The sequence below is a fragment of the Sorangiineae bacterium MSr12523 genome, from assembly GCA_037157775.1.
GTDB classification, from domain to species: Bacteria; Myxococcota_A; Polyangia; order Polyangiales; family Polyangiaceae; genus Pendulispora; species Pendulispora brunnea.
Genome location: CP089982.1, coordinates 8,738,944 through 8,969,629 on the forward strand (window position 1 = coordinate 8,738,944; position 230,686 = coordinate 8,969,629).

At 64.0% G+C, this 230,686-nt stretch carries 124 protein-coding genes (2 of these 124 running past the window's edge); 60 read left to right on the forward strand and 64 right to left on the reverse strand.

The annotated features are described in order from the left end of the window. The 4 genes from LZC95_34300 to LZC95_34315 form a co-directional block, all read left to right on the forward strand. A protein-coding gene (locus tag LZC95_34300; GenBank protein ID WXA91517.1) for a type I polyketide synthase crosses the window boundary here: on the forward strand, positions 1–1,320 show its final stretch. Its footprint begins 1,788 nt before the window's first position; only the last 1,320 of its 3,108 coding nucleotides appear in the window; its start codon lies beyond the left edge, outside the window; its stop codon occupies positions 1,318–1,320. 50 nt (positions 1,321–1,370) lie between these two features. After that, entirely contained in the window at positions 1,371–4,643 is a 3,273-nt protein-coding gene (locus LZC95_34305) for an acyltransferase domain-containing protein (GenBank protein WXA91518.1), read from the forward strand. Between the two features lie 62 nt (positions 4,644–4,705). Next, complete coding sequence (locus tag LZC95_34310) at positions 4,706–6,169, forward strand: HAMP domain-containing histidine kinase (GenBank protein WXA91519.1); 1,464 nt, start codon at positions 4,706–4,708, stop codon at positions 6,167–6,169. Beyond that, complete coding sequence (locus tag LZC95_34315) at positions 6,169–7,644, forward strand: sigma-54 dependent transcriptional regulator (GenBank protein ID WXA91520.1); 1,476 nt, start codon at positions 6,169–6,171, stop codon at positions 7,642–7,644. The genes LZC95_34310 and LZC95_34315 overlap by 1 nt, the downstream gene beginning before the upstream one ends. On the opposite strand, the gene LZC95_34320 is transcribed toward LZC95_34315, so the two are convergent. Further along, positions 7,597–8,283 carry a DUF1275 domain-containing protein gene (locus LZC95_34320; GenBank protein WXA91521.1) on the reverse strand — a complete coding sequence of 229 codons (687 nt, stop codon included), beginning with the start codon at positions 8,281–8,283 and terminating at the stop codon, positions 7,597–7,599. The genes LZC95_34315 and LZC95_34320 overlap by 48 nt on opposite strands. A gap of 421 nt (positions 8,284–8,704) precedes the next feature. Between LZC95_34320 and LZC95_34325 the strand changes: the two genes are divergently transcribed. Beyond that, positions 8,705–10,687, forward strand: a complete 1,983-nt coding sequence (locus LZC95_34325) for an acetoacetate--CoA ligase (GenBank protein WXA91522.1) — start codon at positions 8,705–8,707, stop codon at positions 10,685–10,687. Between the two features lie 119 nt (positions 10,688–10,806). Continuing rightward, complete coding sequence (locus tag LZC95_34330) at positions 10,807–11,691, forward strand: lysophospholipase (GenBank protein WXA91523.1); 885 nt, start codon at positions 10,807–10,809, stop codon at positions 11,689–11,691. A gap of 659 nt (positions 11,692–12,350) precedes the next feature. Here LZC95_34330 and LZC95_34335 read toward each other — a convergent pair. Further along, positions 12,351–13,643, reverse strand: coding sequence for a serine/threonine protein kinase (locus LZC95_34335; protein WXA91524.1), 1,293 nt, complete (start codon positions 13,641–13,643; stop codon positions 12,351–12,353). A gap of 678 nt (positions 13,644–14,321) precedes the next feature. On the opposite strand from LZC95_34335, the gene LZC95_34340 reads away from it, so the two are divergent. Then, the gene (locus LZC95_34340; GenBank protein WXA91525.1) at positions 14,322–15,773 is read left to right on the forward strand and encodes a sigma 54-interacting transcriptional regulator; all 1,452 of its coding nucleotides are present in this window, start codon (positions 14,322–14,324) and stop codon (positions 15,771–15,773) included. A gap of 24 nt (positions 15,774–15,797) precedes the next feature. On the opposite strand, the gene LZC95_34345 is transcribed toward LZC95_34340, so the two are convergent. The 3 genes from LZC95_34345 to LZC95_34355 all read right to left on the reverse strand — a co-directional run bounded on the left by LZC95_34345 (position 15,798) and on the right by LZC95_34355 (position 18,359). After that, positions 15,798–16,118, reverse strand: coding sequence for a hypothetical protein (locus LZC95_34345; protein ID WXA91526.1), 321 nt, complete (start codon positions 16,116–16,118; stop codon positions 15,798–15,800). 305 nt (positions 16,119–16,423) lie between these two features. Then, positions 16,424–17,944 (reverse strand): FAD-binding protein, encoded by a 1,521-nt coding sequence (locus tag LZC95_34350; GenBank protein ID WXA91527.1) that lies wholly within the window; start codon positions 17,942–17,944, stop codon positions 16,424–16,426. 13 nt (positions 17,945–17,957) lie between these two features. Next, entirely contained in the window at positions 17,958–18,359 is a 402-nt protein-coding gene (locus LZC95_34355; GenBank protein WXA91528.1) for a hypothetical protein, read from the reverse strand. 200 nt (positions 18,360–18,559) lie between these two features. Between LZC95_34355 and LZC95_34360 the strand changes: the two genes are divergently transcribed. Together LZC95_34360 and LZC95_34365 are read left to right on the forward strand one after the other, a co-directional pair. Further along, positions 18,560–19,750, forward strand: a complete 1,191-nt coding sequence (locus tag LZC95_34360) for a DUF2029 domain-containing protein (GenBank protein WXA91529.1) — start codon at positions 18,560–18,562, stop codon at positions 19,748–19,750. 3 nt (positions 19,751–19,753) lie between these two features. Beyond that, positions 19,754–22,294, forward strand: coding sequence for an MMPL family transporter (locus LZC95_34365; GenBank protein WXA91530.1), 2,541 nt, complete (start codon positions 19,754–19,756; stop codon positions 22,292–22,294). Between the two features lie 37 nt (positions 22,295–22,331). On the opposite strand, the gene LZC95_34370 is transcribed toward LZC95_34365, so the two are convergent. The 8 genes from LZC95_34370 to LZC95_34405 form a co-directional block, all read right to left on the reverse strand. Beyond that, on the reverse strand, positions 22,332–23,423 hold the full coding sequence (locus LZC95_34370) for a M35 family metallo-endopeptidase (protein ID WXA91531.1): 1,092 nt from the start codon (positions 23,421–23,423) through the stop codon (positions 22,332–22,334). Between the two features lie 324 nt (positions 23,424–23,747). After that, positions 23,748–25,058, reverse strand: coding sequence for a serpin family protein (locus LZC95_34375; GenBank protein WXA91532.1), 1,311 nt, complete (start codon positions 25,056–25,058; stop codon positions 23,748–23,750). A 174-nt stretch (positions 25,059–25,232) separates the two neighbouring features. Next, positions 25,233–26,288 carry a M20/M25/M40 family metallo-hydrolase gene (locus LZC95_34380; GenBank protein ID WXA91533.1) on the reverse strand — a complete coding sequence of 352 codons (1,056 nt, stop codon included), beginning with the start codon at positions 26,286–26,288 and terminating at the stop codon, positions 25,233–25,235. Between the two features lie 104 nt (positions 26,289–26,392). Continuing rightward, positions 26,393–27,448 carry a peptidoglycan DD-metalloendopeptidase family protein gene (locus LZC95_34385; GenBank protein ID WXA91534.1) on the reverse strand — a complete coding sequence of 352 codons (1,056 nt, stop codon included), beginning with the start codon at positions 27,446–27,448 and terminating at the stop codon, positions 26,393–26,395. 22 nt (positions 27,449–27,470) lie between these two features. Then, entirely contained in the window at positions 27,471–28,709 is a 1,239-nt protein-coding gene (locus LZC95_34390) for a hypothetical protein (protein WXA91535.1), read from the reverse strand. A gap of 286 nt (positions 28,710–28,995) precedes the next feature. After that, positions 28,996–30,003, reverse strand: a complete 1,008-nt coding sequence (locus LZC95_34395; GenBank protein ID WXA91536.1) for a hypothetical protein — start codon at positions 30,001–30,003, stop codon at positions 28,996–28,998. Next, positions 30,000–31,232, reverse strand: coding sequence for a protein kinase (locus LZC95_34400; GenBank protein ID WXA91537.1), 1,233 nt, complete (start codon positions 31,230–31,232; stop codon positions 30,000–30,002). Before LZC95_34400 ends, LZC95_34395 begins: the two co-directional genes overlap by 4 nt. Beyond that, positions 31,229–32,572 carry a sigma 54-interacting transcriptional regulator gene (locus LZC95_34405; GenBank protein WXA91538.1) on the reverse strand — a complete coding sequence of 448 codons (1,344 nt, stop codon included), beginning with the start codon at positions 32,570–32,572 and terminating at the stop codon, positions 31,229–31,231. The genes LZC95_34400 and LZC95_34405 overlap by 4 nt, the downstream gene beginning before the upstream one ends. A 98-nt stretch (positions 32,573–32,670) precedes the next feature. Between LZC95_34405 and LZC95_34410 the strand changes: the two genes are divergently transcribed. From LZC95_34410 to LZC95_34420, 3 genes are all read left to right on the forward strand, one after another. Further along, positions 32,671–33,696, forward strand: coding sequence for a DUF1566 domain-containing protein (locus LZC95_34410; protein WXA91539.1), 1,026 nt, complete (start codon positions 32,671–32,673; stop codon positions 33,694–33,696). 186 nt (positions 33,697–33,882) lie between these two features. Next, positions 33,883–34,647 (forward strand): hypothetical protein, encoded by a 765-nt coding sequence (locus LZC95_34415; protein WXA91540.1) that lies wholly within the window; start codon positions 33,883–33,885, stop codon positions 34,645–34,647. A 68-nt stretch (positions 34,648–34,715) separates the two neighbouring features. Further along, complete coding sequence (locus LZC95_34420; GenBank protein ID WXA91541.1) at positions 34,716–35,165, forward strand: hypothetical protein; 450 nt, start codon at positions 34,716–34,718, stop codon at positions 35,163–35,165. A 343-nt stretch (positions 35,166–35,508) separates the two neighbouring features. On the opposite strand, the gene LZC95_34425 is transcribed toward LZC95_34420, so the two are convergent. After that, the gene (locus LZC95_34425) at positions 35,509–37,314 is read right to left on the reverse strand and encodes a peptidase M14 (protein WXA91542.1); all 1,806 of its coding nucleotides are present in this window, start codon (positions 37,312–37,314) and stop codon (positions 35,509–35,511) included. A gap of 157 nt (positions 37,315–37,471) precedes the next feature. Further along, on the reverse strand, positions 37,472–38,347 hold the full coding sequence (locus LZC95_34430; GenBank protein WXA91543.1) for an ATP-grasp domain-containing protein: 876 nt from the start codon (positions 38,345–38,347) through the stop codon (positions 37,472–37,474). A gap of 125 nt (positions 38,348–38,472) precedes the next feature. Here LZC95_34430 and LZC95_34435 point away from each other — a divergent pair, with 125 nt between their 5' ends. The 3 genes from LZC95_34435 (at position 38,473) to LZC95_34445 (ending at position 41,605) form a co-directional block, all read left to right on the forward strand. Next, positions 38,473–39,144 (forward strand): hypothetical protein, encoded by a 672-nt coding sequence (locus tag LZC95_34435; protein WXA91544.1) that lies wholly within the window; start codon positions 38,473–38,475, stop codon positions 39,142–39,144. A gap of 201 nt (positions 39,145–39,345) precedes the next feature. Then, positions 39,346–41,226, forward strand: a complete 1,881-nt coding sequence (locus LZC95_34440; GenBank protein WXA91545.1) for a glycosyltransferase family 39 protein — start codon at positions 39,346–39,348, stop codon at positions 41,224–41,226. 103 nt (positions 41,227–41,329) lie between these two features. After that, positions 41,330–41,605, forward strand: a complete 276-nt coding sequence (locus LZC95_34445) for a hypothetical protein (protein WXA91546.1) — start codon at positions 41,330–41,332, stop codon at positions 41,603–41,605. On the opposite strand, the gene LZC95_34450 is transcribed toward LZC95_34445, so the two are convergent. After that, positions 41,602–42,837, reverse strand: a complete 1,236-nt coding sequence (locus LZC95_34450) for a hypothetical protein (GenBank protein WXA91547.1) — start codon at positions 42,835–42,837, stop codon at positions 41,602–41,604. The two genes, LZC95_34445 and LZC95_34450, sit on opposite strands and share 4 nt — an antisense overlap. Before the next feature lie 20 nt (positions 42,838–42,857). Continuing rightward, the gene (mxcH, locus tag LZC95_34455; protein ID WXA91548.1) at positions 42,858–45,377 is read right to left on the reverse strand and encodes a TonB-dependent siderophore myxochelin receptor MxcH; all 2,520 of its coding nucleotides are present in this window, start codon (positions 45,375–45,377) and stop codon (positions 42,858–42,860) included. A 455-nt stretch (positions 45,378–45,832) separates the two neighbouring features. Between mxcH and LZC95_34460 the strand changes: the two genes are divergently transcribed. The 10 genes from LZC95_34460 to LZC95_34505 are packed head-to-tail and all read left to right on the forward strand — an operon-like array spanning position 45,833 to position 88,862. Continuing rightward, positions 45,833–55,399 carry an amino acid adenylation domain-containing protein gene (locus LZC95_34460; protein ID WXA91549.1) on the forward strand — a complete coding sequence of 3,189 codons (9,567 nt, stop codon included), beginning with the start codon at positions 45,833–45,835 and terminating at the stop codon, positions 55,397–55,399. Continuing rightward, the gene (locus LZC95_34465; protein ID WXA91550.1) at positions 55,396–57,078 is read left to right on the forward strand and encodes a cyclic peptide export ABC transporter; all 1,683 of its coding nucleotides are present in this window, start codon (positions 55,396–55,398) and stop codon (positions 57,076–57,078) included. Before LZC95_34460 ends, LZC95_34465 begins: the two co-directional genes overlap by 4 nt. 36 nt (positions 57,079–57,114) lie before the next feature. Further along, positions 57,115–58,497, forward strand: coding sequence for a diaminobutyrate--2-oxoglutarate transaminase (locus LZC95_34470; protein WXA91551.1), 1,383 nt, complete (start codon positions 57,115–57,117; stop codon positions 58,495–58,497). After that, positions 58,494–60,887 (forward strand): penicillin acylase family protein, encoded by a 2,394-nt coding sequence (locus tag LZC95_34475; protein WXA91552.1) that lies wholly within the window; start codon positions 58,494–58,496, stop codon positions 60,885–60,887. The genes LZC95_34470 and LZC95_34475 overlap by 4 nt, the downstream gene beginning before the upstream one ends. Then, positions 60,884–61,099, forward strand: coding sequence for an MbtH family protein (locus LZC95_34480; protein WXA91553.1), 216 nt, complete (start codon positions 60,884–60,886; stop codon positions 61,097–61,099). The genes LZC95_34475 and LZC95_34480 overlap by 4 nt, the downstream gene beginning before the upstream one ends. After that, on the forward strand, positions 61,096–62,046 hold the full coding sequence (locus LZC95_34485; GenBank protein WXA91554.1) for a TauD/TfdA family dioxygenase: 951 nt from the start codon (positions 61,096–61,098) through the stop codon (positions 62,044–62,046). The genes LZC95_34480 and LZC95_34485 overlap by 4 nt, the downstream gene beginning before the upstream one ends. Continuing rightward, on the forward strand, positions 62,043–69,800 hold the full coding sequence (locus LZC95_34490; protein ID WXA91555.1) for an amino acid adenylation domain-containing protein: 7,758 nt from the start codon (positions 62,043–62,045) through the stop codon (positions 69,798–69,800). The genes LZC95_34485 and LZC95_34490 overlap by 4 nt, the downstream gene beginning before the upstream one ends. 4 nt (positions 69,801–69,804) lie before the next feature. Continuing rightward, on the forward strand, positions 69,805–76,089 hold the full coding sequence (locus LZC95_34495; protein WXA91556.1) for an amino acid adenylation domain-containing protein: 6,285 nt from the start codon (positions 69,805–69,807) through the stop codon (positions 76,087–76,089). A 6-nt stretch (positions 76,090–76,095) separates the two neighbouring features. Beyond that, positions 76,096–84,966, forward strand: coding sequence for an amino acid adenylation domain-containing protein (locus LZC95_34500; protein WXA91557.1), 8,871 nt, complete (start codon positions 76,096–76,098; stop codon positions 84,964–84,966). Then, entirely contained in the window at positions 84,963–88,862 is a 3,900-nt protein-coding gene (locus LZC95_34505; protein WXA91558.1) for an amino acid adenylation domain-containing protein, read from the forward strand. The genes LZC95_34500 and LZC95_34505 overlap by 4 nt, the downstream gene beginning before the upstream one ends. Before the next feature lie 100 nt (positions 88,863–88,962). On the opposite strand, the gene LZC95_34510 is transcribed toward LZC95_34505, so the two are convergent. The 3 genes from LZC95_34510 to LZC95_34520 all read right to left on the reverse strand — a co-directional run bounded on the left by LZC95_34510 (position 88,963) and on the right by LZC95_34520 (position 93,818). Beyond that, on the reverse strand, positions 88,963–90,156 hold the full coding sequence (locus LZC95_34510) for a PepSY domain-containing protein (GenBank protein WXA91559.1): 1,194 nt from the start codon (positions 90,154–90,156) through the stop codon (positions 88,963–88,965). Positions 90,157–90,410: 254 nt separating this feature from the next. Further along, the gene (locus LZC95_34515) at positions 90,411–92,084 is read right to left on the reverse strand and encodes a hypothetical protein (protein ID WXA91560.1); all 1,674 of its coding nucleotides are present in this window, start codon (positions 92,082–92,084) and stop codon (positions 90,411–90,413) included. A 27-nt stretch (positions 92,085–92,111) separates the two neighbouring features. Continuing rightward, positions 92,112–93,818, reverse strand: a complete 1,707-nt coding sequence (locus tag LZC95_34520; GenBank protein ID WXA91561.1) for a bifunctional metallophosphatase/5'-nucleotidase — start codon at positions 93,816–93,818, stop codon at positions 92,112–92,114. Between the two features lie 344 nt (positions 93,819–94,162). Between LZC95_34520 and LZC95_34525 the strand changes: the two genes are divergently transcribed. Beyond that, complete coding sequence (locus LZC95_34525) at positions 94,163–95,050, forward strand: hypothetical protein (protein ID WXA91562.1); 888 nt, start codon at positions 94,163–94,165, stop codon at positions 95,048–95,050. Here the strand turns inward: LZC95_34525 and LZC95_34530 are convergent. After that, positions 95,019–99,329, reverse strand: a complete 4,311-nt coding sequence (locus LZC95_34530) for a hypothetical protein (protein WXA91563.1) — start codon at positions 99,327–99,329, stop codon at positions 95,019–95,021. The two genes, LZC95_34525 and LZC95_34530, sit on opposite strands and share 32 nt — an antisense overlap. 284 nt (positions 99,330–99,613) lie before the next feature. Between LZC95_34530 and LZC95_34535 the strand changes: the two genes are divergently transcribed. Next, a complete protein-coding gene (locus LZC95_34535) occupies positions 99,614–100,657 on the forward strand; it encodes a LuxR C-terminal-related transcriptional regulator (GenBank protein ID WXA91564.1) in 1,044 nt (347 codons plus the stop codon). 179 nt (positions 100,658–100,836) lie between these two features. Further along, positions 100,837–101,904, forward strand: a complete 1,068-nt coding sequence (locus tag LZC95_34540; protein WXA91565.1) for a hypothetical protein — start codon at positions 100,837–100,839, stop codon at positions 101,902–101,904. Here the strand turns inward: LZC95_34540 and LZC95_34545 are convergent. Beyond that, positions 101,901–103,661, reverse strand: coding sequence for a DUF885 domain-containing protein (locus LZC95_34545; GenBank protein WXA91566.1), 1,761 nt, complete (start codon positions 103,659–103,661; stop codon positions 101,901–101,903). The genes LZC95_34540 and LZC95_34545 overlap by 4 nt on opposite strands. Positions 103,662–103,807: 146 nt before the next feature. Here LZC95_34545 and LZC95_34550 point away from each other — a divergent pair, with 146 nt between their 5' ends. The 4 genes from LZC95_34550 to LZC95_34565 all read left to right on the forward strand — a co-directional run bounded on the left by LZC95_34550 (position 103,808) and on the right by LZC95_34565 (position 107,898). Then, the gene (locus LZC95_34550; GenBank protein ID WXA91567.1) at positions 103,808–104,683 is read left to right on the forward strand and encodes a hypothetical protein; all 876 of its coding nucleotides are present in this window, start codon (positions 103,808–103,810) and stop codon (positions 104,681–104,683) included. Positions 104,684–104,807: 124 nt separating this feature from the next. Further along, positions 104,808–105,560: a hypothetical protein gene (locus LZC95_34555; GenBank protein ID WXA91568.1), complete on the forward strand. Its 753-nt coding sequence runs from the start codon at positions 104,808–104,810 to the stop codon at positions 105,558–105,560. 23 nt (positions 105,561–105,583) lie between these two features. After that, on the forward strand, positions 105,584–106,981 hold the full coding sequence (locus tag LZC95_34560) for a serine/threonine protein kinase (GenBank protein ID WXA91569.1): 1,398 nt from the start codon (positions 105,584–105,586) through the stop codon (positions 106,979–106,981). Continuing rightward, entirely contained in the window at positions 106,978–107,898 is a 921-nt protein-coding gene (locus LZC95_34565; GenBank protein WXA91570.1) for a hypothetical protein, read from the forward strand. The genes LZC95_34560 and LZC95_34565 overlap by 4 nt, the downstream gene beginning before the upstream one ends. 211 nt (positions 107,899–108,109) lie before the next feature. Here LZC95_34565 and LZC95_34570 read toward each other — a convergent pair whose 3' ends face one another. The 7 genes from LZC95_34570 to LZC95_34600 all read right to left on the reverse strand — a co-directional run bounded on the left by LZC95_34570 (position 108,110) and on the right by LZC95_34600 (position 115,546). Beyond that, on the reverse strand, positions 108,110–109,480 hold the full coding sequence (locus LZC95_34570) for an MFS transporter (GenBank protein ID WXA91571.1): 1,371 nt from the start codon (positions 109,478–109,480) through the stop codon (positions 108,110–108,112). A gap of 201 nt (positions 109,481–109,681) precedes the next feature. Continuing rightward, entirely contained in the window at positions 109,682–110,497 is an 816-nt protein-coding gene (locus LZC95_34575) for a carbohydrate ABC transporter permease (GenBank protein WXA91572.1), read from the reverse strand. Next, a complete protein-coding gene (locus tag LZC95_34580) occupies positions 110,494–111,366 on the reverse strand; it encodes a sugar ABC transporter permease (GenBank protein ID WXA91573.1) in 873 nt (290 codons plus the stop codon). The genes LZC95_34575 and LZC95_34580 overlap by 4 nt, the downstream gene beginning before the upstream one ends. Continuing rightward, positions 111,363–112,640 carry an ABC transporter substrate-binding protein gene (locus LZC95_34585; protein WXA91574.1) on the reverse strand — a complete coding sequence of 426 codons (1,278 nt, stop codon included), beginning with the start codon at positions 112,638–112,640 and terminating at the stop codon, positions 111,363–111,365. Before LZC95_34585 ends, LZC95_34580 begins: the two co-directional genes overlap by 4 nt. Beyond that, complete coding sequence (locus LZC95_34590) at positions 112,637–113,701, reverse strand: ABC transporter ATP-binding protein (GenBank protein WXA91575.1); 1,065 nt, start codon at positions 113,699–113,701, stop codon at positions 112,637–112,639. Before LZC95_34590 ends, LZC95_34585 begins: the two co-directional genes overlap by 4 nt. Position 113,702: 1 nt before the next feature. Further along, positions 113,703–114,776, reverse strand: coding sequence for a cobalamin-independent methionine synthase II family protein (locus LZC95_34595; protein WXA91576.1), 1,074 nt, complete (start codon positions 114,774–114,776; stop codon positions 113,703–113,705). Next, positions 114,773–115,546: a phosphocholine cytidylyltransferase family protein gene (locus LZC95_34600; protein ID WXA91577.1), complete on the reverse strand. Its 774-nt coding sequence runs from the start codon at positions 115,544–115,546 to the stop codon at positions 114,773–114,775. Before LZC95_34600 ends, LZC95_34595 begins: the two co-directional genes overlap by 4 nt. A gap of 41 nt (positions 115,547–115,587) precedes the next feature. Between LZC95_34600 and LZC95_34605 the strand changes: the two genes are divergently transcribed. After that, positions 115,588–116,403: a metallophosphoesterase gene (locus tag LZC95_34605; protein WXA91578.1), complete on the forward strand. Its 816-nt coding sequence runs from the start codon at positions 115,588–115,590 to the stop codon at positions 116,401–116,403. 247 nt (positions 116,404–116,650) lie between these two features. Then, complete coding sequence (locus LZC95_34610) at positions 116,651–117,475, forward strand: DUF4279 domain-containing protein (GenBank protein WXA91579.1); 825 nt, start codon at positions 116,651–116,653, stop codon at positions 117,473–117,475. A 15-nt stretch (positions 117,476–117,490) separates the two neighbouring features. On the opposite strand, the gene LZC95_34615 is transcribed toward LZC95_34610, so the two are convergent. After that, a complete protein-coding gene (locus LZC95_34615; GenBank protein WXA91580.1) occupies positions 117,491–118,585 on the reverse strand; it encodes an agmatine deiminase family protein in 1,095 nt (364 codons plus the stop codon). 577 nt (positions 118,586–119,162) lie between these two features. On the opposite strand from LZC95_34615, the gene LZC95_34620 reads away from it, so the two are divergent. After that, a complete protein-coding gene (locus LZC95_34620) occupies positions 119,163–120,008 on the forward strand; it encodes a glycoside hydrolase family 16 protein (GenBank protein WXA91581.1) in 846 nt (281 codons plus the stop codon). Between the two features lie 73 nt (positions 120,009–120,081). On the opposite strand, the gene LZC95_34625 is transcribed toward LZC95_34620, so the two are convergent. After that, positions 120,082–121,104, reverse strand: a complete 1,023-nt coding sequence (locus LZC95_34625) for a C39 family peptidase (protein ID WXA91582.1) — start codon at positions 121,102–121,104, stop codon at positions 120,082–120,084. A 1,737-nt stretch (positions 121,105–122,841) separates the two neighbouring features. Between LZC95_34625 and LZC95_34630 the strand changes: the two genes are divergently transcribed. Further along, positions 122,842–123,831: a hypothetical protein gene (locus LZC95_34630; protein ID WXA91583.1), complete on the forward strand. Its 990-nt coding sequence runs from the start codon at positions 122,842–122,844 to the stop codon at positions 123,829–123,831. Beyond that, on the forward strand, positions 123,828–124,397 hold the full coding sequence (locus LZC95_34635; protein ID WXA91584.1) for a suppressor of fused domain protein: 570 nt from the start codon (positions 123,828–123,830) through the stop codon (positions 124,395–124,397). Before LZC95_34630 ends, LZC95_34635 begins: the two co-directional genes overlap by 4 nt. A gap of 26 nt (positions 124,398–124,423) precedes the next feature. Here the strand turns inward: LZC95_34635 and LZC95_34640 are convergent, their stop codons facing one another. Together LZC95_34640 and LZC95_34645 are read right to left on the reverse strand one after the other, a co-directional pair. Next, the gene (locus LZC95_34640; GenBank protein WXA91585.1) at positions 124,424–125,818 is read right to left on the reverse strand and encodes an NAD(P)-binding protein; all 1,395 of its coding nucleotides are present in this window, start codon (positions 125,816–125,818) and stop codon (positions 124,424–124,426) included. A gap of 42 nt (positions 125,819–125,860) precedes the next feature. Continuing rightward, a complete protein-coding gene (locus tag LZC95_34645) occupies positions 125,861–129,517 on the reverse strand; it encodes a protein kinase (GenBank protein WXA91586.1) in 3,657 nt (1,218 codons plus the stop codon). 505 nt (positions 129,518–130,022) lie between these two features. Between LZC95_34645 and LZC95_34650 the strand changes: the two genes are divergently transcribed. After that, complete coding sequence (locus tag LZC95_34650) at positions 130,023–132,821, forward strand: helix-turn-helix transcriptional regulator (protein WXA91587.1); 2,799 nt, start codon at positions 130,023–130,025, stop codon at positions 132,819–132,821. 8 nt (positions 132,822–132,829) lie between these two features. Here LZC95_34650 and LZC95_34655 read toward each other — a convergent pair whose 3' ends face one another. Genes LZC95_34655 through LZC95_34675 form a run of 5 tightly spaced genes read right to left on the reverse strand, consistent with a single transcriptional unit; the run spans position 132,830 to position 139,306 of the window. Beyond that, positions 132,830–133,753: a TylF/MycF family methyltransferase gene (locus LZC95_34655; protein WXA91588.1), complete on the reverse strand. Its 924-nt coding sequence runs from the start codon at positions 133,751–133,753 to the stop codon at positions 132,830–132,832. Further along, positions 133,750–135,879, reverse strand: coding sequence for an SAM-dependent methyltransferase (locus tag LZC95_34660; protein ID WXA91589.1), 2,130 nt, complete (start codon positions 135,877–135,879; stop codon positions 133,750–133,752). Before LZC95_34660 ends, LZC95_34655 begins: the two co-directional genes overlap by 4 nt. Beyond that, on the reverse strand, positions 135,876–136,850 hold the full coding sequence (locus tag LZC95_34665) for a polyprenyl synthetase family protein (GenBank protein ID WXA91590.1): 975 nt from the start codon (positions 136,848–136,850) through the stop codon (positions 135,876–135,878). The genes LZC95_34660 and LZC95_34665 overlap by 4 nt, the downstream gene beginning before the upstream one ends. Beyond that, entirely contained in the window at positions 136,847–137,923 is a 1,077-nt protein-coding gene (locus LZC95_34670; protein ID WXA91591.1) for a terpene synthase, read from the reverse strand. The genes LZC95_34665 and LZC95_34670 overlap by 4 nt, the downstream gene beginning before the upstream one ends. Positions 137,924–137,935: 12 nt before the next feature. Then, positions 137,936–139,306 (reverse strand): cytochrome P450, encoded by a 1,371-nt coding sequence (locus LZC95_34675; GenBank protein WXA91592.1) that lies wholly within the window; start codon positions 139,304–139,306, stop codon positions 137,936–137,938. Between the two features lie 769 nt (positions 139,307–140,075). On the opposite strand from LZC95_34675, the gene LZC95_34680 reads away from it, so the two are divergent. Then, positions 140,076–141,656, forward strand: a complete 1,581-nt coding sequence (locus tag LZC95_34680) for a M28 family peptidase (GenBank protein ID WXA91593.1) — start codon at positions 140,076–140,078, stop codon at positions 141,654–141,656. Between the two features lie 26 nt (positions 141,657–141,682). On the opposite strand, the gene LZC95_34685 is transcribed toward LZC95_34680, so the two are convergent. Beyond that, the gene (locus LZC95_34685) at positions 141,683–142,279 is read right to left on the reverse strand and encodes a LysE/ArgO family amino acid transporter (protein ID WXA91594.1); all 597 of its coding nucleotides are present in this window, start codon (positions 142,277–142,279) and stop codon (positions 141,683–141,685) included. Between the two features lie 73 nt (positions 142,280–142,352). Between LZC95_34685 and LZC95_34690 the strand changes: the two genes are divergently transcribed. Then, positions 142,353–143,210 (forward strand): LysR family transcriptional regulator ArgP, encoded by an 858-nt coding sequence (locus LZC95_34690; GenBank protein ID WXA91595.1) that lies wholly within the window; start codon positions 142,353–142,355, stop codon positions 143,208–143,210. Positions 143,211–143,451: 241 nt separating this feature from the next. Here the strand turns inward: LZC95_34690 and LZC95_34695 are convergent, their stop codons facing one another. The 4 genes from LZC95_34695 to LZC95_34710 form a co-directional block, all read right to left on the reverse strand. Continuing rightward, complete coding sequence (locus LZC95_34695; GenBank protein ID WXA91596.1) at positions 143,452–143,892, reverse strand: hypothetical protein; 441 nt, start codon at positions 143,890–143,892, stop codon at positions 143,452–143,454. A gap of 778 nt (positions 143,893–144,670) precedes the next feature. After that, the gene (locus LZC95_34700) at positions 144,671–144,952 is read right to left on the reverse strand and encodes a hypothetical protein (GenBank protein WXA91597.1); all 282 of its coding nucleotides are present in this window, start codon (positions 144,950–144,952) and stop codon (positions 144,671–144,673) included. Beyond that, entirely contained in the window at positions 144,949–145,587 is a 639-nt protein-coding gene (locus LZC95_34705; GenBank protein ID WXA91598.1) for a family 1 glycosylhydrolase, read from the reverse strand. The genes LZC95_34700 and LZC95_34705 overlap by 4 nt, the downstream gene beginning before the upstream one ends. Before the next feature lie 391 nt (positions 145,588–145,978). Beyond that, the gene (locus LZC95_34710) at positions 145,979–148,519 is read right to left on the reverse strand and encodes a serine/threonine-protein kinase (GenBank protein ID WXA91599.1); all 2,541 of its coding nucleotides are present in this window, start codon (positions 148,517–148,519) and stop codon (positions 145,979–145,981) included. A 233-nt stretch (positions 148,520–148,752) separates the two neighbouring features. On the opposite strand from LZC95_34710, the gene LZC95_34715 reads away from it, so the two are divergent. After that, positions 148,753–149,631: a hypothetical protein gene (locus LZC95_34715; protein WXA91600.1), complete on the forward strand. Its 879-nt coding sequence runs from the start codon at positions 148,753–148,755 to the stop codon at positions 149,629–149,631. Positions 149,632–149,756: 125 nt separating this feature from the next. After that, positions 149,757–151,289, forward strand: a complete 1,533-nt coding sequence (locus LZC95_34720) for a HEAT repeat domain-containing protein (GenBank protein WXA91601.1) — start codon at positions 149,757–149,759, stop codon at positions 151,287–151,289. A gap of 13 nt (positions 151,290–151,302) precedes the next feature. Here LZC95_34720 and LZC95_34725 read toward each other — a convergent pair whose 3' ends face one another. Continuing rightward, positions 151,303–152,004 carry a trypsin-like serine protease gene (locus LZC95_34725; protein WXA91602.1) on the reverse strand — a complete coding sequence of 234 codons (702 nt, stop codon included), beginning with the start codon at positions 152,002–152,004 and terminating at the stop codon, positions 151,303–151,305. Between the two features lie 773 nt (positions 152,005–152,777). Between LZC95_34725 and LZC95_34730 the strand changes: the two genes are divergently transcribed. From LZC95_34730 to LZC95_34740, 3 genes are all read left to right on the forward strand, one after another. Then, positions 152,778–153,758 (forward strand): matrixin family metalloprotease, encoded by a 981-nt coding sequence (locus tag LZC95_34730; protein ID WXA91603.1) that lies wholly within the window; start codon positions 152,778–152,780, stop codon positions 153,756–153,758. 161 nt (positions 153,759–153,919) lie between these two features. Next, positions 153,920–154,933, forward strand: coding sequence for a C39 family peptidase (locus LZC95_34735; GenBank protein WXA91604.1), 1,014 nt, complete (start codon positions 153,920–153,922; stop codon positions 154,931–154,933). A 115-nt stretch (positions 154,934–155,048) separates the two neighbouring features. Further along, positions 155,049–156,443 carry a hypothetical protein gene (locus LZC95_34740; protein ID WXA91605.1) on the forward strand — a complete coding sequence of 465 codons (1,395 nt, stop codon included), beginning with the start codon at positions 155,049–155,051 and terminating at the stop codon, positions 156,441–156,443. Here LZC95_34740 and LZC95_34745 read toward each other — a convergent pair. The 8 genes from LZC95_34745 to LZC95_34780 form a co-directional block, all read right to left on the reverse strand. Continuing rightward, a complete protein-coding gene (locus LZC95_34745) occupies positions 156,440–158,026 on the reverse strand; it encodes a hypothetical protein (protein WXA91606.1) in 1,587 nt (528 codons plus the stop codon). The two genes, LZC95_34740 and LZC95_34745, sit on opposite strands and share 4 nt — an antisense overlap. 143 nt (positions 158,027–158,169) lie before the next feature. Beyond that, the gene (locus tag LZC95_34750) at positions 158,170–158,514 is read right to left on the reverse strand and encodes a UvrD-helicase domain-containing protein (protein WXA91607.1); all 345 of its coding nucleotides are present in this window, start codon (positions 158,512–158,514) and stop codon (positions 158,170–158,172) included. Between the two features lie 36 nt (positions 158,515–158,550). Beyond that, a complete protein-coding gene (locus LZC95_34755; GenBank protein WXA91608.1) occupies positions 158,551–160,779 on the reverse strand; it encodes a DEAD/DEAH box helicase in 2,229 nt (742 codons plus the stop codon). 7 nt (positions 160,780–160,786) lie between these two features. Then, the gene (locus LZC95_34760) at positions 160,787–162,118 is read right to left on the reverse strand and encodes an ATP-binding protein (GenBank protein WXA91609.1); all 1,332 of its coding nucleotides are present in this window, start codon (positions 162,116–162,118) and stop codon (positions 160,787–160,789) included. Beyond that, entirely contained in the window at positions 162,115–165,246 is a 3,132-nt protein-coding gene (locus LZC95_34765) for a TerB N-terminal domain-containing protein (protein WXA91610.1), read from the reverse strand. Before LZC95_34765 ends, LZC95_34760 begins: the two co-directional genes overlap by 4 nt. Then, on the reverse strand, positions 165,243–166,772 hold the full coding sequence (locus LZC95_34770; GenBank protein ID WXA91611.1) for a DUF4041 domain-containing protein: 1,530 nt from the start codon (positions 166,770–166,772) through the stop codon (positions 165,243–165,245). The genes LZC95_34765 and LZC95_34770 overlap by 4 nt, the downstream gene beginning before the upstream one ends. Before the next feature lie 369 nt (positions 166,773–167,141). After that, the gene (locus LZC95_34775; GenBank protein ID WXA91612.1) at positions 167,142–167,576 is read right to left on the reverse strand and encodes a hypothetical protein; all 435 of its coding nucleotides are present in this window, start codon (positions 167,574–167,576) and stop codon (positions 167,142–167,144) included. A gap of 112 nt (positions 167,577–167,688) precedes the next feature. Then, on the reverse strand, positions 167,689–168,363 hold the full coding sequence (locus LZC95_34780; protein WXA91613.1) for a class I SAM-dependent methyltransferase: 675 nt from the start codon (positions 168,361–168,363) through the stop codon (positions 167,689–167,691). Positions 168,364–168,494: 131 nt separating this feature from the next. Between LZC95_34780 and LZC95_34785 the strand changes: the two genes are divergently transcribed. From LZC95_34785 to LZC95_34800, 4 genes are read left to right on the forward strand one after another with little or no spacing between them, the layout of a single operon-like run. Next, complete coding sequence (locus tag LZC95_34785) at positions 168,495–169,886, forward strand: hypothetical protein (protein ID WXA91614.1); 1,392 nt, start codon at positions 168,495–168,497, stop codon at positions 169,884–169,886. A gap of 18 nt (positions 169,887–169,904) precedes the next feature. After that, on the forward strand, positions 169,905–170,627 hold the full coding sequence (locus LZC95_34790; GenBank protein WXA91615.1) for a glycosyltransferase family 2 protein: 723 nt from the start codon (positions 169,905–169,907) through the stop codon (positions 170,625–170,627). 2 nt (positions 170,628–170,629) lie between these two features. Continuing rightward, positions 170,630–171,745 carry a UDP-N-acetylglucosamine 2-epimerase (non-hydrolyzing) gene (gene wecB, locus LZC95_34795; protein WXA91616.1) on the forward strand — a complete coding sequence of 372 codons (1,116 nt, stop codon included), beginning with the start codon at positions 170,630–170,632 and terminating at the stop codon, positions 171,743–171,745. A 42-nt stretch (positions 171,746–171,787) separates the two neighbouring features. After that, the gene (locus tag LZC95_34800; GenBank protein WXA91617.1) at positions 171,788–172,792 is read left to right on the forward strand and encodes a hypothetical protein; all 1,005 of its coding nucleotides are present in this window, start codon (positions 171,788–171,790) and stop codon (positions 172,790–172,792) included. Between the two features lie 27 nt (positions 172,793–172,819). Here LZC95_34800 and LZC95_34805 read toward each other — a convergent pair whose 3' ends face one another. Then, positions 172,820–173,209: a LysR substrate-binding domain-containing protein gene (locus tag LZC95_34805; GenBank protein WXA91618.1), complete on the reverse strand. Its 390-nt coding sequence runs from the start codon at positions 173,207–173,209 to the stop codon at positions 172,820–172,822. A 171-nt stretch (positions 173,210–173,380) separates the two neighbouring features. Here LZC95_34805 and LZC95_34810 point away from each other — a divergent pair, with 171 nt between their 5' ends. From LZC95_34810 to LZC95_34835, 6 genes are all read left to right on the forward strand, one after another. Continuing rightward, positions 173,381–174,364 carry an alpha/beta hydrolase gene (locus LZC95_34810; protein WXA91619.1) on the forward strand — a complete coding sequence of 328 codons (984 nt, stop codon included), beginning with the start codon at positions 173,381–173,383 and terminating at the stop codon, positions 174,362–174,364. Positions 174,365–174,606: 242 nt separating this feature from the next. Further along, complete coding sequence (locus LZC95_34815) at positions 174,607–175,500, forward strand: hypothetical protein (GenBank protein WXA91620.1); 894 nt, start codon at positions 174,607–174,609, stop codon at positions 175,498–175,500. A 1,281-nt stretch (positions 175,501–176,781) separates the two neighbouring features. Then, positions 176,782–179,004: a GNAT family N-acetyltransferase gene (locus LZC95_34820; protein WXA91621.1), complete on the forward strand. Its 2,223-nt coding sequence runs from the start codon at positions 176,782–176,784 to the stop codon at positions 179,002–179,004. Next, a complete protein-coding gene (locus tag LZC95_34825; GenBank protein WXA91622.1) occupies positions 179,001–180,308 on the forward strand; it encodes a SidA/IucD/PvdA family monooxygenase in 1,308 nt (435 codons plus the stop codon). The genes LZC95_34820 and LZC95_34825 overlap by 4 nt, the downstream gene beginning before the upstream one ends. A 137-nt stretch (positions 180,309–180,445) precedes the next feature. After that, the gene (locus LZC95_34830; GenBank protein WXA91623.1) at positions 180,446–181,924 is read left to right on the forward strand and encodes an acyltransferase domain-containing protein; all 1,479 of its coding nucleotides are present in this window, start codon (positions 180,446–180,448) and stop codon (positions 181,922–181,924) included. Then, complete coding sequence (locus tag LZC95_34835; GenBank protein ID WXA91624.1) at positions 181,921–187,134, forward strand: SDR family oxidoreductase; 5,214 nt, start codon at positions 181,921–181,923, stop codon at positions 187,132–187,134. Before LZC95_34830 ends, LZC95_34835 begins: the two co-directional genes overlap by 4 nt. A 174-nt stretch (positions 187,135–187,308) precedes the next feature. Here the strand turns inward: LZC95_34835 and LZC95_34840 are convergent, their stop codons facing one another. Further along, on the reverse strand, positions 187,309–188,337 hold the full coding sequence (locus LZC95_34840) for a hypothetical protein (GenBank protein WXA91625.1): 1,029 nt from the start codon (positions 188,335–188,337) through the stop codon (positions 187,309–187,311). A 653-nt stretch (positions 188,338–188,990) separates the two neighbouring features. Here LZC95_34840 and LZC95_34845 point away from each other — a divergent pair. Further along, positions 188,991–189,422 carry a peroxiredoxin family protein gene (locus LZC95_34845; protein WXA91626.1) on the forward strand — a complete coding sequence of 144 codons (432 nt, stop codon included), beginning with the start codon at positions 188,991–188,993 and terminating at the stop codon, positions 189,420–189,422. 94 nt (positions 189,423–189,516) lie between these two features. After that, positions 189,517–191,061, forward strand: a complete 1,545-nt coding sequence (locus tag LZC95_34850; GenBank protein ID WXA91627.1) for a multicopper oxidase domain-containing protein — start codon at positions 189,517–189,519, stop codon at positions 191,059–191,061. A 579-nt stretch (positions 191,062–191,640) separates the two neighbouring features. Here the strand turns inward: LZC95_34850 and katG are convergent. Continuing rightward, the gene (gene katG, locus LZC95_34855; protein ID WXA91628.1) at positions 191,641–193,824 is read right to left on the reverse strand and encodes a catalase/peroxidase HPI; all 2,184 of its coding nucleotides are present in this window, start codon (positions 193,822–193,824) and stop codon (positions 191,641–191,643) included. A 208-nt stretch (positions 193,825–194,032) separates the two neighbouring features. Continuing rightward, entirely contained in the window at positions 194,033–195,541 is a 1,509-nt protein-coding gene (locus LZC95_34860; GenBank protein WXA91629.1) for a hypothetical protein, read from the reverse strand. A gap of 559 nt (positions 195,542–196,100) precedes the next feature. Between LZC95_34860 and LZC95_34865 the strand changes: the two genes are divergently transcribed. From LZC95_34865 to LZC95_34875, 3 genes are all read left to right on the forward strand, one after another. Further along, positions 196,101–198,251, forward strand: coding sequence for a M1 family metallopeptidase (locus tag LZC95_34865; GenBank protein ID WXA91630.1), 2,151 nt, complete (start codon positions 196,101–196,103; stop codon positions 198,249–198,251). A 535-nt stretch (positions 198,252–198,786) separates the two neighbouring features. Then, positions 198,787–200,217: a cytochrome B6 gene (locus LZC95_34870; GenBank protein WXA91631.1), complete on the forward strand. Its 1,431-nt coding sequence runs from the start codon at positions 198,787–198,789 to the stop codon at positions 200,215–200,217. Positions 200,218–200,355: 138 nt separating this feature from the next. Further along, positions 200,356–201,867, forward strand: coding sequence for an amidase (locus LZC95_34875; protein ID WXA91632.1), 1,512 nt, complete (start codon positions 200,356–200,358; stop codon positions 201,865–201,867). 18 nt (positions 201,868–201,885) lie between these two features. Here LZC95_34875 and LZC95_34880 read toward each other — a convergent pair whose 3' ends face one another. The 8 genes from LZC95_34880 to LZC95_34915 form a co-directional block, all read right to left on the reverse strand. Beyond that, positions 201,886–202,248: a VOC family protein gene (locus LZC95_34880; protein WXA91633.1), complete on the reverse strand. Its 363-nt coding sequence runs from the start codon at positions 202,246–202,248 to the stop codon at positions 201,886–201,888. A 40-nt stretch (positions 202,249–202,288) separates the two neighbouring features. After that, on the reverse strand, positions 202,289–202,720 hold the full coding sequence (locus tag LZC95_34885; protein WXA91634.1) for a GFA family protein: 432 nt from the start codon (positions 202,718–202,720) through the stop codon (positions 202,289–202,291). Between the two features lie 661 nt (positions 202,721–203,381). After that, positions 203,382–204,965, reverse strand: a complete 1,584-nt coding sequence (locus tag LZC95_34890) for a long-chain-fatty-acid--CoA ligase (GenBank protein ID WXA91635.1) — start codon at positions 204,963–204,965, stop codon at positions 203,382–203,384. After that, positions 204,962–206,026 carry a TauD/TfdA family dioxygenase gene (locus LZC95_34895; GenBank protein WXA91636.1) on the reverse strand — a complete coding sequence of 355 codons (1,065 nt, stop codon included), beginning with the start codon at positions 206,024–206,026 and terminating at the stop codon, positions 204,962–204,964. The genes LZC95_34890 and LZC95_34895 overlap by 4 nt, the downstream gene beginning before the upstream one ends. An 11-nt stretch (positions 206,027–206,037) precedes the next feature. Further along, positions 206,038–207,318 (reverse strand): MATE family efflux transporter, encoded by a 1,281-nt coding sequence (locus LZC95_34900; protein WXA91637.1) that lies wholly within the window; start codon positions 207,316–207,318, stop codon positions 206,038–206,040. Between the two features lie 121 nt (positions 207,319–207,439). Then, the gene (locus LZC95_34905) at positions 207,440–207,658 is read right to left on the reverse strand and encodes an MbtH family NRPS accessory protein (GenBank protein ID WXB00244.1); all 219 of its coding nucleotides are present in this window, start codon (positions 207,656–207,658) and stop codon (positions 207,440–207,442) included. Positions 207,659–207,687: 29 nt separating this feature from the next. Further along, positions 207,688–209,286 carry an MBL fold metallo-hydrolase gene (locus tag LZC95_34910; protein ID WXA91638.1) on the reverse strand — a complete coding sequence of 533 codons (1,599 nt, stop codon included), beginning with the start codon at positions 209,284–209,286 and terminating at the stop codon, positions 207,688–207,690. 27 nt (positions 209,287–209,313) lie between these two features. Continuing rightward, positions 209,314–230,686: the 3' portion of an amino acid adenylation domain-containing protein gene (locus tag LZC95_34915; GenBank protein WXA91639.1), read on the reverse strand. 3,965 nt of this gene lie beyond the right edge of the window; only the last 21,373 of its 25,338 coding nucleotides appear in the window; its start codon lies beyond the right edge, outside the window — the gene reads right to left on this strand; its stop codon occupies positions 209,314–209,316.

The window sequence follows — 230,686 nt, forward strand, 5'->3', positions numbered from 1 at the left end:
GCCCTCTTTGCCATGGCCATCGGGCTGACCGCGGCGTGGCGAGCGTGGGGCATCGAGCCGGAAGCCGTGGTCGGTCATAGCCAGGGCGAAGTGGTGGCGGCTTACGTCGCAGGCATTCTGCCGTTGGAAGAAGCCGCCCGCGTCGTGGCCGCACGAAGCTCGCTCGCGCGGCGCGTGGCCGGCCAAGGTGCGATGGCCCTGATCGAGCTGCCCGTCGACGTGGTCGAAAAACGAATTGCCGACTATGCCGGGGCACTGTCGGTCGCGGTGGTGAATACCGCGAATTCCACCGTCGTCTCGGGCGAGGCGAAGGCGGTGGACGATCTCCTGATCAAGGCGCAAGAGGAATCGATTTTCGCCCGCAAGATCAAAGTCGATTATGCATCCCACAGCGCGTACGTCGATTCCATTCTGCCCGCATTGAGGGCGGAGCTGGGGCACGTGAGGCGAAGCGAAGGGGCCATTACCTTTTATTCGACGGTCACCGGGAAGAAGGAGCGCGGCGACGATCTGGACGCGGTCTACTGGTGCCGCAATCTGCGCGAGCCCGTGCGCCTGGATTGGGCACTCGCGCGATTGCAAGACGACGGCTACGGGGTATTCGTGGAGGTAAGTGCACATCCCATTTTGGGTGCGGCCCTGACCGAGGCGAGCCGCGCACGTGGGGGCATCGTATCGGGAAGCCTCCAGCGCGATGCGGGTGCGGAAGCGACGCTGTGGAAGATGCTCGGCGCGCTCCACGTGCAGGGCCATCCCGTCCATTGGGCGGGTGCCCTCGCACGGTGGAATGGACGACCCGTCGATCTGCCGACGTATGCCTTTCAGCGGCAGCGACATTGGCTCGATACCGACGATACGGCGGCCGAGCAGGTGCTCGAAGCCTCATGGCTCGAGAAGCTTGCCCTGCTGCCGCGGCCGAAACGCGAGCAGCCCCTGCTCGAATGGGTGCGTGCGGAAATCGCTGCCGTGCTCGGAATGCCGGCATCGCAGGTGGCCCCGGAGGCGCCGCTGCGCGATCTGGGGATGAAGTCGCCCGGCGCCGTGGAGCTGGCAAGCCGCCTCGAACGACGGACCGGCGTGCCGTTGAGCGCGACCTTCGTTTACAAATACCCCAATGCGGGCGCGGTCACCCGCCGCCTGCTGGAGGAGATGTTCGCCGCGAACGAACCATCCCTTCCTGCGAGCGGAGCGATACCGGCCAACGAGAACGGTGCGTCGAGGTCGGGCGTGCACGCGATGTTGGACGTCGCGCAGGACGCATCGACCATGTCCGACGAAGAGCTGTTCAATTCAATCGACGCCCTCGTTCGATTTCGGTGACGCCCTTGGCGCGAGGGAGCGCAGAAACACGAAAACACGGAGAGCCGACCATGGTCGTGGAGCGAAGCGAAAAATTGCGGGCGTACTTGGAGAAGACCACGGCGTCGTTGGCCGAAGCGGCCGCGCGCATCCGCGAACTCGAGGCGCGGACGCGCGAGCCCATCGCCATCGTATCGATGGCCTGCCGATTCCCAGGCGGGGCAGACACCCCCGAAAAGCTCTGGGAGCTGCTCGTCAGCGAGAAAGACGCCGTCACCGAGGTCCCCGTATCCCGCTGGGACGTCGCCCAATTCTTCGATGCGGATCCCGACGCAGCGGGCAAGACGTACAGCCGTTGGGGCGGGTTCGTTGAAGGAGGCGTGGAGAACTTCGACGCGGCCTTCTTCGGCATCAGCCCGCGTGAAGCGGCGGGCATCGATCCGCAGGAACGCTGGTTGCTCGAAGCCGCGTGGGAAGTGTTCGAGCGTGCGGGCATCCGCGCCGAAACCCTGGATGGTACGGCGGGTGGCGTGTACATCGGTCTTTCCGGATCCGAATACCAGACCAGGGCATTCGGCGACACCACCCGCATCGACGCGTACACACTCACCGGTGCTTCGCCGAGTACCATCGTGGGGCGCGTCGCCTACTGGTTCGGATTGCGCGGGCCCACGGTGGCCGTCGATACGGCGTGCAGCTCGTCGTTGGTGGCAATCCATATGGCGTGCCAGGCGCTGCGCAACGGCGAATGCCCCTGGGCGCTGGCCGGCGGCGTCCATGCGCTGGTCACACCGGAAGGATACATTGCGCTCTCTCGTTTGAAGGCACTGTCGCCCACCGGGCGATGCCGCACCTTTTCCGCCGAGGCCGACGGGTTCGTTCGCGCCGAAGGATGCGGCCTCTTGCTCCTCAAGCGACTGACGGACGCACAGCGCGACGGCGACCGAATCATCGCACTGCTCCGCGGCAGCGCGATCAATCAGGATGGACGCAGCCAGGGTCTCACGGCACCGAATGGACTTGCGCAAGAGGAGGTCATCCGAACCACCCTGTCACGCGCCGCCATCGAGCCGAGCTCCGTCGACGTCGTCGAGTGCCACGGCACCGGAACACGCTTGGGCGATCCCATCGAGATCGAAGCCCTCGCGACCGTCTATGCGCAGGCGCGCCCTGCGACGAATCCCCTCGTCCTCGGATCCATCAAGACCAACATCGGGCACACGGAGGCGGCGGCCGGCGTGGCGGGGGTGATCAAGGCGGTCCTCGCGCTCGCGCACGAGGAGATCCCCCGCTCGCTGCACACCGGCGCACCGAACCCCTACGTTCCCTGGAATCGACTCGGCGTCGAGGTGGCGCGAGAGCGGCGTCCGTGGCCACGCAAGGAGCATCCGCGGCGGGTGGCCGTGTCATCGTTCGGGATCAGCGGGACGAATGCGCATGCCATCGTGGAGGAAGCGCCTTCGTTCGAGGAGACGGCCACCGAGGTGACGCAACGGAATTGGTCGCCGCTGCTGCTGAGTGGACGCGACGAGCATGCCCTGCGCCAGCAGGCGACCCGGCTGGTGGAACATCTGCGATCGCATCCGCACCTGCGTGGCTTGGACGTGGCGGCGGGCCTCGCCACGGGACGCGTGCATCACCCCGCGCGCCTTGCATTGCCCGTCCGAAATGACGCAAAACTGGAGGACACGGTGGAGCGACTCGCGGCGTTCTCCGCGGGGCGGGCAGGCCCCGGCCTCGCGACGAGCGCCGACGCGCGGGCGCCCGGAAAGGTGGCCGTATTGTTTACGGGCCAAGGCAGCCAGCGCGCGGGCATGGGTCGCGAGCTGTACGCGCGCTATCGCGCTTTCCGCGAGGAGATGGACGCCGTGATCGGTGAGATGAACCGGCACTTGGAGCGGCGGTTGGAGGACATCCTGTTCGCGGAACCGGGCACGCCGAATGCGGAGCTTCTCAACGAGACACAATGGGCGCAGCCCGCATTGTTCGCACTGGAGGTGGCGCTCTATCGGCAATGGGAAGCGTGGGGTATTCGCGCAGACGTGCTCCTGGGCCATAGCGTGGGCGAGCTCGCCGCCGCCCATATCGCAGGGATCCTCGACCGGCGCGACGCGTGCGCCCTGGTGATCGCACGCGGGCGTCTGATGCAGGCCCTGCCGAAGGGCGGCGCGATGGCTTCCGTGGAAGCCAGCGAATCGGAGGTGTTGCCGCTGCTCGCCCCATACGGAATTCGGGTATCGCTGGCGGCGATCAACGGCCCGAAACAGGTGGTCGTGAGCGGCGATGCGGATGCGGTCGACGAGGTGTGCCGCGCGCTGCGCGAACGAGGCACGCGGGCGACGCGTCTCGTGGTGAGCCACGCGTTCCATTCGGCACATATGGACCCGATGCTGGCCGCTTATGAACGCCTGGCACGAAGGGTCACCTACCGCGCCGGACAGATAGCCATCGTGAGCACGGTGACGGGAGAATGCGCAAACTCGGGCGAGCTGGAATGCGCCGATTATTGGGTGGGCCAGGTCCGACGAGCCGTTCGCTTCGCGGACGGGGTACGAGCCTTGGACGCGATCGGCGTGACCGCGTATCTGGAGTGCGGCCCTCACGGCGTGCTGACCGCCATGGCCGCGGAATGCCTCCCACCATCTCGGCCCGTGGCATTCGTCCCGAGCCTGCGCAAGGCTCGCGCGGAGGAAGAAACGCTGACGGAAGCGGCATGTGCGCTGCACGTGCAAGGGCACTCGCTGGATTGGACGCGCGTCTTCGCGGGTACGGGTGCGAGGAAGGTCATTCTGCCGACGTATGCGTTCCAGCGGCAACGCTACTGGCTTGGTGAAACGCCCCCGCGCGAAACCGAAGAACGGGTGACCGCTTCCTCGTCGCCGCCTCCGCTGGACGATCTGGCGGAGCTCGTGCGCGCCGAGGCGGCGGATATCCTTCGATTGCCGGATCCCAGCGAGCTTTCGCCCGACAGGCCACTTCAGGATTGGGGGCTCGATTCCCTGATGGCCGTCGAACTGCGAAATCGGCTCGCCAAGAAATGCGGAATACCTCTCCCGATTACCTTCGTAATGGAGCATCCGACACCCATGGACATGGTCGAATATCTCAGCAAGCAAGTGAACATTCCCAATGAGCCCCGCGAGGAGGAACTCGACGACGATGAGATTCGCACGCTACTCATGAACATCCCCGCAGCGCGTTTGCGGGAGGCGGGGTTGCTTGCGGAACTGATCGACCTCGCGCCACCTCTCTTCTCGCGGGTCGAAGATCACGAGGCCAACGTTCGTCCCCACGACGAACCGCGTCGCCGTGGCTGGTACGATCTTTCGGCGCAAGACGTGTAGCCGCCGACACCGACCTCGAGCCTATGCATCCACGCGGCGCGGATGCTAGTAGCCCTTCGAGGATGTCGCGTCGCCTGCCCTTATCGACCCGTCTGGCGGTCAATCATGGAGTGCTCATCGCGCTGCTGGTGATCGCGTTGTTGGTCACACTTCAGGGCGTCATTCGCATGCTGGGCATCATCACCGATATTCGGGATCAGTATCTTTCCAGCATCGATGAACAAGAAGAAATCCACCGCTCGGCCTGGCAGGTCGAAGTGGCTTTGCGCCACGCGCACTTCGAGTGCCAAAGCGAGCGCCAGGAAATCGACGTGCACCGCGCCGTGCTTCTGGCACGAGATGGCTTGAACGCGGTCCTGGCCAAGTACCGAGTCCGTGCGCCGCGGCGCTTGCTGACGTCAGCCGAGCGCTACCTCGAATTGGCCGATCGGGCCACCTCGGGCGACACGTGCGCCTTCGCCCTGGATCCCAAGACCGACGAGCAGCGGACCGCGCTGGACGAAGAGCTCACCGATGCCTGGATGGACCTCGTCCACAAGCTGCACGCCGATCTCTCGAAACAGGAAGAGCGCTCCCGAGGCATCGGCGTTTGGACCGCTGCCGGAGCCTTCACCGTTGCGACGGTGGGCGCTTTGGCCGCGGTACTCATCGCCCGCTCCACGGCGCGGAGCATTTCCGAGCCGATGCGGAGGCTTGCCGCAGAGACCATGCGCATCGGCGAGGGCGATTTCGCACCGATCCCGAAGGTTGCGGGTCCGCGCGAGATCGAAGACCTCTGGCGCGACCTCGAACGAACGCGCGAACGACTGGCCGAGCTCGATCGCCTGAAGCAATCCTTTCTGGCCAATGTCTCGCACGAGCTGCGCTCGCCCTTGGCCCGCTTGCGCGAGGCACTCGGATTGCTATTCGATGGCACGTGCGGGCCACTCAACGAGCGTCAGCTCCGGGTGCTCACCTTGGCCAACCGCGCTTGCGAGCGCGAGGTGCAATTGGTCAATGCGCTGCTCGACATGTCGCGATTGAACTCGGGAATGGCCCTCAAGCGCGATGCGGCCTGCCGCCTCGATCGCATCATCCAGGCAGCCCTCGACGGCGAGCGCACCGAGGCAAACGAGCGCGGCGTGGTGCTGGAAGTCGCTTCGCGCGGCTCGATTCCTCCGATGGATCTGGATTCGGCGCTGATGGAGCGCGCGGTGGCCAATCTGGTGCGAAATGCCGTGTCCGTATCACGACGAGGACAGAGGGTTCGCATCGAGCGCTCGTTGTCGAAAGATGACGATCGCGCCTTCATCGATGTCATCGATGAAGGGCCCGGTTTCACCACCAAAGCAAAAGATTCCGCATTTCGGCCCTTCAGTGCGGCCGATATTCCCGATGTGGACCGTCCTGCTGGAATAGGACTGGGGCTCTCGTTTGCTAAGGAGGTAGCCCGTGCCCACGGGGGCCTGTTGACGATTCTGCGCTCCGATCGGACCGGCACCACCATCCGCATCGAGCTTTCCCTAGGACCTCTTCCGAGAGATTGATGACTGAACGCACACACGGCGGGGAGAACGACACATCGAGAGAGCCTCACATCCTACTCGTCGACGACGACATCGAGCTGTGCGAGCTCGTGTCGCTTCGGCTCGAAGCGAAGGGCCATCGCGTCTCCGTCGAACACACGGTGAAGGGCGCCCTTCGACGGATCGGCAGCGAGTACGTGGATACGGTTTTGCTCGATCTTCGATTGGGGCAGGAAGACGGCTTCGAGGTGCTCGACGGCATCGCCAAGCGCTCGCCGGACGTGCCGGTCATCGTGCTGACGGCCCATGGCACCATCGACACCGCCGTCGAATCCATCCGCAAGGGCGCGTTTGGCTTCGTCACCAAGCCGTTTCTCGATCACGATCTGCTCGAAAAAATTGGCCACGCCATCGAGAGCAGCCGCCTGCGAAGGGAGATTGCCGGGCTTCGCCGGGTCATGGGCGATGGCCACGAAGATGCCCGTCTGGTGGGCGTCAGCCCTGCCATCGAGCGCATTCGCGAGATCATCACGCGCGTGGCCCCCACGGATGCGAGCGTGCTCATCCTCGGCGAGTCCGGGACCGGCAAGGAGCTCGTGGCGCGCTCGTTCCATGCCCTCTCGCGGCGCGCCCACGAGCCGTTCATCGCCGTCAACTGCGCGGGGCTCGCGCCGGAGCTGCTCGAAAGCACGCTGTTTGGCCACACCAAGGGCGCCTTTACCGGCGCTACCGCCAACCGCGAGGGCCTCTTCGGCGCGGCCAACAAGGGCACCCTCTTTCTCGACGAGATCGCCGAGGCGCCTCCTGCCGTGCAGGCCAAGCTGCTGCGCGTGCTCCAGGAGAAGCGGTATACGCCCGTGGGCACCACGACCGAGCAGGAGGCCAACGTCCGCATCCTGGCGGCGACCAACCGCGATTTACGCCAGGAGGTGCTCGAGCGGCGCTTTCGAGAAGATCTCTTTTACCGCCTCCACGTCGTTCCGGTGACGATGCCACCGTTGCGTGAGCGCAAAGAAGATATCCTGCTTCTGGCAGAGATGTTTCTCGAACGCGCCGCGGCCCGTTATCGATTCAGCGTACCGCGCATCGGGGATGCCGCGCGGGCTGCGCTGTTCGAACATCCATGGCCGGGCAATGTGCGTGAGCTGGCCAATGTCATGGAGGCCGCCGTTTTGGCCGGCCACGGCGGTGAGCTCAAGGTGGAGCATTTGCCGGGCGTGACGATGGGGGAATCGCCAGCGCAATCCATGCTCGAGGATTTTTCGACCCGCGCGCGGCAGCTTCTCGATCCGTACGTCACGGCGAGCGCACAGACCTTCCCCGCCCTGCGCGATGCACGTGACGCCTTCGAACGCGCCTACCTCGACGTCGTGCTCTCACGAACATCGGGCAACGTTTCGTCGGCGGCACGGCTGGCAGGGCGAAACCGGACCGATTTCTACGATCTCCTACGACGTCACGGCTACTCGCCCGCGGTCTACAAGCGGAGCGATTAGGGCGACGCCAGCAAGGAGGAACATGGCCGACACGATGAACGTGCGATACTCCAATATCGACGCATAACGGGTGGTGACCAATGCCCCACCGACGAACATGGTCAATTTTGCCGACCGCAAAAGCGCCCAACGCCATTCACGCGCGCGTGTCCCTCGCGTACCGAGCGTCGCACGCACGACGTTGACCGCCAGATCGGTCACCGGCCCCGTCGCGTGCGTGGTGCGAATGGCATTCGATGTCGCCAGCCCGATGGCCGAATTCTGAATCCCCATGGCCGCTGCGAGCAGCGAAAGCAGCGCAAAGGAGGCCGTCGTCGGTTGCTCGAGCCCAAAGGGCCCGAACAGCCCAGCATGCCCCGCCGCGGCGACCGCGAGCAACACGACGAACGCCAGCAGCATGGGCACGACGATCTGCTGCTTGTCCCTCAGCCGCAGGGTCACGGTCACCAGCGCAGCCAGGGCCGCGCCGCCGAAAAAGGCGGCAAAGACGAGCATGTACTTGAGGACGAGCCATGAATCGCCAAACTCGACCCCCAACGACGTGATGGTACCCGTCACGTGGCTGACGAAATTGCGGCAAGCCATGAAGGCGCCCGCGTTCACGCTGCCTGCGGTCAGCGAGAACAGCAACCACGCCATGACGTTACGTGGAGCAAAGAGCTCCGTATCTTTCGAAAATGTCATTTTGCCTCGGCCGCTTCCGTCGATTGGCCATAATCCGGCTCGGGCTCCGACGAGAATTGGAGTGCCGGACTACTCCGTCTCGCCAGCATGAGAACCATGAGAAGCGTCGTGCATACGAACAATTTCCGCATATCGTCCATGACGACTGCATTGAGCAACCGTAATGCCAATTATGCATTGCAGCTATTTCGCATTCATTCGATCGTCGCGCTCGCCAAAGAAGCGTCGGCGCAAGGCGACGCTGTCGGCCGACGCCGACGGTTCGTACAATCTCACCATCGAATGACACCCCCATGAGCTCCGCGCGCCTGTCCCGTCGCGGCTCGCAGCAAGTGCTTCCATCGCGCCGTGCTCCCTGAGATGCTCGTGCGCTGACATGGATACGAACGCGAACACGGTCACGCTGCGTAAGTGGATGTCCCACCGGTATGGCGTCGAGCTTGCCGACTATCGCGCCCTGCGCGAATGGTCGGTGCGGGAGCTCGTGGCATTTTGGGGCGGTCTCTGGGAATACTTCGCGGTCGAATCGCCTACGCCCTACGAGGCCGTGTTGAAGGAAGCGCGCATGCCTGGCGCTCGGTGGTTCGAGGGGGCGCAGGTCAATTACGTGCGGCAGGTCCTTCGGCACGCCGAGGGGGCCGAACGAGGGCCATCGGCGGCGATTGTCTTTCGCAACGAGCGCATGCACCGCGAGGGCCGCACGTGCGAGTTGTCTTGGTCCGAGCTGGCGCAACGGAGCGCGGCTTTTGGCGCGGCGCTGCGTGCGATGGGCGTGCGCCGCGGCGATCGCGTGGCAGCGTATCTGCCGAACATCCCGGAGACCGTGATCGCGTTTCTCGGCTGTGCGTCCATCGGCGCAGTCTGGAGCCTGTGTGCCACCGACATGGGTGTGGCCACGGTGCGCGACCGCTTCGCCCAAATCGAGCCCAAGGTGCTCATCGCCTGCGACGGCGCGGTGTACGGCGGCAAGGTCCACGATCGCCGCGAGCTCGTGGCGAATCTCCTTTCCGCGCTCCCGAGCGTCGAATCGCTCGTCGTGGTGCCCAACCTCGAACGTGCCGGCGGGCCGAGCGCGCCATGGCCCGAACTCGAAACGTGGAAGGGCCGCGTCTCGCACTGGGATGACTGCGTGACATCCGAGGCGGGAACACCGCCCGAGTGGCTGCCGTTCGATCACCCGCTCTGGATCGTCTACAGCAGCGGAACGACGGGCTTGCCGAAACCCATCGTGCACGGCCACGGCGGGGTGATGCTGGAGATGCTGAAGTTCCAGGCCTTCCACTTGAACCTGGGACCGAGCGCAACGACCGGCGACCGGTTCCATTGGTACTCGAGCACCGGCTGGGTGATGTGGAATGTGCAGATTTCCGCATTGCTTCTCGGGACGACGATATGCCTTTACGACGGGCATCCGACATTCCCGCGTGCCGATACGCTTTGGTCGTATGCATCGCAGGTCGGCGCCACCTTCCTTGGCGCGGGTGCCGCCTATTTCGCCATGTGCATGAAGGAAGGATTCTCGCCGCGGGCCATCGATCTTTCGAAACTGAAGGCCCTGGGGTCGACGGGCTCGCCCCTCGCCGTCGAGGTCTACGAGTGGGGCTACCGCGAGGTTCGTGAAGACATCTGGTGGTCGGTCGTCGCGGGCGGGACGGACCTCGCCAGCGCATTCCTTGCCGGCACCCCCGAGCTTCCAACCGTGCCAGGGGAAATGCAGGGGTGCGCGCTCGGAGCGGACGTCGAGGCATGGAGCGAAGATGGCAAGCCGCTCATCGACGAGGTCGGCGAGCTGGTGTGCAAGCAGCCCATGCCGTCGATGCCGTTGAAGTTCTGGGGCGACTCGGAACACCGTCGCTACATCGAGAGCTATTTCGATGTATTCCCTGGGCGCTGGCGGCACGGCGATTGGTTGCGCATTACACCGAGTGGGGGCGGCATCATTTACGGGCGCAGCGACGCGACATTGAATCGCCACGGCCACCGATTGGGCACCAGCGAATTGTATCGCGTCGTCGAGGCGGTGCCGGAGGTGCTCGATAGCTTGGTCGTCGATCTGGAGTACCTCGGCCGACCCAGCTACATGCCTCTCTTCGTGGCACTCCGGCCAGGGATCGAGCTCGACGCGGCTCTCCAGGAGACCTTGCGACAACGCATTCGCGAGGGGGTCTCACCGCGTTTCGTTCCCGACGAAATACTCCAGGTACCCGAGATCCCGCGCACGCTCACCGGAAAAAAACAAGAGCTGCCCGTCAAGAAGCTGCTGCTCGGCCGCGCGCTCACGGACGTCGTCAATCGCGACGCTTGCGCGAACCCCGGGGCGTTCGATTGGTTCGTCGAATTCGCGCAGCGTCGCCGCTAAGTAAAAAGCGCGCAAACCGGTCGGGCGACACTTTTGGCATTCGCGTTGCTCGAGTCCGGCCGACCGGGGGGCGGGAGGGGCGCGTATGCCGACGAACCATGCATAGAGGTGCGACAGCCGTGCGGACAGCCTACGCGCCGGCGCGAGATCTCCCACTGCCGCGCGATGTATCGCGCAACGCGGTGCATAGCTCGGGCTTCTTCGTCGGCGCCGATGGAACGGTCCTCTTCGAACGGCATTGGCAGCCGCATGCGGAACCCATCGCGGACATCATTCTCGTGCACGGGCTGTACGACCATTGCAGCCGTTATTCGAGAATGGCATGCCGCCTCGTGGACCAGCGTTTCGCGGTGCACAGCTACGATCTTCGCGGGCACGCCCATTCGGAGGGTGTTCGCGGGGACTTCCGGCTCGCCGAACATTGCTCCGACCTGGAAACGTTCGTGCAGCGCGTTCGGCGGCGCCGGCGCAAGAAGGCGCATGTCTTCCTGCTCGGAAATGCCATCGGTGGACTGATTGCGCTCGCGTACGCCATGAGCGTGCCGACCCTATCCATCGATGCCGCCGCGATCATGGCGCCTGCCCCGCGCATCGAGCGCGCGTTGCCGCTGCGCGCGCGAATCACGTCCCTGCTTCGCTCCGATGCGTGTGTCGTCGAGCCCGACTTCGAGGCGTGCTCCAAAGATCCACTCATTCGTCCAGGCATCACGCGCGCTGCGGCCGCGGAGATCGCCATATCGTGGCAATTCGTTCTGGAGGGTGCGCCGACGCTGCGCGTCCCGCTCTTTCTGCTGCAGGGCGCCGTCGATCGCGTCACCGATCCGCGGGAGGCCGTCGCGTTTTATGCTCGCATTCGCTCCGAAAATAAAAGGATGCGTCTGTATCCAGGATTGTCCCACGACCTCCTGCGGCAGCCCGTGCGGGAACGGATCGTCTACGAGCTGACCGCGTGGTTCGAGGATCGCTGCAATATCATTGCAAATGCGCCCGAAACGTCATGGTGAGCCGTTGCGCGATGTGAGCATACCGTTGCGCAGATCACCCACCGCGTCATTGACCAATTTTTCGACAGGGCAGCTCAGCACTCGTTGGGCATGAGCCTCGCTAAGACGAAATAAAGATTCTCCATCCGATCCACAGGTTCGATATGAGCGTTCGTTTCCGAATTCTCGAAGCAATCCGCTTTTCGAAAGCTGGGCACCTAGCTCGGCATCGGAGCGGCCGACGCTGGCGCGCCATCGTGATGGATTGTCCGCCGGAACGACCGGATACTCCCTCGAGTAACGACCCCGCCTCGGCAGGTTTCTTCAGGCCTCGTACAGTGTGCCAGTATCGCTATTTTCTCGTAGGAGGAGGTCATGGGTCCATGAATACTCTCATGGCGGAGCGACGTATGTGCGTGGACTGTTGCAGGCAGTCTCCGCAGACGAATACGAGTTATACACTCATCAGTGCCAAATATGGCTGGCGTCTCACGAGGTCCCGAACGGAGTCAGGTGACCTCCAGGCCCAATGGCGATGCCCCGAATGTTGGCGCCGATACAAGACTTCGATTGCGGGCGCCTGATACGGCGACGCACGCTTTCTCTCTTCTTGATAGCTTCCAAAGGCACGTAGCCAAAACCACGTAGAAGGGGGCGGAGCCCGTGGGGCTCGCCCCGCCTCACGTTGGCAATTGCATCGCGCGGGTGCCTTTCGTCTTCCACCAGAGCAGGCATGCGACGCCCAGCGAAAGAGCGGCACCCCACGCCGCGAGCGATACCTTCTGCAGGCGCGTGGGCCGCGGCATGGGCGGCACCAAGTCCGAGTTGCTCCAGCTGGACGGTTCCTTCCGCAGGACGGGAAGCAGGAGAGGCCGGAAGGAGTCGCACTCGCCTCCAGAGACGCGTGCAGCCCTGCGCACCTGCAAATCGATGACGGTCTTCCGTTCGGCCCGAGCCGCGGCGAAGAGGTCGGCGACGAAACGACCGACGTCGCGCTGCTTCACGCCGCCTCCCATGGCGGCGATCTCTCGCTCGAGATCGATTTGGAGCTCGGCCGCGGTGGCGTAGCGATCCTCGCGGGATCGTGCCATCGCCTTGAGGCATATGCGCTCGAGGCCCTTCGATACCCACGGATTGACGTCGCGCAGCCTCGGGATATCCCCATTGAGGACGCGGTTCATGACGCCCACCTCGCTGAGCCCCTTCCAAAGAGGCCGGCCGGCCGCCGCTTCCCAGAGCATGATGCCCACCGCGAAGAGATCGGAACGCCGATCGAGCTCGGCCTCCATCATCTGCTCGGGCGACATGTAATCGATTTTGCCTTTGAGCACGCCGGTCTGCGTCTCGAGTCGACGGCCTTTGGTGAGCGTCGCGATGCCGAAGTCGAGCAGTTTGACCTGCCCGTCGAACGTCACGAAGACGTTCTGCGGTGACACATCGCGGTGCACGAGTCCCAAGGCCGTTCCGTCGTAATCCGACAGCTCGTGCGCATGGTGGAGTCCACCAAGGACATCGTTCAACATGCGCAGATGCATCTCGAGCGGAATACCGCCCGCACACCCTTGAGCGCGGCGGCGAATCTGCGCGAGCGTCTGGCCCTCGAGGTATTCCATCACGATGGCGTGCTGTCCGGCTTCGACGCCGACTTCGAACGTCTGTACGACGTTGGGATGGTTGAGCCGGGCCGCGAGGCGCGCCTCATGGAGGAACATTTCCACCATCGCGGGATCGTCCACCAAATCGGAGCGAAGCGATTTGAGGACGACGAGCTTGCTGAACCCAACCGGGCCACGAGCGATTGCCAAATGGACGTTGGCCATTCCGCCCTGACCGAGCTGCGCGAGCACGCGAAATCGCGGTGGGGCGGCGAACCATGCTCCTTCGCCGGCAACCCCATCTCTCGCCTCCTCCACCCCATGAAGGCTGCCCATGTTCACGAAGGTCTGGCGGCCTTCGTAGGCCTCATCGGCCATCGAGTTTTCATTCCCCGCCCGGTTCATCGAGTGTCGTAGTAGCCAGCCTTGTGCCATACACGGGCTGCCAAGGTGCCGATTGGCGATGAGATGCCAAGGCTGACGCGTCACCCCAATGGCAGCCTCGACCCCCTACGAAAATGCGCTTGCGCAAACCTGGGCAAGAAAGAGCATTCGATTGCTCAATAGCAACGAAGACTTGCCGCCAGTGGGAGAACGGGAATTTCCCTGTTCACCCTCATCGTTTTCGCCCGAGTCGTCCGATGAATGAAGCCCAAGCCCGTGCTGGAAATCGGCCTGGTAACAACGGAGGTCACGTCACCGACAAACCGGGGATATCGTGGATATATCGATTGTATCGATTCACCTCTGTCGCGCGCAACTTGCGAATTGCGGGCCACAGGTCCGATGCCTGGGCCGCGCCCGTGCGCTCGGGTGGCTGCACCTTGCCCGCAACGTTTTTTTGCGGATGACAATGTTTGATCGCGTGGCTCTATTTGAGCAACGGGAGCGTGAGCTCGCTCGTCATAGCGATGGGGGAGAAGTTTGAAACTCGAGGTGCGTCCAACACGCGGAGCTTCAATTGGCGACCTCGACGTGTCGGGTTTAAGGGAACAAAGCCGCCCTGAGCATTAACCGCCAGTTGTGCGTCGCACATCCTGAGATAAGATGCGGTACATGGCTGTTCGGGGGAACGTCGCTGCGCACGGGTCGGCAGGAGAATCGGACGCGATGGTCGACGAACGCTCGCATGAACCGGCCGATGAAACCGAGACCGTACCGCTCTTCCGCGAGGATTTGATAGGGCTCGACGGAATTCAGGATCTCTCCGAGCCCTTCCTGATCCGGCGAAGCGGGAACGAGCTGTCCCTTTTCGAGCTCCGCGGGCGCCGCGAATGGCTCATCGGTCGTGCTCGAGACGCTCAGATCATTGCGAACGATGCGGAGGTCTCGCGTCATCACGCAAAGCTGATGTTTGCGAACGGAGCCCTGACTGTCGAAGATCTCGGCAGCCGCAACGGGACCCTCGTCAACGGTCACGCGCTGCGCTCCGCCACCGTCCGCATCGGCCCGGGCGACATCGTCGTGATCGGCGAATGCCAACTCATTGTCGCCACGCAGGCCGGACGCGTCTGGGGTTCGCGATCGTCGACGGTGAATCCGTCGAACGCGAATGCGACGGAGCACCAGGTCGACATCGTCCTCGCCGATCCCGAGATGGCCCGCGTCTACGCAAGCGTGCGCAAGGTCGCACGGATGATGACGACGGTGCTGATCCTGGGCGAAACGGGGAGCGGCAAGGACGTGCTCGCGCAGCAGCTCCACCAGTGGAGCCCTCGCGCGGACAAGCCGCTCGTCCGCGTCAACTGTGCCGGCATTCCCGAGACGCTGCTCGAGAGCGAGCTTTTCGGATACGAGCGCGGAGCCTTCACCGGCGCGGACCGAAGGAAGGCGGGCTACTTCGAGGCAGCTCAGGGCGGAACCATCTTCCTGGACGAGATTGGCGAGTTGTCCGCCACCGCGCAGGTGAAGCTGCTCAATGTTCTGGAGAACCGTGCGCTCACCCGTTTGGGTGGCACCTCGCCCATCCCCGTCGACGTTCGCGTGGTCTGTGCCACGCACCGCGATCTGCAAGCCTTCGTGGGCAGCGAGCGATTCCGCGCCGATCTCTATTATCGAATTAGCCCCTTCATGGTGCGCGTGCCGCCCCTGCGCGACCGCCTCGCCGAGATTTGTCTCCTCGCGGAAATATTCGTCAACAAGCTGGCCAGCCAGGTCGGCGGGCCGCCTCCCACGATCGCACCGGACGCGATCACGATGCTCATGGCTTATCCATGGCCCGGCAACGTGCGCGAACTGCGCAACGCCGTCGAACATGCATTCGTGATGGCAGATGGTGCGACGTTGCGCTGTGAGCACTTCCCCTCCGAGATCCAGAGCGGTGCGGCGCTGCCGCCTTCCCGGCCGCCCATGTCGCGAATTCGGCAACGGGTGAACGAGGTGGAGCGCAAGACCATCGAGGAGGCAATCGCCGCCGAGGGTGGCAACCAGACGCGTGCCGCCGCGCGTCTCGGTATTTCTCGACGGACGCTGGTCTACAAACTCGCCCAGTACCGGCGCGAGGACTGATTCGAATTTTTTTGCCCTTCGAGTTCAAGGACAAGACTGCGCCAATTGGTTGGTTGCCTCGATGCATCGAACCTGAAGGGCTGCGCGCGCCGCTTCTCCGGTGCTCGCGGCGACCATCATCGAGGTGCGCGCGGCGCCGAGGCGCGCGTACAGCGGGCGGCCGGAAATGCCCATTCTTCGAAGACAGTCCTGATAGACGCTGATGTAGCCGTCGCACGCGTCGATGCCGATGCTATCGGGATCCGGTCGCGAAGAGCAGCCTGTTGGAAAGCCAAGGGTCACGAGTAGGAAAAACGCGCCCAGCGCGCCGGCGTGCACCGACGTCCATCTCTCTCTTGAGTTCACTCGATTGCTCCTCTACCGAGCGGTGATTCGCCGGTCTAATTCAATGTATGGTCGACTGCTCTGGAGAAACGCCGAGTCTGGACTACGCAGAATTCAGGCACCTATAAACGATTTGCGAAGCAGCGTGCAACGAGCAAAAGTCGACGCGGATGGGCGAATCAGTGTGCGCACAAGGATCTCGCATCGAATGCGCATCGAATGCGCATCGAATGCGCTCGTGTCCCGTTCTTGAAGCAGCTCTACCGGATTGGCGACTATGCGTGATGCTGCACTGCGTCCCCGGCGCAATGCCTATTTACCTGCGCTCAACCGAGACCGCACGCCGTGAGCCAATCGCTGCCGAAGGCTCGCTGACCGGTCGCCCCCAGCAGCGATTGTCGCGCGGCAAGCCACTCTTCGACGCGAGCGCCATGGCCGTATTCGATCCATTCACGATTTTCGCGCATCATCTGTCCCCAGTGCATCGTGAACCGGATCCCCCGGGCGCGAAGCTCGTCCCACACGCGGTGAAATGCTTCCAGCGTGCGCGGCGAACCGGCGGAGGGGAGCTCGATGGTGCACGCCGTCGGCGAAAAATTCGTAAATGCCAAGGTGGCGTCGGAGCCCTTTACGTAGCGAATGGCTGGAAAACCGGACCAATGAAATCGGTTTGCCACGTCGATCACGGCGTCGATCGCGTTGGGTGCATCGGCCAGGGCTACGCCGATCTCTGAGCTCATGACGTAGCCACGAAGGTCGGCAGCCCCGAATTGAAACCCCGGGGTGCCGGCGACACCTTGCACGGGAGCGAGTTGCGCCGAGAGGATCGGCTCCAGCAGGACGGGGACGAGATGCGGCGTCCATCCCGTCACGGTGCCAAGCATGGTCATGACATCATCCCCCTGCACCCACGTCGACCCGCCGGCCGACGCTTGCGTCGGTCGATAAGGGCGCTTGTACATGTACCGAACGTAGGCACCGCGCTGCCCGCGCGATACGCGGTAGGGATTGACCACCACTTCGAAGTGGAACGGGAGTTCGCGCCCGCCGCTCAAGTCCAGTGCCTCGACATCGAGTGTGCCGAGGGCCGCCTGAACGCGCGCGTAGTCCATACGAACGAGGCTCTTTTCGAGCAAGAACAGCGGCTCCGCTTCGAACAACACCGCGTGCATCAAGCCAAAGCTCCCAAAGCTCACCACCGCCGCGTTGAAGAGCGCATCGTCGCGAAGGAGCTCTGCGCCGATGGCTTGGCAGAAGCTTGGCGAGACGACCGGCTTCGAGGCGCGTTCGATCCAACAGTGACGCCCGCCGTCGATCACCATATGAAGACCGAGGATGTAGTCTTGCATCGATCCAATCGAATGGGCGGATCCATGCGTTCCGGTGGACACCGCACCGGCGATGGTCTGCCCATTGCTGGCGCCCGAGGTCGGAAGGGTGTAGCCGCGGACCTCGAGGTATTGATACAGCTCCAAAACGCTCGCACCGCATTGCGCGAAACAGAGCGCGTCGGGATTGCCCGAAAAAGCGGTGTCCAAGCTGGCATCCCGGAACCCGAGTTCGATGTAATTCAATGGCTTGGTATTCACCATGATGCCGTGGGTCGCGGCCGCCGGCGAGAGCGACCACGCCCCACCCAATCCGCGAATGCGCTGGTTCTGCGCCTCGGCCTGGGCGACGAGCGCGCGCAGGCCCGCCAAGCCGGGGCGCCAAATGGGCCCGTTCGACACGCCCGGCCCCACCCACGTGTTCCACACGTCGCAAAGGGAGCGGGGCGTGATGCTCACGGTGCCGTGCTTGTTTTCCCAGATCGTGTTCTCGCGAAGGGTGATGAGCGGGCTTGCCATGGAATAGAGTCTTTCAAAACGATCCGTCGTCGCGGTGGTTCGGCACCGTAGCCGCCGGAACGATGTTCGGGCACTGGCCGGCGGCCGGCGGGGGCAGCGCCGTGCCCGGCGGAGGCTTGCCGCACACGTATTCCATACGAATGGGCACCGCAATGCCCAGTGAAGCAATGCTCAGCATGACGTAACCAAAGTTCGTCGAGGCCGTGACCTCTTTGATTCCATTGTTCAAACAGATGCACGACGTGTCCGTCGACTCATTCTGGATGGTGCCCCAAAGGAGCGACCACTTGGTGCTCGCGATCGGCTCATTGGCATTGGCCACCGCCGGCGCGGCCACGCGGTAGTGATAGCACCCCGCGGTTGCCGCGATGAAGAGCAGCGCCACCGCCCGTCTTGACCTATCCCGACGCGGCATGAGGATTCTCCTGCCCGTGGACACTGCAGATGCAGTGCCATGGAATTCGCACGACCGCGACCGCACGAGCCCGTGCAAACATCGCCCCGAGCCGCGTTGCACGTTGCAACGTGCAACGCGCCCTGCGACAGGCGCGCCGTCATCTTCTGTCAGGTGCCGTCATTTGTAGGACGTGACCGCACGGTGGAATCTGAGCGTCCATGGACGCTACGCCTCGTTGGCCGTCGCGGACGGTCCTTGGGTTCGCTTATGCATTTTCCGGAGTCGTGGCCGGCGCCGTTTCCCTTGGCTTCGGCCAATCGAAGAACTTCGCCGTCTTCTCGCAAGCCGCGCGCGATCTCGTCGCGGGGCGCGATTTGTACGAGCTCCATACGGTCGACTATTTCAAATATAGCCCTAGCTTCGCGCTTCTCTTTCTTCCTTTTGCGATTTCGCACACGTGGTTGGCGGCTCCCCTCTGGAGCTTTGCCAATTTTCTTTTGGCGTTCCTCGGCGTGGATCGCTTGGTCGAGGACGAGACGCAAAAACGCGTGGCGCTGTTGATTGCCATGCCGGGCGTCCTGCTCGCGACGGACGGAGATCAGAGCAATTTGCTCGTCACCGGCGCGTTCTTCATGGCGCTGCACGCGCTCGAACACCGCCGCGTGGCGTACGGTGCGGCATGGGTGGCGCTCGGTGCCTTCGTGAAGCTTTTTCCTCTGCTGGGGGTCGCATTTGCCTTATTTCGTCCTCTATCGGCGCGGGGACGCGCCTTCGGGGCCATTGCGCTGGCGAGCGCCCTTGGCCTTCTGCTGCCGCTGCTCGTGCTCACGCCGGGCGAGCTTCTCGCGCAGTATGCCTCGTGGGGACGTCTGCTCGCGCGCGATCACGACAACCGCGGTTGGTCGGTGATGCACATGTTGCAGATGGGCCACGCCGGGTCGGCATGGTCCAATTCGCCCATTCAGCTGGCCGCGCTCTTCGTGCAAGGCGTGAGCATCGTGGTCGGTTTGCGCCTGGGAACCACGGCCGCGTGGCGTCGAACGCTGGCATGCTCGCTTCTCGTCTTCACGGTGCTCTTCAACCACCGGACGGAGTATGCATCGTTCGTCATCTCGGCGCTCGCGGTCGGCGTCTGGTATGCCACGTCGACGACGTCGTGGGTCCCGCAGGGTGTTCGCGGCTTTCTCGTGGCCATGGCAACCGTTGCGCCAGGCCCTTTCTTCGTGCGCCCGGACCCTCGGGTGACGGGATTCTTCTCCTTCATCGCAGCACACCGCGAGTTTCACCCGTTGCGCGTGGTGCCCCTGTTTCTCCTGTGGATTCTCATGAACGTCGATCTTCTGCTTCCCATGTTCCAATCGGCCAGGCGTCGCACGTCCGCGCGCCATTACTCCGCCATCGCGAGCTGACCCATGCGCGAACGACTGCGTGTACTGGTTCTCGGCCTCGTCGACACGGCGGCCAAGCATCCCATCGCCGTGCTCCTTGGCGCGTGGCTCGCCATTGCGGGGCTCTTCACGTATGCGACCAAACTCGAATTGCACTCCGATCTGCTGGAGTTGCTGCCGCGCGACAGCCCCGGATTTCGCGCCTTCGAGCACCAACTCGGACGCGTGGGCGGTGGCTCGACCTTGATCGTGCTGGCCGAATCGCCCGATCGCAGCAAAAACGAAGCCTTCATCGACGATCTGGCGAAAGCGCTCGAGCAGCTTCGGACCTCGGACGAGCCTGCGGGAAAGCTCATTGCCTATGTCGAAGCTGGCACCAAAGACGTTCGCGCATTCTACGAGGCCAACAAATGGCTCTATGCAGACCTCGGCGAGCTCCAAAAGATCGAGGGCGATCTGGATCACCAAATTGCCCTGAGAAGCGGCGCGGTGGTCGATTTGGAAGCGCGCGACACAGGCTCGGGCCCCGCGAAAGAAAACGAGGCTCTGGGCCTCGCCGATGGACTCGAGCGCTGGGAAGCGCGCGCCGCCGAGCGTGATGCCTTTCCCACGGGGTACTTCGAAACGAAGGACGGCGGCATCGCAGGACTGCGAATCATCTCGAGCACCAACCTCGGGGAGGCCCGCGGCGATGCTCTCCTCGGCGCCGTCGAGCGCGTGGTGGCTGCGCAGAAGCCGCACGCGTACCACCCGGGCATGCGGATCGGCTTCACCGGCGACATTGCCAGCGCCTCCGACGAGAAAAAGGCCATCATGAGCGAGGCCGCGTGGGCGACGGGGCTGGCGTTCATCATCATTGCCTCGGCCATCGTTGCTTATTATGGATCTGCCTGGGCACTGCCGATCATCGCGCTGCCCGCGCTCTTCGGCATTGCCGTGGCCTACGCCTTCGCCGAGGCAACGTTTGGCTACATCAATACATCGGGCGCGTTTCTCGGGGCCATCATTCTGGGAAATGGAATCAATTATCCCATCGTCCTTCTCTCTCGTTATTACGACTTTCGCGCCCGCGGCATGGCGCCGGAGGTGGCGCGGCGCGAGGCGGTCTGGAATGCGTTTCGCGCGGAGCTCGTCGGGGCGTGTGTGGCCGCCATCGCCTATGGGTCGCTTTCCGTGACCAATTTCCGTGGGTTCCGCCAGTTCGGGGTGATGGGATTCGTCGGGATGCTCGCGGCGTGGGCATCCATCGTCGTGCTGGTTCCCGCGGCGACGGCCTTGGTGGAGCGCATTCAGTCCAAGCTGCCTCCATCGCTGCGCGATCGCGCACCCGCCGTGCGGCCCGATGGCTCGCGAAGCGCCGTCACGCGATGGCTCGCCGTCCAAACGACGCGAGCCCCGTGGCTGTTTCTCGCCGCCGGTGCCATCATGACCTTGGTCGCGGCCTGGCGCATTCCATCGTATGCGCGCGATCCGTGGGAATACGACTTTGGAAAGCTCGGCTCGCGTTCGTCGGAGGTGAGCGGTGCCGGCGATTGGTCCAACAAAGCCAATGAGGTCTTCGGCGGCAAGATGAACATTGCCGGCGCACTCATGCTTGCCGATTCGCCCGAGCAGGTGCCTCTGTTGGCCGAGCGCATCCTCCAGAACGACGCCAACGATCCGCAGGGGCGTCTCATCGCCGAAATCACGACCATCGATGACTATCTCCCCGGAAGCCGCCGCGAGCAGGACGAGAAGCTTCGCACCTTGGAGAGTATTCGCGAACACCTCACGCCCCGTGTGCTGGCCGAGCTCGAACCAAAGGAACGCGAGACCGCCCTGCGGGCGCGCCCGCCCGAATCGCTCCGCGTGCTCGAGAAGGAGGATTTGCCGCCGCTGCTCCGCCGCCGCTTCACCGAGAACGACGGGCGGCTCGGCACGGTGTTCTACGTCAAACCGAGAAACGACGTGGTCTTCGCCGACGGGCACAATCACCTGCGCCTGTCGAAAACGACGGACAACGTGCGACTCTCCGATGGAACCGTGGTGATGACCGCCAGCCGGTCCACGATTTTCGCCGAGATCCTCCGAAGCATGCGCGAAGACGGTCCGCGCGTTTCGCTGCTCGCCTTCGCGCTGGTGGTGCTGGTGCTCGTCGTCGCCGGGCGGCGCACGAAATGGATCGTCAGTGTTCTCGTGGCCCTCGTCCTCGGCGTCGTATGGCTGGTCGGATTCGCCGCCTACCGCGATATCCGGGTCAATTACGTCAACTTCATTGCCTTGCCCATCACGCTGGGCATCGGCTGCGAATACCCATTCAACATCGCCGACCGCACGCGACTCTTGGACGGCGACGTCGTGGGCGCCATGCTTCGCTCGTCCGGGGCCGTTCTGCTCTGCAGCTTCACCACCGTCGTGGGCTATGGCTCATTGATGTTTTCCGACGTCCAGGCGTTGAACTCTTTCGGTGTGCTCGCGGTCGCCGGCGAAATGGCGTGCGTCTTCTCGGCGGTCGTGTTCTTGCCGTCGCTTCTCTCGATCCTCGGAAAACGCCGGCCCGCCCTCTCGGTCTGCTCCGACGGATAGAGGTTCCGGTGTTCGCGATGGCTTCCGCGAATAAGCTCTAGTTCTGGGAGGGGGTATTCTCCGCGAAGTATTCGTGGCTGTCCGCATTGTCGAGGGCCTTGCCGGGATTGTCGTCTGCCAGCTTCTTGCAGTCCCCTTGGCCATAGGCGTGGTCTTCGGTGCTCGCAACCACATCGAAGTGGCTGGTTTCGTGGATCATGACGCCTGCCTTGGAGTCCGTGCCTTTGGCCGGTGCGCTCCAGAACGCATCGCAGAGATAGATCTTGTAGGGCTTGTTCTTGTAAACGTACGCATACACGTTGTCTTCGTTGCATCCGCAGTCCAAGGTGTAATCCTTGTTCGCGAGCGCATCTTTGATCTTTTTGAAGTGCGATTGCGCTGTATCCCACCGGCTCGCCTTGTAGCTACCGAACCAGGTCGTGTAGCGCGGTTTCGATCCCGCGCTCCCATTGAGATAGGACGCCGCTTTCGATGCGTGGGAGGCCGCGTCCTTCATCGCGGTCCGGAGCTTGTCCTTCTCACCACTTTTGCAGCCGCCGCTGAACTTGATATCCGCAGCAAGGGCCGTCGCTTCGTCGGACTCGCCCTCGTCCAGCGCCCAGGGGCGGCCTTCGACCCAGGTGCTCACTTCATTGGAAACGAGCTCCGCGCCCTCCGCGAAGTGCACCGCATACTGGCCCGATACCGACAGATCGTAGGCCTCGGCGAGATCCACCGTGTTGGTGAGGCTCTCGCCGGGTTCCAACACCACGTAATCTTGCGGGCGCGGGGCGCCGCGCTTGTAGTGACGCCCGATGTATTCGACCGCGGCACCGTCGCGGGTGACGACGAAAAGCGGCTCCCGAATTCCGTCGACCAGCGTATTCCATTTGAGAAGCCGCAGGCTGCGTTGGGTACCGTTCGTCCAGGTGACCGTGACCGAGAACCCTTCGCTCGGCCCGAGCGAGGCCTTTGCCGCCGAAAGCTTCACGGCCATTCCATTCGCGGTCGCGTCGAGGCCGTCAACTGCGACTCCTCGGCCTTCATCGGGGACTCGATCCTCCGATCCTACGGCGCACGCAGCCAAAATCGGTACAATCACGGCGCACGCCAGCCACGACTTCAACGAACGTCGAACGGTCTTCTTCATGGATTCTCTCCTTCCCCCGCAGGTCGGCGATAAGAAAGCCCAGATCATCGGATCGAACCGAGTGCGGGACTAAGGAGAGCCAATGACGGCTCATATCCAAGGCGAAGCACAGCCTTGCATACGACGCGGATCTCTTCAAACTTTAGAATCGATCCAAATACGAATTTGCAACCATTGCTCCCACATGAACGAAACCTCGTTCATACGCGCCATTTCCCTGAGAAACACGCGTTCCCACGAGTCCCAAGGCGATAGCGCTCGAACACGAAAGGCCCGACTCCCAAAGGAAGCGGGCCCGGCGTGTTTGCGGGTGCCGAATGCGCGTTAGCGCTGCGGGTCGGTCACGCGGCCGAAGAAGATGAGCGCACCCGTGGGGATGTCGCGAATGAAGAAAAAGAAGGGGCGGTTCGCGTTGAAGGCCTTCACGTCGTGGGGCAAGGAGCCTCTGCCCAAGACCACGGCGGTGGCTGCCGCGGCCTCGGTACCGGATTCGTCGACGTTGACGAACGCCTGGTGGAGCACGTCCTGCAACATGAGCGAATCGACATTGCGATTCAGGATGCCCGAGAAATCCGCATTGCCGGAGAAGGCGCTGGCCATGCCCAGACTGGAAAGCGACTCCCGCAAACTCATCGATGCACCGGCAATCTTGAACTTCGGCAGCGACACCCTGACGTTCGCCGGCGCGAGGCCCGAGGTGATCTTTCGATAAACCGAACCATCGAACTCGGACTCGAAGGTCGCCCAGCGGCCTTCCTTCGGCAGCACCACGACCATCGACGTCTCGCCACCCGCGTACGGCAAGTCCACGGCTTGGTAGCCATCGGTTTCAGCGTAGGAAATCTCGGTCAGCTGCGTCATCATGTCGGCGCTTTGGTTCGTGCCGTCGAGGCCCTTGAAGTCTTGTTTGGCCGTGACCTTGGCATCGAACTTCTCGCGCCACTCTGCATTGAAATAAACCGCATTGACGAGCACCATCCGCGTGTCCGCGCCGATCCCCCCCTGCGGGATGAGATCGTTGATGCGGTTTTCCGTCTGGCGGCTCGTCCATTGGTTGATCAGAATGCGCGAAGGCTCCGGCTCACGCGCGAAATCGGTCACGTACATACCGGCGCCGTAATTGCGGGCAAGCGTATCGAGAAATGACTTTTCGAAGGGCGTGCCCGTATTGGCCCAGTTCGAATTGATCACGCGCAGGCGAAAGGGCTGTCCATCTGCGCCCTTTTCACCTTTGCCGCGGCTCGAAAGTGCGAGGTCCACGGCATTCACGGCCGAGTGCAAGGTCTCGGGCGTCTGCGCGAAGTGAAGTGCCTTGGCCATCTCCTGCGCGGTCGTTCCGCGGGCGCCGGCGTAGGTCATGGCCAGCGCCACCGAGATGCTGTGCGGGGAGAAGAACAGATTCTTGCCGCCGAGTGTGGGTGCGGCCGTGCGATAGAAGTCGAATGCGAAGTCGGCATTGGCCGACGTGAGCGCGGCCACGTCGGCGGCGGTCGCCGCCGGCGCCGTATCGCGCGCCAGATCGGACTTCACCATATTCGGCTCGGTGGCGGAGCTATCGTCGCTCCCGCTGCAACCGAGGGACGAGGCGACGAGGGCGAGGAGCATCGACGAAGAAAGGGAAAGAAGAGAGCGCATGAACGAGACCTCCAAAACAAGGGGCATTTGCCCGTGTCCCGGGGCGTTCCGCAAGCCGCATGCCGGGCGGGACAGATCGCGCTTTTCGTGGGAAATGCGGCAAAGCATCGACCTCAGCAATGCCGCCATGGTCCCACTGGCACACCCGTGGCACAGCCCCGCCAGTGCCTCGGCTCAAATGTCGCGGGGTAAACCTAGCATCTCGGCGCTAGCAGCGACGACGCTCTTCACCACCTGCGTTGCGAACTCGAAATTGAGTCGACTCGTATCGTCCACCGTTCCGTTCAAGCAATGATACGCCGGGTTGCGGAAATTTGCCGTGTCGGTGACCATGACCGCCGGATAGCCCTCGGTCCAATAAGGACCATGATCCGAGCGGCGAAGATCGCCGAGCAGAGGATTCAACATGCCCAGCGGCGTGAGTCCCGTGGCAAGGTTGGGGACACCGACTTTCTGCGCGTAGACCGAGAAGACCTCGAGTGCGTGTTCCGTACCCGGATTGCCGAAGGTCGCGATGAAGTTGCCGCGGTTCTTGTTGGCCTTGAGCCATTGCGCCTGCAGCGGCGCTACGAGCTCGATGCCAACGGGGAACGTTTGCGAATTCTCCGCATCGCTCTTGAACGCGATCATCTCGAAGTCGAAAACCGCGTCGATGATATCGTGATTTTGCGTCGATTGTTTGGCGGTGGCGGTCGACCCCTTGTAGCCGGTCTCCTCTTCGTCCCAACACGTGAGTGTCAGTGTGCGGGGGAAGCTGGCGCTGCTCAGAACTCGGGCGGCTTCCAGGGTGCCGGCCACGCCGCTGGCATTGTCGTCCGCACCAGGGCAATTGGCGACGCTATCGTAATGAGCCCCGACGATGATTTGATGGGCCTTGTCCTGTTCCGACGTCCCCGTCTTCACCCCCACGACGTTGGTGCCGGTGGCGTAGTGGCGGCGCTCCACGGTAAAGCCATATTGCTCGAACCGCGTCGCGCAGAGATCCTGCACGGACTGCCACTGAGGGTTGTTCGGCGTTCGCTCCTTTGCAATGGTGGCGACGTCCGCCGTATAGCGTGCTTGATCCACGGTTCGAGCCAGCCCGAACGGAGACGCCACGGGCGGCGCCTCCGTTTCGCGGCGTCCGTGTTGGCTGCCCGTATCGTCCTTGGTGCTTTCGGGGGCCGCTCCGCCTTGATTGCTGCACGCGACGAGAAACGCGACGGCCCAAATGGGATAACGAAAGATCATGCGCCGTTAGATGAGCAATCTTCGTTCCCGCGTCGTGCATCAGGGAATCGTCCCCAGCGTGGAAGCACGCATTCCGGTTGCGGAAGTCATCGTTCCTTGGGACATCACGGACTCGACTTCAAAATGACCTTCGTTTGGTTGATCGCGCGAATCCATTGGATGGATCCATGCTCGAAGTCGCTTTGCCGATCGTTTCCGACGTCGTACTCGTCCGACGTGGGATATCCGAGATGGCCAGCCTCCCAGCCCTCGTCCTTCCACCTGTCGCGAATGGCTCCGCGAACTTCGTGCGCGCCCGTCCCGGAGGTCCAATAGATGGATCCTCGCTCGAACACGTTGTAGCGCCCGTAGCCGTCCGGCGTCGTAAATTCATCGGTGATGGGGTAACCCAGTTCCCCCGTTTCCCATTTCAAGTCTCGCCATTTGTCACGAATCGCGCCGTGCACTTCGTGTGCATCCGTCGATTCCGTCCAGTAGATGGAACCGCGCTCGAAAACGTTGTAGCGCCCCCGGGTGTCCGGGGTCGTGAGCTCGTCCGTCAGCGGAACTCCGAGCACGGATTCACAACCTCCGAGCGCGCGGTATTTGGCATTGATGGCGCCTTCGACCGCCCCACTTCCTCCGGGACACGTGGTGGAGCCGCCACCGCCCTGCCCCGCCTGACAGGGCAGCGGGACGCCGCGGGCGCCGAGATAATCCACGGGGTCGATCCCGTGAGCGTCGCCTGCACGGTTGTACGTGCGAATGTGCAAGTGCGGTCCCGTCGCCTGGCCCTCTGCGCCAATCAATGCAATGCGATCACCGCCGTTCACGCGGTCCCCGACTTCGACGAAGCGCGTGTGCATGTGTCCATATTCGGTCATGCTGCCATCATCGTGCCGGATCCGGATCCATTGCCCGTAACCCTGGGCAGGACCCGAGGCCGTCACCTCGCCCGCCGCCGTGGCGAAGATTGGCGCACTGAGGGCGCCCCCGATGTCAACGCCGTCATGACCATCGTGGTACCACTGCGTGATCGGGCCCTCTGCGGGACAGAATGCCGTGTCGCCGAATGTACTCGCCTGCTCGGTCGCGAGTTCCTCGTTGCGGCCCGAGGAGCATGCCCCCACGCCAAATAGCAGGGCCATCGCGAGCGGGGGAACATATCCGAATGACGTCATGCCACACCTCCGGGCTGGTCCATCATGGTTTCATCTCGACGGTGGTCTGGTTGCTCTTCTCGTTCCAGGTGATCGACCCTTTTTGGAAGTCGCTCCTGCGGCCCACCGAGACGGTGTATTCATCGGAAATCGGGTAGCCCAGGCTCCCGGCCTCCCAACCGAGGTCCTTCCATTTGTCCCGAATCGCCCCGCGGACGTCGTGCGCGCCGGTAGCCTCCGTCCAATAGATCGATCCATGCTCGAACACGTTGTAGCGCCCTATCGGATCCGGCGTTGGTGTCTCGTCCGAGATGGGATATCCCAGCGCACCCGCCTCCCAACCGACGTCTTTCCATTTGTCTCGAATGGCGCCGTGCACCTCGTGCGCGCCGAGGGCCTCCGTCCAGTAGATCGAGCCGCGGTCGAAGACGCTGTAACGGCCGATGCCGTCGGGCGTCGTGGTTTCATTGCTCCGCGGGACCCCCAGGATCGAGCCGCATCCGCCGAGGGAACGGTACTTCTCCGCGATCATGCCCACGACGGTGCCGCTGCCGCCTTCGCAGGTGATCCCTGTCTGCCCCCAGAAGCCTGCCGGCGTCTCGTCGAGCACTTGTGAAAGCGCATCGTTGTATTGCTGGTAGCGCGGTGCCCAGCAGCTCCAATCGGGGCTTCGGCATCCGTTGTACTCACTCAGTACGGTTTTGATCCACTGGTCGCGAAGCGTCCCATCGTTGATATCGAATCGGTTGATCCACGCTCGCGCTTTCTCGTCGGTCTCGGCGTCCGTCGTGTATGCGGACACTTTGACCATGTTGACCGCGTAATCGATCGCGTGCGCAACCTGGCCATCGATGGTGAGGACGTCTTCTCCGTATCGATGGATGGTGTCCCAATACGTCCCCGCATCGAATTGGAACATGCCCAAGCCGCCTTGCTGCGCGTCGCAGGATCCGTCCCCCGAGCCGGCCATGATCGGGCCGCCTCCACAATCCGGGGAGTTGGGTCCCTGGCATGCCCACGTCAGCTCGGACCAACACATCGCGAGCCCGGCCGACTCGTGCATGGCGATGCCTGCCAGCAAATACGCATTGCCGATTCCGCGCGCATGCGCCGAATCGCGAATTTTTTCGTAACGTGGAAAGCGATCGACACTCGAAAGAGCATCCACGCTGTTTGGCCCGGTCGAAGGCTCTTCACGCGAGCTGCATCCCGGTGCCGCCATCGCGGCGAGCGATACTACGGTGATCGTAACCAGCGACTTCGCGTTGAACGGAATGTGCATAGGCCATTATCCATGCTTGGTTCATGCCATTGTGTGATTGGCGACCGTCGCGCGAGACACCTGGAATCGGCACACGGAAAGATCCGTCGGGGCGAGTTTCTCCAAAATGACTCGCGCGTCGGCCTCGGTACATGGTACATACGATGTATACCATAGCGCGTTGAATGGAGGTCTTCCATGAAGGATACGTAACTTCGCCGTCGATATGCCCCATCATGTGAGACGAAGTCGGATTACCCGGAACCCATGCTTCCTTCTCGCGGAAGAACGCGTTCCGGCGAGTCTCTCAAAACCGCAGGGCCACTCCCCGCGGCATAGGGGATCGGTGCAACGAGGGTGACGTCCACCAAAGGATCGCGCCCGTGACGAGGAATGCAGCCCCCGTGATGATGCTCGCTGTGGCGATATCGGCGGAGCGACCGGCGGCGGCGTGGCCATCGCGCGCTTCGGAGGTGCACCCGGCCGGCTGGCAATGCGCATCGGCGTCGCGCTCCGTCGCGCTTGCGTCGAGTGCAAAACCGGCACCGATTCCGAGGGCCACGATTCCGACCCCCACCGATGCGAGCGAAAGCGTGTGCTGCACCGCCCAGCGTGATGGCGCCTGCGCCGCCGGCAATGGCTCGCGTCGCAGCACCGCAATCCGTTCGTGGGCGGGTGCTGCAACCGGACTTGCGGCCGGCGCAGGCTCCGGCTTGACGCCTCCCAGAGCCGCCGGAATGTCGACGACGACCTGCTTGCAGGCGCCCTCCGCTGGCCCCACGATTTCGACGTGGACGATATAGGGCGCAAATCCGCGACCGCTCGCCTCGAGAATGTGCGTACCGGGATCGATGGGAACGGCCTCACCGCGATCCTCGCGGCGCACGAGCGTTCCGTCGCGACGGAGTTCACCCGCGGTGTCGGGCGCGTGAACGATGAGGCGACAAAGCCGCGGTTCCAACGCTTTTGCGCGCTCGCGCGCGATGGCCTCCCGCTTCGTTTCGCCCTGCCGCAGGGCCATGGCGGCGGCCTCGCGGTAATGGAGCCAACCGCTCGCCGTGCGGCCGGTGCGAACGAAGCACTCCGAGAGATTCAGCAAGGTTCCGAGGGCGGGATCCAGCCGATAACTCGTCTCGAGCTTCGGACATGCTTCTTCGAAATGCCCCTCTTTCATGAGCCTGCGCGCATCGCTGAACGCCGCTTCGGCAGCCATGGCATCCCCCGGAGTGACATCGCCGGCGCGCGCCATCGCCGTGGCGCTCGTGCACGAAAGAATCAATGAAAGAACGACATACTGCCTGGGCAACAAATTCATCTTCGGTCCTCGAAATACGTCTCGTCGCCGCGGGGGCGCTCGGATGCTTGCGGCGGACGCGCAGACACCTGCGGCGGACGCACCGTGGACCGCGCCGGCGCGGACGACTTGCGAGGCGGCGAGGGTGCGGCCGATCCGGCCTGCCCGGACGCGACTCCCGGCTCGGACCTGGCGACGCCCGCATCGGGCGTGGCAGCTTCCGCCGGTGTGACGACGGGTGCGCCGGCATCCTCTCGCTTCAACGTCATGGCCGCCAACGCCGGCGCGGCGATCACCACCGCGGCCAGAGCCATCCACGGCTTGCCTCGCCGGGCGGGCTCGGCGTGGGTCATGACGGCCACGGTCGGCTGCATCGCCAACGATAGCCGCATATCCGCCGTAACCCGACTCGATGCATCGGATTCATCCACGTTGAACCAGGCGGCTTCGACATGTTCCGCGAATGTCGCCGCATCCGCGAAGCGAGCTTCGGGTCGCGTGGACAGGGCTTCGAGCATCGCGGCCGTCAATCCGGGCGAGACTCCGGATAGGCTCGGATTCGCGGGGTTGAGCCGCTGACGCACGTCGCTTCCCGAGCTCCACGGAAGGCGGCCCACCAGCACGATGTAAAGCAGCACACCGAGCTCGTAGACGTCGGACGCCACGCTCGCCGGCTCACCGAAGAATCGCTCCGGAGCCATGTACGCAGGCGTCCCCCGAATGCGGCCTTCCTCCGTGGTCGTCGAACGCTCCGAGTGCATGTCGCGCGCAATGCCGAAGTCCAACAACACCGGATTGCCATCGACGAGAAATACATTCTCCGGTTTGATATCGCGATGAATCATTCCCGCCATGTGCACGGCGTGCACGGCACCGGCGAGCTTCGTGAATACCCGGACGCCTTCGTCGGGCGGCATGCGGCCGCGTTCGAGTCGCGCGGCTAGGCTTTCGCCGCGCAGACGCGGCATGAGCAGGTACGGGCAGCCATTCGCCAGCGCACCCGCGCCGAGAACGCTCACCAAGCCCGCGTGCGCGACGCGACGCATGCGCTCGGCCTCACCGAGGAAACGCTCGCGCTCACGCTCGGTAATATCGATATCGGGGTGCAACACTTTGATGGCGAGAGGCTCGGCCAGGTCATCATCGACCCGGCGAATTTCGTGAACCACCCCCGTGCCACCGCGCCCGAGCTCCTTGGTCACCCGGTATTGGACCGATTCGAGCTCCAACACGTCGCCAGCCGTGATCATTCGTCTCCCTGCGAATCACGGTGACGAAGTCCCGCGCGCTCCAAAACACGGTACAAATATTTGCGCTCGATCTTGGCCATACGCGCGGCCTCGGACAAATTGGACCCCGAACGGTGCAAAAGATCGGTGCAATAGTCTCGATCGAACCGCGTGAGCAATGCCTCTTTGGCCTCGAGGTAGGGTACGTCCGCAAGCACGGCCGGCTCTCGCGGTGATCCTTCGGAACGAAGGAGAATGGGCATGTCGCGAAATTTCGCGCCGGGCACGGCGAGGGCTACGGCACGCGCCACGACATTGCGAAGCTCGCGCACGTTGCCGGGCCACGCATACCGGAGAAGCCGTTCGAGCTGCGGGCCCTCGATGTCGGCGTCACTCGATCCATTCGCACGCAAAAGCGCGCGCACCAGAACGGGAATATCGTCTTTGCGCTGACGCAAGGCAGGGAGGTGAACCTCCACGACGGCAAGTCGATAATACAAATCACCACGGAAGTTCCCGGCGCCGACGTCGCTCCACAGATCGCGGTGGGTGGCTGCCACGAAGCGCACGTCGTAGCGCTCGGCCGCACGGGCACCGAGCGGGGTGACCTCGCTGCGTTCGAGGAGGCGCAGGAGCTTCGGCTGCAGGGCAAGGGGAAGATCGCCAATCTCGTCGAGAAAGAGCGTGCCGCCGTGCGCCGCCGCAAATGCCCCGGCGTGATCGCGATGGGCACCGGTAAAGGCGCCCTTTTTATGGCCAAAGAGCTCACTTTCGATGAGCGTCGTGCTGGCGGCCCCGCAATCGAACACGACGAAGGGCCCACCGCGGCGCGGACTGCTCTCGTGAAGCGCGCGCGCCGCCAGCTCCTTGCCCGTGCCGCTTTCGCCCAGCAGAAGAATCGGCGCACTCGATTGGCTGGCGCGCTCCAAAATAGCAAAAACCCGGCGCATGGGTTCGCTGGAACCCGATAAGTCACCAAAGGACGTGGCATTACTTGGAGTAATATCGAGCGAGTCTTCTTCTGGAAGAAGCTGGACGAGGGAATTGCCAATTCCCAGTGTGGCGCCCGCAGGTGCAATGACGCGTGTGATGCGGGTGCCGTCCAGCCAGGTCCCGTTGCGGGAACCGAGATCGCACACCTCGAAGCCTTGGTCGACCGGAACGATGGTCGCATGCTTCCGCGATACGGCCGGGTCCTCGAGCCGCACATCGCACGAAGAATCGGCGCCCACGAGAACGCCGGCCGCGGGTAGGGTGACCAAACGCGCCCTGACGAGCGGTTCCGATGCGCCGACGATGCGCACGCGATTTCCGCGCTGCCCGGAAACGCGTTCGATGAAATTGGTGATTCGCTGAATCATGAGACGATGGCAGGATGCTAGGAAGCTATGGACTCGCGTACGCGTAGAGGTACGGCGTGATATACCGCATTCTTCCTTCGTCAAGCATCCGACGAACGGTGGAAATCGTTTTAGCCTCGATAGGGATCGTTGCGAGCACAGTCGATTGCCGCGCCATTCTGGGCATCGAAGATGACGCCCCACTTCTCCCTCCGAACTTCGATGGCGGTGTTCACCCCGTCGGCGAGCAACGCTTCGACGATGGGGGACGCTCGGACGAGGCCGATGGCGGCGCCGACGGAGGCACTGGCAGCAGTAGCTCCGAAAACGTCGATCGAACGGAGCCTCAGTGGCCTCTCCCCGTCCTGTCCCCGCCTCCGGCCAATTACGAAGTGACGGACGACACGGTTTTGGACAAGACGACCGGGTTGATGTGGCAGCGGAAAATCGGCAACCAACCGACGAAAAATTGGCCCGAGCCGCCCCGTGTGTGCGCCGCGCTCCAACTCGCCGGATACGACGACTGGCGGCTTCCGACCCGCATCGAGTTCGTGAGCATCATGGATTACGGAGGAAACTCCGATGCCATCAATCGGGACAGGTTCCCACTCGAACCGAATGTTTCGAATTACTCGGCGTACTGGACCATTTCCGCATACGTGGCGAAGCGACGGACGGGAGCCCGCTGGGAAATGGACCCCGTTTCCGGGACGGCCTGGCTCTACGACGAAAACGTCGGGCCGAAGCACTTCCGATGCGTGCGCGGCGGGCGCGTGTCGAGCACCCAGCCGCGTTTCACCGTAGAAGGCACCCTGGTGAGGGATACGCGCACCGGGCTCGTTTGGGAAAAGTCCGCGGGCCCAGCGCAGGACATCACGAGCGCCCGGCACCGTTGCGAGGACCTGAAGCCAGCGGGATATCGCCTTCCCAGCCTGCGCGAGATTCAGACGCTCATCGACGAGCGGCAAACCGAAGTACCGATTTGGTATGACGTATTCGATCCGCCACCGTCGGGCACGTCACCGGTCCTCTGGACCAGCGCGTACGACTCTCGGTCGGAAAAATATGCCTTCATCGACTTTTCGAGCGGCGGCGTCTCCATGAGCCAGAGCGACACGCTCGCGAGCGCGCGCTGCGTGCGCTGACGGGTACGCGAGAACCCAACGACGGGCGCCCAGGGCCCCCAACCCGGACACCGAAATACGAATAGCCGGCGAAAATCGTCGGCCATTTGCGACTTCATCGGATGGCACGGTTGCTGCGATGTACGGGGTCGACGCGCCAGACTTTCGGCGCCTCGAATCGAATACTTTTCAAAATTAGAGGATTGAATGCACCGTCGCACGTCATCCCGAACGCGGCCGATCTGGCTGCTCGTTGCGAGCTTCTCCGCCGGCTGCGGAATACTCGTGCCCTATCCTTCGAGCGAATCGAACGCAACGCAACCTCCGCCCCAAACCGCGCAAGCGACTCCACCTGCCCCGCCAGCGCCTCCTCCGGCGCCCCCGCAGAACACGCCCGCCGTCGAAACGTCGAAATCCGAATTCGAGCACTCGGCCGAAGAACGCGAAGCATTCATCGCCGAGAACACGCAAGGGTACGTCAAAGAGGGCCCGCCCATCTCGAGAAAGCTGGACGGGTTCACGCCCTCGCGCCACAAGGTGCGCCGGGGCAAATGCTACATGATGATCGTTCGCCTCGAATCGGGTGCGAGCTTTTCGCCGCACGCCAAGAAAGGACTTTCCTTCTTCTTCAAGGAAAACGGAGTCGGCGGATCCGGCGGGCCGGGCGTGCACGGTCCGGGCGGCGTGGGCTCGTTGGGTTGTCCTCAAAAGAGCGGCGAGAGCGAATTCGATCTGCACGCCATTTGGGGAAGCGCGGACGACGACACACACCTCCATGATCTCGGCACGGGACCTTTGACCCTGCAACTCATGTCCAAACCCGTGAGCGAAAAGGAGCTGCGTGGCCAGGCGGCGGACGTGGAGGAGCAACACGTGAAGAGTTGCAAGTTCCAATACAAGCGTTGCCTGGAGGGTGAACACGATCCAGGTGGCGTCACGTGCGCGGACGAGTACCAGCGCTGCATGAGGTAGTCGGTCTGAGGCGCGACAAACTGCCGCACCTGCATGGCCGTGCGACTCTGCTAGAGTTCGCCGCCCCAATGGCGACGTTCTCCCGACTTTCCGCCGTACTCCTGGTCGCAACCGCACTATCGGGCTTCGTCGCGTGCGGCAGTGATTCGCACGACGATGACGGCCACACGCACGGCCCGGGCGAGGGTCAAATCGGCCCTCCCTCGGGGGCGACGTGCCCTTCGGGCAGCACGCTCTCGTACGACAATTTCGGGCGCGCGTTCATGGAGTCGTATTGCACGCGGTGCCACAGCAGCACCCTATCGGGCGCCGCGCGCAACGGCGCCCCCGCGTACCATGACTTCGACACGTTGACGGGTGTGCTCAACGTCGCCAACCACGTCGACCAGTACGCCGCATTTGGCCCGAGCTCGAAGAACGAGAAGATGCCGCCGAGCAATCCTCGTCCCTCCACCGACGACCGCACCAAGCTTGGTGAATGGCTCGCCTGCGAGCTCGCGCGCCTGAACGGCCACTGAGTGAGGTAAAACTAAGGAAGATACTTGGTCGCAAGCCGGGGAGTCGAACCCCGCGGGCCTCATCGGCACCCTTCCGAGCCCCGGATCCCCCGGGCCACCTGCGATGCCCGACGACACTGCACGAAGCAGGCCGCGCGAGAAATACGGGCCCGATCGAGGGAGACTGGCATCGCCGCCGCAGGATGCTTGCCAGGGAGCGCAAGGAGATGCGCATGTAGGTGCACCGTTTGCGCAGCCTTGGAGTCACATTTCTGCGGCCGTAGAGCTCATGGTCGGGCAGGCTGCCAGGTGACCCCCGAATCGGTCAGCGGCGCGCAAGGTCGGAGGGTGTGAACCATCGACGCTACGGCTCCTTTTCCACTCGGTAAATCGGGTACAACCGATAGCGCTCGTCCCAATACGGTGTACGCCGATAGAAGAACTCGAGCCGAGCGGCAGAGTCTTTGGCGAACACCGCATCGCTGGCCAGCTTGCTCTCGAATTCCGCTTTGAGCTGCGGATCCTTGGCGAGCATCTGCCGCGCAATGTCTTCGATGACGTAATTTTCGATGTATTCCTTTTGCTCCAAGTGCCCATTGAAAAAGCCCCAGGCGAAAAGGCTGTCGGGCCCCTGCGGATCGAGCAGGTGCACGGCCACCATGGCCTTCGCTTGCTTGGTGGGCACGAACAGGGAAAGCGCGGGGATGTCCCGCGATTCGGGCACCCACTTGCCCTTCGCGGACGCGGTCTGGCGCGCTTCCGAGGACCGCGCGCTCGTCGTCGCCTCGTCGGCGCGAAACACCTCCATGGGCACTGCACGGCGCCCGCCGTCCAAGCGCGTATACGCGATACCATGCGCGTCCAGCTTCTCCGCTACACGCTGTGCGTACGCCGCAGGAACCACGTAGCCAGCCGCGGGAACCTTGGTCGTGACCGTGGGCCGAATCTCATCGTGGAGCGGCACATTCCAAATCTCGGGCCGGCTGGTATCGTATTTCGTCCAGAGCAGACCGGAGATTTCCGACTGCACCCGCTGGTACGCATAACCACGAAATGGATACGTAACGGTATGATCCGTGGTGGTGTAAGCGAGTGGCACCTCGGTCCCGGGGAGGCGGTCCGCGGTTCGCTGGTCGGCGGAGTGCGCGGCATCCATCCAGGTGCGACCTTTGGCCGCCGTTTCGCGGAGCAAACCCACCAGGACGTCTTTGGTGAGCTTGACCCGCGTCGGGTAATCCTTCCAGGAATGCGTTTCGACCAGAATCGCCAAACGGTTGTCCAGCGGACGATAGCCGTGGCTATATCGCGGTGGATAGAGCTGCACACCGAAGCCCGAGGCCGGATTGTCCGTCTCGAGAAGCGTCGGGTAAAAATCGACGGGGAGATGCCCGCCGCTCGATAGCCCCTGCAGCAGCGCATTGCTCAAATTCTTCCCGTGCTCTCGGAGCTCCTCGGTTCCGCCGAGGCGTGGCGCGACATCGATGGAGACATCGTGCTCGAACTTGGCACCATCCGTCACGTGCGTGTCGATATAGAGGATGGGATCCCAATTCTGCATCAAGCGAAGCATCGCCACCATTTCCGGCGCCTCCGCCTTCATGTAGTCGCGATTCAAATTGAGATTGTGCGCCGTCGCGCGAAAACCCGCTTCTTCTGGCCCAATTTGATTGGGACGATTGTTCGGCCCGAAGCGCTCGTGACCGTCGACGTTGAAAACGGGCACGAAGACCACGGTCACGGCGTCGAGAATTTTTCCCATGTCGCCGGCGCCGTCGAGCATGTCGCGCAGCACCAAGAAGCCTGCGTCCTTGCCGTCGATCTCGCCGGCGTGGATACCGCCCTGCACCAGCACCACGGGACGGTCTCTCGAGGTAGCCGGCTCCAAGGTGCTCTTCGCGCCGGCCACGAAGGCCAGCATGGGGCGACCTTCGGGCGTGTCGCCGAATTTGTAGCAGCGAACACGCTCGAGGTAGCGCCGAGGGTACTCGTTGCAAAGCCGCACGACCTCGTCGTATCGGCCCGTTCGCGTAAAGCCGCTCTCCTCCGCCACCGTGACCAGCGAAGGATCGGTCAGCGACGTACCCGACGACGCCGAGCAGGCCAGAGCAAGCAACGCGGTAATCGGAGTAATACCGTGAATGTTTCGACGGCTCGGAAAAGAAAGTGCCATGTCGTCACCATGGTGATGGCGCGAACGCGCGCGCAGGTGTGAATTCCCACTCCACGTTCCCATCGATTGGCGCATCATTCAATGAAAAGCTTGGTTGCGTTCGGTTGAATACCGCACCGACGATGCGCGTCATGGCACAAGCGCGGATGCCGAAATGTCAACGAAGCATGGCTCGGTAGATGTCGCGCGGATCCATTTGTTCGGGCCACGTCGAGCAGCCGCCGTCGTTGATCTCGAGAATCGTATGACCGCCATCCGCGAGACGCGCCACATCGGCCGTGAAAAACGGCGAAGTCAGAATTGTGCCGATATCCGCAAATCGTGACGGCATTTCGAGTTCCGTCTCCACATCGTAATACGGAGCATGCGCGACGAGGTGACCGCTCCAGAAGACCAGGCGATGCTCGTCGGTCACCCGACGCTGCTCCGGCGTCCAACCCGGGAGCGTCGCAAGCTCGAGGTATTTCTTCACGACGAATCCGCGTTCGAAGCGATCGCCGCGGAGCTCGACGAGCCTTTCGCAGATGGCGGCGAAGTCTTCGAAATCCGCACCTCCCGGAACGAAACACGCGCGATGCCATGCTTCCTTGGCGGACTTCACGTGATCTTTCACGATCCACGGCGGCGGGCCGAGCTCCTGCGCGACCTCCCACGCCTCGCGGATGCTTTCGCTCTCCGTCCAGCGAGCCGGCGCCGTGCGTGTTCCGAGCAAAGGAAGATAATTGGGCGCATACGTGGCTTCGGCGAAGCTCTCGGGGTCGACCACCAGCTCTTCGCCGCGCTCTCCAATGGCCTCGTAGAGGGCAGTGTATTCCTCCTCGTTCAACATCCATCCGCGGTAAAGCCAAGTACGCCCCGACGCGCGCGGCAGCCGCTTCAGCGCGCGCTCCGCGTCGCCATCGACCACGAGATCGAGCGGGATGGCAAAGGATTCGATGCCGAGTTCCTCGGCCGCGAGGACTTCGAGCTCGAAGCGATCGTCGGCGTCCGGCGCACGCTGCGGGCGGCCGAACAAAATGCTGAGGTCTTCCATGGGCGCCTCCTTGGTGAGCCGCGGAAGCTAGCCACGGTGCGCGAATTCACCAGTCTCGTAACGAGCGCGCCCATCGTGTATAGATTGAATCGGCAGGGGGCGATTTCTGCGATATCCTCATCTCGATGGACGAGAGCCTTCGCGAGAGCGCCGAAAGGATTCGTTCGCGAATCGAGCACGAGACGCACGACCCTGCGGAGTTCCGCGCCTCGCTCCTGAGCGTTCCGCCGACCGCCCGCGATGCCTGGGTCGATGAGGTATTCGGGCTTCACGAGCTACCTGAAGATGGCCCCGACCTGCCGCGGGGATGCGTTCCTTATATTCCCTGCTCGGTCGATGTCCTGCTGCGGATGGTGGAGCAGGCAGGCGTGTGCCACTCGGACGTGTTCGTGGATATTGGTTCGGGGCTGGGACGTGCGGCCGCATTCGTGCACCTGCTCACGGGGGCTGGCGCGATGGGCGTCGAGATTCAATCCAAGCTCGTCGGCGCCGCACGCGCCCTCGCGGCGCGCCTGCTCCTATCCCGCGTTGCGTGCGTCCAGGGCGATGCGGCGGAACTCACGGGTCTCATCACGCGCGGCTCGGTGTTCTTTCTTTATTGCCCGTTCAGTGGGGAACGTTTGGCCAAGGTGCTGGCTGCGCTCGAGTCCATCGCACGCACGAGAACGATACGCGTGTGCTGCGTCGATTTGACGTTACCACCTTGCCCATGGCTCGCCCTCGAGCCGCCTCGCTCCCCCGACGTGGCGATCTATCGCAGCACGCTGGTCGAAAAAGCGCCCCGCGCCCGCGACTGAAACGCCGGCCCGGCGTGGAAATCCGAATGACTTCCCGATAGAGCATCATTTTTCCAAATGGACTCGGGCCGAACCGCGCATCCATGCGAGACATGAATGAAGGCTTCCTTTTCTTTTGACCCGATGGTCACGCGAACACGCGACGATTCTCCCGCCTGCTCGAAGAAGCGGAGCGAACTCTTCATGGTGCCTCATCGCGCCATGAGCCACTATTGGACCGGCCTCGCGCGCATTTTCGCGAGCTACCGAAACGACAAGCGGTACGGGCTACTGGCGGTCTTCGTGGTGTTCATCGCCCATGCGTGGCGCTACTTCGCCAACGCGCAAACCTCGCAGGTGTACGGCGATGGCTTTTATTCCTGGATCTTCGTCCGCTCCCTGGCGTTCGACGGCGACCTCGATTTCACGAACGACTATGCCGCGTGCGGCGATCCATGGCACGTGGGGGTCGACGAAGGGGGCGGGCGCCCTGCCAATCCGTTTTACTTCGGGCCCGCCGCGCTGCTCGCGCCCGTTTTGTTCATCGCCCGCCACCTCGTGCGCCTTCCGGCGGACGCGCCCGCGTCGTGGCGATCGGCCTGCGGCGGCCCGCTGGTCTTCTACACGGGACTCCTCTCCATCGTCGCGGTGACGCTCGTCGTCTACTTCGGGTACCGGGCCGCCCGTCGCTTCTTCGACGAGGGTGCGTGCGCCATCGCGGTGCTGGCCGTCGGATTCGCGTCGCAGCTCAACGTCAACGGGGCTTTGGTCTGGTGCTACTCGCATTTGTGGGGAGCCTTCGGCGTCTCGCTCACGGTCTTCCTCGTCGTACGCTTTTGGGAAGCGCCCTCCGTCGGGCGGGCGATCGCCGCCGGTGCGGCTTGCGGCCTTGCCTTTCTCATCCGCCCCGCCGAGATCTTGTTCGCGTGCACGTTCGCCGGCGCCGTTGCCGACCACGCCATCCGCGGAGGCTTTCGCCGCACGCTACCCACGGCGGCCAAGCACACCCTGGCGTTCGGCGTTGCGCTCATCGGCGTAGCGTCCGTGCAGTTCTGGGTGCACGCCAAGTTGTATGGCTTTCCGTTCGTCATTCCCCAAGGAAAGCTCTATGTGCAGCTCACGCACGCACATCCGTTCCTCCTGCTGTTCGCGGCCCGTTCTGGTCTTTTGTATTGGACGCCGCTCATGTGGCTCGCGCTGATTGGCTTGCCGCTCCTCGTCCGCCCGAAAGGCTCGCGCTTTCTCTTCGTGGGTCTCGTCGTCGCGACATGCCTTCACCATTACGTGGCATCGGCGGCGCTCGCGTGGACGGGAGGGGCGACGGCGGGCGCGCGTATCCAAACGTCGCTCGTGGGGCCGTTCGTTCTTTCGACGGCGGCCTGCATGGCGCCGTGTTTGCGCTGGCTGGAGCGCCGAGACTGGACGCGGAGCGCCGGAGTGCTCGTCACGGTCGCCATGCTTCCGTGGGCGCTGGTCACGTGGAGCGTCCCTACATCGGGGGTCCCCAACGACCGCGCCGTGCCCGCGCCCGAGCTTTATGGAACCGCAGCCCGCGGAACGATGAATACGATTTATGAGTCGATAGGAAATCCGTGGACGTTGCCCGCCACGATTCCCTTTGCGCTGCGCTACCGGTTTGCGCCCAAAGTATTCGACATCGTCGCCACGGACGGGATCTTCCAGAAGCAGTACCGCACGATGGAGCCGATGGGGACGGACACCCTTTCATTCGCGTCCCCGCCCTCGGGCTATTTCGGTGTCGGGTACGAGAAGGCCGACCAGGGAGCCCTCATCAGGCCGGGCCGCCGGATGCGCAGCCTCTTCGCGCTCTATTGGCCTTGGGTCACCCATATTCATCTTTCTCTCGCCACCGACGGCCGCCGCCCCGCCAATGTCACCCTTCGTACGGGAAGCTTTTTCCGCCGGTACAACATCGGATCGGTCCGCGTCGACAACACCACCGAGGTGGACTTGCCCGTGCCCAAGAACGCTTTCGATTCGGGCATCAACGAACTGCTCGTCGAAACGGATGCGCCGGTCACATTGAAGGCCATTCGCTTCATCGATCAGGGAACGCACGACACGCGCATCCGTGCATTCTGACGTCCGGAAATCCTCGCGACGTCGCGAGAATCGCGCGCATGTCATTTGACGTCATTTGGAGAGGGCGCCCCCACGACGCAATCTCCAAGGCATGGCAACGAACATGCGAGCGAAGGCCCTGGCTGCCTTGATGACTGCGCTATTTTTGGGCCTTCTCGGGGGCTGCTTCTCCAGCACCGCCAAGGCGGGCGAGAACTGCAACAGCGACTTCTCCGGCCCCAAGGAATGCGAAGATGGCTACTTCTGCGACAGCCATTCCTGGACGTGCAAACCCGACTATTACAACTCCTGGTACCCGCCGCCGGTTCAGGATGCAGGTGCGACCGACGCCGATTCGGGCTCGTCATCGGTCGCAGACGGCGGAAACTGCCGTGACTAGCGCACGCGTGTCACGCCGTAGAGGAATCCGGGCGCCGTCAGGGCGCGCTTCGGGCCTCCTGCGGCGGTGAGCTCGATGAGCGTGGTGGAGGAGTTGTCCGACTTCGACTCGGTGCCGTACACGCGATTGTCGACTTTGAACCAGAGAACGTCGGCCGTGCCGGATGGAACGTCGGCGAGCCGCTCTGCCTTCGCCGTGGTCACGTCCCAACGCAACCACTGCCACACGGGTTGGCCCGTGAGCTTCCAGGTCTGATCGTCCGGCTTCACCGTGCCCGCACTCTCGTCGAACGCGCGCAGGAACATGCTATTGCCACCGGCGGGGATCGGCTCGCCGACGATTTGCGCGGACGTGATATCGGAGAGGTTGGCCACGTAGCCGGGATCGAACGCGTCCGCGCCAGCCTTGATGCGCAAGGAGCAGGGCGCCGTGGACAGCCGACCGAGTTTATGAGCCGCGGCAGCGAGCGCGGAGCTCGTGAAGTACGTGTCGCCCGAGTCCATGAGGACCGGCGTGGTGATTCCTCCGCAACGATGGTCCACGTCGACACGGGAAACCGTATCCGTCGCGGTGTCGAGCACCACCAAACCGGTTTCGCCCAGCACCTTGTCGCCTTGCTGCCAGTCGAACCAGCCGACGGTGAAGATGACCTTCCCGTCCCGCATGGTTGCCCCATAGCCATAGACCGAGAGGTATCCATTGCGCGCCGTTTCCGGCAGCTTGATCGTGCGTTCGACGGTCATCGCCGTGGGGTTGATGACGATGATCTGCTGGCCCTCGGGATCGGGGTAATAGACCTTCGTGGGGGAGACGACATAGAGCGTGTCCCAGAGCTTCAGCACACCCTGCGGCTGCAGACTGATCCTCTCTTGCTGCACGAGCTTGCGATCGTTGCTCAACGTGTAGCGGGTGAAAGTCGCTTTCTCGGCGTCTCCGACCGCGAACCATCCGAGCCCCGGAATGGAATAGAGCGTCGCCGAGCCGCCGATCTCCAGGGCCTTGCTCGGATCGATCGTCGTCGCTTGGTCGAGGGAGGGCACCACGTGGACGTACGACGTCGTCAGGGTATCGTTCCAAACGCGGGTGCCGACCAGATAGGCAGGGCTGGTATCACCCCCGTCGGGCCCACCACCGCCACCCGAGGAATCGTCCTTGCCGCATGCGGAGACACCCGACGCGGTAAGAAGCGCGGCGAGGATGGCAATCCGCTTTACGTTGGTCATCGATTTCATGGCTGTTCCCTTTGCGGAGTTCAGAATTCCGCGGTTGTCTTGAAATAGAAGGCTCTGCCCGGCCGCTGAACGCCAATGAAGTCGTAGGCCGGTTCGTTGGTCAGATTCTGCACTTCGCCGGTAAAGCTCAAGATGTACGGGTTACCGCGAACGAGGTAGGTGAGTGCAAGCGAGTGCAAGAGCTGCGAGGGGACGACTTCTTTGGACTCGCGCGAACCGAGGCTCTCCCAGCTGCGATAAAACTCGTGCACGTAACGGGTATTCCACACGAGCGCAATCTCGTCATTGGAAGCCGCCACGCGGCGAAATTGGACGCGCGCCGAGCCATTGCCCATCAGGTAAGGGCGATTTGGGATACGGTCGCCGTCGTTGCCGAATGTTCCCTCGCTCGAGGTGTTGCGAAAATCGAGGTACGTAAAGTTGCCATCGAGTGCGAGGTATTCACCCGGCGAGGTCCAGCCCGCCGTCGCTTCGGCCCCCAAAGAGCGTGCGCTCAAAACGTTCTCGTACCGGGAGTTGCGATCGCTGCCGCGCAAGACGATGAGTTGATCGGTCTCGCGCAGAAAACCGTTCACATCGAACCGCCAGGCTCCGACGCGGGTCTCGAGGCCGTCGACGGTAAAGCCGATATTGACGTTGTGACTCGTCTCGGGCTGCAGGCCGAGGTTTGCCACGATGAGCGAGCCGTTGCCGAACACTTCCTCGGGGTTTGGTAAGCGCGTGGCAAGCTCGTACGAAGCCTTGCCGTAGAGCCAAGGCACGAAACGATACCGGAGCGCATTGCCGACACCAAAGCGATGCGTGTCGCGGTCGTAGCGGCGTATGAACCCTCCCGGTACGGGCTCCTCCGTCCGCGCGATTTGAAGATAGTCTTTGACGAAAGCGATGTTTTCCAAACGGTCGCCAAAGCCGTCGATTTGGTATTCGATGCCGCTGACGAGTCCGAACAGATCGCGCTGGGATGCAAACCGATCGGGCCCGGTGGGGTCCAATCCACGCCGATCGTCCCCCTTGCGCGTGACATACGTGGGCGCGAGCGAGAGCCGAAGGACGTGCTGCGGGTGAAGCTGCCAACTGGCGTTCAGCCGGCCAAAACCCGTGTGCTGAATGTCGAGGATATCGTGCGGAATCCCTTCGACCTCACCGGCGAAAGTCCGTGTGGTCGTACACTGCCCAAACCAATTGTAATTACATTGGCTCACGTCCCGGAACGACCGCCGGTTTTGCGTATAGCCGCCGACGAAGCTGATCGAGACGTTCTTGGCAAATGTGTTCTCGTAGCGAAGCGTCGCACCCGCCGTGAGCTCGCCGTATTCGACCTCTCCGTACGGTCTACCCATGACGATGCTGTGCTGCACCTCCTTCGAGTAATCCGTTACGAAGGCGCGCAACAGGAGGCGTTTCGCCCAAGGGCGATTGACGAAGCCCGTCTCGACGCTGCCACCCGTAGCCCGGTAGGCGTCGTGGAACCGATCCACGCGTACGGGCGCGAGCCGGCCGTTCGCGGCGGCCTCCTCGACGTCGACGGGATAGTCATTTTTGGCATAATCGTGAAATGCGGTGACACGCGTAAAGCTGCCCGTGGGCTCATCGAGCGTGTGCCCACTGAAGGTAAGTCGGTGCGTGCCAAACGAACCCACCTGATAGGACGCGGCGGCGTGCGTTCCACGCACTTCGGTGTCGGTCCGCAAATTGACTACACCACCCAGGGCGTCCGCACCAAAGCGGATGGGAACGACGCCGCGGTAGATCTCGACGCGTTCGACGAGGTTCAACGGAACGTTCGCGACGCCAAATGGATAGCCCGCGAGCTCGAGCGGAATGCCATCCACCAAAAAGCGGATCTGGTCGTCGGTGAGGCCATTGAGCGATAGGCGCGTTCCCGATCCGAGCCCGCCGCCGCGCCGCACGCTGATGCCCCCGGAGCGCGCGAGCACCTCCCCGAGATCCGCAGACTCCCGCTGCGCCTGTTCCAGCTCGATGACCTTCACGGCCTGCGCGGACTGCCGCAGCCGCGCCACTTCGGAGAGGCCCTTGACCTTGACCTCGACGGGGGCCTCCGTCGCTGCCGGAGGCTTCGGCGCCGGCGCACCCGGCGCTTGTTCGGCGGGGGGCGCGGGCGGCTCGGGCTCGGGAGGCAGCCGGAACTCGTACGTGTACAAGATGCGGGCGGCGACCGGCTTGTCACCGCGTCGTGCCGGAGAGAAACGGAAACGGAGCGCGGCGCTTCGAGCTGCCTCGTCGAAGCCATGGCCCGCGGGCTCGGTCACGTCGGCGTCGATAACCAGGCCTTCCCTGTCGAGCGTCAACCGCAGCACCACACGTCCCTCCCGTCTGGCCGCAAGGGCAGCGGGTGGGTATTCGGCTTCGACGAACCCGACGAGCTCCGGCGGCTGCACGGTCGCCGCCCCTGCCCCATCGGAGGCACCCGCAGACCCGGCATTCTGCGCCAAAGCCACACCGGCCCCGCCGAGGCTGAACGCGCAGAAACTCGCCACAAGGGCCGCAGGAAAGCGGAAGTCGGTGATGCACTTGGTCATAGTCGGCCGGCCGTGCAGGGCCTCTCTAAGGTGCGAATGATTCTTATTTGCTGGGAATAACAAGAAAGAAGAGAAATCGGGCTCCGTATCGGTCGTCCGAAATAAACCGCGCATACCGCGGCGCCAAGGGTTGGGTCAATTGCGAAGGCTCATGGGGTGCGGGAGGGGATGGTGGGGCTCGTCATCGAAGAGCGATGTCGGAGTGACAGTCGGGCGAATCATCGAATCCTAGACCTTTCACCGTTGACAGTTGAGAGTGATTTTCATATTCAGCGACCCGACCGTAGAAGTTTTCTTTTGGGCGTGCGCCAACGGCGCTTCCCCCATGGCGTTCTGTGACGTTGCAACGCAAACGCCCCCGGCCGGCCAGCGATCCTGACTGTTGGAGCCCCAAATCGGATCCAGCTCGCCCATTCCGGATTCTTTGAATTTTCGGACTTGGCGCCGAGGACACTATGGAATCGAACGAATCGCGCGCACGCGCGCTGACGACCGCTCCGTCCACAGAGCCCGCGACCCTGATTGAATTGCTTCAATGTCGCGCGAGCGAGCGCTCCGCATCCCACGCGTACACCTTCCTCGCGGACGGTGAATCGATTGAGCATTCGACGACCTATGGCGAGCTCGATCGGCGAGCCCGTGCCATCGCGGGCGCAATGCAGTCGTGCGCGCGGCCCGGCGATCGCGTGCTCATCGTGTTGCCGCCCGGGCTCGATTTCATCGCGGCGTTCTTCGGCTGCCTCTACGCAGGCCTGGTCACGGTCCCCGTGCCGCTACCCCAGCGGCGGCGTGGCCTTCCGCGCCTGCTTTCGATCGTTCGCGACTGCCGTCCCACGGTCGCCTTGAGCAACGCCCCACGGCCGCCCGGGTTCGACGATCTGCACTGGGTAACCATCGATTCGATTGGCGACGGCGCGGAGGACGCATGGCGGCCGCTCCCCATCGAGCCGGGAACCTTGGCCTTCCTCCAGTACACATCGGGCTCGACGGGCACGCCCAAAGGTGTGGCGCTCACCCACGGCAACCTTCTCCAGAATGAGCGGATGATCCAACGCGCGTTCGGGCAGTCCGACGAAAGCGTGATCGTGGGGTGGCTGCCGCCGTACCACGACATGGGACTCATCGGGAACATCCTGCAGCCGCTCTACGTGGGCGCGCCCTGCATCCAGATGACGCCCGAGCACTTCTTGACGAACCCGCTGCGCTGGCTGGCGGCGATCTCGCGCTACCGCGGGACGACCAGCGGTGGTCCGAACTTCGCGTTCGATCTCTGCGTGGACAAGATCGCGCCGGAGCAGCGCGAGGGGCTCGATTTGAGCTCGTGGACGGTGGCCTTCAACGGGGCGGAGCCGGTGCGCAAGGCCACGCTCGATCGCTTCGCGAAGGCGTTCGCGGGCGCGGGGTTCCGGGCCTCGGCGTTCGTTCCTTGCTACGGACTCGCGGAGTCGACGCTCCTCGTGAGCGCACGCACGCGCCAAGCGCCCCCGATTGTGCGCACGGTCGAGCGCGCGGCGCTCGAGCAGGGGCGCGCGGTGCTCGCCTCGGACGACAACGGTGCGGTTGCACAGCTGGTCGGCTGCGGGCCGCATGACGATGCGATCGTGAAGATTGTCGATCCCGCGAGCGCGGAGCCTCGTGCGGCCGGCGAGGTCGGGGAGATTTGGGTGACGGGCGGGAGTGTGGCCCAAGGCTACTGGGGACGACCCGAGGAGACGGCGGCGTCGTTCGGAGCGCACCTTGCATCGGGTGAAGGCCCCTTCCTGCGGACCGGAGATCTCGGCTTCGTCGACGATGGAGAGCTCTATGTCACGGGGCGGCTCAAGGATCTGATCATCGTCCGCGGGCGAAACCTGTATCCGCAGGACATCGAGGCTTGTGCCGAGGCGAGCAGCGCGGAGTTTGGCGGCGGTGGTGCGGCGGCGTTCGCGGTGGAGGTGGGCGGTGAGGAGCGCCTCATCGTCGTCGAAGAGTGCCGCACGCGCCCGGCGGAGGACTTGGCCCGCGCAGGGGCTCGCGTCCGCGAAGCAATTGCCTCGGAGCACGAGGTGGCCGTCTTTGCCCTGGTGTTCATCCGGCGCGGCAGCCTTCCGCGCACGACGAGCGGCAAGGTGCAGCGACGGGCGTGCCGCGAGCGCTTCCTGAACGGGGAGCTTGCGACGCTTTGGCGTTGGGAGAGTTGGGAGGCTTCCAAGGATTCGTCCACCGCGCAGCCGTCGCCCGAGGAGCGGGCGCTGACTGAGACCGAGGCGGCGTTGGCACGGATCTGGACGGACGTGCTCCAGTGCGGGCGGGTGACGCCGGACGATGCGTTTCTCGAGCTGGGCGGCGATTCGCTGAAGGCCATGCAACTGAGCGCACGGGCGAGCGAGGCCTTCGGTGTGGAGGTCGGCCCCGCGCAGGTGTTCGACACGAACACCGTGGCGGCGCTCGCAACGTGGATCGAGGCGCAGCAGAAGAGCGACGGGCAGGTGGGCCCCGCCGCCATCGTGGCGCGCCCGGAGCGCCTTCCGCTTTCGTTCGTGCAGGAGCGCCTCTGGTTTCTCGAGCGGCTCGTCACGCCCGCGCCCGTCTACCAGATCGCGGGCGGTCTGCGCTTTGCCGGCGCGCTCGATCGCGAGGCCCTCGAGCGGGCCGTGAATGCCGTCGTGGCCCGGCACGCCGCCCTGCGCACCTGCTTCACGACGTGGGAAGGGCGCCCCTGCCAGACGATCCTGCCGCATTCTCCGATGGCGCTGCCCATCGAATCGGGATCATGGCAACCCGTCGCACTGGAGGGTGCGCCGGTCCGCTTTGCGCTGTTCGAAACAGGGGCAGACGAGCACGTCCTCACGCTCACGGCCCATCACCTGGTGGTGGACGGCTGGTCCTTGACGATCGTGCTCCGCGAGCTGCTCGAGCAGTACGCCGCGTTCACGACGGGCCATGATGCGGCATTGCCGGCAACCGAGAGCGCGTTCGCGGACGAAGCCCTCGCGCAGCGAACCCCGGAGCGCGCACGCGCGTGGGAGCCGCAGCTTCGCTACTGGAAAACGCAGCTCGCGCGGCCGGTGCCGCCCCTCGAGCTTCCCAGCGATCGACCTCGCCCGCCCATCCAGACGTACGCCGGCGCGCGCGAGACGTTCGTCCTTTCCAGCGAGCTGGTGGAAAAGCTCACATCCTTGGGGCGGCAGCACGGGGCCACGCTGTTCGCGACGGTCACGGCCGGCCTGTTCGCGCTCTTGCATCGCTACACGGGGCAGTCGGATCTCTGCCTCGGAACACCGGTCGCGGGCCGCGCACGCCCAGCGCTCGAGGAGGCCGTCGGCTGCTTCATCAACACGCTCGCCTTGCGCGTGGATCTCGGAGGCGATCCCGCGGCGGCGGAGTTGCTCGCGCGCGTGCGGCGGACCGTCGAGCAAGCGCAGGAGCACCAGGACGTGCCCTTCGAGCGCGTGCTTCAAGAGCTGCCGCTCGTTCGCGATTTGAGCCGTGCGCCGCTCTTTCAGGCCATGGTCTCGATGCAGCCTCCCCTGCCCGCTTGGCCGGCGCTGCCCAATGTGAGCTTCGCCGTGGAGCAGTTCGATACGCGCACCGCGCAGCTCGATCTGGCCTTGGATCTCGTGCCCGCCGGACGCGAGCTGCGCGCCGTGTGGGAGTACAATACGGATCTTTTCGAGGCTGCGACGATCCGCGAGCTCGGGGAGCGACTCCGCCGGGTTCTCGAGCAAATCGTCGCGCGCCCGGACGCGCCGCTTTCCGAGCTATCCATTCTGACGGAGCGCGAACGCGCGCAGACTTTCGGCGCGCAGCCGCGCATCGCGGTTCCGCCGCTCTGCGTGCACGAGCTGTTCGAGGCGCAGGCCGCGCGACAGCCCGACGCGGTGGCGCTCATCGCCGGCTCCGAGCGATGCACGTACGGGGAACTCGACCTGCGCGCCCGTCGCCTGGCCAGCTACCTCGCGAGGCTCGGCGTTTCGGCCGAGGTGCGGGTCGCCGTCTATTTGGATCGGTCGATCGATCTGGTGGCCAGCGTGTTGGCGATTCTCAAGGCGGGCGGCGCGTACGTTCCGCTCGATACGAGCCATCCGGCCGAGCGCGCCGGCGCCACGATGCAAGACGCGGCCGTTTCCACGGTGATCACGCGAGCGAGCCTTGTCGGCCGCCTCCCGGCGCTTTCGAACGGCGTCCACGTCGTGGACCTGGATCGGGTGGAGCTGCCCGAGCCCGCGGCGCCGAATCGCACCGCGCTCGATGGCCTGGCATATATGATACATACATCGGGCTCGACGGGCCGGCCCAAGGGCGTGATGGTGAGCCATCGCACCTTGGCCAACGCCTTCGCCGCCTGGCAAGAGGTGTATCGGGAGAGCGAGCTGCGCTTTCTGCAGGTCGCGAGCCCCGCCTTCGACGTCTGGACCGCCGATTGGGTCCGGGCGCTCTGCTCGGGTGGGTCGCTGGTTCTCGCGCCCTTCGAGGCATCGATCGACGCCGCGGCATTGGCAACGTTGGTGGAGCGCGAGGCGGTGACCGCGCTCGACGTCGTTCCGGCGTTGGCCAAGCCACTGATGGCGCACGCCGAGCGACTCGGCAGCCTTCGATTGCTCATCGTTGGCTCCGACGCGTGGTCGATGCGCGACTACATCGAGCTGCGCCAGCGCCTCCCTTCCACGACGCGCCTTCTCAGCGGCTACGGCGTGACCGAAACGACCATCGACAACGCGTTCTACGAGCCGAGCGATCTCGCCGAGGCGCACGCCGGCCGAGGCGTTCCGCTTGGTCTCGCCTTCCCGAACACGCGACTTTACGTCCTCGATCGCCATGGCTCGCCACTGCCCGACGGTGCTGCGGGCGAGCTGGCCATCGGCGGCGCGGGTGTGGCGCGCGGCTATTGGAACAACCCGCGACTCACGGCGGAACGTTGGAGGCCCGATCCATGGAGCGACGAGCCGGGCGCCCGCCTGTACGTGACGGGCGATCGCGTGCGGCGACGCGCGGACGGCGTGCTCGAGTTTCTCGGGCGACTCGATCACCAGGTGAAGGTGCGCGGGATGCGCATCGAGGTCGGCGAGATCGAGGCCTGCCTGCGCCGGCACCCGGAGGTGAACGAGGCCACGGTGATCCTCGCCGAGGGCGCCGCGGGGGAGAAGTCTCTCGTCGCGTACGTGACCGGCACGGGTGACATTGCGGCGCTGCGTGCTTATCTCCGCGCCCACCTGCCCGAGGCGATGGTGCCGTCGACCCTCGTTCGGCTCGAGGAAATGCCCCTCGGGCCCAACGGCAAGGTCGATCGCAGCCGTTTGCCTGCACCCGCCGACGAACGCGCCCCTGCGCGAACGACGACCTCGGCCCGCACGGAGCTCGAGCGAACCATTGCGGAGATCTGGGAACAGGTCCTCGCCGTGCGGCATCCCGGCGTGCATGAGAACTTCTTCGACATCGGCGGGCACTCCATGCTGCTCACCGAGGTGGCCACCCGTCTCCGGGAGCGGGTCGGCCGCGACATCCCGGTGTTGCTTCTCTTTCAGCACCCGACGATCGCCTCGCTGGCGGCGGCGCTTTCCAATGATGAGACAGCGCCATCCCATTCGGACGAGCGAACGCGCGCACATGCCGCAGGAAGCGACGTCGCGATCATCGGCATGGCGGGACGGTTTCCCGGTGCCCCCGACGTCCGCGCGTTCTGGCGCAACCTCTGCGCCGGCGTCGAATCGATCGCCACGCTCACGGACGAGGAGCTCCTCGCCGCCGGCGTGGATCCCACACTCGTATCCAATCCGCACTATGTCCGAGCCCGCGCGGTGCTCGATGGGATCGATCGCTTCGACGCAGGGTTCTTCGGCTTCTCGCCGCGGGAGGCCGCCCTGCTCGATCCGCAGCATCGACTCTTCCTCGAATGCGTGTGGGAGGCCTTCGAAGACGCGGGCTACGATCCCGAGCGCGCGGGCGGACGGGTCGGGGTCTATGCGGGCTCGAGCCTCAGTGGCTACCTCTTTCATCGGTTTCCCGAGGGCGTGCGGCTCGAATCCGCGGAGGATATGGCGGCGCTGTTGGCGCTCGACAAAGACTTTCTCACCACCCTCGTTTCGTACCGACTGAACCTCGAAGGGCCGAGCGTGGCCGTTCAAACCGCGTGCTCGACCTCGTTGGTGGCGGTGCACCTGGCATGCAGAGCGCTGCTCGGCGGTGAATGCGATCTCGCCGTGGCCGGTGGCGTGTCCATCACCGTGCCGCAGACCGCCGGGTTCCTCTATCAAGAGGGCGCGATCGGTTCGCCCGACGGCCACTGCCGCGCCTTCGACGAGCGCGCCCAAGGAACGGTGTCGGGCAGCGGCGCGGGCGTGGTGCTTCTCAAGCGACTCGACGATGCATTGGCCAATGGGGACTCCATCGTCGCCGTGATCAAAGGGTCCGCGATCAACAACGACGGACGCAAGAAGATCGGCTACACCGCACCCCGTGTCGACGGCCAGGCCCGCGTCATCCGAGACGCGCACGCGGCCGCCGGCATCACCGCGGACTCGGTGGGCTATGTCGAGGCCCACGGCACCGGCACGCCGCTGGGCGATCCCATCGAGATCGCGGCCCTCACGCAGGCCTTCCGCGCCAGCACGGAGCGCACGGGCTTTTGCGCCATCGGCTCGGTGAAGACCAACGTCGGGCACTTGGACGCGGCGGCGGGCATCACGGGCCTCATCAAGGCCGCCCTCGCGGTGCGAGAAGGCCGGATCCCACCGAACCTGCACTTCGCGGCGCCGAACCCGGCCATCGACTTCGAACGCAGCCCCTTTCGGGTTGCCACCCGCCTCCTCGATTGGGAACCTTCGGGTCCACGCCGTGCGGGGGTCAGCGCGTTCGGTCTCGGTGGGACGAATGCGCACGCCGTCCTGGAGGCGCCGCCCGCCGTGGTGCAGGCCGAGGAGGCCGAGGACCGGGCGGAGTTGCTCGTCGTGTCGGCTCGCTCAGGCAACGGGCTTGCCGCGGTGAGCGATGCGCTTGCCGCACGCCTCGAGGACGACGCGACCCTTCGCCTGGCGGATACCGCATTTACCCTGCAAATGGGCCGGCGCGCCGCCTCCCATCGCCGCGCGATCGTCGCGCGATCGAAGGCGGAGGCCATCGCCGCCCTGCGCGCGGATCGCGCAGCGTCGCAGGCCCAAAGTGCGGTCGGAGAAGCTCCGCCCGTGGTATTTCTGTTCTCCGGGCAGGGCAGCCAGAGCGCCGGCATGGGGCGGGAGCTTTACGAGAGCGTGCCCGCATTCGCGCGCGCCATCGATGACTGCGCGCGCCGTCTGGAGCCGATCCTCGGGCTCGATCTGAAACGGGTGATGTTCTACGAGACGGAGGAGCTCGACCGCACCTCGCTCACCCAACCTGCGCTCTTCGTGCTCGAGCATGCGCTGTCGCAGCTTTGGGCGTCGCTGGGCATCGAGCCCGAGGCGATGATCGGCCACAGCGTCGGCGAATACGTGGCGGCTTGCCTCGCGGGCTGCTTGAAGCTCGACGACGCGCTCGGACTGGTCGCCGCGCGCGGCCGTTTGATGGAAGCGACGCCCGCGGGCGCCATGCTGGCCATCCCCGCGTCCGAGGCCGATGTCCAGCGTTGGCTCGGCGCCGAGGTGTCCCTTGCGGCGGTCAATGCGGACGGCCAGTGCGTGCTCTCGGGCTCCGTTTCCGCGATCGAGCAGGTCGAGCGCGAGGCCGCGGCCGCGGGACTGCAGTCGCGGCGACTCCGCGGAGAGCGCGCCTTCCACTCGCACCTGATGGACGGCGTGCTCGATGCGTTCCGGGACGTGGTGGCGCGCGTGTCCTTCTCCGAGCCGCGCGTACCCTGGATCTCCAACGTGACGGGCACGTGGATCACGGCGGCGCAGGCGCAGGATCCCAACTACTGGGTCCAGCATTTGCGCCAACCCGTGCGCTTCGCGGAGGGCGTCCGGGCCCTGGCCACGCGGCCCGATCGCATCGCGCTCGAGATCGGCCCTGGACGAACGCTGACCGGTCTCTGGCAGCGGACCGCCGCGGGCCAGGCGCTGGCCTCGATGCCCTTTCTCGAAGCCGCCGGCAACCTCTGGGTCCTGGGCGCGCCAATCGATTTCACCGCGCTCGCGGGCACGCGGCGTGGTCGGCGGGTCTCCTTGCCCGCCACGCCCTTCGAGCGGCAGCGGCACTGGCTCGAACCGCGCCCGCGCAAGGCCTCGAACGCGCCGGCCCCCGCGCGATCGTTGAACGACTGGTTCTACGCGCCCTCGTGGAAACGCGCACCGGCCGCAGCGGTGCAAGGCGTGGACACGGGCATGCACTGGATCGTCTTGGGCGACGACGGTCCGCTCGTCACGCGGCTCGTTGCGACCCTCTCGACGGCGAGCGTCCGGGTCACCCGCGCGCGCAGCGGCCCCGCCTTCGCGAAGACGGGCGCGCACGATTTCGTGCTTCGGCCCTCCGCGGTGGACGACTACCGAGCCCTCGCCGCTGCATGTGCGACAAACGCGACCGCCGCGACGCACATCGTGCATGCCTTCGCGCTCGGCGATGCAAGCGAGGGCGCCCTCGACGCAGACGCATTTCTTCGCGCGCAAGAACGCGGCGCGGCCAGCGTCATGGCCGCGGCGACGGCCCTCGGCGCCGCGAGGCTTCTGGTCCTTGCGCAGGGTTTGCACGACGTCACCGGTCGCGAAATCCTGCACCCCGAGCACGCACCGCTGGTCGGCCTCTGCCGCACGCTTTCCCTCGAGTGGCCTCGCCTTCACTGCCGTCTCGTCGACCTCGAGAGCGCCGACGACGACGCCATCGTGCAAAGACTCCTCGCGGAGGCGCGATGCGCCGAGGAAGAACCCGTGGTCGCCTTGCGCGGTGCGCATCGCTGGCTTCCCACGGTGGCGCCGATCCGGATCGAGGAAGCGCCCCGCGGCGCAGGTCTTCGCGAACGGGGCGCGTACCTCATCACCGGGGGCCTCGGAGGCATCGGGCTCGCCCTGGCCGAGACCCTTGCGCGAACCGTGCGCGCGCGGCTCGTGCTCACGGGCCGATCGGAGCCGACGGACGAGCAACGCCAGCGCGTGCATCTCCTCGAGGGAATGGGCGCAGAGGTGCTCGTGGTACGCGCGGACGTGGCCGACGTCTCGGCCATGCGCGACGTGCTCGCTCAGGCGCGCGAACGATTCGGCCCGCTCGCGGGGTTGATTCACGCGGCCGGCATCGCGGGCGGTGGCCTCCTCGGAGGCCTCACCGTGGAGTCCTTCGTCGGCGAGCTGCGCGCCAAGGCGCTGGGGGCGCTCGCACTCGAGGAGGCGCTGCTGGAGGAGGCGGATGCGCCGCTCGACTTCGTCCTCTATTGTTCGTCCCTCACGTCGTTGAGCGGGGGCGTCGGGCGAGCCGGCTACGCGGCGGCCAACGCGTTTCTCGATGCCTTCGCGCAGAGCCTCGGCCGGCGCACCGCGCGAAAGACCCTCTCGGTGAGCCTCGATCGCTGGCGCGGCATCGGCATGGCCGCACACGCCGCCGCCCGACTCGAAGCCATGGGCCTCTCCCTCGACAACGGCGCGACGGAAACGCCCGCCATGTCCGTGGCCGAGGGACAAGAGGTCTTCTCCCGGCTCATCGCCCAGCCCGCGGCATCCCACGTCATCGTCTCCACACAGGCCCTCGACGGATTGCCGAAGGACGACGAGGGCAAAATCCTCATGCGCCATCTCGGTGCCGAGACTCCCAAACCGGCCCCCGAGAAGGTCGCCTCCCTCGATGGCCTCGAGGAGCGCATGACCACGATATGGGCGGAGGCCTTTGGCGTCCCGCGCATCGACCCGCGGAAAGACTTCTTCGCGCAGGGCGGCGAGTCGTTGGTCGCGCTGCAGATCCTCAATCGCGTTCGCGACGTGTTCGGGATCGCCTTGTCGCTTCAGGACTTCTTCGAGCGGCCGACGGCCCTCGGTCTCGCGGAGCGGGTGCGCACGCTGCGGGCCGAGCCTTCGGCGCCGCCGGCCGAACCCGCACTGGTGGCACTGCCTCGAAGCGCCGCGCGACGCATCAAGGGGCGCAGCGAATGAAGACCTCCGGCTCCCTCCTGCGAGGCTCCTGGCCCGTCGTGGCTTGCGCCATCGGCGCGGGTCTCGTCAGTGGCCTCTGCGGCGCCGCGGTGATTGGCCTCGTGCACGACGCCATGTCCCGTGAGGCCGCAGCCAGCGCAACGCGCGACCGGCTGATGACGAGCTTCGTCGGGCTGACCCTGCTGGCGGTGGTCAGCAAGGGGATCTCGGAGGTGCTCCTCACCCGGCTGGGGCAATCCATCGTGGGCGAGGTCCGCAGGCGGCTCGGCCGCAACATCGTCGAAGCGCCCCTTCGCCAGATCGAGACACTGGGCTCCCATCGCCTCTTGGCGGCGCTCAACGACGACGCCCTCGTCATCACCCAGGCCTACGTGCAGCTGCCCCACATTTGCGTGTGCGCCGCGACCATCCTCGGTTGCCTTCTGTACCTCGCCTGGATCGCCCGCTCGGCGTTCCTCGTGGTCCTGGCCGCGATTGCCGTCGGCGTCGCCCTTTTTCGCCTTCACGAATCGGGCGCTCTGCGCTTCTTCGAGCGCGCACGCGAAACCAGCGACACCCTTTTTCGTCATTTCCGCTCGCTCACCGCGGGCATCAAGGAGCTGCAGATCAACCGCGGACGGGGCGAGGCCTTTCTGACCGATTCGTTTGGTCAGAGCCTTTCCACCTACGAACGCGACTTCGTGGCGGGCATGACCCGATACAGCTTCGGCATGGGCTGGGGCGGCCTCTTGTTCTACGCGGCGCTCGGCGTCACGGTGTTCGTTCTTCCCGGTGCGACGGGCCTCTCGGCTTCCGCGGTCGCGGGCGCGACGTTGACCCTCCTGTACCTGATGGGCCCCGTCGCGCAGCTGGTGGAAATCGCGCCCTCGGCCGGTCGCGCCGCCGTGGCCTTTCGCAAGCTCGACGAGCTAGGCCTCGCGCTCGCGGCGCACGACGAAGCCGACCGGGTGCGACCCGCCCTTCCGGCGAGCACCTTCGCATCGAGCTGGCAGCGCATCGAGCTATGCGGCGTCACCCACAGCTACATGCGCGAGTACGAGGAGACTACCTTTCGACTCGGCCCCATCGCACTCGGCTTTCGCCCGGGCGAAATCGTCTTCCTGGTGGGCGGCAACGGGAGCGGCAAGACCACGCTCGCCAAGGTGCTGCTCGGGCTCTACACGCCCGAGGCGGGCGAGCTTCGCGTCGACGGCATCCCCATCGATGCGTCCAACCGCGATCAGTACCGTCAGATCTTCTCCGCCGTCTTCGCCGACTACCATGTCTTCGACGAGCAGCTCGGCCTCGGCAATGCCCACGTCCGCGAGCGCGTGGCCGGGTACCTCCAGAGGCTCAAACTCGACCGCCGCATCACCATCGAAGACGGCAAGCTGCGCTTCGATGGGCTCTCGACCGGCCAGCGCAAAAGGCTGGCATTGGTCGCGGCGCTGCTCGAGGACCGCTCCTTCTTTCTCTTCGACGAGTGGGCGGCCGATCAGGACCCGGAATTTCGCAGGGTCTTCTACCGGGAGTTTCTCCCGGAACTGCGGGCGCAGGGAAAAACTGCGCTCGTCATCAGCCACGACGAGCAGTACTTCGGCGTCGCCGATCGCTGCTTGCACATGGACTTCGGCGTTCTCTCCGAGGTCGCGGTCCCGCCAGCGCCTGCGCCGGGGCCAGTCGTCAGGGTCATGAATTGAGGCGCACGCCATGGACTCCATGGAAAGGAACACGCCGTGAACGTACCTTCGTTGCAGAGCTCTTCGCCTTCCCATTCGGGACACATCCCGAACAGCGTCTACCTCGAGCAGCAAGCGGCGCGCGAATCGAACGCGCGTAGCTACCCGCGCGGTTTGCCGCTCGCACTGGCGAGTGCCAGCGGCATCTACGTCAAAGATGCGGACGGGCGCTCGTACATCGATTGCCTCGCTGGGGCGGGCGCGCTCGCGCTCGGGCACAACCACCCGCTGGTCAAGGAAGCGCTGGTTCGCGCGATTTCCCAGGACCTGCCCATGCAGACGCTCGATCTGACGACGCCGGTCAAGCACCGCTTCATCGATGACCTGATCGGGCTTTTGCCCCCGCGATTCGCCGAGCGGGCGCGCATCCAGTTCTGCGGGCCCACGGGTGCCGATGCCATCGAGGCCGCGCTCAAGCTCGTGAAGACGGCCACCGGCCGGCGCTCGGTGCTGGCATTTCGCGGGGCCTACCACGGCATGACCCATGGCGCGCTGGCACTCACCGGGAGCCGCGGCCCGAAGGAACACGTCGCAGGGCTCATGCCCGATGTTCACTTCCTGCCCTATCCCTATGCGTACCGGTGCCCGTTCGGGGTTGGCGGCGCGGAGACCGGACGCCTGGCCAGCACCTTCGTGGAGCGACTGCTCGACGATCCGTACAGCGGCATCGTCTCGCCCGCGGCGCTCGTCGTCGAGCCGGTTCAAGGCGAGGGCGGGGTCATTCCCGCACCGCTCACGTGGTTGCAAGAGATCCGCAGGATCACCCGCGAGCGCGGCATTCCCCTGATCCTCGACGAGGTTCAATCGGGCCTCGGCCGCACGGGGGCCATGTTTGCCTTCGAGCACGCGGACGTGGTGCCGGACGTGCTCGTTCTCTCGAAGGCCATCGGCGGCGGCCTTCCGATGAGCGTCGTGCTCTACGACAAGGATCTCGATCGCTGGGCACCGGGCGCGCATGCCGGCACGTTCCGCGGCAACCAGCTCGCCATGGCCGCGGGCATCGCCACCATCGACGCGATTCGCGAGCAGCGGCTCGATCGCCACGCCGGCGCGATGGGCGAGCGCCTCCGCGAGCACCTTATGGCCATTCAAGGTCGCTCGCGTTGCATCGGCGACGTGCGCGGACGCGGGCTGATGGTCGGCGCCGAGATCGTCGATCGTGAGCGCGAGCCCGATGCCGCGGGCGCACACCCGGCCGCGCCCGCGAAGGCCCGGCTCATTCAATCGGAAGCGCTGCGGCGAGGTCTCATCGTCGAACTGGGCGGCCGAAACGACACCGTCGTGCGCTTTCTCCCGCCGCTCATCGTCACCGCGGAGCAGGTCGACTCCATTGCCACCATCTTCGACGAGGCGGTGCGGGCAGCCGAACAGGCGTCATGACCCGCACGCGCGCGAGATGGCGGCGCCTCGTGCTCTGGGCGGCCGCCACGTTGGGCGGCCTGCTCCTCGCCGCCGTGGGATTCGTCACGTTCACCTTGCGGGCGTCCCTGCCCGAGTTGGACGCGAAGGTGACCGTCGCAGGCCTCGCCGACACCGTCACGGTGACCAGCGACGAGCATGCGATCCCCACGATCCGAGCCGCGTCGCGCGAGGACGCATGGCGCGCGCTCGGGTACCTCAACGCGCGCGATCGACTCTTTCAGATGGACCTTCAGCGCCGCCAGGCCGCGGGCCGCCTCGCGGAGATCTTCGGACGCGATCTGCTCTCGATGGATGTACAGAGCCGCACCTACGGCTTCGACCGACTCGCGTCCCTCATCGTCGCACGCCTCCCTGCCCCGCAGCGCGCCGCGGTCGAGGCGTACACGCAAGGAGTCAACGCCTACCTCGCGCGCGGGCGTACGCTCCCCTTCGAGTTCCAGCTGCTTCGCTACCACCCCGAGCCTTGGCGGCCGGAGGACAGCGCACTCGTCGCCCTCGGCATGTTCCAGGTTTTGAGCAGCAGCGAGGATCAGGAGCGAACCCATAGCGTCATCGCCCGCTGCGTGCCGCCGAACGTCGCCGACTTCCTCTCGCCCGACAGCGATCGCTACACGCGGGCACTCTTGGGCGCGCGGATGGAGGAGAGACCGTTGCCCGTCCGCGAGCTTCACGCGCTCGCCGCGACGCCCCCCGGTCCGGGAAACGAACCGGTGCTCTCGGCCAGCGCGGGCGAGGCACCGAAGGGCTCCAACGGGTGGGCCGTCGCGGGCACGAAGACGCAGGATGGACGCGCCATCCTCGCCAACGACATGCATCTCGATCTCGGCGTGCCCAATGTTTGGTACCGCGCCACGCTTCGTTACGGTGAGCTGGAGATCTCCGGGGTGATGCTGCCCGGGGTGCCCGCCGTGATTGCGGGGTCGAACGGTCACGTCGCCTGGGGGCTCACGAATCTCGAGGGCGACGTGTTCGACCTCGTCCAGCTCGAGACCGATCCGCAGCACCCCGACGCGTACCGCACGCCGGACGGGTGGAAGCCGTTCGAGGTGGAGCAAGCCGTCGTGAAGGTGCAGGGCGAGGCCGACGTAACGACCCCGATTCGCCGCACGATGTGGGGCCCGGTGGCCTCGCGCAAGCTCCTGGGCCGGGACGTGGCCGTGAAATGGACGGCCCTCGATCCGGAGGCCGTGGATTTCGGCCTGCTCGAGATGGACGGCGCACGCACGATCGAGGACGCCGCCGCCGTGATGAACCGCGCGGGAAACCCGCCGATGAATGCCATGCTGGCCGACGAGAAGGGGCGGATCGGCTGGACGATGACCGGGCGCATCCCCCGTCGGCAGGGATTCGACGGCGAGGTGAGCGTCTCGTGGGCGGGCGGCAACGACGCGTGGGGCAGCTACGTCGCGCCGACGGCGATGCCGCGCCTTCTCGATCCGCCGTCGGGCTTCGTGGTGAACGCGAACCAACGCATGCCGATCGGGCCCGACGTGCCTGTGCTCGGCCACGACTTCGTCAACGGTTACCGCGCCTACCGAATCACGGAGCGGCTGCGGGAGATGCCCAAGGTGACCGAGGGCGACATGCTCGCCGTTCAACTCGACACGCGCAGCGAGCCGTTCGACATCTACCGCGACGCGGCACTGGCGACGCTCGACGATGCTGCGGTCGCGGCCAATCCGCGGCTGGGCGAGGCCCGTGCGGCGCTCGAGGCGTGGGATGGTCGCGCGGATGTCACGAGCCCGGGGTTCGCGTGGCTCGTTTCGTTTCGGCGCGTCCTCGCCAAGGAGATCTTCGGCGCATGGCTCGGTGCCTGCCGCACCCTCGAGCCGGAGTTCCAATTCGACCTCGGGGACATCGATACCCCGATGCAGCGGCTCCTCACCGAACGACCGAGCAGCCTCGTCCCCCCGCCCGCCCCGAGCTGGAACGACTTCGTGCGCGCGTCCCTTTTGAAGGCGCAGGACGAAGCCAAGAAACGCTACGGCAAGGACCCCGCAAACCTCGCTTGGGGCGAGGCCAATCACGTGCAGGTCCGCCACCCGCTCTCGGACGGGGTGCCGCTCTTCGGCCGATGGCTGGACATGCCCGCCGAGCCCCTCGCCGGCTGCGGCTCCTGCGTGCGCATGGCCGCGGGCACGCTTGGCGCGAGCGAGCGCCTCGTCGTCGCGCCCGGGCATGAGCGCGATGCCATCCTCCACATGCCCGCGGGTCAATCCGGTCACCCGCTTTCACCCCACTACGGCGACCAACAGGCGGCGTGGGTTGCGGGCCGTCCTTTGCCACTGCTGGCGGGCGCCACCCGCGCGACTTTGACGCTCGCACCAACCCAAGGAGAAAAACGATGAGCGAAGAACACGACGATACGACGACGTACAAAGTGGTGGTCAACCACGAGGAGCAGTATTCCATCTGGCCGGAGTACCGCGACAATCCTCTGGGCTGGCGCGACGCAGGCAAGAGCGGAACGAAGTCCGAATGCCTGGACCACATCGCCACGGTTTGGACCGACATGCGGCCCCTCAGCCTGCGCAAGCAGATGGAGGGCAAGACGTCGTGAGCTTCGGCCCCTTCCCGAGCATCGTGAGCCCGAGCGGGCCGGGCGATCTGTCGGACTTCGCCGAAAGCATCCGCGCCGCCGTGGAAGAGCACCTCGCGAGGCAGGGGGCCGTTCTCTTCCGCGGATTTCCCGTGCGCGGCCCCAGTGACTTCGAGCGCATGGTCTCGTTCGTCACGCCCGATCTCCTGGAGTACACCTTCGGCTCGACGCCGCGCTCGCAACTGTCCGGGCGCATCTACACCTCCACCGAATACCCCGCGCACCAGCAGATCCCGCTGCACAACGAGCAGTCGTACACCACGGAGTGGCCGCTCAAGATTTGGTTCTACTGCGCCAAGCCCGCGCTCGAGGGCGGTGAGACCCCGCTCGCCGACAGCCGCGAGGTGTTGCGCCGGATCCCCACGCGCATCCGCGAGCGCTTCGTGGCCAAGAAGGTCATGTACACGCGCAATTACGGCAACGGCCTCGACGTCCCCTGGCAAAAGGTCTTCGGCACGGAGGATCCCAAGGTGGTCGAGGGCTTCTGCCGGGACGCGGGCATCCTTTGCGAGTGGAAGGACGATGGTGAGCTGCGCACGCGGCAGATTTGCCAGGCCATCGCCACGCACCCGCGCACGAAGGACGTGGTCTGGTTCAATCAAGCGCACCTCTTCCACGTCTCGAACCTCGAGCCGGCGGCGCGCGAAGGTTTGCTGGCCGTCTTCGCCGAGGACGAGCTGCCCCGCAACGCCTTTTACGGCGATGGCACGCCCATCGAGGACGGTGTTCTCGACGAGATTCGCGAGGTGTATCGGCAGGTCGCCGTGGCGTTCCCGTGGCAAGAGGGCGACGTGGTGCTGGCCGACAACATGCTGGTGGCGCACGGCCGATCGTCCTTCAAAGGGCCCCGCCAAGTGCTGGTGGCCATGGCCGAATCGTATCGTCCCGAGGAGGGAGCTTCGACGTGAGCGAGGATCTGTTCGTTTTCCCAATGAGCTTTGCGCAGGAGCGACTCTGGCTTCACGGGGAGCTCGAGCCCGAGAGCACGTCGTACAACATGGCGGCGGCCGTGCGGCTCGATGGCCCCCTCGACACGGGCCTCGTGGAACGATGCGTGACCGAGATCGTGCGCAGGCACGAAGTTCTGCGCACGACATTCGAGGCGGTCGATGGCCAACCCTCGCAAGTGATTCACCCGGAGAGCGCGCAGCGTGTGCCGGTGGTCGATCTGAGCGGACTGGCGGCGAGCGAGCGCGAGCCGGAGGCGCGGCGCCTGATCGAACGCGAATCACGGCGCCCCTTCGATCTGGTGAACGGCCCGCTGCTGCGGCTGCTCCTGTTGCGTATTGGACCCAACGAGCACGTGCTCGTGTGGGTGGTGCACCACATCGTATTCGATGGCTGGTCGACCCACCTGGTCCTGCAGGAATTCGCCGTGTTGTATGCGGCGCTCGCGGCCGGAAAACCGTCGCCGCTGGCCGATTTGGCGCTGCAGTATGCGGACTTCGCGGATTGGCAACGCCGGCGCGCCGAGGCGGGGGTCCTCATCTCGCAGCTCGCCTACTGGAGTCAGAAGCTCGCCGGCCAAGATGGCATTCTGGAGCTGCCGACGGATCGCCCGCGGCCCGCGATCCAGCGTCACCGGGGAGCGCGCTACTTTTTCCGAGTGCCCGGTGAGCTCGTGGACCGGCTGCGCGATCGGGCGAAGCAGCAAGGGACCACCCTGTACACGGTGTTGCTCGCGGCGTTCCAAGCCGTGCTTGCGCGTTACACGGGGGCGACCGACATTGCCGTCGGCACGCCGGTCACCAACCGAAACCGGGCGGAGCTCGAAGGGCTCGTCGGCTGCTTCGCCAACACCGTCGTGCTCCGTACGGATCTCGGTGGCGATCCGTCGTTCGTGTCCCTGCTCGGGCGGGTGAAGGACACCGTGCACGATGCGCAGGCGAACCAAGACGTTCCGTTCGATCGCGTGGTCGAGGCCGTGCGCCCGACGCGCGACTTGAGCCACGCTCCGCTATGCCAAGTGCTGTTTGCGCTCCAACCCGCGCTGGGGGAGATGCCGGCGATCCCGGGGCTCACGATGCGCTTGCTCGATCTGGATGCGGGCGGCGCGCAGTTCGATTTGTCCCTCGAGTTCGCGCCCGACGACGATGGTCTGGCCGGCGCGATCGAATACGACATGGACTTGTTCGACGAGCCCCGCATCGCGCGATTCAGCACGCACGTGCGCCGTGTGCTCGAAGGCGCCGCGGCGAACCCGGACGCGCGCCTCTCCCAATTGCCGATGCTCGCGCCCGAGGAGCGCAGCCAGCTTCTCGGCTGGAGCGGCTCCAACGACGTGCCGCGCCCCGCGACGCGTCGGGTGCACCGCATGTTCGAGGAGCAAGCTGCGCGCACCCCCGACGCGGTGGCCCTCGTCCATGACGAGCGGCGCATGACGTACGGGGAGCTCGACCGGCGCTCCCGGCAGCTTGCGCATCGTTTGCAACGATGCGGCGTCGGCTCCGAGAGGAGGGTCGGCGTGTGCCTGCCTCGCTCGATCGGCATGATCGTCGCCGTGCTCGGCGTGCTTCGTGCGGGCGGCACCTATGTGCCCATCGATCCGAAATACCCGCGCGAGCGCATGGCCCAGTTGATCGAGGACGCGGGGGTTTCCGTCGTCATCGCCGAAGGCCACGCCGATTTGCCGCCGGGTGTGGACACGCTGGTCCTCGATCCGGCGCTCGGGTGCCTCGATGGGGAAGCGGACGTCGTTTCGCCGGAAGATCCCGCCCTCGAACAGGCCGCGTACATCCTCTATACGTCGGGCTCGACGGGGGTGCCCAAGGGCGTGGTGGTCGCGCAACGGACGCTGGTGAGCTTCGTCGAAACGGCGGCCGCGCACTATGCCATCGCGCCCGGCGATCGGGTGCTGCAGTTCGCGGCCCTGAGCTTCGATGCGAGCGTGGAGGAGATTTTCCCCTGCCTGGCGCGCGGCGCGACCCTGGTGTTGCGCACGGAAGAAATGCTCGAATCGGTGGCCACGTTCCTCGACGCGTGCGAGCGCTGGGGCATCACCGTGCTGGACCTTCCGACGATGTATTGGCATCGCGTCGTGGCGGGCCTGGAGGAGGGACTCACGGTGCCTGCCTGCTTGCGCCTGCTCATCATCGGTGGCGAGGCGGCCCTGCCGGAGCGGGTGAGCGCGTGGCGGGCCTCGGCCAGCGCGGCGCACGTTCGCTTGCTCAACACGTACGGCCCGGCCGAGGCCACCGTGAGCGCGACGGTCAGCGATTTGACGGTGACCGATCCGCGCGATGCGTGGGCAACCTCCATCGGGCGCGCCCTCGCGGGTGTGCGCGCTTACGTGCTCGATGCCGCGGGGGAACCGGTTCCCGTCGGCGTGATGGGCGAGCTTCACCTGGGCGGACAAGGCCTTGCGCGCGGGTACTGGCGACGTCCCGATCAAACCGCCGCGCGCTTCGTGCCGGATCCGTTCTCGGGGCGGCCGGGCGAGCGGCTCTATCGGACCGGCGATCGCGTCCGCTGGCGCGACGATGGACAATTGGAGTTCGCCGGCCGCGTGGATCATCAGGTGAAGCTGCGCGGCTTTCGCATCGAGCCGGGCGAGATCGAGACACAACTCGCCGCGCACCCCGGCGTGCGCGAGGCGATCGTGCTCGTGCGGGAAGACCTCCCGGGCGATCGCCGCTTGGTCGCGTACGTCGCGGCCGATGCCACCGTGGAGCCGGAGGCCCTCCGGCGCGCCCTGAAGGAGCGGGTGCCGGACTACATGGTGCCATCGTCGTTCGTGGTACTCGATCAGCTGCCCCATACGACGCACGGCAAGGTCGACCGGCGCGCATTGCCGGCGCCAACCATCGACGCCGAGCGCGCAGCCACGGCGCCGACGACCCATGCGGAAGCGGTTCTTGCCACCGTGTGGACGTCGCTGCTGGGAAGACCCGTGGGGACGCGGGAAAACTTCTTCGAGATCGGTGGCGATTCGATCCTGGCGCTGCAGGTCGTCTCGCGCACTCGGGCCGCCGGGCTCGCGATCACGGCGCGGCAGATCTTCCTCCATCAGACCATCGCCGAACTGGCGACGGTCGCGGAGCCGCTCTCGGAAACACCCGCGGGCGCGGAGCGGCCGGAGGGCGAGGTTCCCCTCACGCCCATCCAGCGCTGGTTCTTCGCGCAGGGCGCCGAGAACCCGCACCATTGGAATCAATCGTTCTTGCTCGAGCTGCGCCAGCCCGTCGTGTTCGAGGCGCTCGAGACCGCACTCGCCGCGGTGGCGGAGCATCACGATGCCCTGAGGCTACGTTTCACCCGCACCGCGAGCGACTGGCGGCAAGAATACGCGCCGGCGTCGCGCGCGGTGCTCGTGCGCGCGGACACCCTCGAGCATGGGCAGTCGCAGCTTCATCTGAGCGACGGGCCCCTGCTCCGTGCGGTGCTCCTCGATCGCGGTGCGTCGCCTGCCCAGTTGCTGCTCGTCGCCCATCACCTGGTGGTCGACGCGGTCTCCTGGCGCATCCTGCTCGAAGACCTGCAGCTCGCCTATGCGCAGCACACCTCGGGTGAGGCGATCCAGCTTCCCTCGACGTCCAGCGCCTTTGGCACGTGGGCGCGTCGGCTTGCGGTGCATGCCCAGTCGGAAGCGATCCTGCAGCACGTACCCGCGTGGCTCGAGGTGCCAAGGCCTTCGCTTCCCGTGGACGATCCCGCGGGCGCCGCCATCGAGGGGGAAACGGTGCGCCTCACGGAGCGTCTCGACGTGCAAGCGACGCAAGCGCTGCTCGAGTCGGCCCCCGCGTACCGCATGCGCGTGGAGGAGGTGCTGCTCGCGGCCTTTGCCGGGGCCCTGGCGCAGTGGACGAAACACGACGCGGTGCTCGTCGAGCTGGAGGCGCACGGGCGCGATGTGCTCGATGATGTCGACGTCTCACGCACAGTCGGGTGGTTCACGTCGGTCTACCCAGTACGGCTGGAGATCCCGGCCGACGCGGCGCCCGAGCACGCGCTCCGCGCGGTGAAGGAACGACTTCGCAGTCTGTCGCCCATGCGTGGGAGCTACGGACTGCTGCGCCATCTCACGAATGACCCGCGTGCGCAGGCGATCCGCGAGCAACGCGCACCCGAGGTGAGCTTCAACTACCTCGGACAATGGGACGATCTCTTCGCGAAAAGCCCGCTCTTCGCATTCGCCGATGCCGATGCTGGCCCCGAACGCGATCCCAGATCTCCCCGAGGCTACGAGCTGGAGATCGATTGCGCCGTGGTCGGCGGCCGCCTGCGCGTGACATGGAGCTACAGCGGCGCGCGCTACCGGCGCGAGACCATCGAGCGGCTGCAGCAGGATTTCGCCGCGCGCATCCGCGACCTCTCGAACCATGCACTCGAGGCAGGCAAACGCGGCGACGTACCCTACTCGCCATCGGACTTCCCGCTTGCACGACTCGAGCAGGCGACCTTGGACCGCGTGCTGGCCGCCCGGCGCGACGTCGAGGACGTGTATCCTTTGAGCCCACTTCAGCAAGGGCTCCTCTTTCACAGCTTGTACGAGCCCGGCTCGGGCGTCTACGTCGAGCAGGTGACCTGCCGGCTGGAGGGGGCACTCGACCCGGACGCGTTCCGCCACGCATGGGAAGCCGTCGTCGAGCACCACGGTGTGCTGCGCACGACCTTCCTATGGGAGGGCGCCGACGAGCCGCTTCAGATCGTCGGGCGCGCGGCGGCGATCGACATTGGCATCGAGGATTGGCGCGACCTCGGCGTGGACGAGCATCGCCCGCGGATCGAGGCCCGTCTCGAGGCCGATCGCGCGAAGGGGTTCGAACTCGGGCAGGGTCCGCTCATGCGCATCTCGCTCCTGCGCCTGGAGGACGATGTCCACCTGGTTCTCTGGAGCCACCATCACCTCGTCCTCGACGGGTGGTCCGCGGCCCTCGTCCTGCGCGATGCGTTCTCCGTCTACGATGCCTTGCGCTCGGGGCGGACGGTCTCGTTGACGACGCGCACGCGTTACCGCGACCACATCGCGTGGTTGCACGAGCACGATCCCGACGCGGCCAAGCCGTTTTGGCAGCGCACCTTGGAGGGCTTTCACGCGGCCACGCCGTTGCCGCTCGAGCGGGTGCAGGCGGCCGACATTCCCACGGGACAGGGCGTGGAAGCGCTGACGCTCTCGGGGTCGGCCACGGAGCGTCTCCAGCGCTTCGTGCAGCAGCAACGGCTCACGCTCAACACGGTGGCCCAGGGCGCGTGGGCGTTCGTGCTCGGTCGCACGGCCCGCGTCGACGATGTTCTCTTCGGCATCACGGTGGCCGGACGACCGGCGACCCTGCCCGGCGTGGAAGGCATGGTGGGGCTCTTCATCAACACGCTCCCCCTGCGCGTGGCCGTGCCGGCATCCACGACGGTGGCGGACTGGCTGCGCGATCTCCTGACGCGCACCACGGAGCTCGGCGCCTACGAGCACACGCCCCTCGCCCGCGCGCGGGCTTGGAGTCCCCTGCCCTCGGGCCAGGCCCTGTTCGAAAGCCTCTTGGTCTTCGAGAACTACCCCGCCGATCCGCGCGCCTACCAAGGACTGCCCGGGCTCGCGGTGCGGGATGTCGAGTTCACGGAGCAGACGAACTACCCGCTCACCCTCACGGTCATCCCCGGGCCCGAGCTCCGGCTCCGGCTCTCGTACGACCTACGCCGCTTCGACCAGGAAGGTGCATCGCGGTTGCTCGGCCTCGTCGAGGCGGCGCTTCGTCAGTTGAGCAGCCGCCCCGAGGCGCGGGTGGGCGCGCTGTCGTTGCTCGGCGAATTGCACGATCGGCGCACCGTGGCCAAGCGGAACGCGACCGAGCGCCCGTATCCGAGCGACCGACTCGTGCACGAGCTCTTCGAAGCGAACGCCCTCGCAAAGCCCGACGACGTCGCGCTCATCTTCGACGAGCGAAGCCTTCGTTACCGCGAGCTGAACGAACGCGCCAATCAGGTCGCGCACGCCCTGAGGCGCTGCGGCGTCGGACCCGACGTGCTCGTCGCCATTGCGATGGATCGCTCCGTGGACATGGTGGTGGGCCTGCTCGGCATCCTCAAGGCCGGCGGTGCCTACGTGCCCATCGATCCGGAGTATCCGGCCGACCGCATTGCCTTCATGCTCGAGGACGCGGGAGCACCGGTGCTCCTCAGTCAATGGCCGGTGGCTTCGCGCCTGCCCGCGCATCGGGCCCGTGTGATCTGCCTCGACGCGGACCGAGCCACCATCGAGCGCGAGCCCACCGAAAACCCGGGCGTCCACGTGGCACCCGAGAACCTCGCATATACGATTTACACTTCGGGCTCGACGGGCCGGCCCAAAGGCGCAGGCAATAGCCATCGCGGTCTGCTCAATCGACTGCAGTGGATGCAAGAGCGCTACGGCCTGACGACCTCGGACCGGGTGCTTCAGAAGACGCCTTTCAGCTTCGACGTCTCCGTGTGGGAATTCTTTTGGCCCCTCATGACCGGCGCCGGCTTGGTCGTGGCCCGCCCCGGCGATCACCGCGACGGTGAGCGCCTGCTCGAGCTCATCACGCGGCATGACGTCACGACCGTGCACTTCGTTCCTCCGATGCTCCAGGCCTTTTTGGAGACCCCGGGCGTCTCGGGGTGCCGTTCGCTCCGGCGGGTCATCTGCAGCGGTGAAGCGTTGCCCTCCGAGCTCGCACGGCGCTTCTTCGAGCGGCTTGGTGCGGAGTTGCACAATCTCTACGGTCCGACCGAAGCGGCCATCGACGTAACGGCGTGGGCCTGCCGGCCCGAGGACGACACGGCATCCGTGCCCATCGGCTCGCCCATCGCGAATGTGCAGACGTACATCCTCGATCGCCAAGGCCACCCGGTGCCGGACGGTGTGGCCGGGGAGATCCATCTGGGCGGTGTCGGACTGGCCCGCGGCTACCACCGCCGGCCGGAGCTGACGGCGGAGCGGTTCATCCCCGATTCGTTCGGGACGGCGCCGGGAGGGCGGCTGTATCGGACGGGCGATCTCGCGCGCTATCGACCCGATGGCGCCATCGAGTTCCTCGGGCGGCTCGATCACCAGGTGAAGATTCGAGGTCTGCGCGTGGAGCTCGGCGAGATCGAGGCGCGCCTGCTCCAACACCCCGATGTCCGCGAGGCCGTCGTGGTCGCGCGCGAGCAAGCCCACGGCGGCAAGAGCCTCGCCGCGTACGTGTCCGCGGCCGCGCCCTTGGAGCCCGAGGCGCTTCGCACCTGGGTGGGCGAGTGCCTCCCCGCGTACATGGTGCCGTCGCGCATCTTGGTGCTCGATCGGCTACCGCTGTCGCCGAACGGCAAGGTCGATCGGCGTGCCCTGCCGGCGCCCGATGCAGTGGCCGCGGCGAAGCGCCCGTATGCACCGCCGCAGACCGAGGCCGAGCGCATCTTGGCCGAGATCTGGGCGGTGCTCCTCGTCCAAGAGCGCGTCGGCATCCATGACGACTTCTTCGAGCTGGGTGGCGACTCCATCATCACCTTGCAGGTCATCGCCCGGGCGGCGCAGCGCGGTTTGCGGCTCACGCCCAAGCAGATGTTCGACCATCCGACCATCGCCGAGGCCGCGGCGTTGGCCGTTCCACTGGCCGTCGCATCCACCGAGAACGCGCCCGCCCAGGCGCCTGCGGCGGCCCCTGAACCCCCTGACGCTGGCTTGTCCCCCGAGGAGTGGAGCGATCTCCTGGACGAGCTCGAGAGGTGAGACTGTGACCGACAAGGCTGATCGTTCTGCGAACATCGAAAGCGTCTACGCCCTCTCCCCCATGCAGGAGGGCATGCTGTTCCACACCCTGCTCCGGCCGACCTCGGGCATCTATTTGATGCAAAACCGGTATCGGCTGGAGGGCGATCTGCACATCGATGCCTTCGTCCGAGCGTGGCAATACGTCGGCGCGAGGCACCCCGTGCTGCGGACATCGTTCGTTTGGAAAAGCCAAAAGCGCCCGCTCCAAGTCGTTCACAAGAACCTGGAAATGCCCTTCGAGGTTCTCGATTGGCGCGACCTCCGTGGGAGCGAGGCGCAGGAGACACGCTTGGCCGCGGTGCTGCAGGCCGAGCTCGACGCGGGGTTCGATTTCGGGAAGGCGCCGCTCACCCGTTTTCGCCTCATTCGACTCGACGAACGGACGTACGAGTTCGTGCACAGCTTCCATCACATCTTGCTCGACGAGTGGTGCACCTCGTCGTTGATGATGGACTTTCTCGCCCACTACGAGGCCCTGGTGCGCGGCGAAACTCCGCGGTTGCCGGCCCCGCGTCCGTACAAGGATTACATCGATTGGCTCGGGCGGCAGGATCTGCCCGCCGCAGAGGCGTTCTGGCGGCAATACCTGGCAGGCTTCGCGAGCGCGACGCAGCTCGGAATCGAGGAGCGGCGCCCGGGCTCGCGAACCGACGACGCCACCATCGACGACCTTTTGATTCGGTTGGACCGAAAGTCCACTGAAATTCTATCGGGGCTGGCGCAGCGTCACCGAATCACGCTCAACACGATCGTGCAGGGTGCATGGGCGCTGCTCCTCAGCCACTACAGCGGGGAACGCGAGGTGCTCTTTGGGGTCACGGTGGCGGGCCGGCCTCCGGAGCTCCCGAACGTCGAGTCCATCATTGGCCTCTTCATCAACACCTTGCCATTGCGGGTGGCCGTGCCGCCGGAGCAACCGCTTTTGCCCTGGCTCGTGGAGCTGCTCGGGCAAAATCTTCGAGTCCGGCAATACGAATATGCGCCGCTCGTCGATATTCAGAAATGGAGTGAGGTCGAACGCGGCCAGGCGCTTTTCCAGAGCTTGTTCGTCTTCGAGAATGCCCCCACCGATCCCACGTTGCGCGATGGAAAGATGGTATTTCGCGTTCAGGACGTGCGGGACCGCGTCCATACGAATTACCCGCTCACGGTGATGTCCTGGGTCGATGCCGAGCTGCCGCTCAAGCTCTCCTACGATCCGGCGCGCGTGCACCCGGAGGCCGCTGCGCGGCTGCTGGCCAATCTGCGAACGCTTCTCGCGGGGATGGCCCGCGATCCGAATGCGCGCCTCGGCGATCTGCCGCTGCTCACGGCGGACGAGCGGCAGCAAGCTCTCGTGGAGTGGAATACGACGGAGGCAAAGCGCGGCGATTTTTCTTCGTACGCGGCCCTGTTTCACGCGCAAGTGGCTCGGACGCCCGAGGCGGTGGCGGTCACGTGCGAGGATCGGCGGCGGACGTACGCGGAGTTGAATCGCGATGCGAACCGATTGGCGCATGCGCTCGCGGCCCGGGGTGTCGGTCCCGAGGAGCGGGTGGTCCTCATCGACGATCGCGGGATCGAGCTGCTGACCATGATTGTCGCGGTGTTCAAGGCGGGAGGTGCGTACGTGCCGCTGGAGCCGGGTTACCCGGACGAGCGCGTGGCGCGCATTCTCGCGCTCAGCGAGCCGCGTGCGGTGGTCACCCGTGCGCGGTATCGAGAACGCATCGAGCGTCTCGTGGCATCGCTCGATGCGGGCCGTCGCCCGAGCATCGTCGTCCTCGAAGAGGTCTCCACGGAGTCGGACGACAATCTGCCCGAACGCGGTGGGCCGTTCAATCTGGCCTACGTGATCTACACGAGCGGTTCCACCGGCGTGCCCAAGGGCGCCATGGTCGAGCGGCGCGGAATGCTGAACAACATGGTCAGCAAGTTCCCGCGGCTCGGACTCGGCGAGGGTATCGTCGTCGCGCAAACGGCTTCGCCCTGCTTCGATATCTCCGTCTGGCAGTTTCTCACGGCATTGCTCTGCGGCGGGGTGGTCGAGATCGTGCCGGACGACATCGTGCGCGATCCCGCACGCCTGCTCGAGCACGTCGAGCGTCGGGGGATCCGCATCATCGAGGTGGTGCCCTCCGTGCTACAGGGCATGCTGGACGCGGCCGGCGAGATGCCGACGCCACCCGCACTGGAGCGACTCCGCTGGATCCTACCCACGGGCGAGGCGCTGCCGGCCGCGCTGGTGCGAGCTTGGCTCGGGCGCTATCCGGGCGTGCCGCTGATGAATGCCTACGGGCCCGCGGAGTGCTCGGACGACGTGTCCTTGCATCCGCTGACAACGCCACCGCCCGCCGACGAAACGCAGGTTCCGATTGGCAGGGCCGTGGATCACCTTCGGCTCTACGTCCTCGATCATCTTCTGTCGCCGCTGCCCATTGGGGTCTGCGGCGAGATCTTCGTGGGCGGCATCGGCGTTGGCCGCGGCTACTTGGGCGATCCGCGCCGCACCGCGGAGGCCTTCGTGCCGAACCCCTTCGAGAACGAGCCAGGCGCGCGGTTGTACCAGACCGGGGATCTAGGGCGCTACCGGCCCGATGGCACCATCGAGTTCGCCGGCCGGCGCGATCACCAGGTCAAGGTTCGCGGATTCCGCATCGAGCTCGGCGAGATCGAGGCGCGGCTCGCCGAGCATGCGGCGATCACCGAGGCGGCGGTGGTGGTCCGCGAGGATCGACCGGGTGTCACGCGGCTCGTGGCGTACGTGGCCACGTCGGGCGCGAGCATCGACGAACTGCGGGAGTGGCTGCGCGCGCGGGTGCCGGAGTACATGGTGCCGCCGACCTTCGTCGTTCTCTCGTCGCTGCCGCGCACACCGAATGGCAAGGTGGATCGACGGGCGCTGCCGGCCCCGGAGGCGGGCGACGCAGACGGGTGGATCCCTCCGCGGACGCCGACGGAGGAACTTCTCGCCGGGATCTGGGCGGACGTGCTGGGCGTGCCGCGGGTCGGGGTCGAGGACTCGTTCTTCGATCTGGGCGGCCATTCGCTGATGCTGACGCAGGTCCTTTCGCGCATTCGGCGCGTGTTCAACATCGAGGTACCGCTTCGCGCGCTGTTCGAGACGCCCACCATCGCCGCGCAAGCGCGCGAGGTCGAGGTGCTCCGCGGGCGGCCCGTGAAGTCGCTACCGCCGCTCGTGGCACGACCGCGCGAGGGGCAGCTTCCGCTCTCTTTCGCCCAGGAGCGCCTTTGGTTTCTCGCGCAGCTCGAGCCCACTGCGGCGTCGTACAACGTTCCGGCGGCGGTGCGGCTGCGCGGGCCGCTCGATCCGGCGCGTCTGCAGCGCAGCTTCGAGTCGGTCGTTCGACGTCACGAATCGCTGCGCACGCGGTTCGTCGATGACGGTGGACGTCCGGTGATGCACGTGGATGCCAAGCAGCCGCTCGCGATGGAGCTCGTCGATCGAAGCGCCGCGCCGGACGACGCGCTGGCCTTGCTCGAGGAGCGCGCCCACCGTCCCTTCGATCTGAGCGCGGGGCCGCTTCTTCGGGTCACCTTGGTCCGGCTCGGGGCACACGAGCACGTGCTGCTCGTGGTGCTCCATCACATCGTCTCGGACGGCTGGTCCATGGGGGTCTTGATCCGCGAGGTGACGGAGCTTTACGCCACGGATGCGGAGCTACCGCCGCTGCGTATCCAGTACGCGGACTACGCGCGTTGGCAGCGCGAATGGCTCGATGGGCCGGCTTTCGAGCAGCAGCTCGCCTATTGGCGCCAGACCCTGGGCAGCGATCCTCCGGTGCTCTCGCTGCCGACGGACCATCCGCGGCCCGCGGAGCGATCGTATCGGGGCGCCCGTCTCGCGTTCACGCTTCCGCAAAGCCTTTCCGCTGCGCTGCGCGCGCTCGGGCGGGCCCAAGGCGTGACATCGTTCATGCTGCTGCTCGCGGGCTTCCAGACCTTGCTCGCGCGCACCAGCGGCCAAACGGATCTCTGCATCGGGACGCCGATTGCGAACCGCACGCACGTGGAGATCGAAGGGCTCGTGGGGTTCTTCGTCAATACGCTCGTACTGCGGACGGATCTCGGCGGCGATCCATCGTTCACGGCGCTCCTCGCCCGCGTGCGTGAGCAGGTGCTGCAGGCTCAGTCGTATCAAGATTTGCCGTTCGAGCGCCTCGTCCAGGCGCTGCGGCCGGCGCGCAACCTGAGTCACACGCCGCTGTTCCAGGTGATGTTCTCCCTCCAGGAGAACCCGGGCCAAACGGCGCCGGTCGCGGGGCTCGAGATCTCGGCGGTGGAGATCGATCCGGGCACCGCCCAGTTCGATCTCTCGCTGCACATGGCCCACGATGGCGACGAGCTCAGTGGCTCGTTCGAGTACAGCACGGATCTCTTCGAAGAGCGCACGATCCGCCGCATGGCCGACGATCTGCGCGTGCTCCTCGAGGGCATCGCTGCCCAACCGGGCGCGCGGATTTCCGAGCTGCCGTTCACCGAGCCGGCGCGTGTGGATATCGTGAAAGAGGAGGCGGCCGGCCAGAGGCCGGCGGACCGCCGGCAAGATGCCGGCGCTCCATGCGCGAGCCTCCTCGCGGAGGGGTACGAGCTCGAGCAGCTGGCGCAGATTTGGGCCTCGGTCCTAGGGCGCGATCATGTCGAGCCGCAGGACAACTTTTTCGAGTTGGGCGGCGACTCGATTCTGTGTCTGCAAGTGGTCGCGCGGGCCAGGCAGGTGCGCGTGCGCATCACCACGCGCGACATGTTCAAGCATCAGACCTTGGGCGCCTTGGCGGCCATCGCACGCAGCCATGCCGAGGCGACCGATCTCCCTGATGAGCAGGGACCGGTCATCGGCGAGGCACCGCTCACGCCCATCCAGCGGCGCTTCTTCGCGCGCCCGCTGCCCAATCCCCATCACTGGAACCAAGCGCTCCTGCTCACGGTGGCCGAACCCCTCGCGTGGCCCGCGCTGGAAACCGCCGTGCACGCGCTTCTGCAGCACCACGACGCGCTGCGATTGCGGTACGTGCGCGAAGGGAACACGTGGCACCAGACGCATGCGCCCGACGAACCGGCCACCCTCGTGCATCGAGCCGATCTCTCCGGCCTGCCCGAGACCGAGCACGCGCAGGCCATCGAAGCCCACGCCACCCGGTGGCAGGCCAGCCTGGAGCTCACCGTCGGACCCGTCCTTCGCGTGGTGGGCTTCGACCTGGGAGCGCAGCGCCCCGGCCGGCTGCTGCTCATCGCGCATCACTTGGTCGTCGATGGCGTGTCCTGGCAGATCCTGCTCGAGGATCTCGAGACCGCGTACGATCAAGCCCGGCGCGGCGAGTCGATCCTCCTCCCCGAGAAGAGCACGTCGTTCAAGCAATGGGCCGAGCATCTGCAGAACGCAGCACAGGACGCCGCCCTCCAGGAGGAAGCCGCCTCGTGGCTCGAGCTCCCGTGGGATCAGGTCGCGTCCGTGCCGCCCGACGATCCCGCGGGTGACCGCTCCGAAACCGCGGCGGCGACCCTTACTGTGGGCCTCGATGCTACGATGACGCGCAATCTGCTGGAGGCCGTGCCCGAAGCCTACAACACGCGCGTGGACGAGGTCCTCCTGACCGCGCTCGGCCTGGCGCTGGCACGCCGTACGCGTAAGAACGTCGTGGCCCTGGAGGTCGAGGGCCACGGTCGGCATGTCCTGGGCGACAACGAAATGGACCTCTCGCGCACCGTCGGGTGGTTCACGAGCGTGCACCCCGTGGTGCTCACCATCGCGCCGAATGCAGCGCCCGGCGACGCGCTCAAGTCGATCAAAGAGCAACTGCGACGGATCCCGCGCCATGGCCTGCCTTTCGGCGTGGTGCGGGAGCTCGGGACGGGTGACGTCGCCGAGCGGCTGCAAAAGCTTCCGCCGATGGGCATCGCGTTCAACTACCTCGGACAGTGGGACCAAATCGTCGGTGCGGGCGCGCGCTTCCCTCTCGCCGGGGAATCACCCGGCGCCGAGCACGATCCGCGAGGCGCGCTCTCGTACGAGCTGGAAATCGACGCCGCCGTGTACGACGGCCAACTCGAGGCGACGTGGCGCTACAGCGGTGCGCGCTATCGGAGGGAAACGGTGGAGGCTCTCGGCACGCTCTGGCGCGACGCGCTCGAGGAGCTCATTGCCCACTGCCTCTCGCCCGATGCCGGCGGGTACACGCTTTCCGACTTCCCCGACGTCCAACTCGAGGTTCACGAGCTCGACGCCATCCTCGGCCAAATGGATTGAGAATTCATGAAAACGAAAAAGGACATCGAGTCGATCTTTCATCTTTCCCCCCTTCAGGAGGGATTGCTCTTTCACGCGATCGCGGACAAGGCGGCCGACCCTTACTTCACCCAAACGGGCTTTCTGCTGGAGGGAAAACTCGACCCGGAGGCCTTCGCGCAAGCGTGGCAGGTCGTGGTGGATCGGCACGCGATCCTTCGAACGTGCTTCGCATGGGAAGGCATCGCCAAGCCGGTGCAGGTCGTCCGCAAGGCCGTGACCATTCCCCTGCAGTCGCACGACTGGCGCGGGCGAAGTGAGCGCGCCCGCGAGGAAGACTTTGCGGCCTTCATGGCCGAGGATCGCCGGGCCGGTTTCGACTTTCTCAAGCCGCCGTTGATGCGCCTCGCGCTCCTTCGCATCGCGGACGACGCCTGGTACTTCGTCAATAGCCACCACCATATTTTGCTCGATGGCTGGAGCTTCGCCCTCGTCCTGCGGGAAGCGCTCATCGCGTACCATGCTCTGGTCGCCAAGACGCCGCTGGACCTCCCGCCGGCCCGGCCCTACCGCGAGTACCTCGGGTGGGTCAAAGCTCGGAACGAAGCGGACGCCGAGGCGTTCTGGCGCAGTGCCCTGGCTGGCTTTCGAACGCCGACGATCCTCCCAGCCGATGCCCTGCCCGGTCGTGCGTTGGAGGACGACGCGTTTCCGTACGCCGAGCGCGAGCTTCGCTTCTCGAGCGCCCAAACGGAGGCGCTCGTGGCCTGCGCGCGCAGCCATCGCATCACGCTCAACACGTTGGTGCAGGGCGCGTGGTCGTGCCTTCTGCACCGGCATGGCGGCGAGCCCGAGGTGGTCTTCGGTTCCACCGTGTCGGGGCGGCCCCCGGATCTGGCAGGCTCGGACGCCATCGTCGGCCTGCTCATCAACACATTGCCCACGCGCATCTCCATGGCGGACGGCGAGCTACTCGGCCCCTGGCTGCAACGGCTGCAGGATCGGAACAGCGAGCTACGCCAGCACGAGTGGACGCCGCTGTCGCAATTGCAGCGCTGGAGCGAGGTGCCCGCGGGTCAGTCGCTCTTCGAGAGCATCGTCGTCTTCGACAGCTACCCCGAGGAGGACGTGGCGGGAATGCCCTTGGAGCTTCGCATTCGCGCGCTGCCCAGGCCGAGCCGCCCCGCGGGTGACGCCATTCTGACGGCGGGACGAAACAATTATCCGCTGTCCCTCATCGTCGAACCGACGAGCGAGCTGCGGCTCATTCTTTGTTACGAGCGACGCCGTTTCACGCACGAAGGCGCAGCCCGGCTGCTCGCGCAGTGCGCCACCCTGCTCGAGGCCATGGCGGCGCGACCGCAGGCGCGCTTGGGCGAATTGCCGCTCATGAACGACCGCGAACGCCAGCGGATCCTCGTCGACTGGAATGCGACGGAGGCCCCGGCCCCGACGACCATGTGCGCACACGAGCTGTTCGAGGCGGAGGCCCGACGGCGGCCGGACACCCTCGCCGTCATGTGCGAAGACGCGCGCCTCTCGTACCGCGAGCTCGATGCGCGGGCGAACCAAGTGGCGCATCGGCTGCGCGCGCTCGATGTCGGCGTGGAGGACCGGGTCGCCCTTTGCGTCGAGCGCTCGGTGGAAATGATCGTCGGCTTGCTCGGCGTGCTCAAAGCCGGCGCGGCCTACGTGCCACTCGATCCCAAGTTTCCCAGTGAGCGGCGCAGGGACATCGCACTCGACAGCGGCGCACGCGTGGTCATCGCGCGGTCCGGGGCCGACTTCGGCCAAGGGCTGACGGTGTTGAACATCGGCGACGCTTCCCTCGCCTCCGAGCCATCTTCGCCGCTCCCCATCGAGCATCGCCCGGCGCAGTTGGCCTACCTCATTTACACCTCCGGCTCGACGGGGCGCCCGAAAGGCGTCGCCGTGGAGCACCGGCAGCTCGTGAACTACGTGCGCGGCGTGCTCAGGAGGATCCCCTCTGGCGGGGACAACGCAAGCTTCGCGTTCGTTTCGACGGTTGCGGCGGATCTGGGACACACCACCCTGTTCGGCGCCCTGTGCTCGGGCTGCACGCTCCACGTCGTGCCGGACGAGCGGACGTTCCATCCCGAGGGCATGGCGGAGTACATGGACCGTCATGGTGTCGACGTTCTAAAGATCGTCCCCAGCCATCTCGCGGCGCTCCTCGAGGCCACGCGACCCGCGCGGGTGCTGCCGCGGCGTTGCCTCGTGCTCGGCGGCGAGGCAGCGACCCCCGAGCTCCTCGATCGCGTGCGTGCACTCGCGCCGACGTGCGCCATCGTCAATCACTACGGTCCGACGGAAACCACCGTCGGCGCCCTCACGTGGGCCGTCGAAGGCGCCGTCGACCGGTCCCCTCCGATCGGCCGTCCCCTGCCCAACCTGCAGGCCTATGTCCTGGATCGAAAGATGGAACCTTTGCCGGTTGGCGTCATCGGTGAGCTTTACATTGGCGGCGCCGGCGTCACCCGCGGCTACCACCAGCAGCCCGCCTTGACCGCCGAGCGCTTCGTTCCCGATCCCTTCGGTTCGCATTCCGGAGGACGCCTCTATCGCACGGGCGATCGGGCCCGATTGCGGGAGGATGGGGCCATCGAGTTCTTCGGTCGCACCGACCATCAGGTGAAGATTCGCGGTTACCGGATCGAGCTGGGCGAAATCGAAGCGCACCTGCGTGCTCTACCGATGGTGAACGAGGCCGTTGTCGTCGCCCGCGACGATGGCCGTGGCAACAAGCGCCTCGTGGGATACGTGGTGCTGCCCGCCGAAGCCACGTTCGACCATGGCACTCAAGCCGCGATTCTCGCGCAGCTCGCACAGCGGTTGCCGGAGCCGATGCTTCCAAGTGCGATCCTCGCGCTCTCGAGCCTTCTATTGACGGCGAATGGGAAGGTGGACCGGGCGGCCCTGCCGGTGCCCGAGCAGACATCACGCATTTCCGGTCGGGTGGCACCCCGAAATGAGACCGAGGCGCTGCTCTGCGAGATCTGGAGCGAAGTCTTGCGCCGGGATGACGTCGGCGTGGAAGACGACTTCTTTCAGCTCGGTGGAGACTCCATCCTGAGCCTGCAGGTCATCGCCCGAGCGAGGCGCAAAGGCTTGCGGATCTTGCCGAAGCAACTTTTTGCGCACCGAACCATCGCCGCTCTCGCAGCGACCCTCACCGAAACGCCCGCAGCGGCGCCACCCCGTCCGGCGGAGCGCGTGCCCTTTTCGCTGGCTCGCCTGGCCCCCGAACCTCGCAGCGAGCTGCAGCGACGGCATGGAGATGCACTCGAGGATGCTTATCCAGCATCGCCCGTGCAGAAGGGAATGCTCTTTCACGCGCTGCTGTCGCCGGAGACGAGTCCCTACTTCAACCAGATCGTCTGCAGGTTCGCGCGCGGCTTGGACGTGGACGCGCTCGGCCAGGCGTGGCGACTCCTCAGCGCGCGCCATCCGATTCTGCGCACGGGCTTCTCTCTGAGTGGCGACGGCGCGAGCGAGTCGCTGGATGATGCGCACCAAATCGTCCTGCGCGCGGCGGAGCTGCCCATCGAGCACATCGATGCGCGAGGTGTCTCGATCGAAGAGCAATCGGCCCTACTCGAGCGGTACCTCGAACGGGATCGGGCCCGCGGGTTCGACTTCGCGAAGCCGCCGCTCGTGCGCGTGGCGATTCTGCGTCGCGATGACGATGCGCACGACGTCGTGTGGAGCGTTCACCACGCGTTGCTCGACGGCTGGTGCCAGGGGCTGGTCATCCGCGAGTGGCTCGATCTCTACGCGACATTGCGGGAGGGCCGCACGCCCGAACCGGTCCGTTCTCCTGCACCGTACCGCGACTACATCGCGTGGCTCGCGCAGCAGTCGATGACGGCCGCCGAAGCGTTCTTCCGCGCGCACCTCGATGGCTTCACCACACCGACGCGTCTACCCGAGGTGCCGCGCTCCAGCCGCTCGCTTTCCGAGTCCGAGATCGCAGGGGTGCGCGAGCACCGCGTCCGCCTGCCCGCCCCGATCTCCGCCGCCGTAACGCGCTTTGCCCGAGAGCAAGGCGTGACACTCAACACGCTGGTGCAAGGGGCGTGGGCGCTGGTCCTTTCTCGGTTGAGCGGGGAGGAAGACGTACTCTTCGGGGTGACCGTGGCAGGCCGCCCAGCCGACCTTCCCGATGCGGAATCGATCATGGGTGCGTTCATCAACTCGCTCCCCCTTCGCGTGCAGGCACGCCCTTCCGCACCCCTCGCCCACTGGCTGCGGGAGATCCAGTCGGTCAACCTGGAGCTCCGACAGTACGAGCACGCGCCGCTCGTGGAGGTCCAGACCTGGAGCGACGTACCTCGCGGGACACCGCTGTTCGATACACTGCTCGTCTTCCAGAATTACCCTGTCGACGAGGCGCTCGAAGAACACGGCCAGGCCCTCGGGATCGAGGTGAAGGCGCAGGAAGCGTGGACGAACTACCCGCTCACCCTGTACGTCGTTCCTGGCGCCGAGCTCTCCTTCCTCTTCTCGTACGACACGGCGAAGGTCGACGGCGCCATGGTCGCGCAAATGGGGAACGCGATGGGCGTGTTGATGGAGCACATGGGCGAAGCCCCCGACGCGCCCCTCGGTACCTTGGGCCTCATCGGCCGAGCCGAGCATGAGCGACTCGTCGTCGCGTACAACGCCACATCGTTCGAGCCCGCGAGCCAGGCCTGCTTGCCGGAGATGGTCGCTGCGCAGGCGCGACGGACCCCCGATGCCGTCGCGGTCACATGCGGCGAGCGCCACCTGACGTACCGGGACCTCTGCGCGCAGGCCAACCAGCTCGCTCACTATCTTCGCCGGCAGGGTATCGGCCCCGAATCATTGGTCGGCGTCTGCGTCGAACGCTCGCTCGAGATGGTGATCGGGCTTTTGGGCGTCCTCATGGCGGGTGCCGCTTACGTGCCGCTCGACCCGACCTATCCGCCCGAGCGCCTGCGCGCCATGGTGGAAGACGCCTCCCTCCAATGGCTTCTCACCGGAAAGCAACGGCTGGCCGAGTCACCCGGGCGAACCCGCGCGATCGCGCTCGATGGCGTGGAGTGGCCATTTGCAACGGAGCCGACATCCGATCCCGACGTTCGCGTCGACGGGCATGCGGCGGCGTATGTCATCTACACGTCCGGTTCCACGGGCCGTCCCAAGGGCGTGATGGTCCGTCACGAAGGCGTGAGGAACTTCCTGCACTCGATGATCGAGCATCTCCAGGCCGGCGCAGAACTCGTCCTGCTTGGCACGACCTCGATCTCGTTCGATATCGCCGTGCTCGAACTCTTTCTTCCGCTCGTCGTGGGGGGTCGCGTCGTCATCGCCCGCCACGACGAGGTCGTGAACAGCGAGCGACTGGCCGCGCTTCTGGCATCCGTCACGGCGCCGCATGGCGCGCTCGTCTTGCAAGCCACACCGACTGCATGGAAGATGCTCTTCGCGCATGGGCAGCTCGAGCTCGAGGGCATTCGCGCGCTCTCGGGCGGCGAAGCGATGACGCCCGATCTTGCGAACGCATTCTTGAAGGCCGGCGTCACGCCCATCAATCTTTATGGGCCCACGGAGACCACGGTCTGGTCGAGTCTTGCACGCATCACCTCGGCCGAAGGCCCGATTCCGCTTGGTCGCCCGCTTGCCAATACGCAGATCTATTTGCTCGACCGGCACCTTCAACCCGTTCCGAGCGGCTTCGTCGGCGAGATCTACATCGGGGGCGCGGGGCTTGCGCGTGGCTACGTTGGCCATCCCGCGCTCACGGCCGAGCGCTTCGTTCCGGATCCCTTCGGCGAGCGTCCGGGCTGCCGCCTTTACCGCACCGGGGATCGGGCGCGCTTCCATCCTGACGGGACGCTCGAATTTTTGGGCCGCTGGGATAACCAGCTCAAGATCCGAGGCTTCCGGATCGAGGCGGGCGAGGTCGAAACCTCGTTGAGGGCTTATCCAGGGGTCCAGGATGCCGTGGTCGTCGCACGGGAGGATTCGGGAACGCCGCGCCTCGTCGCCTACGTCGTGTCTTCCTCTTCGGCCGCGATCGATGGCGACCGCGTGCGGGCGTTTTTGAAGACGCGATTGCCCGATTCGATGATCCCATCGGACTTCGTCTCCCTCGACCGGATGCCGCTTACGCCCAACGGAAAGGTGAATCGAAAGGCGTTGCCGGCGCCAGAACGAGCCGTGCGTGCACCAACGGCACGGCCGCGAACGCCGACCGAGGAGCGGCTGGCCGAAATCTGGGCGGAGGTGCTGGGCGTGACCCTGGTGGGTGTCGACGAGAGCTTCTTCGAGCTCGGCGGACACTCGCTTCTGGCCACGCGCGCCGTCTCACGCGTCCGCCGTGCCCTCGGCATCGAATTGCCGCTTCGCAGCCTGTTCGATCACCCTACCGTGGCGGAACTCGCTCGGGAAATCGATGCGCGACGTGCGGTGGGCTTCGCGTCTCCACCCCCGCTGGTTCGAGTACCGAGGGAAAAGCCGCTCCCGCTGTCGTTTGCCCAGCAGCGACTGTGGTTCCTCTCGCAGCTGGAACCCGACAGCGCCGAGTACAATATGACAGCCGCCGTTCGCGTGACGGGCGAGCTCGATTTGAGCCTTTTCGAGCGAAGCCTCGGGGCCCTGATCGCCCGCCACGAGGCCCTGCGCACGTCGTTCGGCACCAAGGATGGCGAGCCGGTGCAGGTGATCGCGCAGGACGCGAAGGTCCCCTTCGAGGCCTTCGATCTTTCGGATGCATCGGCCTCGGACAAGGAGACCCGCGTCCAGCGCATGGCCGCGGAGCAAGCGAGTCGGCCGTTCGATCTCGGCCGCGCGCCGCTGATCCGCGTGGCCGCGGCGAAGCTCGGCGCGGGTGAGCACGTGCTCGTCCTGGTCGTGCACCACATCGTGGCGGACGGCTGGTCCATGAGCGTGCTCGTGGGTGAACTCGCGGAGCTGTACGATGCGGAGCGATCGGGGCGTCCTTCGACGCTCCGCCCCCTGCCGATCCAGTATGCGGATTTCGCCGTGTGGCAGCGCGACTGGATGCGCGGGCCGGTGCGCGAGGCCCACCTTGGCTATTGGAGGCAGCGTCTCCAGGATCCTCCGCCCGCGCTCGATCTGCGTCCCGACCATGTTCCCGTCGGTGCACCGAGCTACCGCGGCGGGCGCTTCGAGATGGGCATCGATCCCGAGCTCGCGGGCACGCTTCGAAGCCTCGGACAGCGTGAAGGTGCGACGCTGTTCATGACCTTGCTCACCGCCTTCGAGGTTTTTCTGCATCAGCGCACGGGTCAGACGGATCTCATGCTCGGGACCGACGTAGCGGGCCGCGGCGGTGTCGAGACCGAGGGGCTCATTGGCTTCTTCGTCAATCTGCTCGTCCTCCGCACGGATCTCGGCGGCGCGCCGACCTTCCGCGAGCTTCTCGCCCGCGTTCGCGAGACGACCTTGGAAGCATACGCGCACCAGGAATTGCCCTTCGAGCAGGTCGTCGATGCCGTGCGCGCCCCGCGCGTTCCCGGACGCCATCCGCTGGTGCAGACGTTGTTCGTCATGCAGAACACACCGGCAACCGATCTCGAGCTGCCCGGGCTTCGCTTCCGCGCGATGGATCTCGAATGGGACGCGGCTCGGTTCGACCTCGCGTTGTTCGTCGAGGAAACGAGCGAGGGCATGATCGGCGTGTGGAAGTACCGTGCCGACCTGTTCGAGGCGACGACCATCGAGACGATGGCCACGTCGCTGCTCACCATCCTGCGGCGCATCGCGGCCGAGCCCGAGGTCCGCATCACGGCCCTTGCGACCGCCGAGCCGAAAGAGCGCGCCAAACGAGGTCGCGCACTTCCGGCGGGCGGCCTCAAGAGCTTCAAGCGCGCGGCTGCCTCCGTGGCATCCCAGGTACAGGCTCCGACGGACGCGTTCATCACCACACGCCTCGTCACGCCCGCCGAACCGATGCCGCTGGTCATCGAGCCGGCCCGCCGCGACGTGGATCTTGCGGCGTGGGCGCAGGCGGAGCGCACGTTCATCGAGGAGAAGCTGTTCCAACACGGTGCGCTGCTGTTCCGCGGTTTCGGGCTGACGTCCGTTGAAGACTTCGAGGACGTGGCGCGGAACGTGTGCGGCGAGCTGTTCGGCGAGTACGGCGATCTGCCGCGCGAGAAGGCCGGCAAGCAGGTGTACGGCTCCACACCGTATCCCGCCGACAAGGCCATTCTCTTCCACAACGAGAGCTCGCATCTACCGCGCTGGCCGCTCAAGCAGTGGTTCTTCTGCACCCAAGCCTCGCCGGAAGGCGGCGCCACGCCCATCGTCGACTGCCGCCGTCTCTACGAGGCGCTTTCGCCCGAGCTGCGCGCACGCTTTCAGCGATTGGGCCTTCTGTACGTGCGCAACTTCACCCCCGGATACGACGTGAGCTGGCAGGACTTTTTCCATACGAACGAGCCCATGGTGGTGGAGGAGCGTTGCCGGGTGAGCGGCATGCGTTGCGATTGGATGGACGGCGGGCGCTTGCGTATCAGCCAGCGCGGCCCGGCGGTGCTTCGGCATCCCAAGACGGGCGAGTGGGTCTTCTTCAATCAGATACAGCTCCACCACCCCGGGTATCTGGAAGCGCCCGTACGGGAATCGCTCTTGGCCATGCTCGGTGAGCGATGGCTGCCGCGCAACGTCACCTACGGCGACGGGTCTCCGATCGACGAAGAGACCACGCGCGTGCTTGGTGAACTCTACGAACGCTGCGCCGTACGCAATCCATGGCGGAGCGGCGATCTGCTGTTGCTCGACAACATGCTCGTCGCCCACGGCCGCGATCCCTTCAAAGGCCCGCGCAAGATCGTGGTGGCCATGGGCCAGATGATGTCGCACGCCGAGCTGGAGGTGACCCCGTGACGGGCCTGGAAGGCGTAGGTCTTTCTCCCGTGCAGCGGCGTCTCTGGACGTTGCGCCAGCATGGCGTTTCGGCCGCCGTGCGGGCGCGCGTTCGCATCGAGGGGCGCATCGAGCACGAGCGGCTCACACGCGCGTTGCGGGAAGTCGTCGAGCGGCACGAGATCTTGCGAACGACCTTTCATCGCGATGCGCGTCTCAAGTTCCCCATCCAGAGGGCCGGCGCGGGCGCCTTCGGGTGGCGCTACGTGGACCTCGAGGGCCGCGCGGAGGCCGAACAGCGAACTGCCATCACCACCTCGTGGAACGAGGCGGCGCGGCGGGATTTCGACGTGGCCCAGGGGCCGGTGCTCGATGTGCTGCTCCTTCGATGCGGCGCCGAGCACCACGAGCTTCTCCTGGTGCTGCCCGCGCTCTCGGCCGATGCATGGACGCTGCGTCTTTTCGTGCGCGAGCTCGCCGAGGCTTACGCACGGGCCGAAGATGACGCGGAGGAACCCGCGCAGTATGCGCAATTTTCGGAGTGGCAAAACGAGCTTCACGACGGTTCCGTGTCGCAGGCGCCTTCGGCGGCGCCACTCGTCCTGCCCTTCGAGGGCACCTCGGACGAAGCACGTGCGGCTTGTGCCTCCGTGGAAATCGAGGTTGGCGCCGGGGTGGCGGACGGACTCGGATCACTGGCAAGCCGTCACGGCGTGACGGTATCGACGGTTCTTTTGGCAGCCTGGCTCGTGCATCTCTCACGGTTCGCCGCGCGAAACGATCTCGCGGTGGCGGTGCTTTCGGCGGGGCGGCACCTCGAGGATCTGCACGAGGTGATGGGTCCCGTGGCCAGCTGGATGCCGGCGGTGTGCCGGGTCGACGATGCGACGTCGTTCGGTGAGCTCGTGCGCCAGGTGCAGGCTTCGCTGGAAGCAGAGTTCGAGCAGCAGGATGCAGCGGAGCGCACGCCCGAGTGGCCCGAGGTGCAACGCGGCACGTCGGATTGGATCGGGTTTGCCTGCGAGGAAATTCCGGAGGCCGTGATGGCCGCGGGCCTATCCTGGCAAATCGAGGCCGTGTGCATGGGCCCACCTGGCCTCAAGCTCGCGCTGTCGCTCGTGCGCCGCGAGGGAATCTCCATGACGATCTGGTACGACGCGCACCGCGTGTCGGCCGGTGGTGCGGGAGCCCTCGCGGAGCAATACATCGCGCTGGTTGGCTCGTTGGAGACGGCCTGGGATGCGCCCGTGGGCGCGCTGAGCATCCTCGGGGCCGCCGAGCGTACGCGCAGGCTCACCGAGGGGCGCGCCAAGGTGGCGGATTCGGCTCCCCTGCCCCTTCACCGCGCCTTCGAGCAGCAAACGTCACGACGGCCAGATGCACTCGCGGTCCTTTGCGGCGAGCAGCGATGGACGTACCGCGAGCTCAATCGACGCGCCAATCGGATTGCGCACGATCTGACGCGACGCGGTTCGAAGGCCGGGAGCCCCGTAGGTCTCTGCTGCGAACGGTCTGCCGACATGATCGCCGGCCTTCTCGGCATTCTCAAAGCCGGTGGCGCTTATGCTCCGCTCGATCCGCAGGCGCCCGCCGCACGTCTCGCGCAGCAGCTGCAGCATGGCGCGTTCTCCATCGTGCTCACGAATCGTGAGATCGCATGGCCCGCGATGGACTGCACCGTCGTTCGCATCGATGACGATTCTCCAGCGGCCGAATGGGACGTGAATCCCGGCGGGCCCGTGTGGCTCGACGATCTCGCATCCGTGATTTTCACCTCGGGGTCGACCGGCGTGCCGAAGGGCGTGGGCATTACCCATCGCGGCATTGCCAATTACACGCAGGCGCTCTGCGGGACGCTCGAACTCGAGCCGGGCCTCCACTTCGCCACCGTGACGACGTTGAGCGCCGATCTGGGCAACACGAGCATCTTCGCGTCGCTGGCCACGGGCGGATGCCTTCACGTGATCGACTACGAGACGGCCACGGATGGGCGGCGGTTTGCCGAGTACACCGCGCGGTTCTCGCTCGATGTGCTGAAGATCGTGCCGTCGCATCTCGGCGCGTTGCTCGATGCCGGTCAAGGCCGGGCCGTGTTGCCGCGCCGGTTTCTCGTTCTCGGCGGTGAAGCGCTTTCCGTGGCCCTTGCAGACCGCATCGCCGCGCTGGGTGGCACCTGCGCGGTGGTGAACCACTACGGGCCCACCGAGACGACCGTAGGTGCTCTGGTGCTGCCGCTTCGCGATTGGCGCGATCGCATTGGGTGCGCCTCGGTGCCGATCGGGCGTCCGCTGTGCGGCGATGAGTCGTACGTGCTCGATTCGAAACTCGAGCCAGCGGCCGTGGGCGCGGTGGGCGAACTTTATCTCGGCGGCGCCGGTCTGGCGCGCGGTTACTTGGGACGGCCGGATCTCACCGCAGAGCGATTCGTGCCGCATCCCTTTGCGACAGGCGCGCGCCTCTATCGAACGGGCGACCTCGCAAGGTACCGGCCCGACGGCACCGTGGAGTTCATCGGCCGCCGCGATCACCAGCTCAAAATCCGCGGGTTTCGCGTGGAGCTGGGCGAGATCGAGGCGCGCTTGTCGGAGCATCCGGCCATCGGCCAAGCCATCGTGATGGCGCGGCAGGAGGAGGGTTTCGCGCTCGTGGCCTACGTCGTCCCGAAGGAGCCGGCGGCCGCCATCGATGAAACGAGCGTGCGCGAATTTCTCGGCCCGCGGCTGCCAGACTACATGATCCCAACCGACGTCGTGGTGCTTGCACGGCTTCCCCTCACCGCCAATGGCAAGGTGGATCGAAAGGCGCTTCCCAGCCCTACGGATCGTCGCGCCAAGCACGCCTACGTCAGCCCGCGCACGCCCGTCGAAGAGACGCTCGCGCGCATCTGGGCCGACGTGCTCCGCGTGGCGAAGGTGGGCGTGAACGACGACTTTTTCGACCTGGGCGGGCACTCGTTGCTCGCCATTCCCCTGATGCATCGGATCCAGCAGGCCTTCGGCACGGGGCTCTCGTTGATGGACATTTTTCGGGCGTCCACCGTCGCAAGCCTGGCCGCCCTCCTCTCGGCGGATCGGGCATCGTCCATCGTGGTGCCGCTCCGCGCCTCGTCGCCTGCCGCGACCACGCGCCCGCCGCTGTTCTGCGTCGACCCAACGGGCCGCCATGTCACGGAGTACCAGCCGCTCGCCAACGCCCTCGGCGACGATCAACCCGTGCTCGGTTTGGATCTGGGGCCCCTCTTGGGCCAAGAAGACGATTCCATCCGACGCATCACGGAGGCCATGGCCAACGAGGTGCAAGCGCAGCAGCCGCGCGGACCGTATCATCTCCTGGGGTGGTCCTTGGGTGGCGTCCTCGCGCTCGGGGTCGCCCACGTGCTCGAGGCACGGGGTGAGTCGGTTGCGTTTCTTGGCATCCTCGATACGCAACCGCGCACGCATCTCTATGCGGGAGACGCACCCGATATCGCGCGCGAGCTCGCAGGGTACGTCGACCCCACCCGCCAAGCGGAGTTCCTCGCGCTTCCAAGAGAGGAGCTTCGAGCCTTGGAGATCCGTCTCGAGCGCCTCGGCATCCGTGAACGTGTGGAGCAAGCCGCAATTTGGGCTCAGGCGCGGGGCTTCCTTCCCGATGACGTTCCCGCCTCCGCGTTTTGGCACCGTTACGTGCTGCTTCGCGACGCGGCGCTCTTCCTGAATGGCCTGAGTGAGCTGCCCGCGCGCGCATTGCGCGTCCCCATTCGGGTCTGGTGGAGCGAGGAGACAATCGCGCGCCACGGCGGTCCGCCCGTCGACTGGCAACGGTACACGAGCGGCACCGTGCACACCATGCGCGTATCCGGCGATCACCTCGCGGTCGTCCGAGGCAGCGAGGTGCACGCGAGCGTGCGTGCCACGCTGAACGGCGGCCCTCCTTGACAGAGTTCGACATCCCCGTACAGTTGCCGCCGGGTCGTCCAATACTGGCCGGTACGCTCGCAGAGCCGCTCCTCGATCCAAGTTGCGAATCGTTATTTCGCTATCTGCGGCCAATCGCTTTCTGGCGAGTGATGACCTCGGCGGCATGGTCTTCGGGATCGAGTTCGTCCCTGCCACGTTCCGAGCTGCGAACCCAGGCTTCGAAGGAGACGTGGCGCCTTCGCAGCCACAACTGAATACCACTGACGAGCACCACGATGGTGAGCCCGTCGAGCACGGCCCAGAGGACTTTGAGCGGCATGCCGCCGTAGTTCCCGAAGTGCAGGGGCCGCGAGAGCAAGAGGACGGTCAAGTACCAGGGCAGATCGCACGTTCCGAGCACCCGGGTCGTTCGCGCATCGATCCATACGGGCTTGAGCAGCTTCGAGGTCCACGGCGTGGTGCCTTGAAGAAAGGCCACGAAGTGCTGGGGGCTTGCAAAGTCGCTACCGGGAAAGGCCAGGAAGGAGAGCTCCATCCCAGGGCTCGCCGCGAGCGCAGCATCGAGGGCCTTTTCGGGCGAACCCACCTCGAAGGTGCCGGTTGGCGGTGCGCGCTCGTCACGGTAGATGGCCGACATCTGGGCGAGGTGGGTACGTTGCCAATGGGCGAAGAGTGGGATCGTCAGCGCGTTGACCATTCCGGTGACGCCCACGACGAGAAACCATACCAACGTCGCAATGCCGAGTAGATTGTGCAAATCGAGCCATTCGAGACGTGGAGAGCGGCGCCTTCGCACCGTGCCGAAAGGGAGCCTTCGCATGTAGGTTCCGTACAGCACGGTGCCGGACACGAGCGAGGCGACGAGCAGGAGCCCCATGAATCCGAGAAACAGGGTCCCCGCGAGGCCGGCGAACATCTCGACGTGCAGCTTCAAGAGGAAGCTCGTAACTCCCCGATCGAGCACGTACTCGCCCAAAAACTCGCCCGTGCGCACGTCGTATCCGTCGATGGCCGACGCCTCCGGGTCCTCGACCGTCTTACCAAGACGGATGTAGCGCACCCAAGGCTCGCCCGGCTCGGTCAAGACGAACTGCACGATGTCGTCGTGTCGCTTGGCGCGGGCAGCCGAGATGATGGCGTCCAATCCTACCCGCCGGCCCGAGTCCACAATCTCCGACGGGCTAATCTCGTACCCGAGCGCACGATCGACCTCGTGCCGGAAGATCAGCGGCATCCCCGTCACGCACAGCATCAAGAGAAACAGGGTTGCAACGACGCTCGTCCATTTGTGAACGAAATACCAAGACCTCATGGCGCGCTCTCAAGGTCGATGAACCACGAGCAATAGTCCATCTTCGAGAGAGCAAATGATCGACTCCTAGCAAGCGCATCCGAGACAACGAGCCGCACAAGGCCTTACACGCCCCAAGTCTCGCACCTCTGAATTTTCACGGCGCGCGGCGTTGGGGCCAATCGCTTCGCACGAGACGCTCAGTCGACTCGTGACCCAGCGGTCCGAAAAGTCCATTTCTTTCAAAGTACGTCCTTCATCATTTGCAGGCATCGCTATGGCAGTAGAACCCGGCCGAGGCGGAGGGCGTGTTCGTCGCGGCCCACGACGAAGTGGAACGTGCGGTCGTATTCCATGGGTCCGGTGGGCGTGTCGGTCGTTGGGAATGCGTCGGATAATTTCATCGTGGTCACATCGATGAAACCGTGCAGGGACGATGCTGCATATTCCAAATAGCGCGAGCTCGCCCAGGTCACGCACGCTCCGTCGAACTCGAGTTGGTCCTGCTCGTCGATGGGAATCGACCGCACCTTGCGGGTGGCCAATTCCGTGACCCGAATCTCCTTGGCGCCGTCGCACGACACGGCGAATTTGCCATCTGGCGAAACCCGCCCGCTGGCCAATTGGGGAGGCGGATCCATGGGCGATACCTTGGTGGTGGCGCGATCGATTGAGAGGTACGTGGGCTTCTCCTTCGAGGTGAACGACGTTTTCTCGAGAACAACGCGGGATGCTTCGATGGCAATGGGGCGGATGTACACGCCTTTGTCGTCGCCAGGATCGATGGGTCCCCGCACCTTCCCGTCTCGGCCCACGAAATAGAAGACCTGCCGCCGCAACACGGTATCCACCTGGAGCATCGTCGAGACGAGCATCAGGGATCCATCGGAGGCTACGGCGTTGTCGGGGATCGATGGAAGGTCGCCCCACGGTCCTTCCAGCTTCGAGAGCGTCTTCTTGGATCGATCGAAAAGCAGAAGCTGCGACGGATCGTTGCTGCGCCAAAGATTGCCTGGACGCATGACCTTGTCCTGAACGAGGCATATCGTCTTCGAGCATTGGGCGGTGAATATGCCGTTCGGTAATCGAAAGACCTCTTCGCGATCATCGGGACGCGTAAAGCCCACGGAGACCATGCGTTCTCCTCGGCCCTCCGTCGGCTCGATGACCCAATAGCGATCGCCCTCGGGGCTCATGTGGAAGCCACGCCCTTCGATGGTTCGCCACCCGTCGATCCGGGGGCCCTTGTCGGTCATCGTTGCATCGTTTGCAGGCGTGCGGCGCGGACGCGGCCCGTCCCGAAGCTCCGTGGCGAGCAGGGCGGCCATGGGATTGGCATAGTCCGCGTCTTTTTCCGCGAATTCGCCGCGCCGCGCTTCGAGGTTGAAATTGAAGAACACCTCCGCCTGGAGCGCGCCTCGCTCGAGAAAAAGCTTCGTCGCGGAGTATCCACCACCGTGGCCGCCGAACCCCTTGTTCGTGCGAACGAGATCCGTCCCCAGGAACACCGCCCGAAACGGCCGCGGGGCCAGCGGTTGCGGCTCTTTCTCTGCCGGTATTTCGCCTCCGAATGTACGCGCGATCGAGTCCACGAGCCGCTTGCCATGGCCTCGATCTGGAACGGTGAGAACGACCGAGGCCATGGGCATGTCGCCGCTCGAAGGTCGATCGAATCCAAATCCGAAGAAGATGCCATCGGCCGTTTTGGCATCGAAGAAGGTCCATGCGCCGCCATCCACGTGGAACGGCGGCGCTTTGCTCACGGATTGATTCCGGTACGTCGCGACAATCTCGAATGCGAGCCGTCGCTCGTCCGATCCGACCTCGAAGGTCGCTTCGTCTCCCGCATCCGCTTGCTGCACGGCGACCGGCGCCGCCTCCTTCTTCTTGCACGCCGCGACCACCCCGAGGCACACGCCGACGATTAGAACTGCGGAAGACGTTCTCACGGCCCCTTCATATCGCAACGCGTGACGTTACGGTGCGGCGACGACGGAAACGCGTTTCTCCGGCGTGCGCGATGCGGCCGGGTGTGCGGAAAGCTCCGCGACCATGGCGTCGAGCACCTGCATCAGGCTCACCTTTTTCTTGGCGGCGTTCTTGAACCAGGTGAAGCCATCGCCGCCGCCCGCAATCCAGTCATCGACCGCGATGGAATAGCGCCCAGTGGCCACGACGGGGCGGCCGCCGATGCGCAGATCGAGAACCTTTGCATCCTGCCCGGGCGTTTGCGCGGGGGCGATCTTGGCGGTCATGCCTGCGAGTTGGAGCGGCGGCTCGAGGGCGAGTCCGTGTGCGACGGCGCGCGTGAGCTCGGCACCGGTGAGTTCGATGATGAAGATTTTGGACGCGAAGGGCCATGCCTCGTAGAGCTTTCCATACGAGAGTTGCCCCTCGGCGAGGTCCGCGCGCGCGTCGCCTTCCGCGAGGGCGGCAACCGCACCGTCCTTCTTGCCTGCACCGAGGAGCGCATCGGCGAACGTCACCCCGAGCTCCGACTGGCCTTGCGAAGCACGGCGCAGCGCGCGGGGAAGAACGGCGATCTTTTTGTCGCCGAGGGCCCGCACCGGAGCATGCATTGCATCGAGCGTGGCCGTGAGCGTTGGATCACTCGCTGCACTGGAGAGGACGATGGGCGCGCCCTGTGCCTTTTCGATATGCCCGGCCCCATCGAAGGTCACGTCCACACGCCCCAGAATGCGCCCCCACGCGAACGCGCTCACGAGCAGCACGGGCGCTCCGTCTTTGCCGGTCAAATGCAGCGGGTAGTCCCCTTTCCGCTGTGCGGCCACACTCTTGGCAAGCCCTGAGGCCTCGAGCAGGGTGGCGTCTCCGAAGAGGCCGTGATCGTGTCCCGCCACGATGACGTCGACCCCTGCGATGCTTGGCGCATTGGCGATATCCACCTTCGTCCCGCAGTGTGACACGAGGACGATTTTGTCGACGCCTTCCTTGGCGAGGGCGTCGACCTGTTTCTGGACGCTCTCGACGTACGGCAAGACGCGGACGCCTTCGCGCTCGACGCTCTCCGGCAACGCATCGGTCAACGCGCCCACGATTCCCACGCGCTCCTTGCCACGCCGAACGATCGCGCGCGGCACGAGGACGTCGCGCATACTGGAAGACCCCGAGACATCGAGGTTGCTGACGACCACCTGGGCAGCGAGCTTCTGCGTCGTGCGCTCCGTGCCCAGAACGGACCACGTTCCGCCGCGAAGTACGTGCGACAAATGATCGACCCCGGAGTCGAATTCATGATTGCCCAAGGTGATGGCATCGTAGCCCAGCGCATTCATCGCAAAGACCGACTCCGCCCCTCCCCAAACGGGGTACCACACGGTGCCGGTGCTGAAGTCGCCCGCATCGACGAGCAACACGCCATCCGCACCGCGCTCGCGGCGCACGCGATCCACCACGGCTTTGCGCCGGATCACACCGCCCACGTCCGGCCCGTCGCCATCCTTCACCAGATCGATACGGCTGTGCACGTCATTCGTATGCAGGATCGTGAGCGTCCACGGCTCATGTGCCGGCGCCGGCAGCGCGGTGGGCGCAGAGGCGCTGGAAGCGGCCGCCGGAATGGGCGCATCCGGCGGGGTAGACGCATTTCCACCACACGCGGGCAGGAGGAGCAAGAAGAGCAAGGAGGCGAGAACGCCGGATTTTCCACGAAGAGCCTTCATATGGCAAAGCTATTACATCGATTGTCGCGCGGAGTCCTATCGTTTCGACCCATTATGCGCGCGAGCGGCCCCTCCTGGGGATACGTGCACAGGTGCACGGAACCCGACGACGCCGGAGTCCTCCTGACAAACGCTTCCACGACCGCGAATACGAAATACCAATCCAATGTTCATTCATTCACGAGCGCGCCTCGAACGGCTCGTCCACGCGCATCGGCAGGGTTTCGAGTTTACGTGACCACCGTAAACCGTGCCCGTGGCACGAATGGTACCGACAGTGCTCCACGTCATTGTGACAACGGCGCCAGCCGTGATTGCGAGGTGGGGAGGGCCATGTTAATTTCGTGGCCATCATGCAACCGGGGTTGGTCGTCGCTCATACCGAGCGTGTCGCCGAGGAACTCAAACATCGTTTCAAGGGGCATCCGAGGCAGGAGCTCGACGCATGGCTGCGCGTCGCCCACCAACGTGAGGCCATGGTCACACGCATTTATGGCTTGCCCGAAATTCGCCGCCGCGTTCCCGATGCGGCCGAGGGGGGCGTCCCCGGTGTCGCTGCAAAGGTCGTCAAAGGCATCTGGGCGCAGGAAGAAGGGCATACCCGGTTGCTGGGGGCCGTTCGCTTGGCCGATGGCGATCGCAATCCAGCCTTGGAGGAAATCCAGGGAAAGCTCGAGGGAGAGGTCACCCTCGCCGGTTGCTCGGGGAGCGTGTTTGCGCGATTGGCCATTGCCATCGGGGCTTTTTTCGAGCAGGTGCCGGCGTTTGCCAAAGAGATCGACGCCATGACGCTCCTCGAGTTCTATGGCTTTTGCGCAGAGCTCGAAGACACGGCGAGCCATGGCTACAAGCGCATGATTGCGCTGTCGGATGCCATCGTCCGAGAAGACTCCGACGACAATCCCGTATTTCAATTACCGTACGAGCTAACGCGAATCTTGCTCGAGGAGCGCTACCACGCGGCCGTTCTACGGTGCCTTGCACAATGGGTCGAGAAAGATGGGAATACCTTTCGCGGCTTGCAACCGAAAGACTGCGTGCTCGAACTACGCACGCTCGCGAACAAGCATCTCCATACCTTCAAGGCGCGTTTGACCCACGCCCAAGCATGCGGCGAACCCTCGCAGATTTCCGCGCCTCCGAAGACCGAGGAATGGATATCGGACGGCGGAATGGGCGACCTTTTTGCCGAATACGGACTCAGTGCGCCGGTGGTGGAGTCGAAGGGCTAGCCCAGCATGTGTCCGGCGGGGTTTGAACCTCGAGCCGGCCACGCTGAAGGACGTACGGGTCGCACCGCGCGATATTTTGCCACTGCTCGAGTGTCCCTTGGTCCAAGGGAACGGGCCAGATCCGCGCGGGCTCTTGGAAGCCGGTGCTCACCACGCACGCTCCGTCAAAACTGAACGACACGTCGGTTACCGAAGTAGCGTGCGTGAATGGCAGGATAAGAGGTTTACCGCTGCTCGCATCCCATACGAGAACCGTCTTGTCGGCGCTTCCGGTGACCACGCGGGTCCCATCGGGGCTGAACGACGCCTTGCGCACCTCGCCCTGATGCAAGAGCGGCAGTGTCAACGGCTTTCCTGTTTGCGCGTCCCAGATGCGCGCCGTGCGATCGCGGCTCGCGGTCACGACACGCAAACCATCGGGGCTGAACGACGCGTCGAGGACAGCATTGTCGTGCTTGATCGGCGAGATGACCGGCTGGCCCGTGGTGGCATCCCAGATGCGGGCCGTCCCGTCGTAGCTCGAGGTCAGGACGCGCGTGCCATCCGGACTGAAATGCGCACTACTCAGGGGTAAGTCGTGTTTGAGCGGCCCCGTGATGGGCTTACCTGTCGCGGCGTCCCATACCCGCGCCGTGGAGTCGTTGCTCGCCGTCACGACACGCGAGCCGTCCGGACTGAACGATGCAGCGCGCAGCTCTTTTTCATGTTGGAGCGGCGGCGCAATCAGCTGGCCCGTTCTTGCGTCCCATATGCGCGCGTTTTTATCGTGACTCCCGGTCACAATCCGCGCGCCGTCCGGGCTGAATGATGCAATATCCACGGATCCGTCGTGCTCCAGGGGTGGCGTGACCGGCTGCCCCGTGGTTGCGTCCCATACGCGCGCCGTCTTGTCTCCGCCCGCTGTCACGACGCGTGTACCGTCCGGACTGAATCGGGCAACGTGCGCGAAGGATTCTGCGAGCGGCGGCGTAAGCTCGATTCCCGTCCTCGAATCCCATATATGCCCCGCGTGCGGTGCGCCTCGCCCCCCTGCGGTCACCAACCGTGTGGCATCGCGGTTGAGCGAGGCATCACTCGAAGCAGGGCGCCCGATGGCCGATGGATGGGGTATTTCCCAGACGCGCGCGGTCTTGTCATCGCTCGCCGTCACGACCCGCGTCCCGTCGCTGCTGAACACGGCGGCATTCACGAATCCCTGATGCTCGAGTGAAGGTGTCAGTGCCGCGGCCGAGCTCACATCCCATACGCGGGCCGTTTTGTCCGTACTCGCGGTCACGATACGTGTCCCATCGGGGCTGAATGAGGCGGAAACGACGCTATCGTCATGACGCAGATAAGGGGTCAGCGGCTGGCCCGTCTTCACGTCCCATACGCGCGCGGTGTGGTCTGCGCTGGCGGTGACGACCCGTAAACCATCGGCACTGAATACGGCCGAGTAAATCTCCGCGAGATGCGTCAGTGGCGGTGTCAGCGCGCGGCCTGTTTTCACGTCCCAAAGCGTGGCGACATGATTCAAGCTCGCCGTCAAAATGCTTGCCCCGTCGGGACTAAACCTCAATCCATATACATTGGATTCCTCGATGCTGGGCTTCAGAGGCTGGCCCGTAACGGCGTCCCACATCTGCACGGTCTTTTCGGAAATGCTCGCAGCCACGATGCGCTTTCCGTCTGGGCTGAAGGCCACGGACATCCTAGCCGTGAGCACGACCCTATTGCGAGTCTCGTTGAGCCGCGGGGTGATTGGCTCTCCGGTCGTCGCGTCCCACACACGCACGGTCTCGTCGGCACTCGCGGTGACGACCCGCGAACCATCGAAGCTGAAAGACGCGCCGTCCACCACTGCGCGATGTGGCAGCGGAGGACCAAGCGGCTTGCCCGTGAGGGCGTCCCACACGCGTGCCGTTTGATCGTTGCTGGCGGTAACGATGCGGGTGCCGTCGGGGCTGAACGAAGCCGCTCTCACCCAATCACCATGCTGAAGCGGCGGTGTGATCGGCTTGCCGGTGATCGCATCCCATATGCGCGCTGTCTTGTCCTGGCTCGCGGTGACCACACGCGTGCCGTCCGGGCTGATGCCAACGTCGCGGACCACGTCGGAATGGCCGACGAACCACGTCTTTGCCAGCGGCCGCGCGCCCGCGAAGAGCAATTTCAATGCATTGTTCTCGATTCCCTGTTCACGGGCCGCGACGAGAAATGGCAATGCGCGCTGCGGTCGCCCCTCGACCACGAGCTGGCGCCCCTGCTCCATGTACGACTCGCCCAAAACCCGCCGCGCTTCCAGCTTCTGTTCTTCGGCGACCTTCGCTTGTTGCCTCGACTTGAGCGCTTCACGGTTCGCCACGCACGAGAGCCACGTCAGGCCGGCCGAAAACACGGCAAGCCCCCCAATGGTGATGCGCGTTCGCCAGAGGCGACGTCGCTCCCGGTCTTCGATGACGCGGCGGCTCGTGGCGAGAAAATCGGTGAGATCCTTGGCGTACCCCACGTCGCGTGCGGCGTCACTCTTCACCCATGCCTCGGCCTCGGCGAGCTGCACATGGTCGAGCAACCCCACGGTGTCGCGCCCGTGCGCGATCCATTCCTGGACCTCCGCATCGAGCGTACGCCGTCGCTGCTCGTCCGCGCTCCGGTCCTTGATCCAGCCTGCGAGCTTCCGCCAGTCGCTGATGAGGGCCTCGTGCGCCATGTCGACGATCTCGATGAGCTCTTCGCCACGTCGTTTGATATCGCGGGTGATCAATGTCCCACTGGTCAGCTTGTCGAGCGTCGCCTCGAACTGCGCGGCATCGTCCGCGGTGCTCTTCAGCGCGTCGATGGTTTGCTGCCGGCGTGTGTGTGCCCTTCCCTCGCCGAAGCTGACGAGCCGCAAGAAAATGCGCCGCGCCATGATTTGTTGCTCCGGCGTCAATCGGTGCAGCACGGCGTCCGCCGTGTTCTCGAGCACCCTGGAAAGGGCATTTCGTCCCATGAGGCTGGTGGTGTTGTAATCATTGAGGCGCAGGACATTGCGTTTTCGTTTCTCCCAGAGATAACGCAATGTCACTTGCAGGAGCGGTAAGACGCCGGGCTCGAGGGCCGCATCGGCGAGTAGATTCTCGCGCAAGCCTTCTTCGACCACGACCCCCAATGCTCGCGCAGGCCCCTCGATCGCGGCGGCGAGCTGAGGACCGCGCAGCGGCGCGAGCTCGAGCCGATACGACTGCTCGGAGAGGTGCGGCCACAACGCGCTGTCGATCAATTCACCGTAAAAATCGGCACGGACCGTGAGAATGAGCCGAAAGCGGGGATCCCGTCGCAGCTCCCCGTACGCCACCGCGAATCGCCGCCGCTCGATGTCATCCTCGCATTGGGTGAACAGCTCCTCGAGCTGATCGATGATCAAAACAATGCCGCCGTCCGGCGATGCTTCCAACTGCGGGTCCAATCCGTCCTTCGCGCCGGCAGGATCGCCAAGCGTCTGCAACAGGCGCTCCAGCGGCCGCGCCCCCGGTCGCAAGCTGCGCACCACGATGCGCGGATCCAATTGGGGCAGGCGGGGGACCAACCCGGCTCTCACGAACGACGACTTGCCCGAGCCGGATGGCCCCACGACCACGATCTGTCGCTCGCCGTTGCGCAGACGCTCGAGCACTTGTTCGGTCTCGGCATCCCTGCCAAAGAAGCGGTTTCGTGCCGCATCCAGGGGCTCGAACGGGCGGAGGCCTGGATACGGACACTCGATTTTCGGGAGGGATATACCAACGGCGCTCAAGGGAAGTGCGTAAAGCGTCCCGTGCTGAGCGTGCCCCGTTTCCTCATCGACACTCGCTGCAACCAGAATACCGATGACCCGATCGTCGACGATGACAGGGCCGCCGGAATAACCATGAACGACACCACCGGCACCTGCGGCCGCCTCCTGCGAGAACAGCTGAATGGCGCTGACCTTGTTGCCCCGAAGGGTCACCATCGCCGACGGCGTCGTCACGGTACCCGCCGTCGCCGTGCCGTCATCCGGACTATTTCCGGGGAAACCGTACGCATGCCATCGCGCTTCTCGGTCCGAATCGGTCAACTCGCCGGTATGCAGCCGATCGGCGCCCGAAAGCGCGCTGCCCACGTTGATGCAAGCCCAATCGAGCCGTTCGTCGAATTGGATATCTTCGACCCGTGGCTCGCAAACCGGAAAACGGAATGACTCGCCCTCGCGAACGGCAGCCGTGAGCTGCAGGTCTCGCCCATGAAATGCGAGCTGCCCTTTTTCGACCCGCCCCAAGACATGCAAAGCGGTGAGCACGCGCTGTTCGTCAATCAGAAAGCCCGTTCCTCGTGACGAGCCGCTTTCGATCCGGATTACGTCGGTCCGTCGTGCCACAATCCCCTCTTCGCGAATGGCACTCTAGCCACGAACGCATATCGCAGGTACCGCAATGCGAGCTGCTCACCCGTTTCTGGCGATGTCCACTCCGCTTCATTCCCGAGTCTGCGCTGTCACAATGACACGACGCGAAGCTCTCCGATGTCCGACGGGTAACGTGGGGACCTAGCTCCCGTGAACGGAGTGCCCTAACATGCGTTCTCGTGGGCCCCGAAGCGAAGAAACTCTTGGACGTCGTGGAGGCGGCATATCGATTGGAGGTGACCGATCGGGAATGGCTCGAAGGCCTGGCGTCGGCATGTTTGCCCGTTCTGGACGAAGGCTTCGGGATTTCCGTTTTCGAGTTTCACTACAAAATGGGAGCGCCTCCAACGATTCTTCAGGCTATGCGGGCCGGCATGCCCGAGGAGCTGGAGAAAATGTACCCGGTCATGCTCTCGAGGATGGATCCCGAACTTCGGCAGCGACCTTTCCTGCTGGGTCCCTGCACGACGGGGAGCCACATGATGGGCCTGCGCAGCGGTTTCAAAAACAACGAGTTGATGCAACGTGGTTTGCAGAAGTTTGGCATTTACGACACGATCTGGATTACGGCGGCGGAGCCTTCCGGGTGGGGCTGCGGTTTGCATGCAGGCCGGCCACGAATTAGCTGGCCATCCCGCTCGACCATCGAGCGCTGGACCCGTGTCGCAGCGCATTTGTCGGCAGCGGCGCGACTGCGCCGGCGATGGGCGGCCAAGGCTCCCGCGTCGCAGAAGCTCGACACGGCCGAAGCGGTGTTTTCGCCGCAGGGGCACGTGCATCATGCGCAAGGTGCGGCGAGCAGCGCGCAATCCATCGAGCAGCTACGCCGATCCGTGCTCGACGTGGAGACCGCGCGCCGCTCGCGCCATGAGGGCGACGCGGCCATGGGTTTGAGGACGTGGAAAGGCCTCGTCGAAGGCCGATGGTCGCTCCTCGACCATTTCGAAAACGACGGCACACGCTACATCGTGGCGAAGGAAAATGCCCCGTCCCCACCGGAAATTGGCGCGCTCACCCTCCGCGAACGGCAAATTCTCGGCTACGCAGCCCTGGGTCACGAAAACAAAGTCATCGCCTACGACCTGGGAATCGCCCACGCCACCGTGAAAGTCCTCATGGCCCGCGCAGCCTCGAAATTGCGCGTCCGCTCACGCGCCGAAGTCATTTCCACCTACCGCGAGATGTGCAGCGACCAGGCTCCTTCGTCCGCAAAACCGGAATGAGAATAGGCACGCCAACATGCGTGGCGTGTCGAACCATCGCTCCGTGCCCGCGCGCCACGATCCTATGACCGGCTGATAGCCATGTCTCGATGGTGGCCCAACTGTGCCACGTAGTGTCGGGCTCGATCGAGGATTTCCAGGTGCGGGGTCATGGCATGTCCGCTGCTATTGCAGACGTTATGCAACGTCGGCTCACCCCAATGATGAAGCTTGCGCTGTTCGCATTTACCCCGGTGGCGCTCATTTCGCATGAGCGTGAAAGTCACGCATGCACGCCGCCGCCGTGGTGGCCGATGATTGCCCTCTCCAGGACGATCCCGAAAGATGCCGTCATTCCCATCAGGTTGTCACAGCAAAGCGGCGTCACCTTCGAATACGAGGTATCCGATGAGGGTCGTTCGCCGGTTGCTGTCGTGCTCGAGAATTCCTCCGACGAGTCTACGAAGTTCCTCCGACCTGCTGCCGGAGAATTCCCGCTGGGCGCACTTCATATCGCACTTCGCTCGAAGCGCTCATTGGGCCCGTGGGAGCAGTCGGACACGTACGACGTCATCGTAGCCGCCGAGCGAATGGCGGATTGGAAATTGCGTCTAACGAATCCCAAGCTGAATAGCATTCGCATACCGGACGATTCGTCGCCGAAAGTCCTATGCCATCATCCGCCGGTGCGAGCCTGCGGCGGGACCAATACGGAGCCTTCGGAAACGACCGAAATTCCCTCGCGGGTCAAAAAAGCCGTCACCCTCTCGTTCAACACGGAGACGACACCCTGGGCGCCGTATCTGATGCTGCAGTCGATCAAATACACCGTCCGCCTCGCCGATGGATCCATCGTCGAAGAGCCGCCAAGGACCCATGGTCGTTATTTCGAATCGACGGGGGTCGAATATTGCGCCGAGGTCACGTTCACGCCGCGATTCGGGACGGCACCGGCGCAGACCGAGCGCATATGCGCGCCGCACGGCGACATGCGATACGACGTCACGCAAGCCGACCATGACGAAATGCTCGTCGCCAGCGCCCAAGCGTATCAATGCACGTCGCTCGACTTCCCGGAAGGCGTCCCCATTCCCGGGCCCGTCGCCGACAAGAGCACCGGCGGCAAGAGCACCGGCGCCCAGAGCTCCGGAGGCGCAACGGACGGCTGCTCGAGCACTCCCCGCCGTGGAGACGGGAGCGATGCGATCCCCCTGCTCCTTCTCGGCACGGCCTGCGTTCTCCGACGAAAACGACGGCAGCGCGGCTAGCCGCGGCCGAGAACTGCGCGGCGCAGGATGGGGAAACGAAGCATGCCCTGGGCGAGCACCCGATCGTGGAACGATTGCAAATCGAATCGGGTGCCCAGTTCTCGCTCGGCGTCGGTGCGCAATCGAAGGAACTGAAGGTACCCATAGAAATAGCAGGGCGCCTGACCGGGCAGCCAGAAAGTGTAACGTTGCACCGCCTGATTGGCCCATGCTTCGGAGAAAACGACGTCGTTCGTGATGACGCGTTTCACCTCCGCTTCGTCGATGAGCCCCAAATTCAACTCGATGTCCAGAAACGCGTGCGCCGCGCGCATCAATCGGGCTTGAAGCACGATCAGCCGGGCCTCGAGCGGAACATAGGCATCGACCATCGCTTCCGCGTAAAGCCCCCAGCCCTCGGCGTTCGCCGAGTTGAAGGCAAAGTGACCGCGCGCAATCGATACGCCATTTTCGCGCATTCGCGTGAATTGGAGATCGTGCCCCGGTCGGCCTTCGTGGGCGGTGAGCCACCACGTCGCCCCCTCGAAGGTGAAATCATCGAAGCGGCCGGAGGGGCCTTCCGCATTGTGCGCCGGAAGCACGAATACACCTTCCTTTGGCCCCTGGCCGAAAAGGGTCGGCGAATCGTAATACGGTGCGGGAATGCGCGCGCTGTCCGCCTGCGTGCCGAGCCGGAAGCGCAACGCGTGCTGGGGTAAGGTCGCCAGACGCTCTTTTCGAATGATCGTCTCGAGCTCTCCGATTCGCCGGCGGTAGAGCGACTCGATGGCATCGGCGGGCACTTGCTCGCGTTTCAATGCACGAATGACGCTGCGGTAATCCGAAAATGCATATCCTCTGTTCTTCGCCACCTCACGGGCGAGCGGCTCCATCGCGCGTTGGATATCGGCGAAGGCACGCCGCGCCGTCTGGGCCACTTCTCGCGGGGGCGCCTCGATGCCGTTTCGCTCCACTTGGAATGCGTAATACTCCTCGGGCATTCGAAAGCCATCGCGCGCCCGCGGCAGAATGACCGTACGCACGAATGCATCGTACACATTCATCTGCTGCTCGAGCCGAGCAAATGCCTTTTCGTAACCCGCAATCCCGGAGCCCGCAAAGGCCGCGCGCAACCCGGGCAGAATCGCCGACGAGTTGTCCAGGTAGCGCGAGACGCGCGTCTTGGGCGGAAAGAGAAGGCCCGGGCGATCCAGCCGCTCGCGGGTGCGGCGTTCGGCGAGCTCGGTGATGGGCGCGGTGTTCGGAGCCAGGCCGGCATAGGCTTCGAGGCGCGCGAGCGCGGCCTGCTTTCGCTCGTCCGAACCGCGAGCCTCGAGCAGTGGCGAAAGGCCTTCGAAAATGAGCCTGGACAGCTCGTGAAAAGGAACCTGGTACTTTGCATCGAGCGCAATCTGGCGGTGGCGATCCTGCGCGGCGCGGGCGAGCACCTCGAGATCCGTGCGAACCTCGGGGTTCGATTCCGATGCGGCCGCGCGGCGATATTCCTCCTCGATGGCGCGATACTCGCGCACGGCGCGTTCGTCACGGTCGCGACCGAGATCCGGCACGCGCGCATCGATCCGAGCATCGCCAAGCACGATCAACGATTCGGGATCGAATCGCGCATCCGCCTCGATGAGCCGTCGCGCGAAGGCGTTGCTCCTTGCAACGGCGTCGACGGGCGCATCGGCCACACCGCGCGCGTGCTCCGCGGGAGCTCCGTGTGCACATCCTGCCAACGAGAAGAGCGATAAGACGGCAACGTAAAATCGGCGCATCGTATCCCGCATGGTAGGCTGGGAACGGCGGGATCCCACGAAAAAAAGGTGATCCCCGAGCGCCACTCCGAACATTGAAGGCCCTGAAGGCGTCGGGCGCTGCCCCTCGATGAGGGAAGTCGAATCACCGAGGCTCGGAGGAGTTCATGAAATTGATGCGTCGATGGGCTTGGATGATGGCGTGTGTTGCTGCAACGGCGAGCACGGCCGCATGCGGCGGTGACGATTCGTCCGAAAAAGGCAGCGTGCGCGAGGCTCTCGCACGAAGCGACGGTCTCAAAGTTGGTCACGTCGCGCTTTACAACCAGAAGACCGAACTGCGGAGCGTTCACGGTGGAAGCTCGAACTTCTACGGCGGATGGCGCCCCCCGCCCAATCCACGCTGCGAAACCACCACGGAAGGAAGCTGTACGGTCTCACGCTGCCAGCGGCTCACGTCGGCGGATTATGGGCCGAGCTTCGAATTGATCGAAGCGAGCGCAGGCCTCGTCGAGATCCGCCGCTCCAACAGCCCCGAGGTGCTCACGTTGGGCCCCGGTCGTTCGGGACTCGAGGCTGCAGGTTCCCTCTGGTCCGGTGGTGAACAGTTCACCATCAAGGCCGCGGGCGATTCCGACGGCGTCCCAGGATTCGAGACGAGCCTGAAGGCCCCGTCCATGGTCAAGGTCACCGCGCCGGGTCAGCCGACCGCCGGCGGTTGGATCATTCCGCGTTCGCGGGATTTCGAACTTCAATGGACCTACGAAGGCGAGCCCTCGGGAGTCGTGACCATCGGCATGGGCGACGGGCGGTTCAACTTGGACAGTGTGGAGTGCAAGGTCCCGGTGCAAAACGGAGGTGTCAAAATCCCGGCGAGCGCACTCGCCGTGCTCTCCGCGGGCACCGGGTATTGGTCGCTGCATCTGCTCGAAGAGAAAACCATCGAGGTCGAGGGCGGGTGGAAGGTCACCGCATCGCTCTTCACCGAAGGTGCCGGTCCGGGAGCGGGGGGCCTCGCAAGCGTCCCCGTGACCTTCGAGTAGCTCGGAAAATCGAGCGCGCGCGGAGCCGAAAGACGAGGGTGCGCTGATCACCGCACCCTCGCGCACGCGCCTGACCGCAGAGTAGGTGGCCCGACCGCCACAATCCCGACTACAGTAGCGGGGTATGAGCCGTGCGCTCTCGCGGTTTCTTTCGGTAGCATTTGCGGCTTGGAGCATCACGGCGTGCGAAGTCGTGACCCATTCGGGCGACTTCAAGACGACCATCGATTGCCCGGAAGGCTACCTCGGGTGCAGCGGCGCATGCTTCGACGGGCAATTCGACCGAAATCACTGCGGCACGTGCGACGTGGCCTGCGCTTCGGGGACGGTTTGCTCGGAGGGAAGCTGCGGAACCCAGTGCACCGCCGGAACCACGCTCTGCAATTCGTCGTGCGTCAATACCGCCTCGGATCCCGCAAACTGCGGGGAGTGCGGCAAGGCTTGCGAGAAGGGAACGATCTGTTCACGCGGGACGTGTGCATCGGGCTGCGTGGAGGACCAAGTCGCCTGCGACGGCGTATGCCGTGATATCGAGACCGATCCGAGGCACTGCGGCGGTTGCGGGCACTCGTGCAGCGGCGCGGAGGTCTGCATCAATGGCAAATGCCTGAGCGGGAACTGCTCGCTTTACGGACTCACCCGCTGCGGGCTCGGCACCTGCGTCGATACGAAATACGATCCGAACTACTGCGGCGGATGCAACAAAGCATGCAAATCCGATCAGTTGTGCGACAACGGAAACTGTGTGGTCGTATGCCGGGAAGGTGAGACCAACTGCGACAATAAATGCGTCAATCTGACCAACGACGATAAGAACTGCGGCGCCTGCAAAAAAGTGTGCCCTCATGGCGGATGCACCAACTCGGTGTGTCCGTGAGCGGGCCCGTGACAATTGCAACCGTGCAAGCAACCGAGGCATTCGAGCCGATCGTCGGAGCGACCCTCAACGAGCGCTACGAACTCGAGGAGTGCATCGGCGTCGGAGGCATGGGCGAGGTGTGGCGCGCGAAGGACAAGTCGCTGCGGCGCCAAGTGGCCATCAAGTTCCTGTCCGGCGCGCTGGCCGAGAAGGAAGAGACGCGGGACCGCTTCCTCGTGGAGGCGCAGGTCACCGCGCAATTGAACTCGCGGCATGCCGTGCACGTGTACGACTTCGGGGTTACGGCCGCTGGGCACCCTTACTTCGTGCTCGAGCTGCTGAACGGCGAAACGTTGGCGACGCGCCTCGAACGCGTTGGCAAGCTCGATGCCGAAACGACCGTCACCATTTTGCAGAAAGCGGCGCGCGCCCTTTCCCGCGCCCACGCGCTGCGCATCGTTCACCGCGACTTCAAGCCCGACAACATCTTTCTCACGGTGAGTGAGGAGGGTGACGATGGTGGCGAAGAGGTCAAAGTCGTGGACTTCGGCATTGCGAAACTCATTGGAAGCCTGGAAGAGGCTCGGCCTTCGGTGGCCCCGGAGGACCTCAACGTCGAGGCGAGTCGCAGTCTGACGCGGACGAATGGGTTGGTCGGCACGCCGCAATACATGTCGCCCGAGCAGATTCGCCAGCAGAACATGGGACCGCCGGTGGACATTTGGGCGCTCGGGGTGGTCGCGTTCGAGTGCTTGACCGGGGAAACGCCCTTTGCCGCAACGAACGTGCTCGCGCTTTTCGCGGACATTCAGCTCGGAAAATCGGCTTCGGCCCATGAGCTCGATCCGAGCGTGCCGGCGGCGTTCGATGCGTGGTTCAAACGGGCTACGGCGCCCGCCGCGGAGAATCGATTTCACGATCCGAACCAGGCGATCGCCGAGCTGGCGAAGGCCATTCTCCCGGGGCACTCGAACATCGTCGAGGTGACGTCGCCGGATCTGCGCCCCGGTGAACCGCGCAGGGCGTTCCCCGCGTGGGCGGCGTTGGCGGGCATCGCGCTCGCAACGATCGTCGTCCTCGGCGTGCTTCGGATGCGGGGGCACGAGGAGCCGCCGCCTGCCGGCGCTCCATCGGCCATGCCGACGATGGCCGCGAGCACGCCGAAAGCGGAGCCCGAGCCTTCCGCACGCGAGACGGCGGCGCCGCCGTCTGCGTCGTCGGCACCTGCGGCATCTGCGGCATCTGCGGCGCCTTCCACTTCGCCCGCGCCGAAGGGGTCTGCCGCCGCAGGGAAAGGGCGTGGTCGCTCGACGCGCGAAGCGGCCCCCGCGGAGTCTTCCACCTCGAACAAAGCGGCGAGCTCCGCAACGTCGCCGCCGCCGAAAGCTCCGTCGGCGGCTCCTTCGTCTCCCTTCACCCTTCCCCCGCTCGGCATATGACGCGCACCGTTCTTCGTTTGGGCGCCGCACTCCTTCTTCTATCGGCGCCGGTCCATGCGCAGGAGGATCCACGAACCCGGGCCCGCACCATCGCCGGCGAGGGCGATGCGCAGTTTGCCGCGGGGCGATGCGATCGCGCGATTCGATTGTGGAAGGAGGCCGATGCCATCTTTCCGGCTCCGACGATCCAGCTTCGCGTCGCCCACTGCCAAGCGCTGCTCGGGCACGTCGTCGAGGCGAGCACCACGCTCGAAGCCATCGTCGGGTCCAGGCTCGCATCCGATGCACCGGAGGCTTTCGTCATGGCCAAGAGCCAGGCAGCCACCGAACTTCCCACCTTGAAGGCGCGCATCGCCACGCTCACCATCGAGCGACGCACGCCCCGCCATGCGAACATCGACGAGGTTCTCGTCGACGACGAAAAGATGCCGCTGGACAAGGCGAGCTACCCCATCGATCCGGGCAAGCATCGCATCCGGATTCGACAAGGCAAGGAAGTCTGGGAGAGCTCCATCGAGCTTCAAGACGGCGAAAAGCGGACGATGGTGGCCTCCGTGGTGCTCGAACCCGCACCGCCCCCGCCCAAACCCGGGCGAACCGCGTCCTACATTCTGGGCGGGACGGGCCTCGCGTTGGCCGCGGTGGGCGGCATCCTCGGCCTCACGGCGATGGGCGATTCGGACGACCTGACCCGCGACTGCGGATCGAACCGGAGCGAGTGTGCTCCGGGCGATCAATCGCGCATCGATTCACTCAAGACCAAAGCGCTCCTCAGCGACGTATTCCTTGGAGCGGGAATCGTGACCCTGGGGGTCTCGGGATACCTCTTTTGGCGAAGCACCCGTGTCGAACGCGAACCGCCGCACCTGCGACTCACGGTCACAGGCACGGCGGCCATGGTCGAAGGGCGATTCTAGCTTTCTCGAACCCTGAAGAAGAAACCGCCAGGATCGCCAAAAAGAGGCGCCAGGATCGCCAGAGGAACCAACGATGAATCCTGAGTTGGTTTATTGCCAAGCAACAATCAACTCCATTGTTGGTTCACTTGGCGATCCTGGCGACCTTCTGGCGTCCTGGCGGGCTCCTTCTTCTCTTTGTGACAGGTGACGCTGAATCGGGCTCCGCGAGTCAGCTGCCGCTCGAAAAGGCTTCGCTCGAGATGGGCTCCAGGCGCGGAGACAGCAGGTGGATGAGGATGATGGCCAGCGAATAGGCCGCCGGCGGCAAGAGCAGCAGGACGTAATAGCCGCTGGGCCCCATGGCCTGAAGCACGCTGCCCGCCAATTGCGCGATGAAGATTCCGCCGATGGCTCCGCCCATACCGCCGAATCCGACCACCGAGCCGACCGCCTTGGTCGGGAACAAGTCGGATGTCAGCGTAAACAGATTGGCCGAGAAGCCTTGGTGACCGGCCGTGGCCAAGCCAATGAGCAACACCGCGGTCCACGTCGACCCTGCATTGGCGGCAAGGACGATGGGCGGCACCAGACAGGCGCAGATGATCATGGCGACCTTCCGCGAGCGATTGATGGTCCATCCGCGACGAATGAAGCTCGACGAGAGCCAACCTCCGAAGATGCTACCGAAATCGGAGATGAGGTAGATGGTCACCAGCGGAAGTCCGATCTTGTTCAACGTGAGACCGTACTTCTGATTCAACAAACTGGGCACCCAGAACAGATAGAGCCACCAGATCGGGTCGATGAGAAACTTGCCAATGGCAAATGCCCACGTTTGGCGCCATGGCAGCAGACGCACCCATGGAATCTTTGGATAGTTCGGCGCCGGGTCGCTCTTGATCCATTCCTTTTCGCGCTCGGTGATCTTCGGGTGCTCCTCGGGTGGATGGTATTTGGCCAGCCACAATGCCACCCATAAAAGGGCCAGACAGCCCGTGACCACGAAGGACGCGCCAAGACCGAACGCGGGGACGATCATGGGAAGCATCAACGGTGTGACGATGGCGCCCACGTTGGTTCCCGAGTTGAAGAGGCCCATGGCGAAGGCCCGCTCGCGCTTGGGGAACCAATGCGCAATCACCTTCACCGCTGCGGGAAACATGCCCGCCTCGCCGATTCCTAGGCCGAATCGTGCCAGCTTGAAGCCGAGCACCGTGGTGGCGAAGACGTGTCCCGTGGCCGCGAGTCCCCATATGGTGGCGGCGACGGCGAAGCCGATTTTCGTCCCCACCTTGTCCATGAACGCGCCCATGGACAACATGCCCATGGCGTAAGCGACCTGGAACCAAAAGACGATGTTGCCATAGTCCTTCTCACTCCAGCCGTAGAGCTTCGTCAGGTCCGGCTTGAGGACGCCGATGACCTGCCGGTCCACGTAATTGATCGTGGCGGCGAGGAAAAGAATAAAACAGATCGTCCATCGGTAGCGCCCGACGGCGAGAGCAAAGGCTCCAAGCCGTTGGCCAACTCCAGTGTGTTCCGCCTTTGCACCCGGGTTTTCGCGAGCACCGATATCCCGAATCGTGTCGGCGTCTTGCATCGAACTCTCTCCGTTTCACGAACGTGGGATCGTCCTATTGGTCAGCCATGTGGCCGCCCGCCCATTTTCTATGGCTATCGAAGGATGGCTCCATTGGCAAGGGCGAATTGACACCGGTTACCAGAGCTAATTTTTTTGACGCATCACGTCGAAGATGACGCGTCGGTTGAAACGCTCCAATGGCGCCGAAAAGCCGAACGATTAGGCGCGCCCGCCGACTCCGCGCACCAATTGTCTCTGCGCCAATGCGAATAGGATCATGACGGGCAACGATAGGATCACATTGCCAGCCATGACGATGTGCCATCGCATGCCCGTCCCCTGCTCGCGCAGGAGCGCCACACCGAGCGGCAGGGTGCGGACGTCGTCGTTGGTCGTCATGACCAGCGGCCAAAAGTAATCATTGTAATGAAAAACGAAGCTCACCAAAAAAAGCGACACCAATGTCGGTGCGAGGAGAGGTCCTAGAATGCGGTAAATGATGGTCGCCTCGGATGCGCCGTCGAGGCGGGCCGCTTCGATGATCTCGTCGGGTACGGACACGAGGGCTTGCCGCACCATGAAGGTCCCGAGGGCGCTCACGGCGAAGGGCAGCACCAAGGCCGCCATCGTGTTCACGAGGGCCACCTTCGCGAACAAGAGAAACACCGGCACGAAGGTGACCTGCGCGGGCACGAGAAGGCACGCGAGAACGAGGCCGAAGGCCAGACGGCGTCCCGCAAAATGCAGCTTCGCCAGGGCGTAGCCCGCCGGAAGGGCGAGGGCGATCTGCAGCAAGGCAATGGCGATGGCCATCACCAGGGTCACGAGCATGTAGTGCCCCACGGGAATCGCATCGAAAACTTCGCGATAGGCCGCAGCAGTGGGACTCTTGGGCACGAAGGCCGCAGGGCGCTCGAGAACCTCGGCCAGCGGCTTGAACGAGGTTGCCACCATCCAGCCATAGGGCGCGAGCCACACCAGCGCCGCCGCGCACGCAAGCCCCATGCGAACGAGGTACCCCGTGCGCATCGTCATGTCCGCCTCTCGCTGCGCGCGCGCCAGAAGCGAAGTTGGAGGCTCGCCACGGCGACCAGAACGAAGAAGAAGATGACGGTGATGGCGCTGGCCTTGCCGATGCTGAGATCGAGGAAAACCTGCTCGTAAATCGCGTACACGAAGAGCGACGTGGCATTCGCCGGCCCGCCTTGGGTCATGATGCGCACCACGTCGAAGGTCTGGAACGAAATGACCAAGCTGGTCGTCGCCACGAATGCGGCGGTGGGACGGAGAAGCGGCCACACGACGAATCGAAAACGCGACCAACGTCCCGCCCCATCGAGCGCCGCCGCCTCCAGAAGCGATGGCGGCACGCTCTGGAGGCCGGCCAGGAAGATGACCATCGCATAGCCCGTGATCTTCCACACCGTCACCCCGGCCAAGGTGGCAAGGGCGGTATTCGGATCGGTCAAAAAGCCGATGCGGGGAAGATGCATGATTTTCAACACGGCCGCGAACACGCCATGATCCGCATCGAGCAACCACATGAACAGGAGCGCCACGGCCACCCAGCTCACGACATACGCGCTGAAAATCGCCGCGCGCGCAAAGGCGAACAGTCGCCCTCGTCGATTCAGGAGGACGGCAAGGCCCAAGCCGAGGATCATCGCGCCCGTGACCACCATCACGCTGAAACCGAGCGTTCGCAACGCCAGGTGCAGGAGCTCACCCCGCTCATTGAGCGCGCGGTAGTTGTCCGTTTGCACGTAAACGGGATCGGTGAGCAGATCCCACTGGTAGAAGCTTTCGTAGACGGCGAGCCCCACGGGGAACACCACGAAGACGAAGAGCAGGGCCAGCGACGGGCCGAGCATGAACCACGGGGAGCTCGGTGTGCGCGGCCTCATCGCGATCTCGCCACCCGTGCGCGGGCCACGGCGCGCGCTTCCGACATGACGGTGCGGGCGTTGGAGCCGTCGAAAACGGCGCGCTCGAGGCGCGGTTCCACCACGTCGCGTTGAATACGAAATAGCTCCGTCGCCCACGGCCACGGTTCGACGTAGGCGAGCTGCGTGAGGGCCACTTCGTCGTTCGGGTGTTTCGCGTAATACCCCGTTTCGCGCAATCGCCGTATGGCCGGCTCGGTGATGGGCAGATAACCGGTGCGTGTTGCCCACTCGATGGTCTGGTCGGGTTCACACATCCAGCGGAGAAAGCTCCACGCCGCCTCCTTCTCTTCACGAGGCGCCTGTCGCAATACCGTAAAGAATGTGCCGCCGGTGGGGACGGCCGGGCGAACGTCGCGTGGAAGATTGGCGGCGACGACGGGAAAGCGCGCGTTCTCCTCGAGGTAGCGAAGAAAGGCGGTGCTGGTCCACGTGATGGCCGCCTTCCCCGCGAGAAAATCCTGGTTCGTGGCCTGCCACGCGTTGTAGTCGCGGCCGGGCGGCGGGCGCATCACCTTGTCCTCGTGAACGAGGCGTTGCCAAAACGCGAGCGCCTTTTCCCCCGCTTCGCCACCGAGGGTCGGATCGCCGTCGTCGCTCATCAGGGTTCCGCCGGCTTGCCCGACCATGGCCACCCAGAACCACCACGAGATGGGCACCTCGTACCCCCATCGCGCGTCGTCGCCTTTGCGTGTGAGCGCCCGCGCGGTGTCGCGGAGTTCGTCCCAGGTGAGCGGAGCTTTCAGCCCCTCTTTTTCCAGGATCGAGCCATTGAGGTACATGATCGGCGTGGAGCGATTGAACGGAATGGCGACCAGTGCGCGGTGCGCTCCATTTCGATCGCGAAGGTACGCGCCGGATTGCGCCAGCGCGGGGACCAAGGCCATGGCCTTTGCGCCTTCGTAGTCGTCGAGCGGCTCCAGAACATTGGCCTCGGCAAGGTACGGGACCACCTCGCCCACGACATGGCTGAACGTGGGCGCGGCCTTCGCAGCCAGCGCCGTGCGAAGCTTGGCGAGCGCCTCGAAGTAGTCGCCTTGGAACGTGGCTTCGACGAGCACGCTCGATTGGACCGCGTTGAATCGCTTCACCAGATCGAGCAAAACTTCGCGATTTTTGCCGCCGTAACTGAACCAAAGGGTCGCGACCGTGCGGCCGTCTTTCCGCGACGTTTCTCGCCGGCAGCCCGCCGCATATGCCAGCGCGAGCGCTTGCAAGAAGGCGCGACGCTTCATTCGATCCGTGCGCCGCCGTTGGCGGGATCGAAGAGGTGCACGAGCGACGGATCGAGCGCGAGGGCGAGTGTGTCTCCGCGCTTGCGCGTGTCGAAGCCCACGGAACGCACGCGCATTTCGCATGCGCCGTGGCGCACCAGCAAGTGCGTCTCCGCCCCGAGGGGCTCGACCGCGAGCACTTCGAAAGGGTGGCCCGTTTCGGCGATGCGCACATCCTCCGAGCGCACACCGACATGGACCTCGCGCAGGCTCGTGCCGGCCGGCTTGGGGATGCGGAATGGGCCGCAGGCGAAGGCGTCTCCATCGAGCTGCCCGCGCAGCACGTTCATCTTCGGCGAACCGAGAAAGGTCCCCACGAACGACGTGCTCGGCCGCAGGTACACATCGCGCGGCGACGCGAATTGAAGGACTTTTCCCGCCTGCATGACGCAGATGCGATCGGCGAGCGTCATCGCCTCGACGTGGTCGTGCGTGACGTAGATGGCGGTCGCCTCCAGGCGGCGCACGAGCGCGCCGATTTCCACGCGCAGATCGGCGCGAAGCGCGGCGTCCAAGTTCGAAAGCGGCTCGTCGAAGAGAAACACCTTTGGCTTGCGCACGATGGCCCGGCCCATTGCGACGCGCTGACGTTCGCCGCCGCTGAGTTCTCCGGGCAGCCGATCCAAGAGCGCTTCGATCCGAAGAAGCTCGGCGGCCTCGCGAATGCGGGTGGCTTGCTCCGGCTTCGGCACACCGCGCATGCGCAGCGGAAACGCGAGGTTCTCGCGCACCGTCATGGTCGGATAGAGCGCGTAGCCCTGAAACACCATCGCCACGTCCCGCTCTTGCGGCGCGACGTTCTTCAGGTTCCGCCCCGATACGTGAATCGTGCCCGCATCGGGCTCGTCCAGCCCGGCGATGAGGCGCAACGTCGTCGATTTTCCGCAGCCCGATGGGCCGACGATGACGACGAACTCGCCGCGCTCGACTTCGAGACTCACGCCGGCCAGCGCCGGGCTCGTTGCCTCGGCCCTCTCGCCAGAATAGCGCTTGTGAATCTGGTCGAGCGCGACCTCGACCATGTTACCCGTGCCTCTCGCGGAGGACGTGGGCCGCCCGCGCCATGTTGCGAAGCTTCGCGTACGCTTCGTCGAGCGGGATGTCGGCGGCATTTCCCGGAGCGAATCCGCAATCCGGCGCGAGCACCAAGCGCTCCTTGGCCACGTGCTCCATGGCCTTCTCCACGCGTTCGACGATGGTCTCCGGGGAGTCAATCACCTCGCCGCGGCAGTCGACGCATCCGAGGCCGATCCGGAAATGTGCGGGCAGATCGCGCAGGCAGCGCATATCGCCTGCGGCCGGGATGGTGAACTCCATCATGAGCTGGTCGACGTCCAGCGCACGGAGGGGATCCATGATGCGATCGTACGATCCTTCGCCGACCCACCCTTGCCGCCCCTTGTTTCGCCGGCAAAGGTGCACCGCCCGCACGATGCCGTTCATGCCCTGGAAGACGTCGTTGATGAGCGACGCACAGTGCATGGCCTCTCGATCGGCGTCCGCGAAGGTCTTTCGCACCTCGGGATCGACGAAGAGGCACAGGTGGGGATCGTCGAGCTGCACGGTGTGGACGCCGGCATCGGCGAGCGCGGTGACCTGCGCGCGGAGGATCGGCACGATGGCGCGGGCGAAGTCTTCGCGTGTAGGATACACATTTTTGGAGACCGTCTCGTCCCACATGCGCACGCTGAGGAGATACGGGCTCGGGAGGGCGACCTTCACGGGACGGCTGCTGTGCGCGATGGCAAAGCGGGCATGCTCGGCGAGCACGTCGGCATTGCCCGGTGTCACCTCCCCGGTCACGGTGTGCCAGTATTTCCCATCGCGCTTCTCGCCCGAGAGGCCGCGTGTAAAGCCGCTCGCCACGTCGGAGATGACCCCCACGTACGAAAACCGGCGCCACTCCCCATCGCTCACGATGTCGACCCCCGCCGTCTCCTGCAGGGCAATCGCCAGGGGCACGGATTCATCGAGGAGGCGCTGGCGTTCGGCGTCGCTCACCTTCCCTTCGTGAAACTCGTCGAAGAGCTCTTTGACGAAGAGGGGACGCGGCATGGATCCGACCACGGTCGTCGGGAACAGCAAGGGCTGGCTCATCGTGACTCCGACCACCACTTGGCGGCAAACGACAGATCCTCGAGTGTATCGAGCTCCATATACCCTCCGTGTGTGTCGACCCGGTGAAATGCACTTCCATTTTCGATCATCGATTGGAAAAGATCGATGAGGTACGCCCGCTGGAAGGTGCGGCCTTCGCGATAGATTCGATCCATACCGCCTTGGAAACGGACCTCGGTTGCGTCGAATGCGGCTAGCAGCTCCTGCGCGCCCTCACGCGAAAACTTGGTCACGCCGATGAATTCCCCCTGCGCCGCGTCCGCCTCGATGGTGCGGGAAAGCTCGAGGATGCGTTCGCCGTCGGCGCGGAGCTTCTCGCCGTCGGTCTCGGGGTGCTGCGTGCGATCGCGGTAGCGCCGCCGCCAATCGGTGTCGCAGGCGAGCACCTTGTCGTGGGGCGAAGCGAGCAGTTTCTTCACGACCGACCCCCGATAGATGATGTCGGTGTAGGAGGAGAGAAACCCATCCGCCATGTATTCGCGGGCGCAGAGCAAGGAGAGCAAGATGTTGTTGCTCTCCCAGTTCCGATTTTCCACGTAGGTAAACTCGGGGTAGCGCGCTCGCAGCGCGTCCGCGCGGTAGCCGCAGACGAAGACGATATCGCGCTTCTGGTAACCAGCCTCGGCGAGCGCCTCGAGGATCCAGTCGAGCATGGGCCGCCCCATGGTGGGGACGAGCGTCTTCGGGAGTTGCTCCGTCATGTGGGCGAGGCGGCTTCCGCGGCCGGCACCGATCAAGATTGGACGCATGATGACCTATCATCTCCTATCACAGGCTAAACTCTGCTGGTATGCGCATGCCCACTCTGACGCTCGGGATCGTAACCGATCTGCACTTCGGCCCCGAGGCCCACTTTCGTGGAAAACTCCGAAAGTTGACCCACCACGCCGCGAGCCTCACCGAGGCGTTCGTCGATCGGATGAACCGCGAGGTGATGCCCGACCTCATCGTGAACCTCGGCGACGACATCGAAGACGAGAGCCGCGAGGCGGATCTCGTGCGATACGCCGAATGCCAATCGATCCTACGAAAGGCCCACGCGCCGCTGATCAACGTGGCGGGCAATCACGATCTGGTGAATTTGACGCGCAGCGATCTGCTGGCGAGCTGGCATCGCGAAGGGCCGCTCTACTACGCGCTCGACCACGGAGAGTGGCACCTCGTCGTGCTCCACACGATCGAGCGGAAGGACCAAGACATCCGCATCCCGAGGGCACAACTCGATTGGCTTCGCGAGGACCTCCAAAAGACGACCCGCCCCACGATCGTCTTCATGCACCACAGCGCAAGCGAACAAGACGTCGACGACTCCCGCTGGTTCTCCGGAAGGCCCGAACTGGCCCTCGTGCACGAACGCGCAGACCTCCGAGCCATCCTCGAAGAGAGCAAGAAAGTGCGTGCCGTCTTCAATGGACATTTGCATCGAAATCACTTCGACGTGATCCACGGCATTCCATACATCACAATCCAAAGCCTCATCGAAAACCTCGACGACGACGCCCCAGGCCGCCCCAGCGCCGCCCACGCCATCGTGCGCCTCACCCCCGAACGAATCATCATCCGAATCCAAGGCCCCGACCCCGCCCGCTACCAAATCGAACTCTAGAGAGAAGAATTCACAGGGAGGCGGGGAGTTTTTTGGGGTTCAATCGGCCCAGTGCGCGAATTGCAAACCCAAAAAGGCGTTCCGCGCCGGTTCGTGCCGTAAGTCCTTCCCGCCTTCCCGCCTTCATGTAAATTCTCCTTCTTCGGACGGCCTTGCGTGAAATGGTCGCAGGGAGATGGCCGCGAATGCCGCGTTGGGGGGGCGGGGTTCGTGCTAGCAATGAAATCCGATGAATGAAAGCTGCACAGTGTCACTGATCGTATATGGGACGGCGGTGGATCCCGAGGATGTGACCCAGGCCCTGGGGCTTTCACCGACGTGGCAGCGGCGGAGGGGGGAGCCGAATCATCCGGGCGATCGCCCCACCAAACGCGGTATGTGGAAGCGGTCCTTCGTCGGCCCTACGCCGGTCAACGCGCCGACGCTCGCGAACGATCTCGCGCGCGATCTGCTCGGTGAACTTCCCTCCCCGCTTCCCTCGTGGTCGAATTGGGGAGACGATGTCGAGGTCGATATCACGCTTTCGTTTGCCGTCCACCGGCTCCTGAATTTCTCCTACGAGCTGGACACCTCGGTGGCCAAGAAGATCGGCGAGGTGGGTACGGCCCTGGTGTGCAATGTCTATGACGTCGACGATAGCGTCCGCGCTGGAAGCTTCGACGACCCCGATGCCGCCGAGCACGAAGTTTCGGTGTCGCTCATCGTTCGGGGAGAGGAGCTGGATCCCAACATCGTGACGAGCATGCTCGGGCTGGACCCCACATCGTCGGGCCGCGCCGGGGATCCCATTCAACGTGGGCAAGTGCGGGCGCGTCCATTGGGGTTTTGGGAATTCGACGTCCGGTCCCGGCCCCCCAAGGATGTCAATCAGCTCATTCGCGCGCTGCTCGGTCGACTTCCGACGAATCCGGTAACATGGGACACGTTGCGGCGCGATTACCAAATACGACTCCACACATCGTTCACGGCGGAGGGGCTGAGCGGCCATTTCTACCTCGAGGCCGATGTCGTCCGGGCACTCGCGACGATGGGGTGTACGCTCGACTTCGCGTTCTACAACTTGAACGCGTAACCCTACCGAATAGCGTCAAGGCGAACCAAGACTGGGAATCTCGCGCGTCAAACAATGGATCGCGCCGCCGTCGCCGATGCTCGATTCGCTATTCACACCCACCACGCGATAGCCCGGCATCGCCGATTCGTACGCGCGCTGAGCAGCAACGTTCTGCTCCGCGGCATTGTAAAACGGCATGATGACGGTGCGATTGACGATGAGTGAGTTCGTATAGGTATACCAAGTCCCGTTGCTCACCCAGCCCTTGACGCGGGTGACCTGATAGCGACCGGAGCCGCATGCGAGATCGCGGAAGTAGTTTGCCGCATCCTCCGTCACGGAGCGGAATGGCTCGTCCGAGGTCTCGGCGACGATGACTTTGCATTCGCCGACCAGCTTGGCAAACATATCGATGTGGCCCGTGCCGTCGGCTGGCCTGCCACTGGGATCCGTTGCGTAATCGAAAATGTGAATCGTTCGGGCGCCGAGGTACGTCTGGAGCGCCGCATCGACCGCCTCGCGGCGCATGCCGGAGTTCCATTCATAGATTCTCCGGCTCAGAAAGGCATTGCCCCGCCCATCGGTCATGTAGTTGCCGCCATCGAAGACCAGCTTCGTGCCGTAACAGGGGCTATGCAGCGTGGCGGCGAGCTTGCACGGAATCGCGTCGTCCGCCGTGTTGCGGGCACGTACACCGTACTGGGTGTCGACCATGCCCAAGGTGTGCGTCGCCTCGTTGATGCCCACTGGACCGTAGTCGCGCACCCAAGCGCTGTTGGTGCTGTAGTCGAGCGATTGATATTGCTGCGGTGGCACCCCCGGAATCGAGGGCGGTCCCTTCACGGCCAACACGCGTGCGCCTGCCGCCGCGCTCGCGGCAGCCACCGGTCCCAGCACGTCGATGTAGTCGCGCCACGTGATGAGCACGGCGCGGACTGGCTCGTACTCGGCAGGAACGCGGTATCCACTCGGCGGTGTTGCATCGACAGGATCGCCAGCAGCGAGAACGGTCGGACGGGGTGATTGCTCCTCGTCGCCACTCCAAGAGGGCTCGGCACCGGACGCGCAACCGGCGAGTAGAGCGGCCAGCATGGCGCAGAAAACGGAGCAAATGGCTCGTCGATGCATGGACTCTCCCCTCTCCTCGATGAGGCCATCGAATGCCATCTCGAATCGCGCGGCAGATTCCCAACTCGTCGCCGGACATCTGCCGCTGACGAAGTACGGCGACCCTCGCAACGAGGCGAGGCCACTCGAACCCCGTGGACCTCTCTTAGGATGCACGATCCTCCCCGTCGGTGGCGCTCCCGGATGACGCGGATCGCCATTGCCAGGCAGTCCAAACGAGCTCACGAACGATGAGACCGCAAACGTGATTTCCGCACGCGCCCGCAAGGATTTGCGAAGCACTCATGAAGCGTGGGCGAGGGTGCAATACTGAATATCTTCGAACACGAGGGCAGCGCTCTTCGGACGTTCGCGCCTTGACCACCTTTCCGTTCGTTCGAGTGGATTCAGGTCATCGGAGGCATCGTGTTGCAACAGCACGAACGCGTTCGGGATGTACACCGGTGACATTCCACGAAAGCCTCGCGCGCGTGCTGAAAACAGCGACAAAAACGTCGGACCACACAAGCACGCACCAAAATTAGGAAACTTTCTTAATTAATTAGCTTGCCATATCTCTTAAGCTATCGTGGGCCTCATGAAATACTTATTTGGCGCCATGGCCATCCTATGCGGCTGTTCTACGTCCCCATCGTCGAATGCTCCAAGGATGGATGGCTCGCGGCTCAAGGCGGCGGATTGGACGCTCGTTTGGTCCGACGAATTCGAACAGCCCAATGGATCGGGCGCGGATCCGTCGAAGTGGACGCAGGAGGTCGGTGGCGACGGCTGGGGAAACGAGGAACGGCAATATTATACGGATGGCACCGCCAATGCCGTCGTTCGAGACGGGGCATTGGTCATCACCGCAAAGGCAGATGGGGCTTCTTCGCACGATTGCTGGTACGGCCCCTGCCGTTACACGAGTGCGCGCCTCGTCACCAAAGGCAAATTCACACAACGCTACGGCCGCATCGAAGCGCGGATCCGCGTTCCGAAGGGCAAGGGCCTATGGCCTGCGTTCTGGATGCTCGGTGCGGACATGGACACGGTCGGCTGGCCGCAATGCGGCGAAATCGACGTGCTGGAAAATTTGGGGCACGAACCGCACACCGTCTATGGCAGCCTCCATGGTGAAAGCTATTCGAACGAGAACGGATTAACCGAGGCCTACACCGTCCCGGGCGCTCCCGTATCGAGCGATTACCATGTTTATTCCATCGAATGGGAAGCCGGCGCCGTCCGCTTTTACGTCGACGACGTACTTTACAGTTCGCGCACCCCGGCCGACCTCCCGCAGGGCGCACAATGGTCCTTCGACCATCCGTTCTTCCTTCTGCTAAACGTCGCGGTGGGCGGCACCTGGCCCGGAGATCCCGACGGATCCACGACCTTTCCCCAGAGCATGCAGGTCGACTGGGTGCGCGCGTTCGTCAAATCGTGAGTGGCCGCGCGGCCATGGGACGGCAGGCCCGCCGCACGGATGCAGAATACGGCGGGCGTGCTTTTCTGGATTCCTAATCGCAGCGGTTCAAGCCGTACGCGCTCGGATTGGCGTCGAATTCCGACGTGGTGCTCAGATTGACGGCCGGGGTCCAACCCCAATTGCCATTGTCGTCGCCCTGGGTGTGGTACCAGGTCGTGTTGCCGCCCGCGTGCCGCTCGCCCGTTCCCCAGCAATCGAACCAGCTGTAGGTGGTGCGCACGTGGTCGACGATGCTGCTCGACGTCGTCCTCGCCGCGTACATGTTGGCGCCCGCCTTGTTGTTGCAATACAAGCGGCCATCGCTTCGAACTGCGCAGTCACTGGAGGAGTCGTACGAGATGGCCTGCTTGCCCATCTGCTCCCAGGCCGCGACGAAGTCCTGCTTGTTCCAGCGCTGGTTTTTACCGTTGGCCGGGACATCGACCAGCGGATTGTTGATGTAGACGGAGTTGGCGTCGAAGCCCGTGATCACCACGGCGTGCTCCTCCATCGTGATTCGGATATTTCCCGACGTCGTGCGCCACGTCTGGAACTCCGAATCTGCGAGCTTCACGAACCGTGCGTTCGTCACCACCCATACCGGACGCCCTTTGCCAACGTAGTCGGTGAGGAGAGAATCGAAGGAATTTCCCGTAAGATCGCGAATGCGACCGGGCAGATACGTGTCCGCAAGGCGCTTGACCGGGCCGTGGTACGCGCCGTATCCGAACTTGCTCCTATCGTACATGTCGCCGACGAATCCGTCATTGGGATTCCCGTGAACCTGGTTCTCCACGACCCAGAAGGGGACTTTGTCAATCTTGGACGCCAGCGTCATTTTGCCGACATCGACCCCCACGTAATTCAACATCATCGCCAGCGAGGTGACTTCACATCCCCGTGGCAACTCCGGATTTTGCTTGATGATGGGAACGTCGAGAAGAACGGACGCTTGAACGGCCTCCGTCAGTTCCGACGACGCCGATTGGACGTTTTCACCACTCTCACTGGCGCAGCCAGCGACGACGCCGAGGAGCATGCATGAAGAAAAAAGCCATCCCAAAGTATTACGCATGGCCGCGTACTATCACACGAACAAGCCCATAGAATTGCAAACCACAATGAACGAGCCGGTGTAATCACTGCGCTATTTTGGCGCGATTGTTACGAAGCGAAATACAATCACGCGCAGACCTCCAGCAACTTGGCATTGCGGTACGCGACAGAGGAATAGAACCGCCAAGGCGCCAAGGTCGCCAAGTTTGGTGGATGTACGGAAGAGGGGCGCTTTGACCCTCCCCATCCTTGGCGGTCTTGGCGTCTTGGCGGTTCCCCTTCCCATCCTGCCAATGAGCGATTTCGAAGCGACGACGCCGAGGAGCATGCATGAAGAAAAAAGCCATCCCAAAGTATTGCGCATGGCCGCGTACTATCACACGAACAAGCCCATAGAATTGCAAACTACAATGAACGAGCCGGTGTAATCACTGCGCTATTTTGGCGCGATTGTTACGAAACGAAATACAATCACGCGCAGATCTCCAGCAACTTGGCATTGCGGTACGCGACAGAGGAATAGAACCGCCAAGGCGCCAAGGTCGCCAAGTTTGGTGGATGTACGGAAGAGGGGCGCTTTGACCCTCCCCATCCTTGGCGGTCTTGGCGTCTTGGCGGTTCCCCTTCCCATCCTGCCAATGAGCGATTCGAAGTGTCCGCTTCGGGCGCAAACGTCCAAACGGTCGCACGTCCGCTATATTGGATATATCAATTGCAATTGCGGGCTCGCAACATTGCATTCAGCGAGCTCAATCGTGGATGTCGAAGCTCCCTTTTTTGGGACACGTCGAGGTCGTTGGACTGGTCGATCGCGACCTCATCGCGAGGATCCGACACATCAGGATCCCTCGGAGCGCAAACGTTTGCACCCGTCCGACAAGTCGAGCCACGAACGCGCGCTGACCGTGGTCGGAGCCACGGACATAATTTTGTTCAGACAGGGCTCGAATGCGCCGACGTAGGCGCCAACTTCGAATTTCGTCATTTCCAATCGAAGGGTGATCGCGAAACGACGAAATACCGAATCGGAGCGCGGGCATCGACTTTGCTGTGCGCTCCTGCGTGAGAAACACCGGACCCTACCAACGGCGGTCGAGGGCTGGGGGAGTCCTGTACCCGATTGCGTTCCTGATCACCTTTTTGGTCGTCGCGGCGGGGTTCGTCCTCGAAGAGCAAAACGCCGCTGCGCCGAGCACTCCGGATGGAGACGCGTGTAGGCCGGATGACAACGTTGTCTCGCACCGTCCCGCGGCCGCGAAATCCCACGAATTCTGAACGAGGCATGGCTATGAACCGCACATTTCGAGGCCTTATCCACGACCGGCGTGGCGTCACGTCCGTCGAATATGCGCTGCTCATCATTGCGATCATGCTCGTCGCCACCACCGCGTTCCGCGCGCTTCAGGACCGTGTCATTCGCGCGGCCCACGAGCCCGGCGAGCCCGGTGGTGGTGTCGCGTCGAACGGCGCTTCTCCGGGAGGAGGCGGCTCTCATGGAGGCGGGGGCGGCTCCTATGGAGGCGGAGGTGGGGGCGGCTTGTTCGGTGGCGGTGGCTTCGGCGGCGGAGGCTCGAAGGGTGGAAGCTACGGCGGCGGATCGTTTGGATCAGGAGGAGGAGGGTCCACCGGCGTCTTTGGGAGCGGCGGCTCGTTCATAAGCAGCAATAGCGGCCCGGGCGGCGGCGGCAACAACGGTTCTTGCGCCGGCGGCACGTGCGGAAATCCCGATTCGAACTGTTTCGTCGCCGGAACGAAGGTGGCCACGCCTTGGGGCGAGCGGCCGATCGAAGAGCTCGCGCCCGGCGATATGGTGCTCGCGCGCGGCGAATCCGATAGCGCGGTGAGCGCGCGTCCGGTGCTGAAGACCTTCGTCCGCGGTACGTCTTCGCTCGTGGACGTGCGCGTCGAGGCTCTCGACGGCAACCGCGAAAGCATTCGCTCCACCCCCGAACATCCGTACTTCACGCTGGATCGCGGATGGGTGCACGCGGGAGGCCTGACCGTCAACGAGCCGCTGGTCGACAGCTCGGGGCGCGAGGCGCGGGTGACGAACGTTGCCCCCCTTCCCTTGGAGGCGCTCGTCTACAACGTCGAGGTCGACATCGATCACACCTACTTCGTCGGCCACTCGGCCGTGTGGGTGCACAATCAATGCACGACGCGCGGCGGTCCCAGCGCAGGACCTGCCCCATCGGCGGGATCGTCCAAATCAGGTGGAGGCTCCAAGAAGCGGCCCGCGCCTGACGACGACGATGACGAAGGCAACGGCAAGGGCAAGCGACCGAAGTTCTGGACGGACACGGAGAAGAAGGTCGTCGACAAAGCGGAGAAGGATGCGAACGGCAATCCGACATGCCCGACCTGCGGCACGTCGATCGATCCCAATCAGAAGATCCCGCTGACGAAGAAAGACGGCTCGCCGCAACTGAAGAAAGACGGAACGCAGAAGGAACGTAGGCCTTTCGACATCGATCACACCTACGCACCAGGTGCTCAGACGCCCGACACCAAAAACGGAACCTGGGCGCAGCGGCAGGAGGAGATCGACAAGGTCATCGAGAAAGCAAAACAAGATGGAAAGCCGCTGAGCGAGAAGGAAATCAAGGACCTGAAGAACGAAGCCTACAACTCCAACGTGCGTTTCCAGTGCCCGTCGTGCAACATCAGCCACCAATACGAAGATCATACGGGCTACAAGCCAGGTGTCGTAACTTCCGGCACGAAGAAGGGCGGCAAGAAGAAGTGACATCGACCGATGACGTCCGCGCGCACTACGAGAAACTCCTTGGCTCGGCCACGGAAGAACATCGCGTCAATCTCGGGCCCCTTCAATTCGAAATTCTGACCATTCCAGGAGCGCCCTATGCCGATGGGACGACCGTCGCCACCCTCGGTCTATCGAAGCACATCGGGCAGGAATTCTTGCTAGCGTGCCACTCGGACCAGTTGCATGCCAAGCACGTCAGCCTGCTGGCCATCGTCGCGAAGGAACAGCTCGAATCGGGCGCTGGCCTGCGAAGAGGGCAGGTTCTCGGCCCCGCCGGCCCTCTCGTTCCCGGCGCTGCGACCGAGGCTCTTTATGTCTGTCCGCCGGCTTATTTCGGTCCCAACTTCGATCCGTTGATTCTCGCGGACGGTGGCCATGTCCACTTCTTTTGGTTGGTGCCCATCCACGTACGAGAGGCTCGATGGATTGCCGTCAACGATACGCCGAACACGAAGACCTTCGTTTTCGAAGATCTCTTGGTGGCTCAAGATCCGGACCTTCTCGATTTCAGTAGGCCGGAGCTCGATTTAGGAGACTCGAACTGACGATACGCCGTGACCGCGCAAACCGATCAAGACTCACTCGTATCGAGGAGCCTCTTCAGATTACCGATCACCGTTCGTTCGACGCGCGCGATGCGCTCGGAAGCTTCGATCACCCTAGGATCCTCGCGGAGGTGCGCGATGCCCGCAAGCGGGTTGAGTCGTGTGGTCTTCGCCCAATTGGCGATGGTCGGGTAGGCCTTCCGTGCCCGATCGTGTGTCAACGTCGCGAGGAATGCCGATAGATAATCCCGATTGACGTCCCAGAAATTGATCGACGGGCAGAGGCGATTCTTATCTTCGTCGCTCGCGAGGGTGGCCTCCACCACACCGAGCGTGGCGAATTGGTAGCACACGAATCCGAGTAGAAACGGCTGAATGGTCACGCGCCCCGGCTCGAAAATCCGACGAAGCGGCGGGCGTGCCAGGCCCCTGGCCGCACAATGAATGTGGACCGTCTGCGCGCTCGTCTTCACCCGCCCCTGGTCCAGGACGATTTCGTCACGCTCGATTCTGCGCACATGCCCCATCCGGACGACGTCGGTGATCCGCCGCAGCAGCGCGGCCTCGGCCTCGCCGACCGCAACACCGCGCCACATCGTCGGTACGACGTCGGGGTCGATACGTAGGAAGAGTCCCTCCGCTTCGAGGCGGTAAAGGAGCTCCTCCACCGTCGACGACTGCGCCATCGCCTCGAGCTGGATCGCGGCCCCGCGGTAGAATTCTGGAAGCAGCGTGAGTGGCTGCCGGAATCGGCGGTTGGTCCACCAGGAGTCGCGCGGCTTGATCCAGCGGATCATGCCAGGGTCGACCCCCTGCTCGAGCAGCCATACGCAGGCGTCGAGCGCGGTCTTTCCTCCACCGATGACGACGAAACGCTCGGCGCGTTCGACGATGTTGGCGATCTCGCCCGCGGGCACGCAGCGAACACCTTCGGCCACCTCGAACGGCGGAGGGCTCGTCGCGGGGATGCTCCCCTCGACGTACGTGGTGTCGACCAGCTTCCGCCGGACACGCGCCTGCCACGATTTCCCTGTCAGCTTGGAGACGAAGCGGTGCTCGCCGAGGTATTCGCTCAAAGGAAAGTATCGAACGCGCCCGGTGGGCAGAAAGTGGCGATGCATGACCCGCGCGAAATAGGCCCTTAGCTCGTCCGCGCCGGAGAGCTCGTAATAGCCCGCGTTGGTCCCGCTCACGTCGAGGGAATCGTTGCCGATGGGCACCGAGCTGACCCCGTAGAAGGCGGAAGGCTGGTGGAGACGCACGTACGGGTAGGCATTCAGCCAATGCCCGCCCGGTGCGTGGCGCCGATCCACGATGGTGACCGTTGCATCCGAGTGCGCGAGCAACGCATCGGTGAACGCCATCGCTGCCGCCCCCGCGCCGATAACGAGGTAATCCGTTTCGAGCTCTTGGTCTGTCACGACTCGAGAATATCCAAACATCGTATGCTCCGCCACTTCCCGTCAACGCCACGAGTCGTGGAGGCGAGATGCTCGTTCGAGCCACACGGTTGCTCCTGCCGACTTCAGGTACTTTTGAGCCAAGGTGAGAAGTGCATACGCTCCGCCGCGATGGCCGGAGGCACGACGCTCGGCGAGCGTCAGCAAGGCGATGCCGTGCTGGAGAACGTTGCCCGATTCACTGGCCAATTCACGAGTCGTCTCGATCTGGTGATCGCCAGCTGCACCGGAAAGCGTGGCCCCCAGCGCCCGCCGGGCCAAAATTTCGTCGAACGTGTTCGCGTGAACTGGACCGGTGGCCCGCGCCAGTGCGCGCTCGGCAGCCTCTCGAGCCGCCTCGCCATGGCCCAGCTTCTGCTCCAACCGGGAGAGGTAGACGAGTGCCAACGTCTCCATCCGAAAGTCGCGCTCATGCGAGGCCGCGATGGCCTTCGAGAGCGCGGCGCGCGCTGCATCGTAATCTTTGCGAAGTACCAAGAGACAACCGCGGTACACCTCGACGTAGAGTTTGAGCCAGTCATCGCCGGGCATGACCTTTTCGCTGATTTGCGCACCACGCTCGATGATCGCGGCGGCCAGTTCGATCTCGCCCCGCTCCAAATGGTAAATGGGTGCATACAACGTGAGGTTGCGCTCGGGGAGCGAGGGATTGCCCAGCCGGCGAATCCAATCGTTCATCTCGGCATGGTAGCGTTCGAACTGAGAAGCGTCCCCGATGAAGGATGCGCGCGTCACCTGCGAAAAGAGGTGGTGAAGGCGGAGCTCCGGAATCCCGAGTTCATCGGAGATCTCCATCACGTCCGACGTGGCGCCCGCATCGAGTTCTCTCCCCATGAGCGCCAAAATGAGATTCAAGATGTAACAGCCCGCCGATAGGGCCCAAAGAAGCCGGGCCGGAGCCGTCGTCTTCTCTGCACGAAACGCGCGAAGTACCGTCAACTGCTCCGTCATTTCCTCGACGATGCCGACGAAATGCCCGGTGTGGACGGTCAACCCTCCCTTGGTAATGTAGGCAGCCGCCCGGAAGGGTGATTCCTTGCCATTTTCCGCGCTGACCCGCGCGAGCTCCGTTTGAAACTCCGCCGTGCGCCCCATGACGGCCAGCGCCAGACATTGCAAGATGCGATATTCGGATCGCTTGAGGAAAGCTTCCTCCGCGGTCATCTTTGCATGAACCGAAATTTCCCTGAATACGCTCTTCGGGTCGGAGAGCATCCGCTGGTGCACGGTCTCACGCGCGGAATCCAGATCGAGCGTGCTGTCCCAGTAGCGAAATAGCTTTGCAGCGAACACGAACGTTTCGGGCGTGCTGCAGAGATAACTGAATTCGATGAGCTTTCCCAAGGCGGCCACTTGGAGCTCCGTCCTATTGGGGTAATTGCAATGCTTCTCGAGGAGTGCCTCGGACTCTTTGAGGATCCGATATCCCTCGAGCATGCCGCTGTTGGCCAAAAGATGCTGCGAGGCGAACAGCAGAGGAGCAATGGCGCGCGCGGGCTCGAGTGAACGTGCGAAATGATACCCCACGACCCGAGCACCTTCCGGCGAGCTTCCCACCGTGCGATCGAGGTAGTCGGCAATCCGCCCGTGATGCGCGCGTTGCTCGAGCGCCGGCGTGGCGGCGTATATCGTTTCGTGAACCGTGTCGTGCGTAAAGTGGTACGTCCCGTCCTGGTACTGCAAGAACTGACGCTCCACCGCCTCCTCCAAGGACAGAAACAACTTTTCGTCGCTCAACTCCACCGTGGCGCGCAGAAGCGTCATATCGAGCACGCGGCCCGCCGGTGCGGTTCGCCGGAGAAACTCGAGTTGGTCCTGCGACAGCGTCGAAAGGCGCAGGCGTATCACCTCGCCGATGCTGCGCGGCAGCGCGATGGTTCCCAGATCGGCATGCGCATGCCATTGGCCGCCGGGCCGGCTCAGCGCACCTTGCTCGACCAGGGCGCGCAAGCATTCGGTGGCGAAGAAGACGTTGCCGCGGGTCGTGGCATACAGATTGTCGATGAATGCACCGGGCACGTCGAAACCGGGCAAGGCCAGCGAAACCAACTCGCGCAGGTGCCCGTGCGACAGCGGTCGAAGTTTCAAAATTGCGGCCGCGCCTGCAAAAACGGTGTGATAGAGCGGCGACAGCGTCAGCTCGTCGGACCGAAAGGTTCCGCACACGAGCCCGCGCGTGCCGTGGAGTGCATTGACGATGACGTTGAGGTGCTCGACCGTGGCATCGTCGGCCCAGTGCAGATCCTCGAAGCAAATGAGGAAGGGCCGTACGTGCGCCAGCTCGGTGAGCCATAGCGAGAGCGCTTCGAACACGATGAGCTTTGCCTCGGTCGGCGCCCGAGCGAAGCCCTCGGTATTCGTGTATTCGGTGCACAGCAGGGGTGCGAGCGGGGCGCGGACCCGCTCGAGAAGCGCCGCAGGTGTGATCGGCAACAGGTGTCGCAAGGCGTGCTTCAACGGCGTCAGCGGAGCGAGGCCCTCGGCGTGGCATTGACCGAAGGCGACCGTCACATCGGCCAGCTTGGCGTGAAGCTCCAGTTCGGACAGAAGACGCGACTTGCCGGTACCCGCGGGGGCCGCAATGAACAGCGCGCGCGCCTCGCCCCGCTCGGCGGCGTGCAGAGCGTCGACCAAACGCGCGGACTCGTTCTTCCGCCCCACGACGGTCGGCACATGGAGATAACTCGCGCGCGAGCCGAGTGGCTCTTCGACCGATACGGCATGATTGGCTTCGGCGAGGGCGTCGATCAATGCGTTCGCCGAGAGAAATCGTTGCGCAGGCTCTTTGGCCAGCAGACGCAAGATGATGCGTTCCAGTTGCGGATCGATCGACGGTACGATCGAGGATGGCGCGGGCGGTTGTTGGTCCCGGTGCGCGCGCAAGATTTCCGTAATGGTCATTCCATGAAAGGGGTATTGCCCGGTCACCGCGAAGAACCCGAGCACCCCCAGTGAATAGAGATCGGCCCGACCATCGATGGCGCTCCCGACGAGCCACTCCGGGGCGATGTACGCAGCGGTTCCCCAAAGGCGGCCCCCGGTCGGAATTCCGAGTTGGTGCATTAGGCCGAAGTCCATCAATTTGATATCGCCGCTCGGCAGCAGACGAATGTTGTCGGCTTTGATATCGCAATGCACGAAGAGGCGCGCGTGGATGAATGCCAGCGTCTGCGCAATGCGCATGAGCAAGTCGAAGGCCTCGCCGGAATCGAGACGCCGCTCGCGCACGCGGGCGTTGACGTCGACCCCATCGAAGCTTTCCATGGTGATGTAACGATTGCCCGATGGGAGGACGCCGCAGTCGTAGACCTTGGGTGTGGAGGGGTGCCGCAGTCTCTTCATCGCGAAGAATTCGCGACGCACCATGAGCGTGCTTTCTTCGACACCGTCGAGGCGGTAACTCGGGAGCGCCTCGATTTCCTTCAGCGCAACGGGCCGCCCTTCGACGGAGTCCTGCGCGAGCCACACCCGAGCGGTACCTCCGCTCCCCAAGAGCTTTTCCACGCGGTACCTACCGTCCACGATGTTTCCCGGCTGCAGAAACGTGGTGGGCGTAGCTCTGCGCGGAAGGTGCGCGTCGCTCCGAATCATGAGCGACTCGGTGCGAAGCATGGCCGGATCGCTCGTGACGCCATGAGCTGGGTCCCCAGGCAGACTCACGTTCGAGACTACTGCTTCAGGACCGACCCCTCGCGACGCCACGAGCCCAGTCTAGCATCGCATCATTGACTCAGTGCGCCGCATCCCACTTCAGGTGTGGCAACCTTCCGTGGCCTCCTTCTCGCTTGCACTTGAGTTGTAAGTTGCCAGCCAAACCGGCCGCCGATATCAAAATAAACGAATTGTCGTATATGGAGTTCCATATCCAAATAGCGTTCACGACTAAGTGCATATCGGACGATTCGATGCGACTGCCAAACGGCGGCCAGCGCCGGCGGCAACGAGCCTCGTCATGGATCGAATCTCGCGCCCCCTAGCGAGCCCGGGCACACTTGCTTGTGTCCGTCACACAATCGGCGAATGTATGAACAATTTCGATTACATTGCACATGCTGGCGCGTTCCGGAGAAGGATTGGCGCCTGAAGCACATCCCGGTAGAATCCTGACAGGGGCTTAGGGGTGAGGGTGGACGGTGGAAAACAACCGGGCGTTGGAGCAAGGGACTTGAGCTCCCTTGGCTATGCCTTTGGCGATTTCCGCTTCGATCCCACGCCGCGCACGTTGCTGTTGGCCGACGAGCCCGTTCGCCTCGGAACCCGTGCCTTCGACATCCTTCGGGTGTTGCTCGAACACGCTGGCACCGTCGTGACCGCCGACGAACTGATGGCCCGCGTATGGCCGGACGTCGTCGTCGACGAGACGAATCTGCGCGTTCAAATCGGGATTCTTCGCAAGGTGCTCGCCCGCGGAGAGCAAGGACCGCGCGCCATCGAGACGGTGCCTCGGGGCTACCGGTTTACGCTGCCCGTCTCGCCATGGGACAGCTCGCTCGCCGAGCCTCCGTCCAGCGAGCTTGCCACGCACAATCTGCCCGCCCTGCTCGCGACCACCATAGGGCGCACGGAAACGATCACGCTGCTCACGGACACGCTGGCCGAGCAGCGCCTGGTCACCGTCACGGGGCCGGGTGGCATCGGCAAAACGACCGTGGCCATCGCGGTGGCCCACCGGTGTCTGCCGCGCTTTTCGCACGGAGTCTGCTTCGTCGACTTCTCGGCGCTTTCCGATGCGCAGTTCGTGGCCAGCGCGATCGCCTCGGCGCTCGGCATCGGCGTGCTGGCGAACGATCCCCTTGCCGGCTTGCTTTCCTATCTGCGTGGGAAGCAGATGCTCCTTCTCCTGGACACATGCGAGCACGTCGTGGAGTCCGTCTCACGGCTCGTGGAGGCATTGCTCTCGCATCTTCCGGAGCTCCGCATTCTCGCGACCAGCCGCGAAGTCCTGCGCGCAACCGGAGAATGGGCGCATCGGCTTCGGCCCCTGTCCCACCCGTCCCACACCGACGGGTTGAACGCGACCGACGCGCTCGCGTATCCCGCGGTGGACCTATTCGTCCAGCGTGCGCGGGCAGGCGTCAATCGATTCGAGCTGCAAGATGACGACGCGGCCATCGTCGCGGCGATCTGCCGCCGGCTCGACGGGATGCCGCTCGCCATCGAGTTTGCAGCGGCCAGGGTCGGGGAACTCGGCCTGCGCGAGATCGCGGCCCGACTGGACGACCGATTCGGCGTGCTGGTCCAAGGCCGGCGAACGGCCCTTCCGCGGCACAAGACGCTCGCGGCGACCTTGGACTGGAGCTACCACCTGCTGCCGCCCGAGGAGCAGACGATGCTGGAGCAGCTCTCCGTCTTTCGGGGCGCGTTCACCGCAGACGCGGCCGTCGCCGTGGCAGGCATCGCCGACGAACAAAGCGAAGAAGCGGCGCGATTGGACGCGCTGACGTGCCTCTCCAATCTTTTTGCCAAGTCGTTGGTGACGGCCGATATCGGCGCGGAAGTACCGCTTTATCGATTGCTCGATACGACCCGCGCATTTGCCGCTGAAAAACTCGCCGCCGCGGGCGATGGCGAATCGGAGGCGGTCGCGTGGCGCCATGCGAGGTATGTACTTTCCGCCCTTCGGGCTGCGGAGCTCGAATGGGAGGGCTCGGACCCCAAGCTCTGGGCCGACCGCCATCGATACTTGATCGACGATCTTCGCGGCGCGCTCAATTGGGCCACCTCCGTGACCGGCGATGATGTCCTCAGTGCAAAGCTCATCGCAGATTCTTCGCTGCTTTGGATTTCGCTTTCACTGCTCGACGAATACAGACGCCGCTTGGAAAGCATCTTCGAGCGGCTCACGGCGGGGACCGTCTACATCGATCCCGCCATTTCGATTCGCCTCTGGGACGTGTTCGGGCACACCATATTGCATACGACCGGCAACATGGAGACCGCCACCATAGCCTTTCGCGCAGCGCTCGAAGCCGCGCAGCGAGTAGGTCTCGTCGATGCGGAGCTCCGGGTGCTCTGGGGATTGCACGTTTGCCTCACGCACAACGGTGAGTATCGGGAGTCCCTTGCGACATTGAATCGATTCGGCTCCGTGGCCGCGAAGCTCGATGATCCGGGGGCCTCGCTCACCTACCGGAGAATGGCCGCTCTCGTGTATCATTACGCGGGAGACCAGGCGGCAGCGCGCATCCACACGGAGCACTTGCTCGCGCATGCGAGCAATCCGGCATGCAAAGTTCGCCATCGCGGGGTCCAACACGATGTGCGCGCCGGGGCTCGAAAGATGCTCGCGCTCATTCTCTGGCTACAAGGCTTTCCCGAGCAGGCGCGCGCACGCGTTCTCGAATCGGTCGAGCTTTCGCGGTCCCTCGGTCAGGCCATTCCATTGTGCTTCTCCCTGGCCATTGGCGCCATTCCCATCGCATTCTGGATGGGTGACCGTGCGGCTGCCGAAGAATTCACGGCGTCGCTTCTCACGTGCTCTCTGGAGCATTCGATGTCCATGTGGCAGACGTACGCGGAAAGCTATCAAGCCATCTTGCAGGGAAATGCGGATACGCTTCCCGAGCCGCACGTGGGGATGCATCTTTTGGAAATCATGGCGACGGTGGACCCATCTCACGCGAGCGAAGCCGTCCTCGCGCGGGCGGATGAAGGTCGCGCCGGATGGTGTGCGCCCGAGCTGCTCCGCATCCGTGCCTCGCGCATTCTCGAGCAAGGCGGTGCAGAGCGGGAATCCAAGGCCGAGGCCATACTCCACACGTCACTCGACATCGCGCGGCGGCAGCAGGCCTTGTCCTGGGAGCTCCGAACGGCAACGACACTTGCGGAGTTATGGCATCGTCAGGGCCGGAGCGCCGAGGCGTATGCGCTGCTCTCCGCGGTTCATGGGCGTTTCACCGAAGGCTTCGAAACGGCCGACTTGATTCGCGCCGCCTCCGTTCTTCGGGATGCCTCTCGTTCGTAGATATCCCGTCAGAGCTTTCGGAAGTACGCGTGTCCCTTCCAATTGGCCCATAAAGGCTCGACCTTTTCGGGTTTGTCGGCGAAAAATTCGTCACAGGCTCTTTTGACACCGGGATACGGGTTGACCACGCCCGGTTGAAGGCGCTCGTCGACATAGTCGTCGATGACCACGATGGCATTTCTGGCCAGCCGAGGGTAGACCTCCCGCAAACTCACTTGGATCGATGAATACAAATCGCCATCGAGGTGCGCAAAGGCCACTTCGGCGGGCAACTGGCTGCGCAATGTGTCATCGAACCACCCTGCGACGATGTTCGGCGGCTCGAGCTCCATGCGTACGAAGTTCTCGATGAGCGACTGCTGGGTGGCGGCCATCATGCCCGCGTGGGTAAACTCCCCATCCTCCGGGCAAGGCGCGGGCAGCCCCTCGAAGGAGTCGAAGACCCACAATGGCTTGGTGGACTGGAACGAGGCCATCGTCATCTTCATGAGAAGCGCCGTGATCCCCTCGTGGCATCCCAGCTCCACCACGTGCCCGGGCACATCGAGCAAGAGAACTTGCGAGAGCAGGTGCTGAATGTTGTTGCTCTGCTCCACATTGGCCATGAGACCGCGAACGACGTTCTCCCGCGCGATGAAGGGATACGCGTCTTTGACCCCGAACTTGGCATTGAGCGGGTCGAAGGCGAATGACACCTTGAAAAGCGGATTCGACCGATTTGCGGCCTTCATCAGGCCAGCGATCACGGCGAGGGTCGCTTCGGGCAGCTCCCGCGCGAAATCGGACAATTGTTCGTTCAGGTAGAAGCCGTGGCGCTGGCAAGCCTTTTTCTTGTCGCCATCGAGCTGCGCATACCAGGCCGTAAAGCCTTCGAGAATTCGACGAAACGTGCCAATGGGATCGGGTTCGAGCAACTTTCGAATCGCATTCATGGCGCAACTCTTTCTTCATCGCTCGGAACGAGCAAAACGTAGGCCGAAGAGCTCAATGGATCCTGCAAAGACACGGGGCTCGGGCGCCCTACCCGCTTCGATTCCTCGCCGAGGTAGCGGGTATCCTGCGCCTTCCATCCATGCTGGTGGAAGAAGCCGAACCAATCGTCGGGCACGAACTGAATGGGCGTCTTCTTCAGCAGGCGTAGGACGCTTCCTCGCCGCACGTAGCTTCCCGCGGCGGGGGCAAGGTAGTCGTTGATCCAATATCGAAACGACGGGCGCGCACGCAAATCCGCGGCGAGGAGGGCGACCTGCTCGGAGGTAAAGTACGGGGTGACCCCCTCGGTGAGAACGAGCACCTTGCTCGACGCCGCGGCCACATCGTCGAAAAGGCGGGTACGGGCGCCCCTGTCGGAGATGTCGAGCTTGACCCGTTCGAGCCGGCAACGCGGTATTTCGCCGCGAAGTCGCTCTTCTTTGAGGTCGACGATGTTCGAAAAGTCGACCTCGATCCATCGCAAGGTGGGCGGGAGATCCAATCGATAGGGACGCGTATCGAGGCCGGCCCCCAAGTTGAGGACCGTATCGACCCGCTGCTGCCCCACCTTTTCACGAACGAACAGGTCGATGATATGGGTGCGAATGACCACGGACCAAAAAGGACTTCCCAGCCCGAGGTATTTCAAGAAACGCGCGGCGCGCCGCGACTCTCGTCCGACGAGACGGCTTGCCAGCGGATCGCGAAACAGGGCATCGGGGCGCTCCGTTTCCATGGCGCGGAAGTTGGCAATCCAAAAAGCCGTTTTGGATACGGCCGGTGCCGGTCGAGAAAGAATCGGCGCGGCCGGAAGCCGCTCCTCGATGGTTCGAACGGCCGTGGCGATGCCGTCCTCGCGGCGCAGCGCCTCGCCCAGCTTCCTCGCACGCGTGCGGACGTCCTCGCTCTGGATGCCGCGCAGCGCCTGTCCGAGCCGCGTCGCGGTGAGCTGTTCGAAGGGCATGCACGTGCCGACACCCAAATCGGTGATGCGGCGGCCCCAAAAAGGCTGATCGTTGCAAAGGGGGAAGATGACCATGGGGAGCCCCGCGCGCAACGTGGCGGCGGTGGTCCCTGCCCCGCCGTGATGAACCGTCGCGCTGCATCGCTCGAAGAGCCAGTCGTGGTCCACGGAGCTCGTGATGAAGATGTTCTCGGGCACGCGAAGCGCGGCGATTTCCTGCTCCGTCCAATTGGCCCCGATGACGAACCGAATGCCCAATGTGTTGGCGACGTCGACGGCCAATCGCAACATCGCCGCTTTGTCGGTCACCGGTAGTCGCCAGTAGCCCAGGTAAACGGGAGGGCTTCCCGCCTCCAGCCAGCGCACGAGCTCCGGCGATGGATCGCCGCACGCGCGCATGCGCATGTCCTCCGGCATGGTCCAGTAGCCGGTCATGACGTTCGCGTCGCCCCAGTCGGACGGACGCGGCACGATGTGCGTGCTGTAGCAATGCAAGATCGGCACTCCGGCACGCCACAATCGCACCCGCATCGAGATGGACGTGGGAGGCAATCCGAGCTCGGCCCTCCAGCCGTTGACGATCTTTTTCTGCGTTTGCCAATAGACCGTTTCGAGGAGGGAGTGCGTGAGTCGATTCATCGTTCGCCCGGCCATCTTTCGCCCGTTGAACATCCGCTTGGCGAAGAATGGGCTGGGGAAGTCCGAATTCGGCAGCACCGGCATGGTGTAGCCAAGGATCAAAGGCACGCCGAGTTTTTCGGCAATGCAGGCGGCCGCATTTTCGATGACCAAGTTGCCGATGATGGCATCAGCGCCCTCGCTGGCGGCCAGGAGCTCGCGATTCATTCGAGGGCGGATCCGGCGATCCATGTCCGCCAGCATCTGCATCAACTTGAACGTGTTGCCCGCGCTGAGCCAGCGCACGCCCTCTTCCGATTGGAAAATTTCCTCGTAGTCGGCCGAAAGCGGAACGTGGCGCGCCCCGCTTTGGGCGACCATATCCGCGAAGCCTTGCGCGGCGGCGACACGAACGTCATGGCCTCGACGCTGCAGTGCGAGCGCCAGCGCGACGAAGGGTTGCACGTCGCCGCGGGTGCCCGATGCCAACAGGGTTATCTTCATGACAATCGCTCCGTGACGAATCCTGCGATCGCCTCGAGCCAGCGGCCGTCGACGCCGAGGGATCGCACGTCGTCGATGGCATCGTCGACGAGCGCCTCGGCCATCGCGCGGGACGCCTCGATGCCGTAAATCGCGGGATACGTCGTTTTTCCGGCGGCCGCGTCCCGTCCGACGGCCTTTCCGAGTTGCTCGGCCGTCGCCGACGCATCGAGGACGTCGTCCACGATCTGGAATGCCAGACCAATGCGTTCGCCATAGCGTCGTAGGACCGCAATGGTTGCATCGTCGACGCCTGCGACGATGCCGCCGGCCACCGTGGATGCGACGACGAGCGCGCTCGTTTTCGCGTGATGAATGAACATGACGCGATCCGCATCGCCCGCACGACCCTCGGATTCCAAGTCGATGACTTGACCGGCAATCAAACCTTGCACCGAACCAACGGCACGCCCAAGCTCCGCACTGATGCGCGCGGCCTGAGCAGATGACAGAGCGGCTGGCAGAACGTCGCACGCATTCGCGATCACGTGAAAGGCGAGCGCAATGAGCGCGTCGCCCGCGAGGATGGCCACGGCTTCACCGAATTCACGATGGCAGGTGGGACGGCCTCGCCGCACATCCGCATTGTCCATGGCCGGCAGATCGTCGTGAATCAAACTGGCCGCGTGAATCATTTCCATGGCGCACGCTACGGGCATCAGCGCCTGCGCGGGCGCTCCCAAGGCTTCCCCCGCAGCGAGCGTCAGAAGCGGCCGAATGCGTTTGCCCCCGGCAAAAAGACTATGACGTATGGCAGCGTGAATGGTAATCGGACGCACGTCGGCACGCGGAACGAGGCGGTCGAGTGCGACGTCGACCTCGCGGGCGCGACGCCGGAACTCCGCCATGATATCGGCGTTCGCACCGCCGCGGGCGCGAAGATGGGATACCGGCGCGGAAGCGTAGGATCGAGCGCTCGCAGGATCGCTCACGTCGGCCCCGGGCGCTTGGTTCGAGAGAGGGCGCGTGACATCTCGATGCCCGCGTCCATGCGCAGATCTTCGATGAATCCTTTGCCGAAAATAGGCTCGATGTGTTTCGACTCCGTCGAGTACCGAATGCATTCCGCATGGGAATACACGCACCCATGAATCATGAGCTCCAGACAGTGGATATACCGATCGAGGTGCGACCGATCGTGCTCCGGAAGCCCGAGGGTATCGTACAGCGCCGGCATTTCCGCTTTGACGGAGAGGAATTGCTGAACCTTTTCCTCGACCAGGGCGGCGGCCCTTTCCAAGGCTTGCTCCGGGGTGCGTCCCTCCGAGCGCTCGATCGCGAGGACGACGTTGACCTCTTGCTGCCGTCGGTCTTTCGGAAGGGAAAACACGTCGTTCTGCAGAATGACGATGTCCACGACACCTTGCCGCAACGTCTGAATCTGCCGAGTCCCGAACAAAGCCTCGGGCAGCTCGACCCCTTCCGCGACCTCGATGAGATCGAGCACGGCGTCCATGCCAATGTCGAACCGACGGATCTCGAATGCCGTTTGGGTATCGATGCCCTCGAGGCGATCGCGGTAGGTGGTCATGCGGAGTACACCGATGAAGAACCATTTCAAATGATTGCGAAATCGCGCCATCCAGGGCGCGGACATTTTCGGGGTAAGCCGTTCGAGAATGTTGGCAATCCCGTGTGCGGCCGCGTGTTGGGCCCGTTTTTCCGTATTCGGGGTCGGATAGAGCACACCGATCATGCTCTCGGTGATTCGTGCGACCATGTCCGGGCGGTTTCCGAGAGGCCCGGCGAATTGATCGTCGTAGAGGAAACCCCACGTCATCCAATCAGTGGCCAAGTCGAGGTCCTCCCCCCGAGCGGTGGGCAGGCAGTGTCCCGTGAGGCGTCCCCAGTTCCACGCCTCCAACCATTTCAGCGCGGCGTCGGTGGTGGCCAATCCCATTTCGCGGGCCCACGCGACACTATGACGTTGAGCCCGCTCGATGTCGGGACTGAGATCGCGTGGAAATGGGAAGCGGAATTCGATCGCTGCAGGCTGGGTCACCATCGATGCTCTCCTCTAATTCGCTTGGCTGGCGCGCCCTCGAGACACGGTGGTCATGAGCACGCGGTTGGGTCGCAGCACCGCGCGAGGAACCTCGCGCACACGGTGGCCAGGCACGGGAACGAGTCGCCATGCCGATGCAATGGTGGCCACGGCAATCAGCATTTCCGTGCGGGCAAACACGTCGCCAATGCACTTGTGCTTCCCGTCCCCGAAGGGCGTGAAGGCATGGCGCTGCAGTTCTTTGGCTCGCTCGGGATGCCATCGTTCAGGGTCGAAACGCAGGGGATCCGGGTAGATCGATGGATCGCGATGGAACATGAGCGGGCTGACGAGAACCTCCGCCCCCGCGGGCAGGTGCGTGCCGCCCAAATCGATCGCATGGATGGCGCGCCGCATGAGCAGCCAGGCGACGGGATAGCGGCGCAGCGTTTCGGAAACGACGCGTTGCAGGTACGGCAGACGCGGCAGGTCTTCCCCGGTGACGGGTCGGCCGTCGAGCACGGCGTCGATTTCGGCGTGGAGTTGCGCTTCCACTTGGGGATTTGCGCCCAATTCGTGAAAGAGCCACGTCATCGACGTTGCCGTGGTTTCCGATCCGGCGACGAACAGACCCGCGATCTCGATGCGGAGCTGCTCGTCACTCATGGCTTTTCCGGTGTCCGCGTCTTGAGCGGAGAGGAGGGCCGACAGCAGATCGCCACGGTCATTTTCGTCCGCACGCCTGGACTCGATGAAAGATCCGATGATGGCTTCGAATCGTGCTCGTTTTCGCGCGAAATCTCGATTGCTCGGCGTGGGGAGCATTTCGAAGAAGCGCCCGGGAAATAGTGTATTGCGACTGACCCACGCATTGGCTGCATCGATGTAGGCACCAATCTCCGCAGCCGTACTTTCACGGGTATTCGCGCCGAAAAGGGTTCGCGTCACCGTGTTGAGGGCCAGACGGTGCATCTGTTCGCGCAAGGAAATGCGCGACCCGGACGACCAACCGGCCATCTGTGCGATGGCTTGCTGGCGCATCGTATCCATGTAGCCACGAATGCGTTCGCGATGAAATCCCGGCTGCAGCATGCTTCGTTGCTGCCGATGGAAATCGCCATTGGAAACGATGACCCCTTTCCCGATGGCCCCTGTCGCTTTGTCGAAAACGCGGCCTCTTTCGAAGCTTCGGGCGTTCGTGACCAATACTTGGTGAATCAGCTCCGAGGAGGTGACCACGAACAAAGGAGAGGGTCCGATCCGGATCTGGACCACGTCCCCGAGGGCGCGCAACGACTGCAAATACGCGAGAGGATCGCGCAGCAGCCGGAGACCATGGCCGAACAGAGGCAGTCCACCCGGCGCCTCGGCGGCGAGGATGGGCGACGATATGACGTTATTCATCGGCTCGGGCGCCCCTAGCCGCCCATGGTATGCCTTCTATCCGATGCGTCCCAAATTGCAAACCAAAGTTCACCTGGAAATCAAGAACAGCAAAATGGGATGACGCGGATGACCCCCCGAGCATTCGGTCGACCACTGGACATGAAGTGGTATTGCGAAAGATCTACGACGCGTTGCTGCAGCCAAAACATGCAGCGAACGCGATCGAGCGGCCGCAAAAGCGCATAATACCACTTGTAGTCCAGTGAGCGAACCTGGCGACCGGCCCATTTCGTCCGAATGACCATCGGTGTGCGGCATAAGAGCGAAGCACGAATTGGAAACCGGTTACCATATTCGACCATCGCCACGGTTATCGCGATGGTGCGCTATCCAGGAAACGTTGTACGAGCAAGAAGTGATATCATTGTATCAAGTACGGATTTGCTTCTCATCGTGGTCGGTCGACGGTGATTGGGATCGGGGGCGTCCGCTGGAGTAGCCATTCGGGGAGCACGGCCATGGGTGACGAGGTCGTCATGACGGTGGGCCGGCTGCCATGAAATGGAGCACTCGCTCCGCATCGTATGGCGAGTAGCGTTGGCATCCATGCGGCAATTCGAAGAGCACGGCATGACGTCGACCGGGCGTTTGCATCTTTCATATTTCGACCGTTCGCTACCAAACGAAATTCGCGAGGGCTCGCGCAAAAGAGTGCACGGATGCGGGTGCCGGCACTATTCACGTTGTTCCTACGCAGCGTCGTCGCTCTCGCGTCGTGAGGTTTCTCATGCGAATCGTTCCCCTCGTTGTTCCTGTCGTTGCCGTAAGCCTCGTCGGAGCGTGCGCACAATCGTCGCCACCGAAAGCTGCTGCACCCGTCGAGGCAACTGCGGCCGCCCGGGAGAGTGCGCCTGCAGCTGCCCCCGTCCCTGTCGCCGCTGCCCAGCCCGTCGACGAACACGATCCGCGCGTGGCGCTGAAACGGCGTTTCGAGGGTGAGACGCCGATGATGGCCGACTTGAGTGAATTGTGCGACAACATTGGCGGACGCATCACCGGGAGTCCCGCCGCCAATCGCGCGGTGAAATGGGCGACGCAAAAGTTCCGGGCCATGGGAATCGAAACCGTGCGCACGGAGAAATTCCGTGCACCCTTCTTGTGGCTGCCAGAACGAGCCGAGGTGCTCGAGACGGCACCGGATACCTTTGCCATCGACGCCGTCGCCTCCCCTGGAACCATCTCGCTGCCGTCGGTCGAGGCGCCGTTGCTCGATGTTGGCGACGGAACACTGGAAGCCCTGGCGAAGCTCGGCCCCAAGGCGGCCGGCGCGTTTCTACTGCTGCGCACCCACGAGGCGAAGACGCTGGACGATCTCTTCTCCGAGTACGTCCGCACGCATCCGCTCATGGAAGCTGCCACGCGCGCGCACGTCGCCGGATTGATCATCCAGTCCGCCGAGCCGCACGGGCTTTTCTACGAGCATCGAATGGGATTCGGTTCGAAGCCGCTGACACCGGCGGCGGTCCTCGTATCCCGCGAACAGGGCGCGCGTCTTGCGCGCTTGCTCCAGCGATCGCAAGTTCGATTGCGGGTCAAAGTGACCAATCGCATCGGGCCTAGTTTCGAGTCCGAAAACGTCATCGCCGAGGTGCGCGGCTCCGAGGTGCCGGACGAAGTGGTCATTCTCGGGGCGCACCTCGATAGCTGGGCGCTCGGCACCGGCGCAGAAGACAATGGGGTCAATTCTACTTTGGTGCTCGACGTCGCACGCGCATTGCGCGAATTGAAGCTCGTCCCCCGCCGCACGGTCCGCTTTGCCCTTTTTACCGGCGAAGAGCAAGCGATGTGGGGCTCTTCGGGCTACGTCGCCCGCCACAAGGACGAAATGGCCAAGCACGTCGCCTCGATCACATTCGACTTGGGTTCCGGCCGCACCTCCGGTTTCGTGCTGAACGGCCGCCCGGAGCTACGCGCACCGGTGCGCGAAGCGCTGTCCGTCTTCCCCGAATTCACGGCCGATTCACATGTCGTGGACAGTGTCTTCATTACCGACAGCTTGCCATTCATGCTGAGCGGAGTTTCCAATCTCGTCGCCATTCAGGACGACAAGCCGTACTTGCCCGTCTTTCATTCATCATCCGACGTATTCGACAACGTCAACGCCAAAGAAGCCAAACGCAACGCCGCCATCGCCGCCGTGTTGACCTGGTCGCTCGCCAACACGCGCGAAGCGCTCCCCGGACAACTAACGCGCGCCGAGGTGGAGCAAATTCTCGTGAAGACGAAAACGGTCGACGAATTGAAGGCCTTCCAGCTCTGGGACGATTGGCAACAACACCGCCTCGGGTTTCCCGCCGAGGGAAAGTAGCGCTACCCCGGCCCCTTGCCCGAGGGTTAGGCGCGTACGAGGGTGACGGAGATCCCGAGCATCATCGTGGCAATCGCGGCGTCGATCACGCGCCAGACTACGCGGCGGGCGAGCATGGGGGCGAGCTTTCGAGCTCCCAGGCCGAGGGCCGTGAACCAGACCAGGCTGGCCGTGGCTGCCCCCGCACCGAAGACCCATCGGTGCGGCTGTTGGTTCGCAATGGCCCCGAGCAACAGCACGGTATCGATGTACACGTGGGGGTTGAGGTAGGTGAACGCGAGGCACGTCAGCAGAGTAGCGCCAAGGCGGGAAGGGCCGGCCTGTGCTGCGGTGAGCTCGCCGGGGCGCCAGGCGCGTTTGGCGGCCAGAAATGCGTAGCCAGCGAGGAATGCGGCCCCCGCCCACCGGACGGCGGTGACGACATCGGGGTGTGCCTGCACGAGGGCTCCAAGTCCTGCGATGCCGGCGGCGATCAGCAGTGCATCGGAGGCGGCACATACCGCCACGACGGGCAGCACGTGTTCACGACGCAGACCTTGCTTGAGTACGAACGCGTTCTGCGCGCCAATGGCCACGATGAGAGCGAACGATGAGCTGAAACCGGCGACGGCGGAAGCGATCATGGCGTCGAAACCTAGGCCGGCGCCCGACAACAATCCAACTAATGTTCCTAAAGTAACATTAGGATAGCTTCACATGAAGTTCGACGCTCAGCAACTCGCTACGTTTGCCGCCGTGGTCCACGAAGGCAGCTTCGACGCGGCGGCACGCGCACTGCGCATCACGCCGAGTGCGGTCAGCCAGCGAATCAAAGCGCTGGAGGAAATGGCCGGCCAGATTCTCGTCAAGCGGGCCAAGCCGTGCCGGGCGACCACGGCCGGCGGGCCCCTACTGCGTCTCGCCGGGCAGATTGCCCTGCTCGAACAAGAAGCCATCGAGCACACGGCGGCCGCGATGACCGCCACCATCGTGGTGAATTCGGATTCGCTGGCGACGTGGTTTCTCCCCGCGCTGAAAGGGCTGCCGTATCTGTTCGACATTCAGGAAGACGATCAGGATTTCACCGCCGACCTGCTGCGTGACGGTTCGGCGATGGCCGCGGTGACGTCTCAAAACATTGCGGTGCAAGGGTGTCGGGCCGAGCGACTGGGCTACATGCGGTACTTCGCGGTGGCAGCCCCGGCGCTTGCCAGGAACTTCGATTTCGAAACCACGCCGGTCATCATGTTCAATCGCAAAGACCAGCTCCAGCACCGTTTCATGCGGACCGTCTCCAAACGACGCCCCGCCCCGCCCGCGCATTACATCCCGTCGGTGATTGCCTTCACCGAGGCGATGCGGCTCGGAATTGGCTGGGGCATGGCCCCAGAGCACCAAGCCAACGCGGAAATCGCGGCGGGGCGATGGAAGCGCATCGCGCCCTCGCACCACCTCGATGTTCCGCTTTACTGGCAATACTGGCGCTTGCAGTCACCGATGCTGCAAACGCTCACCAGCGCCGTCAAAACCGCCGCGGCGGCGTACCTTCGTGCACACCCCGCCGGAAGGGATTAGAACGGCGGCGCGGAGATCACCGCCGCACGCTTCAATGGAGGGGCGACGCCGCATGGCGGGAGTTCGAGGCGCTGGTCGAGGAGAGAAACTACGACGCGGCTATCGAACGTGCGCACGATTTGCATGATCTCGCGGCGCGTGAGGGCGCCGCAGCAGCGTTCAGGGACGCATTGAAGGCGATGCGCAAGGGCCAACCCGGCGGGCGGATGTTCTTCGATGGTGAGCGGCTATTCGCGATGGGCTACTCGGGGGGCCCACGGCGGCCCTGGTTCATCGGAAACGCTGCGCCTTCTTCGAGCAGGACCGCGGTGAAACGAAACAGGTCGACGGGCCCACGGGTGAGGTCCTTCATGACGCCCAAGAGCCCCTGCCCGGTGGCCTCGTCGAAAAAGAAGATGCCCGTCCTGGCGCTAAAGTCCCATATCCCATGCCAGAACCCGTATTCTGGGACATGGCACGTCAACATCGACCTTGGCCGATTCACGAGGCCAAACTGGTTCATGGCCGCTTCGAGAGCCGCGTTGAGAATCGGATGTTCGCCAAGTTGGCCTAGAGCCATGAAATCCGAGCGGGTGGCCATCTCGTCATGGAAGTAATTCCATGGCACGAGGAACTCCGTCGATGTGCTCAGAAGCTCTCGCAACCTCGCGAATCGCTCAGGCAGAGGAATCGATCCTGTCATGGCCTTTGGTCCTGATTTCCGAGCGGATCCATCCATGACTCGATGAGCCGTGCGTTGTTTCGTGATCCTTGGAGGTGTTGCCAATCAGCCGTGTTCATGACCACGTCCGATTGCACCCCCAGTGCCATCGAAACCCGTCATGAAATCAGGGCTGGCCGACATGCGGAAGATGTCCCGGACAGATTTGGGCTGTCCCAGGACAGCCCTCGCCTCTCGTATGCCGGCGGCTCTACCGCCTTGACGTTCAGACCGGTGCTGGGTCCAGATCGGGACATCCGGCGTGAAGTGCTCATGCCGTGCTTCGGGGCGGGCCGCATTGGAGCGCACTGGAAGCGTCGATGCCGACGGCGAGGTCGGATGGGGGGGTTGCCATGCATTCGCAATTCGCGAATCGCGAATGCACCGTACCCCCCTTCCCCCTGGAACAATGATGCCGCGAAGACGGCGGAAGCTGACCCCTGCCGTCCAGTCGGGCTCGGCGTTGGTATCAGCGCCATGCACTGCATTTCCCGTGTCGATGAATGCAATGAAGGATGGCGCGTAAGTGCTATTGCGGCTCTTGCCCGTTTCGGTATTTCTGCCGCAGTAAGGGGGGTGCCATGGATTCGCAATTCGCGAATCGCGAATGCACCGTACCCCCCTTCCCCCTGGAACAAGGGTGCCGCGAAGGCGGCGGAAGCTGACCCCTGCTGCCGTCCAGTCGGGCCCGGCGTTGGTATCAGCGCCATGCACTGCGTTTCCCGTGTTGATGAATGCAATGAAGGATGGCGCGTAAGTGCTATTGCGGCTCTTGCCCGTTTCGGTATTTCTCGTCGGTTGCCAATCGCGGGATGAGATGACCAACGTCGGCCATGCGCCCGTCGCCGCTGACCACTTCGGCCGGGGTGGTCGCTGTGAAGGCGCGAATGAACCACGCCTCAAGCTGTATGGTATTGCTGCACCCGCGAATCTGTCTGCGCACGTGAGCAGGAATCGAAATACCACGCAATTCGAGCGCGAGAATAATGTCATGTTGCCGCGCCTCGATCCAGCCGCGCGCCCACCCATCTTGCCAAATCATGGTTTTCCTCCATTCGTGATGATGACCAAAATCTCTTGCGCGTGCGATGTCGTCACTCGCAGAATGCGGGCACGATTGTGATCTGCGCCATCGGCGAGCCCGTTCTCGGCAATGATATTCCTCAATGTCGTAAAACCGGCGATTCCAGATGCAATCGATATGCTTCGCCGCCGGATGTCGTCCGTATCGCGCGGAATTTCCGGCATGAACGCCATCGTGCTTTGCGCGATCGAAACCTGCGCCGATAGGCCGTCCATCTTGTCGACGTCGGCGTCATAGGTCATCACGCGGGCGATCGCCTCGGCGCGCGAGACCAGGAAAGTGCGATGGACGTCGCCCCGCACACCGGGCGGTATCAAGCCGGTGCCATCACCGACGATCGCCACCACGTCATCGTAGGAGGCCAGAGCTCCTTCATTCGGTGTGTCGCTATTCGGATCGATGCGCGCCCACTCGATGCCAAATCGATACGTGCTTTGTCCCGTCTCTCGGAGCGCCCGAACATCGTCGTCGATGTGCCTCCAGGAGTCGGCCTCGCCCCGGTCCATCTCGCCGCGGAGCACCCCGAAGGCGCTCGCAGCAAAGAGCGCCAGGGCGGCCATGGGGACGAATACCGAAGGTGTGTTGATGCTCATCTTCTCTCGGTCGGCCTACTGGTTGGCAAGCCTTTCAGACGGTTTCGGTCAGGGTCGACTACCTGACACGCCTGCCCCCGTGCCATCTCACGGCAGGCGCCATTTTTTTTCGTACTCTCGGGGCCTCTCTCGGAGTCTGCCCCCTCATGGGCAATGCGACCTCTGCCACGTCGATTCGGTCGGTCAGAGCTTTACGAGCCTCACTCGATTTTGCGTGAGCATCATTCCCGAATCGTCGAAGCGCTATGTCCCAATCAGCGGAATTGGCGTCGCTGCGGACGGTATCGTGCACATTCAAGCGATCTTGAGCGCGTCTCGCTCGAGTTGCATGAATTCCAGCTGGGGCCGCGTCCGATTCGGTTGACGAAGGCGGCCTTGGCCGCGCCATCGTTCAGCGCGTCGCCAACCAGCCATCGATGCGCGCGGTAAGCTCGGGATCGCGCGATGACGCGATCGCACGGGCGGCGTGTGCAAGGTCGCCCGCCCGCTCGTGCGCGGCTGCGGGGAGCGCCAAGGCAAGGGTAAACTCGGCGCGCGCGTCGTCCAAAGGATCGAATTGGGAACCCTCGCGCGCCGCAAGAGCGGCTTCGGCCAAGGGTACGGCTTCGGGTGCGCGCCCCAAGGCAATCAATGCTTCGGCGTGCATTCGAAGCGGTGCGGCGCTTCGGTACGAGACACCGTACACGGCGTTCGCGATTTTGGCGGCCTCGTCCGCCACCTCGGCGGCCTCGGAGAAATGCCCGTCCTTCAAGTGGGCCTCGGCCAACACGTTCAGCGGTAAGACCCGCTTCCACGCGTCGCCACTTCCGATGCGCGAAAGAACGGCCCTCGCGTCAGCAATCGCCTCCGCGGTCTTCCCTTCGCGAAGGTGCAGCCACCCCTCCAAAGAGCGCGCGCGTGTTTCGTCGGATGCACTCTTGCCCCAGTGGCGTGCGGCCGCGAGCTCGGCCCTCGCCTCGTCGAATCGACCGAGCATGATGAACGAATCTGCCAGATTGCGATGCGACATCGCGAGATGGTTCGGATGGCCCGGTACCTGCGCGAACATCACGAGCGCACGCTGCTGGATCTCCACCGAGCGCGCTTCGTCGCCCAAGTCCCCGTGGAGACCGGCCAGATGAACGAGGCACCGCGCGAACTCGGGATGCGGCGAGCCAAATTCCTTCTCGACCATCGCGCACGCCTTCTCCTGCGCCTCGAGTGCGTCGCGATTTCGACCTTTGGCTGCGAGTGCGCTCGCCAGCCCGTCGAGCGCTTCGCCGTAGCGGTGATGCGAACGCCCCAGGCGAAATTCCACCAGCACGAGCTCTTCTTTGGATACCTCGAAGGCCTCGTCCTGCCGCTTTTGTGCGAGCAGGAGCTGGCGCGTCCACGTCAGGCGCTCGGCATCGAGCTCGAAGGCCGAAGGGATCGACTCGAGCGCGGCCTTCGCGTACTGCGCGTAACGATACCCGTCGTCATACCGCCGGCCCTCGTAACCCACGAACTGAACGAGGGCGATCCATGCGCGAATCGCAACCCGTGGCGCACGACCTGCGCTCGCGGACGAAGCGGCTTGCTCGAGCGCTTGCGCGGACTCGTCCACGTGCCCCAACAGGCCGTGCGCAGTGCCGAGGGCGAGATACGCTTCGGCGATGACGGGCAGGTATCCCGCGGCATTGGCCGCCTTCCACGCGTCTTCGGACGACGACAGCGCTTCTTCGTATCGCCCGGCCGTGAGCGTCGTCGAAGCTTGTGCGATCTTCGCCTTCGCCACATCGACGGAGGCAGCCTTGTCCTTGGGAGGCGGGGGAACCATGTCGGAAGCATCCACCGCCTCGTCGCACGCGCTCACGGGCGGCAGAAGACGGAGCATGGCCGGGACCTGCTCGAGCATCGGCGCGTCGGCATGTTCGAGCTTGCCCGCCAGCGCGCGAAAGGTCTCGAGCCCCTCGGAGGCACAGGTCATCTTCCGCTCGACCAGCGCCGGGGCCTCGCTGGTCGCCGATTCACACATCCGGTGGGTAACGTCTCGGTACGAATCCGCATAACGCGTGAGCGCGTCTTGCGTCTTGCGCCAGGCGCCCTCCCAGAGAGCACTGTTGGTCGCGCGAAACGTCTGCTCGATGCGGGACTGCACCTCAGGGCTCCACGTCGCGGCCACCACAGCGTCGCTTCGTTCGCAAAGCGCCGGCGTCGGCGTCTTTTCGTGCTTCCCGAGCCGAAAGGCAAATGCCATCAACCCCAACGCCGCGATTCCGCCGAGCACCCACGCGATTCGTCGGGGCCGTCCTTTCGATCGCGTGAGCCCGCTCCGGATGGCGACGATGAGCGCAGCCATCGAGGGAAACCGGCTCTCCGCATGGGGATCCGTCCCTCGCGCGAGGATGGGCGACAACCAACGGGGGATCGCACCGGCGGCTTCGTGCAGCATCTCGCCGAGTGCGACGCAGAAACTGTATTGATCGGAGCGCGCATCGAGCCTTTTTCCAGCGCGCTGTTCGGGGGCCATGTACGCGGGCGAGCCTGCCACGGCCTTCGTTTCCGAAAGGGCGGATACGGCCAAACCGAAGTCGCCGACCATGACCCTGCCGCTCGTCGAAACGAAGACATTTTCGGGCTTGAAATCCCGATGAACCAGCCCCGCTTCGTGCGCTGCACGAAGCCCCTCGGCGGCTTGGAGGAAGACATCCAGAACCGCGTCGCCGGAGCGCGACTCCGCGCCGACCCAGTGGCGCAGGGAGCTACCCTGGACGCACTCCATGGCAATGAATGCGCATTCGCCCGAACAGCCAAATTCGTAAATCGTGACCACGTTGGGGTGTGCGAGCTTGGCCATGGCCTCCGCCTCGGCGAGAAGGCGCTTTTGCGCCGCGCGAAGATCGGCTCGCAACACTTTCAAAGCGACGACGCGATGGAGCTCGGGATCGACGGCTTCGTAAACGATCCCCATTCCGCCTTTACCGAGGACGCGTCGCAGGATGTATCGGCCTACCTTCTCCCGGGGGCCAGACGCATCTAGAGCTACCGGTTGGACCGCTGCTACCAGGCTCCGGCAGTCAACGCAGCCGTCGAGGTGGTGCGATAGTGCGGTGATGTCCGCAGTCGAGAGTTCGCCATCCACGAACGATTGCAATCTTGATTCCGAAGGACAGACCAATTTCTCGCAAGTATACTTTCGAGTCGATGACTGGGGAGGAGCTCGCCCGACGATTTGCGGAAAACGTCACCGTCGACTTCACGATAGGTCGGGATGCGCCGAAACTCGGAGAAAAGCTTGTCTCCCTCTTCGAGGAGGGGCGGCGCCCCTGGCCCAAGATTGAGCTCGCGCCGGACATCTTCGTTCTTCACCTGGCACGCCACGCGGCAACTTCGGATTGCCCAATCGGGTATCTGGACACGGTTCGCGCCGCGGACCTTTTCCTCGCGTGCGGCGTGGCCCAGGGCAATCGCGCAGCGATCGCCTATTTCGAAGAGCATTTCATGGCGCACGTCCCCGAATACATCCTTCGCATCGAGTCCGGGCGAGATGCCATTGCCGAGATTCAGCAACGCGTTCGCGAGCGTCTTTATCTCGGTAGGCAGGATTCGGCACCATCTCCCAAGATTGCCGAGTACTCCGGAAGAGGCGCACTGGGCGGGTGGCTGCGCGTGGTGGCGACGCGCACCGCGCTGAATCATTTGCGAGACAAGGAGCCCAAATCGGGCCAGCTTCGCGATGAGTTCGCCGCCCCGAGCGACCCTGAGCTCGCCTACGTGCACGCGTGTGCGCAGGACCTTTTCTGCGATGCGTTCAAGCGCGCCTTGATGGATCTCGCCTCGAACGAGCGCGCCATGCTTCGGCTTCACTACATCGACGGGCTCACGATGGATCAGCTGTCGCACCTCTACAAAACGCCGCGCTCCACCATCGCGCGGCGCGTTGCCGAGGTTCGCCGTCGCATCCTCGAGACCACGGAGAGGCTCCTTCGGGACGAGCGGCGGATGTCCCCATCGGCCGCCGCCAGCGTGATCCGGCGAGCGCAAAGCCAGTTCGAAATCACGATGACGCAAATGCTGGCTTGATAAACGAAGAATCGGTGCGATGCGGTATCGCGGAGGGTGACTTATTCGCGACGTCGCGAGCAAGTCGCCTCGCTTTTTCTTTTTCGCAAACGCCTCGTCTAACGTGCGTCTCGAGGAGAGACGTTATGGGACTACTTCATTCGATTTTCGGCGGAGGCACCGGCCTCCAGCTCACCCTCGACAACCACGTCGCATCACCGGGTGGCGTCATCGGCGGGCGCATCGTGCTGGGTGGCGGAACGAAGCCCCGGCAGCTGACCGAGCTCACCGCAAAACTGTGCAGTGTCGAGCTGCGCGAAGTGGACTATCAGACCGAGCCCGAGGTCGACGTCGAGGTGCTCGAGACGCAGGTCGTGGCCGGCGGAATCCAGCTTGCTCCAGGCGCGCAAATGCCGTTCACATTTCGCCTCACGGTTCCCGACGACCTCGAGCCGAGCGGCAGCCTCGAATACAAAGTTGTCGCGACGGCCGACATACCTGGAGTCGCAGATCCCGAGGCCGAGGTGAGTGTCACCCTCATCGAAGCCAGCGACGATGATGTGCGCCCGCTGAGCCTGCATGAAATCGTGGAACGCTTTCCCGATTTGCACAGCCGCGAGGAAGCGCGCCTCTGCGAGGCGTTGAACGATTTCTACATCGCGTGCCACAACGAGGGCGCGCGCCTGATGGAAGGCGAGCAGCTCATCGGCTACCACATGATGAACGGCACCGTGCGCGTGCGCCGCGAGGCGCTCAAGGCATGGGCGAACCTGGTCGACAACCGCGTGCAGCCGCACCATCTCCAGGTGCTCTACACGCTGGCGAACACTCCTGGGCTCAGCGAGGAAACGTTCAAGGAGGTCATCGTTGCCGCCACGAAGTTCGCGGAGGAGGGCTCGCTACCGCTCGTCCAGCAACTGGCCCAGCACCCCGATCCCAACGTACGCGGCGAAGTCGCGTGGAACCTGGATTTGAATGCCGCGGACAAATTCAACGGAAAGCGCGAGCTACTGATCCAGTTGGCGCGCGATCCCGATGGGTACGTACGTTCCGGCGCCGTAAGCTCGCTGTCCGATTACCTGGACGAGCAGGGCATCGCGCAATGGATCGCGCAGTTCATCGACTCGGATCCGGAACCCGTGGTCCAAAGCGCGGGGATCGTGGCTCTCTATTGCGCCTCCGACTACGGCCTGACCGATTTCGCACTCGCGGTTTACGAGAAGCATCTGCAGAATCCCAATCCAGGCGTCCGAAAGACAATTGCCGGTGCGCTCCATTTCATGCCCAAGGAAGCGGTTCAGCGCGTGGGCGGACTCGCGCAGCGCCTGGCGCAAGACCCCGACGAAATGGTACGCGATGCCTTGGCCACCGAGTTTCACTCGTTGGATGAAATGCCGCAGCTGCTCCCCATCGCGCAGTACATGGCGCAAAACGACCCCTCCATCGACGTGCGACGGACCACGATCGGAGCCATGTCCGCCCTCATGGCCCCGCAGCAGGCCGCCGCCTTCTACGGGCAGCTCTTTGGGCAGGCGCGCGACGAAGACGACCTTTTGGCCATCATCATCGGTCTGCGCGAGCACGGAGAGCACCCCGAGGTGCGGCGGCTCCTTACGCACATCTCCCAGCTTCCCGTTCCCCCCGAGATCGTCGACGCCGCGCGCGAGGCCATGAGCTGAACACGGTCACACGTCAGTTGAATCTTTCGATGTACGGATCGATGAAGCCCACAGTGGTGTCGGCGCGCGTGTTCAGGTCATCTTGGTCGCATACATCGGAATTGTTGCCCGAGTCGAACCCGATGATGCGCTCCGCACCGTCGATGGAAAGAAGCGCGGGGCCGCCGGAGTCGCCGTAGCATTGGACTTTGCCGTCGGTGCTGACGTTGCCAATGGTCACGGAAGTGCTTCGGTACGAAACGAGTTTCACCGTGGCTTGACGGCGCTTGCCGTAGCCTTTGCCGTCCAAGGTCGAATCGCCGTAGCCGATGATGCGCACGTTCTTGCCGACATCGGAGCTTTGCAGCGCCCGCCGATTCAGCGGAATCGGCCTGACCGAAAGTGCATCATTTAGAATGAGAACACCGACATCGTACTTGCCGATCCCCGCATAGCTCGGATGGTAGTGTGCCTCCTTCACGGAATGACGCGTACCGGTGCCGTCGTACGTGGTGTCGACGGTCCAGCCGCTTTTTCCCTTCACGCAGTGAGCGGCGGTCGTCACGACGTGCGGCGACACGACCTCCCCGGTGCAAAAGCTTCCGCGCCCGAAACGCACCAGAACGACACCGGGATCGCCCTGGTCGATGCTGCCGCCAATGATGGCGCCCTCGTTTTCCGCGGTTTCCTCTTCGGTGGCGTCAGATGCGTCAGTTGCACAACCGGCGATTCCCATCGAGCCGGCAAAGCATAACCCTATGGCGGCGAACCTTTTCAACGAATGGAACATCGGAAAAACCTCCGCGATTGGTAATGGCTGAATCGAGGCGCGCGCGAATCCTTCAATAGGATTCGCGACGCCGTGGGCTGCTCGCCTTTGGCTCTCAGGAGCGGGTCGGAGGCAGACCAACCCGCGCGCCCGGAGAAGGCGCTCAGACATGTACCAGGCTTTACACAGCGATAGTCCGTTTGTCGCGCGAAATCGACCCGGGCAGGACTTGCTCCACACGAGCAATGGATACCCACCACGGAATCAGCATTCCGCATATCCGCATTTCACGATGCGCGCAAACGGTGCTTCGGCAACAACATAAAAATCTCACACGACACTGCGAGTGAGATCAGCAATTCGTATCGCCACGAAGACCGGCGTGCAGCCGAGCGCTCGGTCTTGCATCGTCGTCGAATCGAACGACGGATTCGTCGTGTAGCTCGAATTGGATATTGCGCCCGGGCAACCGCCGCGTGCCATCGCGGGGAATCCAACGAGGCCGTAAAGATCGCGCCAAATCGCGCAAAAGCATCATATGGCGCGATCCGCGGCCTCACATGAAGTGATAAACTCGTTATCTTATTCACCACTTATATCATTTTTCGGGAATAGCGTACGCAGGCCCAAATAACGGTCCGTCATTTCTTCGTACCTACAAGTAACGGAAAGCGAGCACCTCGCAGGTCTCGCGTGGGCCGTTTCTTCTCAGCGGAGGGTACATAGCAATGGTAAGAAAAGTGACAACGAACGTCCTCGTGCGTGCGCTCGGGGCTGCGGGCACCGTGTTGGTCATCGGCTGCAGCGCCGGCGCCGAAGCGATGGACGACGAAACGTCTTCCTCCGCGCTGGCGGCCAGCCCCTTCGTCGATGCAGACCAGCAAATCGCGGATGCAGAAGCCGCGCAGGCAGGGACGTGGGCGGGTGCCCCGGCGCCTGGCGCAAAGGCGAAGAGCCCGGAAACGAACTTGAGCGCCTATCCAAAACTCCCCACGGCGAAACACAGCACGGAGGCACGTGCCGCCGCGCCTGCGGGTCACTCGGCGGTGGTCGACGTGGTGAAGGTGGAAACCTTGGCGGACGGCTCCACCAGCGTGACCATTTACGACCCTGCCCCCGGCGTTTCCCCGGAGGCGCTGGCCGACTCGCTGCGCCAGCAAGGCAAGAACGGCGTCCGCGTCCTCGAGCACGAGCAGGCGCCCGAGGCCACACTCGCCCCCGGCGACTGCAGGTACGGGCAGGCTCACTCGATCACGTGCCCCGTCTCCTACTGGACCAACAACGGCTGGAATCATCCCCAGGTGGGCTTCAACGATCATTCGGGCTCCGGCTGGCCGACGGACAATGCGGTTTACAAGTGGAACCAGGTGCAGGGCCTCGACAGCCTTTACCGGTGGAACAGCTGTCTATCCGGCGGCGGAACGCATTGCGTCCACGTTTACTCGGGCAACTACGGCGCCACCGGTTGGGTCGGACTCACCAACTATTCCTCTGGCCCGGGTGCCTTCGTCGACGGCGCCACCAAAGTCCAACTCAACGACTACTATGCGCCAAACGGCTTCACCCGAAACAACGTGGTCACGCACGAACTGGGGCACGCGCTCGGCCTTGGCCACAATGACTGGAACGGCGATGTTTTGTACTACATCGCGAACATGAGAGAGGATATCGGCGGAGAGAACCGCGCGCTCCTCGAGTCGATCCACTCGGTCTACCGCTAAGCACCGCAGTTCGGCGTGCAGGTCACTTGGGGGCGGATCTATCCATTCCGATGGATCTGCCCCGACATCGCTGTCGCAAAATGACGTAATCAGGGCTGCGCTACGTCGATTTCGACGCGCGTGTCGATTGCGCAGGTCTACTCGTGTGATAGGAAGCGGGAATGCGCACTACTCTAGGATGGCTTTTCTCTTCATGCGTGTTCGTGGGCATCTCCGTCGTTGGCTGCGCCAGTGCGGATGCCCAGCCGCCGGAGTCCGAAATCGCATCGTCCGAGACGCAGGCCGTCGAGGGCTCCGTTCTTCTCGACGTGCCCTACATCGCGCAGAAGCCGCAATTGCCCCGAGGATGTGAAGTCACGGCGCTCGCCATGATGCTCAACTACGTTGGCGTCAGCGTCGACAAGATGACGCTGGCGTCCGAGATCGAGAAAGTTCCCTACTGGGTATCGTCCAACGTCCACGGCAATCCTTACGATGGATTCGTCGGCGACATGTACGACTTCAACAAGGACGGGTATGGGGCGTACCACGGACCGGTCAAGCGCCTCGCGGACGCGTATCTCCCCAGCCGCATCCGAGATCTGACGGGAAGCACCTTCGATTCGCTGCTCAACGACTACGTTGGAAAGGGGCGCCCCGTATGGGTCATTACCAACGCAACGTTCCAGAAGCTCGCAGAGTCGCAGTTCGAAACGTGGCATACGACCTCGGGCGATATCCGAATTACGTGGCACGAGCACTCGGTGGTCATCACGGGCTTCGACGCCAATTACGTCTACATCAACGACCCGCTCGGCGGGAAAAACAAGCGCCTCAACAGGCAGAGCTTTTCCCAGGCGTGGGACCAAATGGGGAAGCAGGCCATCTCGTACGAGTCGTCCAACGACTGCGCCGTCCGGAGCGATGGTCGGTTGTATTGCAACAATACCGGCGGCGCCACGATGTACGCATCGACGACCACCTCGAGCAGCATCGTCGATCACTTGCGAACCACGTACAGCTGGTTCGACTGCTGGGGAACGGGCGAGAGACACGCCGGAGGCAACACGACCTGGTACCACACCATGGGCGACGACAATGGCAAATGGGGCTGGGTCCCCGCCGTCAATCTGAGCACCACGGCTGCCTTCGACGCCGATCCGAGCGCCCACGGCCTCGCGCGCTGCGCGCCCTGAGCATCCGCGCGCGTAACAAGCTCACGCGCTCGAGTGGGCCCGATGCACGTGCCGAGCAACCCCAGCAAGCGACCGAGATGCCGCATGAGCCATCACCAAGAGCAGGGGTGGGGACATGCTCATTCGGAATCCATATCTTGCGGCGCTGACGCTCGCGGGGGTCTCGGCGGGGTCAGCATCGACGGAAATCACGGACATTGGCACGCTCGACGGCAACGTTTGCTTCGCGCGTGCGATCAATGATGCTGGGTCCGTCGTCGGCCAGTGTCGCGCGGCAAGCGGCCACTTCGAGCCGACGTACTGGGCCTCGGATGGCACACCGGAGGTCATCGCCCCGTTGGACGAGGGCCGCTCTTGCGACGTGGTCGGAATTGGCGATTCGGATGTCGCGATCGGCAACTGCGAGTTCGGAGACGAGGCTGCCGTCGCCGCAGTTCGCTGGACGGCGCCCCCCCACAGGCCGCCTCAACGCCTGAATCCTCTCGAAGGGCACATGTATGCGCGGGCCACGCAGATCAATCATGCGGGGACCATCGCGGGTGCAAGCGTGGCGGACGATGATGCGACGCACGCGGTGATCTGGACGACGGGTGCGGTCACCCCGACGCCGCTGTCCGAACAGGTGCCTTCCGCGACATCGTGCACGGTCACGGACATGAGCGATGAAGAGGAGCCGACGGTGGTCGGCTTCTGCGGTTTGCGTCGTGGCGGCCGGATTGCGGTGCAGTGGACGAAGGGGGAGAACGGTTACGTGGTGGCCACGCTTTCTTCCCCAGCCGACGTTCCAGCCTGCGAAGCGGTGGCCATCAACGCGAAGCTCCAGGTAGCCGGCACGTGCGAAACCGTGCACGGCGATCGATTGGCGGTCCGCTGGGCCCCCGATGGCTCGCTCACCGTCTTGCACCATGTCGAGGGCGCCGAGAATCAGCAGGAGCTCTGGGCCGAGGGCATGAACGAGGCGGGCGATATCGTCGGCAACTATGTCACCGATGACGGCCTTCACCATTCTTTCATTTGGTCACCGACGGGTGATCCCGCGAACGAGCGCGCGACGGATCTGGGGTCGCTGGGTGGATTTTGGACCACGGCAACGGGCATCGCCAACGATGGATCCATTGCCGGTACGGCGCAGAACGGCCAGGGCGTGAACGAGGCTTTCATCTGGACGCCGACCATGAGCATGGCAGGGCTCGGGAACCTCGGTGGGTTTACCAGCACGGTCACGAGCATCAGCGACAGCGGCGCCGTCGCCGGCACGAGCCAGAGCATCACGGGCCAATTCCACGCGTTCCGGGTCGCAGATGGCGCCCCTTCAGGGTGCCTATTCAAGGGGCACGACGCCGCCACGACCGGGCCAACCCGCACCGACGCCAAAGGCGCCAACGCGCATGTTGCCGAACATCCGCAGCGCTCGAGACCATTTCCGTTCGGACGAGGCCCCTTCTCGTTTTCCACGGGCAACCCGCCCGCGGGCAGCGACTTCTGCATGCGCAGCAAGCGCCGGTTTTAGCCGGCCGGTTCATCGCGACCGCATGGCTCAAAGCCACACGATCCGTCCATTCTCCGTAAAGAGAAGACCACACCGAAGATCCATGGGACCGCGAGCCGATTGGAGCAAAGCTTCATAGGTTCGCATCTGCGAAACGTAATGAGGATACGTTTCGGCAATATCGCCTTCCACGAACGATCCGTCTTGAAGTCGACGAGGGCCCAGGTTTCGCCTCGAGCAAGAAAATCGATGTAGCCCGAGACGAGCATCCCTTGCGGCCCGGGGGCGGCCACCGGAACTTCGAATGCGAAGTCGCCATCGAGCCAGCCACCGCTCCTCAGCGTTGCGATCGCTCGTGCGACGTCCGCCTTGCCTTCCTCGAGAAAGTCCGCAGTTCCCGTTGCGGCCAGCGCACGATGGACCGCGTCTTCGCTCGCCAGGCCCCGACGAACGGCCAGACGTATCGACCGGTGAACGAGGTCTCCAAACGCGGGACCGAACCGCCCCTGCCTCCGCTTCGTCTCGAACGTACCGTCCTTCTCCGGAACCGTGGCTCGCTTTGCCACCGCGCTGGCCCCTGCGGGAACGAACTGCGGCCGCATGGCTTCCTTGGCATGTGACAACCAGAGTGCATCCCAATCGGTCTCGACATCCCATTCCATGGTGCGCGCCGCCGGCTCATCACGTTTCTCGGGCATGGCATGCGGGGAGACCCCTTCGCGCGCAGCCTCGGCGAGTAGCAAGCCCCCCATGTGCTTGTTCACATCGCTCCCCGGAGCGTCGGGAATGACGAGCAAGTCGCGAGCTCTCGTGGCGGCCACATAGAGCACGCGGAGCTTCTCTTCGTCAGTGAAAGCCTTCTCGCGCACGAGCAGACGCGATCCTTGGGACTCCTCCCACTCGAGTCCCTCGAGCCGAAGGAGCCAATCGCCACGAGCTCGATCCGCAAACCACACGGGGTAGCGCTCGCGCGCTTTGATTTCACCGCGAGAGTCCCACAGCACGACCACGGGGAACTGGAGCACTTTCGCTTGATGAACCGTGAGAATCTGCACCGTATCGCTTGCAACCGGACGTGGCGGGTCGAGCTGGATGGGGTGCTCGATCCAAGCGCGCCACGTCTCGGTGGCGGCGTCGAAATCGAGACATTCCTCGGCTGCGCGACGACCAAACTCGTTGCAAAGGTGACGAAGGTGCCGCAAGCGCTGCTCGCCATTCGGCCCAATCGCCGCCGCTCGACCAAAAGCCGTGCGCTCCAACAATGCGCGAGCAGTTACCTCGGGAGGGCGGAGATGGCGCTCCCTTCGCAATTCGTTCACGAGCGCGATCGCCTCGCCCGCGCGGGTGGACGCGTCGTCGTTCTGCGAATCGGAATCTCGACACGCATGCAGTCGAAGTAGATCAAAAGGGTCCACCGCAAAGAACGGCGGGCGAAACAACGCTGCAGCGGCAATCCCGTCGTCCTCGTCGGCGATGGCGCGGAGACCGAGAATGAATCGTCGATGCCAATCGTCGCGCAAGAAGAGGGTACCGCCCGCGGCCGCGTAAGGCCCCCCCACCCGATCCAGATGTTCGAACAAGAATGGGAGTTTCGGCGTCGTCATCGCCAGGATGGCCACATCGGAGTATTGAATCGGCCGCGGTACACGCGAATCAGGATCATCGATCTGACGGCCACTCTCGTGAACGAGCCAACGTAGCCAATCGGCGATCGCCCGCCCCTCGAGCGCACGGCACTGGTCAGCGCTCAATCGCCGGCCGGATGGGGCTCCGAGCACCCATAGGGAAGCGAAATGACCCCCGGATTCCACTCGCACCGGGGTGTACGCCCAGGCTCGAGGGTCGCGAAATAGACCTTTCCCGTTGTGCGTTCGAAGAGCCTACCGTCGCCGGGTCGCGAACCAAGCACGCGGGCAAGCGCTCGATTCTGCCATGCCAGCAGCGCCGGCGAGGCACGATAGCTCGTGGATAGAGACGTTTCGACCGGGCGTGACGCGAGAACCTTTCGACGAACCTCGTCGTACATCGCCACGTCCGCGCGGCGAAATCGGTAGATCGACTGCTTTGGATCGCCCACGATGGTGGCAATCATCTTCTCTTGTCGTACGAGGGAATGCACGCCGGGCCATCAGCTCGGAGGCCGTGGCCATCCAAGCGCAGCGAGATCGCGGGCAACGGTCGAGGCCGCGGCCACGGCCGCGGGAATGTCGAGTTGCTCGCGGGCGAAGACGGCGCGCCAATGCTCGGGAGGGAGGCACCATTCGAATTTCTCGGCTCCAAATTTTCGAAGGCCCTGCTTCTCATCGGCAAAGGCGGCAAGAGCTTCCGCATCCGGTTCATGCGCGAATGCACGCAGCGCGCGCAAAACTTCGCTGGGATTTCCCGAGACCTCGAGCCCAACGTCTCGATCGCTCGCTCCGAAGCCGGCATGCGCCAGAGCCAACTGCAACGTTCTCTGGACCCGAGTGCCGCGAAAAAGGTAGAGGCGCACTCCTGTTTCGAACGGCTGCGCACTGGGCTCGAACTGCCGCAGACGGACAGCTGTCTCGCGAGCGCTTTTCAAGATCTCCTTGGCCATATCGTCCAAGTACGCGGGAACTCGGTCGCTTGCCAGGAGCTCACGCATCGTTGCGTGCACCCTGGGGTGAATGCGCCCGTACCCGGAGGAAAAACGCGGCGGTGCCCCTCCTTTGGCAGGGCTCACGAAGATGGTCCGATGCTCGGCATCGATCTCGTCGACCCGCCATCTGCGTCCGGCCAAAATGAGATGTTCGCCGGGTGCGGGGGGCTCCGGAACTGTCCCGAGCACGTCGTTGCCGTGGACCACACGCAATTCCTCCGGCGCATTGAAGGCGGCGAAGAACCGGTAGTTCTCGACGATAGCCTCGCCTTTGCCGCCAAGAATGAGACTCCCATCCTCCATTTGTTCGATGAGCTCGTGCAGACCCAGTTCGCGAAGCAATCGAGCGAATTCCTTGGCGGACAGACGCCCAAACGCGCCCGAACCAACGATGCGCGCATGAAGCGAAGCAGCCGTGGCACCGCCCGTCTCGGCAAGCGCCGAGAGAACCTGCTGAACGAGGGTGGACGAGTGGGAACGCGCTAAATCGGGCGCCTCGAGGAATCTCTCGAGCATCAGCTCGATGATGGCGAGCGCCTGCAGAAATTCCAGGTGAAGTCGATCCCAGACGTCGGCTGTCTCGTCCGGGAATTCTTCCACGAAATATCCACGCAAGACCCTGCGGGCATTCGCCCGGCGGCCGCTCCGCCCAACGCGCTGGACGAGAGAGGCGACCGACCACGGCGCCGAGACTTGGATCACCTCGTCGATCTGACCAATGTCGATTCCAAGTTCGAGTGTGTTGGAACACACGGCCGTGCAGGGCATCTCCGCACGCAACCGCGCCTCTGCGTACTCACGCCTTTCTTTCGAAAGAGAGCCATGGTGCACCACAATCTCGTCAACGAGCTTCATCGAAGCGGCTTGGGTCGTCATGGCATCGGCAAGCTGCTCGATCCTCCGTTTTGCATTGGCAAATACGAGATTCGTATTCCCCTTGCACGCTAAGAGGATGTCCCGAGCGAGTCGTACCATGGATGGATCGGGGTTCGGCGGATCCGTCGCGTCGGAATCGTCGGAGACGGCGTTCGGTGGCTTCTTCTTCCAGATGCCCTTCACCCGAATCGCCAAGGCCGTGCGGGCCGTCGTATCCTCGATCAAGGTCGCGGCCGGTCCGCCCGGGCGAAGCCACCCGAGCGCCGCGTGGGAATCGCCAAGTGTAGCCGACAAGCCGATGCGCACCGGATCGCAGTTGGCTCGAATTCGCAAACGGTGCAATTGGCAGACGAGCTGGGCCCCACGCTCCGTTCCGAGAAACGCGTGCATTTCGTCGACCACGACGTAGGCCAGGCTTCGAAAAAGGGCTGGCATCGCGGTAGGACGCCGCACGAACATGGCTTCCAGCGACTCGGGCGTCATGAGCAGAACCCCACTGGGCTCGGCCAAGAGCCGCTTTCGTGCCCCATCGTCGACGTCACCGTGCCATTTGTGCACGGGCATCTCCAGGCGGGCGCACAGCTCCTCGACCCGACGAAATTGGTCGTTGATCAACGCCTTGAGCGGGCCAATGTACATCGCACGCACCGACGCCTTCGGGGCGTCGGCAATCGCGGAGAGGACGGGAAGAAACGCAGCTTCCGTCTTCCCGCTGGCCGTCGGGGACGCGATCACGCAATCGCCGCCCTGGACGAGCAAGTGGCGAATGGACCCGGCCTGAATGGGCCGGAGCTCGGTCCAGCGCATATCCCAAAGTGTTCGCTGCACATTTGGGTGCAACAATTCGAACGCGTCCGCCACGGTGTGCCTACAACTTGAAGTCCACCAGCTCGTCGTTGTCGGCCGCCGGCTCGGGATCGGCCTCCGCCGAGGTGCTCGGGGCCACTTCTACGGCATCGGCCAGTCCCAGTGCCACCCGCCAATCGCGCGCCGGCTCCGCCTCGAGCGCCTGCAACAGACCGACGAACTTGATGACCGTGTCGCGTGGTGAACGAAAATAGTTCTCGCCCAGTCTCTTCTGCGAGTACTCGAGGAAGCTTCGCAGCCCTTCGTCGGGAAGCAGGTATTTGGAAGACTCGCCTCGAGCGAACACCTCTCGAATGCGAACCAGGAGAACGTAGAGGTCCTCCGGAGTGAGCGACTTGAGATGAATGACTGGACCCGACAGATCGCCTCCGTCCGCCTCGAACTCGTTCGATGCAAGCCGGGTGGCCAGCGCCTCGTAGCTGCACAGGCCGCGCCGCTTGTCCGCGAATGCGTCGTCCGTACCGCCGAACAACACTTCCAGCCCCTCCACGTTGCCTTGTAGGCAATCATTCAGGATACGCAGAATGGCTTCGTAATTCGCGGCTCGCGCTTGCTTGCTCGTGAGCCGATGCGAGAGCACGACCAGTTCGTCGACGCAGACCAGGAGCCCCTTGTAGCCAGCAATGCGCGCAAACTTCGCAAACAGTTTCAGATAATCGTAAACGTCGCGATCCTCGATGATACTGCGGACGCCGAGGTCGCGCTTTGCCTCCGTCTTCGTATCGTACTCGGCCCGCAGCCATCGAATGACGGATTGCTGAAGGCCCTCGTCCCCGGCGCGATGCGCCTCGAAATATCGGAACAAAACTTTGTGCAAATCGAACCCGCTCACCAGCTCTTCGAGTGGGCGAAGGCGTTCGGCGATGGCGCGCTCGATAGCACTCGGGTCAGCCCCCTCGACCTCGTGAAGGACATCGGACAACCAGCGCTCGATCACCGCACCGAGCGCCCCGCCATCAGGCCGGCTTTTGGAGGCCAAGTTGCGCATCAACTCCGCAAAAAGCGCGCGTGCTTGTCCACCCGTTCCATGGAGACGGCGATCCGTCGTGATGTCGGCGCGCGCAACGAGAAATCCCTTTTCGATGGCGACGACGCTGGCAAGGTTGAGAAAGAAGCTTTTGCCCGCGCCGAAGCGGCCGATGACGAAGCGCACACCGGCACCGCCATCTTCGGCGTGTTTCAGGTCCTCCAGGATGGCGGCAACCTCGGCCTTGCGCCCAACTTGAATGTGTTGAAGACCAACACGCGGAACGACACCCGCGCGCAGGGCTTTGATGATTGCCTGACGATCGCGGTCTTTGATCCGCACTGCACCCGGTATTTGCATACTCATTCGGCAACCTTCGCAAGTTCGATGTTCACGCGCCAGTCGTCCCGCTCCACCGAGATGAGGAAGTCGCCCAGAGTTTGATCGGACCACTCGTTGATCGTTTCGAAAATGGCGCCCGGCATGGATCGATGCCGTTCCGCGAGCGCCCTTACCTCGTGAAAGGACCATTGCGGTTTCGTCAACAGCTCCTCGAGTGCCGTGTGATAACGAATGTCGAGCGCGCCCGCGAGGGCGGCCACTTTTCCACTCGGGGCGACGAATGCAGGTTTGGGCGATTCCACTGCCGCCGACACCGGCTCGTCATCGTCGCCGTCCAGGACGTCGGCCAGCATCGCGCTGACCTCGTGGGTGTCAGCCATGATCGCCCGAATCACTTTTGGATCGAGGCGCACGCCGGGTGCAGCCTCGAGCGGTGGCGGAATCGCCTCACCGACCGGCGCATCCGTGGCTGCCTCGACGGAAACGAGGCCATCCACCTCCATCCTCGCCCCGGTCGCTGCAATGGCCTCGTCCAGGTCCCGCACCGAGAGACCGAGAGCGCGATACAAACCGCGAAGCACCTCGTGCTCCGTCTTGGCAATCGTGCCGTCGGCCGCGGCAATGACCACCAAGACGCGAGCAATCTTCGTGAGCTCCGTCGAACCGAGCTTCTCTCGGAGTTTCTTCGCGACCGTCTGGGCACGGCCAGGTTGACGTGCAAGAAGATGTTTCATGGCATCGAGCCGAGCGCGCATCGGCGGGTCCAACTCGAACATCTCGCTCATGAAGACATTCATCGCGGAGTGCTCATCATCGGTCACGATGCCGTCGGCCATCGCGATGCTCATGGCGAGCGACGTGATGGTAAACACCGCTTCGTGAACCTTTGGATCGGGCCGTGCCACATGGGGAGATCGCCAGATGATCATCTCGTCGCTCCACGCCATCGACTTGGTGCGGGCCCGCCCATCGGGTTCGACGGCGTAGCCTACGTCCGCCGCACGCTCGGCGAGCTTGCGCGCCTGTACGGCGGTCAGCTTCCGAGCTTCAGGAATACCGACGAGCCGCGCTAGCTCGCCCGCGCCAACGACGTGATAGGTCGAGAGGCGCGGGGCCGCCGAGATCGCGGTATCCCAGGCGTCCTGGTCCGGATGATCGTAGCGCGCTCGAAGGTCCGCAGGAAGGGCGGCCCAGCCATCCGCCGTTAGCTTCGCATTGTCTCCTCGTTTGCTGGCCTTGCGCAGATCATCGATGCACCGATTCCAGATCTCGAGCGTTCGCCGGAACTGCGCGGGACGGCCGAGAACATTTGGCAACGAGATGCGAAGCCGCCCCGTACGCGGAAGCGTGCTGCTCGCGGGACGGTATTCGATCGCGACAGGACGCTTTGCAGCCTCGAGCCGCAGACCTTCTCCGAAAGCCTCTCGGTAACGCAGCGCGAATAGCTCGGCGAGCTCCGACGACGCATGTTTGACGAGCGCGCTCCGCTTGGCCTCCTCCATGCTCTGCACGAGACGTGCGGCGTGACGAGCGGGGAGCGGACGATTGCGCTGCACGTACCATGCAGCAAGCCCAACAAGAGCCGTTGTGCTGTCGTCCGCAAGCGAATCGAGCTGCTTTTCGAGCTCGTCGTCCGGCGCGGAGGTCCGACCGAGGGAGCGAAGTGCGACGAAGGCCAGAAATTCGAATGCGTAGCGATGAAACGAGCCGTTGTCGCCAAACAGCATGAGCAGACGCTGAACCTCCGCCCGGGCGACCCCTTCGTCGGCCTCCTCGATCAAAACACGTCGCTCGAGACCGTAGAAGAAGATGAATGCGTAGCCCACGTCGACCGACGCGTCATTGCGCCCGCGGGCCATCCAATCAAGGTAACGCGCACGCTGATCGGGATCGGCCTGTAGGTATCGTGGCCAGTACGGAAGAGGAAGTGCGCGCGCTGCATGGCCAACAGGCGCGGAGACCACGATCGTGCTCGCGTCCACGTCATCGTATCGCCCGACGTAGCGGTCCAAAACGTAGGTCAGCGGATGCTCGATGTGGCGTCCAGCTACCACAATCGGTTCATTTGCTCCCACGAAACGCTGACCGTCGCTCGCCGCCGGCGGCCGCGGCGCTGCGATGGGAGCGACGGGAGCGACGGGAGCGACGGGAGCGACGGGAGCTGTGGGGACCATGGGTGCCATGGGCTGAACTTGTGCGGCATGCATCGGCACCGCCGAGGCGCGGCTCACCGCCGCCCGCGTCAACTCGTTCAAGGCGTTGGCCGCCCCCAATGCGGCTTGCAGGTTCGACGTCTGAAGCACCAGCCGATGGCCAAGGTTCGGGAACGAAATTTCGAGTTCCCCGTAGAGCATGACCGGCAGCTGCACATTGTTGTTGAAGCGCAAATCGGGTCCGCCATCGTTCCGAACGAAGCGCCAAGTCGTATCGACCTGGCGCGCATCGTGCGCAATTCCATGTCGCTCTTCGATGAATCGGGAATCCGTGGCGCGAATCGACAAGCTCTCGTACGGAAAGACCCCGAGCCAGGCCCCTTCCCAAACGACCAATGCGTCGGGGAGAAACAGCACCCGACGGCCCCCCGTCCACACCGACCACGCCTCGACATTGAGCGAGATCTCGCGGGGTGAGTGCGCTCGACATGCCGTTCGCTCCCGGCGAAGAAGTGTCCCAGCGCCCGCGTTTCGTCGACGATCGAAGGTTTGCTCCGAGTAATACACATGCCAAAGTGCCCCCGTGCTCGCCAGCCAGCGCCCCGCCGCCACAGCGAGGGATGTCCGACGTGCGACCTCCGGATCCGAAGAGTCGTAAAAAAAAGCGATGGTGCGCCGGCCCTTGGACCAACGAAAGATCGGCACGGCCCCCGCGGCAGCGGCCATCCCCACCACGAGTGCGAACACCGCATCGATGGCCAGCGCCAGCAACACGACCACCGACGCCGCAATCGCGTAGGCCTTGAAGAAATCCTTGCGACGAAGTCGGAGCGAGATCTCGCGTCCGGCTCTATCGGCCGCAATCGGATTCCACCTCTGGGTGCTTCGATCGAACTGTTCGTACCCGAAGCCCATTCCCGTGCTTCGTACACGAATGCAGGCCACGGAGCTTTGAAGCGCGCTCGGAGCGGACAGCGTCGAGCCCTGGGGAGAATTCACGCTTCGGCCTCCATCAAACGGCTTTCCATGGCCGACGACGCATGCTCACGAATGTTTTGCGACGTCCAAGCGCGTGCACGCTCGGGATCGGCTGCCATGGACAACTCGAGCGCCTGGGTCTCACGAAACTCGCGACATGCTGCGGTCATCGTCCAGGTGCATTGAATGCCGAGACGCTCGACTTCCCTGCGAATGTCCGCAAGGCCAATGCGAAAGAACTCTTTCCTGGCATTCATCTTGTTCACTTGATGGCGTACGAATCCCTTGTGCAGCGCGTTCTCCAGAGCCGGTGCGTCATTGCACCGAATCATCGCGTGAACGTCGAACTCGAAGGGGACACTTGCATCGCCCAGTTCGCGAACACGGTCCAGAGGTTCGAGTCTGCGCGTCATTCCGATCTTGAAGACATCCCGCCCGAAAGAGCCTTCGTTGGAGATGATGTACACGTGGCCAACCTTCGTCTGCTGTGCCATGGAGAGCGCGCGCTGATTCTTCTCCTCGGCGGCCCGAAGCTTTTCCGCGAGCTCGCGCAACCGCTGCTCGTAAATAGCCTTCTGCTCGGACGATGCCCTTGCCACCTCCAGCCGAGCCCTTTCCATGGCCTTGTGAAGCGCCTCTTCCTCTTTCTGGGCCTCTTTTTGAGCGCGCTCGAAATCTCGCTGCGCCTTTTCCTCCTCGCGAATCTTTTCTTTGATCGCTCGCTGCTCCTCACGTTCCTTGGCTTTGAGGTCGGTGACGGCAACGGCCCATTTCAATTCGTCGAGCCGAGATTCCAGGTACCCACGTTGGATCCTGGCGTTTCGAAACGCCGCGCCGTGGTGGTTGACCAACGCGTGGGCATCGAGAATCTTCTGCCGCAGCGTGCCGTAATTGTCCTCGCGAACGTCGGCCAGAATGCTGTCCACCTTTCCATTGAAGGCGTCGAGAACGAAGGCGATCGCCGTGACGCGGCGATTGGCCTCCGCGTAGTCACAATCGGCAGCCTGCCCACGTTTGACCAGCGACCGCGTCCGGTCGCGCGCCTCCTTCAACTTCTTGCCGGCGTCGGCAAAGCCATACTGCCCGGCAAGCTCGTCCAGAACTCCCGTGGTCGGCAGAACATAGCGATCGCCGTATCCGTCGATGACGTTCTGCATCGCGCGCACGGTGTTCTCGAGTTCCTTCGCTTTCTGGACGGCGGCCCACGCCTCGCCTGCGATCTGGTGCGCCCGTGCATTCGCGTCGGCGATGATTCGGGTCGACTCGTCATTCGCACGCTTGATGGCCTCTGCTGCGTGCGCGCCCGCGTCCGCCGTACTTCGGGCCGCAGCCGCGCTGGCTCGGGCGACGTAGGCATCGACATCCATGATCGCCTGATACTTGCTTAACTGCTGTACGCGCTCCGCAAGGCCGTTCTTTTGCCACGCCTCGTGCGATGCACGAGCTTCGGCCGCGCGCCGCGCCTGATTCGTCTGAAACCATAGGACTGCGAGTCCTGCGCCCCCGAACAGGGAAAGCGCGAGAAGAACCACCAGCAAGACCGTCATGTGTAACGTCCCCGTATCCGCTCTAGATACTTCGAAATGGCCACGCCTGCGCGCCGTTGTTCGTTAAACGCTAACTCGCCACGTGACGAGCGCTATTCAATTTTCGCGACGCGACGAGGTTGTGCCTCCAACACCTGCCCCGTTGCCAACTGTAATGCGTCACGCGCGCATGCCCAAATCTGACCATCGTCCGCTGAAGTAGCCTGTCGCACTTCCCTTCTCTGACCTTGTCGCGACGTCGCGACACTGGACTTCAGCTCACCCGCGCCGACGTCGTTGCCCGCGCAACAAAATATGCCTCGACGCCGGGACACGACGGCATCGAAAAAGCGGCGCCCGTTCGGGTCGTCGAAGGCTTCACCAAAGAAGCTACGTATCGTCCATGGTGACGGAGAACAGCTCGACCGCGCTATGGGGGATGTTCTTCTTCACCGCCAAAAGGCCGTGCCGACTGGCTTCGTCCAGAAAGAAGATTCCCGTTTTCGAGTCGAAGATTCGTATTCCGTGCCAGAATTGGTATTTTTCTATGTGGCACGTCAACGTCAAACCTGGTTGGCCGATTAGACCTGCTCGTTTCATTGGCTCTCGAAGCGCGGGCGCGAGCAGGGTGCCGTCGCCCCATCGTCCCTGGCTCATGAATTCGAGTTCGGTGGCCATTTCTTCTTGGAAATAACGCCAAGGAACGACCAACTCCGTCGAGAGAGTCATGAGGCCGCGCAGTGCCGCAAATCGGGCGGCGAGCGGCGCTGCTGCGTCGTGATCCTTCGAGTCGTCGAGCCCACTCATCGCACTAGCCGTGTTCATGACCGGCCTCGATTGCACGCCAGGTGCCATCGGCCTTGCGAGAAAATCAGGCCCGGTCGGCACGTTGAAGCTGTCCCAGGACAGATCCGGGGTGTCCCAGGACAGCCTCGGCTCACCGCCGTCGGCGCCACGACGTGACGATGGCGGGCGATATTTGGCGGCCGAGCGTTGCGCGTACGTGCCAGTAGCGCAACAGGTAGTAGCGCCATGTCCCTTGCCAGCCGTCGAGATCGAAGTGCTCGTGGAGTACGCCGTCGAGCCAAAATCGGCGTCCTACGATGTGAAGATGCGTCGGATCGCGGTCGAGCCGGCGCACGAGCCAACCAAGGGGGCCATCGTACACGGGAACGACGACCACCAGCTCGCCACCCGGGCGCACGACGCGTGCGAGCTCGCGCGCCGCGGCGGGGAGATCGGGCACGTGCTCGAGGATGTCGAAGGCAGTAACGAGGTCGAACGCGCCATCCTGAAAAGGTAGAGCAGTGACGGTGCCCTCTCGCAATTCGGCATTTGGCGCCACGGAGCGGGCTCGCGCCAGTGCATAGGCCGATACGTCGACCCCCGACCATCGGGCATTCGGAAACCACCGTGTCGCGTAACGCAGAAAAGCCCCCTCCGCGCATCCGATGTCGAGTGCAGCACTCGGTTGAGCGCGGTCCGCGATGAATCGGCACATCGAGCGCCACTTGTTCGACGTCGCACGCGCTGCATACGAACCGGGGCCGCCACCGTACGTGCGCGCAAAATAGTCCTCTCCGAACGCATCGCGGTCGTGCGTGGGTGCCATGTTCGCCCACGCTAGCAGGCAACTGTCGCGGGTCAACATTTCCCGATTCGAGAAAAACGACACACGCATTCACTTTTCGCGATCCCGGAACGCGGAGCCGGACAATCACGTCGGTGTACTCGCCGTTGCACATGACCGAAGCTCTCGAATCGAATCGTCCCCCATTGGCCGAAGCCGGCGTCCTTCTTGGTGTCGCGTACGTCATTGGCCTCCTCATGCTCATGACGGCGGGCATCTACGATGGGCCGCTCGCCGAGCCGTCGATCCTTCTTGCCGTCCTATGCTTGGGAACCGTCTGCGCAATCATGGCTCGCATCGTCCTTCGGCCGCGCGCCACACCGTTCGCGATTCCCTCGCCGTCCGCGCTGGCGCTATTGGCCATCGCGCTAGGTGCATTTACCATCGCGACCTTCGCCGACGCCCGACTCCTCATCCATGGGCCGAATCCCGCACGGTTCATTCACGTCGTCGAGATCGTGCAATTCGGTCTGCTCGCAACGTACCTACCTGGCATCGTGCATGGCAGGCGGGAGACGAGCACATGGATCCGCCTTCGTTTTGCGTGCTTCGCGCTGCTATTTCTTGCGGGTGGCGTCAGCGTCATGCACCTCTCGCCTCGTCCCGAGGTCGACGTTTGGCAAATGCACACGGAAGCCGCTCGAGCGATGCTCCGGGGCGAGAATATTTACGATCTCGCGAATGTACACGTGCCCGATCAAGGCCGGTCCGGTCACCCTCTCGTGGCATTTCCCTATCCCCCGATACCTTGTTATTTGAGCGCGGTTGCCTACGTGCTCGGGGGCGACGTGCGCTGGGGCGTGCTCGCGGCCATGCTGACCTTCGGTATCGCCATGCGCCTGATCGCGGCAGGTGTCCGCGCGAGCACGTCGAAGCTCCCGGCTTCGGCGCTGCTCGAGGACGCGCCCGCCCTCGTGTGGTGGCTCACGCCCAAAGCGTTCTTCTTTCTCGAAATATCGTTCAATGACGCTTATTCATTGGCTTTCGCATCGCTGGCCATCTTCGCGCATGCGCGGGGAAGGCGATTTCTGTCCGCCTTTTTTCTGGGGCTTCTGCTCGGTTCGAAGCAAACCATGATCTTGTTCTTGCCGCTCGCCGTCCTTCTTGGTTATGGCATCGGCCATTGGGCTGTCTTTCTCGGAACGGCAGCCGCGACGGTACTCCCATTCGTTTTGTGGGACTTTTCCGCTTTGAAGCACTCGGCCATCGACCTTTTTCTCTACACGGCAAAGCCGCGGTTGAACGCGTTGAGCCCCATGGCGTGGTTGACCCGTCACTTCGGCATCGTTCAAACCGCCGTCCCGCCGGGGCTCGTCTTGGCCACCGGCACGACGCTCATCGCCCTTATACGCGCCCCTCGAACACTCTATGCATTTGCGGTCGCGTCGACCGCCTCGTGCTTCTGCTTTTATCTATTCAATCGTTTCATGGTCATCAATTACTACTTCTTCATCATGGGCCTCGCGCTGCTCGCAGCCGCCGTCGCCATTGGCGAGCGGCGTTAGCGCGAGCTTTTTACATCCATGGAACTCGAGCTCTCGATCATCTTTCCTGCGCTCAACGAGGCGCAAAATCTTCACCGCTATTCGAGCGAGGTATTTCCCGTTCTGGACGGACTTGGCGTCCCCTACGAAGTGCTCATCGTCGACGACGGAAGCTCCGACGACACCGTGACCGTCGCCCAATCCCTGGGCGCCCGCGTGCGCGTCGTTTCCCATGAGCGCAATCTGGGGCTCGGAGCGGCATTGCGCACCGGTTTTCGCCACGCGCGGGGGCGGCTGCTCATCACCATGGATTCGGATCTTACCTTCGCGCCGACCCTCATTCCCGAATTGCTCGAGCGGTACCGACGTGGCGACGTGGACACGGTACTCGGTTCTCCAAAGCTCGCCGGTTACGGAAGTGAAATTCCCTCGTATCGTATCGTCATCAGCCAGCTTGCAACGTTCGTGTACTCCTTGTTGCTGCAGAGTCACGTTACCGCGGTGAGCCCTATTTTCAGGCTCTACCAGCGGGCCGATCTCGAGGCGCTCGAGCTGACCGCAGCAGGATTCGACATCAATGCCGAAATTCTATTCGGACTACTCCGCAGCGGAAAACGGGTCGTCGAAATCCCCGCGCCTCTCACGGCGCGAATTCATGGCGCCAGCAATCTTCAATATCGCCGTGAAATACTCCGGCACTGTCGGCTCGTCATGAAGATGCTGACCTGGCGTATTGCCTCCTTGGCGGGCTCGAGGCGGTGACCGTGAGCATCGCATTCGTTCTCGGCACCCGCCCCGAGTTGATCAAGACCGCCCCCGTGATGCACGAACTCGCCCGGCGCGGTGAGCCCTTCGAGATCGTGCACACTGGACAACATTACACCTCTTCGCTCGACGGGACGTTCTTTCGCGAGCTCGACCTTCCGCCGCCGCGCATCAACCTTCGAATCGGATCGCTCCCGCCGGCGCATCAAGTTGCGGCGATGCTCGCAGGCTTGGCCGATACGTTTACTGCGGCGAAGCCGGACGCCATCGTGGTTCAAGGGGACACGAACAGCGTTCTCGCAGGTGCGCTGGCCGCGCACAAACTGGGAATTCCAGTCGCGCATCTCGAAGCTGGGCTTCGCAGCGACGATTGGACCATGCCCGAAGAAGGAAATCGCGTGCTGGCAGGCCGCCTCGCGGCCGTTCATTTCTGCCCGACGGTCCTCCAGCGCGAGCGATTGCGCGCGGAGGGAATCGTTCGCGGCGTTTACGTCGTTGGAAATACCGTGGTCGACGCGTGTCTCGCATTGGCCCAGCGGGCGACCGTATCGTCGACGGTGCGATCGACCGTCGACATCGAGAAAGAACCTTTTGCATTGGTCACCCTGCATCGAGCCTCGAACGTGGATACCGCACCACGTCTCGAGCAACTGCTCGACGCGCTCGTGTCCTTCTCGCGGAGCCTCGCGCTCAAGCTCGTATTCCCCGTTCATCCGCGCACACGGGACAAGATTCGCGCCTTTCATCTCGAATCGCAGCTCGCCCGCCCCGAGTTTCGTATCTTGGAGCCGGTCGGATACCGTGACATGCTCGCGCTCATGCGTCACGCGACGCTGGTTCTCACCGACTCCGGGGGCGCTCAAGAAGAAGCTTGCATACTGCATGTTCCATGCGTCACCTTGCGTCCGAACACCGAGCGGCCGGAGACCGTAACCGTCGGCGCCAATGTACTTTGCGAGTCGACCGATCCCGCGCAGCTCCTCGAAGCGGCCCGTTCGGTCATGGCGCGCCCGCGGCACTGGCCAAACCCCTTCGGGGACGGGAGAACGTCGGCGAGGGTGGTCGATGTGCTCACGGGCACGAACACGCGTTGGCAGCCATCGGGACACGCATGAGTCGCTCGCGGGAAAGCGCACGATCCGTCTATGGTGGAGGGCATGAGGGCCGACCCGCGCACGATGTTCGTCATGGCCATGGTGGCTGCGGCCTGCCATCGCGAATCGCCGGCCCCTCCAAAGCATGACGCGAAGCCCCTCGCGAAGCCGGCAGATTCTTCGCCGGCGCCCGCGGCGGACCTCACACGCGCCGACGGCGCACGCCGCCTTGCCATTCCGCTTGCCGGTAGCTTGCAGAATCCATGTTGGTCACCCGATGGCCGCGAGCTCGTGCTCACCCGATTCGCCGGAGGATACAACGAAGGACTCGCGCTCGTAGGCCGCGTTTCCGCCGCCGACGGAACGCCGCTCGCGTGGGGCAAGGCCGAGGCGCAAGACGTGAATCTCCCGGGCGCATGCTGGAATGCCGCGCTTCAGCGTGTGGCCGTAAGCTCCGACGTGGCGGTGCACGATGAAATTTATCTGGTCGACCCCCAAAGCGGCCAGCGCACCCAAGTCACACGTCGAAGGGACGCCGAGGCGCGTGAGCCGTCCATTTCGCCCGACGGGCAATTTCTCGTCTTCGAATCCCACCCCGTGGGTAGCGAAAAATACGGTTCGATCTGGCGCGTGAGTACCGATGGCGGCGGCCTCGTTCGATTGACGAACGGCCGCGGCAACGACCGGCAACCCAATTGGTCGCCTGCCGGCGATTGCATCCTCTTTCAATCGGCCCGAAGTGGCAATCATGATATCTACACCATCGATCCAAGCGGCCGTTCGCTGAAGAACGTCACCCACTCACCGGCCGAAGATACCGATGCGGCATGGTCGCCCGACGGCACGCACATCGTTTACTCGTCGGACGAAGGGGGCCTGGAGCATCCCAATTTGTTCATTGTCACCCGCGACGGCAGCCGCCGCATTCGCGTGACCCGACATCGCGGATACGACGGTGCCCCATCGTGGTCCCCCGACGGCCGATCCATCGCCTTCGAATCGAGCGACGGAGATCCGGATGCGAACGGCACACGGATCTACGTCATCGCCACGCCGCCGCTTCCTTGAGTGCGATGGCTTGCTAGCGCACTCGGGCTATTTCTTCGTGCGCGTCGACGCGACCAGAAAGTCCACGAAGGCTCGCACCCTGGCCGAGGGCAGGTGGCGCGATGGGTGGAGGATGTACACGGGAAAGCGCTCTTCCGCCCAATTCGGAAATAGCTCCACGAGTGCCCCGGATCGCAGGAGATCGTCGAGGCCAAGCTCGAAGAATTGAGCGATCCCGAACCCGTCGGTGCACATGCTCAACCCCGTGGCGAGATCATTCACCGTGAATTGTCCCGAAACGGGCACGCGGAGGATGCGCCCTCCGCGGTGAAATTCCCACGAGAAAGGGCGGCCTGTCGTCGGATCGCGGAACAGAATGCATTCGCGTCGCCCATGACCAAGCTCGCGCGGGTGCTTCGGCTTTCCGTGTCGCGCCAAATAAGCCGGTGCGGCACAGGTCAGAATGCGCGTTTCGAGAGCAGCCTAGGCGAGATTCGCGCAAGATGACATAAAGTCATGGTAACCATGACGAAGATGCGCTCGTCGCATCACCGATGAACGTGCATTCTGCTCGACGCGGGACGGCAACCCCGCCCCGAGGAAGATTCCATGCGTCGAGAAGAAGAGGCCACCACCTACACGAGCCAAGCTCTCGTTCTGACGGACGAGCAGATCGACCCGATCTTGCAAAGAATGGCCGACCGGTATGCACAGCAGCTTCGGTCGCCCATCCTGCATTCGCCTTCGGAGCACGGCTTGAATTTCGAGGAGGTCACCTTCCCTTCCCTGGACGGCGTGCCCCTCGAGGGATGGTTCATTCCCGCCGCAGGCTCCGATCGACTCATCATTGCGAATCCTCCCATGGGGTTCACCCGCGCCGGGCTGCCGACGCACCTCGAGCCGTGGAAGTCCATTTGGGGCCCGAGCGGCAACACCGCCGAGGTGGACTTCGTCGTGGACTACAAAATCCTGCACGATGCCGGGTACAACGTTCTCGCTTACGACCTGCGCAACTCAGGGCTCAGTGGTGCCGCCAATGGAGGCATCTCCTCGAGCGGGGTCTTCGAATGGCGCGACGTCGTCGGCTCGTTGCGATACGCCCGCGACCGCAAGGATACGCGCGACATGGCGATTGCGCTCTTCAGCCGATGTCTGGGCTGCAGCTCCACGTTCCACGCGATGACGAAAGACCCGAATGCCTTCGAGGGCGTGCGCTGCCTGCTTGGCGCGCAGCCGGTCACGCCGAAGACCATTTCCGAACAGCTCCTCGCGCTCGCGGGTGTGCCGGTCGATCGCATCGATGATTTGGAGAAGCGCATCGTGCACCGCACGGGCATTGGGTTCGCAGCCCGGGCTCCGAGAACCTGGGCCAAGAGCGTGTGCGTCCCGACCTTTCTCTACCAGGTTCACGATGACGTGCTGACGAAGCCCATCGACGTGCAGACCATGTTCGACAACATTCCCGTCGCGGACAAGAAGCTCCACTGGATCCGCGAAACATCGGCCCGCTGGGATGGCTACCTCGAGTTCCAGCGGCGACCAGGGCCGATGCTCGATTGGTTCGAGAGGCATATGCCAGCCGTCCATCGATGATCGAGGGAATCGACCCGGAGGTCCTGGGACGCGAAGTCGGTCACGTCAACCGCACGCCAAAGGTCTTGCTGGCAACACCGCGGCTTTGTTAGCCTTGCCCCTGTGCGGTGGGGACTCGACGCGTTCTTCTCGCGGTAATTCTTTTCACGAGCACGGGCGCGTGCTCACGGGAGCCTGCGCCCGAAGCCGCTCATGCGAAGCCTACACCCTCGGCGCCAACCGATGCCTCGGCGCCGGAGCCGGTGGCCACGCCCGCAGCGGATGCATCGCTCCCTCCGGAGCCGAGGATCACGCGTGAGACGGCGGCAGACATTCTGTTTCTCCCAGGGGTAACGCGCCCCGATGCATGCGTGGGTGGCGACGACGAGATCATTCGCTGCCTCATTCGAACGCGCTACGCGGGCGATCCGGAAGCGGCGACGTTGGCAACGGACCTCTATGCCGGCAGCGGAGCGGTCGCTGGGGTCGAGGTCGAGCGCACCATGGATGGGGGTTACCGCGGGATGCTGCACCTGGTACCTGCCCTGCCGAGCAAGGTGAATCGTGTGCATCTCGCGCATGTCGTGCATGCGTTTGCCGACTACGAGGCGTTCTTCTCGGCATTGTTACGCGATCACGAGGGACGCATCCCCTATCGCTGGCGGGCGCTGGCCGTGCGTTTTTTCCGCTCGGTGAAGGCGCGGACGCCGTCGGCCTACGCCAGTGGGTGGACCGTCGCGTACAATCTTGCGGGCTCGCTCAATATCAATGACGATTCGGTTCGCGAGACGCTTTTTCACGAGATCTTCCATTTGAACGACGCCGCGCACGACGACTGGTCGCGTCGAACGCTGAAAGAATCGTACGATACGATTCTTGCCCGCTGCGGAACGTCGACTGCGTGCCTCGCACCCTTTGCTCCTGGCTCGACCAAGGTTCGCGGCGGCACCTACTACGCATTTCAACCTGGAAATGACGTTGCCGAGTATGCGGCGGAATTGGCCATTCGCTATTATCGCGAGCAGCGGGGAGCGCTTTCGCTTGGGCCGAAGGTGGTGCCGCCGTTCAAATGCATGCGCCCGGAGAATGCCCGGGCGTGGGCGGCGTTGGTTCAGGAGTTCTTTGCCGGCATCGATCACACGTCCGGCTGTTGGTAACCATGTAAAAGATTCGAACTCGACGATACGGAGCACGTTTCTCCGTTCAGTCCATAGCGAGACGCTATAAGCAACTCGGGTTCGATACCGGTTACCTCGACACCATCACCTTCTGGAACGCGTTGATTTCATATGGGAAGTAGAGCCCCCTCGTGCGGTAAGTTCGTGACGTACGGCGCGCAAGCCGGCATTGGTTCATGGCAGCGAACTTCGCAAATGCGAACTCGCGGAACACCTGTTCGTTCAAGACATCGCTCCTCGTGAAAAGCCGTCGGCGGGCCTCGTCCTTCCAAGTTCGATGCCAGCGTCGATGCGGGCTTCCCACTCGGCAAAAACCAGGAAAGTTCTAGGGACGTTGGAGCGATCCGGCCGGTGCGCTGGCCCGATCCGTCCAGAACACGCTGCGCAGGTTACTTGAAGCCACTCGCACCGGAACGAATGGTTGGTGAGACGCTTCCCAACCCCATACGGACTCCGGTCCTATTTCCGACGGAGAACGGCGAGTACCTTGGTTTTAATCGAAAAAGGGATCCGTCCGCCGCCCCGGCGTGCCCTCTTTCGAGATAAGCCCATGTGTCCTCCGAACCAATGTCTCGAATGAGTGGTGTTCGGCCGAAAAAGTTGGCTTCGAAGGTTCGAGACTATTGAGTGAACGGGAGGGGACCTGGCGCCCAATACGCAGTTCGTGCTTTTTGAGCGCCGATAGCGGGGCCATGACCTCGAGCCTATTTAAATCACCTAAATTGCGATTTGCGCAATGCTGCGACGCGGGAAGTGCTCGACCAGTTGGTATCCGTCGATGCGATCCATGGCAACAAGAACTGCTGCGTTCGACCCAGATCGCGCGATTTGCGAGATCGAAACTACAAAACAACTATTTAACTGCGAGAAGCGAGCTAGCTGACCGGTTGATGCCGTCCGATCTCCAAAGAGACGAATCAAGAAAAATACATTAATGATATCAAACATCATTGCGGCAACGTACCATGGAGCTAATACCACCTGGAGGGGTCGGCATCTCTTGTTCGATAGCGCGGACCAGGCTTCAAATCTTAGAAACCCACGACGCGTTGGAACGTATGCCTCTGGATATGGGCGTACACATTAAATTTGCGACGAATTCAAGTTCGTTCACGAATTCTCATGAAAAGCGCTCAGCGCAGGCAAGGCGGCGGCCTGTGTCCCGCCTGACGTGACTACGAAAGATTGTCGCCGCTTGGCTTCGTGCGCGTGCGCATTCGGCCTCCAAACGAAGTTCTAGACCTAACGAGGATGGTGTCCATGACTACGGTTTGTACGAAGTTCGTGCCACACATTGGTGAGTTTTCCCTCCGTCCTTTGCAGCTTTCTTCGGATATCGCGAAGGTGCACGAGTGGGTTCGCATCGAGTACTCGAAATTTTGGGGACTCGTGGGCCAGTCGATCGAGGAGGTGGAGAATGTTTACCGAGAAATCGTGAAGCATTCCTATGTATGTCTCGGGTTGTTCAACGGGGAGCCGGCTTTCATCACCGAGTTTTACCGGCCCACGGAGATGCTGCTCGGCCGGTACTACGACGCGCTCCCGAGCGATCGCGGCGTGCACCTGCTCGTGGGACCGCAGGCGAAATTCGTCCCGGACTACAGCTGGCACATCTTCACGATGCTCATGGACTTGATGCTGGATGACAAAGACGTCCAGAGGATCGTGGCCGAGCCGGACGTGTCGAACTGGAACATTCACCGCTTTCTCGAGCGTGGAGGGTTCGAATGCCAGAAGCTGGTGAACCTGCCCGACGATCCGGCCCAAGGGATAGGCGCCAAAACGGCCCGACTCTACTTTTGCTCGCGGGCTCAATATGCCGCGGCGTTGGAGCGCAAAGGCGGGAGTGTGCCCCTGACCATCTCTCCTCACGAAGCGAAAAAGCTTTTCAATGTTGGGCCCCGCGAGCCCGTGAAGCTCTCTCTTATCCAGACTGCGAGCCCGGCGCCGAGCTTCCCGTTGGCGGGGGCGAACGATGGTCTCGCCGGAATCGCGGGAGGGCTCACGCACATCTCCCGTGGTGTGAGCGCTGCGCGGGACCTTCGTGGACCGTTGCCCGTGGGGACGCCGAACGAAGTGTTCTCGAAGGTGGCCAAGGCGCTCGGGCCGGCGTTCCTCCGTGAGCGGGGCATCGGCACGGACGCCGCGCTCCAGCAGATCGCCTCGATCCTGCTCGAGCACGGGATCCACCTCGCCCACCCGCACGCGGCCGCGCACTTGCAACCACCGCCCCTCGCCGTGGCCGTCGCGGCCGATGTGCTGGTGAGCGCCGAGAATGGCTCGCTCGACACGTACGACTCGGGCCCCGCCGGCATCGCCATCGAGCAATGGGTCATTCGCTCGCTCGCCAAGCTCGCGGGCTTCGAGGACCACGCGGGGGGCGTGTTCACGCCGGGCGGCTCGCTCTCGAACTTGCAGGCGCTCTTGCTCGCACGCGATGCCATGGCCCATAGGCTCGGCGTCGATGTGCGAAAGCACGGCGTGGCCGGGCTGCCGCGGCCCATCGTCTTGTGCTCCGAGCATGCACACTTCTCGGTGCATCGGGCGTGCGCCACGCTCGGACTCGGCGAGGGGACGGTGGTCGAGGTGCCCGTCGACTCGAAGCATCGAATGCGCCCCGAAGCCCTGCTCTCCATCCTGCACGCCCTGGGATCGAGCGTCACGCCGGTGGCCATCTTCGCCACGGCGGGGACGACGGACTTTGGCAGCATCGATCCCCTGCGCGCGCTCTCCAACATCGCCCGCCACTTCGGCGCTTGGTTCCACGTCGATGCGGCCTATGGATTCGGCGCGCTCTACTCGGAGCGGCTCGCCGAGAAGCTCAAAGGGATCGAGCTCGCGGACTCCATCACGGTCGACTTGCACAAGATGGGGTGGCAGCCTGCGGCCGCGAGCGTGTTGCTCGTGCGCGACGCCAAATTGTTCCAGCCTTTGGAGCGCTCGGTCGACTACCTCAATCCGCCCGACGACACACGCGCGGGCTACGACGGCCTGCTCGGTCGCTCGCTCCAAACGACGCGACGCGCCGACGCCGCCAAGGTTGCCGCGACCTTCCTCGCCTTTGGCCGCCAGGGCCTCGGGGCGATGGTCGATGCCTGCCACGATCTGGCGCGCTACGCCGAGAAACGCATTGCCGAGCGCGAAGATCTCGAGCTCGTCGCGCCCGCGACGCTCACCACGGTCCTCTTCCGCTACCGCGGCTCGTCGCCGAACTCCATGCTCGACGACTTGAACGCGGAGCTACGCCGCTCCCTGCTCGCCTCGGGCACAGCGCTCATCGGACGGACCACGGTGCGGATCCAGGGCCGCGGCGCCAGCACGTGCCTCAAATTCACCTTGCTCAACCCGAACAGCACGCCCGACGATATCGATCGGCTCATCGAGGCGGTCGTCGTGTGCGGTCGGGCGCGGGAGGCGCTCCTCGACGCGCGGAGCGTCATGCCGCCTCGCGAGATGGTGCTGGAGGAAGCGGTGGGGCAATGAACCGGCCCTTCACCGAGACCCGCCCGATCGACATCGACGTCGTCGCCGTCGGCTGCGGCCCGTTCAACCTCGGCCTCGCCGCACTCGCGAGCCACGTGGAAGGCCCGAGCCTCGTCGTGCTCGAGTCCGAAGCGGAGCTCTGTTGGCACCGGGGCATGATGTTCGACGACGCGATGCTCCAGGTCAACTTCCTCGCCGACCTGGTCTCGCTCATCGAGCCGAGGCACCCGCTCTCGTTCTTGTCGTACTTGCACGACAACGATCGCTTGTATCCATTTTACATTCGGCAAGCGTTCCACTCGACGCGCAAGGAATACGAACACTATCTGCGCTGGGCGGCGGCGAAGCTCCCGTCGATCCAATTCTCCCACCGCGTGGAGAAGATCGCCTGGCATCCCCGCGAGGAGCGCTTCGTGGTGCACGCCCTCCACGGCGGCGAGCTCCGGCTGTTTCGTGCGCGCGACGTGGTGCTCGGCGTGGGCACCGAGCCCTCGATGCCCCCGTCCCTCGAGGGCCTCCCTCCGGACAAGGTCCTGCACACGGCCGATTACCTTCGGAGCGGAGAGCGCATCGACGGCGCGAAGCACGTGACCGTCGTGGGCTCCGGGCAGTCGGGCGCGGAGGCGGCACTCGATCTACTCCGCCGGAACCTCACGGGCGGCCCCGCCATGAGCTGGCTCACGCGCACCGTATCGTTCGCGCCGCTCGACTACACGAAGCTCGTGCTCGAGATGACGACGCCTGCGTACATCGACCACTTCCACGGGCTCCCCCAAGAGAAGCGGGATCGTCTGCTCGCCGAGCAATGGCGTCATTATAAAGGCATCTCCACTGCGACCTTGGAGCTCATTCACGACGCGCTCTACCGGCGCGACCTCGAAGAAGGGCTCGCGCCCGTCGAGCTCCGATGCAGCGTCACCGTCGAGGGGGCGGCGCTCGCGAGCAACGGCCGTGTCGCGTTGTCATGCCGCGATCGGGACTCGGACCGCGTCTTCGAGCACGAGACGGATCTCGTCGTCGCCGCCACCGGCTACGTCCCGAGGAGGCCCGCGTTCCTCGAGCCCATGGAGCACCTCGTACGGCGCGACGAGAAGAAGCGCTACATCGTGCGCCGCGATCACTCGGTGGAGCTCGACGAATCGGTCTCCGGGCGCGTCTTCGTCTCCAACGCCGATTTGCATAGCCACGGCGCCGCCGCACCCGATTTGGGGATAGGCGCTTATCGCAACGCCATCATTCTGAACACCGTCGCAGGACGCGAGTTGTATCGCCTCCCCCGACACACGGCCTACACCACCTTTTGAGGAAGCACACGAAGCGCCGAATCGAATCGGCACGTGCGTGGACGGCTTTTTTCCCTGGCTCTTCTCATCACCAGCGAGGACTTGATATGGCATCGACCGTTTTTTTCTTTGGTGGACAAGGGGCATACCAACCTGGAATGTTCAAACGCTTCGCGCGTTCATCGCGGCTCGAGGACGCCCTGGCAACAATCGACTCCGTCGCTACCGAGTTTGGCCACCCGGGTGTCAGGCAAGCCCTGTTCGATCCAGAGGCTCCCAAGGCCGCCGAGCTGGCGCGTACCGATCCTTTTGCGCTGCAATTGACGGTGTTTGCCGCCGCCGTGGGGAGCTTTTGTCGCCTCCACGACGCGGAGCGAGACGCCGTGCTCGCTGGGCATAGCTTGGGGGAGTTGGCTGCGTTGACCGTGGCGGGGGGCTTTGGCCTCGCCGACGGGGCGCGGCTCGTGTGCCTGCGATCGGAGGCCCTGCAAAATGCCGAGCTCCCACCCGGCGGCATGCTCGCCGTGGAGCTTTCCGAGCGGCGGGCTGCGCACCTCGTGGGGACGATCGGCAATCGTCACCTGGGTGTTGCCGTCGTCAACGCCCCCCGATGGTCGGTTCTCTCGGGGCCTCTCGAGGCGTTGAACGAGGCGCAACGGCTTTGTGAGGCGATGTCCATTCGCACGCGCACGTTGCCGTCTCCTTATGCATTCCACAGCCCTGCGCTCGCCGTGGCCGCGGAGGCGTTTGCCTCGTCTGCGTCTCGCATCCGTCAGCGACCTTTGCGCCACGTCGTGTACTCTCCATTGCTCGGGGACTACGTCACCGACACGACGGACTGCGTCGACCTTCTGGTGAAGCACCTCACGACCAAGGTGGACTTCCTTGGCGCCGTACGGTCGCTCCATACCGAAGGGATGGGGGCTTTCGTCGAATGTGGGCGCAGCGGCCTCGCTTCGCTCGTGCGGGCGAGTGTGCCCGATGTGACGGAAGTGGCGGAGGTGGCGGAGGTGGCACCGCTCATGGTCGTCCCCACGCCCACGGCGCCTCCAACGGTGCAGTCCGTTGCTTTGAAGCTGCGGCAACTGTACGCGGCCTCCTTGGGTTTCCCCGAAGAGGCGATCTCCGTCGACGCCGATCTCGAGGCGGATCTGGGGATCGATTCGCTCAAGCGCACGGAGATGCTGGCCAAGGTGCGCGCGCACTTCGCGTTGCCCGAGAATGTGAACGATGGACAGCTGCATGCGCACACGACGCTCTCCCAGCTCGGGGCGCTGGTCGTGGAGGCCATGGGAGGCGTCACGGACGCTCCCAAGCCTATCTCGAGCGAGGTTCGGGTCGTCGCCCCAACGCATCGTTCGGACACGGGGGCCGTGCTCTCGCAGCTTCGGGAGCTCTACGCGTCGCACCTCGGGTTTCCCGTGGAGGCGGTCCTCGCGGATACGGATCTCGAGGCGGATCTGGGCATCGACTCCCTCAAGCGCACCGAGATGATCGGCAAAGTCGGCTCGATCTTCGAGCTGCAGGACGCCACGAACCAGGGCCGCTTTTTTGCTCATAACACGCTCCGTGAGCTCGCCGGGATGATCTCGGAATCCTTGGCTTCGACCGCTTCGTTCGCAGGAGGTCGGTCATGAACCGTATCGTTTCCATCTTTGGCGAAGCGACGCTCGCCGAACGCATGGCCGCTGCCTTCCCTGCGGATCGTGTGGTGCGTGGACCATCGCCGCAGGCGGAGGTCGTGGTGGTGGCCTTGGGGAAGGCGATGCCGTTCGTACCCGAGGATGTTCAGGCGGCTTGGAGCCGTGTGCATCCGGCGCCGCGGAGCGTCGTGCTCGTGCGATCCGTGGCGAGCGATGAGCGAGACGGCGCCTTGGCGGCGTTGCGCGAGGCCGTCGCGCGAGCGCGGAGCCGCGTATGCGTCAACGCCTTGGCGATCGTGGGGATCGACGAGGTCAAGGACGCTTGGTTGGAGGCGTTGCGGTACCTCGCAGGGCACGCGGCACCATGGACGACGGGGCAATGCTTGGTCGTGGATGGCGCTTTGGCTCGGGCCTCGAAGGCGCCCGTCTCGTTCCCCACAGCGCAGGCCGACGACGTGGTCGTCGTCGGCATGGGGCTCGCGGTGCCTGGCGCGAGCTCGCCCCAAGCTTTTTGGGAACTGCTGCGGCAAGGGATGCCCGTGTTTGGCGAGCCCGGGGCGAGATGGGACATCCAAGACGTCTGGTCCCCCGATCCGCAGACGCCCGATCGCACCTATTCGCGGGTATCGGGGTTCATGAAGGCATTTCAACCCCACCCGTCGCTCCATGGAAAAGAGAAAGAGCCCCACGAGCTCACGGCATTCTGGCTGCGTCATTGCATCGCGCAAGCGTCGGAGTCCGTATCGATCCGCCCCCACGATCGGCACGTGCTGGCCGTGGGGCTGACGGTGGACGGGAGTCATCACCTCGAACAGAGCCTCGTGCTCCGTGAGGTGCGCCGGCACCTGCCCCACCGCGACGAGGCATTGGATGCGCGACTACGCGAGCTCTATCCCTTGGCCGTGGACGAGCCGGCGCAGGTCCTGCCCTACAGCATCGCGCGCCAAGCCGCCGTCGATCTCCCCTCGGACACCGAAATCGTGGTGCTCGACACCGCGTGCTCGTCGGCCCTCTACGGCATCGACGTCGGCGTAAGAGCATTGCGCGCGGGCGAGGCCGACGTGGCGCTCTGCGGCGGTGCCTTTGCGCTCAGCATCAACAACCTCGTGCTCTTCTCCAAATTGCGAGGGTTGTCGCGCTCGGGGGCGGTGCGACCGCTCGATGGCGCCGCCGACGGGGTGCTCTTCAGCGACGGCGCTGCCCTCCTCGCGTTGAAAACTTACGCGCGGGCGTCGGCGGACGGCGATCGGATCCTCGGCTTCATCACCGGGTTCGGCGGCTCGTCGGATGGTCGAGGAAAGGCCATCTACGCCCCGAACCCCGCCGGTCAGCGCATCGCGCTGCGCCGGGCATGGTCGGCGGCCCACGTGACACCCGACGACGTCGATTGGGTCATCGCGCACGCTACGGGAACGCCCACGGGCGATCGCACGGAGCTGTCCGTGCTCGCCGCCTTCCGTGGCGAGCGTGAGGAGAGCCAAGGTAAGGTGTGGACCGTCAGCTCGAACAAGGGGATTTTCGGCCACACGGGGTGGGCTGCGGGCGCCGTCTCCGCGGTGCACGCGCTCATGGCGCTGCAGCACGGGATCATCCCCGCGCAGGCGGGCTTCGAGGAGCTCCCCAAGGGGCTCGACGCGACGGGCTTCACGGTGCCCCGCACGGACATCCCTTGGCCGGCGCAGGAGCAGAAGTCGCGCACCGTGGGCGTGTCGGCCATGGGCTTCGGCGGCACCAATGCACACTTGGTGATCTCCGACGCGCCACCGCGCCGTGCGTCGTCTCCACGCGCGCTGCCCAACGATCCGATCGTCTGCGTCGCCTGGTCCGCCCATTTGCCTGGAGAGCCGGGGAACGACGCCGTCGAGCAGTGGCTCTCGGGGGCGAAGCCCGCGTGGCCCGCGGCATTCGGAGAGCACTATCCCATGCCTTCCGCCGTGCACCTGCGGCTCGCGCCGACCGCCATCGAAGCCATGGATCGAAGCCAATTGATGGCCGTGCGGTGCGCGGACATGCTGACCGAAAAGCGCCCGCTCGCGCCCGAGTGGACCGATCGCTGCGGCGTATTCGTGGGGCACTCGGGCGCGACCCGGGCCGCGGTGCGCCACGATATGCGCTGCTACCTCGCCGGACTGGCGACGCACCTCGGGGCGGCGATTCCGGAGTTCGAGCAGCGGCTCACGGCGCCGATCCAACAGGCCATCCCTGCAGCGAAGGAGGACTCGTATCCAGGCATCATGCCGAACATCATCGCGGCTCGAATCGCTCAGCGCTTGGATCTGCATGGCCCGAACATGACCTTGGATGCGGGGCTCGACTCCTTCGCGTCGGCGTTGCTCACGTCTGCGCGTAGCTTGCGCGACCGAGAGATCGATGTCGCGTTGGCCCTCGGCGTGAGCGCGGCCGCGGAGCATGCCAAGGTCCACGAAGGCCGCGAGTCGGCCGAAGCGGCCGTCGGCGTGATGCTCACCCGGGAGTCGTTCGCGCGGGAGCATGCGTTGCCGATCCTGGCCCGGGTGGATCTGGATCGCGCCGCGCAGGGCAAGAGCACCAGGCGGGCCAGTGTCTCGGATCCGCGCGTCTACCACGGCGCCGAAGGTGCCGTCGCGTTCTTGCGCGCGATGCACGATCCCCACCGAGCTTCGACGCTCTTGCCCTGGGAGGACGCGCACACGCCCGCCATCGTCATCACGCCCGCGGCGAGCGTCATCAAGCTGAATGGGCCGTCGCTCGCGCAGGTGATGCAGCGCTACCAATTGGCCTTGCGTCCCGCTCCGGCCCGAACCGTGCGCGGGGCGTCGGCGGCGATCCCTCCGAACAGCGTCGTGATCTGCGATGATTTCGCAGTGCTTCCACGGGGGGCCATGCCGGAGTCGTGCCTCTGCGTGCGCCTTGGCACGGGCTCGGTCGCGGAGCAAGTCGCAGCGTCGGGGCAGACCTTTCGTCACGTACGCATCGTCCTTTCTGGCACGGCGGCGAGCGACGAGGTCGGCTTTCAACGGGTGCTCGCCGTCAACGATGCCGCCTTCGGTGCTGCCCAAGCTTGCGCGGCGGCGCTGCAGGAGGGCGGTAGCATGGGCATGCTCTTGCTCGACGCCTTCGCCGGGGACGTGCCCCGTCCGGCGGTGGGCTTGTTTGGAGGGATGGCGCGCAGCTTGGAGCGGGAGCTGCTGGGGGCGCATATCTTCGTCCTGGCGACGGACACGCGCGACATGTCCCAGGGACTCTCGGAGCTCACGGAGGAGAGCGCGCTTCACCGCTATCTCCCCATCGCCTACCGCCAGGGGGGTCGCCGCTTGGAGCTCCGGCTCGAGCCCACGGCGCCTGCGGCCGACGAGGCGCGTGGGCTCGGGATCGACGAGCCCGTCGTGGTGGCCTCGGGGGGCGCGCGCGGATTGACGGCCACGCTCGTGCGAGAGCTGCTCTCGGGCTCCCGCCCCCGGGCCGTCTGGTTGCTCGGCACGGGGCCCGCTCTCGCCTCCGACGCGCCCACGAGTGTGCCGACGAAGGCGCAGGCGATCCGCGAGTGGATGCAGCAGTCACCGAACGAGAAGCCCGCCGCGCTCAATCGCCGCTACGAGACCGCGGTGCGTGACGCCGAGCGCGCCCGCACCATCCAGGAGATGCAGCGACGCTGGGGGCCCGACCGTGTTCATTACCGAACCTGCGACGTGCAGGACGCGGAGGCCGTCCATCGGGTCATCGATGAGATTGTGGCGACGCACGGCCGGGTGGACGTGGTGGTCCATGGCGCCGGCTTGGTGCGGAGCGCGGCACTCGCGCGCAAATCGCTCGCCGACTATCGTTTCGTACGGGACGTGAAGGTGCTCGGCGATCGCTATCTGCGGAGCGCGCTGGCGAAGCACTCGCAGCCGTCCAACCCGATGCCCTCGCTGTGGTGCTCATTGAGCTCCGTTGGAGCGATCCTCGGGATGCGTGGGGAGGCCGACTACGACGCAGGCAACGAGTACATCCAGCTCGCCGCCGCGAACGCCCGCGCCGAAGGGCGTGACGAGGTCGCCCTGATGTCGGGGCTATGGGTGGAGTCCGGGCTGGCCGCGAAGTATGTGACGGGCGATCCGCTCAAGAGCGGGCTCGCCGACTATACGCAGCTCACGGACGCGCAGGGCACGGAGTTCTTCCGAACGGAGCTCGCGGGGCGCCGGCCTTCGGGGCTCGGTACCACGTGGCTCGGGGAGCGCGAATGGACCGCGCTGCACGTCAAGGCGCCGGGGTTGCGTGAAGCCTCGATCGCGTCCTCCGCGATGCAAAATGCGGCGAGCGCGCGGCACGTCGCGCCTCCCAGCGTGTTTCTGCCCGAGCAGCCCGAGTCGCGCGAAGGCGATGGGCGCAAGGCCACGTGGCGGTTCCAGCTGGGCCTCGATCGGCACCCGTGGTTGCTCCACCACCTCGTGGACGAGCGGCCGACGGTGCCGGGCACCTTCCTCATGGCCATGGCGGTGGAAGCCGCCAACCGGCTCGCCCCGAGGCAAATCCCCGTTCGAATCACGGACTTGGTGCTGTCACGCTTTCTTCGTGCCCCGCTCAGCCATTGGCCGCGCCCCATCGTCATCACGGCGAGCCAGGAGGCCCAGGAGGCCGGATGCGTGCACGTGACAATCGCGAGCCCGCCGCAAGGGGCCGTGCCCTCCCAGGAGTACACGCGCATGAAGGTGTGGTTCGCCGAGGCACGCGCCCCGAGGGAGCGGCTCCCGTCGGCGCCGCAACCGACGCAAACCATCGAGGTTCCGGACGTGTACAGGCTGAATGGGCCCGTGAGCCTGTCGGGCGTCTTCGCCAACATGGGACGGGTCTCGCTCCACGAGGATGGGGGCTCCGCGTCCCTGGCGCTCCCGCCCATCGATGCCCCTTTGGACGGGCTCCCCATTCCGAGCATCGCGCTCGATGCGCTGCTCCGCACCGTGATCCTCGACGGCCGTCGTCCCGCGTCGCTGGCCCTGGTCGTACCGACGGCAATCGCGTTGGTCGAGCTCTTGGAGCTCGGGAGTGACAAGGCCTGGAGGGAGCATTGGGGCGACGGCGTCACCCTTCGTCACTGGTCTGGCTCCGCGGGCGGCCAATGCGCAGCGATAGCGCCGAATGGCACCGTGCTCCTGCGCATGTCCGGGATCTCCACGGCGGTGCGAGCCACCTACGAGCGCGAACAAAAGCGTTGGACCCGCCCCATGTTGCGCTCGTCGGCGTAACCGCCAGGACGCCAAAAGAGAGTCGCCAGGATCGCCAGAGGAACCATCAATAAACCCTTCTCGTTGTTGTATTTCCGTTTCCGCTGGCGATCCTGGCGGCCTTTGGCGTTCTTGGCGGTTTCCTTCTTCATATCCGAGAATTGTGCGCGCCCTATTTAGCGCACTCGTACGCGGCTACGGTGAGACCACATAGAGGTTCGCTTCGCATGCCTCGTCGGTGATGTCGTCCCCGCCGTGGACCGTCTCACTGGCCGTTTTGGTGTTGTAAACGCACGTCGCGCGAAGCTCGTCCCCGGTGGAGAGGCGGAGGGGCTCTTGGTAGATGAAAAGGCGCTGTCCGTAAACGTTCCAATGATCGAAGCTCGCCGCGCACTCGTCACCGTCTTTCCGCGTGCGGTCAATCTGCATCGTTTTACCGAGTCCATGCATGCGCGGGGCGATGCCGAGCACCGTCATGGGGGCATCTGCACGGAAATGAGCCGACGCTTCGGCGTAGTTCTTACCCGGCGGCAATGCCATATCGGATGCGCGGAGTGCGATGAACGAAGCGGCTCGCACCCCGTCATCGAACTTCAAATCGATGTGCGTACGGGTCTGCGTGCTCAATCCTGTCGTAATGACATTGTAGAGGATTTGCACGACCCACTTGCGATTGGAGGATACCCGCAACCCCGTACCTTCGGGAAAATGCAATGTGGGGTTGTCCCATGTCCAACTCGCGAGCAAGCGTGCGGGCTCGACCCGCGGAGAGCCATAACACGTATACCCGGGACCTGCTTCCTCGGTATCCCGACCGACCGCCTGGCGTTCTGCGGCATCCGAGTCGAGTCCATAAATTGCGATATGCGCAACGGCCCGAGGATCGGTCGATACGACGCGAATACCGGTAAGCATACGCTCATGCGTGAGACCAGGGTCCGCGACGAAACAGCGATATGCGCTCGCTCCGAGGCCCGGCGTGTAGTCCGCTCCCGTATCGAGGACCGCGTCCACCCGCTCCAAGTCCCGGGGCTTCTCCGCGGGCGCGTGGTTTGGAACGCGGCTATCGGCGCGACGAGAGGGATCGCCTTCGGGCGCCCCTTGCTCCGCCCAACCCACGAGTTTTCCCAACTCCGCATCACTCAGCCACAAGGCGTCACGCCACGTGCGGCAGGTGCCGCGATTGTCCGCGACCCATGGCGGCATCATCCTTGCTCGCGTCATGTATCGTATCGTGTCCGCGTATTTGGATACGCTCGCATACGAATCGAGGAGGGGGCGCGCGGCGAGTCCACTGCCGGAGTGGCACTGGGCGCATCGTTGCTCGACGATCGGCGCGATATCCTGAATATAGGAATAGCTTGGCGAGACCTTGCCTTTAAACGCAATTACGACTATACAAGATAAGGCGGTCGCCGATCCGCCGAGGCCTATCCAGGTAGATAGCTTCACGTTGTTCACCCGCCTGGTCGTAAGTATCGGTTTTTGTTTTGGCCCTGCTTTTAAATGGCCGAACTCCAATAGCTGACTTCAATTCGCCGGATTCCAATCAAATGACTAGCACCGCTCTTCCTCGACGGCTCCTAAAATTCATTCGATTCGACTGGCTCCTATGGACAACGAGCGTGTCCGTGTTCACGGGCGCCCCATTGTTCCTCGCTCTCGAGCATCTCAGGGTGTTACCGCCTGCGTTGAGGGACCGCCCCTGGCCGTTTGCACTCATGGCGCTCCTTCACCTAGCGTACATCTTCTTCGCTGTGCGGCGTGGTAAAATGACCATGCACCTTCTCGAGAAGGCTTGCGCGATTGCAAATGCGGCAAGCATCGTCCTTTTGATTGTGTGCATCCAATTTGACAAGCTCCCTACCAGCCCCTCGGTGTTGCCGATCGGGGCACAGGCGCCGCGGATCTCGCTTTTGGACCAAGATGGCAAGGCCGTGAACGTAAGCGTACCGGGCGAACCCGTGTTGTTCGTGGTCTTTCGCGGCGTCTGGTGCGCCTACTGCCGCTCGGAGCTCGCGCGCCTCGCCCGCGAGGTCCCCCGCTTCGCGCAGAGCAACGTGCACGTCTATGGCATCAGCGGAGATCCTCCGGAGGCGCTCTTGCGGAACAAAGAGCGGCAACGATTGCCCTTCCCGTTGCTCTCCGACCCTGAACGCAAACTCACGCACATATGCGATTTTTCGATGCACTGCCTCTTACTCTTCGACGGAGACGGGACATTGCGCTGGGGAGGCCTCAACGACAGCTGGCGCAGACCACCACCTTACGAGAGCATCCTGCAGGCGGCGTATCGCCTCGCCCCTTAGAGCCTATTCCGGCAGCCTCCAAGCCTTCACCTTCGTAGACCGGCGACGGCTTTCGCTTCGCGAATTCGATAACCTCGGAGAAAGGGTCTTTTCGATGAACATCGTGACGATGACACGAGTGTTGACGCTGGCGGGGCTCGTGGGAGCGAGCTTTCTCTCGGGGTGTTCCGACGCGCCCCAGCTTCGCGAGGGTCCGGTCGCCCGCACCAAGATGAACTTCGACAAGAAAGTCGTCCCCAATGCTCCCAAGCACACGTCCTACGATCCAAATCGTGTGTTCACCAACCCCCTGCGTATCCCCGAGGAGGCGACGCCCGAGGAGACGGCTTCCGCGCAGGCGCCTGGGACCACAGGGGATGCGACATCAGGGTCGGCCACGTACTACAGGCTATCGATACGAGCCACGAACGTGCAATTGCTGCCTGGCCCTCCCACCCCCATGGTGGGCTTCGCGGGGCGGTTCCCCGGGCCGACCCTCAAGGCGGAGCGCGGGATCCCGACGGTCGTCACGCAGGCCAATGACTGGATCGAAAACGTGACCATTCACAATCATGGACACAAAGTCTCTGCCGAGAGCGACGGGCACCCCGTCGACTACATCCTGCCCGGGAAGCACAAAAACTATTACTATCCCAACGATCAGCGCGCCGGCACCTATTGGTACCACGATCATACGATGGACTTGACGGGCGCCCACGTCTACGCCGGCCTCGCGGGCTTCTACATCATCCACGACAGGGCTGAAGATGTCCTAAACCTGCCCTCCGGCTCCTACGACGTCCCCTTGCTCCTTCAGGACAGGACCTTCAAGGCGAACAACGAACTCGATTACTTTGGCAACCCGCATGGCTGGGGAGGTCCCACGCCCGTCATCAACGGCACCGTCAACCCTGTATTGAATGTCGCCGCCCGCAAATACCGGCTCCGGCTCCTCAATGGATGCAATGCGCGTACGCTCAACTTGCATTTCAGTGTCCAGGGAAAGCCGGTTCCCTTCCAACTGATCGCCTCCGACGGCGGCTTGCTCGAGGCCCCCGTCCCCATGAAGGCCATCACCATCACCCCTGGGGAGCGTTACGACGTCGTCATGGACTTCGCGAACTTCCCCGTGAATACGGTGATGGATCTCCTGAACGATGACGATCCCGGCATCGAACCGCTCTTACCGGCGCTGATGCAGTTCAAGGTCACCCACACCGAGGTCGATCGCGCCACCGTTCCGCCCAGGCTCTCCACGATCGATCGGCTGCACGAGAAAGATGCCGTGGTCTTTGGTACCGTCGAACTCGGGGTGAGCGCCGACGGTGAAACCTGGACCCTCAACGGCACCACCTACGATCCTGCCCGCATCGACATCCGGTCCAAGCGCGACAAGGTCACCATCTGGACCTTGAAAAACGCTACGGAATTCACGCACCCCTTCCACAAGCACCTCGTGCAGTTCACCGTCCTCGACATCAACGGCCAGCCGCCTCCCCCCGAGTTGGCCGGATGGAAGGACACGGTCGGAGTGCCCGGCAATGGCTCGATGCGCATCATCTTCAAGAATGAGCAGTTCTCCGGGACCTACGTGCTCCACTGCCACCGGCTCGAGCACGAGGACCACCGGATGATGATCCAAGAGAGCGTGGAACCGTGACGACTCGCCCCACGGCAGGAATAGGGCTGCGCCCTACTTCACTTTTCGTCGCGTGAGCATACCGTCGGCATTGGGCCATCCGGCCGCCCCCACGGTACTTGGTTGACCATTTTGCGATCGCAGTGATGTCGCCCGCAGCAGGAAGAGGCAACGCCCGCATCCTCGTCGTCACACAGCCCCTTTGCGTACACACCGCAAACCTTTCCACAGTAAGCTCCGGCATCGTCCGGTACGAAGCCGTATCCGTCGGGACACGATTTGAAGACCGCACTGGAACCAGTGGGCGATGCCGTGGGCGGGAGCGCGAGGTAGCGGGCTTTCCTCTGGGCTTCCTCGTCGTCGAGTTTGCGGGGGGCTGCGTCCGGCTCGACAATAGGATGACGCTCGACGACCGGAGCCTCGCGGTCCGCAATCGTGTCGACGTTCTGCCGCGACTTGCACGCCATGCAGGAGCAAAGAATCGGAATGAAAAGGAGTCCTCTGTCCAGCCGCAGCATCAAGTAGCTTTTTACTCCGACTCGAGCTGCGGCGCGAGGCTGTCACGCTACCGATGACAACCTCGCTGCCCAACGTCGACGATCAGCGAATGTCGAACCGATCCAGGTTCATCACCTTCGTCCACGCCGCCACGAAATCGTGGAGGAACGACGGCTGCCCGTCCGAGCTGCCATAAACCTCGGCGAGGGCTCGGAGCTGGGCGTTGGAACCGAAGACCAGATCGACGCGCGTGGCGGTCCACCGCAGCTCGCCGGACTTGCGATCGCGGCCTTCGAACACCTCCTTCTCGTCCGACACGGCCTTCCATTCGATGCCCATGTCGAGAAGGTTCACGAAGAAGTCATTGGTCAGCGCCCCCGGCGTCTTCGTAAAGACACCGTGCTTCGAATCGTCGTAATTGGCGCCGAGCACGCGAAGCCCGCCCACGAGCACGGTCATTTCGGGTGCCGTCAGCGTGAGGAGCTGCGATTTGTCGATGAGAAGGGCCTCGGCGGGCACGACGTATCGCGTCTTCTGGTAATTGCGGAACCCGTCCGCGACCGGCTCCAGGACGGAGAACGACGCGGCATCGGTCTGTTCCTGCGAGGCGTCAGTCCGCCCCGGTGTGAAGGGAACGATCACCGTATGGCCGGCATTCTTCGCCGCCTGTTCGATGCCGGCAGCGCCGCCGAGCACAATCAGATCCGCGAGCGACACCTTTTTGCCACCGGCAGCCGCTGCATTGAATTCGACCTGAATGGCCCCGAGCGTCTCCAGCACGGTCGCCAGCCGAGCGGGCCGATTGATCGCCCAGTCTTTCTGAGGCGCGAGCCGAACGCGCGCGCCGTTCGCACCACCGCGCTTGTCCGAGCCGCGGAAGGATGACGCCGACGCCCATGCCGTCGACACGAGATCCGAGACGGAAAGGCCCGATGCGAGGATCTTGCCCTTGAGCGAAGCGACGTCCGCATCGTCGATGAGCGGATGATCCACGGCGGGGAGCGGGTCCTGCCAAAGAAGCACCTCGGCCGGGATCTCGGGCCCGAGGTAGCGTGCGCGCGGTCCCATGTCGCGGTGGGTGAGCTTGAACCAGGCACGCGCGAATGCATCGGCGAATTGATCGGGGTGCTCCAGGAAGCGACGCGAGATCTTCTCGTACGCAGGATCGAAGCGAAGCGACAGGTCCGTCGTCAGCATCGCGGGCGCGATGCGCTTGGACGTGTCGTGCGCCGAGGGGACGGTGCCTGCGCCGGCATCGCCTTTCGGCTTCCATTGGTGCGCACCCGCGGGGCTCTTGGTGAGCTCCCACTCGTAGCCGAACAGGTGCTTGAAAAAGTCGTTGTTCCACTTCGTCGGCGTGGTGGTCCAGGTCACTTCGAGACCGCTGGTGATCGCGTCGACGCCGATGCCGGTATTGAATCCGCTCTTCCAGCCCAGGCCCTGTGCTTCGAGGTCCCCCGCTTCCGGATCGACCCCCACGTGCGACGCTGCACCGGCGCCGTGCGTCTTGCCGAAGGTGTGGCCGCCGGCGATGAGCGCGACGGTTTCCTCGTCATCCATCGCCATGCGCGCGAACGTTTCGCGGATGTCCTTCGCGGCCGCAATGGGATCCGGGTTCCCATTCGGTCCCTCCGGGTTGACGTAAATGAGTCCCATCTGGACGGCCCCGAGCGGGTTCTCGAGGTCACGCTCGCCCGAGTAGCGCGCATCGCCACCGAGCCACTTCGTCTCCTTGCCCCAGTACACGTCCTGATCCGGTTCCCAGACGTCTTCACGGCCCGCGCCGAATCCAAAGGTCTTGAACCCCATCGTCTCGAGCGCGACGTTGCCCGTGAGGATCATCAGGTCGGCCCACGAGATTTTGCGGCCGTATTTCTGCTTGATCGGCCAGAGCAACCGGCGTGCTTTGTCGAGGCTTGCATTGTCCGGCCAGCTATTGAGCGGCGCAAAGCGCTGTTGACCGCGCCCGCCACCGCCACGGCCATCGCCGGTGCGGTAGGTGCCGGCACTATGCCACGCCATGCGAATGAACAGCGGTCCGTAGTGACCGAAGTCCGCCGGCCACCACGACTGCGAGTCCGTCATCAGCGCCGCGAGATCCGCCTTCAGCGCGGCGAAATCGAGGCTAGCGAACTCTTTGGCGTAGTCGAAGTCCTCCCCCATGGGATTGGACTTGGCAGAATGCTGATGCAGGAGATCGAGCCGGAGCTGCGTCGGCCACCAATCGCGGTTCGAAGTGCCGCCGCCGAGCGCGTGATGGAAAGGGCACTTGGTCTCGGTTGCCATGGATCTTTTCGCCTTTCGGACGCGTGGGTGCGTCGCTTTCGAGAAGCTCAGGATGCACGTCACGCCGTGGCTTTGCCAAGTCATCGTTCCAATGAGCTTGATAGCCCCCGCCTATCACGCCATCCCGCCGCGTTCCGCGCTTGGCCCTGCTCGCTTTCCCATCCGATTGGTATGGCTCCACGAATCCGTAACAATCCGGTATTCAGGATTACCAAGATCGCGGGACGACGGTTCGCGTTCCCCAGTTGTCGAGCGGAAGGGCGGCCCAGAATCCCGAAGCGTGACGTTCGGCGTCGGGCGTATGCGTAATGGGGCCGTCCCAACTCCCGGCAACCAGGAGCCGCCCATCATCGAGCCACGACAATGTGCTCACCTCGTCGGCGCGCGGGCTTCCAAATCGGAAGCGGTCTCGTTCGGCAAGCTGGTCGTCGAACGCCATCAAGACCACGTCCGGGTACGTCACGATACTACCACTATCGACCTGAACGGCGCCGGTCCTCAGTGCGAGAATAAGACCGCCGCGCGGATCCGCGATGGCGGAATCGGGCCAGTCCTCTTTGTCGATATCGACCACACGCTCCCGCGAGAGCGCCCCCGTGGTCGGATCGAGCGATGCGATCCAAACGTCCGATTCAAGGGTGTCGCCAGGGCGCTCGGTCTCGCGGTGGCTCCGCCCCATGACATGAACCGCGGTGGGCGACCTTACCACCAGCGAGCAACGACGCGATGCGTCCGAGGTCAGAACCGCCCGCCATTCCGGGGTTCCCTGGGCATCGAGGTGAATGACCACCTTTCGACTCGTTCGTGGCTCTTGGTAAGGCAGCCCCATTGCGGCCAGAACCGCGCTCCAGTTCCAACCATCCTGGATATCGAGAACGACGGTGGTTGCACCATCGGCCTCGACATCCAACGCAGTCGCCATCGGCTCGAATGGGACGAATGCCACAGAAGGTGGCGTAAACTCGACACCAGAGAAGTCGGCAAGGGTGGCGTCGGCGAGCCGAGTACCGTCCGCTGCGAGCTTGAGCCATCGTGTGAACCCGCAGTTCGTCGCGATGACCACGTCCTCTCCATTGGCGAGGTGCCAGACACGCACGTACGCGGTCGCTCCGAGCTTGTCGTAGACGAAGACGGGGTCCTTCGACGCGCAGCGAGCACGATACACATTCATGTCCATCTCGCCTGCGAGCCCGTCGGCCAAGAGAAACGGCAGCGGGCGCATGGCTCCTGCGTCCGAAGGCCGTGCGGGCGACAGATTGAGCAGCTGCGGGCGCGTGCCCTCCCCCGTCGGGCGCGCCCGCGGCGACGGAGCATCCATGAACCAGTCATGGTCATCGCCGAAGGTGACGATGGGCGACAAGCTTGCGCCCGCGGCAGCGTTGAATGCGCCGTCCCTGGCGATGCGCCCATCGGATTCGGCATCGACCCACGAATAGGATGGCGGTAATCGATAATCCGCAACGGAAGACTGCGCGACGACGAGGTGAACGAGTCCATCGCCCGCACGCGATGCCGATATGGTCGACCAATACGCGAGGTCCGTCCGTACGTGAACGGGAATGTCTGCGGCTTGCGTGGAGGCCTCCGCGAACGCGTCATTGACGCCCGTCGCACCGGCATCGGTGGATGCGTCGCCAACGACCTGCGGCGAGTCCGGCGCGCTCGCGCCACACGCAACGGCACAGACGAAGACCGCGAAGGGCAAAAACTTATTCATGACGCGAAGGGCGCTACCATGGCACGCGCTACCGTCAAGCATCGCGGAGGCCATTTGTCGTCCGCGCCAATTCAAAGTCCATTTTAGGATTGCAGCACTGCAAAATCGTGGCGCAGCAACCCGACTCGATGACCTAATTGCACTTCCTCGCGCGTACGTTCATGAGCGATCCATTGAAGTTCACGACAACCAGCGATGTTACACGCACACCACGCCGCTACTTCAGCGTGATGCTTCGGCAATTGGGTGATGCCCTCGGAAAGAGCGCGGTCCGAAAATAGGTTGCAATTAAGTCGGCCCCTCGTACGAACTGACGTTCCGGAGGGAGCTTTTTCGCTCGTCGCGAGCGTCAAATTCGCAACGCGCGGTGTATCCATGACTAACGGTTCGCGGTCATCATAAATACGACAAGAGCGAATTGACCTATCGCGCACGGCCTTTTTTCTGCGCGTCGATCTGGAAATCATCCCCATGTGGCCCCTACCGTCGGCCGGGGTCTTATTTGCGATTCATGCGGCGCGCCGCGTGAACGCGATCATACGTACAAGGAAGGGAAGCCATGAAATCGGTCTTCAAACCCGTCATCACGAAAATCGCGATTGGCACGATTGCGCTGGCCCCGATGGCCGCGTGCAGCACTGGGGATGACGCTTCCGGCCTTGGGTACCAAGGCAACAAAAGCGACAAAGGCGACACACCGCGCCACGATCTCCCGGACACCCCGGGAAATAACAACGTCGCCAAGATCGACAAGTCGGCCAAGCCCATGGAAATGCCCGACACGATCTGGCCGAAGAATTACAAACTGTGGTTCCGCCCTGATGCGGCGCTCAAGACCTTTACCGGAAGGGCGGACGTCGAAATCGACGTACTCGAACCCGTTAGCGCAATTACGGTCGCGGCGCGCAACCTCAATTTTGCCAAAGGTCGCACCACGTTGCGTGCACTGCCCGACGCGTCGAAGGTGATTTCGTTGATCCCGACCCCGCAGACGCAGGGCGATTTCGTCCAATTGCGCTTGAGCGACGGGCAGATTGGCCCGGGCAAGTACCAGTTGCACATGGAGTGGGATGGCAAAATCCAGTTCTCCGATGCGGAATACTGCCCGCCGGACGAGGTCGCACGCAATCCGCTTTGCTCCGCGGCCACGGGTATCTTCAAAGTTGGACTCTCCTCGCCCGACGGCGTGACGAGCGATGCAATCGTCACGCAGGGCGAAACGAACTATGCGCGCCAGTGGTTTCCCGGCTGGGACGAGCCGGCGTTCCGCTTGACCTTCGAGGTCACCGCCGAGGTGCCGGGAGCATGGAAAGCCGTGTCGAACGGCGCACCGAACACGCCCATCCCCTTGCCCGACGGCTACCAGCAGGTGTCGTTCGAGAAGACGCCGGCGATGCCGACCTATCTGCTCTTCTTCGGCGGCGGCAAATTCGATACCCTCGAGGACAATTTCACGAATCCGCTGGATGGGAGCCAAGTGCACCTGCGCTGGTTCACGCCGCCCGGCCACTCCACCTGGGCCAACTTCGCGATGCAGTGGACCAAGGAGTCGATGGACTTCTATTACAAATACACGGGCATTCCGCAGCCGTTCACCAAGTTCGACACGATCACGGCGAACGACAGCTACAACAACAAGCCCAACACGGGCTTTGGCGGCATGGAGAACTGGGGCGCCATCTTCGAGTTTGCCAATGCGGTGTTGACCAAGCCCGGCGACCGGCCCTCCCCGTATGCCGTCTATGTCGTGACCCATGAAATCGCGCATCAATGGTTCGGCGATCTGGTGACGCCGGACTGGTGGGACGATGTCTGGCTCAACGAATCGTTCGCGACCTGGCTCGGGTTCCGCACCGTGATCGAGTTCCACCCCGAGTACATGACCTTTACCGATTATGCAAACAACAAGGTCGGCGTATTCAGCGCGGACGTTCGCAGCACGGCGGTGCCGGTGCAACGCAACCTGAGCGATGCCGGCTCCTTCGGGTTCATCAATCCCGGCATCTTCGTCTACACCAAGGGCAATTACATCCTGCAGATGCTCGAGAATTATCTCGGCGCCGAAGGAATGAAGAAGGGACTCCAGATCTACCTGAAGAACTACGGCTTCGGGAACGCCACGCCGGCGCGGCTATGGAGTTCGCTCGAACAGGGCAGTGGCAAGAAGGTGGCCGACATCGGCGACAGCTTCATCCGCCAGACCGGTATGCCGCTGGTGACCATCGACGCCCAATGCGCGGGGAACAAGACCTATGTCTCGGTCAAGCAGGAGGCATTCCCCAATCAGAATGCGTATCCGGCGTCGAAGTGGAACATTCCTTTGACGCTTGCTTACGGCAATGCGCTGCAAGAGAGCAAGACCATCGAGCTGTCGGCCAACGCCAAGCAGATCGAATTGCCGGGCTGCACGGCGGTGATCGCCAATCCGACGGGTCTGGATTATTACGTGACGAACTACAGCGGCCCGTCGTGGAGCGCGCTGCTGGCCAAGGTGCAAGCGGTTGCCAACAACAAGCCGCTGCTCTCGAACATCGTCAACGATGCGTCGCGCCTGTTCAACGCCGGGCTCATTTCGCAAGCGCAGTTCGATCAGATCAAGGCTGTGATCAACTTGCCCGCCGCGCCGGCGCTTTCGGCGGAATCGTCGATGCTCACGCATTCGTTGCACTATCAGGGAGACCTGATGCTGCGCGAAAACGCGTCGCGCTGAGCGCCGAGCCGCAACGACGTTGCCGCTGACACCGTTCCCGCGCGTCGAGACACGCGCGGGAACGCCTTCTCGATTACCAAGAAGCGAAGTGTCCTCGGTGGTGGGACCCAAACACAGGATCTCCGCCGAAAGCGCAACAATTGTTGCTACAACAACAACAAAGCGCCGCCCTCCAATGACCAACGACGAATGGCGCCACCACCGATGAGCCACATTCGCATTTGGTAATCAATATCAATTACACCAAACCTGAATACACGAATACATCTTAGCGAACCAATGCCTCGGCTGTATTCGCCGAGCATGCAATCGCGCAAAACGAGAAAAACAAAATCTGCTTCGTCGAGTCGTGCGTCGTGGCGTATACAACTTGTGGACGGAATTCCGAAAACGCTGTGATTCCATGAAATAGACCGACCGCAAGCGTTGCAAAGAAAACGTTTCCATCACATTGAAAAGCCTCCGTCCCGACACGGCTTTGCTTTGTTTTGGAAAGATGCAACCGAAGCGTCCGACCTCACCATCAGGAGGCAGCATGAAATGTTTGCTCGGTGTTAGCTCTTCGCTGCTGTTCGCCGCAGTCCTTGCCGCATGCAGCGACGGTGCCGTCACGAGTTCCAACGCGCAGGACTCCGTATACGATCGTGTGTTTCCGAATCCCACGATGCCGCAGCCGACACTCGATGACTTCAACGGAGATTTCGCCAAGTTCATGGCGAATGCCAAGGTTCTGAAGCCGGAAATCGAACGACGGCAGCTGTCGCTGCTGGAGATGCGTTACGATTTGTCGAATCGTCCTTCCACTTCGTGCAAGATGTCGCGCGGAAAGCCCGCACAAGCGGGGATTCGCGTCAAGCTTCCCCCCGGCGTCACATGGCAGCAGCTTGCCTCCATGACGCCCGCGGCCATCAAGTCAGCCGATCTGTTCCCTGCGGGGTTTTTCCCCTTGCCTCACGTGAACCATCAAGAGGGGGGAATGGTGTTTCCGGCGTCGACCATCGCCGATCTCAAACAGCAGACCGGACGCGACCTCCAGCGCTTCGATTTGGATTTCGACATTCCCGAGCATTTCCTGGCCGAGTTTCCCGCGGCGATGTTCCTGAGTACGCGAAAAGATCTCGGGGACGTCTCGCGTGGACAATTGATCACCACCGAGAATTTCTACGTCCTGTTCAAGGATATTCTAAATCCGAAGCAGCTCGACGGAATGCGCCTTTTGCTCACACCCTTTGCTCAGGCGCAATTCAATCTGACCACGGATCGACGCTCGGAGCGTCCCAGCCTGGGTGTTTCCTGCTTCGATTGCCACATCAATGGCTCCACCAACGGCGCATTTCACCTGGTGGGGGACATTCGTCCCCAGGCCATGCGCAACCGCATCGATACTCCTGCGCTCCGCGGAACCAACATCCAGCAGATCTTCGGCTCGCAGCGAGGACTCGAGAGCGTGGAGGATTTCACCGAGTTCGAACAACGCGCGGCCTACTTCGACGGCGATCCCGAGGCGGCGACCCGCAAAGGCGTCAACACGCTCGATCGCGCGACGCAGGTTCATGCCATGGCGGAAATGATACGCATCATCGACTTTCCGCCTTCGAATCTTGACGTCTTCGGCAAACTCGATCGCCATCATGCAAGCAATGCAGAATTGCGCGGCGAAAGTTTGTTCTTCGGCAAAGCCAAGTGCGCTTCCTGTCACGATGGCGCCGGGTTCACCGACAATTCCATGCACGATCTCCAGGCTGAACGATTCTTCAACCATCGCATGGTCAACGGACAGCAAACGAAGGACGACGGTCCGATCAAGACATTCAGCCTGCGCGGAATCAAAGATACGCCTCCCTATCTCCACGACGGGCGGCTTCTCACCCTCGAGGATACCGTGGAGTTCTTCAATCTCATCTTGGGTCTCCGACTCTCGACGGCCGAGAAGGAAGATCTCGTCTCCTACCTCTGCGCTCTGTGATTCGAATACGATGAGTCCGTGGGACGTTCGCCCGGGTCGACCGCGGCGAACGTCCCGCGGTGCCATGCACGTGGTGCTCGACGCGTCTCGCGCGTGATGCGATGCTTGTCGCCGCGATCCCGCCGCGAAAAGTAGCCTATGAGCCCACACGACTGCACACGCCGGCGTTTCCTTCAGCACGGTCTCGCCCTCGCGGGCATCGGTCTGTCGTCTGGCACAGTCCTCTCTTGTGTGGCGGCGGCGGGTCGCGGTGCGCAGGCCGGCCAATCGAACGCGGTCACACCGAGGGAGAGCCCGCTGATGAGCGGAGCGGAGCTCGGTCGCGCGTTCGAGGCAGGCAAGATCTCGCCCGTCGACGCGCTCGAGTTCTATCTTGCGAAGGCCGCCAAAGCGGAGGGCGTGTTCATCTCACTCACGCCGGATCGCGCGCGCTCCGAGGCCAAGGCGGCAGCCGAACGTTGGCGGCGCGGGACGCCGCTGGGGCCGCTCGATGGAGTGCCCATTGCTTGGAAAGATTTGTTCGATATTCGGGACACCGTGACGACCGCAGGGGCGGCCGTATTTGCGAATCATCCCCCGGCGCAGGCCGATGCAAAGCTCGTCGCAATGGCTTCCCGCGCGGGCTTGGTCTGCCTCGGGAAGACCAATTTGGTGGAATTCGCCTTTTCGGGAATTGGCATCAATCCTCACTTTGGCACGCCGCGCAATCCGTACGATGCGCGCACCGCGCGCGTGCCGGGAGGATCCTCGTCCGGCTCCGCGGTGGCGGTTGCGACGGGCACCGTTCCCTTGGCGATGGGCACCGACACGGCGGGATCCATTCGAGTCCCGGCAGCGTTCAACGGTCTCGTTGGATTCAAATCTTCGAGCCAGCACTACTCACGCGAAGGCGTATTTCCACTTTCGCGTACACTCGACTCCTTGGGTCCTCTGACCCATAACGTGGAGGATGCCATCCTCCTCGATGGCATTTTTCGTGGCCGAGAAAACGCAGCGCTCCGGCGTCCTCCTGCTGCAGATCTGGGCCAGCAACGCTTCGTCGTGGACGACGTCATCCTGCAAGATGCCCGCGTCGAGCCCAGTGTTCGAACGAACCTCGAGCGCGCCCTCGAGGCGTTCCGCAGCCGCGGTGCCCGCATCGAACGGCGCCGGGTGGATTCGTTGCACGAGGTATCGGGGCTCATCGAGCGCTATGGCTGGCTGGCCGCTCCCGAGGCCCTCGCCATCCACGAATCCTTGCTCCTTTCGAAGGACGCGGAACGCATGGACCCCCGCGTTCGAAAAAGGTTGGAAAGCGCACGCAATTTCCGAGCAAGCGATTACGTGAACCTCTCGTGGGCCCGCGAAGCGCTGATCCCGAGAATTCGTCACGAGCTCCGTGGCGCCGTGCTGGTCCTTCCGACCGTCGCCCATGTCGCCCCCGAATTGGCGCCGCTGGAAAAGGACATGGACCTGTTCTTCAAAACGAACCTGGCAACCCTGCGCCTCACCATGCTGGGAAGCTTCCTCGATATGCCGGGCGTCGCCCTTCCCACGGGCGTCGATGGCGCGGGATTGCCCACCAGCCTGCTCCTTTCGATGCCCAGCGGCGAGGATGAAACCTTGCTGCCCATCGCCCTCGCCGCGGAGCGCGTGAGTCGGTCGACCTGACGTCGAACGAAGCACGCGTTATTCGATGCCGGCGTCGGACCAGATGGCGAGTTCGTTTCCCGAGGGATCGGTGAAGTGAAACCGGCGGCCGCCGGGGAATGAGAAAATGTCTTTGGTGATTTTGCCGCCCGCCTTGACGACGCGTGCGCGCGCGTCTTCGAGATTGGACGAATACATGATGACCAGGGGCTTTTTGGCGGCGGAGTCAGGTTCGCCATTGAGACCGGCGGAGATTCCTGCGTCGCAGATGTCTGCGTAGTCGTCACCGTAGTCTTGGTACGTCCAGCCAAAGATCGCCGAGTAGAACTTTTTGGAGGCGGCGACATCGCGGGCGGGCAGCTCGATGAAATTGATCTGGCGATCTTTGTGGCGCTGGGTCATGAGTGCGCATCTTACACTTTCGGCCCGCCCGCGGGTCCCCTCACTCGGGCAGCATTTCGCCCGAGCCGCCAAAATCTTTGGGCAAGTCTTTGAACTTGGGAAGCCCGTCTCGCACCGAGAGGACCTTTTCTTGGTAATTGACATGCAAGGCAGGGCGATGCTCGAAATCGGGAATCACGGCCGAGTACACGTCGACGAGATTCCACGGTGGGTGCTGGGCCAGAATGTGCCCGCCGCACACCCTGCAAAATTGCCGATGGCTCTGCGGCGTCTTGTGAAATTCGCCCACGTGCTCCGCTCCCTTGGTGACGCTCACGCTTTCTGGACTCCACAATGAAAACGCATTCACGGGCGCCGCGGACCAGGCGCGGCAGGACGCGCAATGGCAGTAGCCCATCGCCTTGGGCGTCCCGGTCACGCGAATCTCGACCGCTCCGCAAAAACAGGTACCTCGATAGCTCGGATCGCTCATGGCAGTCCCTCCTTCTCGTTGTCGGCCCACGCGTGCGAACGTAAAGCGCGTTCCGTGCTCCGCATGCGGAAGAGTATCGTTTGCAGCAAATGGCTATTACACGCTTCGGCTAAAGCAACGCCGCTCATTCGCTTGGGTCAGTGGTCTCCTGCGCGCCATGCCCACGCCGATCCTAAGCTCTGCCGAGCTTCGCTCACCGGGCGGAAAGCGCGCTGGCCGTGGAGACATTGTAACCGAGAGTGCGATAAATTCGTCACTCGCGGGGCAAATTGCCGCGGATTCGCGAGCATACATCGATGTCTTTTCGGGCACATAGCGGAACGGAACGCGAAGCACGATTATTGCTGGGATCCCATTGTCGCTTCCGCAACGGAAGTGGACACAAGACACAAGGGGGGGAATACCATGGACCTGATTGGCGCGATTCTGGACCTATTGAAGCAACTTCTCGGAGGGCTTCTCGGGTGAGCTGATAGGCAAAGCTGGACCGGCCAATTGCCGGACAAGCTGATGAAAGTCGGCCAAACCAGCGTAGCCAAGCAAGAGTAAATGGATTGAGAGCTGGCGGCAACCTGCGTTCGTGGGTTCGCCGCCATGCTTCTACTTGATGGGGATTGCGCCGGCACGAATGCCGACACTTCCAAGAGATCTCCGTAGGAGATCAGATCCGACGATCTTGGCCGCGCCAGTATGGCTCGCGAAGCTCCCGTTTGAGGATTTTTCCCGCGGCGTTTCTCGGAAGCGATTCCACGAATTCGACGGCACGCGGTACTTTGTATTCGCCAACGCGGCCGCGTACATATCGAATGATGTCGCCCGGGCGCAATGCGGTACCCGCGGTGCCGGCGGCGACGACGACGAGGGCGCGCACGGCTTCGCCCCAGAGTGGGTCGGGAACGCCGATGACGGCGACGTCTTCGACCCCGGGGTGCGTCCGAATGACGTTTTCGACTTCGGCGGGAAAGATCTTTTCGCCGGCGCTGATGATCATGTCGCGAATGCGATCCGATACGTGGATGTAGCCCTCTTCGTCGCGGAAGCCTGCGTCGCCCGTCATGAGCCAGCCATCGACCAAGGTGGAGCGCGTGGCCTCGTCGTTTTTCCAATAATCGATCATGTTGGAGGGGGAACGGACGGCGATGTGGCCCGTAGCGCCCGTGCCGACATCTTCCCAATTTTCGTCGAGGATGCGCACTTCGACGCCCGGCATGGGCTTGCCGACGGCGCGCAGGCGCTGGTCGCTTGCCTCGAGATGCTCTTCGGGTCGCAGGGATACGACGACGTTTCCCGTCTCGGTGCTCCCATACGCGTTGCAGAATCCGCAGCCGAAGACCTCCATGGCCTCGCGCAAAAGGGCGGTGGGGCACGTCGAGCCGCCATAATTGATGGCCCGAAGGGACGAAAAGTCGACCTCGCGGCATCCCGGCTCCAAGAGAAGCAGCTGGATCATGGCCGGGGCCATACACGTGGTTGCCACGCGGTACTTTGGAATGATGCGCAAGACTTGTTTGGCATCGAAGCCGCGCAAAAGAACATTGGTGCTTCCTTGGCTCAGTCCTTGAACGAGCCACCAGACGCCGCCAATGTGAAAGGCCGGCTGGGATACCATGCTCACCGTTCGGTCATTCCACCCGAACCAAGGATCGCCTGCGGCGCGCAGAGCCTGCGCCACGCCCAGGAGCGAGCGGCTCGAGAGGCGAACCCCCTTTGGATGACCGGTGGTGCCGCTCGTGTAGAGCGTGACCACGGCATCTTCGGCGGCGTACGAACGCGATGGCATGGATGAGGGCGTCCCCTCGAGCCATTCATCGAAGACCTCGAGGCCTACGCCGTTCGGGACCGTTGCGAGCAGCTTGGGGAGCTGCCCCGCTTCGGCGGCGATGCGGGGCAAAAGATCGAGGCACTCGGCGTCGACCATGAGAAGCTTTGGCTCGGCATGCGCGAGGATGTAGGCAATTTCCTTTGGGGCCAATCGCGAATTGATTGGCACGTAGATGGCGCGTGCCTTGGCGGCACCGAACATCAGCGAGACCGACGACAGGGAACCCTTTCCAAGGACCGCGATGCGATCGCCCGCGCCCATCGCATCGCGTTCGAGCGCGTGCGCCGCCTGGGTCGACCGAAGATCGAGCTCGGCGTACGTCAGGGTGGCGTCGTCGACCACGAGCGCCACCTTCTCGCCATGAACCCGGCGAACGATCTCCAGCAATCCGCCGAGGGTATCGACTCCGTCCAATAGCTTCATCGTGAATCCTCTCTCAATCCTGCCATAGCGGTCAAAATCGTTCGGGGTCCTTCGAATGTTCTTCGGCCGTGGGCGACGAGAACGTTGTCGATCATCAGGACATCGCCCTTTTGCCAGGCGAAGAGCTTTTCGCCCTTTGCCACGCAGTCTCGAATCTCATCGACGATGGAGTCCGCGATGGGCGTTCCATCGCCGAACACGACGTTCCTTGGATATTCCTTCTCGGGTATGCGCTTGCGAACCGCCGGTGCCATGCGTGACGGGTGAAAGTTGACGACATGGCTGAACCAGCTTTCCTCGCGCGTCTCCGGGTGGCGCCGGATGGCTTGGACCGTCTCCCTCCAAATCAAATCGTTCGACGATGTCCACTCGATGTCTGCGCCGACGCGCTTTGCGTTCGCCTCGACGACCGATTTGTCGGTCGTGCCATACGTGTGTTGCCAGGATACGCTATAGGGATATCCGCTCGCATCGAGCACGCGGACGTTGTTCTCGAGGATTCCCGAGCCGTCACCGCAGTGGAGGAAGCGCACGTAGGTGACTCGTTTTTCCCGAAACAGGGCGGCCGTCTCGGGTTTCATTCCTCGAACGACCTCACGACCATCGACCAGGGGCGTCTCACCGCGTTCTTTCGGGGCGACCTGGCAGAAGAAGAAGATGAGCGCAATCCAGTCTTTGGTATGCGACAACTCGTTGTGGCACGGCATATCGACGTGCGACGGATATTCGGTCGATGTATAAATACCGTCGGTGATTTTCTTTCGGCGCGCCACGCCGGCTACGTACTCGACGAGACCATCTTGCGAGGCCCGCGAGCCCTCTGAGCCCTCTGAGCCCTCTGAGATAGCACGCGCGACGTGTGCAAAATCCTCCGCGCTGCGCACCTCGAAACCTCGGAACAGAATGGCGCCCTTGCGTTGGAGCAGCTCTTTTACATCCGGTTGATGCGCTCGGCACCATGTGACCAATGCATCCAAGCTATGGGCACTGCGACCGTTACGAGGTTGCACGATGGCAGGCAACCGGTCATCATCGATCTCGAACATCGTATTGTCGATCATTCGCGTTTTCCTTAGGCGGAAGCGCCCAACGCCGCCACCTTGCTTCGCCAGCGCAGAAGCAAAACGCCACAGCCAATGGCCATGACGACGTTGCGAGCCAGGGTAATACCGACCAATCCCCAATGCAATGCAAAGCCCATGAAATACGTCAGCGGGATACCGATGGGCCAAATGGCCAGGATGGCCATGTTCATGGGATATTTCGTATCCTGCAAACCGCGCAATGCGCCGGTGACGACGTTGCGAATGGCGTCGAACACCTGCCCGACGGCGATCCATACGAGAATGATGGGCAGTGTTTCGAAGAGACCTGCATTCTCCGGCGTATCTTCGAGAAAGACCTTGATGAAGATCCGCGGTGCGAGAACGAATGCCGCCAGCACAATCAAGGAGTACGTCACGCCCATCGACGCGTAGAACCCGCCGTACTGTTTGACCTCCGCCAGGTTTTTGGCCCCGAAGCTGCGGCTGACGACCATGGAGGCGGCTTGCGAAAGGCCGATGACGGGGATGACCAACATCATCACGTACCGCGTGGCGACTTGTTGAGCACTGAGAGCTTCGATCCCGAGCCAGCCAACCATGATGCTCGTGATCAAGAAGGAGCAAATTTCGTTGCCCGACTGAACGGATATCGGAAACCCGAGCCTCAAGGTGCTGGCGATGGCGCTTTGGAGGCCTCGAGCCTTGAACGCGAGCAATGCGTATTGTCGATGTTCGGGTCGTCCTAGAATGAAATACGTAAGAACGGCAGCCGCAAGCCAGGCCGTCACCACGGCCGCGCCGGCCAGGCCTTCAATGCCCATGGCTGGTAGGCCGAGCTTACCGAAGATCATCACGTAGCCCAGCGCGATGGAGACAACCATGCTGCCAATGCTGTAGAGGAACACGATGGCTTGCTTGAACGTGCCAAGCAAGAATTGAACGTAAACGGAGACGATGCCCATGGCCGGGACGGCCCAGACGTAGAGGCGAAAGTATCGCGCGCACAGGTCGGCCATCGCGGCGGGTTGACCCAGCATCCGCAGGAGTGGCTCGATCCAAAAGAGTACGGCCATCGATGGGATGGAGAGTGCCAGAGACACGACGGCGCCTGCGATGAAGAGCTGCCCTACCCTTTCGGGATTTTTGGCTTCACCGATGACGGTGCCGATGAGCGCACTCAGGGAATACAGCAAACCGAATACCACCATGCCCAGGGTGAGCTGAATGGAATTGACGAGCAGCCCCGCGGCGAAGGTCGTGCTGTCGACCCGAGCGATCATCACGTTGTTGATGAATCCTCCAATCATGACCATGAACTGAGCGGCCGTGATGGGGAAGGCAATCTCGAGCGCTTCCCGAAAGCGCCCTCTGGATGTCGCCCCTCTCGATGTAGCATACGACGGCGCAGCGTCATCCATTCGCGCCGTTTCAATCGCCACTTCGCGCCTCGTCCATTTTGCGGCGAAGGCTGAGGGGGCGCATGTCGGTCCATACTTCCTCGATGTACGCGAGGCATTCGGCCTTGGGGCCGTTCTTTCCGGCTTCCCGCCAACCGGCGGGAATCGGCTTGTGTGCCGGCCATATCGAGTATTGCTCCTCGTGATTGACCACGGTGCGGTAAATCATCTCGTCGTCGTCTCCGTACATGGCATTTCCTACTTTGCTTGAGGGTGTGGTCATGGCGCGAGGTGCATCTCCTCGATGCAATACGGGCGCGCGGCAGCAATGCCGGAGGCGCGGCAGTGTGCGAGCAGCTCGTTCGATTGAACGATCTGCGGCGAGGTATCCGTGTACTTCAGCCCCATCACGTGGCCGAGCCATGGCTCTTGGCCCATGGCGTAGACGCGCACGTGCCGGGGCTGGAGCAAGTCCACCAGCGCCGCGGCACGCTTCGCATTGGAGCCTGATAGCCGGCGCGATTGGTCCATCTTGCGCGCCAGCGGCGTGAACAGGAGCGGTCCGTAGATCCAACTCAATGGCGCGCCCTCGGATTCCATTCCGATGAAGAGAATGTCCACCGGGCCGAGCACCTCTTTGACGTGTCGATAAAGCTCGGGCTCGAGCACATTGGAGTCCGCCGCAATCACGGCGCAGCGCCCGCCGAGCCGGACACCATACGCGAGCTTGGAGCGAATGTGCAGATCTCCGTGCTCGCCGAGGAAGGGCAAACCCAGGATGGAACCGCCTTCGAAAGGGATGTCTTCCAATTCGTCGAGCTCGACGACGTTCCGAAAACCGAGGTGGCGCAACGCCAATCGGAGCGACGGATCCTGCCGCTCCCCGTTGCTCTTGGGTACGACTATGGTGCCGATCCGGGATCGCAGCGGCAGGAGCGTTTCGAGCATCAGGTGGTCGGCATGGCCGTGCGTGATGAGCACGTAGTCGATGCGCTCGGGCAGGTCGTCGAAGGTGAAACGCGGAAGCTCCGTGGGATAGCGGTAACTCAGCGCGGGATCCGTCAGCACCGAGACGCCTTTCGACTCGAGGAGCACGCACGCATGCCCGAAATAGCGCACGCGCAGCCCATCACCTTCGAAGCGCGGCGCCGGAACCGGAGGCTCGCGCGTCAAAAAGGAACGCACCAACTCCTCCCTTTCCGGCGCCCCCGCGACGTCGAGGAGCTCGAGAATGCGCCCGATGGGAGCGGGACGACGGCGCAAGTCGCAAATCTCGTCCAGCGCCGTGTCGCGGAAGGGGCGCTCGAGCGGGAGCTCGCCCGGCCCACCGAGCCGTGGGGTGCTGAAGATGAAGGGCCGCTCGTCCCGATCGATGCGCCACAAGAGAAGGCTCTGCGCCGCCTCATGGTAGTGCGAACTTCGGTAGAGCAGGCCCTCGAGCAGGCGAACCGACAAATGGTTCTCGAGGTCGTAGCCGAGCTCCACGAAGCCGCGGAGAATGTCCGGAACGCGCGGATAGATCGCTTCGAGGGACATTCCGAGGGCATGATCGGCGAGCATCCTGTCGAGTGACTTGAGCGCCGCAGCGAATTCGATCATGGTGGCGCACGAGCGCGTGGTCTCGTCAATCTGCGCCTGCACCGCGCCGACCTGGCCCGATCCATAATTGATATAAGGCCCACCAATGAGCTGCGGATCCTGCATGGCCGCAACGTGCAACTCGGGCTGGGCCACGAAGGAGCGCATGATTTTGAGGTGTTGATGGACGAGGAAGAGCGGCGCCGTCATCGGCGAAATGAGCTGCAGCCACGCGTACCAGCGTGCGAAGAGCGGCTCGATGACGACATTGGGGCGAAGATAAAAGAGCTCGTTGGGCATGACTTACCTCGTGGGGGACGGCAGCGTCTATCGGTCGCGCGATGCCAGCAGCTCGCGCACGAGCGCGGCCAGGTGGGTCACGTGCGGGGGGCGCAGCATGTCGACGTGATTCCCCGGGGTGCGATGAACGACGACGGGAGTCGGTGTCAGCGCATTCCAGTCTTCATTGGCGACGTGCTCCGCGCCTTCGTGCGGACGAATCAGCGTGACGCTCGCCTTCGTGGCACGCGGCCGGTGGCGGGCAAAGGCACGCATATGGGCCGTGCACACGCGAAGCGCCCGGCGCACTTGCACCACGGCGGTCGCCGAGGGCAAGACGCCTTGCGCGACGGCGGCCGCGGCGAGAGCGGCGACGCCATTGGGGCCTCGAAGGGCTCGTTCGTCGTCGGCGGTCAATGCGATCCCTTGCTCGCGCGCGAAGAGGGCGAGGTACACGGATTCGTCGACGTGCTCCGGATCGCCGAAGTGAGGTAATCGGCTATCGAGCAGGATCACGCCGGCAACCTGCGCGCCCTTCGCCTCGAGGCTTCGCGCGATCTCGAGGGTGACGACGCCCCCGAAGGACCACCCGAGGAGCCAGAACGGGCGCGTCGGCGTGGAGGCGCCGAGCAATAACTCGGCATAGTGACTCGCGAGCGCATTCACGTCGTCGAACGGCAGCGCGTCATCGTATCGCCCAGGGGCGTCGAAGCCGTGAATCGGCCGCTCATGGCCGAGGGCGCGGGCAAGCGGCAAAAAGGAGAGCGCCGAGCCACCGATGCCGTGCACGCAGTACAGTGGAACACCCGTGCCTCGCGCCTCGAGTGCGACCAGGCTGGAGGTTTGCTCGGTCGATTCCGTGCGCAGTGCGGCGGCGAGAGCCTCGATCGTCGTGTTCCGAAGGAGTTGCGGCAGGGCCACGGTTCGTCCGAAGCGCTGCTCGACCCGTGCGAGCATGCGCAGCGCGTTCAGCGAGTGACCTCCGCACGCGAAGAAGTCGTCGCCGACACCAATGGGACGCACGTCGAGCAGCTCTTCCCAGAGCTCCACGAGCGCGAGCTCGATGGGATCGCGCGGCAAGATCGCGTCGGCCCTTGTCGTGCCGAGGTCCCGATCGGGCGCGGGCAAGGCGCGGCGATCGACCTTGCCCGCGGCGTTCAAAGGCAACTCCGGAAGAAAAACGAAGACGGCGGGGACCATCGCCTCGAGAAGGCGCGCTTCGAGGAAGGTGCGCAGCGCCGCGGCATCGACCGCACCCCGCTCGGCGGGGACCACATACGCCACGAGGGCTAGCTCTTTGGACGATGTCTCGAAGGCCGAAACCACGGCATGGCGAATCGCTTCGTGGGAGAGAAGCGCGCCCTCGATCTCCCCCAGCTCGATGCGAAATCCGCGGATTTTGACCTGATGATCGGTGCGGCCAAGAAACCGTGGTTGCCCGTCGAGGGTGAAACGCGCACGATCGCCCGTGCGGTACATCCGCGCGCCCGGGACGGGCGAGAAAGGATCCGGAAGGAAGCGTTCGGCCGTGAGCGCGGGACGTCCCATGTAGCCACGCGCGAGCTGCGCGCCGCCGATGAAGATCTCCCCGGCAGCGCCGACGGGAACCGGCACCAGGGAAGGAGCGAGCACGTGGAGTCGAACATTCGGCAGCGGACCTCCGAGGGCAGGAACGGAGCCGGGCTCGATGATCCGTGCGGTGGTGTCGACCGTCGATTCGGTGGGACCGTAGACGTCGATGAACCTCGTGCCGGAGAGCTGGCCAAGGCGCTGCCATAGAGCGGGATCGATGGCCTCTCCGCCGACGAGCACGAGGCGTGGCGTATGGCGATGCTCTCGACCGAACCCCGCCTCGAGCAGGAGCTCCAGATGGCTGGGCGTGCAATCGAGTACGTCGATGCGATGCTCGTGCAGAAAACCGATCAACCGCGGTGGGTCGAGGCGCATCTCCTGCGGAACGAGGAACAACGTGTCGCCATGGAGCAGCCGTACCCATTGCTGCACGGAGGCGTCGAAGGACAGGGACGCGTTGAGGGCTACGCGAAGTCCGGGCGGGAGCTCGCGGTAGGCGGCATGCTGGAGGGCGGCATCGAAGCTCGAGACCGCGCCGTGGGAAACGAGAACCCCCTTGGGCTTTCCGGTGGAGCCCGACGTGTAGATGACGTACGCCAGGTTGTCCGGGTCGAGCCAATTGTCCGGGCGCGCGTCGGGACAACGAGCCAGGTGCGGCCCGAGCTCCTCGAGCACCAGCGGCGTCGCCTCGGCGCCCGCGAGCCGCGGCACGAGATCGCGGGCCGTGATGACCAGGGAGCAGCCCGCGTCGGCGAGCATGAAGGCGAGGCGCTCGGGCGGATAGCTCGGATCGAGAGGAACATGCGCGCCACCCGCCTTGAGGATCGCAAGCAAGGCAACGATGAGCGCTTCACCCCGATGAAGGCAAAGGCCGACCCGCGTTTCGCACTTCGTGCCGAGGCTGCGCAAGTGATGCGCGAGGCGATTGGCGCGAACATCGAGCTCGGCGTAGGTCAGCGCGGCCCCGCCCATCAACGCGACGGCGTTGGGGGTGCGGTCGACTTGGGCCTCGAACAAGGCGGAGATCGTGGTGGGCGTGACAAGTGTGCTGGACTCCGCAAAGCCTGCACGGCTGCCATTCCAACGCGCGAAGATCTCCTGGTCCTCGGACGGTACGAGATCCGCAGCATCGCAATGGCCTCGAGGGTCCTCGGCCATGCGCTCGAGAATCGCGGCATAATGGCCTCCGATGCGCCGCAGCACGTCGCCGGAGAGCTCGGGCTCGACGGTCTCCAACAGCAGATCCATGGCCTGAGTCGCAGGATCCACCGAGAAGGCCGCGGCAAGCGGAAAGTTCGTCGCCGTCGCGCTGCGGGTCAGGGCCATCGATGCGCGGGCGCTTTTCCCGACGTCTCCGAGCACGTGGAAATGAATGAAGTTGAACATCACCTCGAAAAGCGGCCGCCCAGCATGCCGCTGCATCTCGGCGAGGGGATAGTGACGATGCGGCAACGTGGCCTGCTCCGCGGCGAAGACGTCGCGGATGATATCCATCCACGATGAAGGACGGACGCGCATGCGCAGAGGCAGCGTGTTGAGAAAGAGTCCCAGGGTCCGCTCGGCGTCACGCGCTTCCGGCCGCCCATGGGTGACCATGCCGGTGACGAGATCGTCCTCGCCGGTCGCGAGACGCAGCGCACCAATGTGCGCGGCGAGAAGTACGGTCTTGAGCGGCACCCCCGCGTCGGCGGCGACCCGTCGCAGCGCCGCAGACGTCTGCGCGGCAATGGGCACGGCAAGCTGTCGCACGTCATCGGGACGGGGCGCCGCCCCCCGAAGCCGCGGCAATGCGAGCACCGGCGCATCCTCGAGCGACGCGCGCCAAAAGCGCTTCGTTTCCTCGTCGCCGAGCGCGGCCTGCTCGAGCGCAACGTAGTCGCGATAGGGCGGCGCATCCCCAGCGGTCGCCGTGCGCGCGGGGTTGAAGGTGCGTTGCAAAAGCTCCGCCAGGAACGTCGCGAAACTCCAGCCGTCGAGGATCGCATGGTGAAAGCTCACCACGAGCTCCGTTCGTCGCTCCCCGAGCCGGTACGCATCGCAGCGGAGCATCGGAGGCTTGGTCCAATCGAACCTGCGGGCAAGCTCCTCGCGAAAGCGCGCCTCGAGCAAAGCCTGCTGCGCCTCGGCGGTCTTGTCCCGGAGATCCTCCACGATGAGGGGCGTGGATGCGCTGCGGTGAACCAGCTGCAGCGGCTGGGCGTACGTCTGCAAATCGAACGACGTCCGCAGGATCGCGTGCTCGGCGGCGAGCGCATCGAGCGCACGCGCGAGCGCGGCAGGATCGATCGCGTCCTCGATGCGAAAACTGAAAACGTCGTGGTAGGTCGCATCCTCGGGCGAGAGCTCGCCATGAAAGAGCATGCCGTGCTGGAGCGCGGTCATCGGATACGCGTCGACCACATCCTCGGGAAGCCGAAATCGGTCGGCTTCGTCGACCAACGCAAACGGAGCAAACCGCGATGCGGGCGCCGGTGCTGCCTCATTTCCGACGCTTCCGGCGGCCGCTTCCTCGACGAGCGCGCGGATGGTCCCATGCCGAAGCAACGTCTGCATGGAGAACGACAGCCCTTGCTCACGGGCGAGCGCCAAGACCCGGATGCTGAGGATGGAGTCTCCCCCGAGCTCGAAAAAATTGTCGTCGATGCCCACTCGCTCCAATCGCAATACCTCGGCCCAAATCCCCGTCAGGATCCGTTCCGCCGGGTTGCGCGGCTCCGCCCTTGGACGCGCGTCTTCGTGCGCATCACCCCCGCCCTGCGGCGGCGGCGGCAACGCACTTCGATCGACCTTGCCATTCTCTCGAAGTGGCCATTTCTCCAGCACGACGAACGCCGCCGGAATCATGTGCTCGGGAAGCCTTCGCTCGAGGTGTTCTCTCAAATCGGCGATGGAACCGAGATCGCCTGGCTCGCTGGGAATCATGTACGCGCAAAGGCGCTTGTCGCCTGGAACCTCCTCCTGGCGCGCCAAGACCAGGGCTTCGGCGACAGCCGGATGGGCGAGCAGCGCATGCTCGATCTCACCGGGCTCGATGCGGAAACCGCGGACCTTGATCTGATGATCGCGCCGGCCCAGAAATTCGAGGCTCCCGTCCTCGAGCCATCGCCCGCGATCCCCCGTGCGGTACATGCGAGCGCCCGGCTCGCGCGAAAATGGATCGGGGATGAATCGCTCGGATGTGAGCGAGGCGCGCGCCCAGTAGCCGCGTGCGAGCCCATCGCCCGCGGCATGGATCTCACCGGGCACGCCAATGGGGGCGGGCCGCAAGTGCTCGTCGAGAACGTAGACGCGCGTATTGTCGATGGGTGTGCCGAGCGGTACCGAACGGCCCCCCAGCGTCGTGTCGACGGGTCCCAAGGTGGTGAAGGTGGTGTTCTCCGTCGGCCCGTAGCCGTTGATGATGCGGGTATACGGGAGGCGCTTTTTCGCGGCCTCGACGTGGCGCAAGGAAAGTGCATCACCGCCCGCGAGCAGGATTCGAACGCCTTCGAGGATCTCGGGCGCCCTATCGACGATCTCGTGAAAGAGCGGCGCGGTGAGCCAAAGTATCGTGACACCGTGGCCCCGGAGGGCCTCGCCCAGTCGTTCGATGGAGAGAATACCGGGCGGCGGGACGACGAGCCGTGCTCCGTTGAGGAGCGCGGTCCAGATCTCGAACGTGGACGCATCGAACGAAAGCGGCGCGTACTGGAAAAAGACGTCCTCCGCCGTGCTTCGGAAGTGCCCCCGCGCCTTGGCAAGGCGCACGACGGCGCGATGAGGGACCAAGACGCCTTTGGGCGTGCCCGTGGAGCCGGACGTGAACATCACGTAGGCGCCATGCTCCGGGTGCAGCCGCACGTCGAGCCGTGCGTCGTCCTCAGCCGCGGAGTCGTCCATATCGAGCGGAATGAGAAAGGTGTCCGGATGGGGCCATTCATCCATGAGATGCGGCTGGACGAACGCAACACGCAACGCCGTATCCTCGATCAAGAACGACAGCCGAGCAGGAGGAAGCGAAGGATCGAGGGGCACATACATGCCGCCCGCCTTGAGGATCGCGAGAATGGCGAGGATGGCTTCCGGCGAGCGGTCGACGAAGAGTCCAACCCCGACATCGGCCCCGACACCGAGCTTGCGCAGCCGTCGTGCAAGGCGGTTGGCACGAGCATCCAGGTCCCGATACGAAATGAATCCGCCCTGCCACGCGAGCGCCGGTGCGTCCGGTGTTCGTTCGACCTGTGCTTCGAAGAGCCCGTGAATCGTAGCCTCACGCGTGTCGTAAACGCTTGGTTCGCTCCACCGGGCGAGCACGCGACGCTCCTCGGCGGGGAGCATCTCCAGTGCATCGACCGCGTCCGCCGGATGCAACGTGGCACTCTCGAGCAGGGTTCGGAAGTGAGCGAGCAGCCGCCGCACGGCGGTTTCCTCGAAAAGGTCCTTGCTGTACTCGACGCTCACCTCGAGGCTTCCTTCGCCCTCGGCGAACGAGAACACCATATCGAGCTTGGCCGTCTCGTGCAGCGGCCGCACGCCAATCGCAACGTCATCGAGCTCCGGGTGGCGCTCGAGCAGGATCCGATACGCGGAACGCGCATCGATGCGAGCCGTCAGCGCGCGGTCGACGGTGATGGCCAGCTTTCCCTCGCGGTGGTTCGGTACGGCTTCGGGCGATTCCACGCATGCGCCCGCGGCTGGAAGAATCAGCTGCTCGAGCGTGCGCGATGGGTCGTCCACCACGCTCCGCAACAGGTCCTCGAAGTGGCCCGCCATACTCTGGATCGTCGCGGCATCGAAGAGCGAGGTGGCGTAGTCCCAAAGGCACATCATCCCCGTGGGCGTCTCGTGAACGTGCAGGACGAGGTCGAACTTTGCCTTCGATTGCGCCTTCGGACGCGTCAAGGCCATGGTGGCTTCGCCCAGGAAAAGCTCACCTTCGGCAAAGTGTTCCATCGTGAGCATGATTTGGAACAACGGGTGGTGCGCGAGGCTTCGTTCGCCGGCGTGGGCATCGACCACGGATTCGAAGGGGAGGTTCTGGTTTTCGAACGCCTCCAGATCGGTATCGCGTACGCGCTCCAAAAACTCGATGAAGGTCGGATTTCCGGAGAGATCGGCCCGCAGGACCAAGGTGTTGACGAAGAGACCAATCAGCGGCGCCGTCTCCGCCTGGGTTCTTCCCGCAATGGGCGCGCCCACGACAATGTCCGTCTCACCGCTGCATCGATGCAGGAGCAGCGCGAACACGGCGTGCATCACCATGAACGAGCTGGCATCCCGGGAACGCCCCAGCGCCAAAAGCTCGCGGGTGAGCGCATCGGGGATCGATTGATGGTAATAGGCGCCTTCGAAGGTCTGCTCGGCGGGACGCGGGCGATCCGTGGGCACGGAGTGCAGAATCGGGAGATCTTTCAGCTTGTTTCGCCAATACGCGAGCTCGATATCGCGCTGACCGCCGTCGAGCCACTCCTGCTGCCATTTGGCATAATCTTGATACTGAAACGCCGGCTCGGGAAGCGGCGACGGCACCCCCTTCGCGATCGCCCCATACAGAGCAGACAATTCGCGAAGAAAGACGCGCAACGATTGTCCGTCGAAGGCAATGTGGTGCACGACGATGATCAGCGTCCATTGCGCGTCGCCCACCTTCATCACGGACGCGCGCAACATGAGATCGGCGGCGAGATCGAAAGGCCGGACCACGAACTCGCGACCGATGGTTTCGGCCTTCGAGGACAGCTCCGAGCCCGACGCTCCCGTCAAATCGTGGACTTCGAAGGGTACGCGGAAGTCATTTAGAACGTTGCAGATCAATCCGGTGTGCGCGGGATTGAATACCGTCCGCAAGCTTTCGTGGCGCAGAACGATCTCGCGGAGCGCTTTTTCGAGCGCGACGACCTCCAAATCGCCCTCGATGCGCAGCACCATCGGCACATGGTTGATCTCGTCGGCGCCCCACGCGCGCTCGAGAAACCACATACGCCTCTGGGCAAAGGAGGTCTGCAGATTTTCGCCCGAGACCCTGGTCATCGCGGGTCGAGCGGCCGCGCCGGCGGCGCTCAGCATGCGGGCCAGCGGCCGCAAGGCTTGGGCTTTGAACACGTCGCGGATGGAGAGCTTTCGAGAGAGGCGCTCCTCCACCAAGGCCGTCATGCGCATGGTCAACAAGGAATGCCCGCCGAGGTCGAAAAAGTTGGCGGTGACGCTGAATTCCTCGAGCCCCAGGATCTCTTTCCAAATACCGTATAGGGCGAACTCCATCTCCGTTCGCGGGGGTTCCACATGCCCCTGATCGGAGGCGGCCGTCATGGATAGTTCGATTTCCGGGAGTGCGGCGATATCCAATTTGCCGTTTCGGGTCAGCGGGATGGCACGCAGCGGGACGATGGCAGCTGGAAGCATGTATTCCGGAAGACGCGCCTCCAAATGTGCGTGCAGCTCGGGAGCCAGTCCTTCTTCGTCGTCTGCCGTGACGTAGGCGATGAGTTGCTCGGTGCTTCGTTTCACAATCACCACCGCCTCGCGCACACGAGGGTGGCTCCGGAGCGCCGTTTCGATTTCACCGAGCTCGATGCGGAAGCCGCGAACCTTCACTTGGTCGTCGCTCCGCCCCATGAATTCCAACGTGCCATCGGGCCGCCACCGCGCTCGATCGCCGGTCCGGTAAAGCCGCGCATTCGGGGCCCGGGAGAACGGGTCGGAGAGGAATTTCGCGGTGGTCAGCACGGGTTGATTGGCATAGCCCCGCGCAAGACCGTCGCCGCCGAGAAAGAGCTCGCCGATGCCGTGGATCGGGCAAAGGCGCATGTGGCGGTCCAGAACGTACGCGGTGCCATGGCGGATCGGGCGGCCGATGGGTACCGGCGACATGCCGTCGAGATCGCGTGGGATCGCGTAGCAGGTACTGAACGTGGTGTTCTCGGTGGGACCGTATCCATTGACGATTTGCAGCCCCGGATGACGCGCATACGCGCGTTGAACGGACGCCGGCGATACGACATCGCCGCCGGCCAGCAGGTATTTCAAGGACGGTAGTGGCTTGTCCCATACGGCGACGAATTGGTCGAAAAGCCGCGCGGTCATCCACGCGATGGTGACGTTTTGCGCCTCGATGAGCCGGCCGAGCTCCAGGAGGTCCATCGACGCACTCGGATACAGCACCAGGCGCGCCCCATTGAGCAGCGCACCCCAGACCTCGAAGGTCGCCGCATCGAAGGTAATGGACGACGCGTGCAGAAGAACGGCGTCTTGCGACAGGGGAACATAATCGTTGTTCTTGACCAGCCGGACCACGCCGCGCTGTTCGACCATGACCCCTTTGGGCTGCCCCGTGGAACCCGAGGTGTAGATGATGTACGCGAGATTGTCGGCGCCGCCGTGCTCGGGCTGATTGTCCTCGTCTTCCTGGACCTCGCGCTCGAGGAGGGCTTCGATATCGGGGGCGTCGAGCGCCAGCGTCTGGGTGGGCGCGAGCGAATCCTTCAGGGCAAGTTCGGTGACGATGAGCGAAACACGCGAATCGGCCACCACATGCGCCAAGCGGGCCTGGGGATAGGACGGATCCAAGGGCACGTAGGCGCCTCCGGCCTTAAGAATCCCCAGCAGCGCCACGATCAGATTGACCGAGCGATGCATGCATACGCCGATCGCGCTCTCGGTGCGCACGCCCTGCTCGGTCAGATAGCGCGCCAAATTCCTCGCTTTGCGATCGAGCTCGCCGTAGGTCAGATTCCGCGCACCGCACGTCAACGCGATCTTGTCGGGATAGCGTGCGACCTGCTCCGAAAAGTGGGCGATGATACCTTCCTCGTGCCTCGGGGCGGGGCCGGCTGCTTGGCTCCAATAGCGCTCGATCCGGCGGTGCTCTTCGGGTGGAGCGAGCGGGAGGCGAGACATCGCCGCATCGGGCGAGGAAACGCAGGTGCGCAGCAGATGCACGAATTCGCGCATCATGCGTTCGATGGTGGCCGGAGTGTAGAGATCTTGGGCGAACTTGATATGGACATCGAAGTCCGTCTCCAGCTCGTAGACCTCCAGGCCGAAGTCGTATTCGCCTTCTTGCGATAGGCCTTCGACGATTTCCGCGCGGAATGGATCCGTGGCCTCCTGAGGACGCTCGTGAGCTCGAAGGAAGTTCTGATACGCATAGAGCGTTTGGAATACCGGTTTTGCGCCGAGCTGACGCTCCACGCCGAGCTCCTTGACCAGCGCAGGAAAGGGAAAATCGGCGTGATCGAAGCCATCTGCCAGCGCATATTTCAGTTCTTCGAGGAGCTCGCGAAAGGTGCGATCGGCGGAGAGATCGCTGCGCACGACCATCATGTTGACGAAGTAACCGATGGCGGAGACGTCATCGCGCCGATGCCGGCGCGCGATGGGCATTCCAATGACGATGTCGCTCTGGCCCGTGTAGACGCTCAGCAGCAACTCGAGCGTCGCGAGAAATATGGCCGTGCATTTCACGCCGCTCGCCTTGGCGTACGCGCGAACCTCGTCGGCCAGCTCGCGGGGCAACACCTTTGCGTGCGTGCCGCCAGGATGGCGATGCCCGGCCTGGCGCGGCCGATCGGGCGGCGGAAGCACCTGCGGGAGCTCGCCCGCAAGATAGCTTTTCCAATAGGCCAGATGCTCCGCGCGCTTCGGGCCCGAAAGGACCGACTGCTCCCACTGGACGAAGTCGTGATACGCGATACCCGCCGGCGGAGCGCCCAAACGCGTCGCCGGATCGGTACCGGCCGACTCGCAGCGCAAGGCGGTGAGCAACGCGTCCAGCAGCAACATCGCAGAGCTGCCGTCGAAAATGAGATGATGGACCGTGACCAGGACGAAGTGTTCCTCCGGTGACGTGGTCAGCACTTCGAAGCGTGCCAGCGGGCCGCCGTCGAGTTGGAAAGGCCGTTTCGCGCGCTCGCGAAGATGGACGAGGATGTCGCCTCGTTGGGCCGCGTCGTACGCCTCGTGCTGCACCTCCAGCACGGTGGCGCGGGCAACGACCTGGCAAGGAACGCCGCCTTCTTCCCGGATCGTCGTCCTCAAGATCGGATGAAGATGGCATACGAACGCGAACGCGCGATCGAGCGCCTCTGCGTCGAGCGATCCGAGAATCCGCATCGCGATGGGAACATTGTAATTCCCCGTGCCGGGCTCCAATTTCTCGAGGAGCCAAATGCCCTTTTGGCCTTCCGACAAGCTCGATTTGGCTTCATCCGGCGCGCTGTGTGCAGAGATTGCCCGCTCGCGGTCTTTCAATGCCGAACGGTTCGATAGGCCGTTCGCTTTGCCGTGAAGGTGCGACGCCAGGGACGCGAGCGTTGGATTCTCGAGGAGCTCGCGGGCGGTGAGCGGGATGCCCAAGTTCTCCTCGATGGCGGCGGCGAGCCGCATGCCCAACATCGAGTCGACGCCATAGTTGCCGAGCGGCTCTTGCGGTTGGAGTGAGTCCGCCGGAAGCTGCAACCATTCGAGCAGCCGTGCACGGAGGTAGCTCTGGATGGCCGCCACGCTGTCCGGGTCGTCCTGCGGGGCGGGCGGCGGCCCGCTTTCGTCGCCGCGCACTGCGGCCGGTGAAGCCCGGCCGGAGAGCCAAAACGAGGCACGCGAAAATGGATAGGTCGGCAAGTAGACCTTTCGCAGGTTCCTGCCTCGATGCAATTCCGCCCACGGCACCTTGCCGCCTTGCGCCCAATGCAGCGCCAGCTTGTCGAGATTGCCCTCGGCGAGGAAGATTTGGACGACCGCTTCGCCGGCCTTGCCCGACAAGAGCTCGCGCGTGGCCGTCTGTTCCCTGAGATTGCCGGTATGCGTGATCACCGGATCGCCCGTCGACGCGAGGTAGCGCTGCAGACCGCGCGCAAGCTCCGGAACATCGGCGACGACCAGCGCCAATCGGCAATCCATTTCCTCGCGGCCGGATTGCAGGGTATGTGCGATATTGGCCAACGAAAGGTTCGCGTGCTTCTGCAGATGCTGCCAGAGACGTTGGGCGACGTCGCCCAATTGCTCCTGCGTGCGCGCCGAGAGCACGATGATCTCGGGCTGCGTATCCTGAGCCGCGCCCGATGCGTGCGCCGGCGCGGAGTACTCCTCCAGGATCACATGCGCATTGGATCCGCCGGCACCGAAGGAGCTGACCGTCGCGCGGCGCGGACCACCGACACGTTCCCATGGTATGGCGCGATCGAGCAGATAGAACGGGGTATCGGCAAAGTGGATATCGGGATTCGCCGGTGCCGTCTGGATCGAGGGCACCAATTGCTGGTGCTGCAGCTGCAATACGACCTTGGTCAACTGCGCGATGCCCGAGGCGGCCTCCGGATGACCAATGTTCGATTTGATGGTTCCGATCGGGCAATATTGCTTTCGAGCCGTAAACTTGGCAAAGGCCTGACTCAGCGCACTGAGTTCGATGGCGTCGCCCAGGTTGGCGCCGTTGGAAGCAGCTTCGACGTAGCCGATGCTCTCCGGATCGATGCCCGCCTTTTTGAAGTTGTCTTCGATCAACCGAACCTGCGCCTCGGTGTTGGGCGCATAATAGCCGATGGAGTGGCCACCGTGGTTGGTCAGCGACGATTTGATCACCGCCAAGATGGTGTCATTGTCTTGGATCGCTCGACCCAAAGGCTTGAGCAGTACCGCGCCCACGGCTTCGGCGGGCAAAAAGCCATCGCCGGCGCTGAAGCTGCGGCTGCCGGGATGGCTGCCGAGCATCTGAGCTTGGCTGAGCGCAACGTATTTCCTTGGATGAATGGAAAGACTGACGCCGCCGGCGATGGCCACGAGGCAATCTCCGCGGATGAGGCTTTGGCAGGCCATGTCGATGGCGGTCAGCGAGGATGAACACATCGTATCGACCGCAATGCTGGGACCGCGCAAGTCGAAGAAATAAGAAACCCGATTGGCAATCGCATTGTACGAGGACAGCGCGATGGCCGCCTGTTCGACTTCGTCCGCGGCGAATGCGCCGTAAAGCTGGTAGCACGCGCCCACGAAGACACCCACTTTCGCGTCGTAAGCTTCCTTCAAGTGCTCGCGCGTGTATCCAACGCTTTCCAGCAGGTTCCAGCTGGTTTCCAGGAAGAGCCGCTCCTGCGGGTCCATGAAGGCGGCCATGCTTGGCGCAATGTTGAAAAAGATGGGGTCGAATTCGTCGACGCCATCGATGAAGCCGCCCCACTTGCTATAGGCTTTTCCGGGCTTGTTCTTTTGGGTATCGAAGTACTGTGTGTGATCCCATCTCTCCACGGGAATCTCGGTGATGGCGTCCTTTCCATTCAGGAGATTCTCCCAAAGGGCGAAGATGTCTTCGGCGCCGGGGTAGCGACCGGACAGGCCAAGGATGGCGACATCGTTGGTGGACGGGAGCGCATCCTGCGCCGCTTCGCGACGGGCCGTTCGGGGCCGCTCGGGGGCTATGGCGCGAGGAGATTCTGCCCCGTCCAGCTGAAGCTTTTCGATGAGAAACGTCGTCAGCGCTGCGGGCGTAGGATGATCGAAGAGCAGGGTCGCCTGAAGGCGCAGCGCCGTGGCCGTAGAGATTCGGTTTCGCAGCTCGATGGCCATGAGCGAATCGAGTCCGAGTTGCTGCAGCGGACGACGGGGATCCACGCTCCCAGGGGATGCGATGCCCAGGACGGTAGCCACTTCGGAGCGGACCGCGTCGAGCAGTGCTTCTTCGCGTTTCTCGGGGGGAAGCGCGCGAAGGCGATGCACGAGAGAGGGACCGCTGGCGGCGTTGGTGGCGCGTGCGCGAGCTTTGGCGCCCGCGAAGTGCGCGGGAACGAGGCCGGCGTCGGGCCTCGCGAGGGCCGCATCGAAAAGAGCGAGACCTTCCTCCGGGGAGAGCGAGCGGATCCCCGCACGGGCCATTCGCTGGAGATCGGCGTCCGTGAGATGAGCGGTCATGCCGCTCTTGTTTCCCCAATGGCCCCAGTCGAGCGAGAGCGCGGCGAGTCCTCGAGCTTTGCGATGGTGCGCGAGGGCATCGAGAAAGACGTTGGCGGCCGCGTAATTGGCCTGACCTACGGCACCGAGCACCCCCGCAAGGGAAGAAAACAGGATGAAGGCGGACAGCTCGTGCTTTTCCGTCAGCTCGTGCAAATGCATCGCCGCATCCAGCTTGGTCCGCAAGACGGCGTGCAGGCGCTCCGGCGTGAGCGACCCAAGGATTCCATCGTCCAAGGTGCCCGCCGCATGAACGACCGCCGTCAGCGGGTGCTCGCCAGGTACCGCGTTCAATAGCGTTTGCAACGCGCTTCGATCGGCCGCATCGCATGCCGCGATGCTCACGCGCGCGCCGGATGCCTCCAACTCGTCCTTCAGCGCCGAGGCACCCTTCGCGTTGGCTCCTTGGCGCGAGGTGAGCAGAAGGTGCTTCACCCCGTACCGCTGCACCAAGTGACGCGCGATGAGCGCTCCCAAGGTCCCCGTCCCACCCGTGATCAGCACCGTGCCTTGGGCATCCATCGCGCGCGGGACCGTGAGGACGAATTTGCCAACGTGACCGGCTTGCGCGAGCGCGCGGAAGGCGCGCGGGGCTTGGCGCATGTCCCACGCCGTGATGGGCAGCGGACGAAGGATGCCTCGCTCGAACAGCGAGACCAATTCGCCCAGCATCTCTTGAATGCGGTCCGGGCCCGCTTCAACGAGATCGAAAGCTCGATACGAGATGCCAGGATGCTTGGCGGCGACCATGGCCGGGTCGCGAATATCGGTTTTCCCCATTTCGAGGAAACGACCGCCCGACGGCAAAAGTCTCAGCGAGGCATCCACGTATTCGCGAGCCAGCGAATCGAGGACCACGTCCACGCCGCGTCCGCCGGTCGACCGCCGGAAGTGCGCTTCGAAGTCCAGCGTGCGCGAGGATGCGGTATGGGCCTCGTCGAATCCGAGCGCCCGCAGCGTCCCCCATTTGCGCGGACTCGCGGTGCCGAAGACTTCCGCCCCGAGATGCCGCGCAAGCTGCGTCGCTGCCATGCCGACGCCTCCCGCCGCCGCGTGAATGAGTACGCGCTCGCCGGCATTCAGATGCGCCAGATCGACGAGCCCGTAGTACGCGGTGAGGAACACCACCGGTACGCTGGCGCCCTCCCGGAAGGACCACCCAGCGGGCATCCGCGTGATCATGCGATGATCGGCTACGGCAACGGGACCGAATGCCGCGGGCCACATTCCCATGACGCGGTCGCCCGGCGAAACTTGGGTGACACCCGCACCGACTTCGAGGACCACACCCGCGCCCTCACCGCCCAGCGGTCCGACATCCCGCGGAAGTACGCCGAGTGCATCGAGAACGTCACGGAAGTTCAGCCCCGCGGCATGCACCGCGATGCGCACTTGCCCTGCACCCAACGGAGCGAGAGCCTCCGGGTAGGCGACGAGCTCGAGGCTTTCCAGCGTCCCTTTCTTCGGAATGTCCAATCGCCACGCGGATGACGGCGGGGGCACCAAAGCGTCCTGCGCACGGGCCGGGGCCAGTCTCGGCACGAGGCATCGTCCGCCGCGCAGCGCGATTTGAGATTCGGATGCATCGAGTGCGCCCGTGATCGCACGCCGGGAGTCATCGCTACCATCGATGTCCACGAGCACGATGCGCCGATCCGGGTTCTCCGCTTGCGCGGAGCGCACCAAGCCCCAAAGCGCGGCGTGTACGAGATCGGTAACGTCTTCGCCCGCGTGCGTCGCGATGGCACCTTGGGTCACCAAGACGAGGCGGCTCGCCACGAATCGCTCGTCCTCGAGCCACGTTTGCAACAATGCCAGCGCCTGGCCGGTCGCTTCGTGCGCCGCCGCGATGACGTCCGTACTCTTTGTGGCCCACGCGAACGGTGCGAAGGGTACGACCACGATCTCGGGCTGCGCTGCGCCCTGATCGAGGGCGGCTTTCAAGGCGCCGAGATCGGCATGGCTCGCAACGCACTCGGCACCCGCTTGGAGTGCACTCGCGAGACCGAGCGTGTCGACACCGAGGAGCACGCGGTCCCCCGCCGGTGCACCCGCGTTGGCAGAAGGCACCTCCGACCACGCGACACACCACAGCGCCTCGGGATGCGCGACGGGCGCACTTGGCTGCCACCGTTTGGCCGATACCGGTCGACGATGGAACGCTTGCACCGTCGCCACGGGCTCGCCCGTCGCATCGGCCGCCCAGAGCGAGACCCCGCTGGCCCCCATCTCGAAGCGCACGCGCAGCCGCGTCGCCCCAATCGCGCGCAGCGATACACCGCTCCACGAGAAGGGCAGTTCCACCTCGCTGGCTCCCTGCAAGGCAAGCGCGTGCAATGCCGCATCGAGCAGCGCGGGATGAAGCGCAAACCGCTCGGCCTCCTTGGCCGCCCCTTCGCGCAGCTCCACCTCCGCGAACAGCTCCTCGCCGCGTTTCCACACCGCGCGAAGCCCTTGAAAGTCGACTCCGTAGACGAGCCCCGCCTCGGCCAATCGCGGATAGAGTCCCTCGAGACCGAGCTCCGTGGCCCCTGGCGGCGGCCAGGCACGCAGATCGAAAGGCTCCGCCTCCACGGCCGGGCCCATGGTCCCTGTCGCATGCCGCGTCCATGCGCTGTCCTCCCCGGCGTCCTCCGAGCGCGCGTACACGCTCCATGCTCTTCGTCCCGTTTCCTCCGCGGCCCCCACCGACATCTGAATCCGCACCGCACCTCGAGGCGGCAACGCCAGCGGCGCTTCCAACGTCAGCTCCTCGAGCCGCTCGAGTCCAATTCGGTGCGCCGCGATCAGAGCGAGCTCCACGAACGCCGTGCCCGGAACAATCACCGCCCCGAACACCGCGTGCCCCGAAAGCCACGGCTGCTCCGACAGCGACCATCGACCGGTGAACAGATATCCACCCGCGTCGGCCAGCGCCACGGCGGCACCGAGCAGCGGGTGGTCCATCGAAGCGAGTCCCGCCGATGCCACGTCGGCGCGTTGACCCTTCGGGGCATCGAGCCAGAATCGCTCTCGCTGAAAGGCATACGTCGGCAACTCGACGCGCCGGGGCTGCAACGGCTCGAAAAGGGCCTTCCAGTCCAGACGATGTCCGCGCGTATGAAGCTCGCCCAGCGAAAGCAGAAAACGCCCCATGTCTCCTTGGTCGCGCTGGAGCGTGCCCACCACCGTCGCCGGCACGCCCGTGCTTTCCAGTGTCTCGTTGAGCGGCAACGTCAGCACGGGATGGGGACTGACCTCCACGAAGAAGGCGTATCCCTCCTCGATGACCTTTTCCGTCACTTGGCGAAATCGAACCGTCTCTCGCAAATTTCGATACCAGTACTTCCCGTCCAGCTCTCCGCCTTCGAGCTCTCCGCCCGTCACCGTCGAGTAGAGGGGAATGCGCGCCGGGTGCGTTTCGATGTTCGATAGTTGCTCGGTCAGCTCCTCTTCGAGCGCTTCCATCTGCGCGCTGTGCGAGGCGTAGTTCACGCGGACTTTGCGCGCGAATGCTCCAGCGTCACCCAGCTCTCCCAAGAGCGCGTCGATGGCTTCCGGCTCTCCCGACACCAGCACCGCGTGTGGACTGTTCACCGCCGCAGTCGACAGCCGATTGCCATACGGCGCGAGGTAGGTCTCGATCTCTCGGGCACCCAACTCCACCGCCGCCATGGCGCCTCGCCCGGCCATTTTTCGCAGCGCCAGGCTCCGCAGCGCCACCACTTTTGCGGCGTCTTCCAAGCTCAATGCGCCTGCGACATAGGCCGCGGCGATCTCCCCCTGACTATGTCCCACGACGGCATCGGGCTCGACACCCATCGAACGCCACAGCGCAGCCAGTGAGACCATCACCGCGAACAGCGCGGGCTGCACGACGTCGACGCGATCCAGCATCGCGGGGTCGCCTTCTCCTCTCAGCACCGACAAGAGGCTCCACTCCACATGGGCCGACAACGCGCGCTCGCATGCTTCCATCTGCTCGCGAAAGACCTGCGACGTCTCCAGCAGCGACTCGGCCATGGCCGCCCATTGCGAGCCTTGTCCCGGAAAGACGAAAACGAGCTTGCCGCCACCCGCCACCCGACCCACGACCGCGCGAGCCGCCGGCCGCCCTTGGCCCAGCGCCTCCAGAGCCTCCATGCATTCGGCTCGCTCCGAGGCCACGACGGCCGCGCGATGCTCGAAGTGGGTACGGGTGGCCAAGGAATACGCGACGTCCATCATCGCGAGCTCTGGATGCGTCGCCAGGTGTTCACGCAAGAGTGAAGCCTGCGCACGCAGCGCCTCTTCGCTCTTGCCCGACAACACGAGCGGCAACGTCGAATGCGACGGGGCGGGCCGCTCAGCCTCGGCATTCAACGGCGCTTCTTCCAGGACGACGTGGGCATTGGTGCCCGAGACACCAAAGGAGGAAATCCCGGCGCGGCGCGGCCGACCATTTCGCAGCCACGGGACGGACTCCCTCAAAAGGCGAACGGTGTCCGAGGACCAGTCGACATGGGGCGAGGGATGATCCACATGCAAGGTCTTGGGCAAGACGCCATGCTGCAGGGCCAATACCATCTTGATGACGCCACCCACGCCGGCCGCCGCTTGCGTATGGCCAATATTGGACTTCAGACTACCCAGCCAAACAGGGTTGTCTTTGGAATGGGCATGTCCGTAGGTCGCCAAGAGTGCACGGGCTTCGATGGGATCGCCCAAGGTGGTGCCGGTGCCGTGGGCCTCGATGGCATCGATGTCCTCGGGTGAGAGGCGCGCGCTCTCGAGGGCTTGCCGAATGACACGCTCTTGCGCGGGTCCGTTCGGCGCCGTCAGGCCTTGGCTCTTGCCATCCTGATTGACCGCCGAGCCACGCAAAACGGCAAGGATGGGATGCCCATTTTGCGTGGCGTCGGAGAGGCGCTCGAGCAAGAGCATGCCGGCCCCCTCGCCCCACGCCACGCCATTGGCCTCGGCGGAGAATGCCTTGCAGCGCCCATCGAACGAAAGGCCGCGCTGGCGGCTAAAGCCAATGAACGCGGCCGGGGTGGCCATGACCGTGACCCCGCCGGCGAGCGCGAGGGAGCATTCACCGTTGCGCAAAGCCTGACTGGCGAGATGAATGGCAACGAGCGACGAGCTGCACGCGGTATCGACGGTGACGGTGGGACCTTGCAATCCGAAGGTGTATGCGATGCGTCCCGAGGCGACGCTGGCGGAGCTGCCGATGCCGATATAGCCCTCCAGGTCGTCGGGTGCGGATAGCTGCGCATAATCGTTGTAGATGACGCCGACGAAGACACCGGTCCGTGAGCCCTGAAGCGTGGCCGGCTCGATGCCCGCGCGCTCGAGGGTTTCCCAGGACGTCTCCAGGAGCAACCGCTGTTGAGGGTCGACCGCCAACGTCTCGCGCGGGCTGATGCCGAAGAACGCAGGGTCGAACCGATCCGCATCGTGCAGAAAGCCTCCCTGGCGCACGTAACTCTTGCCGTTGGCGTCGGGGTCCGGATCGTAGAGAGCCTCCACGTTCCAGCCGCGGTTTTCCGGAAAGGCGGTGATCGCGTCGCGGCCTTCGTGGACCAGCTGCCACAGATCGTCGGGCGTGCTCACACCACCGGGATAGCGGCACCCCATGGCCACGATGGCGATCGGATCGTCTTCCGCGCGAGCCGTGACGAACTGGGACACGAGCGGCGGCGTGGTCGGCTCGGCATCATCTCCGAGCAGCTGCTTGGTCAAAAATCGAGCGAGGTCCGAGGGCGTGGGATGGTCGAAGAGCAGGGTCGCGTTCAAGCGCAATCCTGTCGTGGCGGCGAGTCGGTTTCGCAGCTCGATGGCCATCAGGGAATCCAGCCCGAGCTCCTGCAACGGACGTTGCGGGTCGAGGGCGCGGGCGGACGCCATCCCCAATACGGTGGCCACGTCGGCGCACACGAGCTCGAGTTGCGCGCGCTCTCGCTCGGAAGGAGGCAGCGCGCGCAAGCGCTGCTGGAGCGAGGAGGCTGCGACATTGGTGGCGATGCGGCGCGTGCGGGTAGCCTGCTTGCCGAGTTTCGCCGCGTCGAAGCGCGCGCCAACGAGGGCCGCGTCCGAACGAGCGAGGGCGGCATCGAACAGGGCGAGTCCCTCGGCCGCGGAGAGTCCGAGCAGGCCACCTCGAGCCATCCGCCGCAGGTCGGCTTCGGTCAAGTGCGCGGTCATGCCCGATGGCTGCTCCCAGTAACCCCAATCGAGCGAAAGTGCGGCAAGGCCTCGCGCGCGACGATGGTGCGCGAGCGCGTCGAGGAACGCGTTGGCGGCCGCGTAGTTTGCTTGTCCGGGTCCGCCGAGCACGCCCGCAAGGGAGGAAAACAGGATGAAGGCGGACAGCTCGTGCCTTTCCGTCAGCTCGTGCAAATGGACCGCCGCATCCAGCTTGCTCCGCAACACGGCGTGCAGCCGCTCCGGCGTGAGCGACCCGATCATTCCATCGTCCAAGGTGCCTGCCGCATGAACGAGCGCCGTCAGCGGGTGCTCGCCGGGTACCGAGTTCAATAGCGTTTGCAAGGCGGTCCGATCGGCCACATCGCATGCCGCGATGTTCACGCGCGCGCCCGACGCCTCCAATTCGTCCTTCAGGGCCGCGGCGCCCTTCGCGTTGGCTCCTTGGCGCGAGGTGAGCAGAAGGTGCTTCACCCCGTGCTCGCGTACGAGGTGCCGCGCCACGAGCGCGCCCAAGGTCCCGGTCCCGCCCGTGATCAGCACCGTGCCTTCCGGGTCCATCGCGCGCGGGACCGTGAGTACGAATTTGCCGACGTGCCCCGCTTGTGCGAGCGCACGGAAGGCGCGCGGGGCTTGGCGCATGTCCCACGCCGTGATGGGCAGGGGACGAAGGATGCCTCGCTCGAACAGCGAGACCAATTCGCCCAGCATCTCTTGAATGCGCTCCGGGCTCGCAGAAGCGAGATCGAAGGCCTGATACGACACACCAGGATGCTCGGCGGCGACAATGGCCGCGTCGCGAACATCGGTTTTTCCCATTTCGAGGAAACGACCGCCCGATGGCAAGAGTCGCAGCGAGGCGTCCACGTATTCGCGGGCCAGCGAATCGAGGACCACGTCCACTCCGCGTCCGCCGGTCGACTGCCGGAAGTGCGCTTCGAAGTCCAGCGTGCGCGAGGACGCGATATGCGCCTCGTCGAATCCGAGTGCGCGCAGCGTCCCCCATTTGCCAGGGCTCGCCGTGCCGAAGACTTCCGCGCCCAAGTGCCGCGCGAGCTGCGTGGCCGCCATGCCCACGCCTCCCGCGGCCGCGTGAATGAGTGCGCGTTCGCCGGCATTCAAATGCGCCAGATCGACAAGTCCGTAGTACGCCGTGAGGAACACCACCGGAACGCTGGCGCCCTCGCGGAAGGACCACCCAGCGGGCATCCGCGTGATCATGCGATGATCGGTCACGGCGATGGGGGCGAATGCGGCGGGCAAGATCCCCATGACGCGATCGCCGGGGGCCACGTTGGTGACACCCGCGCCCACTTCGAGGACCACACCCGCGCCCTCACCGCCCAGCGGTCCCGCATCGCCTGGGTACACTCCGAGCGCATCGAGCACGTCACGGAAGTTCAGCCCCGCGGCATGCACCGCGATGCGCACCTGCCCGGCCCTCAATGGAACGAGAGCATCCGGATAGGCAACGAGCTCGAGGCTTTCCAGCGTTCCCTTCGTCGGAATGTCCAATCGCCACGGCGGCGACGGCGGGGGCACCAGGGCGTCTTGCGCACGGGCCGGGGCCAGTCTCGGGACGAGGCATCGTCCTCCGCGCAGCGCGATTTGAGATTCGGATGCATCGAGTGCACCCGTGAACGCACGCCTTGAGCCATCGCTGCTGTCAATGTCCACGAGCGCGATGCGCCGGTCCGGGTTTTCCGCTTGTGCGGAGCGCACCAAGCCCCAAAGCGCGGCGTGCGCGAGATCCGCAACGTCTTCG

What these genes read in the sequence shown, in the direction of transcription:
- LZC95_34305 (WXA91518.1), top strand. Translation starts at nt 1,371, where the DNA reads ATGGTCGTGGAGCGAAGCGAAAAATTGCGGGCGTACTTGGAGAAGACC.
- LZC95_34310 (WXA91519.1), top strand. Translation starts at nt 4,706, where the DNA reads ATGTCGCGTCGCCTGCCCTTATCGACCCGTCTGGCGGTCAATCATGGA.
- LZC95_34315 (WXA91520.1), top strand. Translation starts at nt 6,169, where the DNA reads ATGACTGAACGCACACACGGCGGGGAGAACGACACATCGAGAGAGCCT.
- LZC95_34320 (WXA91521.1), bottom strand. Translation starts at nt 8,283, where the DNA reads ATGGCGTGGTTGCTGTTCTCGCTGACCGCAGGCAGCGTGAACGCGGGC.
- LZC95_34325 (WXA91522.1), top strand. Translation starts at nt 8,705, where the DNA reads ATGGATACGAACGCGAACACGGTCACGCTGCGTAAGTGGATGTCCCAC.
- LZC95_34335 (WXA91524.1), bottom strand. Translation starts at nt 13,643, where the DNA reads ATGGCCGATGAGGCCTACGAAGGCCGCCAGACCTTCGTGAACATGGGC.
- LZC95_34340 (WXA91525.1), top strand. Translation starts at nt 14,322, where the DNA reads ATGGCTGTTCGGGGGAACGTCGCTGCGCACGGGTCGGCAGGAGAATCG.
- LZC95_34350 (WXA91527.1), bottom strand. Translation starts at nt 17,944, where the DNA reads ATGGCAAGCCCGCTCATCACCCTTCGCGAGAACACGATCTGGGAAAAC.
- LZC95_34355 (WXA91528.1), bottom strand. Translation starts at nt 18,359, where the DNA reads ATGCCGCGTCGGGATAGGTCAAGACGGGCGGTGGCGCTGCTCTTCATC.
- LZC95_34360 (WXA91529.1), top strand. Translation starts at nt 18,560, where the DNA reads ATGGACGCTACGCCTCGTTGGCCGTCGCGGACGGTCCTTGGGTTCGCT.
- LZC95_34365 (WXA91530.1), top strand. Translation starts at nt 19,754, where the DNA reads ATGCGCGAACGACTGCGTGTACTGGTTCTCGGCCTCGTCGACACGGCG.
- LZC95_34370 (WXA91531.1), bottom strand. Translation starts at nt 23,423, where the DNA reads ATGAAGAAGACCGTTCGACGTTCGTTGAAGTCGTGGCTGGCGTGCGCC.
- LZC95_34375 (WXA91532.1), bottom strand. Translation starts at nt 25,058, where the DNA reads ATGCGCTCTCTTCTTTCCCTTTCTTCGTCGATGCTCCTCGCCCTCGTC.
- LZC95_34380 (WXA91533.1), bottom strand. Translation starts at nt 26,288, where the DNA reads ATGATCTTTCGTTATCCCATTTGGGCCGTCGCGTTTCTCGTCGCGTGC.
- LZC95_34385 (WXA91534.1), bottom strand. Translation starts at nt 27,448, where the DNA reads ATGACGTCATTCGGATATGTTCCCCCGCTCGCGATGGCCCTGCTATTT.
- LZC95_34390 (WXA91535.1), bottom strand. Translation starts at nt 28,709, where the DNA reads ATGCACATTCCGTTCAACGCGAAGTCGCTGGTTACGATCACCGTAGTA.
- LZC95_34395 (WXA91536.1), bottom strand. Translation starts at nt 30,003, where the DNA reads ATGAATTTGTTGCCCAGGCAGTATGTCGTTCTTTCATTGATTCTTTCG.
- LZC95_34400 (WXA91537.1), bottom strand. Translation starts at nt 31,232, where the DNA reads ATGATCACGGCTGGCGACGTGTTGGAGCTCGAATCGGTCCAATACCGG.
- LZC95_34405 (WXA91538.1), bottom strand. Translation starts at nt 32,572, where the DNA reads ATGATTCAGCGAATCACCAATTTCATCGAACGCGTTTCCGGGCAGCGC.
- LZC95_34415 (WXA91540.1), top strand. Translation starts at nt 33,883, where the DNA reads ATGCACCGTCGCACGTCATCCCGAACGCGGCCGATCTGGCTGCTCGTT.
- LZC95_34420 (WXA91541.1), top strand. Translation starts at nt 34,716, where the DNA reads ATGGCGACGTTCTCCCGACTTTCCGCCGTACTCCTGGTCGCAACCGCA.
- LZC95_34425 (WXA91542.1), bottom strand. Translation starts at nt 37,314, where the DNA reads ATGGCACTTTCTTTTCCGAGCCGTCGAAACATTCACGGTATTACTCCG.
- LZC95_34430 (WXA91543.1), bottom strand. Translation starts at nt 38,347, where the DNA reads ATGGAAGACCTCAGCATTTTGTTCGGCCGCCCGCAGCGTGCGCCGGAC.
- LZC95_34435 (WXA91544.1), top strand. Translation starts at nt 38,473, where the DNA reads ATGGACGAGAGCCTTCGCGAGAGCGCCGAAAGGATTCGTTCGCGAATC.
- LZC95_34440 (WXA91545.1), top strand. Translation starts at nt 39,346, where the DNA reads ATGAGCCACTATTGGACCGGCCTCGCGCGCATTTTCGCGAGCTACCGA.
- LZC95_34445 (WXA91546.1), top strand. Translation starts at nt 41,330, where the DNA reads ATGCGAGCGAAGGCCCTGGCTGCCTTGATGACTGCGCTATTTTTGGGC.
- LZC95_34450 (WXA91547.1), bottom strand. Translation starts at nt 42,837, where the DNA reads ATGAAATCGATGACCAACGTAAAGCGGATTGCCATCCTCGCCGCGCTT.
- mxcH (WXA91548.1), bottom strand. Translation starts at nt 45,377, where the DNA reads ATGACCAAGTGCATCACCGACTTCCGCTTTCCTGCGGCCCTTGTGGCG.
- LZC95_34460 (WXA91549.1), top strand. Translation starts at nt 45,833, where the DNA reads ATGGAATCGAACGAATCGCGCGCACGCGCGCTGACGACCGCTCCGTCC.
- LZC95_34465 (WXA91550.1), top strand. Translation starts at nt 55,396, where the DNA reads ATGAAGACCTCCGGCTCCCTCCTGCGAGGCTCCTGGCCCGTCGTGGCT.
- LZC95_34475 (WXA91552.1), top strand. Translation starts at nt 58,494, where the DNA reads ATGACCCGCACGCGCGCGAGATGGCGGCGCCTCGTGCTCTGGGCGGCC.
- LZC95_34480 (WXA91553.1), top strand. Translation starts at nt 60,884, where the DNA reads ATGAGCGAAGAACACGACGATACGACGACGTACAAAGTGGTGGTCAAC.
- LZC95_34500 (WXA91557.1), top strand. Translation starts at nt 76,096, where the DNA reads ATGAAAACGAAAAAGGACATCGAGTCGATCTTTCATCTTTCCCCCCTT.
- LZC95_34510 (WXA91559.1), bottom strand. Translation starts at nt 90,156, where the DNA reads ATGAGGTCTTGGTATTTCGTTCACAAATGGACGAGCGTCGTTGCAACC.
- LZC95_34520 (WXA91561.1), bottom strand. Translation starts at nt 93,818, where the DNA reads ATGAAGGCTCTTCGTGGAAAATCCGGCGTTCTCGCCTCCTTGCTCTTC.
- LZC95_34540 (WXA91565.1), top strand. Translation starts at nt 100,837, where the DNA reads ATGCAACGTCGGCTCACCCCAATGATGAAGCTTGCGCTGTTCGCATTT.
- LZC95_34545 (WXA91566.1), bottom strand. Translation starts at nt 103,661, where the DNA reads ATGCGCCGATTTTACGTTGCCGTCTTATCGCTCTTCTCGTTGGCAGGA.
- LZC95_34550 (WXA91567.1), top strand. Translation starts at nt 103,808, where the DNA reads ATGAAATTGATGCGTCGATGGGCTTGGATGATGGCGTGTGTTGCTGCA.
- LZC95_34555 (WXA91568.1), top strand. Translation starts at nt 104,808, where the DNA reads ATGAGCCGTGCGCTCTCGCGGTTTCTTTCGGTAGCATTTGCGGCTTGG.
- LZC95_34565 (WXA91570.1), top strand. Translation starts at nt 106,978, where the DNA reads ATGACGCGCACCGTTCTTCGTTTGGGCGCCGCACTCCTTCTTCTATCG.
- LZC95_34570 (WXA91571.1), bottom strand. Translation starts at nt 109,480, where the DNA reads ATGCAAGACGCCGACACGATTCGGGATATCGGTGCTCGCGAAAACCCG.
- LZC95_34575 (WXA91572.1), bottom strand. Translation starts at nt 110,497, where the DNA reads ATGACGATGCGCACGGGGTACCTCGTTCGCATGGGGCTTGCGTGCGCG.
- LZC95_34580 (WXA91573.1), bottom strand. Translation starts at nt 111,366, where the DNA reads ATGAGGCCGCGCACACCGAGCTCCCCGTGGTTCATGCTCGGCCCGTCG.
- LZC95_34585 (WXA91574.1), bottom strand. Translation starts at nt 112,640, where the DNA reads ATGAAGCGTCGCGCCTTCTTGCAAGCGCTCGCGCTGGCATATGCGGCG.
- LZC95_34590 (WXA91575.1), bottom strand. Translation starts at nt 113,701, where the DNA reads ATGGTCGAGGTCGCGCTCGACCAGATTCACAAGCGCTATTCTGGCGAG.
- LZC95_34595 (WXA91576.1), bottom strand. Translation starts at nt 114,776, where the DNA reads ATGAGCCAGCCCTTGCTGTTCCCGACGACCGTGGTCGGATCCATGCCG.
- LZC95_34600 (WXA91577.1), bottom strand. Translation starts at nt 115,546, where the DNA reads ATGCGTCCAATCTTGATCGGTGCCGGCCGCGGAAGCCGCCTCGCCCAC.
- LZC95_34605 (WXA91578.1), top strand. Translation starts at nt 115,588, where the DNA reads ATGCGCATGCCCACTCTGACGCTCGGGATCGTAACCGATCTGCACTTC.
- LZC95_34615 (WXA91580.1), bottom strand. Translation starts at nt 118,585, where the DNA reads ATGCATCGACGAGCCATTTGCTCCGTTTTCTGCGCCATGCTGGCCGCT.
- LZC95_34620 (WXA91581.1), top strand. Translation starts at nt 119,163, where the DNA reads ATGAAATACTTATTTGGCGCCATGGCCATCCTATGCGGCTGTTCTACG.
- LZC95_34625 (WXA91582.1), bottom strand. Translation starts at nt 121,104, where the DNA reads ATGCGTAATACTTTGGGATGGCTTTTTTCTTCATGCATGCTCCTCGGC.
- LZC95_34655 (WXA91588.1), bottom strand. Translation starts at nt 133,753, where the DNA reads ATGAATGCGATTCGAAAGTTGCTCGAACCCGATCCCATTGGCACGTTT.
- LZC95_34660 (WXA91589.1), bottom strand. Translation starts at nt 135,879, where the DNA reads ATGAAGATAACCCTGTTGGCATCGGGCACCCGCGGCGACGTGCAACCC.
- LZC95_34670 (WXA91591.1), bottom strand. Translation starts at nt 137,923, where the DNA reads ATGGTGACCCAGCCTGCAGCGATCGAATTCCGCTTCCCATTTCCACGC.
- LZC95_34675 (WXA91592.1), bottom strand. Translation starts at nt 139,306, where the DNA reads ATGAATAACGTCATATCGTCGCCCATCCTCGCCGCCGAGGCGCCGGGT.
- LZC95_34680 (WXA91593.1), top strand. Translation starts at nt 140,076, where the DNA reads ATGCGAATCGTTCCCCTCGTTGTTCCTGTCGTTGCCGTAAGCCTCGTC.
- LZC95_34685 (WXA91594.1), bottom strand. Translation starts at nt 142,279, where the DNA reads ATGATCGCTTCCGCCGTCGCCGGTTTCAGCTCATCGTTCGCTCTCATC.
- LZC95_34690 (WXA91595.1), top strand. Translation starts at nt 142,353, where the DNA reads ATGAAGTTCGACGCTCAGCAACTCGCTACGTTTGCCGCCGTGGTCCAC.
- LZC95_34695 (WXA91596.1), bottom strand. Translation starts at nt 143,892, where the DNA reads ATGACAGGATCGATTCCTCTGCCTGAGCGATTCGCGAGGTTGCGAGAG.
- LZC95_34700 (WXA91597.1), bottom strand. Translation starts at nt 144,952, where the DNA reads ATGATTTGGCAAGATGGGTGGGCGCGCGGCTGGATCGAGGCGCGGCAA.
- LZC95_34705 (WXA91598.1), bottom strand. Translation starts at nt 145,587, where the DNA reads ATGAGCATCAACACACCTTCGGTATTCGTCCCCATGGCCGCCCTGGCG.
- LZC95_34710 (WXA91599.1), bottom strand. Translation starts at nt 148,519, where the DNA reads ATGGGGATCGTTTACGAAGCCGTCGATCCCGAGCTCCATCGCGTCGTC.
- LZC95_34715 (WXA91600.1), top strand. Translation starts at nt 148,753, where the DNA reads ATGACTGGGGAGGAGCTCGCCCGACGATTTGCGGAAAACGTCACCGTC.
- LZC95_34720 (WXA91601.1), top strand. Translation starts at nt 149,757, where the DNA reads ATGGGACTACTTCATTCGATTTTCGGCGGAGGCACCGGCCTCCAGCTC.
- LZC95_34725 (WXA91602.1), bottom strand. Translation starts at nt 152,004, where the DNA reads ATGGGAATCGCCGGTTGTGCAACTGACGCATCTGACGCCACCGAAGAG.
- LZC95_34735 (WXA91604.1), top strand. Translation starts at nt 153,920, where the DNA reads ATGCGCACTACTCTAGGATGGCTTTTCTCTTCATGCGTGTTCGTGGGC.
- LZC95_34740 (WXA91605.1), top strand. Translation starts at nt 155,049, where the DNA reads ATGCTCATTCGGAATCCATATCTTGCGGCGCTGACGCTCGCGGGGGTC.
- LZC95_34745 (WXA91606.1), bottom strand. Translation starts at nt 158,026, where the DNA reads ATGACGACGCCGAAACTCCCATTCTTGTTCGAACATCTGGATCGGGTG.
- LZC95_34750 (WXA91607.1), bottom strand. Translation starts at nt 158,514, where the DNA reads ATGATTGCCACCATCGTGGGCGATCCAAAGCAGTCGATCTACCGATTT.
- LZC95_34760 (WXA91609.1), bottom strand. Translation starts at nt 162,118, where the DNA reads ATGAGTATGCAAATACCGGGTGCAGTGCGGATCAAAGACCGCGATCGT.
- LZC95_34770 (WXA91611.1), bottom strand. Translation starts at nt 166,772, where the DNA reads ATGACGGTCTTGCTGGTGGTTCTTCTCGCGCTTTCCCTGTTCGGGGGC.
- LZC95_34775 (WXA91612.1), bottom strand. Translation starts at nt 167,576, where the DNA reads ATGAACACGGCTAGTGCGATGAGTGGGCTCGACGACTCGAAGGATCAC.
- LZC95_34780 (WXA91613.1), bottom strand. Translation starts at nt 168,363, where the DNA reads ATGGCACCCACGCACGACCGCGATGCGTTCGGAGAGGACTATTTTGCG.
- LZC95_34785 (WXA91614.1), top strand. Translation starts at nt 168,495, where the DNA reads ATGACCGAAGCTCTCGAATCGAATCGTCCCCCATTGGCCGAAGCCGGC.
- LZC95_34790 (WXA91615.1), top strand. Translation starts at nt 169,905, where the DNA reads ATGGAACTCGAGCTCTCGATCATCTTTCCTGCGCTCAACGAGGCGCAA.
- LZC95_34800 (WXA91617.1), top strand. Translation starts at nt 171,788, where the DNA reads ATGAGGGCCGACCCGCGCACGATGTTCGTCATGGCCATGGTGGCTGCG.
- LZC95_34810 (WXA91619.1), top strand. Translation starts at nt 173,381, where the DNA reads ATGCGTCGAGAAGAAGAGGCCACCACCTACACGAGCCAAGCTCTCGTT.
- LZC95_34820 (WXA91621.1), top strand. Translation starts at nt 176,782, where the DNA reads ATGACTACGGTTTGTACGAAGTTCGTGCCACACATTGGTGAGTTTTCC.
- LZC95_34825 (WXA91622.1), top strand. Translation starts at nt 179,001, where the DNA reads ATGAACCGGCCCTTCACCGAGACCCGCCCGATCGACATCGACGTCGTC.
- LZC95_34830 (WXA91623.1), top strand. Translation starts at nt 180,446, where the DNA reads ATGTTCAAACGCTTCGCGCGTTCATCGCGGCTCGAGGACGCCCTGGCA.
- LZC95_34835 (WXA91624.1), top strand. Translation starts at nt 181,921, where the DNA reads ATGAACCGTATCGTTTCCATCTTTGGCGAAGCGACGCTCGCCGAACGC.
- LZC95_34840 (WXA91625.1), bottom strand. Translation starts at nt 188,337, where the DNA reads ATGACGCGAGCAAGGATGATGCCGCCATGGGTCGCGGACAATCGCGGC.
- LZC95_34850 (WXA91627.1), top strand. Translation starts at nt 189,517, where the DNA reads ATGAACATCGTGACGATGACACGAGTGTTGACGCTGGCGGGGCTCGTG.
- katG (WXA91628.1), bottom strand. Translation starts at nt 193,824, where the DNA reads ATGGCAACCGAGACCAAGTGCCCTTTCCATCACGCGCTCGGCGGCGGC.
- LZC95_34860 (WXA91629.1), bottom strand. Translation starts at nt 195,541, where the DNA reads ATGAATAAGTTTTTGCCCTTCGCGGTCTTCGTCTGTGCCGTTGCGTGT.
- LZC95_34865 (WXA91630.1), top strand. Translation starts at nt 196,101, where the DNA reads ATGAAATCGGTCTTCAAACCCGTCATCACGAAAATCGCGATTGGCACG.
- LZC95_34870 (WXA91631.1), top strand. Translation starts at nt 198,787, where the DNA reads ATGAAATGTTTGCTCGGTGTTAGCTCTTCGCTGCTGTTCGCCGCAGTC.
- LZC95_34875 (WXA91632.1), top strand. Translation starts at nt 200,356, where the DNA reads ATGAGCCCACACGACTGCACACGCCGGCGTTTCCTTCAGCACGGTCTC.
- LZC95_34880 (WXA91633.1), bottom strand. Translation starts at nt 202,248, where the DNA reads ATGACCCAGCGCCACAAAGATCGCCAGATCAATTTCATCGAGCTGCCC.
- LZC95_34885 (WXA91634.1), bottom strand. Translation starts at nt 202,720, where the DNA reads ATGAGCGATCCGAGCTATCGAGGTACCTGTTTTTGCGGAGCGGTCGAG.
- LZC95_34890 (WXA91635.1), bottom strand. Translation starts at nt 204,965, where the DNA reads ATGAAGCTATTGGACGGAGTCGATACCCTCGGCGGATTGCTGGAGATC.
- LZC95_34895 (WXA91636.1), bottom strand. Translation starts at nt 206,026, where the DNA reads ATGATCGACAATACGATGTTCGAGATCGATGATGACCGGTTGCCTGCC.
- LZC95_34900 (WXA91637.1), bottom strand. Translation starts at nt 207,318, where the DNA reads ATGATTGGAGGATTCATCAACAACGTGATGATCGCTCGGGTCGACAGC.
- LZC95_34905 (WXB00244.1), bottom strand. Translation starts at nt 207,658, where the DNA reads ATGTACGGAGACGACGACGAGATGATTTACCGCACCGTGGTCAATCAC.
- LZC95_34910 (WXA91638.1), bottom strand. Translation starts at nt 209,286, where the DNA reads ATGCCCAACGAGCTCTTTTATCTTCGCCCCAATGTCGTCATCGAGCCG.